This is a genomic window from Pseudomonas sp. PSE1(2024) (assembly GCF_050990555.1).
GTDB classification, from domain to species: domain Bacteria; phylum Pseudomonadota; class Gammaproteobacteria; order Pseudomonadales; family Pseudomonadaceae; genus Aquipseudomonas; species Aquipseudomonas aphyarum.
In genome coordinates this window covers 2,782,843-3,007,587 of record NZ_CP158967.1, presented here as the reverse complement: position 1 = coordinate 3,007,587, position 224,745 = coordinate 2,782,843, and the positions used below count along the sequence as shown (strand labels likewise).

The following is a 224,745-nucleotide window of genomic DNA, read 5'->3' as shown; positions in this document are numbered from 1 at the left end:
CTCTGTAACAAGCCATGCACAGAGTTTGACAGTGTGTTTCATTCAGGTATTATGGCGCCCGCAACGCAACGGAGGTGTGGCCGAGTGGTTTAAGGCAACGGTCTTGAAAACCGTCGACTGTAACAGGTCCATGAGTTCGAATCCCATCGCCTCCGCCATCTTATGTACGACAAAGCCCTGATTATTCAGGGCTTTGTCGTTTCTGGCTTCCAGGAATTTTACTCCTCTCCCTCAGGATGGTTTGCGCATCTTTTCGGTCACTTCCGCACCCCCTGCTCTTCCGACAAGGCGGCGCCCCCCCCCAAAAAAAATTAGTTGTCTCCACCTCGCAACTGAGGGAGGCAGCTGTCTTCAACATGCAGTTTTCAGTCAAAAGCCGACAGTCCCAAAATCAAGCGTTCTGACGTCCGAAACCTGACGATTGTGTTCGGAATGTAGAAAAGTCTTTCCCTGATTCACTCCTGTTTCCACAAAACCCTCAAGCCTAAAGTTCGTCCTGCCAGCAAGATCAAACTTACTTCAGGAAATCTCATCATGAAAACTGCAATGATCATCGTCGCACTCTTGGGCTTCAGCTCTGTGGTAGCGGCACAGGACGGTACTGCCAAGAATCAACAGGTCGAGCAATATGGCTACGGCACCCACCTTGATGTCGCCAAGGTCATCTCTGAAGACCCGGTGCCGGATATTTGTGCAGTCGTACCGACACACATGACCTACCAGGATTCGCAAGGCAAACAACACGTACTGGCCTATAACGTCATGGGCCGCTGCAGCCAGGGCTAAGTAACCTGTTCGCCGATCATTGCGCCTCGGGAAGTTGCTTCATCGAGGCGCAAATACCTTTCTGCCCCGCAGTGTTTCAACCGATAAGTGCTTTGGCCGTGGCTGCCAGCTGACTGCCAACCTGATCTTTCAACGTTTCGATGAAACGCGTGATTTTTGCATCGACGAACTGTCGCGAGGTATAGACGGCATACACGTTACGCTCGTAGGTATGGTAGTCAGGCAAAACCCGCACCAGCTTGCCGGAGCGCAGGTCGTCGATGGCCGTGAACCCGGCCAGCAAGCCAATCCCGGCACCCTCTCGAATGGCAAGCGCCATCGCATCCATATCGTTGACGCTGAAACTCGGCCCTGTCGGGATAAATGTCGCGTCTCCCGCCTTGCTTTTGAGCTGCCACTCATCCCGCGCATAGTCCACCGTACCCAGCAGCAAACACTGGTGATCACGCAGATCTTCAGGCGTCTCAAGAGGCGCATGCCGGGCAAGGTAGTCTGGCGACGCCACCAGAACACAGTGGCTGACACCGATCTTTTGGCTGACGTACGCGGAATCGGGTAGCGCTCGGGCGATCAGAATCGAGACATCCAGTTGGTCTTCCAGCAGGTTTGGCATTCGTTGCGAAAGCAGTAAATCCACGTACACCTCCGGGAATTGCTGGCGGTACTCCAGCACGGCCCGCGTGACCAGATGCCGAGCCAGCCCGGGAACGCAATGCACCCGCAGTGTTCCCCGAGGCTCCAGCGCCGCATTGCTGGCTTCGGCTTCGGCACTTTCCAGATCAGCCAGAATTTTCGTGCAGCGCTCATAGAACCGTCGCCCCGCATCGGTGACCGACAGGCGCCGCGTCGAGCGCTGCAACAGTCGTGCGTCGAGCACGTTTTCAAGCGCAGATACAGCACGCGATACGTTACCGACCGTGGAGTCCAGATGATTGGCCACGGCCGTGAAACTGCCCATCTCGACAACCTTTATGTACACCGACATGTTCGAAAGCTTATCCATCGCGACCTTCCTGTGGATCTGGCGCACACCCGTGATAACCGCTTTTGTTCAGGATGCTACACGGTCGGCCCGCAGCCCGATATTACCTCTGCAGACAACAATGATTCCCTTTGGCCCGACTAAATCAACGGGCCCTCCTTCCATAGACTTGGTTGCACAAGCTTCCTGATCAGGCTTTGCAGTACAGCCCATCAGGCACCGAGCTTCATACGAATCTCACAACCAACTGAAGGCCACATCATGAAGACTTCCTACGATCCGCTTTATCTTTTCATCGGTGGTGAATGGCTCAACGCCGAAGGGCGCGAGACTGTCGCCGTCGTTAACCCGGCAACCGGCCGGGAAATCGGACGCGTCCCACTCTCCACCGCAGACGATCTTGATCACGCCCTGGCAGTGACTCGACTGAGCTTCGAGCAGTGGCGCCAGACCGTACCCGACAAACGCGCAAAAATTCTAAAACGTGCCGCCGACCTGATCCTCGAACGTGCACCGCAGATTGCTGCGCAGATGACCCTGGAGGAAGGCAAACCGCTGGGTGAAAGCCTGGATGAAGTGACCCGCGCGGCGGAGTATTTCGAATGGTTCGCCGAAAGTGCCCGGCGAATCGATGGCCGTGTGGTCCCGGCCAATCGACCAGGCGTGCTGCAACTGGTCAAACGCCAGGCCATCGGCCCGGTGGCCGCATTCACGCCCTGGAATTTCCCGGCCATCACCCCGGCACGCAAACTCGCGGCAGCGCTGGCTGCGGGTTGCAGCGTCATTCTCAAGCCAGGTGAAGAAAGCCCCTCCACAGCGCTGGCCCTGGCGCGTGCACTCGACGATGCAGGATTGCCCAAGGGTGTGCTGCAAGTGGTCTTTGGCGTACCGGATCAAGTGTCCAGCCATCTGATCGCCTCGCCGATCATTCGCAAAGTGACGTTCACCGGTTCGGTGCCCATCGGGCGCCTGCTCTCTGCACGAGCGGCTGAAGGCGTGAAGCCCATCACCCTCGAACTGGGTGGGCACGGACCGGTTCTGGTATTCGAAGATGCCGACATTGAAAAAGCCGCCATCGAAGGTGTCGCCAATCGGTTTCGCGGGACCGGGCAAGTGTGCATTTCATCCACTCGGTTTCTGATCCAGCGTGGTGCCTATCAAGCCTTCGTTGATCACTTTGTCGCTGCGACCCAAGCGCTGAGAATAGGTGACGGCCTGCATCCAGACACGCAGGTCGGCCCCCTGGCCAACCCAAGGCAATTGGCAAAAATGGAAGAACTGGTGGCCGATGCCGTCGAAAAAGGTGCGCGGGTATTGGTCGGTGGTGAAGCCTTGTCAGGCGAAGGCTACTTCTTCCAACCCACGGTTCTGGCGGATGTGCCGATGGATGCCCGCGTGATGCACGAAGAGCCTTTCGGCCCTATCGCCGTGCTGATGCCGTTCGATGAACTGGCAGATGGTTTGAAAGAAGCCAACCGCCTGCCCTACGGCCTCTCTGCCTATGCGTTCACCACCAGCGCTCGCACGGCCATTGACGTCGCGGACGGATTGGAGGCCGGGATGATCGGGATCAACCAATACCGCATCGTCGCTACCGAGCTCCCCTTCGGCGGGATGAAAGAAAGCGGTCACGGCTCCGAAGGTGGCATTGAAGGTATCGAGCACTATCTCACCCACAAATTCATCAGCCAGGTTTAAGGAGTTCGCCCATGTCCAAGCTCAATTTCAGCAGTCCTCGCGAAGCAGCGCGCGCGTTCACTCCGAAGCTGGCGCAATTCGTCGACTCGACGCTTTATCCGCACATCTGGAGCGATCCCGCGCTGTCCCCGCGCGACCGTAGCCTGATCACCGTGGCGGCATTGATTGCCGCTGGTCACTCGGAAGAGTTGCCTGCCCACTTACGCCGCGCGGCTGGCAACGGTGTAACCCAAGGCGAACTGGCGGCAGCGATCACGCACCTGGCTTTCTATGTGGGCTTCCCTGGCGCCATCACTGCTTCTGCTATTGCCAACGCCACGTTCAGCGAAACGGAGAACAACTGAATGAAAGCCATCAACATCAGACAATTCGGTGCGCCAGACGTCCTTGAACTCGTCGAAGTCGCCAATCCTGAAGTGCGGCCTGACGACCTGCTGGTACGTGTCTATGCCGCCGGGGTGAACCGTGCGGATCTGACGCATCGAACCGGTGGGTACGGCCATCCGAATTTCGGCGACTCGCTGATCATCGGCCTGGAAATCGCCGGCGAAGTGATCGGGAAAGGTAGCGCGGTGACGGGGTTCGAAGCAGGTGATCGAATCATGGGCGTGGTCGGAGGCGGTGCCTACGCCGAACTGGCACGCATCGATTACCGCATGGCCATGCACATCCCGGCGCAGCTTGACTATGTACACGCGGCGGCTATTCCAGAGGTCTTCGTCACGGCCCATGAAGCGATGATGCATCTGGCTCGGCTCAAGGCCGGCGATTTAGTGTTGATTCATGCGGCCGCCGGCGGCGTCGGGTCTGCCGCGGTGCAGCTGGCTTATGCCACGGGTGCCACGGTGTATGCGACGGCCGAAGGCAGCAAGTTGGCGCGTGTCGAGCATTTGGGCGCTGACGTGGCGATCGACTACAAGACGCAGGATTTCGCTGACGTAATCGCCGCCAAAACCCAGGGTCGCGGCGTCGATGTCATCATCGACTTTATCGGGGCGCCCTATTTCGCACGCAACATCGCATCCCTTGCAAAGGGCGGTCGCCTGGTTCAGGTGGGCATCCTCGGCGCAGGCGGCAACGTGACCGTAGCGCTGGAGGACATTCTTTACCGCCATTTGCAAATCATCGGTACGGTGATGAAGTCGCGTACGCAGCCGGAGAAGCACGACATGATCAAGCGCTTCCGCGAGCACTGGCTTGATCGCTTTGAAGGGGCCGGAAGCCTTGAGCCTGTCGTCGATAGCACGTTTGCGTTATCACGGGCTGCCGATGCTCACCGCCGAATGGAGTCTTCCGAGAACGTCGGGAAAATCATTCTGACGATGCAGCCTGAAGACTTGCTTTGAGTCTGGCCAAAACGGGGTGAAGACGCCTCCTGGAAAAATCGGCAAGACTATTTTGCTAACATCGCGCGCTCCAGCCCAATTGCACGAAGTAAACCGCAGGTATTTACATGTTCGACAGAAGCGATTTCGATCAACTATCGAGTGACCAGCAGATTTGTAGTGCTGCACGAAGTGAATATCGCGGTCTCTACTACGTCACCTATCCAAACGACGCCTTTCGATATTCTGAGTCGCAGGAGACCATCAGAATAACTCGCGCACCCAAACGGCATGGTGAAGACGGACTGAAATTCTGGCTCCAGGCGGAGTACCTGGATTGGCGACCTGAAAGTGACAGCCGTTTCCCGCAACACGTATCCGACGCCAAGTTTGAGAAAATCCCGGAAGCTGTTTTCAATCAGATGATTGTGGATCGGACGATTGATTTGATTGCTCCGCTCAAGCAACCGCTGCATGAGCCGACAGGTTTTGTCGGAGCGTTGTTGATGTACTCAATGAAGACGGATTTCATCGTTTCACTGTTCGCGGAGTATGAAGACGAGTACATCCATTTCCACTGGTACACGATTTCATAAGCTCTGGCACCAAGGGCTCACGCGGACGTTTCCGGGGTTTGGAAATGACGAGCCAATAGCGCCAGGCTGTTCACGTGCGCGGACAAAGAGGCCCGCCAGAACGGGCCTCGATTTCCTGCATTTATCGCTACATCGGTTTGACTATTGCAGCCCGCGCCCTGGCGTCGGGACCGATCTTGAACCAGATCGAGTACATCGCGGGCAGGAACACCAGCGTCATGACGGTGCCGACGAGCGTACCGCCAATCAGGGTATAGGCCAACGTCCCCCAGAACACCGAGTGTGTCAGGGGAATGAACGCCAGGATCGCCGCCAGGGCTGTCAACAGTACCGGTCGCGCACGTTGCACCGTGGCTTCGACGACAGCATGAAACGGATCCAGCCCTTCTTGCGCGTTGTGATGAATCTGACCGATCAAAATCAGCGTATTGCGCATCAGGATCCCCGACAGTGCAATCAACCCGACCAGCGCATTGATGCCAAACGGCTGATTGAAAATGAGCAGTGTCGGCACCACGCCAATCAAGCCCAACGGCGAGGTCAGGAACACCATGATCATCGCCGAGATCGAACGGACCTGCACAATGATGATGACCAGGGTCATGGCGATCATGATCGGCAACAACGGCAGGATCGCCTTGCCGGCCTTGCCGGACTCTTCGATCGCACCCGCCTGCTCGATCCGGTAACCGGAAGGCAGTTTCTCGATGATCGGCTGCAGTTGCTTCAGCAGCGCACTGGAAACGTCCGGTGGCTGCAAGTCTTCGGCAATGTCGCCGCGCACGGTGATGGTCGGGGTGCGATCACGCCGGCGCAGGATCGGATCCTCCATGCGCACATCGACCTCGCCTATCTGCGACAACGGGACACGCTGCCCCGCCGCACCGACCAAGGTGAAGCCTTCGATTTGCTGCGGATCGAGCCGTATATCGCCCGCTGCCCGCCCCATGATCTGCACTGAACGAATGTCCTCACGCACCGCCGTGATCGGTACTCCGCTGAGCAGGAATTGCAATTGCTGTGCTACCGCAGTCGATGTCAGCCCCACTGCCTGCAGACGATCCTGATCCAGGTTGAAATGCAACGATGGAGTCAGCGGCCCCCAATCGGTGTTCACGGTTCTCATCATCGGGCTGTCTTGCATCACACCCCGCACCTGCTCGGCGATCACGCGCAACTTTGCCGGATCAGGCCCCATCACCCGGTAGGCCACCGGAAACGGCGAGTAAGGACCAAACACAATCTGCGATGCCCTGAGGCGCGCCTCAGGGGCAAGCCCTTGAGCGACCGCGTCACGAAAACGCAACTTGAGGGTTTCCCGTGCCTCCTGACTGTCGGTCAGCACAACGATCTTGGCGAACGACGGATCGGGCAGCTCCGGCGCCATCGCCAGAAAGAAACGCGGCGCCCCTTGGCCAATATAGGCCGTGACGATTTTTGCCTCATCCTGCTGGCGCAGCCAGGCTTCGACCTTGGCGGCCGTGGCGCTGGTCTGCTCGATGGAAGTGCCGTAGGGCATTTGCACTTCGATCATGACTTCAGGACGGTCAGAGGTCGGGAAGAACTGTTTCTTCACCAGGCCCATACCCGCAGCGGCCACAAAGAACAGCACAATGACCATGCCCGCGACCAGCCATTTGCGGGCAATGACCCGGGTCAGAACCCGGCGGAAGCGGTTGTATCGCGGCGTGTTGTAGATCGCCGCATGTCCACCCTCCACCGCCTTGATATCCGGCAACAGTTTCACGCCCAGATAAGGGGTGAACGCCACTGCCACGACCCACGAAGCGATGAGAGCTATGCCAACGATCCAGAACATGTTGCTGGTGTATTCGCCGGCCGTGGACTGAGCAAAACCGTTGGGCAAAAAACCGATCGCCGTCACCAGGGTTCCGGACAGCATCGGCGCCGCCGTGTGGCTCCAGGCATAGGCAGAGGCCTTGATGCGATCGTAGCCCTCCTCCATTTTCACCACCATCATTTCAATGGCAATGATCGCATCGTCGACCAGCAATCCAAGCGCAAGGATCAATGACCCGAGGGTAATACGGTCGAAATTCTTGCCGGTGGCCGCCATCACCACAAACACGATCGCCAGGGTCAACGGCACCGCAGCGGCGACCACCACGCCAACGCGCCAGCCCATGCTCAGAAAGCAGACGAGCATGACCACCAGCAGCGCGACAAAGAACTTGACCATGAACTCGCCAACGGCGGAGTCGATATTCACTGCCTGGTCGGTGACTTTCGAGAGGGTCATACCCAAGGGCATTTCCTCGTTGATCCTGACGGTCTCGGCATCCAGCGCCTTGCCCAGATCAAGGCCGTTCCAGCCCTCACGCATCACCACTCCGAGCAACAGCGCCTCTTCGCCGTTATTGCGCACCAGAAAGGTGGCCGGGTCTTCGTAACCGCGTTCGACCGTCGCCACATCAGACAACTTGAGTGTCCGCCCCTGCACGATCACAGGGGTGTCGCGGATTTTTTGCAGCTTGTCGAACGCACCATCGAGGCGCAGAAAAACCTGTGGCCCGCTGGTGTCGATTGATCCGGCCGGGGTCAGTGCGTTCTGACTGTTCAGCGCGGCGAAGATGTCCTGCGGTGACAAGCCCAGGGTCGCCAACCGGTCATGCGAAAAGGAAACAAATATCCGTTCGGCTTGTTCGCCGATGATGTTGACCTTCTTCACCCCCGGCACATGCAACAGGCGCTGGCGCATGGACTCCGCATCGCGGACCAGCAGACGCTGCGGCTCGCCCTTGGCTTTCAGGGCGAACAGCGCAAAGGTCACGTCCGAATACTCGTCGTTGACCATCGGCCCGATGACGCCCGCCGGCAACTTGATCGCTTCATCGTCGAGTTTTTTACGCGCCTGATAGAACTCTTCCTGCACTTGCGAGGGCGGCGTGCTATCGAGCAACGAGACCATCGTGAAAGCGAGCCCTGGCCGCGTATAGGTTTCCGAGCGGTCGTACCATTTGAGTTCTTGCAGGCGTTTTTCCAGTGGCTCCGCGACCTGATCCTGCATCTCCTGTGCGGTCGCCCCCGGCCACGCCGTGATGACGGTCAACTGCTTGACCGTAAACGGAGGATCTTCGGCACGCCCCAGCTGGAAGAACGCCAGGGTGCCGGCAACGGCGATCAGGAAAATCAGAAAGACCGTGATCGAACGCTCGCGAACGGCGATGGCTGAAAGGTTGAATCGGCCCTCGCTCATGGACGACTCCCGGCAACGATCGCCGCATCAGGCACGGGCATTCTTACTGCTTCACCTTCGCGTAACAGGTGAGCGCCCAGCGCCACAATCTGTTCGCCGACCCCGAGATCGCCAGCGACTCGCGCCGAATCGTCGCTCAACCCCAGCACCTGAACCGGTCGCCAGGTCACGGTTGGCGGTGTGCCGGCGATGACCCACACGCCAGGACCTTGACCCGCGTCATAAAGCGCGGCGATGGGCACTTGTAACGACGCGCCAGGTGTCGAACCCTCGGCGATTCTGAGGGTGACAGTCGAACCTATTGGCGCATTGGCCAGCGCGCCTTCCAGTACATAGCGCGCCTCGAACGTACGCGTCGTGCGGTCCGCCGAATCCGAAAGCAACCTCAGTTTCGCGGTAACAGCACCCGAGGCGTCGCCATAGAGCGTGGCTTGCGCAGTGGATCCTGCTGCGGGGCGCAAGGTCTCGGGCAAGTGCACGATGGCCTCGCGCTGCCCTGCCCGCGCCAGTCGAACCACCGGTTGTCCAGGGCTGACGACTTGTCCGGGTTCGGCGAGTGTTTCCACCACAACGCCGTCGGCATCGGCAACCAGCACCGCATAACCGGAAGCGTTGCGGGCAACGTCCGCTTGCGCTTCAGCGGCGCTGAGTTGCGCCTTGGCGGTATCTGCGGCGGCTCTGATCTGATCGTAGGCCGATGCGGAAATGGCGCCGGCGCTGACCAGAGTGCGATAGCGGGCTTCGTCATCGGCTGTCTGCCTGGCCCGGGCCCGGGCGGCGGTGACCGACTCCTGCTGCGCGCGTGCCTGCAACCCCAGGTCGATGGGATCAAGCCGCATCAGCGGCTGACCGCGTTTGACGCTCTGCCCCGTGTCAACCAGACGCTCGAGCACCTTGCCCGAAACGCGAAACCCCAGGTCGCCCTGAATGCGCGCCGTCACCACTCCCGTGAAGGTGCGAGAACCGTCAGCCGCAGCCTGAACGGCGGTGAACCTGACCAGAGGCGCCTGTGTGCGCGGGTCTGCAACGGATGAGGAATCACCGCACGCCGCCAGGGCGAGTGGCAACAGGCATGCGGCAATGGGGGAAATTCGAAGCCGGCGCATAGGTTCACTTACTGAAATAGGATGATCATCATATTCTCATCTTTGTGACCAATATCGTCAACAGTCACATTAAATGAGGTATTCGACGCTCCAGTTTTATCATTTATGCCGTGATTGCCTTTTCAAGCCTTAATTGACACGCTGTGACCATTGCTTAATATGGTCACAAAAATCTCGTTAAGGAACGCCGATGCCTCCCCTGCGCCCGATTGCTCTTTTGGTTAGCGCCAGCCTCATGGCAGGTTGTGCGGTGGGTCCGGATTACCATCGTCCAGACGCCCCGCTTTCAGATCATTACCTGGCGCGGTCTGCTGTCGAACCGCGATCCGGATCGACACCGGACAGCCTTGCCGCCTGGTGGGAAAGCTTTAACGATCCGCTACTGAGCAACCTCATCGACCAGGCCTTGCAGCAGAATCTGGACCTTGCACAGGCATCAGCGCGCGTCACCCAGGCCAAGGCCGGCCTGGGCGCCGCCAATGCAGCACTGCTGCCCTCGGCGAACATCAGCGCACAGGCGGCACGCGCTTATCAGTCCGTCGAGACGCCACTGGGCCAGGTGTTGAATTCAACACCCGGCTATGACCGTTACGGCAATGCCTACGAGGCCAATCTCGAGGCGGGCTGGGAAGTCGATGTCTTTGGCGGACTGCGCCGCGGGCGTGAGGCGGCACTGGCTGAGTATCAGGCCTCAGCAGCCGGTTTCACGGCGACGAGGTTGGCGATCGCTGCGCAAACGGCCGATATCTACATCACCCTGCGCGGATTACAGGCGCGGCTGGACATCGCCAACCGGCAAGTCGATACTCGGCGCGCGTTGCTGGAAAAGGTCCGGTTGCTTTACGGCAAGGGTCTGGCCGCGGAGTATCAGGTGCGCCAGGCCGAGGGTGAGTTGTCGCAAGTCCAGGCGACCGTTCCGGTACTGCAAAGCGGTCTGGAGGCAGCCATGAATGCGATGGACGTGCTGCTCGGCACGCCTCCCGGCACTCACCGCACGCAACTGGCACGTGAGGGCGAGATTCCCGATGTGCCGTCGCTGACTGCGCTGGGTACACCGGCAGATCTGCTGCGGCGCAGACCGGATCTGATCGTGGCCGAACGCCGTCTCGCGGCCTCCAACGCGCGTATCGGTGAAGCGATTGCCGAGTACTACCCGAAATTTTCCCTCAGCGCCTTGCTGGGCAGCGCGACAGCCGTATCCGGTGGCAATCTTTTCACTGGTGGCGCAAGCCAGTCTGCCGGTGTCTTGGGTTTGCGCTGGCGGCTTTTCGACTTCGCACGCATCAACGCCCGGATCGATCAGGCCAAAGGTCAGGAATCAGAAGCATTGGCGGCCTATCGCCAGTCGGTACTGCGTGCCACCGAAGATGTAGAGAACGCGGTGTCCTCACTGGTGAATCGGCAAGCCCAGACCACCACCCTTACCGGCGGCGAAGCCGCGCTGACTCAAGCTCGCCAGTCCTCGTTCACCGCCTATGAAAAAGGCACCGCGAGCCTGATTGATGTCCTGCACGCCGACGAAACACTGTTGCAGGCCTCCGACGCCAGAGCGCAGGCGCGGACGGAATCGGCCCGTGCGGCGGTGGCGGTATTCAAGTCACTTGGTGGTGGCTGGCAACCCACTGAATCACAACCTGTAGCGGCACGCTGAGCAGCACCACCAGATCGCTTTCAGGTCAGGGCATCAGGCTGCGCAAAATGAGGTTCGAGGTCAGCGTGGGCGCTACCTCGATAAAATCGAGATTGTGCTGCAGCAGCAACGGGTTGACGAAGGGACGCAGAGCCAGATGAATCGCCTCGACGGTCTCGTCCAGCGGAGTCTTGCGCTCGAACTCTCCGAGCTCTCGCCCTTCACGCACGATGTCGAAAATAAAGCGCTTGATCTGCTCCTCATACACCTGAGCACTTGGCCAACGCTCCGCTGCCGAGAATGCCGCGATGTCGTAAAGCTTGCGATCATTGAAGAACAGGTCCACACCCGTGGCAATCACGGTCTTCACCAGCCGGCGGAAACGCTCGGTCGGCGAAATCCCCTCTGCGTTAACAGCCTGTTCGACCGCTGCAACCATTTGCCCCAGACAATTTGAGCAGATCGCTTCGCCGATCGCCTGTTTGGAATCAAAGAATTTATAGATGTACGCCTTGGAAAAACCGATGGCCCTGGCCAGATCGGAAACCGTGGTTTTGCCATAGCCGTATTGGCTGAAGTGTTCATTGGCTGCCGCGACAATCTGATCACGAATGTCGTGATCGACTGGGCCACGTGGGCCGGGCGAAGATATGGATGGCTGATTCATGGGCGTAGCTTACTCAGCCTGTCGAGGTCTTACAAATCGTGACCAACAGAGTACATATTTCACGAAAAACCGGCTGGCTGAAAACGGGCTGACGTTCAAGTCATCGAACAGGGCGGATCAGTCCTTCTACAAGGTTTCTACTTCATCGACCGGCAACACCGGCAATGAAGCAAACATTTCGGCGCGGCATACCTCAAGGATTTCATCCGCCAGGGCGGAATCATCCGGACAGGCGCGTGACAAGACAATTGCGCCGACCGCACGCGACAGCAGGTCGATCATTTTCTTTCTCCCCTCGCCCTCCCCAGCATCCGGCCCTGTCGGATATTTTTCCCCCAGAGTTTGCAGGGTGCGTTCAATGCCTTCGGCAAACGTGGCTTTCACATCGTCCGACTGACGCGCCGCGTCGCCACACAGTGCGGCCATCGTGCAACCGCTGCCGCGTCCGTCGCGATGTTCTCTGTTCACATAGACGTTGATGAAACCGGGAACATCGAGCGCCTGGGCGCCGGTCAACGATTTGCCGAGACTGCAGGCCGAAGCTTCGGCCATCAGGTCGGCCTTCGACCCGAAATGCTTGTAGAAGCCCCCATGGGTGAAACCGGCAGCCGCCATGAGATCCGCCACACCGACGCCGTCAAAGCCACGCTCACGGAACAGCTCTGAGGCCGTCTCAACGATGTGTTCTCGATTGGCCTGCGCCTGGGCCTTGGTCACTCTCACGTGCAATACCTCGTGTTCAGCGGGATTTCCTGCGTCCGATGATACATAGATGTTGGCCATAATCAAAACTGTTGACAGTTTAGATTTCGATCATCATCCTAATTTCGCACCCACCGATCTCCATCAACGGGCACGGAAGATTCATCAGATGACCAAGCAGACTCTGTTCACCCCTTACACCCTGGGCAGTCTCACGCTGTCGAACCGCGTTGTTCTCGCACCGCTGACACGCAACCGCGCAGGCCAGGGCTTTGTCCCGAGCGAATTCGCGGCTGTCTATTACAGCCAGCGCGCCAGCGCCGGTTTGCTGATCAGCGAAGCTACACAGATTTCCCGACAGGGCCAGGGTTATCAGGACACCCCCGGGATCTACACGCAGGCGCAGATAGACGGTTGGCGCACGGTCACCGATGCGGTTCACGCCAAGGGCGGAAAAATCTTCCTGCAGCTGTGGCATGTCGGCCGCGTCTCACACGTTGACCTGCAAGAAAACGGCGCCGCACCGGTGGCCCCTTCTGCGCTGCGTGCCGCGACCAAAGTGTTCGTCAACAACCGCTTTGAAGACGTCTCCGAACCCCGCGCCCTGGAAACCAGCGAACTGCCGGGGATCGTCTCCGATTTCCGCCAGGCCGCGGCCAACGCGGTCGCCGCCGGGTTCGACGGCGTGGAGATTCACGGTGCAAACGGCTATTTGCTGGATCAATTCCTCAAGGACAACGCCAATCTGCGCACCGACGCTTACGGCGGTTCGATTGAAAACCGTGCGCGTCTGTTGCTCGAAGTGACAGCGGCCGTCGTCAATGAGATCGGCGCGGATCGCACTGGCGTGCGCCTGTCTCCCGTGTCGCCGGCCAACGGCGTATCCAGCAGCGATCCGCAGGCGCAATTCAATTACGTCGTCGAGCAACTCGACGCCCTCGGTGTGGTTTATCTGCACGTGGTCGAAGGCGCGACTGGCGGCCCTCGCGACGTGGCCCCTTTCGATTTCGGCGCCCTGCGCCAGCGCTTCAAAAACACCTATATCGCCAACAACGGCTATGACCTGGACCTGGCGAACGCGCGGCTCGCCGAAGACCAGGCCGACCTGATCGCCTTCGGTCGCCCGTTCATCGGCAACCCGGATCTGGTGGAGCGCCTCAAGCAGGGCGCGCCGCTGTCCGCTTTCAATCCCGCCACCCTCTACGGCGGCGGCGCGGCGGGCTACATCGACTACCCGGCTCTCGCTGAATCGAGCGTCAGCGCAAGCTGAGCGCGTTCCGTTTCTCACCTCCTGAAAAAGAGATACCCCATGAGCACTCGCCCTACTGTTCTCATCACCGGCGCCTCCACCGGTATCGGCGCCGTCTATGCCGAACGCTTCGCCAAACGTGGCCACGATCTGGTACTGGTCGCCCGCGATCAGGCTCGCCTGGACACACTGGCAGCGCGCTTGCGCAGCGAGCACGACGTCGCCGTCGATGTCATCCCGGCAGACCTGACCCAACTCAGCGATCTGACCACCGTTGAAAGCCGCCTGCGCGACGACGCCCGCATCGGCATTCTCGTCAATAACGCCGGCGCCGCGCTGTCCGGCCACTTCGTCGATCAAAGCACCGACAGCGTTGCGCAACTGGTCGCCCTGAACACCACGGCGCTGGTGCGGCTCGCCAGCGCCATCGCCCCACGCCTGGCCAAGGCCGGCGACGGCGCAATCATCAACATCGGTTCGGTGGTGGGCCTGGCGCCGGAGTTCGGCATGAGCGTCTACGGTGCGACCAAGGCCTTCGTGCTGTTCCTGTCCCAGGGCCTGAGCCTGGAACTCTCGCCTCAGGGCGTCTACGTGCAGGCCGTGTTGCCCGCCGCCACTCGCACGGAAATCTGGGATCGCTCCGGCGTCGACATCAACACCCTGAGCGAAATCATGGAAGTGGGTGATCTGGTGGATGCCGCACTGGTTGGTTTCGATCGTCGCGAACCTGTGACCATCCCGCCGCTGCACGAAGCCGAGCGCTGGGATGACCTGCAGGGCGCACGTCAGGGCCTGCTGGGACAAATCCGCCAGTCTGCGGTTGCCCAGCGCTATCAGACGCCACAGTGATTTTTTGCTAGCGAGCATTCGCGGCAGATTCGATGCAGGCACAGGGCATTGCATCGAATCCTGCCCGCTGGCCGGAGTGACAATGAGTTCAATACAGACAAATTCCCGCTCGGGTTCGCCGACGTCATTCATCGACGCGGCGAACCAGTCGATCACGGTCAACGGCATTCCCTTCGCCTATCGCGACACTGGGCCCGCAACCGGCATGCCCCTGGTACTGTTCAACCATTGGGGCGCGGTACTGGACAACTTCGACCCCGCGATCATCGATGGCCTGGCGCAAACCAGACGCGTCATCACCACCGACTATCGCGGCATCGGCAACTCGGGTGGAACCTCGCCACTGACGGTGGGCGAAATGGCCGACGATGCCATCCAGCTGATCAGGGCGCTGGGGCTGAAAACCGTGGATGTGCTCGGTTTCTCCCTCGGAGGTTTCGTCGCTCAGGACATTGCCCTCAAGGCGCCTGACTTGGTACGCCGGTTGATTCTGACCGGTACTGGACCGGCGGGCGGCACCGGCATCGACAAGGTCGGCACAGTGTCATGGCCATTGATCCTCAAAGGCTTGCTGACCCTGCGCGATCCCAAGTTCTACCTTTTCTTCACCTCGTCGGCCAATGGGCGACGGTCTGCCTCGCAGTATTTAAGACGCCTCAAGGCACGCAAGAACAATCGCGACAAGGGCCCGACACCCCGCGCCTTCCTGCGGCAATTGAAAGCCATCACGGCGTGGGGCAGACAACCGCGGCAAGCGCTCGAACGCTTGCGCACGCCGACGCTGGTCGTCAACGGCGACAACGACATCATGGTGCCCAGCGTTAACTCGTTTGAACTGGCCAGGCTTATCCCCGACGCACAGTTGGTGATTTATGAGGATGCCGGGCACGGCGGGATTTTCCAGCATCACGCCGACTTTGTGGCCAAGGCGCAGGCGTTTCTCGATGCTTGATCACGTCACGCAGCAACACCGCAACCCACCGACTACCCTCCGTACAACCAGCAAGAGCCGCACCACGATGAAAGCATTTCTGATTGATGGCTATGGCAAGAATCCCGGACGCATTGGCGAAGCGCCCGCCCCTGCAGTCGGTGCCCACGACGTCTTGATCGAGGTCCATGCGAGCAGCGTCAACGTGCTGGATTCGAAGATCAGCAAAGGCGAGTTCAAACTGATCCTGCCCTACGCCTTTCCGTTGATCCTGGGCAATGACCTGGCGGGAGTCGTGATTGAAGTCGGTTCGAAGGTGACACGCTTCAAAGCGGGAGACGAGGTATACGCTCGCCCGCCCGAAGCGCGGATCGGGACGTTCGCCCAATTGATCGCCGTGAACGAAAACGCGGTCGCCCTGAAACCCGCCAATACCGACATGGCACAAGCCGCATCCCTGCCCTTGGTTGCACTGACCGCCTGGCAAGTACTGGTTGAAACCGCCCGGCTGCAAAAGGGCCAGAAAGTGCTGATTCACGCGGGTTCCGGCGGCGTCGGCACAATTGCGATTCAGCTTGCCAAACACCTCGGTGCGTTTGTCGCCACAACTACCAGCACCGCCAATGTCGAATGGGTCAAAGCGCTGGGGGCCGATCTAGTCATCGACTATAAACAGCAGAACTTCGAAAATGTGCTGCGTGACTACGACGTGGTGCTGAACAGCCTTGGCGCCGACGTGCTGGAGAAATCACTCGCGGTCCTGAAACCCGGTGGTCAACTCATTTCCATCTCGGGCCCACCCACTGTGCAGTTCGCGAGAGAGCAAGGATTGTCCTGGCCATTGCAGCAAGTCATGCGACTGCTGAGTCTTGGCATTCGTCGCAAAGCGCGCAAGCAGGATGTCAGCTACGCGTTCGTGTTCATGCGGGCCAATGGCGCTCAACTGCAACACATCACCGCGCTCGTGGAGGACGGGATCATCAAACCAGTGGTTGATCGTTCCTTCCCCTTTGAATCAACGGCCGAGGCATTAAAGTACGTCGAGCGGGGACGCGCCAAGGGCAAGGTCGTTGTTTCGCTCAAATGACCACGCCGCAGACTCATGAATCGAACGTAGACACTGCACAGCTTTTACTGCTGGAGCGGCCCTCAGCCGAATTGATTTCGCCAGAGGAGCAGCAAGCGCTTCAACCGGATGATGCGCAGGCTCAGCCGCCCGTTATCGTTTGGCGCAGTTTGATGCTTGAGCCATAAGGAAGGTTGCAGGTGATCTCGTCAGGCTGTCGCGTTCGGCTCGACAAGATGAATTTGCGTGGCATTGCGCCCGGCCAGCCCGGCCAGCCCGGCCAGCCAGGCCAACACAGACGCGGCGACCAGGACAGCGGCGCTAAGCTCGAAGGTGGCTTTGTAGCCGCTCAAATCAAAGGCCAGACCGCCAATGATTGCACCGCCGGCGATCGCCAGTTGGACGATGGCCACCAGCAAGCCGCCTCCGGCTTCCGCATCATCCGGGAGCGTCTGCGCCAGCCACGTCCACCAGCCAACCGGCGCGGCCGTGGCGACCAGCCCCCAGATTCCGAGCAACACGGCGGTCAGCACCGGTGATTTGCCGAAGCTGACCAACGCCAGCGCGATGGCCGCCATGATCAGTGGAATGGCAGTCAGCGTGCGGTAGAGGCCGCGACCCATAAACCGTTCGATCAGAAAGGTGCCGATAAAACCTGCCACTCCAAGCCCCAGCAGCATGAAGGACAAGGTTGAGACACTGACGCCAGTCACGCCTTCAAGAAAGGGCCGTAGATAGGTGAACAGCATGAACTGCCCCATGAAAAAGACACTCACGGCGACCATGCCCAAGGCCACTGGCAATTGCTTCATCAGACGCAGAACGTTGCCGCTACCTGCCTGGCGTTCGGCCTTGAAGGACGGCAGGCTGATCAGCAGCCACACGGCGGCAAGCACCGCGACCGGAACCACACAGAAGAATGCACCGCGCCAGCCGATCAACGAGCCGAGAAAGCTGCCCGCCGGAGCGGCGATGACCGTGGCCAATGCGTTACCGCCATTGACGATGGCCAGCGCGCGGGAAACCTGTTCAGGCTTCACCAGGCGCATGGCAGTCGCCGCCGACAACGACCAGAAACCACCAATCGCAATCCCGATCAAGGCACGTCCAAACATGAAGGACGGGTAGCCCGGGGCGAACGCGACGACCGTACCGGAGACGATCATCAGCAGGGTCAGGCCCAGCAGAAGCTGCTTGCGTTCGATGCGAGCGGCGACCGAGGCGATCAACAAACTGGTGATCAAGGCAAAGGCACCGGACACGGAAATCCCCTGCCCGGCCTGGCCCTCAGTGATGTGCAGGTCCGCCGCAATCGGCGTCAGCAGGCTGACAGGCATGAACTCTGAAGCGACCAGAGCGAATGCCGCTAACGACATCGCCAGCACGGCGCTCCAGCCGCCTGTTCTTTTAGAAGGATCTGTAGAAGGAAACGTCATGGGAACTACCTGTGGTGCGAAAAACGTGTGGGGTGTGATGCGCAGGGGCAAACAGTTTGTCGCCCATCCGGGCAGTGCCCCTGTAACAGATAGACACATTCTCCCGGTCAGTCCGGTGCTTCCCTAGCGCATTCCTCTTGAATGCTTGCCTGATCCTCTGGCGATGCAGGGTCATGGATAGGAAACGTCGCGCGCGCGCATTAGAGTTCGGTCAAAGGAGCGAGCCCACATGATCCCGACCCCTCTGCCCCAGGAATCACCTTTGGCACGGCACATCGACCCGCGTGTGAACGCACCGGGTGACTTCGCCACGTCGATACCCGGGCTGTCGCTGTTTCGTCGCGACCAGCCGGCGCCTCCCGTTGTGTGCATGATCGAGCCCAGCCTGATTCTCGTGGGTCGCGGCGAAAAGCGCCTGTGGGTGGGCGGTGAGGGTTACAGCTATGACCCGTCGCGGTTTCTGGTCACGTCGCTGGACCTGCCCGCCAACTCCGAAGTGATGCTCGCCAGTTCCGGACAGCCCTGCGTCGGCCTCGTATTGAAACTGGATGTCAGCATGCTTGCCGAGGTCATTACCAAGAGCGGCTTGCCCGCGAAACGCCAGCCATCAACGGGTACGGGCGCTGCGATCGGCAGCCTGTCGTCAGCTTTGGAGGACGCGCTCGATCGCCTGCTGGCATTGCTCGATGAACCCGAGGCGATCCCGGTCCTGGCACCGCTGATTCTGCGCGAGATCCACTATCGGCTGCTCCATACCGACCAAGGCCCGCGGCTGCGGCAGATCACTGCCGTCGACGGTCAGGGTTATCGCATCGCCAAGGCGATCGACTGGCTCAAGGTCAACTACACCGATGCCCTGCGCATCGATGATTTGGCCGCGCGGGTGCAGATGAGCGCGCCGACCTTTCACCATCATTTCCGCCAGCTCACCGGCATGAGTCCGCTGCAGTACCAGAAATGGCTGCGGCTCAACGAAGCACGCCGACTGATGTTGATCGAGCGCCTCGACGTTTCGCGGGCGGCGTATGCGGTCGGCTATGAAAGTCCTTCGCAGTTCAGCCGCGAATATGGCCGGCTGTTCGGCACCGCACCGAGCCGCGACATGGCCCTTTTGCGCGGGCAGCCATTCGAGGCAGCAGCGCTCGGCACAGTCGCGAATTGAACGAACAACCAGCGTCACCGATGATGCGCCCCGCCGCGTGTCACCGCTCATAACAATGCACGTCAACCGATGATCAGCGGGTGAATCATGGAACTACGAATCAACCAGAAGACCTATCAGGTCGATGCCGACGCCGATACACCCTTGCTGTGGGTGATCCGCGATGATCTGGGCATGACCGGCACCAAGTACGGCTGCGGGCTGGCGCAATGCGGCGCCTGCTCGGTGCTGGTGGACGGCAACGTCGTGCGCTCGTGCGTCACGCCAGTGGCCGGTGTGGTTGGCCGCGAGGTCACCACCATTGAAGCCATCGAAACCGATGACGTGGGCAAACGAGTCGTCTCGACCTGGGTCGATCTGCAGGTCGCCCAGTGCGGCTACTGCCAGTCCGGGCAGGTAATGGCTGCCACCGCGCTGCTCAAGCAGAACCCCAAACCGAGTGATGCGCAGATCGAGGCGGCGATGGTCAATCTGTGCCGCTGCGGTACTTACAACGCCATTCATGCCGCCGTGCATGAACTTGCCGGCAAGGGGGACGCGTGATGGACGTTCGTATCGATCCTTCACAACACGCTTCAGTCCTGGATCTGCAGGAACCGATCAATGTGTCGCGCAGACGTTTCCTGACCGGTACCGCCGTCGGCGCACTGGTGCTCGGCTTCGGTCTGCCACTCGGTGTGACACGGGTACAAGCGGCAGCGGCAGCGACTGCCGAGCGCGGCACACAGGTCCCGGCGTTTCTCGAGATCCGCCCGGACAATCGGGTGCGCCTGCTCTGCCCGTTCATGGAAGGCGGACAAGGGACGTTCACTGCGATGGCGCAGATTGTCGGTGAAGAACTGGATGCCGACCCGGCAACCTTCCTGGTCGAAGCAGCGCCGCCCGGAGAAGCCTACGTAGTGATGGAAAACGGCATGCGCATCACCGGCGGCAGTATGTCGGTGCGCATGAGCTATCCGGTGATGCGCCGCCTCGGCGCCCTCGCCCGCGCCATGTTGTTGCAGGCGGGCGCGCAGCAACTCGGCGTGCCGGTAAGTGAATTGACCACCGAGCCTGGCAAAGTCGTGCACGCCAAGTCGGGCCGCTCGCTGGCCTACGGTGAACTGGCCGAGCGTGCGATGGATCTGCCGGTTCCTGATCCAGCCTCTGTGAAGCTGCGTGATCCGAGCCAGTTCCGCTGGATCGGCAAACCGGTGAAGCGCCTCGATGCCTATGACAAGTCCACGGGCAAGGCGCTGTACAGCATCGATCTGAAGGTTGACGACATGCTGCATGCCGCCGTTCAACATGCCCCGCGCCTGGGGATGACCGTGGGCAACCTGCGCAACGAAGACCAGGTCAAGGCAATGAAAGGCGTGCATTCCGTGCATCGTCTGCCCGGCGCCGTGGCGGTGGTCGCCGAGCGCTGGTGGCACGCCAAACGAGCAGTCGAGGCGATCCAGGTTGATTGGCAAGAGCCAACAGCCGATAGCAAAGTGCGGCCGATGCCCGCCGACTTTTCCAGCGATGCGTGGTTCAAGCGCCTCGCCGAAGATAAAAGCCCCGCCAAAGATGATGAACACGAAGGCGATGTGGCTTCGATTCTCAAGGATTCCAAGACCCGGATCGACGCCACTTACCACAACCAATACCTGAACCACGGCCAACTGGAACCGCCTTCAGCGCTGGCCCGGTTCAATCCGGACGGTTCGCTGGAAGTCTGGCTGCCGAATCAGGCGCCGGACATGTTCCGTGCCGACATCGCCAAACGCACGGGCCTCGATCTTTCGCGCATCACCTTGCATTCGCCACTGCTGGGTGGGTTCTTCGGCCGGCATTTCCTCTATGACTCGGCCAGTCCGTATCCGCAGGCGATTGCGCTGTCCAAGGCAGTTGGCCGTCCGGTCAAGCTGATCTGGAGCCGCGAAGAAGAGTTCTTGCGTGACGTGCTCCGCCCGGTTGCCGCCGTGAATTTCCGCGCGGCACTGGACAACGACGGCTGGCCGCTGGCAATCGAAGCGGTCAGTGCCACCGAAGGGCCGACCGAAGCCCTCGCCGGCAAGCAAGGTGAAAAGCTCGACCCGACTGCGCTTGAAGGCTTGTCGGGCAAGTCCTACGCGATCCCCAACAAGCGCATCGCGCAGATCTACGTCAAAGGCCCGGCGATGCTTGGCTACTGGCGCTCGGTGGGCAATTCCCTCAACGACTTCTTCTATGAATCGTTCCTCGATGAACTGGCCGACAAGGGAGGCAAAGACCCATTCGAGCTGCGCCTGCATTTGCTGCGTGACAACAAACGGCTGACCACGTTGTTGCAAGCAGTGGGTGAATTGTCGGGCGGTTGGAAGCGCGGCCCGTTTACCGCCGAAGACGGCAGCCGACGTGCGCGAGGGGTGGCCATGGCTTCGCCGTTCGGTACCGAGACGGCGGTGATCGCCGAGGTGTCCATCGAGAACGGCCAGGTCAAGGTGCATGACATCTGGCAGGCGATTGATCCGGGCAGCATCGTCAATCCGGCGATTGTCGAGGCTCAGGTCAATGGCGCCGTGGCGCTGGGTCTGTCGCAGACGTTGGTGGAAGAAGCCGTGTGGGTGGATGGTAAACCGCGGGCGCGCAACTACGACTTGTATCCGATCCTGCCGCCTGCGCGGATGGCACGGGTTCATGTGCGTGTGGTCGAGAGCGGGGAAAAAATGGGTGGCATCGGTGAACCGCCATTGCCTGCGGTCGCGCCCGCTGTCGCTAACGCGGTGGCAGCGCTAACCGGTCAGCGGGTGCGCAGCCTGCCCCTGAGCCGACACACCTTCACCTGATCAGCGCCGGAGCGTTCATGAATAACAGCCGATTCGCAAGAACCGCTGGCTGGCTGGCCGTGCCGTGTCTGGTCGCGGCAGGCCTGCTGGCCTGGTATGTCACCCGCGAGCCCGTCTCGCGCCTGGAAAACCACCAGATCGCCGTGGCCGACATCGACCCGGCGCTGGTCGCCCGTGGCGAATACGTCGCCAGGCTCAGCGATTGCGTAGCCTGTCACAGCGTGCCGGATGGCGCGCCGTTCGCCGGTGGGCTGGAAATGGCCACACCGCTGGGCGCGATCCATGCGACCAATATCACCCCGGACACGGAAACCGGAATCGGCCACTACAGCTTGGCGGACTTCGACCGTGCCGTGCGCCACGGCGTAGCTCCCGACAGTCGCCGGTTATACCCGGCGATGCCCTACCCGTCCTATGCCAAGCTCAGTGACGATGACGTGCGTGCGCTGTATGCGTTCTTCATGAAAGGCGTGGCGCCGGTCAAACAGGCGAACATCCCGAGTGCGATTCCGTTTCCGCTGAACCTGCGTTGGCCGATTGCACTGTGGAACGGTGTGTTTGTCGACGCCGAGCCCTACGTAGCCAAACCGTCGCAGGATGAACGATGGAACCGCGGCGCTTATCTCGTGCAGGGCGCCGGGCACTGTGGCAGTTGCCACACGCCGCGCAGCCTGGCGTTCAACGAGAAGGCACTGGATGAGTCCGGCAAGCCATACCTCGCCGGCGCCCTGCTCGATGGCTGGTACGCACCGAGCCTGCGTGATGATCACAACACCGGGCTGGGCCGCTGGAGCGAGCAAGAGATCGTGCAGTTCCTCAAGACCGGTCGCAACCAGCACGCGGTGGTCTACGGCTCGATGACCGAGGCGTTCAACAACTCCACGCAGTTCATGAGCGATGATGATGTGACCGCGATTGCCCACTACCTGAAGTCGCTTCCCGGCGATAGTGAACGGGATGGCGCACCCTGGCAGTACCAAGCGGTTTCGGCAGCGCAACGTCTGGACTCCCCCGGTGCGCATACCTACGTGACACGCTGTGCGTCTTGCCACGGTCTGGACGGCAAGGGTCAATCGCAATGGATGCCGCCGCTGGCCGGCGCGACTTCTGCACTGGCCAAGGAAAGCGCCTCGGCGATCAACATCACCCTCAATGGCGCGCAACGTGTGGTGGCGGCCGGCGTGCCGGATGCCTATCGCATGCCGGCCTTCCGTGAGCAGCTGTCGGATCAGCAGATCGCCGAAGTGCTGACCTTCATGCGCAGCACCTGGGGCAACCACGGCAGTGCCGTTGATGCGCAGACGGTGGGCAAGCTACGTGAGCACACCGATCCGGCCAGCAGCAGTCCGATCATCCTGCAGATGCGCTAGAGGAGAGATTGATAAAACATCGACTTGCGGGTCCCGCGCACGGCGCGGGACTGGCTAGCCGCCGGCGAGCGCGCCTTGCCCCCAGACTGCTCAGTGTGGACTGGCGGTCGGGCGAACCACAATCTCACTCACATCAACATCGTCAGGCTGCTCGATGGCATAGGCGAGCGCTCGCGCAATGGCGTCTGCATTGAGTGCCACACGACGGAAGGCTTTCATTTCCTCGCGTGCCACCTCATCGGAAATCGTATCGGCCAGTTCGGACTCGACCACACCCGGGCACACCACGGTCACCCGGATCTTGTCCGTTTCCTGGCGCAAGCCATCCGAGATAGCCCTGACTGCGAATTTGGTCGCGCAGTACACCGCCGCTGTCGGAGACACCGCCAGGCCACCAATGGACGAGATATTGATGACCTGCCCGAAGCCCTGCGCCTGCATGTCCGGCAAGACGGCGGCAATACCGTGCAGCACACCGCGAACGTTGACATCAAGCATCTGGTTCCATTCATCGACCTTCAACGAAGCCAGCGGAGACAAAGGCATCACCCCCGCGTTGTTGATGATCACATCGACCTTGCCATGTTGCGTCTTGGCGAATGCCACGAAGGCGTGCATCGATTGCAGATCCGTAACGTCGAGTGCGCAGGCACTTGCGGAGCCCCCTTCGGCCTGGATCTCGCTGACCAGTTTGTCCAGACGCTCGGTACGGCGGGCGCCGAGAACCACATGCGCGCCTTTGGCAGCAATCAACCTGGCCGCTGCTTCGCCAATACCACTGCTTGCACCGGTAATCAGGACGACTTTGTTTTGAATGTTCGACATATCCGTAGCTCCTGCTGTCTGCATTGAAGTTCAGCACCGACCGCTGAAGACGCGTTCGTTACTGCGGGGTACGTCGAAAAGATTAAGGGCACGAGCCTCGTCGACGCGTGCCGAAACCTGCGCAACTTTTGCCTATTCGTGTCTGTGTGCATCGCCTGCAAACCTGAAACGCAGCGGCGCTCAAGCCCCACGGAACTCGCTAGGCGTTACGCCCACTTCACGCCGAAAGATCTGAGAGAAGTGACTGGGGCTTGAGTAGCCGACTTCCAGTCCGACATCGATGACGTTAAGGCGGGTTTTCAGCAACAGGTGCCGCGCGCGAGCCATGCGCAAGCGAATGAAGTACTGCGACGGCGAAAGCCCCGTCGCCCGCTTGAACAGGCGACTGAAGTGGTACTCGCTCAGCTCGGCAAGACTGGCCAGTTTGGCCAGGCTGAATTCAGCGCTCAGATGCGCGCTCATGGCGTCCGTGACTTTGCGCAATTTGTAGGCTTGCAAGGCATTGACCCGACGCCCGGGCTGGCCTTCATCGAGATAGCTGCGCACCAGATGCACGGCCAGCGCCTGTGCCAGCGAGCGGGCGAAAAGAGCGCTGGGCGAGCGTTCCAGAAGCAGTTCGGTGCGCAATTGCTCCATCACAAATGCGACGCGCTCGTCCCGTGCCCCTGAAACATCGCGCAAACGCACAGACCCTGCGTGCTGACCCGACAGCTCTCGAGACGCTTGCTCGATCAGCGGCAGCCCGAGATAAAGATGCATGACTTCGAAGGTATCGCCTCCGTGCGTCTGCCAGCGCATTTCATACGGCTCATCGGAACTGGTAAGGAAAAAATCGCCGGCACTGACCTGCGCAGTTTCCCACTCGCCACCCAATGCGCGCTCCTCCACCCTGGCCGCCCCGGCCAGAACCAGAACGAGCAACGGCTCCACCACTGCAGGCACGAGAATGGGTTCGGTAACACTGCGATGGGTGAACAGCTGAATCACAACATCCGTGATTTCCGGGCGCGAGGGTAACGCCTGCGGTTCGCCTGGCAGGAACTCAGCCATCGACTCGCCGGTGATGCGCAAGTCTCGAGAAGATGTCGACATCTGTTCCTGGGAGGTACGCCCGGTATTTGCCATGAACTCGTCCTTTTCAGATTCGGCTGTGCCAAGCCCGACAGGTCTTGGATGCTTGCCCGCACGCCGCGTCAGCAGACCGGCTCGATGATATCGGGCTTTTGCCGTGGATTGAATCGAGCACCGAACCTTCCTCACTGACATTCAGCGCAAAACCCCGACAGCGCGGACAATCCCACGAAAGCCTACTTCGCTTCGCTGCGAGACAGTGGGCCTGTCGCCGATGACAGCGCCTCGCCGGCGCCAACACGGCTTGTCGCTACTCGATCAAATCGCTGGAGAACATCATGAACGACTTCAAGAACAGCACCCCAAACGAAGTGGCCGGTAAAGTTGCGCTGGTCACTGGCGCGGCCAGTGGCATCGGCAAGGCCATCGCACTGCTGCTGCATGCCCGCGGCGCCCAGGTCATTGCTGAAGATATAAACCCTGAGGTTGAAGCGCTGGCCCGCCCAGGCCTGATCCCCCTGGTGGCAGACATCACTCAGGACGGAGCAGCCGAACGCGCCGTCGCCCTGGCCGTCGAGCAATTCGGTCGGCTGGACATTCTCGTCAACAACGCCGGCATCATCATCAACAAACTGGTCATCGACATGACCCGCGAAGACTGGGAACGCATTCAGGCGGTCAACGCCACGGCGGCCTTTTTGCATAGCCGGGAGGCGGTCAAAGCGATGATGCCCAACAAGTCCGGATCGATCGTCAACATCGCGTCCTACGCTTCCTATTTCGCCTTCCCCACCATTGCCGCCTACACCGCTTCCAAAGGCGCGCTGGCCCAATTGACGCGCACCCTGGCGCTTGAGGTCATTGGCCACGGCATCCGCGTCAACGCTGTCGGTGTCGGCGATGTGGTGACCAACATCCTCAACAATGTGGTCGACGACGGCCCTGCCTTTCTCGCCCAACATGGCGAAGCGGCGCCGATCGGCCGTGCCGCCCAACCGGAAGAAATCGCCGAAGTGGTCGCGTTCATCGCCTCGGATCGGGCCAGCTTCATGGTCGGTTCGGTGGTCATGGCCGACGGCGGGATGACAGTCACGGCCGGCTGAGCCGCAGCACAAACGCGCCGCAGGACATGCCCGACGAGCCCGAGAGGATCGGGCAAATCTGCGGCAGTTTCGTCCTAACACCGCTGCGCCCGGCTACGTAATCTGAAAGCACGCAACGGATGCACACACAGGCCACGGCAGGCCGCTCAGATGAACAACGTCAATGAGGACTGAACAATGAAAAACGCAAAACGGCTTTCCCTTTCACTGTTGATCGGCGCGATGGTGGCCTGCGCGATCAACCTTTCCTCGACCGGCCTGTACCTGGCCGCTGACGGATCTGACCGAACTCCCGGCATGCGCGTGAGTGAAGGCGGCAGTGACCGCACACCAGGGTTCCGGGTTGCCGAAGACGGCGCTGATCGCACGGCTTTGGGTCGTATCGGCTGAGTCTGAAAATAGAGGAGAAAAGCTGATGAAAAATGCCAGACAAACCACTCAGGATCATCGTTACGCAGGCATGTGGGTCACCGCGGATGGATTCATCCGGCATGAGCTTCTGACGACTGGTCGTTATGACGAGGCCCGTGGTAAAAACAAGAGCGCCTATCAGGGCCGCTACGAACTGGTTGGTGATTACATCCAGTACTGGGACGACACCGGCTTCACCGCTGATGGCCACTTTCATGACGACGTGCTGTATCACGCCGGAATGATCCTGTATCGGCAATGAGTACTTTGATGATGTCGGGTGAATATCGTCTGCCTGAAAAGCTTCAGGCAGACGCTCATGAACACTTGTGAGAGCCTTGAAATGGAACAGAGCGATGCTTTCATCCTTCAGAACACCGCCATCTACCGTGACGATCTGGTTCGCCTGCTGACGCAACGGTTTACCACACCCGGGATCTATGAGACCGCCATAGCCCCCCTGCATGTGATTCGTTTCGATGCGCCTTCGGAGCTTATCCATACCGTGCACAAACCGGCACTTTGCCTGATCGTGCAAGGACAAAAAGAAATCAGCCTGGGTGACGATCATTACCTCTACGACCCGCTCAGTTACCTGGTGGTCTCGGTGACGCTCCCGGTTGCCGGGCGCGTGCTGAAGGCCAGTCCGGAAGCGCCCTACCTGTGTATCCGGTTCGATTTCGAGGCCACGGAAATTGCGCAGGTCATCGCCGACGCTCCGCCCTCGGGCGTACCGGACGAGCCGGAATTGGGCCTTTTCCTTGAAAGGGTCGATGTGCCCCTGCTGGAAACCATGCTTCGACTGGTCCGACTGCTGGACACCCCGAAAGACATCGGCATGCTGGCACCTCTGGCCCTGCGGGAGCTGTATTACCGCCTTCTACGCGGCATGCACGGCCGTCGTCTGTATGAGCTTGCCCTCGGCGACTCGCAAACACGTCGGGTTACGCGGGCAATCGATTGGTTGAATAACCACTACACCCAACCCTTGCGCATCGAAGAACTCGCCCGGGTCGCCAATTTGGGCAACTCCACATTGCATCATCGCTTCAAGGCAGTGACGGCCATGAGCCCGCTGCAATATCAGAAACAACTGCGCCTGCAGGAAGCCCGCCGTCTGTTGCTCGGCGAAGGGCTGGACGTGGCGAGCGCCTGTTATCGTGTGGGCTACGAAAGCCCGTCGCAATTCAGCCGGGAATACAGTCGCCAGTTTGGCTGCCCACCTTCCAAAGATGCCAGCCGCACGCGTCGCACTGGGTAAATCCCGCACTTTGACGCAGACGCGGGGAACGGTTATCCGCCCGGATCGCGAAAGAGGCAGGCAGACGCAAGCCTGCCCTATTGCGCAATGCACAGCGACCTCTGTACGCCATCAATGCGTATCGCCACGTGATAAACGACAGGAACCAATGGCCTGCCGCGTCCCCGATGTCCAGGCCAGGCTACAGAGCGATACAAAAACGCCGCTGCACGACACATCCCGGGTACATGCCAATGCAAAAGTGTGAGCCATCGGAACCTTCACTGTCCGACATCAACCATCACTCAGGCAGGTATTCCATGATCAATCAAATCGACACCGTGCTGTACACCGGCAAGACTCGCACCACTGGCGGGCGCGATGGCGCGTCGCGCAGTTCGGACGGCAACCTGGACATCAAGCTCTCGCCACCCGGTTCAAATGGTAGTGGCACCAATCCCGAACAGCTGTTGGCAGCCGGTTGGTCGGCCTGCTTCATCGGCGCCATGGGCAAGGCAGCCGCGGCACAGAAGATCAGGCTTCCGGCGGATGTGGCGGTCGAAACCGAAATCGATCTGGGCAAGGCCGGCGATGCATTCTTTCTTCAGGCGCGCTTGAGTGTCAGCCTGCCGGGGCTGGAGCCTTCGGTCGCTCAGGCGCTGGTGGACGCTGCGCATCAGACCTGCCCTTACTCAAAGGCCACTCGCGGCAACATCGACGTCACCCTGCGGTTGATCTGAATCAACCCTGTTTGATCCTGCAAACCGCCCGATGCACGGCTTCGGGCGGTTTTTTTTTACAGGGTTGGAGCGATGCCGCTCCTCCGGTTCAAACAACCAGAGGAGCGAAATGGTCATTCAACGATTTACGCAAACGACGTCTCGTGCTCGCTTTCGTGGACGTAAATCCACGAGATTCCCGATGGCGAATCCGGGTCGAGGCGCATCAGCGCCGAGTCGACTTTTTTCTTGGTGATCCCGTTCTTGACCAGGTCGAAAACCGTCAGGAAGCAGTCACCGGGAAGCGGCGTGATCGAGAGATTGATGATGTGCGATTCGGGGCTTCCGGCACGCTTGCCGTGCAGGCCCCAAAGGCGCTCCCAGTAGTTCTCCCGGTCCATGATCTGACCGTCCGTGAGCACCACCCGGAAATCGTTCGCCAGGGCATCGTACAAAGGCTTTATCGCGTCTTCCGACTGGGAAGCCACGCCGCGCGACCACGGGAAAAAGAGGTTGTACCAGCGGTACACCTCGGCTTGGACCAGCGCTGTTTTATCGGTTGTTTCGGTGACTCGGCTGATTGCCATCTGCGTTCTCCTTAACGAGTTAAAAGGCGCGGGTTTCCGTTGCGCATCGCCTGAGCGACGCTCCGCGCCTCATTCAAGATCCATCCTGAAATCAACGTCACGGGGCCAGTTCGAATTCGCTTCAATGACTTCAGAATTTCTCCTGTCATTTGGCTGACCCGGCCACAAAAATAGACGCCAACCCGTTGGTTTGCATTGGAAACTGACAAACGGCTTTTCCGCTGTCTGCGCTGCAACGTCCGTGCTTGAGCGGTTCGGTAATGACTCAAGCCCTCCGCCCTCTCCCGTTGCGCAATTTCACATTTTTTTCACGAAGCGCTTTGTTGCGGTAAAAAACCCTGACACAATTATTGGCAATGATTCTCAACAGCTCTTTGTTTGCTATTTAAAAATCAGGAAGCCTTCATGTCGCGCCCAACCTCGCCGCATCGTTTCATCCCGTCACGCAATCTCCTGTCCATGGCCATCTGCATGGCCGTCATGACCCCGGCGCTGGCCGATGAAACCCGCGAGGCGCAGGACACCGCCCCGCCCGCCACCCTCGAGCTCGGCGCGACCGCGATCACCTCCACCCAACTGGGCAGCACCACCGAAGGCTCCGAGTCATACACCACCGGCACCATGGCCACCGCCACCAAATTGCCGTTGACCCTGCGCGAAACGCCGCAAGCCGTCACCGTCATCACCCGCCAGCGCATGGACGATCAGGCGATGACCAGCATCAATGACGTGGTCAACGCCACGCCGGGTCTGTTCCTCGACTACTCCAACGGCCCAGGCCGACAGGCCTACAAAGCCCGGGGTTTCAACATCGACAACCTGATGTACGACGGCATTCCGAGCGGCTACGACGGCGTGAACGTCGGCTCCCAGCCGAATCTGGCGATGTTCGATCGGGTCGAGGTTGTTCGGGGGGCGACCGGTCTGGTCACCGGCGCCGGCAACCCTTCGGCGGCGATCAACCTGGTGCGCAAACGACCATTGGCCGAGCAGCGCGTCACGCTGACCGGCGCCGCCGGGACCTGGGACAACTATCGCGGCGAGCTCGATGCTTCCAGCCCGCTCAACGACAGCGGCACCCTGCGCGGCCGGGTGGTCACGTCCTACCACGACGCCAACAGCTTCATCGATGACGTCGACGAGCAACACAACCTGTTCTACGCCGTCACCGAAGCCGATCTGAGCGAAGACACCACCCTGACCCTCGGCTTCTCGCACCAGAAGGACAGGACCAACTACTTTTGGGGTTCATCAATGATCGGCCTCGACGGTCATCACCTCGACCTGCCGCGCTCGTATAACCCCGGCACTTCCTGGGAGGACAAGGATCAGGAAATCAACACCGTCTTCGCCGAGATCCGTCAGCAACTGGCCAACGACTGGAAGCTGCAGGTCAACGCCAACTATTCCGAGCAGAACGCACTGTTCTCCGGCTCGTACCAGTCGCGCTGGGTCAACAACACCCTGGCCCGCACGGTTTACCAGTCCAAGGCCGATGAAAACCAGGCCGGTCTGGACGCCTTCTTCAGCGGCCCGTTCGAAGCCTTCGGACGTAGCCATGAACTGGTGGTCGGCGCCAGCAAACGCATCTACGACCTGACCACCCACAACTACTCGCCGTACGACACCAACTGGCCGATCAACGCCGGCAAACCGGACTTCGTCCACACCGACAACGGGCGTGAAGTCACCACTCAGGACGGCGTGTACCTGACCACCCGCCTGAGCCTGGCCGACCCGCTGAAGCTGATCCTCGGCGGGCGTCTGGACTGGTACGACTACGACAACCGCGATGGCAACGGCGACTACAAAGTCACCCGCAACGTCACCCGCTACGCCGGCCTGATCTACGAGCTGGACGACCATCATTCGGTATACGCCAGCTACAGCGACATCTTCACCCCGCAGAGCAACAAGGGCACCTCGGGTAACCCGGTCAAGCCGATCGTGGGCAAGAACTACGAGGTCGGCATCAAGGGCGAATACCTGGGCGGCGCGCTGAACGCCAGCCTCGCCGTGTTCCGTGTCGATCAGGAAAACCGCGCGGTACAAGTGTTCGTGCCGAACTGCCCGCAGTCTTCCTGCTATGAGGCCTCCGGCGAGATCCGCAGCCAGGGTATCGACTTCGAACTGCAAGGCGCGCTCACCGACAACTGGCAGATCGGCGGCGGCTACACCTACGCCCGCACGCACACCATCAAGGACGAGGCGAACCCGCAGAACGTCAACAAGCAGTTCGACACCGACACCCCGGAACACCTGTTCAAACTCACCACCCGCTACAACTTCCAGGGCCCGCTGGAAAAACTGCGTGTGGGCGGCAACATCTCCTGGCAGAGCCGCATGTACAACGACATCGAACTGCTTGATGGCGGCAACTACCGACTCAAGCAAGGCGCGTACGCCGTGACCGACCTGATGGCCGGCTACCGGGTCAATGACAACCTCGACCTGCAACTCAACGCCAACAACATCTTCGACCGCAAGTACTACTCCACCATCGCCAACTCCGTCAGCTACGGCGGCGACAGCTATGGCACGCCGCGCAACATGATGTTGACGGCCAAATACACCTTCTAAGCTGTCCGGGCGCAGGGACGCGCCAACCCCGCCAAGATTCCTCCCGCCACACCTACATACCAAAGCGTTAATTTCGAAAACCCATGTCTGGTATTCAGCGGCTTTCCTTTGCCCAAAGATTGCCTTCGGCCAGGGCAGCAGCCTTGCGCCGCCTGTGCGACTTCAATAACTCAATGGGTGTTCAAAATGACTGACGAGAAAAACGGAACCACGCGTCTGGCTTGATCACGACGGGAGCCATGGCCGCGACCCTGGCGGTGGCATTACCGGCGCTGGCGACGCAGCAGACACCGGCATCCGCGTCAGGGGTCAGCAAAAGCGCCGGCAACGGCAGTGGCTCGGGAATGCTTACCGTCAAAGATGGCACGCAGATTTTCTACAAGGACTGGGGCCAGGGCCAGCCGATCGTTTTCCATCACGGCTGGCCCCTTTCCAGTGATGACTGGGATGCGCAAATGCTGTTTTTCCTCAGCAAGGGCTTTCGCGTCATCGCCCATGATCGACGTGGCCATGGTCGCTCTTCGCAGACCGCCACGGGCAACGAAATGGACACCTACGCCGCCGACGTTGCCGAGTTGATGGCGCACCTGAACATCCGCAACGCCGTGCACATCGGCCACTCCACCGGCGGCGGTGAAGTGGCGCGCTACGTGGCGCGGCATGGTCGCGGCCGGGTGGCCAAGGCCGTGCTGATCGGCGCCGTGCCGCCGATCATGCTGCGCACCGCAAAAAATCCCGGCGGCCTTGCAATGGAAGTGTTTGACGGACTGCGCAAAGCACTCGCGCAGAACCGCAGCCAGTTTTATCGCGACTTTCCGAGCGGCCCGTTTTACGGCTTCAATCGCCCCGGCGCGAAAGTGTCTGAAGCGATCGTCGAAAACTGGTGGCGTCAGGGCATGAACGGCGGGATCAAGGCGCAGTACGACTGCATCAGCGCATTCTCCGAAACCGACTTCACGGATGACCTGAAAAACATCGATGTGCCGACCTTGGTATTGCACGGCGAAGATGACCAGATCGTGCCGATCGCGGATTCGGCCCATCTGTCGATCAAACTGCTCAAGCACGGCACGCTGAAAACCTACCCCGGCCTGCCCCATGGCATGTGCACCACGAACGGCGACACCATCAACGCGGACCTTCTGGCGTTCATCAATGCGTGATGTGCCGGGTCCGCGCCCCCACGGCAAGCCGCGTAAAACCCCGTAAAAAGAAAAGCTCCGATCAAGTCGGAGCTTTTTTATTGAGCGAATGACACAGCCGTTGCAGTTATCTACCGCGCCATCATCAACGTCTGATCGACGGGCAACGCCGGGCGCAGCTTGGGCACTACCTGCAACTCGATCGGCGTGCCGAAAAACGCCTGGCAACGCGAACGCAGCCAACGCTGAGCGCAATCGTTGTGCGCAGCGGCACGCCAGACCATGGAAAGCTCCCGCGATGGCAGCAACAGAGGGGCCGGTTCGGCCCTGATACCCTCAACCGAGGCCATGGCCCTGGCCACGTAATCCGGCACGATAACCAGCATGTCGCTCTGCGCCAACAACCTTGGCAAGGCACTGAACTGCGGCACTGCCAGCACCACTTTGCGCCGACGCCCGAGCAGGTCCAGCGCGTGGTCGGTGTCATCCCTGGCCTTGCCCATGGACGACACGATGGCGTGCGGTCGCTCGCAGAATTCATCGAGCGCCAGCAGTCCCGGGCGCATGTCCGAGCGCAAAAGCATCGGCCGGATCGACCGCAGACTCTTGCGTCGGGCGTTGGCCGGCAGATCGAGCGTAGGGCTGATCCCCAGAGAGATCTCGCCATTGAACAGCCGCTGCGACATCTGCTGCTGATCGACGCGCAACACCACCAGGGCAATGTTCGGCGCCTCGATACGCAGTTGGCGCAGCAGTCGCGGGAGCAACGCATATTCGACATCGTCGGACAGGCCCACCTGAAAGGTCGCCTCGCTGGTGCCCGGCTCGAAGGGCTGGCAACGGCTCAACGCCGCGACCACGCCATCCAGCGCCGGCGTCAGGTTGGCGAAAATCTCCTCGGCCCGCGCCGTCGGCTCCATCACCCTCCCCGCGCGCACGAACAAGGGGTCGTCGAAAAGTACGCGCAAACGGCCCAATGCCGCACTGATGGTCGGTTGACCGAGAAACAGCTTCTCGCCGACCCGGCTGACATTGCGCTCATGCATCAGCGTCTCGAAGACCACCAGCAGATGGATGTCGACACGACGGAGATCATTTCTGTTCATGAAGTTCACCACCCGGCACGCGGCCATTGAGATCGACGGAGAGCTCATAAAGGTTAAGGGCGAGCCTGCCGGGCGTCTGTGGTACTTGGGGTCAGCGAGATCATGCGTTAGGTGAGTGTTTTGATACTTGCGTATGAACCGTTTGATACGGGTGGCTGTATCCGGCCGCGAAAAGACCGCTGCGATGGCGGTTTTTTCGGGTTTTTTGTCCTAGCTGACGGAGTGCCGCGCCACTACGATGCTGAACCGTTTATCTGCTCCCCCGCCCACACCTGCAGCATGACCGTGCCTTTGGTCGGGCATAAACTTGAACGAGCAAACACAGGCCCCCGTGCCGAGGGATTCGCATATTCTTGATGGGTCCTCGCCGATACCACGACGAGACCCACAACGTCATAACTCTTGGGAAAAAAGCAATGAACAACAATCCCATCAGCAACACCCCCAGCGAGCCGGTGGTATTCATCGTCGACGACGATGCAGCGCTGCGCGAATCCCTCGGCAGCCTGTTGCGTTCCATTGGCCTTAAGGTCGAACTGTTCGGGTCGGTCGCCGAATTCATGAAATATCAGCGTCCGGACACCGTCAGTTGCCTGGTGCTCGACGTGCGCCTGCAAGGCAGCAGCGGCCTGGATTTCCAGAGTGAACTGGCCGCCGCCGGCATCAACGTGCCGATCGTGTTCATCACCGGACACGGCGATATCGCCATGACGGTGCGCGCCATGAAAGCCGGCGCGGTGGACTTCCTGACCAAACCGTTTCGCGAGCAAGACCTGATCGATGCAGTGTGTGCCGCGCACTCGCGGGACAAGCAGCGTCGCGAGTCCGGGCGACATGCCGATGAGCTGCGCGCACGCCATGGGACGCTGACACCCCGTGAGCAGACGGTCATGGCGCTGGCAGCCTCGGGCCTGATGAACAAGCAGATCGCCGGAGAAATCGGCCTCAGTGAAATCACCGTGAAGATCCACCGGGGCCAGGCCATGCGCAAGATGGGCGCGCGCTCTTTTGCCGATTTGGTACGCATGGCCGAAGTCATCGCGGCGCAGCCTGTCAATCGGTGACCGGATGAACCGATACGGTACGGCTCAGGATTGCCGGGATGGCGCATGCTTGTGCCATCAGACAAGACATCGACAGACCCGGCGCAACTAACACTTAGGTATATCCCTTTCATACACAGTCATACTTCGATTGACCCAATGCAGCGGTGCCAGAGAATAAGTCTTCGAATAACATCTTTATTCAAATAAACATTACTCAATACAACGATTGGTGAATGACCGACAGTCGCCAACAACCGTCATGCCTGAAAAACAACTTCAGACTTTAAACCTCTTCATTAATACGCCTTTCATAGCGTTTGCCTGCTTCATCGAAAGAACACGACCTGCCGTCCGATAGCAAAAATCTGGAAGAATAAATGTCTATCATCAAACGTCGCGCACAACTTCTTTGCTCAGACGCCTTCGCCTGGCTGGCCGCCATTGCGGTCGGCAGCATGATCTATATCACCAACGCGTACCTTGATCTGGATGTTGCGCCGACGTTGTTCTACATCACGCTGGTGTTCATGTCCGCGAACATCTTCCCGGTTCCGGTATTCCTGGCCGTCGCGCTGGGTTGCCTCACGCTGCTGACTGCCGACTTCCTGGTCGACGAAGGCTATCGCGATCACCGGGGCATCGCCGGATTCGTCAGGTGCGTGATCGCGCTGACGACCATTTCCCTGCTGGCACTGCGCAGCAAACGCGCCACCGAAACGCTGCGGCGCAAGGAAGCGTTCTTTCTCGGCGCACAGAAACTCAGTCACACCGGCAGTATCGGTTTCATCATCGACAAGAACGTCAGCGTGTCCTTGTCCTGGTCGGAAGAGTCCTCACGCATTTTCGAGTATCCGCCGAGCGTCACCCCGACACTCGCCCTGGTCAAGTCACGCACCCATCCGGATGACTTGCCGGTGATCGATCAGGTGCTGGACCAGTTCGCGCGCCGGCAGGAGCTGATCGAAGCAGAGCATCGGCTGGTCATGCCCGATGGCCGGATCAAGCATGTACAGATGATCGCCAGCCCCATGCCCAGGCATCGCGGGCGCACGGAATACGCCGGGGCGCTGATGGACGTGACCGCCAGCAAACAGTCCGAAGAGGCGCTGTTTCACTCGCAAGCCACCCTCGCCCACGTCACGCGCCTGACGTCGATGGGCGAACTGGCCGCGTCGATTGCCCACGAAATCAATCAGCCGCTGGCGGCGGTCATCACCAGCGGCGAATCCTGCAAGCGCTGGATCAACCGTCCCGAGCCGAACCTGGAAGAGGCGCGCCGTTCGCTGGACCGGATCATTCAAAACTCCGTCAGGGTTTCCGATGTCATCGCCTGTATCCGGGCCTTGTCGCGCCACAGCGAGGTGCAGCGCAATGTCGAAGTGTTCGACGACATCGTCAGTGACTCGCTGACGCTGATGCAGCATGACATCTGCTTCCATGAGGTTCGCCCGCACGCCCAACTGGGCACTCGCAGCGCACTGATCAAAGGCGACCGGGTGCAGCTGCAGCAAGTCATCATCAATCTGATCATCAATGCCTGCCAGGCCATGGCCAACGTGCATGAACGGGCCCGGACGCTGCGGATCACCACCTCGCTCCTGCACAACGAGGCCGTGCTTGAAATCGCCGACTCCGGCGTCGGCATTGCCGAAGACATCCTGCCTTCACTGTTCGATCCGTTCTTCACGACCAAGCCAACGGGCCTGGGCATGGGGCTCTCGATCTGCCGCTCGATCATTGAATTCCACGGCGGGCGCATCTGGGTCAACAGCACCGAGGGCGTCGGCACGCAGTTTGTGTTTGCGATTCCATTGGCTGCGCTCGAACACGATCAATGACCGTCATCCACCCCTGATGTCGCCCGGTGGCGATATGGAGATCAGCATTGCCTATCGAAAGTACAAACCCTGGCGCTGGACCCGAAACCCCGCAATCAGGCCGTACCGTCGTTTTCGTCGCGTACCCGCAAATGGGCCTGCTGGATCTGACCGGTGCCCAGACCGTGTTCTGGGCAGCGACCTGCAGACTGGCGCAACTCGGTTTGCCCGGTTATGCCTTGCACACCGCGAGCCTGCAAGGCGGGCCGGTGCGGTCCGGCGAAGGCCTGGTGGTGCAAACCCGGCGGCTGGATGAGCTAAGCGACGAGCCGATCAATACGCTGATTGTTCCGGGCTCGGCGTCCATCCGCCAGGCCATGCTCGACAACGCGCCACTGGTGGACTGGTTGCGCGTCACCTCAGCCACGGCCAGCCGTACGACGTCGGTGTGCAGCGGCGCTTTTTTCCTGGCCCAGGCGGGCTTGCTCGATGGCCTGCGCGTGGCGACACACTGGTTGATGGCTGACATGTTCGAGCGGCTGTACCCCAAGGTCGAACTGGATCGCGAAGCGATTTTCGTCCGCCAGGAATCGGTGTGGACTTCCGCCGGCGTCAGTGCGGGGATCGATCTGGCGCTGGCGCTGGTCGAGGCCGACAACGGTCGCGATCTGGCCATGCAGGTCGCCCGGCGCATGGTTGTTTACTACCGGCGCCCGGACAACCAGGAGCAATGGAGTCCGCTGCTGCAATCACAACATTCAATCGCGCCCGAGCGCTAGCCGGAGACGGTGGTCATGAACGCACCGCACACACTGTATCTTGTCAGTCACCCGCCTTGCGTCAGCCGCTATGGTACGCACACCTCGTTATCAACCGCTGAACGCGTGGAAATCATCGACGCGTTGACCCAGACCCTGGGTGCTACGCTGGGCATTCTGGCGCGACTCAGACACAGCCAGCAGACATTGCGCACCGTCAGCTTTTTGCCGGTGCAGACACTGTTGCGCAGACTGTTGAATGCCAATACCCGATACGCCGACTTTCTCGTCACCGGCATCACAGACCTGGGCGGCCATGCCCAGCGTGACGCGCTATATCGCCTCAATGACGCGGCAGAGCCTTTGTGTTTCGCCGACTGCCTGAAAGGCATCGATCGCGCCCTGCGAACGCTACGGGCTGCCGACGCCTTGTTCCGCGACTGTCGCGCCAGCGCAATTGCCAACAACGACTACGCCAGCCGGCAACTTTTCGAGGCCTGCACTCGGCATAACGGTTATTTTCTTTCGTTAATCAACAACCACTTGTTTCCTGAATAATTGATTAACTGTCGCAACTAACAAAAAACCAACCAAACATACGCACGTATACTATTCCACAATTTTTGAAAGCGTATCTTGCAAGTATGGCGGGCGCTACAGCCACCCGCAAAAGACGCAAGGTTTCCCCCATGTTCAACTCAGCTATTATTTCAGTTGTCGATGATGACGAACTTGTTCTGGTTTCACTGGACAGTTTGCTGCGGTCTTGCGGTTATACAGTCAAGACTTTCACCAGCGCTTTGGCATTTCTTGAATCCAGCGCGCCAGAGCAGACCGGGTGTCTGATTTCGGATATTCAGATGCCCGGCATGTGCGGGGTCGAAATGTACGAGGCGCTGGCGGCCAGGAAGATCCATATTCCGACGATCTTCATCACCGGCAAGCCAGGCCTGCCCCCCGAGTTCAGCACCCGTGTGAAGACGCCGGAAGGCTATTTCTCCAAACCCTTCCATACCGAGGCACTGCTGGCCTGCATCGCGCAGGCGCTGTTGCGCGGACGTTGAGCACCAAAAAAGAGCCGCTTCCCTGCCCGACCGATAAACCTCAAAACAAAAAAGGCCCCGCAAGTGATGAACTTGCGGGGCCTGATTTTTATCGAGCCCGGCCAAATGCAGCCGGGCCGCCAAAGCCGATCAGTAATCCCAGAACGCTGCGATCCAGCGGAACGCATCGCCATCGACCGCCACTCGGCCTACCGAAGGGAACGGCAGGTGGGTGGCGACAAACCACTCACCGCTCGCCGCCGCCTCGCGCATCAGGCGCACGCGAACACGCACCGATTCATCAGGATCATGCTCGAAACCGTTGTGCCATTCCGGGTGCTCGAAGGCCACCGGAAACAAGGCGTCGCCGGCAAAGGTCAGGCGTTCGCCGCCGGAGTTGACGTAGACAATGCTGTGCCCCGGCGTATGGCCGCCGGTGAGTTTCACGACCACACCCGGCGCCACTTCGTATTCATCCTCGAAGGTACGCACCTGGCGGCGGTAATCGTTGATGAACTGATTGGCCGTCGCGCGCAAAACGTCAGGCACCGGCGCCGGCATGACGGTCTGGGTGAAGTCCGGCGTCTCCCAGAACTCGACCTCTTTCACCGAGACGTGGATGCGCACGTCCGGACGCAGCCGGCTCTTCACTTCATCCACCAGCAGACCGCCGACATGGTCCATGTGCATGTGCGTGATCACGATGTCGGTCACGGCTGCCAGATCGATTCCGGCCGCTTCCAGCCGTTTCGGCAGCTGGCCGGCCCGAGGGAAGCCGGGAAACTGCCCGCCCAGGCCCGCGTCGACCAGAATGATCTGCTCGCCGCTGCGCACCACCAGCACGTTGAGTGCCCAGTCGAACGCGTCCGGCCCCAGGAACATGTCCTTGAACCACGCGGCGCGAGCCTGCGGATCGGCATTGGTCGACATGGTCGAGGTCGGCAGCGGCAGCACGCCATCGCTGATCACCACCACGTCGATGTCGCCGACCTGCAGTGCGTAGCGCGAAGGCACCAGCTCCTGGGCCTGACCGAAGTTCGAGGTGAACGGCAGGCTGGTGGCTGTGCTGGTTTGTTGGGAGTGGTTCAGATAGGTAGACATGGTCGCTTTCCTTTTGGCTGAGTCAGGATTTCTCGGAGGAATGCCGCAAGAGCGAAATAGCGCTCCTTGAAATCGAGTGTGCATCGCGACCACGACGGCCAACACCATACGCGGGTATAGGGTTTGCGCCGGATTGAGCGAGTACGACCGGCGCTGAAGTGGCTGTGCCCCATACCAATGTATATTCGCGCTCCTGCCCGCAAACGCGGACACTACGCCACACCGGATCGTCGAAAACTGGCGGTCACTTAGCCTTCAAAGCCGTCATGAACTCTATTTTTCACCAACCCGACCCGCTCACCTGTCTGCTCGCGCAACCGCGCACGCTGGTGTTCCTGGCGTATCCCCAAATGGGCTTGCTGGACCTGACCGGCGCACAGACCGTGTTCTGGGCAGCGTCCAAAGCCAGGGCTGAACGCGGTTTGCCTGGCTACGCGATACACACCGCAAGCCTCGACGGCGGATTGATTGCCACCGCCGAAGGGTTGTCGGTCGACACCCTGACCCTGCACACCTTTGACGAGACCGCGATCGATACGCTGATCGTGCCCGGTGCGCCGAACATCCGTCAGGCCATGCTCGACAACGTTGCGCTGGTGGACTGGCTGCGCGCGGCATCAGTCAAAGCCAGACGTACCGCCTCGGTGTGCAGCGGCACTTTTCTGCTGGCCCAGGCCGGGCTGCTGGAAGGATTGCGCGCGACCACCCACTGGGGAATGTGCGACATGCTCAAGGGTGGTTTTCCGAGTGTCGATGTCGACCTTGATGCGATCTACATCCAGCAAGGCAAAGTCTGGACTTCCGCCGGGGTCACCACCGGAATCGACATGGCGCTGGCGCTGGTCGAGGCCGATTGCGGCCGCCCGGTAGCGTTGCAGGTGGCACGGGAGTTGGTGGTTTTTCTCAAGCGTCCCGGCGGTCAGGCGCAGTTCAGCCAGTTGCTGCAATCGCAGATCGACGACAGAGGCTGCTTCGACGAATTGCACCTGTGGATCAGCGAAAACCTCGGCGACACTCACCTGAACGTCGAATCCCTGGCCCGGCAGGCGCAGATGAGCCCGCGCAATTTCGCGCGGGTTTACAAGCGCAAGGTTGGTCGCACGCCGGCGAAGGCGCTCGAGCTGTTTCGCCTGGAAGCTGCGCGACGGATGCTCGAAGACTCTCAGCGCAACATCGACCAGATCGCTCTGCTGTGCGGCTTCGGCGACGAAGAACGCATGCGCGACACCTTCTATCGTCACCTCTCGGTCTCGCCACGGGAATACCGCAGCCGGTTCTCCCGCTGACGCCACACGCTGCAATGGCACCGGGCTCGGAGAAGTTCAAACACTGTCGCTATACACACGTATAAGTACGCCGCCGGACCGAGCGGCGTATGGTGCGGGAATGGCGGGCGTCCTTGACGGGCTACCCGAGATCAGCCCTGGTAAAGCAATGTCCCACACCGCTGTTGTTTCGGTTGTCGATGATGATGAATCCGTGCGCATGGCGCTGGACAGCCTGTTGCGTTCGCACGGCTACACCGTGCAGTTGTACCCGAACGCGGAGGCTTTTCTGGCGATGACTGCACCGCCCCGCCCCGGCTGCATCATCTCGGACATCCAGATGCCCGGCCTGTCCGGCATCCAGATGTACGACGCACTGTGCGCCCGAGGCATCCGCATCCCGATCATTTTCATCACTGGCTATCAAGGGCCACCGCCACAGGTCGACGCAGCATTCCCCGAGCCGCTCGCCTACTTCCCCAAACCTTTCCCTTGCGGCGAACTCATCACCTGCATCGAAAGTGCGTTCAATCGGCCCGTTTGACGGCCCTCTACCTATACCTGTGTATACCCCACCTCACACCTAAGCATGTCGGCACTGACCCTATGTAGAAGTGTCCCGGCGCGCCTTCCCCGATAGCATCAACTCCAGCGAATCGAACCGGTTCTGCGGTTGTTCACAACAACCATTTTCGTGCAGACCGGGAGACGGTCACGCGTGAACAGACAAGCCGTTCAACGATCAGAATTTCCTCAGGAGTCATCCGATGAAACAGCACATTTTAGTGATAGGCGCAGGGTTTGGTGGAGTCTGGAGCGCCTTGAGCGCCGCACGTCTGCTGGACCAGCATGATCGTAACGACGTGCAGATCACCGTCCTCGCGCCCCAGGCAGAACTGCGCATCCGCCCGCGTTTCTACGAGCCGGATGTCCACAACATGAAGGCGCCGCTGGGTGAACTGTTCGATGCGGTCGGCGTGAAATTCGTCAAAGGCATCGCCGACAGCATCGACACCGCCAGCAAGCAAGTGACCTACAGCGATGCCTTCGGCACCCAAGGCACACTGAGCTATGACCGACTGGTACTGGCCGCCGGCAGTCGCGTGATTCGCCCACCGCTCAAGGGCATGATCGAACACGCCTTCGACGTCGATCAGATCGAAGAAGCCGCCCGCCTCGAAGCCCATATCAAGTCCTTGAAGAACCAGCCGCCGAGCGCTGCGCGAAATACCGTGGTGGTCGCCGGTGGCGGTTTTACCGGGATCGAAACCGCCACCGAAATGCCGGCCCGCCTGCGTGCCGCACTGGGTGACGATGCGCAGATCAGAGTCATCGTGGTGGATCGCGCGCCGCAAATCGCCGCGACCATGGGTGACGGCATTCGCCCGTCCATTGTCGAAGCGTCTCGAGAGCTGGGCATTGAATGGATAGTCAACGCCTCGGTCGCCTCGGTGGATGCCGGCGGCGTGACCCTGGCCGACGGCAAACGGATCGAGTCCAACACCGTCGTCTGGACTGTTGGTTTCCGCGCCAGCCCGCTCACCGAACAGGTGCCTGGCAGCCGTGATCCGCAGGGTCGTCTGCATGTCGACGGCAACCTGAAAGTGCTAGGGCACGTGGATGTCTTCGCCGCCGGCGATGTGGCTTATGCCGCCACGGATGATCTCGGAAACTACGCTGCAATGTCCTGCCAGCACGCCATTTGCCTGGGCCGTTATGCCGGCAACAACGTGGCGGCTGACCTGATCGGCATCGCACCGATGACCTACAGCCAGCCCAAGTACGTGACCTGCCTTGACCTCGGGGCCTGGGGCGCGGTGTTCACCGAAGGCTGGGACCGCCAATTGAAACTGGTCGGGCAAGAAGCCAAAGACCTCAAGACCCAGATCAACACCGTATGGATTTACCCACCGGCCGCCGATCGTGCAACCGCACTGGCCGCTGCCGACCCGTTGATTCCGGTGGCCTGATCCCCCGACGCTCCACGATCACTCTACTGCTGCGCACTCCCAGGCGCCCGCCACGGTTATTTTGGCGGGCGCCTTTTTTTGTGATTACGGAAGCAGTACGGCATCGGCCGGCAGAACAAACTGGACGATCGCACCGCACGGCTGATTGGCCTCGATCCACAATTGGCCGCCATGGGTCTCGATGATCGAGCGGCAAATCGACAGCCCCATGCCCAGCCCCGTGGGTTTGGTGGTGTAGAACGGCGTGAACAACTGCCCGATCGAATGCGCGCCGAAACCCGGTCCCGAATCGCTGACACAAACCCACACCTGCCCCGCTTCATTGGTCTGCGTGCAGATACGCAGCACTCCCTTGATGACGCCTGCACCGCTCATGGCTTCCAGCGCGTTCATCACCAGGTTGAGCACCACTTGTTGCAGCTCGACCCGGTCGCCATCAACTCGTGGCAAACCGGACGCCATCTGCGCCTCCACCAGCACTCCACCCTTCTGCGCCTGACTCTGGGTGATCTCGATGACCTCGCCAATCACCTCGTTGAAGTTGACCGGCTCCTTCGGCTGAGGGGCCTTGCGAATCAGCCCGCGAATGCGATCCAGCACCTCACTGCCCCGATGGGCATCCTTGACGATGCGCTCCAGGCACAGGCGAGTCTCCTCAAGGTTCGGTGGCGCGGCACCCGACCAGCGCAAGGCAGCCTGGGCGCTGGCCAGTGTCGAGGCCAGCGGCTGGCTGACTTCATGAGCAATCGAGGCCGCGAGCTGCCCCATCGTCGCAACGCGGCAGGCATGGGCCAGCTCCGCCTGTATCTCGCGATAACGCTGCTCGCTCTCACGGCTTTTTACCTCGCGCTCGGCGACATCGCGGTACAGGCGCGCATTGACCAGCGAGATCGCTGCCTGTGAAGCGACCAGCCTGAGCGCGGCGATCCGCGAAGGGCTGAATACCCGTGACGTCAGGTTGTTTTCCAGGTACAGCGCGCCGATCAGCTTCGCCTGATTGAGCAACGGCAGGCACAGTACCGAGCGCGCGCGATGCTGGCGAACGTACGGATCGGCAGCGAACGATGGTTCGCCCAAAGCATCATCCAGCACCAGATTTTCCTGGGTGCGCAGCACGTGGTTGAGGACCGACTCCGGCAGCAGCTTCGTCGCCACCGGCGCATCGTGCAGATCCAAGTGAGTGGTGTCATCGCGGGTAGTTGCCTCGGCGACGATCCGCTGCTCGCCCTGCTCCGTCAGGATCAGCACGCCGCGCTGTGCGCCGGCCTGTTCAATCGCCGTGCGCATGATCATGTCGATCAGCTTTTCGAGGACGATTTCACTGGAGGCCGCTTGCGACACCTTCAGCACGGTGGCCAAGTCCAGATGCTCGACCGGTGTCGCGATGGTACTGGTGGGACCGGGCAGCGGTTTTTCGACCCGCAGAAACGGGTGCTCGGCCTCCAGTTGTCGAACCTTGCCCTCGGCACCCCAGCGCTGGTAGCCGTAGCGGGCATCCTGCAGATAGACCCGGGCAATCTTTTGCAACCCACGGTGTTGATAGAAGCGCGCGGCGAGCTCGTTGGCCAATGCTTCGATCTGCAGGAAGCCGCTGCGCTGCGCCAGTTCGATCGCCTGCTCGTAGCCATGTTCGGCCTCCAGCAATCGACCTTCAAGGCGAGCGATTTCACCCGCCAGCAACGCGGCGTGGCTGGCGAAATTGTCCGGGCAGAGTTCGGCCCAGACCTGCAGTTGCCGGTATTGCGCGGTAATGACCTCGAGTTGCTCGTGCCGCTCTCCGGCAGGCTTGGCGCTGCACAGGGCGGCGAAGGTCAAGGCCTGATAGAAGCAATATTCGGCCTCCTCGAGGAACGAGTGCGATGAGCGAAGCAATTGTCGAGCGGCCACGCCGGCCTCTGCTGCTGCCTCGTACTGACCGGCGAAATAGCAGGCCTGCAACGTGCGAATCCAGTGCCAGCAAATCGCGACCAGCGAGGTCTGGTGATCCTCGGGGTGGCGCTCGGAAAACGCTCCCGGGCCGATATCGCCGAAGATTGGCGTCTGGCCCCGAAGCATCCGGATAAACGCCAACTGGGTTTCGATGAAATCGATGACCACGCCGAAGCCGATTTTTCTGGCGTACGCCAGCCCGCGTTCAGCCTCCTCCTGCAACCCGGCCAAAGGCTCGCCAGTGGCCAGCAGGTTGGAAACCCGGCTGTTGCCGGTAAACGCGGCAATCGGCAGATCGCCGGTGCGGTTCGCCACTTCAAATATTTGGGCCAAAGGTTCAAGGCACGTGCGTATCGGTTGAGCCCAGCGCTTGGCAAACAGCCAGAACGCCAGTTGCGTACGTGCCTTGTAGCGTTCCAGATCGCGCCGTTCGACCAGCCGGCAGCCCAGCTCCGCGAACGCCAGACCGGCCGGATAGTCCGCGAACCGTCGTCCGGCGATCCGGGAGACGTTGGCATAGGCCACGCACGAAGCATCGCTGTTGCCGTATTCGATACTCAGGTTGATCGCCCGACACATGGCCAGGCCCGGAAGATTGCCGTCCATGTGGACCGCCGTGACGATCAGCTTGGTCAGTGCTTCAAGGGTGGCGAGTGCGAATTCATCCACCATGGGCGGCAGGTCGATCAATGCCTCGATGGGGCGCTCGCCCAGCCGTTGCCCGATCCGCAGGTATTCATCCCGCACCTCATCGTCATCGGGATGAGGCGACCACTCGATCCCCAGATAACGCAGGAAAGCCAGACACACCGCCACCGCGTTGTCGCTCTGGTTCAGAATCAGATAGAGATCCGCTTGCAGGCAGGCGACCCGGGTGCGTTCGATCAAGGACTCTGCACGGCGTGACAATTGCCGCAGGCGGGCTTCGGCTGCCCCTAATTGCCGGGTGAGGAATTCGCACAAGGCCCGGCCGGACTCCAGCGCAAACATCAATTCACGCTGATGCTCCCAGCCGTCCTCATCCAGCAGCGCTGCGCCCTGGGCAAAATACGTCAGCGCCGAAGCGTAGGCCGTCGACGCTCTGGCCCGCTCGCCCGCCAGCAGGTTCAACTGCGCGAGGTGTTCGCGCTCCTGTTGTCGGTCCATCAGCACGGCGCCACGATTGAGCTGGCCGACCATCTCGAAAATCCTTTCTTCATGCTTGTCTGCCGGCGTCTTCTCCACCAGCAAACGCCCGATCCGCAGGTGATGCTGCGCACGGGAGGCCTCATCAACCAGCAGATACGCGGCTTCCTGGACCCGGTCGTGAACAAAGCCATAGACGCTGTCCTGACGCGTGATCAACTCGTGACGAACCGCCGGCCACAACACCCCGTGAACCTGCCCGTCAGGCAGGCCCAGAACGGTCGCCAGTGAAGCGACATCGGCGACGTTGCCCAGGCAGGCGAGCTGCTGCAACGCCTGCTGCGTTTCAGCAGGCAGCCGCGCCAGTTTGTCGAGCATCAGATCGACCACATTATCGGTGTAGCCCTTGGCGTGAATACGTTCTGCGTCCCAGACCCACTGCCGGCGGTCATGGTCGAAGGTCAGCAGGTCCTGTTCGACCAGGGTTTGCAGAAACTGAATGACGAAGAAGGGATTGCCCGCGGTCTTGTCCAGAATCAGTTGTGCGAGCGGCGCGATGTACGATCCCTCGGAACGCGACGACTCGGCGACCAATTGCTCGATGTGCGATCGGGCCAGCGGCAACAAAGTTATCTCCTGCACCCGGCCGCCCGCCGCTTTGATGGCGTTCAACCGGGTGCTCAACGGGTGCGAGGCATCCACCTCGTTGCTGCGGTAAGCGCCGATCAGCATCAAGTGCTGCAAGTCGGAACGGGTCAGCAGTTCCTCCAGCCAATTGAGCGTCGCCACGTCCAGCCACTGCAAGTCGTCGAGAAACAGCACCAGTGGATGTTCGGCGCGGGCAAACACGCCGATGAACCGTCGCAATACCCGCAAGAACCGGCGTTGCGCCTGTGGCGGTTCCAGATCCGCCACAGGCGACGTATCGCCGATGATCAGTTTCAGTTCCGGGATCAGGTCCGTCACCAACCGCGCCTCGGCGCCCAGCGCTTGCTGCAGCGCATTGCGCCAGCCGGCCATCTGCAAATCGCTCTGGCCCAGAAGCGTGCGCACCAGTCCCTGAAACGCCTGGGCCAGGGTCGAATAAGGCACGTCGCGTTTGTACTGATCGAATTTGCCGCTGGCGAAAAATCCGCGCACCGGCACCAGGGTTTGATGCAGCTCGTGGACCACCGAGGATTTACCGATGCCCGAATAGCCGGAAACCAGCACCAGCTCCGGTCGGCGGCTGACGGCGATCCGTTCGAATGCGGCGATCAGCGTCTGGACTTCAGCCTCTCGGCCGTAGAGTTTTTCGGGGATCAGCAAACGGTCGCATGTCCCCTGCTCGTCCAGCGCAAACTCATCCACGTGCCGCTGATGCCAGCCTGCCAGACAACGGCGCAGATCCTGCTCGACGCCAAGCGCAGACTGATAACGCTCCTCGGCGGTCTTGGCCAACAACTTCATGACGATCCGCGACAGCATCTCGGGAACGGTCGCCACGCGCGCACTCGGCGGCATTGGCGTGCGCGCGATATGGCAATGCAGCCATTCCATCGGATCGGCAGCGCTGAACGGCAACGACCCGGTGAGCATTTGATAGAGCGTGACGCCGAAGGCATAGAGGTCGCTGCGCGAATCCACCGAGCGGTTCATCCGGCCCGTCTGTTCCGGAGCCATATAGGCCAGGGTCCCGGACAACGTCTCGGGTGGCTCAGCGGCGTGGCGTTCGCGAGGCAGGCGCGATGCCAGGCCGAAACCGGTGAGTCGGGCGTGACCGTCGGGGCAATTAACCAGAAGGTGAGCGGGCTTGATGTCTTTGTGAATCAGGCCGCGCCGATGCAACTTGCCCAGCGCCACCGCGATGCTGATGGCCAACGGCAGAAACGTCGCAACGTCCAGGGGAGCCGTCAGCAAACGGGCCAGCGGCACACCACCCGGGTCTTCGAGCACCAGTTGCACGCGGCCATCGTCCTGCAACAGCTCCAGGGAGCACGCCGCCCAGTCGCCCTCCAATTGGTCTCTCAGGGAAAATTCATGGGCAAGACGCTCGACGCTGGCGCCCGATGGTTGCTCCGCAGCGAGCGAGGCGATCAGGACATCAACCTCGCGACCGCCAGAAGCACGTCTGGCCCGGTGGAGAATGCGTTCTCCGTCGTCCCACAGAATCTGCATGCCTTCATTCATCGCCGTCGCAGCCGTTGGTAATCGCTGGATCATGGGGCACCGTTACCTGTATGCCGTTCGGCACCATTGCTAACCGTAGCTGAGAGAAATGCAGGGGGAAAAACCAACGAAAATCTTTGCAGTAAAACCGACACGCGGCAATCAAACGAAGGTGTTAAGGGAATGGAGCACTGCCGGCGGGAGAACCCTGACCCACCAATAGCGCAGCGTCAGCAAACGGCAATCTAGCGTTGACTAGATGGATCCGTCGCCAGAATTTCCGCCAGAAAATCAATGAACACATTGATACGGCTGGAGCCCCGGTGATTCGGCAGGTACAACGCATTGATGCAGCAGCTCGCATTACCGGGGTTGACTTCATAACCCTCCAGCAGCCGCGTCAACCGACCGGCCTCGACATCGGCGCGCACCAGCCAGTCGGCCAGCAGCGCCACCCCGCGCCCCGCCACCGCTGCTTCGCGCAGGATATCGGCGTTGTTGCTTTGCAGGCGGCCATGGACATTGAGCTGGATGGTTTCCTCGTCGCCCTGGAACGTCCAGTGCTGGTGCGAACCAGCGTAGTCGAAGCGCAGGCATTGCTGCTCGAGCAAGTCTCGTGGATGCGCCGGAACAGCGTGAAGGCTCAGGTAATCCGGACTCGCCACCACCCAGCGCTGGAAGCCGCCCACCCGCTTGCTGACGATATCGTCACTGACCACCGACGATCCCAGGCGCACCGAGACATCGATCTGCTCGCTCAGCAGATCGCTGACCTGATCGCTCAACGACACACTGATTTCAAGCCCCGGATGGCGGTCGAGCAATACCCCCAGTTGCGGTGCAATGATCTGTCGGCCGAATTCGACCGGCACGCTGATGCGCAGGCGTCCCTGCGCCTCGCTGCCACGGTCGGCGACAACCGCGTCGGCCTCATCGATGGCATCGAGAATGGCCACCGCTTTCTCGAAATAGGTTTGGCCGGCGACCGTCACGCTGGTGTTGCGTGTCGTGCGATTGAGCAGGCTGGCGCCCAATTCGTTTTCCAGCCCTGCCACCTGGCGTGTCACCGAGGACGTCGAGATGCCGAGTTTGCGCGCCGCCGAGGAATAACCTCCGCAACGGACGGTTTCAACGAACATCTTCAGTGCCAGCAACTTGTCCATAAGTGGAGCCCGATCGAAAGGAAACGGTGATGATTGTGCATCACCGTTCGCCAATCGTCTTGTAGGACCGTGCTTCATCGGACTCAGCGGTGCCTGCGGTTCAGGCATCGGCCTTGCGGCTCAGGAACAGCGCCAGGGCCAGTGCTGGCAACAACGCCACGGACACGGCGGACAGGTTCCAGCCAAATTGTTCGTAGAGCGGACTGGCGACCAGCGATCCCAGCGCGCCGCCGACGAAGATGCTGGTCATGTACACGGCATTCAGACGTGCCCGGCTGTGCGGATCGATGGCGTACACCTCGCGCTGGCCGAGCACCATGTTCAGTTGCACGGCGAAATCCAGCAGCACCGCGCAAACCACCAGCCAGACATAGCCGCTGCCCGGCAGCGCGGCGATCAGCAAGGAGGCTGGCGCCAGCAACAGTGCCACGAGCGTCCCGCGCCGACCGTGCCCGGCATCGGCCAGCCGCCCGGCAATTGGCGCTGCGACCGCGCCGACAGCGCCGACCAGGGCAAAAATCGCCACCTGTGCCTGACTGAAACCGTGGTGCCGCATCAGCTCGATCGGTGCGAGGGTCCAGAACAGGCTGAAGCTGGCGAACAGCAAGCCCTGATACAGCGAACGCTGACGCAGAACCGCGTGCCGACGGGCCAGCGCAAACACCGAGCCGATCAGCGCAGCGTACGTCGCCTGATGGCTCGGGACGCGGCGCGGCAAGGCGATCGCCGTGATCAGTGCGATGACGGCCATCAGTGCCGCCGCGCTGAAAAACACACCGCGCCAGCCGAACACTTCCACCAGCAGACTCGACAGTGGCCGCGACAGCAGAATGCCCAGCAACAGGCCACTCATGATGTTGCCCACCACCCGGCCACGGGTCGCCTCGGGCGCCAGATGCGCGGCCAACGGCACCAGAATCTGCACCGCCACCGAAGTCAGGCCGATCAGCAACGACAGGACAAGGAACATCGACGGCGAATGCGTCAGACCGGCGCACAACAGCGTCACGCTCGCCGCGAGGGTAAAGCCCACCACCAGCCGACGGTTTTCCATCAGGTCGGCCAGCGGCACCAGCAACAGCAGGCCCAATGCATAACCGAACTGCGTGAGTGAAACGATCAGACTGGCATTGGCGCTGGACAGGCCGATCTGCGGCGCGATCAGTTCGACGATCGGCTGAGCGTAATAAAGGTTGGCCACGACCGCGCCGCAGCAGAATGCCAGGAACGCGACCATCAGGCCGGAAAGAGAAGCGGATGGTTCGGCCTTGGCCGCCGCTGCCGGATTGCCCGTAAGCATGATGACACCTCAATGAGTTGGGAAAGTGACGCCAAGGCTAAGGGTCGCGCAGGCCTTCGAGTATCCATCCCAAAGGCAATTGAGTGATGCGCCAAATGCAACGACCCTCGGCGTTGCACTTGGCGCAACGTGCTATTGCGCGGTCTGGCAATACTCGGACGTTTGCACCTTCTCTACCCTTGGGCACCTGGCGCAGGGCTTTGCATCGGCGCCCTTCCCCGGTCGTTCAAGGAGTTGTCGAAGATGCCGAATCCGTCCCTCACGCCCACCGCGTGCCTCTTGGGCCAACGCTCATGAACGGCCATTTCATGAGATCCAGAGCGCTGTGGGTCAGCGCGGCAGCCCTCGCGTCGATCGGCGCAATCGCTGCCCTGGCGCTGATGTGGCGGCCGGCAATTGCGCCGGTCGAACGCCCGCAAACCTTCGACTCCGCGCAACGGCAACGCGGCGCACGAGTGGTCGAGGCTGGCGACTGTGCGGTGTGTCACACGCGTCCCGGCGGCCAATACCTGGCCGGTGGACTGCCGCTGGTGACGCCGTTCGGCACCCTCTACAGCACCAACATCACTCCGGATCCACAGACCGGCATCGGCCAATGGTCGCTGCCGGCCTTCGAGCGGGCGATGCGTGAAGGGATCTCCCGCGACGGCCACTTCCTGTACCCGGCCTTCCCCTACGTTCATTACCGACGCATGAGCCAGGACGACATCGCCGACGCTTATGCGTACCTGATGAGCGGCCCCGCCGTGGACTCGCCGCCACAACAGAACCGCATGAACTTCCCGATGAACATCCGGCCACTGGTGTCGTTCTGGAACCTGCTGTTCCTGCACGGAAAGCCGCTGACGCCACTGGCGGAGCAATCGCAGACGTGGAATCGCGGGCGTTACCTGGTCGAAGGTCCGGGTCACTGCGCGGGCTGTCATTCGCCGTTGAACCTGATCGGTGCCGAGAAATCCGGCGAAAACCTGGCCGGCGGCAGTGTGGATGGCTGGGACGCGCCGTCACTGCTGGGCATGGCGCACCGGGCAAACCCGTGGAGCAGCGAACAATTGGTGAGTTACCTGCGAGCCGAAGTGGTCGACGGACACGGCACGGCGGCGGGCCCGATGCGCCCGGTCAGTCTCGGTCTGGCGCGCTTGCCCACAGAAGATGCCCAGGCGATTGCCGAATACCTGCTGAGTCTGCCGGCGAAAACCGCGATCAACGAAATCCCGAGCGTCAGCGCTGAACCTGCGGATCGATCCTCTGGCGCGCTGCTGTTCGCCAGTGCCTGCGCCGGCTGCCATGCCCAAGGCGCGCCGATGCGTGACATCGACGGACGCCCGGCACTGGATCGCACCTCGGCGCTGCAGGCCACCAGCCCGCGCAACTTTGTGAAAACCGTACTCGAAGGCATCCCGGCAGAACCCGGCCAGCCCGGTCCGGTGATGCCCTCGTTCGCCGCCAGTCTCGACAACGCTCAACTCGACGCCCTGGCCGTCTACCTGCGCCATCAGGCCAGCCCCGATCATCCGTGGACCGACCTTCCTGCCACCCTCCAAGCGCTACGTCAGGAGACGAAATGACTCAGATCACCCTCAACGTCAACGGTTCTTCCCAGGCTCTCGAGCTGGAACCCGACATGCCGCTGCTTTATGCGCTGCGCAATCACCTGGGCCTGAACGGCGCCAAGTACGGGTGTGGCCTGGGCCAATGCGGCGCCTGTACCGTCATCGTCGATGACCAACCGGTGTTTTCCTGTCTGACACCCTGCGCCGGCCTTGAGGGCAAAAAGGTGCGGACGGTCGAGAGTCTGGGAACCGCCGAACACCCCGGCTCCCTGCAGCAAGCGTTCATCGACAAGCAGGCTGCTCAATGCGGTTACTGCATCGCCGGGATGTTGATGCGTGCGCAGGCACTGCTGGAAAGCAATCCGCATCCCGACGAACAGACCATTCGCGAGCACATGGCAGGCAACCTGTGCCGCTGCGGCACGCACTTGCGCATCATCGAGGCGATCAGCCTTGTCGCCCGGCAAAACGGGAGTGCGCAATGACGACGATCAACGAGGTCGATCACAGTCGCCGCGCGTTCCTGCGCGGGGGCGCGCTGCTGGTGGCGTTTGCTTTGGTACCGGTCTCGCGCCGCGCCCTGGCTGACACCGAAGTCGATACCCTCGGCACGGTCGTGCTGGCGCCGGACTTGCCCGGCAGCCTGCGCACCAACCCCTGGCTCGATGCCTGGATCCGCGTCGGCCACGACGGCATCACTGTCTACACCGGCAAGGTCGAACTGGGCACCGGGGTCAAAACCGCGTTACTGCAGATTGCCGCTGAACGGCTGGAGGTCGCCCCGACCGCGATCAACCTGCTCACCGCCGACACCGCACTGACGCCCAACGAAGGCTACACCGCCGGCAGCCACACGATTTTCGACAGCGGCACCGCGCTGTTCAACGCAGCGGCGCAATTGCGCGAGATGCTACTGGAGTCGGCCGGGCGCAGCTGGAACGTTGCGCCGGCACTGCTGACGACTCGCGACGGCATCATTCTCGGCCCGACCGGGCAACGCATGTCCTACGCCGACGCCGTGCAGGATGTGGATCTGCACCACTACGCAAAATCCGCATCGCCCTCGATGCCGCCGGCGTCATTCAAGCTCATCGGCCATTCGCTGCCACGTCTGGATATCCCGGGCAAAGTCAGCGGCGGCGCGGCGTTCGTGCAAGACATTCGCCTGCCGGGCATGCTCCACGCCCGGGTCATCCGCCCGCCGCGCCCCGGCTGCACGCTGGAAGCCATCGATATTGAATCGATCAAGAAGCTGTCCGGGGTGGTGCAGGTGATTCGCGACGGCAATTATCTGGCCGTGGTAGCGCGGGACGAATGGCAAGCGATCAAAGCCATGCGTCATGGATACGCCTCGGCGCGCTGGAGCGGCGGACTGGCGACTCCCGAATCGCGCGACATCCATGCGCTGCTCAAGCGCCTGCCCTCGCGTCGTTATCCGATCAGCCATGAAGGCACGCCCCAGGGCGCGACTGCCAACCAATATCGCGCCCGGGTGACCAAGCAATATCTGATGCATGGCTCGATCGGCCCGTCCTGCGCCGTGGCCTGGTTCAAGGACGGCACCCTCACCGTCTGGACCCACACCCAGGGCGTGTATCCGCTGCGCGCCGGCATCGCCGAGATGCTGCGGCTGCCACCCGAGCGCGTGCGCTGCATCCACACTGAAGGTTCCGGCTGTTACGGCCATAACGGCGCAGACGATGCCGCGGCCGACGCGGCGCTGATTGCCATGCGCGTGCCGGGCACGCCGGTGCGGGTGCAGTGGATGCGCGAGCAGGAAAACCTCTGGGAGCCCTACAGCTCGGCGATGGTCACCGAAGTGCAAGCCAACCTCGACGCACAGGGTCGGCTGCAGGACTGGAACTATGAGCTGTGGACCACGCCGCACAACGAACGCATCGTCAACGCCGGGCGCTTGCTGCCTGCACGCCTGCTGGCCCGGCCGTTCGCTTCCGCACCGTCGGTGCCGATCGCCCAGCCTGAAGGCGATGGCGATCGTAACGCGGTGCCGCTGTACACCGTGGCCTCCTCGCGGATCGACATGAACTTCGTCACCGAGATGCCATTCCGCACCTCAGCCATGCGCTCGCTCGGCGCACACATCAACGTCTTCGCCATCGAAGCCTGTATTGACGAGCTGGCCGCCAAGGCCGCAGTCGATCCGGTTGCCCTGCGCCTGGCACACCTGACCGATCCTCGGGCACGGGCTGTTGTGGAAAAGGTTCGCGATGCCGTCGGCTGGCCGCAAAAAAGCAGTGAACCCGGCGCAGGCCTTGGCTTCGCCTTCGCGCGCTACAAAAACATCATGGGCTATTGCGCTATTGCCGTGCGTCTGCGGGTGCATCCGCAGACCGGCGAAGTGCAGATTGACCACGTCGTCACCGCAGTGGACGTGGGGCAGATCGTCAGCCCCGATGGCCTGCGCAACCAGGTCGAGGGCGGGATCGTGCAGTCCACCAGTTGGACGCTGTATGAAAAGGTCGGCTATGACGCCGGTGGCATCCGCAGCTACGACTGGAGCGGATACCCGATCCTGCGCTTCTCGCAAGTGCCCAAAAAGGTCGACGTTCACCTGCTCGACCAGCCGGGGCAACCGTTTCTGGGAGCCGCCGAAATCGTCCAGGGCCCCATGGCCGCCGCCATCGGCAATGCCCTGGCGAATGCCACCGGACGGCGCTGGCTGAACCTGCCCCTGACCCGCTCGCAACAGCCTTCCTGAACCGCGCCACGTTGCATGTCACGCAATGCAGCGTGGCGTCGCGTGTGGATTATCAAGCGCCGGACAGCCGCTTAACGTAGGGCCATCCGGTGTCGGGCCAAATGTCCGACACCGTCCACCAAACTTTTTCGAAGACTGGAGAACCCCATGACACAACAACTGTTCCGTCCCATCACCCTCGGCCCCTACACACTTCCCCACCGGGTGGCGATGGCGCCGTTGACTCGCTCCCGTGCCGGGCAACCGGGCGACATCCCGACGTCCATGAACGCCGAGTACTACCGCCAGCGGGCGAGCGCCGCGCTGATCATCACCGAGGCAACGCAGATTTCTCGTCAGGGCCAGGGTTATGCGTGGACGCCTGGCATCTACAACGATGAACAGGTGCAAGCCTGGCGCGAAGTCAGCCGCCAGGTACACGAGGCCGGCGGCTTGATCTTCATGCAGCTGTGGCATGTGGGCCGCGTATCGCACCCAAGCTTTCAACCGGACAACGCACTGCCGGTGGCGCCGAGCGCATTGCCTGTGCCGGGCACGACTTTCATCGTCGATGCCGAGGGCAACGGTGTCTGGGGCGACGTGCCCGTGCCGCGCGCACTGCAGGTTTCGGAAATCGCCGACATCATCAACGACTACCGCCGCGCCGCCCGCAATGCACTGAACGCCGGGATGGATGGTGTGGAAATTCACGCGGGCAACGGCTATCTGCTGGACCAGTTCATCAACAGCAACAGCAACCAGCGCACCGACGGTTATGGCGGCACCCTGGAAAACCGCGCGCGCCTGTTGCTGGAAGTGGTGGCGGCCGTGGTCGACGAAGTCGGTGCCGACCGGGTCGGCGTGCGCCTGACGCCCATGGGCCGCTTCATGGGCATGGGCGATGAATCGCCGGAGGCCACATTCGGCTACATCGTGCGCTCGCTGAACCGCTGGAAACTGGCCTATCTGCATCTGGTCGAGCCGGCCGTGGTCGGCACCGTCAAGGATGAAAACTTCGATCCGCGCTGGGACGCGATCATCGCTCAGTTGCGTGATGCCTGGGATGGCGTGCTGATGATCGCCGGCGGCTACGACCCCGAGTCGGCGGAACAGGCCCTGGCCGACGGTCGCGCCGACATTATCGCGTTCGGCAGACCGTTTCTGGCCAACCCCGATCTGCCTCGGCGAATCCGCGAAGGCCTGACGCTCAACGCACCGGACCCGAGCACGTTCTTTGGCGGCGATCAGCGTGGCTATACCGACTACCCGGTGCACACCCACTGATACGCTGAACAGCGGACGCAAAAAGGCCTGCCACATCGGCAGGCCTTCTTCGTTTTCGCGGAGCGTTACTGCTTGAGAATCAGCAGTGGCTCGCCCTTCTTGACGATGTAAGTCGCCAGTTCCGAGCCCTTCTCGTTGCCGACGTTTTTCGCGATATGCGCCACACCGGCCGGGATGAACAGTGAGTCCCCCGCCTTGAGCGTCACCGGCGCCTGCCCTTCGAGCCGATATTCGAACGTGCCGCTGATCACGTAAGCCACTTCCACACCCGGATGCGCATGGTTAGGCGACGTGACGCCCGGTTCGAAATCGACGCGAGCCTGGATCACCTCGCGATCTGCAGCACCCAGATCCTGACGGACCAGATCGGTACGGCTCAGGCCTTGTTGCCAGTTCTTCGCAGGTGCGGCGGATGGGGTGTCAGCCGCGTGGGCGAGGCCGGTCAGCGAAACGAATACGGCGGCAGCGGTCATCAGAAGTGTGCGGCGCATGGTGTTGCCCTCTTGAAAGTAGTGATGTGTTGACGACTACTTTGGCCGAGGCATGTACGCGGGATGTGTCCTGAGGTCGGGGTTTGTTACCCGATTGTGTACGGCAGCGGGATTGATACACACGCATACAACTCACAGCACGTCTGACAGCCATTGCCTGAATGCCACGATCTTTTTCGACTCGGCGTTTTCATGGGGCGTGACAAAGTAGAAACCCGACGTGGACTTCAGCCGCAGATCAAACGGCGCCACCAGTCTCCCGGCGCGCAAATCGTCATCGACGTAGGTCGAGCGACCGATGCACACGCCCTGCCCGTCAATCGCGGTTTGCACGGCCATCATTGCCAGATCGAAGGTCAGTCGCGGGCCTTTGGCTGTGAGCGGTGGCTGGCCCGCCGCGTGCAGCCAGTCGTTCCAGTCATTGGCGGTCAGGCCGCTGACTTGCAGCAAAGGGTGATGGGCCAGATCCGCCGGCGTCTTCAAAGGCTTATCGCCGGTCAGCAGTCGCGGGCTGCACACCGGGAAGATCTCGTCGGACATCAGCCAGTCAGCCCGCAGTCCAGGCCATTCGCCGTTACCGTAGCGGATCGCCGCGTCTATCCCGGCCTTGCGAAAGCCCACCAGCTCGGTGGAGGCGCTGATCCGCACATCAATCTGCGGATGCGCTTCGCGAAACGACGGCAGACGCGGCAACAACCATTTGGACGCCACCGACACCAAAGTACTGATGGTCAGGACACTGTTGTTGCTCGATTCCAGCAGCTTTTCAGTCGAGTAACGCAACTCAAGAAACGCCGAGCGGATGCCGGGAAAATAAGCATTGCCCTCCTCGGTCAAAGCCAAACCGTCCTTCAAACGCATGAACAGACGCACGCCGAGTTCATCCTCGAGGCGACGGATCTGATGGCTGATCGCAGTTTGCGTGACGTTCAGTTCTTCGGCGGCGCGGGTGAAGCTCATGTGCCGGGCGGCACATTCGAAGGCTCGCAATCCGTTGAGCGATGGCAGTCGGGGGAGCATATGACCTCTTCAGACCATGAGATTTTGTCATACGCTAGCACTGCATTTGTCCTTTGCGAAGCGGCGCGGCGATAGCGGATTCTGAGGCTCTACCTGCAAGGAGATCCCATGAAACTGTACTTCGCCCCCATGACCTGTTCGCTGTCGCCGCACATTGTGCTGCGCGAACTGGCGCTGCCGTTCGAGCTGATCCGGGTCAACAACCAGACCAAGCAAACCGCCGACGGCCGGGACTTTCGCCAGATCAATCCGAAGGGTTACGTGGCCGCGCTGATGCTCGACAACGGTGAAGTGCTGACCGAGGGGCCGGCCATTCTGCAATACCTCGCCGACCTCGTACCCGGCCATTCGCTGGCCCCGGCCAATGGCACCTGGGAACGTTCGCGTTTGCAGGAATACCTGAATTTCATCAGTTCGGAAATTCATGGCGGCAGCGCGCCGTTGTTCAGCAGCGAAATCCCGGAAACCACCAAAACGATCTTCAAACACAAACTGTTCAAGCGTCTGGATTACCTGAACCGCATTCTCGCGACCCAGCCCTTTCTGATGCAGGCGTTCGGTGTAGCGGATGCCTACCTATTCACAGTGCTGAAGTGGTTGCCGACATTCAGTATCGCCATCGAAGACTGGCCAGCGCTGGCGAACTACATGACGCGCATCGGCGAACGGCCCAGTGTGCGGGCGGCCATTGCGGAAGAGGACGCCACGCAACCGGTTCTCTGATTCGATCGGCTGCGCTAAACGCCTTTAAATGGATCGTCGCGCAATCAGGCGCCCGACTCCGGATCGCTCGCCGGCAGGCCACGCGCCCCTCTGTCTTCATCATCCTTGGCGGTGCTCTGAGGATTGGCGTCGGCGCTTCCTGAGCGGTTGCCGTCCTGCGGATGCTCGGATCCCACCGAATCATTGGCCGCCACATCGCTCATGTCTTCTTCCAGTGGTGCTTCATCGTCCGGCGGCAAGGGGACTGGCGACTCATCCTTGCGGGGATCATGGCCGGTTTCGTTGTCGGTGGTGCGCGTCACGGCCTGTTGTGACAGGTTGCCGGGTGCATTTTCATCAATATCCATGGGGTTCTCCGTTCTGGTGCGCAATGTTCGTACCTGAAGGTGTGAAACGAGTGAGTGGTGCTTAGTGCCCGGTATTGGACGAATGGCACCCCGGTTGCCGAATGCCCCAGCGCTTCTATAGTGAAGAGGGTTCAAGCCCTCCTCCCGTCGAGCGCCCCATGGCCAGCACCGATCAACTGATCATCTGCGAGCATTGCGACTGCGTGTACGAAAAAGTCGTGCTGGCCAAACACCAGAAGACCCTCTGCGTGCGTTGCGGCGCCGTGCTCCAGCGCTACAACAACCTGAGCGTGGAGCAACGCCTGGCCCTGAGCTTCACCGCGGCGATGCTGTGGCTGTTCGCCAATTTCTACCCGGTGATGAGCATCAGCATGAAGGGCCTGAAAAACAGCGCGACCCTCTGGGATTCGGTGTTGGCCCTGAGTCAGGGGCCGATCACCTTCATGGCGATGGTCGCGGCCATATCGATCATCATCGCCCCGGCCTTTCAGTTGGTGTTGTTGATCTGGGTTCTTAGCTTCGCCCTCGCCTCACGCCGTTCGCCGGGGTTCAAGTTGTGCATGCGCTGGCTGGAAACATTGCGGCCGTGGAGCATGCTCGAAGTGTGTTTGCTCGGCGCGATGGTGGCGGTGTTCAAACTGGCGGGCATGCTCGACGTCATTCCTGGTATCGGCCTGTTTGCGCTGGCCGTGCTCAGTCTGTTGCTGATCCGCATCGCCGGGCGCGACGTGCGCGAACTGTGGGACATCCTATGAAACGACCACCGACGGCAACCGAACTCAATCTCTGCCTGTGCCACAGCTGCGGGCTGGCCTGCGACATGACCGGCGAACCGCACCAGTGCCCGCGCTGCGATGCGCCGCTGCACTGGCGCAAGACCAACTCACTGACCCGCACCTGGGCCTACATGTTCGCGGCGCTGGCGTTTTACGTGCCGGCGAATCTGCTGCCGGTGATGAACACCACCCTGCTCGGCAGCGGCGCCGACAGCACCATCATGAGCGGCGTGCTGGAGTTCTGGGAACATGGCGCGTGGGACATCGCCCTGATCATCTTCATCGCCAGTATTGCGGTGCCGGGGGTGAAATTCGTTGCGCTGACCTTGCTGTTGGTCACCGTGCAACGGGACAGCCATTGGGCGCGCAAGGAGCGTTCGAAGCTGTACCGTTTCGTCGAGCTGATCGGCTATTGGTCGATGCTTGATGTGCTGGTGGTCGCATTGGTGGCGGCGCTGGTGAAATTCCAGGCGCTGGGGGATATCGAGCCGCGCGTAGGGATTCTGTTTTTCGGCCTGGTGGTCGTGTTCACCATGCTCTCGGCCATGAGTTTCGACCCGCGCCTGATCTGGGACAACGCGCCGGACGAAGAAACGGAAAAACCCCGGCACTCGACTGAACAAGTGCCGGGGCATCAAGCGGTTTGAGTCAGATCAGATCTGCGCAGTACCGCCGTCAACGAACAATTCGATGCCGTTGACGAAGCTGCTGTCATCCGAGGCCAGGAACAACGCAGCCTTGGCAATCTCGCTCGGCTCGCCGAGGCGCCCGATCGGCACGATAGACGCCAGTTGATCGAACAGTCCTTGCGTGTGTTCCGCCGGCACCAGCCCCGCCAGACCTGGCGTGCGCACCGGGCCAGGGCTGATCGCGTTGACGCGGATACGCCGAGGTTTCAGGTCCAGCAGCCACGACCGCGCGAAGTTGCGCACCGCCGCTTTGCTCGCGCTGTAGACGCTGAAGTTCTCCGTGCCCTGCACCGAAGTGGTCGACGAGGTCAGCAGAATCGAGGCGCCATCGCGCAGCAGCGGCAAGGCCTTCTGCACGGTGAACAGCGTGCCCTTCACGTTGGCGTCGAAAATCCGGTCGAAGTGCTCTTCAGTGATCGAGCCCAGCGGCAGCATGTCCCCGCCGCCGGCATTGGCGAACAGGATGTCGAGGTGCCCGGCCTTGGCGGAAATCTCGCTGTAGATGCGATCCAGATCCTCCAGCTTCGCCACATCGCCCTGGATGCCGATGGCACGCGGGCCGATGGCGGCGACCGCTTTGTCCAGTTCGGCCTGACGACGGCCGGTGATGAATACGGTGGCGCCCTGGGCGACGAATTCCTGCGCCGAGGCCAGGCCGATGCCGGTGGTGCCGCCAGTGATCAGTGCGATTTTGCCTTCAAGTCTGTTGCTCATGATGAATCTCCAGTAACCGTTTCGAGGTAGGTGACGGGTCGTAGGTGAGCCGTTGGAAGCGACTTTAGGCCGATCGATTGAATTGAAAAATCCGCAAAATCGGTTTTGTTTGTGCACAGACATGCACAATACTCAACCGCATCTACCCCACCGAGCCCGAACCGATGAATCAGTTAATGGCGATCCGCACCTTCGCCCGCGTCGTGGAAAGCGGTTCATTCACCAAAGCCGCCGATTCGCTGAACCTGCCGAAAACCACCGTCAGCAAACTGATCGGCCAACTGGAAAACCACCTCGGCGTACGCCTGCTGCAACGCACCACCCGCCGCCTCACCGTCACCGCCGACGGCGCTTCCTATTACCAACTGACCCAACAATTGCTGCATCAACTGGACGACATCGACCAAGGCTTCAGCCAGGCGCAAGGGCTGCCGCGCGGCAGGATCCGCGTGGACATCGGCGGCTCGACCGCGACGATGCTGGTGATCCCCGAACTGCCGAAGTTCTTCGAACGCTATCCGGACATCCAAGTTGATCTGGGCGTCAGCGACCGCCCGGTGGACTTGATCAGTGAACGGGTGGACTGCGTGATTCGCGGCGGCCCGCTGACCGAACAGACCCTGGCCGTGCGCCGCCTCGGCGAAGTGTCCTGGACCACCTGCGCCACGCCCGATTATCTGCAACGCCACGGCACCCCGAGCCACCCGCTCGACCTGGCCAGCCATCAGCTGATCGCTTACCGCTCGGCCTCCACCGGGCGCATCCTGCCGTCGAACTTCCAGCGCAACGGCGAACGCCATCAGATCGAAGGCAAAGGCCTGATCAGCGTCAACGAGAGCAACGCGCATCTGGCGGCCGGGCTCGCCGGACTGGGGATCATCCACACCTTCAACTACACGGTGAGGACGGCCATCGAGCGCGGCGAACTGGTGCCGATCCTCGAGGATTGGCGCCCGCCGGCGTATCCGTTTCATGTGCTGTATCCGCCGAACCGGCATTTGAGCAATCGGGTGCGGGTGTTTATCGATTGGCTGGTGGAGCGGTTTGCGCAGGTTGACTGAGCCCTCGCAATCGCGCCGTTTCGTCTAACCTGACTCTGCACCCACGATGATTACCCATCGTCGGCGCACTGATCTTGATGCCCACGAAACGGAGAATTCCATGCTCAAGCGAACTCTGGCACTGACCGCTGGTTTGGCCCTGTCCCTGTCCGCCGTGCTGGCGCAAGCCGCGGAGGTGTTGAAGGTCAGCGCGATTCCCGATGAAGCCCCGACCGAGCTGCTGCGCAAGTTCGAGCCGCTGGGGTCTTATCTGGAGAAGCAACTGAACATGAAAGTCGAGTTTGTGCCGGTGGCCGACTACCCGGCGGTGGTCGAAGCGTTGGCCACCAACCGTCTCGATCTGGCCTGGCTCGGTGGCTTCACTTTCGTCCAGGCGCAATTGAAAAGTGATCCAAAGGTCATTCCGCTGGTGCAGCGCGAACAAGACGCCCAGTTCACCAGCAAATTCATCACCGCCGACCCGAACGTGAAAAGCCTCGCCGACCTCAAGGGCAAGACCTTCGCCTTCGGCTCCGTGTCGTCCACCTCCGGCAGCCTGATGCCGCGCTATTTCATGCTCAAGGACGGCATCAAACCGGAGAGCTATTTCAGCCGCGTCGGCTACTCCGGCGCCCACGACGCCACCGTCGCCTGGGTGCAGGCCGGCAAGGTCGACGCCGGTGTGCTGAACGCCAGCGTCTGGCAGAAACTGGTGGACGCCGGCAAGGTCGACACCAACAAGGTCAAGGTCTTCGCCACCACCCCGGCCTACTTCGATTACAACTGGACCGTGCGCGGCACCCTCGACCCGGCGCTGGCGGCGAAGATCAAAAAAGCCTTCCTCGACCTCGACCCGGCCAACCCCGAGCACAAGAAAATCCTCGACCTGCAAGCCGCCAGCCGTTTCATCGAAACCAGCCCGGACAATTACAAAGGCATCGAGGAAGCCGCCCGCGCCGCCGACTTGCTGAAATGACGCTGCGCCTCAAACAGGCTTTTCTGCACCACAACAATGGCGTGGAAGCCCTGCGCGGTGTGGATTTGCAGATCGAGGCCGGCGAGCAGGTGGCGATCATCGGCCCGTCCGGCGCCGGCAAGTCCAGCCTGCTGAACCTGCTGGCAACGGCCATTCGGCCCAGCAGCGGCGACATCGAAGTGCTGGGCGAGCGCGCCTGGCATCTGTCCGCCCGCCAACGGCAACGCCTGCGCGCCCGCATCGGCCTGGTGCATCAGGCGCCGCCCCTGCCGCCCCGACAACGGGTGGTGACGGCGGTGCTGGCCGGCAAACTCGGGCAATGGAGCCTGGGCAAAAGTCTGATCAATCTGCTGCATCCGCTCGACGTGCCCGGCGCCCGCGCCGCACTGGCACGACTGGATCTGGCCGACAAACTCTTCAGCCAATGCCAGCAACTGTCCGGCGGGCAATTGCAGCGGGTCGGCATTGCTCGCGTGTTGTATCAGGCGCCGGAAGTGTTGCTGGCCGACGAACCGGTCTCGGCGATGGACCCGGTGCTGGCCGGGCACACGCTGTCGATCCTGTCGCGCCATGCCCGGGAGCACAACGTCACGCTGGTGGCGAGCCTGCACGCGGTGGAACTGGCGCTGTCGCACTTCCCGCGCATCGTCGGTCTGCGCGAGGGGCAGATCCTGTTCGACTGCCCGTCCGCGCAGGTCAGCCGTGACATGCTCGACACCCTCTACGCCAACGAACAACTGCAATCCCCGGCGCCCGCCGTCACCCCACTGATTGTGCAGATTCCGCGATGCTGAGCGCCGACACCCGCGACCCCGCCGCGCTGCCAAGGTTGCTGCTGACCGGGCTGGCGATTGCCTTGCTCTGGCCCGGCATTCAGCTCAGCGAACTGGATCTGGGCGTGCTGTTTCACGCCGACAGCCAGAGTGAAATGGGCCGTTTCGTGTCGATGTTCTGGCCTCCGGCTCATGACCGCGAGTTTCTGCAATTACTCCTCAAGGCCACCCTGCAAACCCTGGCCATCGCCACCGCCGGCATGGCCCTGGCGCTGCTGTTGGCAGTGCCGGCCAGCCTGCTCGCCAGCCGCGCCCTGTCGCTGACCGCCGCCTCCCGCAGCGGCCGCCCGAGCCTGTTGGGCCGACTGCTGCGCTGGCCAGTGCGCGGGCTGCTGATCTTCCTGCGCAGCGTGCCGGAAATCGTCTGGGCGCTGCTGTTCGTGCGCGCCGTCGGCCTCGGCCCGGCAGCGGGCGTGCTGGCCATCGCAATCACCTACAGCGGCATGCTCGGCAAGGTCTACGCCGAAATCTACGAATCCACCGACCAACGCCCGGCCCACGCCCTGCTCCAGGCCGGCAGCGGCCGCCTCGCCAGCTTCGCCTACGGCGTACTGCCCAACGTCGCGGCGGAACTGCTCTCCTACACCGTCTACCGCTGGGAATGCGCCATCCGCGCCTCGGTGGTCATGGGCTTCGTCGGCGCCGGCGGCCTCGGCCAACAGATCGACCTGTCAATCCGCATGTTCGCCGGCGGCGAAGTCGCCAGCATGCTCCTGACCTTCCTCCTCCTCGTCCTCGGCGCCGACCAACTCAGCCGCCTGCTGCGCTGGAGGCTGGCATGAAACGACTGATCAATCCGTTGTTGATCGTCGCCATCCTCGCCGCCGTCATCGCGTCGTTCATCTACCTGGGCCTCGATCTTGAAGAGCTCGGCAGCGCTACCAGCCTGAAACAGATGGGCCTGTATGTGGCGCGCTTTCTCAGCCCCGATCTCAGCGCCGATTACCTGAGCGCCATCCTGCGCGGGTCGATGGAAACGTTGGCCATGTCTGCGCTTGGCACCCTGCTCGCTGCCGTGTTGGGGCTGTTATTGGCGCTCCCCGCTGTTGGCCGGTTTGGCTGGTTTTTTCAGAGTGCCGCTCGCCTGTTGCTCAATGCCCTGCGCGCGATTCCTGAATTAGTGTGGGCTGCGTTGATGGTGCTTGCGGCTGGGCTTGGGCCGAATGCCGGGACGCTTGCCCTGGCCCTGCACACTACGGGCGTGTTGGGGCGGTTGTTTGCTGAGGCGCTTGAGAACACGCCGCCGGAACCGGCGGATGCGATTCGGTTGCAGGGGGGGAATCCGGTGACGGCGTTCTGCTACGGCACGCTGCCGAACCTGGCGCCGCAGTTGCTGGCGTATTGTTTGTATCGGTGGGAGAACAATATTCGGATGGCGAGTGTGCTGGGGTTTGTCGGGGCTGGGGGGTTGGGGCAGATGTTGTATGTGAGCTTGAGTTTGTTTCAGGAGGCGCAGGCGGGGACGGTGATATTGGCTATGCTGATTTTGGTGTGGGGGGTGGATTGGTTGAGTGGTTGGGGGCGGGGGCGGTGGGTTAAGGCTTAGGTTGATCGTTCCTATAACCGAGCAGAAAGCGTGTGTTGGCTAAGGTCCACATTCGCTCAAGCGACGTTAATCGCGAACGGTAGCAAACGACTGTGGATTCAATCAGACGAAGCAACAGAATGGCACTCATCGGCAAAAAATTGAGAACGCGGAGCCGGCCTCTACAAGTGCCATCATTGTGCTAGTCTCCTCTAGAGGCAGCGAATCGTTCGGTGCCACTCGCTAGGAGCGGGTACTGAATGGGAAGTCATGAGAGGCAAGTGGAGTTTCGCCAGTCCGTAATGAAATTCGAGCTTTACGTTATTTCGCTCTGGCTGTTGTTCCTTTTGATGATTGTCGTGAAAGTTGACATCCCTATTTGCTTCGCGCGCGACTGTCATTATGTTGGTACTTTGGTATTAATCAGCACCAACGTCCTCCCACTAATCTCTCTAGCCTTTATTGGGATTGTGATAATTTGCTACATTCGTTTCAAATATAGAATCGAGTCAAACGTCGGCCTACCTGTCGTGGCTAAAAAAGTTGAAGACCTGAGCTACGAGCACCTTACTTTTCTGACGACCTACATTGTCCCTCTCATTTGCTTCAATCTGGATAATACTCGCTACATAATTGCACTATTCATCCTGTTACTTGTGATTGGACAGATCTATGTAAAGACAGATAAATTTTATGCCAACCCAACATTGGCAATACTAGGTTTTAGACTTTATAAACTGGAGATCGATGGAATCAGCAAAGTAATGATTACAACCCAGAGAATTAGCGAACTGGACAAAGTTGTATTCACCACAATTGACGAGAAATTCGTATCTGGAAGGAAGGTATGAGCATTGACGCATTGCGATTGACCGCAAAAAAATTGGCAAATGATCCTCAAACAGTAGGAATAATGTTTTTTATTCTAAAAGAGCAAAATACATTTGTTTCTCGAAAAGTCGAACTCTCAGCCGATGCCCAGCGCTCATTAACCGTTGAAGTGAAGTCTGAAATTGGCGAATTCTTTGAGGGAGATTACGTCTTAAGAGATCTAACTGCAATTGACCTGCGTCAGGATGCTATCTTCCGTTACAACCTCTTAAAATACCCACCTCAAATAGATGCCTTCATTCGGACCCTTGACAAGCCCAACGCCATACCAGACTTCAATCATATAACTGACGAATTAACTAATTTAAAGGCAATCGTGGTCGTACTGGGGAATGGAGACGAAAATTTATCCATCTATAAGCACCACTACCCCACCAATACCTATCGCAGAAATGGTTTTAGCCTGCTCCGTGTAGGTATTGCACAGGATCGCTTCGAGAAGCTTGACCAAGAAATAATTCGGCTGGGGCACACCGTGGATTTTATTTATGATGGCACTGATGTGTTTGTTACAAACTTCAAGGTTCTCGAGAAGTTTTTTGGCTTCAAAGAGGCGGTTAAAGCAGACGCCAGTTTGAAACTTGCTACGCTTACAGCTCGAAATATTATTGAGAACGCCGCCGTATTGGAGGAAAGAATCACTATCCAGGGGGATGTAACCTTCGCTAGGAAGGTAATAAGGGCGATTTCCCACTCTCGAGTTCTTGACACTGTGGTTAATGATCAGATCATCCAGTTTATCAAGCAACACCATAGCTTAAGTAAGAAAATAAAGATTAACGCCGCGCAAACGCAGATCATTTTAGACACCAAAGTATCCCAAAACTATTTTATGAAACTTCTTAACGATGACTACTTAAAGTCCGAGCTGACGCAATTTGAGTATGATGCCGACAACAAAGATCTGGTGGAGCTAGGCCCGTAGCATATGGCTCACCAACTGATAATAGTGCGTCGACTAAACCGGCAACCCGATACCCGATACCCAAAGGTGATTAAGGCGAATTTTTTAAAAAAAAGTACTAATCCCCCAATCGCACCAATACGAATTTTTCCGACATTTCAGAAGAATCGGCGAATGTATTTACTGACTTCTTCGACACGCTTCTTATCAGCTCCCATAACCTTTTTGAGAGTCCTCCCTCATCACAAATTAGATGTAACTGCCCGATCCGACAAAGATCTGATATAGCACCTAGCCTTGGCCGAATACAGCCACTTTGAGCAAGCAACCAAACGTATGAAACAGTTTCTTTGTATCCATCTCGAACATGTCGTGAAATACCCAAGACACATTTGCTTCGGCCAATTTAATTTCTCAAGCAACGTTTAGCGGCTATCAGATACTTTTCTGAATTTAGCAAATAACACTAGTAGCTCATTCGGAAGAATCTCCTCGTGACAGTTAGATAAGTCACTCAGTGACCACCACCTCAATTCTGATACGACTTCACGCTCCCGATCACTCCATCCCTCAACCGAACACTGCTCATTGTTAACATGAGCCACGTAGTAATGCTCAACTGCAACTACATTCTCACCGTCTGGCATTTGCCACGAGAACTCCTTGCGGGCAACGCAATGACCGATTGAATTCACCTCGATACCTGTCTCCTCACGTAGCTCGCGAACTGCCGCAGCCTCAAACGATTCATCGCTTCGTAGTTTTCCACCTGGTGTCGCCCAGTAGCATCTCCCCGCCAAGTGGCCACTTTTGTAATGGATCTTGAACAAAAGTAATCGGTGCGAAGAACTTATCACTAAAACACGTGAAGCTAAACGACGACGCAGCATAGCTCCCCCTACGTAAATGTACGTTATGCAATTATGCTTAACACTTCGCTACCACGCATTCGCCGGACTTGCACTACAAATTCATCGATGTTTGGAACAGAATAATCAACCACCAATTCGACAACTTTTTTCTCCGGGTTTCCTGAGCGCATAACAGGGTAATCAGGAATTCTGCGAAAGATATCTATGCCTCGACGGTGTGGTATGGGCCAAGTGTTGCCGGAGTTCATATGACACAACCAAATTGCTTCAGCGTAGGCAGGGATAAATGCCGCCGAGTCTAAAGTCAGTACATCGTGCTCAAGATTGCGGTAGTCACGAGCCCCAAGCAAACGATGCAATCGTTCTTCCTCAACCCAGAAGAAAACTTTGTCGTTGATGAGCTCATACCACTGTCGCGGTGTTGTTCCATCCGTGAGCGCCTGCAAAAGCCTTCCTTCTGGCATCGGTTTCTGATCACGAAGTACGATGTTGGAGGGATGGCCTGCCCTCACGTCCATCTTCTGGCCCCGGTGCTCGCTCTCGAACCGTGCACGTTCGTGACCTCCAATCTCAAGATGATCAAGGACTGCGCTAGCACTCATGAGTCCATGACGGCGGATATTGTCCCAGGCTCCGCGCTCTGCCATGTGGTAAACCCGAGGATAAAGCTCGACCAATTTCTCCAAGTCCATTTCATCTCCCTCTCGAACGTGCGGTCCAATTTCGCCGGTCAATCAACGACCTTAAATCACTCGTATCTGGATCACGAGGAAACCTCGTATTGATCAGCGAAACAGGCGCTTGCGAAACACGCTCCAACTCTTCAACAAACTTGATCGTTTCCGAGTCGAGCTGCTCAAATCTACGGGCTTGACTATTGGTCGATTGAAGGTAATCAGCAAAAGTCAGGACGATATCAGTCGGAGCATTAAGCGCACACGCTTTTCGAAACTGGTCCCACTCGAACCAGCCGACTCGCCTGTTTCGGTTAGTGGTGGAGGTCTTTTCAGCAGCGTTCAAAGCTGGCGCTTCGAGACCAGCGTATCTAGCAATTTCGTTGAAGGTAGTGGGGTGCTTGAGTTTTCCTGATGTGTGGCCTTGATCGCCGTCAGGATCGCCCACCCGAATAGGCATCGGGCGAACAACCATGAGAATTTTACGAATACGGCTGGGTGATATCCCAGCTTCAGCAATGCACCCTGCGACGTTCGTGTCCCTAGATGTCACGTGAGGGTAAGGACCGTGAAAAATACTCAACCCGCTACCTTGTGTTCCCTCCAATAAAATGGAGTGACCACTTCGATATGCTTCCTCCAGCCTATCGGTAGTGGAACCATGATAATTTCCAGGTGTGCCTACGTATTGCCGCAGCGACTCAACATCGCGTGCAAGCCTGACTGTCCCCTTCCCTCTGTGCAAAATTCGGCGCGCAGCCGCTGCTCCACTTCCGCTGCCGGTAGAAGCTATGGTGGAGACCAAATGCCCATTTCTCTCGGTTTCGATGTCCTCAGCTTCAATAACGGTGGCTTGGGGATCTATGAACAGCCGATCATCGCCAATAGCGCAATCTTCAATCTCTTTCAGAAGCCCTGGTAAATGGATGGTCATACCTGGTCCCAGGAGCAAGCGTGCGGTCACGTCACGAGATCCCGACGGGAGATGGTGATAGATATACGAACCAGCAGAACTAGCCACGGTATGACCCGCATTGGGTCCACCGACGCGAACCATAACGTCGTACTCACGAGCTAAGTATGAAACGATGTTGCCTTTCCCCTCACTCCCGTACTGCCCACCTATAAGCACATCTACACATCTGATTTCGGGAGGTGTGTAAAGATGCAAGCGAGCAGCAACTCGGACCAGCGTGTCATTGGAATCAGAACGCTCTGTGTAAATACGGACGTCGGCATCATTCTTGAGCGCTTTGATTTCGTCCTGATCCTTGAGTTTATTTACTTCGTCATAAGGCAAATGATCGCAGTCTCCTTCAACCCTCTTCGCATAACGTTCCTGGAGAGTCGTGTCACTTGCGTATAGATGGACATGTACCAGATTGGTCCCAAAAACCTGACGAAACTTTAATACCTGATCCAAAGAATGCAGATGATCGACAACCAATGGACGGCCGTCCTGCTCATTTGCGCATAACGCCTTGGTTTGCAAAAGCATCCACTGTTCATACTCAGCTTTGTCGAGCTCGCGCCGTCGATCCAAAATGTCCTGTTGCTCCATGCGAAGACGCCACTCCATATCTTGGGACACTCGACGATCGCAAACCACAACGAAACCAAACTCCTTCTCTAATAAACTGGCTAGTTCGCTCTTGCCGCTGCAGGTCTTACCGCTGATCACAACGATTTGCCGAGTTTCCATGCGCTATCTCTCCCAGAGTTTCAGTATCTGATCTGCGATTTCAATCGGAGTGAGCTCTTCGGTATTCAGAATCTTGTCAGCTAGACCTGCGAGCGAACGTGCGCACTGCTCATTTGGATGCGATACGCTCGCCAAGTATTCTGCTAACCGGCCTGCGCCACGCTCGGCGTATCTCTTTTGTAGTACATGCTCGGAGGCAACTATGTGCACATGCCTGATCAAGTCTCCAAAGCTGAGCTTGAAAAGCTCCACTTGCCGGGGCTTACGAACGGCATCCAGCAGCCAATTATCAACGTGAGGTCGTTCATCGATTGCAGGTTTCGCTACCGACTCTATGAGCCAAGAAAAATCGGTTGCTTTGTCTAAGGCGTCACCCAGCTCTTGAAGGTGATAACGGTCAGTTGATTCGTGTCGGGCAACCAGCTTCTCGCGCAGGAAAGCGCCAGAGCTAATGGACACAAATTCATGATTTTCTTTTAGGGCTACGGAGACTGACGTCTTGCCACTGGCCATTGGGCCACTTAAAAGAAGTAGTCGCTTCACAACGGACCATCCCTGTCGTTGAAGTGTAATTTCACGCTAGAGAGTAGCTTGGTTTACGAATACTGCTGGCTTATGGATCGCTGGCAACGTCAGCTGCATTTACTCTGAGGGCAGCTTGTATAACGAAACTGACGTTAGCCTTGTATTCAACCCTCTAAAGAAAGGGGGATTAGAGAGAAGAGAAGTTAAAGAAACCCTTCTCTCGCCCCATGAAGGCATTGTGATAGCATGCGTGCACCTCCCCCCGGAGAGGGGGATTTTTTCTACATCCCGCAAGGAATATGCCCTCGTGAAAGACTTCGTCATCAGCGTCAACAACACCGTCCTCTATCTCTCCCTCGCATTCATCTGGCTGGTCGCTATCGTCGCGATTTTCACCAGCGGGTTCTTGCCGGCACTGGGTATCTTCGTGGCCGGCACCCTGTGCTGGTGCATCATTTCCGGCTTCTGGTTCGTCCAGTCGGCGACCTACGAAGAACTGCGCAAGCTGAACGCCAGCAAAAACTGAAACATCAGGGTGGAGCCGTAAGTGGCCCGCCCTACCCTGAGCGCTTGGTTCCGTGCCAAGCGCTCTCGCCCACCGCGAATGGCTCGCTTAAATCTCGCACTTTCCGAAATCCTGAAAATCCCGTCGTTCCCTTTCTGCCAATAAAGCCCAGTACTATCTCTCAAGAAATATCCGTCTCTTATCCTCATCCACTGAGTGGCAAACTAAAAGGAGTTTGGTTTTGGGACATCTTCTGACTGAGCCGCAACTGACCGACGTCAGAGCTGCACTCTCCTGGCCTTTCAACGATTTTCCGACCGATTACGACTACATCGCGCGTGAGGTCGAAGGTGTCGATCCGGACGTGCTGTACAAAATCCTGTATTCCGAAGTGGCGCCCGTGTGTTTCACCAATCTTGCAGCAGTCTTGCCCACTGTCTGGACAGGCTTCGATCCTGAATCGCTTAGAGCCTCAATAGAGGAAAGGCTGGCAGCAAGAAAACGTAACTGGTTTCGCAGGCAGTTTGATAAGGCGTTGGTTCGCTGGCTGCAATACAACTACGGCTACATCTGGAAGCAGATTTCCTCCAGGCTTTGAGCTCTTAAACAGCTCCGTTTAAAGCAACCCGCCGTAACTTCCCCAAGGCTACAACGCCTTGCGTCATTGCCTACGACTACGCCAGAATCCGCCGGCTTGTGCGTCTACGACGCGGGTCTTATCGTTTCCCGGTCACTGAAAAACAGTGATGGGGTTTGGTAGCCCCGGATTATCGTAGGTTGCATAAGCATCATGATGTGCAGTGTCTGAAAGACTCCGCGTCATGGTGGTCATGCACAGGGCGTCTTCGGGCGCGCCGGTTCCTACGTCCCGGTCTACCAACCTGAGCATGGCCGCCACCCATCGTTTGGTAGCGAGAGTGTCGGCTCCCATTTGACGATGTAGGAGTTTCACCATGATCAAACCAACACCCAACCCACCCGAAACCGACCCCACCTCCCCCTACGAATCCCCCAACTCCAAAAAACTCCACGACGCCGCCGAGCGTGCGCTGGATCACTACCTCTTCCCCGCCGCCGGAATCATGTCGACCTTGAACGAGCCCGAGCGGATGTACCTGGCCAATCCGAAATTCAACACCGAATGCTTGTTGGCCAATGCCAGCGAAAACCTCGGAGCGGCCAGTGAGATGCTCAGCAATTTCGCAGCCACGCTCGATCCGTCGCGTCGCAAGACGGCGATCGGTATTGCGCAGTTGGTGATGATTGCCGAGCTGGCGGTGAATCAGGCGCTGGATCACGTCGAGGTCGCGTAACCAGGCGATGGCTGTAGGAGCCGTTCGCGGCGGCTTCTATAGCGCGATTCGTTGAGTCTCCCGCTGCTGCAGGAAAAAGCGCGACTCAGGAGGTAATGGAATGCAAAACAGCCCGGGCCGACACCCTCGTTAACTACGAAGGGCGTCGGCCCGGGCTGTTTGCGTTTCAGTAAAAGGCTTTGAATCCGAACCATGGTGCGTTGACCCAATTACTGCATCGAATGCACATATGAACTGCATTCAACCCGACTAGTGCTCCCCACGCAGACCTTTAGACTCTCCCCACGATCAACGTAAGGGAGCGTCCAACATGGTCACCACCGCCGTCATCCATCAAACCGGTGAGCCTCAAGTCATTCAGTTTGAGCAATCCACCGCGCAAGCACCCGGCCCCGGCGAGGTCTGGCTTGAGCAGCTCGCCATTGGCGTCAACCCGCTCGACTTGAGCCAACGTTCCGGTGCCGCGCCGTTGGCGTTGCCTTCCGGTCTGGGGCTTGAGGGCTCCGGGCGGGTTGTGGCGGTGGGGGCCGATGTGACGAACGTGGCGGTCGGCGACCGGGTCGCTTATGCCACGGGCCCTGTCGGCGCCTATGCCAGCGCCCGCCTCTACCCGGCCAATCGGCTAGTGAAGATCCCTGACAGCCTGAGTTTCGAGGACGCGGCAGCTGTGCTGTTCAAGGGCATCACCGCGCAGTATTTGCTCAAGTCCACTTACCCGGTCGGGCCGGGTTCGACGGTGCTGATCTACGGCGCGGCCGGTGCGCTGGGGCAGATCATGGTGCCGTGGGCGAAGCATTTGGGGGCGTTGGTGATCGGTGTGGTGTCCAGCGCCGAGAGTGTCGAGCGGGCCAGGTTGGCGGGTTGTGATGAGGTGTTGGTGTTCGATGCGGCGACGCTGGCCGACGCGGTGGTCGACCTCACCCAGGGCAAGAAAGTGGATGTGGTGTACGACCCGATTGGCCGGGTGTCTTTCGAGGCGTCGTTGAATTGCCTGCGCCCGCGCGGGTTGCTGGTGTCGTTCGGCATGGCGTCGGGGGCCCCGGCGCCGGTCTAGATCAGCACCCTGAATGCCAAGGGTTCGCTGTTCCTGACCCGACCGTCCCTCGCCGCCCACACCGCCACGCCGGAGGAATACCAGCAGCGTGCAAAGGACGTGTTGCAAGCGATTGACGCCGGTATCATCCAGCCCAATGTCGGGCGTCGTTATCCGCTGGCGGACGCCGCCCGGGCCCATGCCGATCTGTACCGGGGCGGTTTGCCGGGGGCGGTTGTGCTGGTGCCTTGAGTCTTTTTTCGGGTCATCCACGAGGGTTGTCGTTGCATGGATCTGTTCGATAGCCGTCAGGCCGATGAAGTCGCCACCCTGCTGGCCCTGGCCGAGCACGGCTCGTTTGCGGCGGCGGGCCGGACGTTGCAGCGCCATCCCTCGGTGTTGTCGAAACGGCTCAGCGCGCTGGAGTCGCGGCTGGGGGTGCGACTGATCGAGTGCACCACCCGGCAATTGCGTTTCACCGATGAGGGGCAGCGGCTGGTGGCGCGGTTCGGGCATGCGGTCAGCCTGATCGCCGAAGCGGAGCAGGATGCGCGCGAGGGTGCCGCCGAAGTTCGCGGGCGTTTGCGCATCGCCCTGCCGGCCGCCATGGGGCGGCTGTGGCTGGGCGATATCGTTTCGGCGTTTGCCCTGGCCCATCCGAACGTGGCGCTGGAGGTGGAATATGCCGAACGCTTCGTCGATATCGTCGCTGAAGGTTTCGACGCGGCGATCCGCATCGGCGAGCTGGCGGACAATCGGCTGGTGGCGAAGAAACTCTGCGATCACCGCCGAATTCTGTGTGCCGCGCCCTCCTATCTTCAACAGCATGGCGAGCCGAAAACGCCTGCGGATCTTGCCGATCATCATTGCCTGGGCTTTACCGGGTTGCATTCGTATCCCGAATGGCGACTGACCCGAGGCGACGATAAATACACTCTGAAAATCCGCAGCCGTCTGGTCAGCAACGACAACGAGGCGCAGCTGTGTGCCGCGCGCATGGGCGTGGGAATTTTGGCCGGCGGCGACTGGCTGATGACCAAAGAACTGCGCGAGGGGCGTCTGGTGCGGGTGCTTCCCGAGTGGCAACTGGATGCTGACACGGGGGTTTATCTGGTGCGGCCTTCGGCGCGGTTCAGCACGGCGACGACTACGGCGTTCAAGGACTGGATCGAGGGCGCTTTTGCCGAGGGTGCGCCTTGGGTGACGCTGGCCCGCTGATTTGCAAACCGTGATGGGAAATCGTGTCGGCCTTTTTGCCCATTCCTGATGGGAATGCCCCCATAAAAAACATGAATTTTATTTAAAGCGCTCAATCTTTTAGCGTGGCCATTCCGCATATGGAGATGACGCTATGAATGACTCAAGCCTGCGCCTTTACGTCGATGCTCAATTCACCAGTCCCTACGCAATGTCGTGCTTTGTGGCCCTTCGAGAAAAGGGAATCGAGTTCGAAATGAGCACCCTGGACCTGGACAAACTGGAGAACCAGGCCAGCGATTACGCCCGTCTTTCGCTGACTCAGAGAGTGCCCACCCTGGTGCAGGGCGACTTTGCGTTGTCGGAATCATCGGCGATTACCGAATACCTGGAAGATGTGTTCCCCCAGACACCTGTTTACCCACGGCACCCACAGAAACGTGCCGCCGCGAGGCAAGTTCAGGCGTGGCTACGCAGTGATCTGCTCCCGATCCGACAGGAGCGCTCTACCCTTGTCGTGTTCTATGGACAGAAATACGGACCATTGTCAGCGTCGGCCGAGGCTGCCAGGCAAAAGTTGATTGATGTCGCTCAATGGCTGCTTACCGACAATCCGGACTACCTTTTTGGTGAATGGTCTATCGCCGACGTTGATCTCGCGTTGATGCTGAACCGATTGATACTCAACGGGGACACGGTGCCGGCTCAGTTGGAGGATTACGCTCAACGCCAATGGCAGCGCCCGACAGTACAAGAGTGGATCAAGCTGCAACGACCTCGAATTTAGGAAAAATGGGGACCGATCTACTAATCCCAAACGTGAAAATAGATCTGTCCCCATCAAGTAGTCCCCATCAAGTAGGCCTCGTGCCTCTCTGCACTCTGAGGCGCTACAGCTCCAATGCCTTCGCCATGATGACCGTGCGCTCCGCCCCGTGAAACTCGTCTCGTACCTTTTCAAACCCGAGCGAAGCATAGAAGCCCTCTGCGGTAATTGAAGAAGGCACACGCAGCTGGTTCAGACCTGCATTGATGGCAAGTGATTGAATCCTTTCCATTAGATGTCTTCCGACACCCTTTCCTTGATAACGCGGGTCGACAAACACACTTCGGACAATGTCGTGATCCAGACTCGCGGTTGCAACGATATGGCTGCCGGCTGTAGCCACCAGGACTTGACGCTCAGCCAACAGATGAAGGATCGCCGGGGGAGAAAAGCTTTGCGCCACTTGCTCGATGATTTCGGCGGAGTAGTCCTGAACGTTGGACTCGCGCAAAGCACTGAGGATCGTTCGACTGATCGCTGGCGCATCTGCATTCGTAGCGTTTCGAATCAGGTAATCCATCAAGGGCCGCTCCTTGCGCGTCATCACTTGATCGTAGCGAAAAATGGGGACTGATCCATTAATCCATGGATCAGTCCCCTTCTTTTTGAAAGATGGACAGCAACGGCCATCACCCCAACCGCATCGACACCTCAATATCATCCGCAAACGGCACGCTCACGTAACCATTCACCGGCGAGCGCACATGCGCCAGATATTCCGGGCAGTAATCGGTGTTATCCGCGACAACCAGCGCACCCGGACGCAGGTGTTTCTCCACGAGTTTCAGCACGTCGCCATACAGCGCTTTCGCACCATCAAGCAGAAGTAAATCCACAGTCGATGGCAAGTCGCGAGCCAGGGTGACAAGCGCATCCCCTTCGCGAATTTCAATCAGATCACTCACCCCGCCCTCAACAAAATGATGCCGAGCCAGTTCAATCTTCGACGGTTCAAACTCGCTGCCAATCAGCACGCCGCCACCGTTGTCCCGCAGCGCTGCCGCCAGGTGCAGGGTGGACAGGCCAAACGAGGTGCCGAATTCGACGATAGCTTTGGCGCGGGTGCTGCGCGCCAGCATGTACAGCAGTTTGCCGGTGTCGCGGGAGACGGGCAGCCACAGGTCTTTGAGCATGGCGTAGAGTTCGCGGTATTCGGTTTTGCTGTGCATCAGGCGTTCGCGTTCTTCGCCGGATACGTTGTTCAGCGCCGGGCTGGTGGCGGCGCTGGCCTGGGTGTAGAGGCGTTCGATGAGGGTTGCCAGCGGTTCGGTGGTCAGGGTTGTCATGATGGTTTTCCGTGGGTTGAGAGCTAATATGCGAATGATTCGTCGCATTCAAATGATGCGAGCGTATGGCCCTGTTCGCTATTCGCATTCCGTCCCGACGCCCGAGCTGCCCATGACCGATCGCCAGACCGCCCGTATTTCCTCACGCAAACAGCCGCAGCAGGCACGCTCCGCCGAGCTGGTGGCGGCGATTCTGCAGGCGGCTATTCAGGTTTTGGCCAAGGAAGGCGCGGCGCGTTTCACCACGGCGCGGGTTGCGGAGAAGGCTGGTGTGAGTGTCGGGTCGCTGTATCAGTACTTCCCGAACAAGGCGGCGATTCTGTTTCGCTTGCAGAGTGATGAGTGGTTGCAGACCACCGGAATGCTGCAGCGGATTCTGGAAAATCATGACGAGCCGCCGCTGGAACGCCTGCGCACGCTGGTGCATGCGTTCATTCGTTCGGAGTGCGAGGAGGCGCAGATGCGCAGCGCGTTGAGTGATGCGGCACCGCTTTATCGCGATGCGCCGGAGGCCCATGAAGTGCGGGCGGCGGGCAAGCGGATCTTTGCGACGTTCATGGAGGAGTTGCTGCCCGGGGCCAGCGAAGCCGTGCGCACGCAGGCCTGCGATCTGATCCTGGCCACGCTCAGTTCGGTGGGCAAGGATTTCTCACTCAGCCCGCGCACCGACTCGGAAATCGCCGACCGCGCCGAGGGAATGGCGGACATGTTCAGCGCTTATGTGGTGGCGCTCGATGCGCGCTGAAGCTGCTGATACGCCGTCACCACTCGCCGTCGGCCGCTCGACCACAGCGGTCAGACCGCAGTGGAATTGCAGGAACACCACGCAAAGGTCTTCTGTCAGGATGTCTTCAAGCCCCATGTGCGCCTCTTTCCCCATACCACACCTATCCCAAGGCCCACATTCGATCCAAACAGTGTCGAGAGATATGGGCGTTTCAAGCCGGATCCAGGTTATTTGAACACCGGCACAGCCGCCCCATCCGACTTCTGGAGATACTCACGCAACCGCACTCCGATTTCCGCAATCTTCGCCTCGCCCTCTCGCAGGGCTTGCGGATTGGTGTGTACGGAGTAATTCCCAAGCGCCAGTTCATAGGGATGAGGCTGCGCCGAGCCGATCACGAACACGGTGTCTTCGCGCAGGGCCTTCAGCGTCACGGCGCTGTTGCCGGGTTCGAAGACCGCCATTTCACCGGCGCTGACCAGATCCGGTGCCGCGAGCAATCCACGGCTGACACTCAGCCATAACGACTCGTGGCCTTCGGGCGGTGTGTAAGTCCAGGTCTCGCCAAGGCTCAGTGTGACCAACAGATAATTCATTCCCGCAGGCGCCCGAACCGGGCTCTGGACACCCTGGTGCACGCCGAGAATCACCCGCGCCGGCCCCACTTCGGGCATCGCGCCGGACTCCAGGTACTGGCTGTCTACACTGCCGTTTTCCAGTTCTGGCGGCAGCGCCACCCACAGTTGAAAGCCCTGGATCCGCTGCGAAGTCCCGACCGACATTTCCTTGCCGTGCCAGACCCCGCCCCCTGCGCGCATCCACTCGACGCCGCCGTAGTCGATCATGCCCTTGCCCGAATCGGCATCCTCGAAGCGCAAGTTGCCTTCGGTAATCAGCGTAACTGTGGCGATCCCCGAGTGCGGGTGCATGGGCATACGGTTGATGAACGAGGCTTCACCTTCAAACAGATCGAGGAACACGAACGGCTTGATCAACTGGCCCAGATCCGAAGGGCTCATCAACCGGACAATCGAGCCATGCCCGTTGCCGCTGGTGCGGTAGCGGATGGCGCGAAGGTTATCGGGTTCGCGGGTGTAGGCAGAGAGTTGTTGCTGGACGGTCATGATGATTACTCGATTCTGTTGCGGGGGCGGTCAACAAACAGGCTGAAGCGCGGTGAAGGACGCTGTGCTTCACCGCACCCGACGATCAACCGCGGCGAGCGTCGAGGCTGAAGCGGCCGGCGCCGAAGGCCACGACCTGCAACAGGCCGCCGGCCATCGCGATGTTCTTGAAGAAGTGGATGAACTGGTTCTGATCGGCCAGTGCGCTGTGGAAGGCCAGCGCGGTGAACACGCTGAACAACGCCAGGACGGCAGCGACGGTGCGGGGGCGGTATCCGGCGATCAGTGCCAGGCCACCACCGATTTCGACAATGATCGCCAACGCCAGCGCCACGTGTGGAAGCGGCAGCCCGACCGAGCCGATGTAGCCGATCATCATCGCCGGCGCGGCCAGTTTGGAAAAACCGGAGAGGATGAAAATCACGCTGAGCAATACACGACCGATCAGCGCGGCCGAAGCCTGTTTCGCGTCGGAACGGTTTTGGTGAGCGGTGGAGGTAGCGAGGTTTGCAGAAGACGTCATCAGGGCATTTCCTTCAATGAGGGTGCGATTCGACCTGAATCGCCCGGGTGAAGAAATGTTGCGCTCGGCCTGCTCATCTGAATAGCCGACTAATTTAGATCATTAGTGTCGATAAAATAGATAAGCTGCTTACCTCTGACGAAAGACTTCAATCGTGATTCGAGGAACCCGGCATGATCTCCGACCCAGGCACACCGACGCTCGATCAATTGCGCGTCTTCCTCACCGTCGTGGAAATCGGCAGTTTTGCAGGAGCTGCGCGCAAGCTTCACCGGGCCACTTCGGTGATCAGCTATTCGATTGCCAACCTTGAAATGCAGCTGGGCGTGACACTTTTTGATCGCCAGACCACCCGCAAACCGCAACTCACCGAAGCCGGGCGCACCGTGCTGGCCGAAGCCCGGACCATCGCCAACGGCGTGCATGGCCTGCGCGCCAAGGTCAAAGGCCTGCTTCAGGGGCTCGAAGCCGAGGTTCACGTGGTACTCGACGTGATGCTTCCCGCCGAACGGATCGTGGACGCGCTCAAAGCCTTTCAGGAGGAATTCCCAACGGTCGCCCTGCACTTGCACATGGAGGCCCTCGGCGCCGTGACCGAGCGGGTAATCAACCGAAACGCGGTCATCGGCGTGAGCGGCCCGATGAATGAAAGCATCGATGGTCTTGAAAGAGTCGGCGCCGGCAACGTCGAGTTGATCCCCGTCGCAGCCCCGAACCATCCGCTGGCCCTGGCCGAACAGAACGCGCCGGGGGCCGGACGCGAGTTCACACAACTGGTGTTGTCGGACCGCTCGGAGCTGACCAAGGGCAAGGAGTTTGCGGTGCTCAGCAACCGCACCTGGCGGCTGGCGGATCTGGGCGCCAAGCACATGTTGCTGCGCGAGGGCATTGGCTGGGGCAACATGCCGACGCCGATGATCCAGGAAGATCTGGACAGCGGCCGGCTCGTGCCACTGAACCTGCCGGAGTACACCAGTGGCAAATACCCCTTCAGCATCATCTACCGCTCGGACCTGCCACCGGGGCCGGCAGCGCGGTGGTTGATCGAGCGCTTCGTTCAACAAGCTGCGGCGCAGGAACCAGGCTGAAAACGCACGTCGGAACAGGACAAATCAGTCTACGCTCCAGCCACCCCCTCTGGAGTGAACGCCATGATCCGCGCCCTGCTCACCGCTTCCCTGCTGCTGGCCCTGAGTGTGCCGGCCCATGCCGACGTGACGCCCTTCCCTGCCTCGTTCCGCACGCAGGACATCGCCGTGGACGGTGCAAAAATTCACACGCGCATTGGCGGCAAAGGCCCGGCGGTGGTGCTGTTGCACGGTTTTGGCGACACCGGCGATATGTGGGCGCCGCTGGCGGCGGATCTGGCGAAGGATCACACCGTGGTAGTGCCGGATTTGCGGGGCATGGGCCTGTCGTCGATCCCGGCCGATGGCTATGACAAGAAGACTCAGGCCGGTGATATCCGCGCGGTGCTGGCTTCGCTGGGCATCGAGCATTCGGTGGTGGTCGGCCACGACATCGGCACCATGGTCGCCTTCGCCTACGCCTCGCGGTATCCGCAGCAAACCGATCGCCTGGTGGTGATGGACGCGCCCGTTCCGGGGATCCCGCCGTGGAACGAGATCGTGCGCTCGCCGATGCTCTGGCATTTCGATTTCGGCGGGCCGGATGCAGAACGGCTGGTGGCCGGGCGTGAGCGCATCTACCTCGACCGCTTCTGGAACGAGTTCGCCGGCGACCCGAAAAAAGTCGACGAAGCCACCCGCCAGCACTACGCCAAACTCTACGCCCGGCCCGGCGCCATGCACGCGGCGTTCGCCCAGTTCCGCGCGATCCGCCAGGACGCGGTGGACAACGAAACGTCGATAAAAACCAAACTGAAAATGCCGGTGCTGGCGGTCGGCGGTGAGAAGTCCTTCGGCAACAACGAAGCCATCGTGATGCGTAATGCCGCCGACAACGTCACCGAACTGGTGATCGCCGGCGCGGGGCATTGGCTGATGGAGGAAGCGCCAGTGGAAACCACTCAAGCGATTCGCAGGTTTATTGCGCAGTGACTGGCAAGCGAGTTGTTGTCATCGGTGCCGGCATCGTCGGCGCGTCGATCGCTTATCACCTGGCCGGCAAAGGCGCGAAGGTCACCGTGGTCGATGCCGCAGAGATCGCGAGCGGCGTGACCGGGCGTTCGTTTGCGTGGATCAACACGTCGCACAGTGGGCCCGATCCCGTTGCGCAACTGCGCGCTGCGGCGATCAGGGAATATCACCGGCTCGAGACAGAGCTGCCGGATTTAAAGATACGCTGGACAGGCGCCCTGACCTATCCACCCGGCACCGATCGGCGACCGGCAACACCCCTGCTCTCTCGCCCACAGGTACTCGACATTGAGCCCCACCTAAAAAACCCTCCCCAGCAGGCTGTTTACGATGCAACCCAAGGTGCGCTGGACGCTGTACAAGCTACCCACGTGTTGATCGCTGGGGCTCAGGCTCAGGGGGCACACATTCTTGAGCAGACTCAAGTGCTCGGCCTCACCACCCACAAAACAGCCGTGACCGGCATCCAGATTGCATCGGGCACCATTGAGGCCGATGTGGTCATACTCGCCGCGGGGACCGGCATCACGCAACTGACCGAGACTTTGAACCTGTCCCTTCCCATCGAGGCCTCACCGGCCATTTTTATCCGCTACAGAATGCAACCCGATCGGGTGAACACCCTCATCTCCAGCCCGGAAATGGAAGTCAGACAAGGTCCGGAAGGGATCTTGCTGGCGGCAGAAGATTATCTGGACGATACGCTGGAGAATCGCCCGGAGGCCATCGCACGAAGAACCGCAGCGGCTATTCAGACCGAGTTGGCCGGGATCATTTCCATCGAGCCAGAACAGGCTTGTATCGGGCTCAGACCCATTGCGGCGGATGGCACGCCCATCATCGGTTATCTGCCAGGAATCGACGGAGTGTACGTTTGCACGATGCACCCGGGCGTGACTCTGGCAGCCATTGTGGGTCGTCTGGTCAGTGAAGAGTTGATCGATGAGCAAGCCTCCCGTGCCTTGAGCGCATGCCGTCCTGAGCGTTTTTTTCAGGTGTGAAGCGCCGACGGGGTTCATCACTCGCTTGCTGGCCGATTCCGCCGGAATTGGCGCAGCAGTTCAGCGCACTTCACGCGGCCAAGCCCAATCATTGACTACATCAATAACAACCATTAATTCAATGAAGTTCTCATATCGAATCCAAAGCGTAGGATCTGCTCCATACCAACCCACTGCACACGGAGTACAGAACCATGAAACGCCAAACTATCCTCGGTATCGCTTTCTCACTCTTCGCCCTGAATGCTTTTGCGGCGACTGAAACCGATCCACTGTTCAGCGATGCTGTTGCCTCTGCGACTCAGACTGATCCACTGTTCAGTGACGCCGTTGCCGCGACTGAAACTGATCCACTGTTCAGCGATGCCGTAGCCGCGACCGAAACCGATCCGCTGTTCAGCGATGCCGTAGCCGCGACCGAAACCGATCCGCTGTTCAGCGATGCCGTAGCCGCGACCGAAACCGATCCGCTGTTCAGCGATGCCGTAGCCGCGACCGAAACCGATCCGCTGTTCAGCGATGCCGTAGCCGCGACCGAAACCGATCCGCTGTTCAGCGATGCGGTTGCCGAAGGTGGTTCTGACCGTCTGATCGAACGTCGTAACGTCTGAATGATGGGTTTTACCGCAGTACCCGACGAAAGCCCGGCCTTATCCGCCGGGTTTTTTCATATGGGGACAGATCTATTTTTCAATCGAAGGCGCCATTGAGCACTTCATAAATCAGCCCGGTGGCCAGCGCGACCAGGATCAGATCGGTACCGACCTGCTGCCATTCGTAGCCGTCGTAGTGCGGCAGTCTGCCAACCAGTCGACCATCGAGTTTCTTAGCTATCCCGGGCGGCAGCGGCTTGCCCCGGGCCAGGTTCTTCTGGATGCCGGGCGGCAGCGCCGGGCCCGGGGTCCAGTAGCCGCGATAGCCGTCCACGATCCCGATCACCCCGGCGTGGTCGATACTCGGGCCGTGCCCCTGATAGCTGCCCCCGCCTTTTTTCCCCTGATTGCCATGATCCTGGCTGTTATGCGGATTGCCTTTGCCCTGCCCCTTTCCGTTGCCCGGATCGGCCAGCGCTGTCACCGAACTGCCCAGCAGCGCAATACAGGTCGTGGTCGCAATCAATGTGCGTAAACCGGACATCGGTCGTTCCTTGAATGAATGGGTGTCTGTGGATTCTAGTCAGTTTTTTTTACAGGTATGAAGAGACGGCCCTGTCCTCGCGGTTTGTGACGTTTTTCGATGCGTGCAGCTTTCGGTGCTCCCCGATTCGCGCTTACCATACGCCCGACTCGTATTACCGCGGCTGCTGAACCCGGTATTCACGAGGACAGACCATGAAAAGAACCCGCGCCTGGAGACGCACCCAGGCCCGCAGACACGGCAGTGACAAAGCGGCCCGCCCACAAGTGTTCAAGCCAGAAAAGAACTGGAAGTTGATGTACATCCGCTCCGCCAAACTGGTCAGGGCTCGCCAACTCGGCATGAGCTACCCCGTTCGCTCTACCCGCCAATTGTTGGATCAATCGTGACGAATCTTCTGTTCATTTGCAGTCGCAACCAATGGCGCAGCCCGACGGCCGAAGAAGTCTGGCGTCGCCGCCCCGACTTCAATGTCCGCTCCGCGGGCACCAGCCCCAATGCACGCAAAACCGTCGGCCCAGCGGATATTCGCTGGGCCGATTTCATTTTTGTGATGGAAACCAAACACCTGAATCGTCTGCGGGCCGAGTACGCTCGGCTGCTCGAGCACAAGCGGATTCACTCGCTGGATATTCCGGATGACTATCAGTACATGGATCCCGATCTGGTAGACCTTCTTGAAGAGTCGGTGAAACCCTACCTCGCCACTTGACCCTCTGTGCCTCCTGGCAACGTACCGAATGAAAAGGAATTCACCCCATGTTTCAACGGAACAAACTGGTTCCAGAATTGATGGTCACGGATCTGCAGGCCAGCCTCGCTTTCTGGGTCTCCTGCCTGGGCTTCAACATCGCTTATCAACGCCCGGAAGATGGCTTCGCCTACCTCGACCTGAATGGCGCTCAAGTCATGCTCGAGCAGGTTGAACCGGATGCAGGCCAGTGGCTGACGGCGGATCTGAACAAACCTTTCGGAAGAGGCGTCAATCTGCAGATTGATGTTGAGGCGGTTACTCCCATCATCGAAAGACTGGGCGTTGCCCAGATTCCACTTTATGAAAACTGCAAAGACACTTGGTATCGCGCTGATGATGTCGAAGTCGGCCAGCGTGAATTTCTCGTTCAGGATCCAGACGGTTATCTCGTAAGACTGGTAGAACGTCTGGGCGAACGTCCTGTTTGCCCGATTTGATCAAGGAAGATAAAAACAATGAAAAACGGCAATTTGGCACGGCCTCGAAGGGGCGAATTGCAGTCGCCGGCCATTCCCCTGCTCGAAGAGGATTCGCCCGGCGACAGCATCATCTGTGCGGACGGCGGCGCGCGTTCGCGTGAGGTGATCCAGCAACAGGTGGTGGCGTTGATCGACGGGTTTCTGAGTCGGTCGGTGCAGAACTGATCGCGCTGTTGCCTGCACATCGTTGATACGTCAGGATCCCTCCCTTTTTTGACTGGCAGGAGCAATCGTGGAACGTCTCTTCGTTTATGGAACCCTGGGCCCTGGCCGGCCGAATGAGCATGTGATGCTGAACATCGGCGGCACGTGGCAAGCCGCTTCGCTGAAGGGGCGCCTGTCGCAGGCCGGATGGGGCGCGGCGATGGGCTTTCCCGGGCTGGTGATTGCCGAGGATGGCGATGTGATCGAAGGTTTCGTCTTCGCCTCCGAGAATTTCCACCTGCATTGGGCAGCGCTGGATGAGTTTGAAGGGGCTGAGTATCAGCGGGTGTTGACCAAGGTGACGCTGGATGACGGCGCCGTCGTTGAGGCTTTTGTCTACGCTCTGCGGTAGCCAACAAAACCGAGGACATCTGTGGCTGATCGCGAGCAACTCCATCGAAACGGCTACGTGCTGCTGCGCCAGGCAATTGCGCCGACATGGCTGGACAATCTGCGTGCAGTCTTCGATGCAGGCGTGAAGCCTTCAAGCGAATGGCCCGTGCCCCGTGGCAGCGACTGGCGCCATTCGCAGCTGGACACTGACCCGACCGTTCAGGCCGTGTGCCGATTGCCACAATTGCTGACCGTGGTGGGCGAGTTGATCGGCGAGCGCTTCTTCCTCTCTCAGGTCGAGGGCCGCGAACCGCTCGCCAATGGCGGCCACCAACAGTTGCACCGCGACTTGTCGGCGCAACGCCCCGGCGACACCGTCAACGCGCTGGTGTACCTCGACGATTACGGCCCGGAAAACGGTGCAACCCGCATCGTTCCCAGCAGCCATCGCCCTGCTCTGAGCGAGCCCCCGTTCGACTCCACTGACGAGTCCCGATCCGTGCAACTGACGGGCAGCGCGGGCGACATCCTGATCTTCGATGCCGACCTGATCCACGCCGGTAGCCTGAACGCCAGCGGCGCACGCCGGCGCACCCTGTTGATCACCTGTTTTTCCGAATCGCTCTACGCCACACACCTGGAAACGGTGAGGCTCAGAAACATACAAATGGACACGACTGAGCGGTTCGATCCGGAGGACTTTGCGTTCGGGATCAGGAAATCATTCATTTGACTTGATTGCCTTAGGCAACTATATAGTTGCCTAAGGCAATCATTTGAGCATCCCACCATGTCCGCAATCACCGACCGCGCCGACATCGTTCGGCAATTCAACCGCTTCTACACCCATCAGATCGGCGTGTTGCAGGAGCATCTGCTGCAAAGCGATTACTCGCTGACCGAGTTGCGCATCCTCTACGAACTCGCCTCCGGCGGTGACCTGACCAGCGCCGACCTGCGCCAGATGCTCGGCCTCGACGCGGGTTACATGAGCCGGATCATCAGCGGTTTCGACAAAAAGGGCCTGATCCAGAAAGTCCCCTCCGCCACCGACGCTCGCGCCAGTCAATTGCACATCACCGACCTCGGCCGCGAGATCCTCGCGCCGCTGGAGCAAGCCTCGCGGCAAGAGGTCATCACCCTGCTCGAACGCCTGGCCGAACCGCAGCAACTGCAACTGATCGCCTCGATGAAGCAGATTCAAACCCTGCTCGAAGGTGGCCAACCGACGACCTATCTGCTGCGCGATCCGCAACCCGGTGACATGGGCCTGGTGGTGCATCAGCAGACGGCGATCTACAGCCGTGAGTACGGCTGGAATTCAGAGTTCGAAGCGCTGGTGTCAGAGGTTGTCGCCAAATACCTGCGCGAATTCGACCCCACGGGCGAGCGCTGCTGGATTGCGGAGAAGGACGGCAAGGTGGTGGGTTCGGTGTTCGTCATCCGCCACGACGAAACCACCGCAAAACTGCGCATGCTCTACGTGGATGCCAGCGCGCGGGGCTTGGGAATCGGCAATCGGCTGGTCGAGGAATGCCTGCGGTTTGCCCGTGATATCGGCTACAAAAAGATGATTCTGTGGACCACCAGCAATCTGGTGGATGCCCGCCGGTTGTATCAGCGGGCGGGGTTTGAGTTGGTCGAGGAAGAGCCGATTCACAGCTTCGGCAAAGAGCTGGTGAGCCAGACCTGGGCGATCGAGTTGTGAGGTTTATGCTCGCGGTGAGTCGTCGTAGTCAGGCAGGACGATGGCGTCGGCTTTCGGCGAAAGGATTTTGCCGAACAGTTTCTTGAGCCCCGGCGCAGTGGCCATCCGCAGCACGGCATGGCCGAGTGCAATGCCCAGACGCGAATGCGGCGAGGCCAGCCTTGGGGCGAACTTGGGCACGCTTTGCGCCTGAGCCACGAATGGACGCATCAGCGCTTCATAGGCGGCGAAGGCCTGATGGTGATCGGCGTGGCGCCCGAGTTCTCCGGCCAGCACGTAGGCGCCGCACAGTCCAAGGCTGGTGCCCATGCCGCTGATGGGCGACGCACAATACGCCGCGTCCCCGAGCAGCGCGATGCGCCCCTTGGACCAATGGGGCATTTTGACCTGACCCACCGCTTCCAGATAAAGGTCAGTCGTGTCATCCAGCGCGGCGAGCACGCGAGGCGTCTCCCAACCCGCGTCGGCAAACAGTTTTTTTAACAAGGATTTCTGTTCGTCCTGCGACAGCTTCTCGTATCCGCTCGGCGCCTGCTGAAAAGACAAAAACGCGCGCGTGGTGCCGAGGTTGTCAGGACGTAAACAGACGCAGCGACCGCCCGGCAAGTTGTGCCAGCGCATCACCTGGCCGTCGCTCGGCTGTCGAGGCACGGTGAAATAGGCCGTGTAGAGATCGAGGGGGCGCCGCTTCACTTCATCGCCGAACACCTGATTGCGGGTTGTCGAACCGATCCCTTCGGCCACGATCACCAGATCGAACACCTGCTCTCCGCCCTGCTCGAAACGCACGTGAACCTGCTCGCCATCGTCCTCGATGGTTTCGATGCTGTCGCCGAACCGGTACGTAACTCGGTCTTCGCTGTGCTGGATCAACAGCTTGGCGAGCTCACCACGCAGGATTTCCAGCTCCGCGATCGGCCCGTCACCGTCAAACGCATCGACCCCGATGAACGCCTTGGTCTGGTTGTCGCGGTCAACGAAAGCGATGCCCTGCTCGTGCGTCGTGTTCGCACGAATCAGCTCCTCCAGCCCCATGCGCCGCACCACTTCACGCCCGGCGCCGCGCACATCGATGGTTTGCCCGCCATCGCGAAACGCCGGCGCCCGCTCGACCACCGTGACGTCCATGCCCTGACGCGACAGCCAATACGCCAACGCGGGGCCGGCGATGCTTGCACCGGTGACGAGTATTTTCTGTGGTTTCATTCTGCGTCCTGCGTTTCAGAAGTGACGGTCGTGCTGCCCGGCAACGTGTTGCGGTAGACCTCGATCACCCGGCCCAGAAAGGTCTCGATGACTGCACGATCCCGGTCGTCGAGCGCCCCCAGCACCGCGCTCAACCCATTGAGCATGGGCGCGATATGCCGATAGGCCTGCGCCACTGACGCCGGCACCGGGCACACCAGCACCCGGCGCTTGTCGTTGAGCTGTCGCTCGCGAACCACGTGCCCGGCGCGCTCCAGCCGGTCGATAACCTGGGTGATGCCCGCCGTGGTCACGGACAGACGCGAAGCAAGCTCGGTCGGCGGCAACGGCCCGTCGGTGATCAGATGCTCCAGCGCCGCCACGTCGGTCTGATTGATGCCCAGCATCACGCCCAACTGGCCGGCCGCAGCACGGGTCAGGATGGCGATCTGTTGCAACTGCTGGCCAACGGCATCGCTGGCGATTTGTAGGGTGCGTGGATCTTCGGCAGGATTGGGCGGTGATGTGGGTAATGACATGCGCAGGTCTTGTCCGGAGATCGAGGGATTCGGTTTGAGGCGAGCGACACTAGCATATAGCTAACTTGCTTAGCTAGTTTTGTAAAAGCCGACCCGAATCCTCAATGCCGAGACAGAAAATGGCAAAAAATCAAAAAGGGGACTGATGTCCCCTTTTCTCTGAAGCAACGCGCCCGTGCCGATTCACTAAGGCACCTCTGAATCCACTGCCATGGGCGTGGGGACTTGCCAAGAAGGTTTTTGGTCAACCTGAGTGTCGAAAGCACGACGTGCCTTGCGAATGTCGTCGACGTTTTCGACCACCCACGTCCACACAGGCGACATACGGACCAAAAGCCCCATGCCCAGTGGCGTAAGCTCGTATTCGACACGCGGCGGAACTTCACCGAACTCCCGCCGAATCAGAAGACCATCACGCTCCAGTGAGCGCAGCGTCTTGGTCAACATGCGCTGAGTCACGCCCCTCATCTGTCGCTTGATCTCGGCATGGCGCATCGTGCCGTACACACCCAAGGCGTGCAGGATGCCCAACGACCAGCGACTGCCGGCATGCGTGAGGACTTCTCGACGGACGCCGTCATCATCGTCTCTCAGCGTCTGGCAGATCATTTCTGCCTGGCCAAGAGTCTCTTGGTCGGTCATTTCTCCTCCCGGTATCACACGTGTGCCTTCTTACTGGTGCTGTCGAATGGTGCAAGTATTTGCCCATCTTACAGACAGCAGGTTTCAGGAGACATCATGACCGAAGTCACACAGCTTTCCCCCCAATCGATTCTCGTACTCGGCGCCGGCGAACTCGGCCTGCCGGTTTTGCGCAATCTCGCAAATGTGGCAAAACGCGCCCCGGGCTCTACAGTAAGTGTCCTCCTTCGGTCCTCGACCATCAGCACCCAGATGCCGGAGAAAAAGGCAGAAATCGATGAGCTGCGGAGTCTGGGGATCCAAATGGTCGCCGCCGACCTGGTGAGTGATTCGATCGATCAGCTGGCTGAAGTCTTCGCCCGATTCGATACCGTCATCGGCTGCGCAGGCATGGTGGCGGGTCGGGAAACGCCGATGAAGCTTGCCACCGCAGCGCTCAAGGCCGGTGTGAAGCGCTACTTTCCCTGGCAGTTTGGCGTGGATTTCGAGGTCATCGGGCGAGGCAGTCCTCAGGATTTGTTTGATGCTCAACTCGATGTGCGCGAATTGCTCCGCGCCCAGGATAAAACCGAGTGGGTCATCATCTCGACGGGCATGTTCACCAGCTTCCTGTTCGAGCCAGTGTTTGAGGTGGTGGACTTCGAAAACGACGCCGTGAACGCCCTCGGCAGTCTCGACAACAGCGTGACGCTCACCACACCGCAAGACATCGGCAGGTTGACCGCCGAAATCGTCTTCTTCGAACCTCGTTTTCGCAATCAGATCGTCTACCTTTCCGGCGACACCGTGACCTACGGACAAGTGGCGAGCATCCTTGAACGGGTGCTTGAACGTCCGTTCAAACGCAACGTCTGGACTGTTGAGCACCTGATCCAGGAACTTGAAAAAGATCCCACCCACCACATCAAAAAGTATCGCGCCGTGTTCGCGCAAGGCAGAGGCGTGGCCTGGCCGAAAGCTGGCACGTTCAACGAACAGCAATCCATTCAAGTCACCAGCGCGGAGCAATGGGTTCGAGAAAACCTCGTGAGCCGCTGAAATCACCTGGCGCTCACCGGTCCTGTCGGATTGATGAGCGCAACTCATAAACCCTTGCCGATTTACCCGTCTAGTCCCCTCTCCTGCGCTCGCTTACTGTTCTCCCAACGCCAAACGACGGGAGATCAGAATGCAAAAGCGCACACTCGGCAACAGTTCACTCGAAGTCTCGGCCCTGGGCTTTGGCTACATGGGTTTGAGCCATGGCTACGGCCCCGCCACCGATACTCGACAAACCATTTCCGTGATCCGCTCAGCGGTTGATCAAGGTGTGACGTTCTTCGATACCGCCGAGGTCTATGGCCCTTACCTGAATGAACAAGTGGTGGGCGAAGCGCTGGCGCCGGTCCGCGATCAAGTGGTCATCGCCACCAAGTTCGGCTTTACCTTCGGCGACGACAATAAACAGCAGATCCTCAACAGCCGCCCCGAACATATCCGGATCGCCGTCGAGGGTTCGTTGCGTCGGTTGAAGACCGATTACATCGATTTGCTCTACCAGCATCGGGTCGATCCGGACGTGCCGATCGAGGACGTGGCCGGTGTGGTGAAAGCGCTGATTGGCGAAGGCAAGGTCAAACATTTCGGTCTGTCGGAGGCCGGTGCACAAACCATCCGCCGCGCCCATGCCGTGCAACCGGTCACGGCGCTGCAAAGCGAATATTCATTGTGGTGGCGCGAGCCCGAGCAAGACATTCTGCCAACGCTGTGGGAGCTGGGCATCGGCTTCGTGCCGTTCAGCCCGCTGGGCAAGGGTTTCCTTACCGGCACCGTGTCTGCCGAAACCACTTACGGCAGTGACGATTTTCGCAGCATCGTCCCGCGGTTCAGCCAGTCGGCGTTGCAGGCCAATCAGGGGCTGGTGGTGTTGATCCGGCAGATCGCCGCGCAGAAACAAGCGACACCGGCGCAGATCGCATTGGCCTGGCTGCTCGCGCAGGCACCGTGGATTGTGCCGATTCCCGGTACAACCAAACTGCATCGCCTGGAAGAAAACCTCGGTGGCGCTGACATCACGCTCGACGCCAGCGAACTCAAGGCAATTGATACGGCACTCGCGCAGATCCATATCGAGGGCGAGCGCTATCCCGAAGCGCTCAAGGCGAGGGTCGGCCGATGAACCGACTGATCGCGCCATTCGTTGCCTTATCGCTCATCAGCGCAGAAGCCCCAGCCACCAGTGAAATCCGCATTACCCCGAAAGGCTCTCAACCTTCCATCCAGGGCGCACCCGAAAACTTCACCGGCACAGTGCGCGTGGACGGCCTGTTCAAGGGCGATCTGCCGGCGCGGGTCGGCGGCGGCACAGTGACCTTCGAGCCCGGCGCACGCACCGCGTGGCATACCCATCCGTTGGGGCAAACGCTGATCGTCACGGCCGGGGTTGGCTACGTGCAGCAAGAAGGCGGGCCGCGTCAGGAAATCCGCCCGGGCGACATTGTCTGGATCCCCCCGCTCACCCGTCACTGGCATGGCGCCACAGCGAGCACCGGCATGACGCACATTGCGATTGCTGAAGCCGAGGACGGCAAGACGGTCACCTGGGCCGAGAAAGTCTCGCAGGCCCAATACGATCCAGCGACACCGCAAGACACGACCGGCACACAAGCCAGCATCGACACACTGTCGAAGAAACAGCAGGCGATTCCCCTGATCGCCGCGTTCATGGCCACCAGCGACATGCCCAACCTCAACGTGGCGCTCAACCAGGGACTCGACGCGGGTCTGACCGTCAGCGAAGCACGGGAAATTCTCGTGCAGCTCTACGCCTACGTCGGCTTCCCGCGCAGCCTCAATGCCTTGAATGAGTTGATGTCCGTGGTGCAAGCGCGCAAGCAACGCGGCATCGAGGATGCGCCGGGACGTGAGCCAAGCCGGGCAATTCCAACCGGCGAAGAACTGCTTAAAGCTGGCACCGCCAATCAAACGAAGATTTCCGGCGCCCTGGTCAAAGGCCCGGTGTTCGAGTTTGCTCCGGTGATCAACCGGTTCCTGCAAACCCACCTGTTCGGCGACATCTTCGAGCGTGACAACCTCGACTGGCAAAGCCGTGAACTGGCGACCGTCGGCGCGCTGGCGGCGACTCCGGGCGTGGAACCGCAATTGCGCTCGCACATGCTGGCGAGTCTGCGCGTGGGGCTCAGCGCAACGCAGTTGCGCCAAGTCACCGAGCAATTGAAAAAGCACAGCGATGCACAGACCGTCGAACGGGCCAACACGGCGCTGACCCAAGCCCTCGCGGCTTCGGTGAAATGACATGATGCCTGCCAAAACCCTGCCGGTTCTCACTCTGTTAAGCCTGTTGAGCGCCTGCGCGAACCAGCCCGAAAGCCCGTTAGTGATTCAGAAACAAGGCAGCTTCGCCGCTGGCGGAACCATGACCACCGCACCGGGCACCTTCAATCCGCGCAAACCGCTGACGCCCGACGGCCAGACCTACCACGGCGACCACGCCTACGCGTTCTACCAGATCCCGGTCGATGCACGAAAACTGCCCATCGTCATGTGGCACGGCGCCGGTCAGTTTTCCAAGACCTGGGAAACCACCGCCGATGGCCGCGAGGGGTTTCAGAACCTGTTTCTGCGCCGCCACTACGGTGTCTATCTGATTGATCAGCCTCGTCGCGGTGATGCGGGTCGCAGCAGTGTCGAGACGACCATCAAGCCTGTGCCGGACGAGCAACTGTGGTTCAACCAGTTCCGCATTGGCCTGTGGCCGAACTACTTCAACGGCGTACAAGTGGCGCGGGACGCGCAGAGCCGCGAGCAGTTTTTTCGTGCGATGACGCCGAACACCGGGCCTTTCGACATGGGCGTGGTCTCCGATGGTGTATCAGCCGTTTTTGATCGAATCGGCCCGGGCATCTTGTTCACCCATTCCCAGGGTGGCGGACCGGGCTGGTTGACGGCGATCAAGAACGACAAGGTCAAGGCCATCGTGGCGTTCGAGCCTGGCAGCAGCTTTGTGTTCGCCGAAGGTGAAATGCCGGTGCCGATTCCCAGCGCGTTCGACACGGTGCAAGGCGCAGCAGTGCCCATCGAGCAATTCATGGCGCTGACGCGTATTCCGATTCTGATCCTCTACGGCGACAACATCCCGGAACAGGCCGTCGACCTGCCTGCTCAGGACAGCTGGCGCGCCCGCCTGAAGATGGCGCGGCTATGGCGTGACGCGGTCAATCGGCACGGCGGCGATGTACGCCTGATTCACCTGCCGGAGATCGGCATCCACGGCAATACCCACTTCCCCATGTCGGATCTGAACAACGTGCAGATCGCCGATCTGGTGGCGCAATTCCTCAAAGAAAAACAGCTGGATTGACCCGTCCCCTTCTTTCGACTGCCGCCCTTTTGATTGCTCAGGAGCTTCACGTGAAAAACACTCTCAAAGCCACGGTCATGTCGGCATTGGTCGGCCTCTGTGCCGGCGAATCCCTGGCCGCCGACTACAAAAAGAACCCGTTCACCCTCGCCTATGACGGCGCGCTCACCAGGAACGAACCGGGCAAGGTCAACATTCATCCGGTCAGCTACAAACTCAACGGACTCGACATCGCCGCCAACGTCTACACCCCGGCCAACTACGACGCGAAGCGAACCTACCCGACCGTGGTCGTCGCACACCCGAATGGTGGCGTGAAAGAACAAGTCGCCGGTTTGTACGCCCAGCGTCTGGCCGAACAGGGTTACATCACCATCACCGCCGATGCGGCGTATCAGGGCGCCAGCGGTGGTCAGCCGCGCAGCATCGATAAACCCGCGTATCGCATCGAAGACATTCACGGCATGGCCGACTTCATCAGCCAGTTTGCCGGCGTCGATGACAAACGCCTGGGCCTGCTCGGCATCTGTGGCGGTGGCGGTTATTCGCTGGCGGCGGCACAAACCGACAAGCGCTTCAAATCGCTGGCGACCGTCAGCATGTTCAACTCGGGCCGGGTGCGCCGCAACGGCTACAACGACTCGCAGATGGACAGCATTCAGCAACGTCTGCAACAGGCATCGGCGGCCCGCGCGCAGGAAGCCGCCGGTGGCGCGGTGTTGTATTCCGGTGATGCCAACCTGACGGATGAGCAGATCGCCAAATTGCCGTTCGAACTCTATCGCCAGGGCTACGAGTATTACTGGAAGACCCACGCGCACCCGAACTCGACGTTCAAATACACCACCAGCAGCCTCATCGACCTGATGCGCTTTGACGCCACCAACCAGATCGAGCTGATCAATCAACCGTTGCTGATGATCGCCGGCAGCAAGGCTGACAGCCTGTACATGACTCAGGACGCCTTCCCCAAAGCCACTGGCACCACGGACAAGGAAGTGTTCATCCTCGAGGGCGCCACCCACATCGAAACCTATTGGGTGCCGCGCTATGTAGATGCCGCCATCGGCAAGCTGAGCGGGTTTTACGCCCGTACCTTGTAATGAACTCTGTGGGGGTCGCGCATCCGTGCGCAACCTGCTTTCATGGATCAATCCCGCGCCCCTCATGAGAGGTTCTCATCAATGTCCCGCGCCAATCTCAACGATCTGCAAGCCTTCGTGGTCATCGCCCGCGAAGGCAGCTTCACCCGCGCGGCCGCACAACTGGGCGTCTCGCAATCAGCGCTGAGCCACACCATGCGCACTCTGGAAACACGGCTGGGCGTGCGCCTGCTGACGCGAACCACCCGCAGCGTTTCGCCGACCGAAGCAGGTCAACGCCTGTATCAATCAATGGCGCCACGCTTCGATGAGATCGAACTGGAGCTTGCCGCGGTCAGCGAGTTTCGCGACACCCCGGCCGGCAGTGTGCGGATCTCGGCGTCCGAACATGCGGCGAACAATATTCTCTGGCCCAAGCTGTCGAAGGTGCTGCCTGACTACCCCGACATCAAAGTCGAGATCATTGTCGACTACGCCCTCACCGACATCGTTGCGCAACGCTTTGACGCCGGTGTTCGCCTGGGTGAACAGGTGGCCAAAGACATGATCGCCGTGCCCATCGGCCCTTCGCTGCGCATCGCTGTCGTGGGCTCCCCCCAGTACTTCAAAAACCGCCCGATTCCCATAACGCCGGGCGATCTGGCCGCGCACAACTGCATCAATCTGCGCCTGCCCACCCACGGCAGCCTGATGCAATGGGATTTTGAAAAGGACGGCCGCGAACTGAAGGCCCGGGTCGAGGGGCAATGGACATTCAACAGCAGCGTGCCGATCCTGCGTGCGGCGGTGGCTGGATGTGGTTTGGGGTTTCTGCCGGAAGATATGGTTGCCGGGGAATTGGCTGATGGCAGTCTGGTGCGGGTGCTTGAGGATTGGTGCCAACCCTTTGCGGGTTACCACCTTTACTATCCGAATCGTCGGGAGCAGTCGTCGGCGTTTGGGGTTGTGGTGGATGCGTTGCTCTATAAGGGCTGAATGAGCGTTATGGCTGCCATGGATTCAATCGGTTGACCCGGCCCATTGAGTCCTCGTGAGTCCGTAACACTGACACCAGGCGGGTACAGCGGAGAGCTTCAACTCGGCGTCATACAAGTGCGTCGCACCGATCTTCAGCGCAGCTTTTTGTGAGCGAATGTTTGTCGGCGCGATATGGAAATAGACCGTGTCATACACCTTGAAAGCATGCGCCAGCATCAGATCCTTCAACTCGCGATTGGCATCACCGCCCCACTTCGCCCGCACCAGAAAGGTGTACCCGATGGCGATACTCTCCGGCAGGTCGGGCGGTACGTAGTAGCTCGACATCCCGACAATCTGCCCGGACTCGCTATCGATGATGGTGAGCGCTTTGGCGGTGGCCAATCGAGCGGCGAAATACGCCTCAAATACTGGCCGTTCATGGCGATCATTGGCGGGATGACCGGCCCAGATGCCTGGATCACTCGCGGCCAGAAACATGTTCTCGAAATCACTGTCGGTCAGCGGTCGGAGCTTTAATGTGCTGCCGGACAGAACGGGTTGCCAGTTGAAGTCGTGCACGGTGGTGGTGTCCTTTCCGGAGGGCTTGGGGATGCAGCCAGTCTAGGGCAGCAGAGCGCCGGGGAAAGATCCAATACGACGGTTATTGAAGGAGCCATCGGAGGTTGTTTAAGGGTTTCGGCCTTTGCTGTTTAAGGACACTCAGCGTTACTTCCTCAAGGCTACAACGCCTTGCGTCATTGCCTACGACTACGCCAGAATCCGCCGGCTTGTGCGTCTGGGACGCGGGTTTTATCGTTTCCGGGTCACTGGAAAACAGTGATGGGGTTTGGTAGCCCGAGTTAACTAGTCGCATAGCGCGCCATTCGCAGACCTCCGCAGGTCTGTACTTGATGGTGGCCATGCGCAGGGCACTTTCGAGTGCGCCGGGTTCCTAGTTACCGGTCTACCAACCCGCGTATTGGCCGCCACCCTTCGTTTGGTAGCGAGGGTGAAGGCTCCTTTTCAATAATTAGGAGTTTCACCATGATCAAACCAACACCGAATCCCCCGGAAACCGATCCAGTCTCCCCCTACAAATTCCCCGATTCCCGAACCCTCAACGAAGCCGCCGAACGCGCGCTCGATCACTACCTCACACCGCAGCAACGGATCATGGGTAGCCACCACAAACACGACCCCATGTACCTGGCTAACCCGGCGTACGACACTGAATCCCTGCTAGCCAACGCCAGTGAATCATTGGGATCGGCGAGCGAGATGCTTAATAACTTTGCTGCGACGCTGGAGCCTGCTCATCGCAAAACCGCGATCGGGATTGCGCAGTTGGTGATGTTGAGTGAGTTGGCGGTGAATCAGGCGTTGGATCATGTTGAGGTGAAGAGCTAAGCGTTTGCCCTTTGTGGCGACCGGCTAGTTCGGAGCGACAGAGGGAATGAGTGCTGACCGAAGCTGCTTGGGTGACTGGCAGCTTTCGGCCAAAACCGGTCAATCCGAACAGTAGTAGTTGAGGCAATATTTTGTTCTCCCGTATCCTTCTTGCTGTAAGAAGACTGAGAGAACATAGAACCTTATTGACCGATGTATTCAAGCCACCTTACAGATCTACATCACCGGACAGAATAAACATGATGGCTCAAACACACAGCGTGGGCTTCGTCTACGTGCTCACGAATCGCGGGATGCCAGGCCTAGTAAAGATTGGTTTTACAGAAAGCCTTCCTGAAGACAGGGCAAAAAAGCTATATACAACGGGTGTCCCAACTGGCTTTGAAGTGGCGTTTCGCGCTGCAACATCTCGTCCGCGTGACTTAGAAACTAGAATTCACAAAAATTTGGAAAAGCATCGCTTTGATGAGGCTCGCGAATTTTTTCAAGTTGACGTCCATCAGGCGATCGAGGCTGTTCGTTTTGCCTTAATCGACATCGCTGGTATTGGAAGTTGGAAGAATAAGAAGCCGCATCTCTTAGTCGAAGACGACCGCTTAAGCTTGGCGCTCAAAGAGGGGCAGATTTTCGCGCTGATTTGCTTCGCTGATACCGCACAGCTTATATCTGGTCGCGCTGAGATACTCGATTTGTGGCAGGTGCATTCTGAGGGAGACATCCTAGAGATTTCTGCTGCCCACACATCAAGTCAAGTCGCCGGCTTCAGCGACGATGACCCTGGTAGTTCCGAGGATCCAGTTCCCTACCTAAATCGTGATCAAACAGCTACTAACGGCATGATTACCGGACGTGAGCGCCTGGTTTCTGGAGATCGACTTCTATGGATTGCTGCACCTGACGACGAAGAATGTTCTGCGTATGCCATTTTTGAGGCACGCACCCCTTGTCAGATTGTTAGCAGAACATGGCACCCCTCAGTGACAGCTGACGGAATTCCGCTGTTGTTGAACCACTTCACTTATGAGGCTGTATGGCCAGAGGCTTCCATTGCCATGCGCGAGGCCGTTGCGCTCCCAACACCTCGCGTCTGGGCGCCACACAGCGACTGCTCCGCAACAAGTGCAATCAACAATGAGCCACCGCCACCTGAATACTGGTTACCGCAATTGAAAGCACGCTTGAGCAAAAGTTACATAAAAAAGGGGACTGATTTATTTCTCAGAAAATAAATCAGTCCCCTTTTCTCTTCCGGCTTTGTAGGAACATCCGCTCAGTCGAAGTGGATCGCCCTACTCGCCTTGGGCGTCCGCCACTTCGATTCGGGTGATTCCGACCAGACTCGCCTGCTTGATAATCTCCTCGGGTGTGGAGTCTGCATCAGGCATGATCAGGCTGTTCTCGCCATCCCCGAAATGTAACTGCAACAAGTGCATGGCCGCGTCCTGAATGGGCAACTCAGGCTGCTTCAGTTCGAGCTGATGGGTACAGGGCTGGTCGTTGAACAGGTACGTGATCGTGTAATTGCGCATGGATGACACCCTCAGAATAGTAATCGGCACCTATCCCGACTGAGTGGTCATCTTATAGTTCAAGCAGATGACTGTTCATGAATTTCGATCCAGTCACCTGATCTGATCAGCCTCGCGACAAGGACTTCAGACGCTCCACCAGTGCGGCTTCAAAAATGATGTACAGCCGCTCGGCATCGCCGGCACGCAACGCCCCGCCGGTTTCCAGTCCCAGCACGAAGCCATCCGCTCGCGCCCCTGCCTTGACAGCAATGATCATCGAATCTGCCCGGACAATCTGCGCCAGCAGTCGATCAGCTTCACGCTGAATCTTCTCGCCCAACACTACGCCTTCCACATCGCCACCCAATACCTTCAATTCGACATCCAATAAACGACGCCGATAACCGCTGAAACCCAAATGATGGTCAACACAATCGAATAGCCAGCCAGTTGCTTGTCCATCTGCACCACTGCATCAATATGAATCTAAATGATGGGTCAGGATCGTTCAGCCCGCAACAACACCTCACATCGCCGTTGGGACCACAGGTTGCGCGATCATCTACGACTTGTAATAGAACCCGCTCCAGAAAGGACGGTCTGCTCTTTTATGACCTCTCGGAAGCAAATCCAATGTCCGCGCAGCGCAACCTGGTAATACTCGCTCGGGGTGGATACGCCTCCCGCGGAATGCTCTATTTGATCATCGGCATATTTGCCTTGATGGCAGCCCATGACTCGACAAAACCGAAGGACAGTCACAAGAGCCTGGAGGCCTTGCTGAGCCAACCGTTCGGCTATTTTCTGGTGGGACTTGTGGTCGCGGGTCTGCTTGCATTTTCGGCTTGGCGTGTCCTGCAAGCCGTACGCGATGTCGATCATCACGGCGTGCAACTCAAGGGGCTGGTGATTCGTGCAGGCCTGTTTGCAGGAGGTTTGGTCAACGGTGCTCTGGCGTTTTTCGCATTGGGCCTGCTGGTGAGCGGCACCCGAAGCTCGAGCCATTCAGGAGAGCAGACCAAAGATTGGCTGGCGCATCTTCTGTCGTGGGAGCACTCGAATTTATTGTTGTATCTGATCGCGCTCATACCACTGGGCGTTGGAGTGGCTCACATCATCAAGGGATGGAAGGCTTCGTTCGAAAAGTATTTTGAGGCCGACGACGAGGTCATGCGTTACGTCCGTCCGGTGTCACAATTCGGCCTGATCGCCCGCGGAGTTGTGTTTATAGAAATTGCTTTGCTGCTGGCAGTCAGCGGTTCCGCTTATCAAGCCATGGACCCACCCGGCATGAAGGAAGCGCTGGACGCACTCCAGAGTCTACCCGCTGGATGGCTTGTCTTGATGGTGATGGCCCTGGGGCTGATTGCCTTCTCGGTTTACAGTTTCTCTGAAGCGTGTTGGCGCAAGATAAACATGGATGTGCCAGGCGTAGCCAAATGAAAAGCCCGGCATTAAGCCGGGCTTTTGCTTGCGCCGCAGGTCCATCTATCTATTTGTTCAGGCCGCCATATTCGACCCGCTGAGACTTTTCTTCAGTGAAGCCTTCATCACTTCCATTTCCTTGCCCAACTCTTCGAGCTTGGCATTGCCCAGCAGCTTTTTGGCCTGAGGAAACATCTCGGTTTCCTCTTCCTCGATATGGTGTTCCAGAAGCTCTTTGACCACCTTCACGCGGCCGGCGAACTCGGGTGTAGAAGGATCGGTGGATTTCAGGTCTGGCAATACCAGTGAATCTACCGTGCGGTGTTCTTCTTTCGCCTCGTAGTACATCTCATCCTGCTCCTTACCGCCTGCTTCCTTGAAAGCCGGATACAGAATCTGCTCCTCGAGCTGGGTATGAATGGTAATTTCCAGTTCAAGCTTTTCCAGCAACTCCGCACGTTTTTTTAATGCGCGATCGGTGGATTCACTGAGTTGATTCAGGATGCCTTTAACTTTTTCGTGGTCAGTTTTCAGAAGGTCGATGGCGTTCATTTGAGGCCTCTATCACGGATTATTGTTCGCCGATCCAAGTCGGCAATTCTCGCGTTATTCCAGATAGATCCCGCATATTCTGTGCCAGCACCTCAGCCATTAAATGGCATTAAACATCAATGGCTTGCGCGTCATGATGGCCAAATATAGGCATGCACTCTGCATGAGTAGGGGTTGAGGTTCTTGCAAATAGCGGAAGCGCGCCAGTAATCGGCAATTGCTGCGAGAGGTAATAGCGATTGGATACAGACGGAGGACGCTAGGGCCAGTAGCCCTAGCTGATATCATTTTTTCTTGTTCGCCGGTTTTTCTGCTTTGTCTGATTTTTTAGCTTTGGTTGACTTGCTATCAGTTTTTTTTGCAGATTTTTTTGGTTCGGCGTCTTTTTTCTTGTCTTTCTTTTCAGACGATTTGGATAGCGCCGAGGCAGCCGCCGACTTTTTCGCCGGGGACGATTTTTTGTCTTTCAATTCCTTGGCATTTTTCGAGGACTCACCTTTATTTTTCTTTTCTTCTTTAGCCACGTCGACCACCTCTGGAAGTGCCGGTATTGGCACATTGCCTATGAAATTCTCCACAAGCTGATCATTAGGCGAGAGCGTCCTGAAGCGGTTCAAATTATTTGATACCGTTAAATGGCTTCATATATAACCGAACCAGCAATTCGTCTTTCAAAACATCAACGGAGATATCCATGAAAACCGCCCTGATCTCCGACACCCATAACCTCCTCCGCCCCGAAGCCCTCGCCGCGCTCCAGGGCTGTGACCAGATCATCCACGCCGGCGACATCGGCAACCCGGACATCCTCGCCCAACTGGCCAAAATCGCCCCCGTCCACGCCGTGCGCGGCAACAACGATCTCAACAGCCCGTGGGCCGAAAACCTCCCCGACCTCCTGACCTTCACCCTCAACGGCTGGCCAACCCTCCTCGTCCACGACATCGCCGACGTCCCCGCTGATCTCGATTCGGGCATCAAACTCATCATCACCGGTCACTCCCACAAACCCCGCATCGAATGGCGCGGTGAGCGTCTCTACGTGAACCCCGGCAGCGCCGGCCCTCGGCGTTTCAAATTACCGGTCACGCTGGCGATCCTCGAGATACAACCCGACCGTATCGAACCGCGCCTGATTTCCCTGCTGGATCCCCCCGCCTGAAACCGCTACCGTTCCCGCATCCAGAACAGGGAACCCACGCACCATGTCCATCGCCGACAACCTCCTCGCCTTCACTTTCGCCGCGACGCTGTTGACCCTGACGCCCGGTCTCGACACCGCGCTGGTGCTGCGCACCGCCACCGTCGAGGGCAAGCAGCAGGCGTTGCGCGCGGCGTTGGGCATTAACGCCGGTTGTCTGTTGTGGGGCGCGGCGGTGGCGTTTGGGTTGGGGGCGTTGATTGCGGTGTCGGAGCTGGCCTACAACCTGTTGAAGTATTGCGGCGCGGCGTATCTGGCGTGGCTGGGGTTGAACATGCTGCTGCGCCCTCGCCGCTCGCTGTCACCGGCCGAGGCCGACGGCAAGCCGGGGGCGAACTGGTTTTTCAAGGGCATGTTGGGGAATGTGCTGAATCCGAAGATCGGGATTTTCTACGTGTCGTTTCTGCCGCAGTTCATTCCGCAAGGCCAGCCGCTGGTGCCGTGGACATTCGGGCTGGTGAGCATTCATGTGGTGCTCGGGCTGATCTGGTCGCTGGTGTTGATTGGGGCGACGCAGCCGCTGTCCGGGTTCCTTCGGCGCGAGAAGGTGGTTCGCTGGATGGATCGCACCACCGGGATGATTTTCGTACTGTTTGCCGCGCGGTTGGCGTTCAGCAAGCGTTGAGGCGCCTGCGTTAAACACACCTTCGGTCGAGAGCTGCCACTTCATCAAACTCAAGACTTGCCCAACACATATGGATATCCGTATATTCGGACAACCATATGTACTCAAGGCATCGTCATGCTCAACCCCGCCTCCGTTTTCAAATGCCTCGCCGACGAAACCCGCGCCCGGGCCACGCTGCTGATCACCCGTGAAGGTGAGCTGTGTGTCTGCGAACTCGTCTGCGCGCTGGACGACAGTCAGCCGAAAATCTCCCGCCATCTCGCGCAGCTGCGCACCTGCGGTCTGTTGCTGGATCGCCGTCAGGGCCAGTGGGTTTATTACCGGCTCAACCCCGATCTGCCGGCATGGATTCGCACGCTGCTTGAAACCACGCTCGCCGCCAACACCGCCTGGCTGGAAGAAAACAGCGCGCGGCTGGCGGTGATGGGCGATCGCCCGCTCAATACGTCTGCCTGCTGCTGAGGATCGAAAATGCGCGTTCTATTCATGTGCACGGCCAACAGCTGCCGCAGCATTCTCTCGGAGGCGATGTTCAATCATCTGGCGCCAGCCGGTTTCGAAGCGGTCAGTGCCGGCAGCTTCCCCAAGGGCCAGGTGTTGCCGCGCAGCCTGACCACGTTGCAGGCGGCCGGTATTTCCATCGCCGGGTTGAGCAGCAAGGGCAACGAAGCCTTCGAAGACAACCCGCCGGACATCGTCATCACCGTGTGCGACAAGGCCGCCGGTGAAGTCTGCCCCGTGTATTTCGGCCCGGCGCTGAAAGCCCATTGGGGGCTGGAAGACCCGTCGGATGTGGTCGGCGATGAACGCACCATCGATGCCGCGTTCCACGCCACCCTCGCCCGAATCGAAACCCGCTGCCGGGCCTTCCTCGCCCTGCCCTTCGCCGAACTTGACCGTGATGCCCTCAAGCGCGAGCTCGACCGCATCAGCACGCTGTAACCGGAGCCGACATGACTGACCTGCCCAACCTCGATCCCTCACTGGTTCAAACAACCACGCGTGACGAAGGCGCCCACAAGCCGCGCATCCTGCTGCTGTACGGCTCGACCCGTCCGCGCTCCTTCAGTCGTTTGCTGGTCGAGGAAGCCGCACGGTTGCTGGAGCACTTCGGTGCCGAGACGCGAATCTTCAATCCTTCGGGTCTGCCGCTGCCGGACGATGCGCCAGGCGATCACCCGAAAGTCCAGGAACTGCTCGAACTGATGCAATGGTCCGAAGGCCAGGTCTGGTGTTCGCCCGAACGCCACGGTGCGATGTCGGCGGTGTTCAAGGCGCAGATCGACTGGGTGCCGCTGGCCCTCGGCGCGGTGCGCCCGACTCAGGGCAAAACCCTGGCGGTGATGCAGGTCTGCGGCGGTTCGCAGTCCTTCAACGTGGTCAATCAACTGCGCGTGCTGGGCCGCTGGATGCGCATGTTCACCATCCCCAATCAGTCGTCGGTGCCCAAGGCTTATCTGGAATTCGACGAAGGCAACCGCATGAAACCCTCGGCGCTGTACGACCGGGTGGTGGACGTGATGGAAGAGTTGGTGAAGTTCACGCTGTTACTGCGTGATCGCCCGGATCTGGTGGATCGTTATTCCGAGCGCAAGGAGTCGGCGGAAGAGTTGATGCAGCGGGTCAATCAGCGGTCGATCTGAAAGATTGAATAAAAACCGGCGCGATGATTCGCGCCGGTTTTTTTTTACATCACACGCTTACTTGTTGATCGACACGATGGTCGCTTTGCTGCCCTCCATCTGGAACGAAAACTTCACCCGATCGCCCACCGCCAACCCGGCCAGTTGTTCCTGAGTTGCCGCGAAGCCCATGGTCATCGGCGGCCACTGCAACGCCGCAACGGCGCCATGGGCGATGGTCACGGTGCGCTTCTCGACATCGATGGACTTGATCGTGCCCTCAGCATTCGCGGTCGGAGCCTGTTGAGTGGCGGGTTGCATCTGCATGCCCTGCATGTCGTCCATCTTCATGCCGGGCATGTCCTCGGCGTGGGCAGTCAGTGCAAACGCAACCAGCGTGCCCGCAACAGTGATCGGGATCAGTTTCATGAGGTTTTTCCTTCAGATTGGAGGGTTTCAACGGACAACTGCCGACGGCGCATCAGGCGATACGCCGCCGGTATGACAAACAGCGACAACAACGGCGCCGTGACCATACCGCCCACCATGGGCGCGGCAATGCGGCTCATGACTTCGCTGCCAGTGCCGCTGCCCAACAGAATCGGCAACAGGCCAGCGATGATTACCGCTACGGTCATCGCCTTGGGGCGCACACGTTGCACGGCGCCTTCGCGAATCGCCGCGATCAACCCGCGCTCGGTGTGATCGCCGAGGTCTTCGCGTTCGGCCCAGGCGTTCTTCAGGTAGAGCAGCATGATCACGCCGAACTCGGCCGAAACCCCGGCCAGTGCAATAAAGCCAACCCCGGTCGCGACCGACAGGTTGTAGCCCAGCAGATACAGGAACCATGCACCGCCGCTCAACGCGAACGGCAACGTGGCCATGATCAGCAGCGCTTCATCGAAGCGAGCGAACGTCAGGTAGAGCAGCACGAAGATGATCAGCAGCGTGGCCGGCACCACCAGTTTCAGCCGCGCATTGGCCCGCTCCAGAAACTCGAACTGCCCCGAATAGGTCAGGCTCATTCCGGGCTGCAATTTCACCTGTTCGCTGACGGCGTGACGCAGATCAGCCACCACCGAAGCGATGTCCCGCCCCCGCACGTCGATGTACACCCAGCCGGACGGCCGGGCATTCTCGCTCTTGAGCATCGGCGGGCCGTCCGTGACCTTGATCTTCGCCAGCATGCCGAGGGTGATCTGGCTGCCCGAAGGTGTGTAGATCGGCAATTGCTCCAGCGCGCCGGGCGAATCACGCCACTCTCGCGGGTAGCGGATGTTGATCGGAAACCGCGCCAGCCCCTCGATGGTTTCCCCGACGTTTTCCCCGCCAATGGCACCGGCGATGATGGATTGCACATCGCTGATGTTCAGCCCGTAGCGGCCAGCGGCGTTGCGGTCGATATCCACGTCGATGTAGCGGCCACCGGTCAGGCGCTCGGCCAGTGCCGAACTGACGCCGGGCAAACCTTTGGCCACCCGCTCGACAGCCTGGGTCGCGGCGTCGATCTGGGCCAGATCGTTGCCGGCGACCTTCACGCCGATGGGGCTTTTGATCCCTGTGGCGAGCATGTCGATGCGATTGCGGATCGGCGGAATCCAGATGTTGGTCAGGCCCGGCACGCGCACCACTCGATCCAGTTCTTCCACGAGTTTTTCCGGAGTCATACCCGGACGCCATTGATCGTGGGGCTTGAACTGGATCGTGGTTTCGAACATTTCCAGAGGTGCCGGGTCGGTCGCAGTTTCCGCGCGGCCGGCCTTGCCGAACACATGCTCGACTTCGGGCACGGTCTTTATCAGCCGATCGGTCTGCTGCAACAGCTGCGCGGCTTTTTGCGCCGACAAACCCGGCAAGGCCGAAGGCATGTACAGCAGATCACCCTCGTCCAGCGGCGGGAGGAACTCGCCACCGAGCCGCGAAATCGGCCAGGCCGCGCTGACGAATACCAACAGCGCCACCAGCAAAGTGAATTTCGGCCGGCGCAGTACCACGTCCAGCGCCGGCTGATAGATCCGGATCAGCCAGCGGTTGAGCGGGTTGTGGCGTTCATCCGGAATCCGCCCGCGAATCCAGTAGCCCATCAGCACCGGCACCAGCGTCACCGACAATCCCGCTGCTGCCGCCATGGCGTAAGTCTTGGTGAACGCCAACGGACCGAACAGCCGCCCCTCCTGGGCCTGCAAGGTAAACACCGGAATGAACGACAGCGTGATGATCAGCAAACAGAAAAACAGCGCCGGCCCCACCTCCGCCGCCGCGTCGGTCATCACCTGCCAATGGCGCTCGCCCTTGAGCGCCTGCCCCGGATTGGCCGCGTGCCACGCCTCGATTTTCTTGTGGGCGTTCTCGATCATCACCACCGCCGCATCGACCATCGCACCAATGGCGATGGCGATCCCGCCCAACGACATGATGTTGGCGTTCAAGCCCTGATAACGCATCACGATGAAGGCGATCAACACACCCACCGGCAACGAAATGATCGCTACCAGCGACGAGCGCAAATGCCAGAGGAAGATCCCGCACACCAGCGCGACGACGATGAACTCTTCGAGCAGTTTGTGGCTGAGATTTTCCACGGCGCGATCAATCAGCTTGCTGCGATCGTAGGTGGTGACGATCTCCACGCCGGGCGGCAGGCTGCTTTTCATGTCATCGAGTTTGGCCTTGACCGCCGCGATGGTCTCGCGGGCGTTCTTGCCGCTGCGCAGGATCACCACGCCGCCAACGGTTTCGCCTTGGCCATCCAGTTCGGTGATGCCCCGGCGCATGTCCGGCCCGGTCTGAACCGTTGCGACATCGCCCAGAGTCACCGGCACCCCGCCAGCACCGAGTTTTAACGGGATCGCCCGAAAATCATCAAGCGTCTTGAGGTAGCCGGAAGCGCGCACGATGAATTCGGTTTCGGCCATTTCCAGCACGGCTCCACCGGTTTCCTGATTGGCCTTGCCGATGGCTTCGCGCACCTGCGCCAGGGTGATGCCGAGGCTGGCCAGCCGCACCGGATCGGGCTGCACCTGATACTGCTTGACCATGCCGCCGACGGTGGCGACCTCGGCGACGTTGGGCAGGGTCTTGAGCTCGAACTTGAGGAACCAGTCCTGCAACGCCCGAAGCTGCGCCAGATCATGTCCACCGCTGCGATCCACCAGCGCGTACTGATAGATCCAGCCCACCCCGGTGGCATCCGGACCCAGTGCCGGTTTGGCGCTGGCCGGCAGGCGACTCTGGATCTGGCTCAGATACTCCAGCACCCGCGAGCGCGCCCAGTATTGATCGGTGCCGTCCTCGAACAGCACGTACACGAAGCTGTCACCGAAGAACGAATAACCGCGTACGGTTTTCGCCCCCGGCACCGAGAGCATGGTGGTGGTCAGCGGATAGGTCACCTGGTTCTCGACAATCTGCGGCGCCTGTCCGGGGTACGGCGTGCGGATGATCACCTGCACATCGGACAGATCCGGCAGCGCATCGATCGGCGTGCTCTGCACCGACCACACGCCCCACCCCGTGACAAACAGCGTCGCCAGCAGCACCAGAAAACGGTTGGCGACGGACCAGCGAATCAGCGCAGCGATCATGGCTGACTCCCCGAAACGTTCCCGTCTGTTTCAAGCGGCTCGGCGACGATGCCCTTGAGACTGGCCTCGGAATCGAGCAGGAACTGGCCGGACGTCACGACGTTCTGCCCTTCTGCCAGGCCTTCTAGGATCACCGTTCTGCCGGCGCTTTCCTGGCCGAGCCGCACCTCCACCGGGCGATAGTGCCCCGCGTCTTCCGCGAGCATGACCAAGTCGCGCTTGCCGGTGCGGATCACGGCTTCACTCGGCACCCACAATTGACTCTGCCCGGTCGAACGGTTCAGCCGCACTTGCGCCGTCATCCCCGGCCGCAAGCGGCCATCGGCATTGGACAGCTCGATCCGCACGCGCAGGGTACGACTGTCCGGGTTGGTGTCCGGCAGAATCGCGCTGACCATTCCGTTGAACACGCAGCCAGGAAAGGCCGACAGATGCGCTTCGACGGCCTGCCCCACGGCAACCGAACCGGTCTGCGATTCCGGCACCGCCACCGCGAGCCAGACACTGTTCAGCCCGTTGACCCGCGCCAGGGTTTCACCGCTCGCCACGGTCATGCCCGCCCGCACGTCGAGTTCTTGCAGTACGCCACCCAAAGGGCTGGTGACCGTCAGTTCGGACTGCACCTTGCCGCTGCGTTCCACCTGAGCGATCAGGCTCGACGGCATCCCGGTCAGGCGCAACCGCTGGCGCCCCGCAGCGATCAAGTCGGCATCGCCGCTGCGCCTGAGCGCCAGAAACTCGCTCTGGGCCGCCGTCCATTCCGGCACGAGGATGTCGGCCAACGCCGCGCCAGCCGTGAGCACATCCCCCGGAGCACGGGCGTAGACCCGCTCGACAAACCCGTTGGTACGCGCCTGGATCACCGCGACATCGCGCTCGTTGAACGCCAGCACGCCGCTCACATCGAGGCTCGAGGTGAAGGCGCCGCGACTGACCGGCGCCACACGCAGACCGAGGTTCTGACTCAACCCCGGATCGATGCTGACGGTCGCACTGTCCTCCGCGCCGCTGGCGTATCGCGGCACCAGTTGCATGTCCATGAAGGGAGACTTGCCCGGTTTGTCGAACTTCTGCTGCGGGAACATCGGGTCATACCAGTACAAGGCCTTAGGCTCAGTGCTCGGCGCCGGAGCTGCAGCCGTTCCACCATTCATTCGTTGATAGGCCAATCCGTAACCGCCACCCACGCCCACCGCCAGCGCGAGGCCGGCCAGCCACACACCGTTCCATTGTTTAAGGTTCACAGGCTGGTCTCCCCATAAGCGAAATGCAGGCGCGCAGCAGTCAGTGCGCGCTGTTCTTCCATGTCGATCTGTTTGAGGCGGGCCTCGATGAGTTCGCGGCGAGCGCTGACCACCGCATTCAAATCGCCCTTGCCGGCGCGATAACTGGCCAGGCTCAGATCGACTTTCTCTCTGGCCAGCGGCACCAGGCTTTCCTCGGTGCGGCGCACGGCCCGATCGAGGCGCTGGTAGTCGGCCAACTGGTTCTCAAGCTGTTCGGTGTGCTCGCGGGACAAGGCCTCGCGCTCGGCTTGCAGCTGGCTGACCTCGGCCTGTCTGGCGGCGATTTTCGGGTTCTGCCGCGTCTCGGGAAACAGCGGCAGATCCCAGGAAAACTGCACGCTGACCATGTCGCCAAACTCACGGCCCCGGTGCTGGTAATCCACTTCCCAGCTCCAATCGGACTTTTTCTCGGACATTGCCTCTTGCACCCTGGCCTCGGCTTCGCGGGTCATGGGGGCGAAAGCGGCCAGTTCAGGATGGTGTTGCAGCTGATGATTGAAGGTCGAGGCATCGACCGGCCACGCGGGCAAACCGCCCTCGGGCTTGTCGTTGGCTGCGGTGCCGATCCAGCGTTTGAGCGCGGCTCGGGCCTGGGTGCGTTCAAGGGTCAGATTGTCCTGTTGCTCGGCGAGTCGGGCCGCTTCCTGCTTCGGCGTCACCGCGTCAGCAGGTTGCGCGCGGCCACCGGCAATCTGCGCCCGGACGGTCTCGCTCAGCAGACGGTTTTCCTTGAAGAGGTCCTGGAATAAAGCCTCTTTGCGCTCGACCGAATAGCCGCTGATCCACGCCAACGCCGTCGCCTGGCGGACCTTTAAACGCTCGACACGTCGCTCGGCCGCCGCGCGTTCGATGGCTGCGTCGGCAACCTCAACGCGCGCCTTGCGCTTGTCTGCGTTGGGCATTTCCTGCCGGTAACCGACCATTTGCATGGTCATGAAGTCCTGATCGAGGCTCCAGCGATCCGGGCCGCCCACGGGGTAGTTCTGCAAACCGAGCACAAGCTTGGGATCGGGCAACTCGCCCGCCGGAATGGCCGCGCTGCTGGCGGCCTGGATTTTCTGGTCTTGTGCGGTCAGCGACGGCGCATTGTTTTCGGCCAGCCGCAGCGCTTCATCGAGTGTCAGCGCGACGGCGAAACCCGGCCACGCGAGCACGCTTGCCGCAAGGCCGGCCAACAAAGGCCAACCCGTGCAATTGCACTTGAATGTCATGTTTACGATTCCTGTGATCGTCCACTGCGCGCGGCGTAAAACACGCGCACAGCCAAATCACTCCGCCTGGGCGGAATGAGCTTCAAGGGAAGACAGGAATCAGGTGCGGGGCGGTCGCCAGACCCCGGACGGGGCCGCTACGGGCAGGGAATCACTGAAGAACGAATGCGTGACGGGACTGAACACGGTAACGGGCGGCTTAAGGATCGCGACTTGCAGCAGGCCGCCGGTCTTGCACTCCTGCCCGGGTTTGCAGGGGGAGCCATGGTCGGCAGGACTCTTCATGTCCTGGCAGCAATCCATGTTCATGCCGTCCATCATCGCCATGCCCATGGCTTGCATCGGGCAGGGTTCTGTCGGTGCCTGCACGCCCGCCATCCCGCTGAGGGGAAGCGCCAGGCTGATCAGGAAAACGAGACAAAACCGCAGATAGCGTTTCATGGCCGGGAGTCTAGTCGTGAAAACGGGTGCCTACAATCGGCTGCCCGGCGATCTCACAGGACACGCATTAAGCCAGGATTAGCAGCAGAAAATGATGCAGCAGGCGCCCGATCACCTAACCTCAATGTTTGTGTGATCAACCGGAATCGGCCAGTCCCATGCGTAATGCATTGAAGTCATTGATGTTCGTCGCCCTGATCCTGCTCGGCTCCGGGGTTATGGCGGTGTCGGCTGCCGATTTGCCTGGCACACCGGATGTCAGCACCGGCGCCCCGCTCCCCGGCGTCACGCAAAGCGATCTGCAGGCCCTGCAACTGCGCCTCGACGGCCTCAAGCAGCAGATCTCGTCCGCCAACAATTACAACCAGCTCGAAGGCCCGCAGGATCGGGTGCAGACGTTCATTCTGGACATCGATCGGCTGTCGGCCTCGCTGTTGCCGCAGCAGGCGCAACTGACCGTACAACTGGGCGTGCTCGGTGCCGCGCCGGCCGAAGCAGTCGCCGCCGAACAAGCCGATATCGCTGCGCAACGGGCGACGTTGATCGAGCAGAAAACCAAAGTCGATACGGCGCTGAAGAACCTCGCCACCCTCAAGCAAAGCGCCACGGACCTGATCACCCAGATCGCGGGCATCCGCCGCACGTTGCTCGAAAGCGAACTGACGCTCAGCACCCACAGCATTCTGAATCCCGGCTTCTGGACGCCCCTTTTCAATCCATCGGCGGATGACCGCCAGCGCCTGCGGTTTTTCGTCGAACAGGTGCAACAGACCGGCGCCGAGGCGTGGCAACCCGGCCAGCGTTTTTACACCGCCCTGCTGGTGGTGCTGGCCTTCATCGTCTGGACGCTGGGCCGGCGACTCGCCGACCGCTGGCTGGCGTGGGTATGCATCCACCGCATGCCGGAGGGTCGGCTGCGCCGCAGTTCGCTGGCGTTCGCCTCGGCACTGGCGACACTCGCGACCACCGCCATCGCCCTGCAACTGCTGTATTACGCCTGCACCCGTCACGTGCCGTTGCCGCCGATGCTGGCAACGTTTTCCGATGAGTTCGAGAAAGTCGTTTACGCCTGCGTCCTGATCACCGGTCTGAGCCGCGCCTTGCTGTCCACCGAGCACCCGTCGTGGCGGCTGCCGGCGGTGGCCGACGAGGTCGCACACACGCTCCAGCCATTCGCGCGGATCCTGGCCGCGACGCTGTTGGTGCTGGTCACGGCGGTGCAGGTCAGCAATGCCTCGGGCATGAGCAGCCAGATCGTGATCGCCGGGCGCGGGGTGATTGCGATAGTGGTGCTGGGCATCGTCACGACGTTGCTGATGCGTGTCGGCAAGGTGCGCAAGGTCTTGGTGGCGGCCGGGGATACGCAGGTGTCGGGCAACACCTTCGCTGGCGTGATTTACACCGTCGCCACCCTGGCGATGGTGCTGTCGTTCGGCGCTCTGCTGACGGGGTATGTGTCGCTGGCGCGGTTCATCACCTATGAACTGGTGTGGGCATTTATCGTGTTCTCGGGTTTTTACCTGCTGATGCAGTTGCTCAAGGACAGCTGCGAGTACTTCTTCTCACCCCGCCATTCAAGCGGCAAGGCGCTGAAACAGCTGCTCGGCGTGGGGGATCGACGTCTCGAACAGGCCTCGACCCTGCTGGCCGGCTTCGGTCGGGCTGCGCTGTTGCTGTTGGCGGTCATCACCCTGTTCGTCGGCGGGATCGGCACCACCCTGGGCCAGCTGGTCAACAATATCGGCACGATCCTCGGCGGCGCCGGACTGCGCAAACTGAACATCGTCCCCGGCCATTTGCTCAACGCGATGCTCGCGCTGCTGATCGGCATCTACCTGATCCGCGCCCTGCGCCGCTGGCTCGACAACGAGTTTCTGCCCAAGACCGACATGGACCCGGGCATGTGCGCCTCGCTCAGCACGCTGTTTTCCAACATCGGTTATGCGGTGGTGATTCTGCTGACCCTGTCATCGCTGGGCGTGCAATGGACCAACCTGGCGTGGATCGTCAGCGCCCTGTCGGTGGGCATCGGCTTCGGCTTGCAGGAGATCGTGAAGAACTTCGTCTCCGGGCTGATCCTGCTCACCGAACGCCCGGTCAAGGTCGGCGACCTGATCAGCATCAGCGGCGTCGAGGGCGACATCCGCCGGATCAACGTGCGCGCCACCGAAATCCAGCTAAGCGACCGCTCGATCGTGATCGTACCCAACTCACAACTGATCTCGCAGAACCTGCGCAACGTCACCCTCGGCGGCAGCGCCCAGGGCGTGGCGACGCTGGAGCTGATGTTCCCGCTGGATATCGACCCCGAACAGGTGCAGAACCTGCTGTTCGACACCTACAAGGAACACGAAACCATCCTCGAAAAACCGGCGCCGTTCGTGCGCTTCAGCAAGCTGACGCCGGACGGGATTACGTTGACGGTGACCGGGTATGTCGCCAGCCCGAGGATTGTCGGGACGACCAAGAGTGATTTGCTGTTCGAGATTCTCAAGCGGCTGGGGGCTGCGGGGATTGAGCTGGCGAAGCCGCCGAGTACCTGAGGGGGTTGCGGTTCATCGCCCGATGGTTTCAGAAGTCAGTCACGGTTGTACCTGCAATGCTCTCGGCAAAGCCGGCACCGAACACGCGGGCCGGCGTTTCAAAACCCGGTCGCCGCTCCCCCTCCATCACTCGACGCGCGGCCGCCACTGCCGCCAACGGGGTGTAGGTATAGCCATTGACCGTTTCAATGACCGACCGCGCGGCGCTGCTATTGGCGCCCGAGACTTCTGCCACCGCACGGGCGCGGTGAGCCGCACGCTGTTCGGCGCTGGGGCCGTCCGGCAACAGCGACAAATCGCCCTCGGGAAACGCATCGCCACTGATGTGCACGTACATGGCGATATCGGGAATGCCGGTGGAATGCCAGCCCGTGACCAGATCACCAAACGACAACGGCGCGCACAGCACGGGCCCGTCACCAAAATCGAAAGACCGGGGCTGTGCGTCGGGCGTGGCGATGAGTTGTCCGTCAACCCGGGCCAGCAAACCTGCGTCAATAATCTCGCCGACACTCAGAGCCGATCCGCGCGACATGGAGCCTGCTACCTGCAGCGCAATTTTCAGCGAATGTGGTGCCTGCACGCGTCGAGCGACATGCATCGCCAGACAATCGGTCGGCACCACATCCCAGCCGACGCCGGGCAACAACATGACACCGGCCTTCGCGGCCTCGGCGCCCAGCTGCTCGGCCCGTCGATAGACATTGATCTCTGCGGTGATGTCCAGATAGTCCACCCCGGCCCTGATACACGCCTGCATCAACACGTCCGCCGTCTGCGCGAACGGCCCTGCAAAGTTCAGCAATACCGCAATGCCCTCCAGAGACTCCGCTGCAAGGGTCTCAGGTGCGAATACTCGATAAGGCACATCCAGTTGCGCCGCGAGGGATTCGATTTTTTTTGCCGTACGACCGGCAATGACGACGTCCAGGCCCAGCGACCGGGCATGCTCCGCCGCCATGCGCCCGGTGTACCCCGTCGCCCCATAGATCATTAATGTGCTCATTGGCCGTGCTGCCATTTTTTGTAGACGAATTCGAGGCTGTAGCCGTCCGAATCGAGGACGTTGGCCGCGTAGTAATCGGGGTCGTAGTGCAGGCGTGCGCCCGGGGCGCCGTTGTCGACAGCACCGCTTTCGATGGCCGCTGCGTAGGCAGCGTCGACCTGCGCCGTGTTGCTCGCGACGAAGCCAACATGCACGGCCCGCCCCTCTACTACGCCCTCACGCAACCAGAAAAACATCCGGCCGTTGGCACCGAATCCCTTCAGGTCTGGATGCCCTGGTGGGCCGTCCTTGCCGTCGTAATCGAGCCTTGCGGTGATGCCCAGTGGAGTCAACACTGCAGTGTAGAAAGCAATCGAGCGTTCAATGTCGCTGACCGACAGAAAAATATGATCAAGCATGATGCCACCTCGCATTCGGGTATTGATTCAGATGAAGTAACCGCCCGCGACCTCAATGGATTGAGCATTGATCCAGCCGCTCTCATCAGACAGCAAGAGGGCAATCACCCGAGCGACGTCCTGCGGCTCGCCCACCCGACCGAGCGCTGTTTGCGAAGCGAGCAAGGCCTCGAACTCGTCATTCAGACCGCCGCCCAATTCAGTGCGGATCGCACCCGGCGAAACCGCGTTGGCCCGAATGCGACGATCCGCAAATTCCTTGGCCATGTAACGCGTCAGCACTTCCAGTCCGCCCTTGGCAGCAGCGTAAGGCGCGACTCCGGGCATCGCGACGCGAGTGGTGGCGCTGGTCAGATTGACGATACTCGCGCCCTCTTTCATCAGGGACAGCAGGGTCTGCGTGAGAAAGAACGGCCCTTTGAGGTGGGCGTTCAACAGACCGTCGAACTGTGCCTCGGTGACTGTTTCCAGCGAATTGAACAGGCCGTGGCCGGCGTTGTTGACCAGCCCGGATAGCCTTTTTTCGCCCCAAGTAGCCTGGAGTGCGTGAACGACCTTCTGGCGGAAATCGTCGAACTGACTGACGTCGGCAACGTCCAGTTGAAGCGCCACGGCGGTGCCACCCGAGACTTGAATGCGCTGGACGACCGAAGCTGCCGCCTCGGCATTGCGCTGATAAGTCAGGATGACGCCCATACCGAGTCGTGCACACTCCTCGGCCGCACTGGCGCCGATGCCACGGCTGCCGCCGGTAATAACGATAACGCTCATGCGCTGCTCCACTGTCATTTGAGTTGAAGCACCACAGTAGCCATCGGCCGGGCGGCGAGCGCAGCGGTTCCTCTTCGAAACCTGCCTGTTTCTGCTTTTTGCTTGCGCGGGTGTATCCGTGTGGGGTCAGATGCACGGCATGAACAGCCAACTGACAGAACTTCGCGCCCTGGCCCGAAACGCGCAGAACCGCCGCACGGAAACAGGCATTCCACGGGTTGCCATGGTTCAGGGTGAAATCCCTGAACACTTGCTGGCGGCGGTTTACCAACCGATGATCAACCTGATCCTGCAAGGCAGCAAATCCATGACCATCGCCGACCGTACGCTGCATTACGACCCGGCGACCTACTTTGTCATGTCCATCGATCTGCCGGCCGTCGGCCAGGTTCACCCCTCTCCCGCTGGCGAGCCGTACCTGGCAGTGAGTCTGACGCTTGATCCGGTTGTCTTGACGACGCTGCTGGCCGACCTGCCCAAACCTCTCGGCCAACACGAGCAGGACGCCGGTTTTTCGGTGGCGGCTGTCACCCCGCCCTTGATGGATGCCTGGGTGCGGATGCTGCGTCTGATGGGCCAGCCTGAAGAGATCGCGGCACTGGCGCCGGTCTATGAGCGGGAGATTCTGTACCGTGTCCTGCAAGGCCCCCATGGCTGGATGCTGCGGGACATCGCTGCCCCCGACAGCGCCATGGCGCGCGTCAACCTGGCCATTGCGCACATACGGCAGGACTTTGCCGAACCGATCCGGGTAGACGACCTGGCCCGGCTTGCGTCAATGAGCGTGTCCGCCTTCCACCGACACTTCAAAGCCGTTACGGCGCTGAGTCCATTGCAGTATCAAAAGCGGGTTCGTCTGCTACAGGCCCGGACGCTGATGGTGGCGAGTACCAGGAATGTCACCCAGGCGGCGTTCGAAGTGGGGTATGAAAGCGCTACACAGTTCAGCCGTGACTATGCACGGGTGTTCGGTTTACCACCGTCGCGGGACGCGGCGCGGATACTTGGGGAAACCCGAAACGGTTGAACCCCGCTCAATCAGTCCTCGGTGACAGCACTTGCTTCGGGGGTCGCTTCAGCCGCCATTTTCAGGCGATCCGCCTTGCTGATGTACTTCGGTTTGTTGCTCTTGGGTGCCAGTTTGGCGTTGGCCTTTCTGGATTTTTCCTTGAAGAGCTGTTGCAGTTTTTTCTGACGGTTCATGGTGATTTGGCCTGCTTGAAAGTTGTTGGATGATATCAGCTTCAATCCGTTACTGATCCCAGAGTACCCCTCACACGCAATCGAGCCTGTCACGCAGAAACTCGATGAAACGTTGCGTCTTGGCCGGGAGCAGTCGCGTCTCTGTCAATGCGTAGACCGAAACCGGTGGTGCCTGCCATTGCGCCAGCACTCTGCGCAATGTTCCGCTCGCCACATCCTGGACGGCGATACCCTCCGGTAACAGCGCGATCCCCAGATCCAGAGACGCCATGCGCCGGAGCATGCCCACACTGTTGAGTTCAAAACGTCCTCCGACCTCCACCTGTTCGCTCCCGGTTTCACTGATGAGTGTCCAGTGGTCAGAACCGGAGCCACGCATTCTGAGGCATTCATGATTGATGAGTTGGGCAGGTTGCTCCGGTTCCCCGAACAGTTCGAGATACCGGGGCGATGCGTAAAAAGCACGCTTCATACTCGCCAACTTGCGGGCAATCAGGTTTGAGTTCGGCGGTTCGCCCATCCGAATGACGATGTCGACCGGGTCGCTGACCAGATCCACCTGCCGTGGTGTGAGTTCAAGATCGAAGCGGATACCCGGATACTCACGGGCAAACTCGGCAATCAGCGGCGCCAGATAGATAGTGGCGAAGTCCACCGGCATCGAAACCCGCAGCAAACCACTGGGCCGGGCAAGCATTTCGCCCAATTGCTCATGGGCCAGTCTCGCCTCTTCCACGATCCGCTTGCAGCGCTCGAAATAAAGTTGCCCGGCCTCCGTCAACTCGATCCGGCGTGTCGTGCGGTGCAACAGACGCAAGCCGATGGCCTTCTCCAGGCCACTGATGCGCCGGGAAAGCGTTGAGTTGGGCATGCCCAGCGACTCCGCCGCCCCACGAAAGCCGCGCATTTTCACAACTTCCACAAACAACGCCATGTCGTTCAGGTATTCCAAAAAGATTGCTCCATCAGTGGATCAGTCATTTCAATTTTGACGGATTTATCCCGAATTTGAATTGACTGATGATAGCTCCATCACTACTGAGGAGCACCGCGATGAACCCACTTTTTTCTGAAATCCAGATCGGCCGTCACACCCTCTCCAACCGTATCGTCATGGCACCCATGACGCGTTCGCGCGCCGATGATGACGGTGTACCGACGGATCTGGTCGCGACTTACTACGGTCAGCGCGCCAGTGCCGGGCTGATCATTTCCGAAGGCGTGTTTCCCGTTGCTCTCGGCAAGGGCTACGTCCGAACGCCGGGTATCGCAACTGCCGAACAGATGGCGGCCTGGAAGCAGGTCACGGACGCCGTGCATGCCCGTGGCGGTCGCATCTTCATGCAACTGATGCACTGCGGACGGGTTTCCCACCCTTCATTGCTCGCCAATGGCGCTCAGCCGCAGGCACCTTCTGCCATCAAGGTAGAGGGGCAGACCTACACCGCCAACGGTTTGCAGGATTTCGTCGTCCCGCACGCCTTGACCATCGTCGAAATCGCTGCCGTCGTTGAGGGCTATCGCCAGGCTGCACGCCGCGCGATCGAGGCGGGTTTCGATGGTGTCGAGTTGCATGCGGCATCCGGTTATCTGCCGGAGCAATTCTTGTCCACTGGCAGTAACCAGCGAGATGACGAATATGGCGGCCCGGTTGAAAACCGCGTCCGCTTCGTGCTGGAAGTGCTCGCCGCCATGGCGGATGAGATTGGCGGTGACCGCGTCGGCATCAAGATTTCGCCCGAAATGAACTTCAACGACATCGTCGATGCCAACCCGCAGGAAACCTACACGCACCTGGTCGAACAACTGCGCGCTTTCAATCTCGCTTACCTGCATGTCGCGCTGTTCGGCGCCACGTTCGACTACCACGCAGCGCTGCGACCTCTCTTTACCGGGCGCTACCTGATCGGCAGCGCTCTCGACAAAAATACCGCCGAATCCCTGATTTCCAGTGGCCAGGCCGATGCGGTGGTGTTTGGCAGTGCGTTTATCGCTAACCCTGACTTGCCCGAGCGTTTGCGCAGTGGTGCCGAGCTGAATACTGCGGACAAAAACACCTTTTACGCCCCGGGCCCAGAAGGCTACATCGACTACCCGACCCTGTCCGTAGAGGCTTGAGGAACACCGCCATGCTCACCACCGCACGTTTGCAGCGCATGAACCACGGCAGCCGATTCAGGGCGTTCACCCTGCGAGGCGATCGGCATGCGAAACCGATCGACCCGTTTTTGGGCGTCGATCACGCCTGGATCAGCGGACCGACGTTTCCGGCCCACCCTCATGCAGGGTTCTCGGCGGTGTCTTACCTGTTTATGGATTCGCAAACCGGTATCGATAACCAGGACTCACTGGGCAATCGCAACCTGATCCAGCCCGGTGGTCTGCACTGGACGGCGGCGGGCAATGGCGTCGTGCACGAAGAAGTTCCGGCCGAGCCCGGCAAGACCGTTCACATGCTGCAGATTTTTATCAATCTGCCGGAGGACAAACAGTCGCAAGCACCGTTTGCCTTCAGCGTTGAATCTCAGGAGGTGCCGGTCGTTCATTCGCCGGGCGTGAAGGTTCGAGTGCCTCTGGGCAGCTTCCACAACGTTGTGTCTCCTCTATCGCTGCCAACCGACGTGCGACTGCTGGACATATCACTGGAGGCCGGGCGCGAACTGAGTGTGTCGATTCCCGAAGGTCATGTGGCGTTCGTCATGCCCATAGACGGCGAAGTGTCTGTCGATGGCCACCCCTTCGATCTGTCCGATCCGAAAGTACCGGTCAATCTCCCGCAAGGGGCGGATCGTAGAGTCACCTTGAGTGCGCCGACCGGCAACGCCAAGGCCGTCGTTTTCTCAGGCACGCCCTTGAACCAGCCGGTGCATTGGCAGGGCCCGATGGCGCTCGCTTCTTCAGAAGCCCTGACCGCCGCCGTGGCCCGCTATCAACGGGGTGATTTTGGAAATCTGAATCTTCGCTGACTCCACCACCGGGGGCATTCCCCCCCTTTCAAATGCCAGGAGAACCACCATGACGTACGAAAACTTCAGTGCCGACAATGCTGCCCTTCTGCTGATCGATCACCAGGTCGGGACCATGGGCTGGGCCAAATCGATGGCTTTCGAAGAACTCAAACGCAACGCCCTGATGCTCGCCAAGGCCGCGCGCATTCTGAAAATGCCCGTCGTGTTGACCTCCAGCATGGAAGAGCACGCACAAGGTCCGCTCCTGAGTGAGCTTGAGCAGATCCTGCCGGCTGAGTTTGCGAGCCGCATCAAACGCCTTGGCATCGTCAACGCCATGGACGACGAACACTTCGCCGCCGCAGTGAAGGCGACCGGTCGCCGTAAACTGATCATAGCCGGCGTCACCAACGACGTCTGCACCGTTTACCCGGCGCTCTCGCTGGTGCGTGATGGTTACGAAGTCCAGGTCGTCGCCGATGCCGGTGCGTCACCAACCAAAGCAGCCGATGACATCGCGTTGCGCCGCATGGACAAGGCCGGTGTCACGCTGACCAGCACCAACCAGTTGATTGCCGAACTGGCCGGTAGCTGGGCGACGCCTGAGGGTGGTGAATTGGTGCAGGTGTTGATGGAGTCTTTCGGTAGCTGATCGCGCTGGAATCATTGCCCGGTGTGGCGCTGGCAGGCGCAGCACCGGGCAAACCTGACTTCGGACAGGATCGCCCTCATTAGCATCTCCGAGAGTTTCACCCCAGCACGTCAGTGATCCAGCGCACCTGCTGCTTCAGATCCTGCACCTTTTGCTCGCATACCCCATGCCGAGCCCGAGCGAAGTGGCTCAGCGTCTGCTGCTTGTGCCGCAACCGATGCTGCCACTTGCTGACAAACGCAGGACTGCGCGTCTGCAACTGCAGCGGCCCGAAGTACAGTTCTTCGGCGGTATAAGTCACCGGCTCGCCTAGCTCGGCTACGATGATTTCGTAGTCGAAGCGGTTTTCGTGCAGCACGTCTTCGCAGAGGATTCGATAGCCGTTGTCCATCAGCCATTGGCGCAGCGGTTGTTCGCCGCCGTTGGGTTGCAGGATCAGACGTTCGCGGCCGCTCAGGCGCGCCTTGCCGCCTTCGAGAATGTCGCGGATGGTCTCGCCACCCATGCCGCACACGGTAATTGCCGTGATCCCGTCCGCCGGCTCGACGGCCATCAAGCCATTGGCCAGGCGCACAGTGACCTGCTGCTCAAGATCGTTTTCGCGCACGGTGCGTTGTGCCGAACGGAACGGCGTCTCGGCCATCTCGCCCGCCACCGCCGCCGCGATCGCGCCACGGCGCATCAGGGCCACCGGCAGGTAACCGTGATCCGAGCCGATATCGGCCAACCGCGCACCGGCGGGCACATGCGCCGCCACCCGCTCCAGGCGCATGGACAATGTCTGTTCGTTCAACCGCAACCCCTTTCACTCTGAACGCCCGGCACTGGTGACCGGATCGGGGCGCGATTCTGGGGGGCAACGGCGGGGATTTCAAATGCGCGTGGTCGGATTCGTCGCTAAGGCACCGGTCAACTCGTTTTACGCGTCAACCACGCGCCCCAGAACAGGCTGCTGAAAAACCGGGTGGCCTCGCCGAATCCGGCCCCATGCAACAGCTTTTGAACCGCCGCCTCGGAATGGGGAGGATCGGCGCCCTGGAGGATTTTCCCCAGTTTGGCCTTCACCTCATCGGCGCTGGCACCGTTCTGGCGCCAGCGCTGCGCCCACGCTTCCAGCAGCAACGGCTGGCTGGCATACGCGTAGTGATTGCCGGCCACGATCAGCGGAGCTCCCGGTTTCAAACGCGCCCGAATGGATTGCAGAAGCGCTCGTTTGGCCTCATCGCCTTCCAGATGATGCAGAACGCCGATCACCGTGGCCGCGTCGTATGACTCATCGGCAGGCAAATCATCGACCGACCCGAGATGCAGATCCGTTCGTTCAAGCAAGTCATGCGACCGCAACTGCTCGGTCGCCGCCGCCAGCATCGGCTCGGAAGGATCCACCGCCATGAAGCGCCAGCCAGGCTCCAGACTTCCCATCGCGATGATTTCCTGGGCTGTCCCGCCTGCGCCAACCGCCAGAATCCGCGCCGAACCTGCGTTACCGAGACTGGCGGCCAGCATGCACGCGGCTAGGTCATGGCAAGCGTCATAGCCCGCCAGCGCAATGCGGCTTTGCTTGCCATATTCATTGGCGCGGGAGGTGTCGAATTTTTCAGTAGAGGAAGCGTTCAAGGGCATTTCTCCGTGTCCTTGAATCACCCTACGTCACGAAGATTGATAATAGAAATTCATTGATTTTATGCGGTGCATTCCTGTCAGGAATGCGGAAGGTGACGATGCCTAGACCAACACCGTCAACCAAGCCGACAGCAACAACAAAAACGCCAGCCCGGTATTCATGCGCCTTAATGCCCGTGGCGAGCCAAAGAACCGCGCACTGCCCGCGCCCAGCAGCGCCCACGCCGTCATGCACGGCAGGCAGACCATTAGAAAAACCGCCGACAACAGCAGCATCCGCGCGCTGTCGTCACCGTTGCCGCCAAACACACTCACCACCGCCACGGCCATCATCCAGACCTTGGGGTTGATCAGTTGCAGGCCGGCGGCGCCGAATACGTTGAAGCCGTCATCATTCGACGTTGAGGACTCCAACGATGGCGGCGTGCTGCGAAAGATCTGCCATGCCAGCCAGCTCAGCCACAACACCCCGGCCCAGGCCATCGCCTGCTGCACACGGGGATAGCGCAGCAAGGTTTCCCCCACGCCGAGCCCGACCACCAACACCACCAGCGCCGCCGACACACACGCGCCGAAGATGATCGGCACTGTCGCCGTCAGACCGCGCCGCGAGCTGTGGCTCATCACCAGAATATTGGTCGGCCCCGGGGTGATCGAGGCGACGAAGGAAAACAGCAGAAATGGCAACAACGATTCCATGACAGGACTCCCGAATCAGAACAGGAAGTCATGGTCGCGGTTGTGCGGGTTTCAGTCTGGAAGGTTTGAGCAGCGCTTGCGGTAATCCGCCGGCGTCAGGTGATAGGCACGGCGGAACCAGCGCCCAAGATGGCTCTGATCGGCGAAACCGAGGGCGCTGGCGACGGTGGCGGGTGTTTCGCCGCGCGCCAGCAACTGCCGGGCGCGGGCCAGGCGCAGTTGAATCAAATAGGCATGTGGCGCCAGCCCGAAAGCCGCCTTGAACGCACGAGTCAGTCGAAAGCGATCGACCCCGCAGGCCTGAGCCACGTCGTCCAGCCCGATGTCTTCGAAGGCGTGCGCATGCAGATAGTCCCGCGCCACTTGGGCCACCCGTGGCAGGCGCGGATCGAACGGCTGGCGCTTGCGCCAGTCGAGGTGCGACGTCAGCGAACCGAGCAAAGTGTCGATGGCGGTCTGGCGCACGATGCGCAAGTCGCCTTGATGCAGGGCGTTGAAGGCCTGATTGATGGCGGTGGACAGGCGCGAATCCTGGCTCAGGGTATCGGTGAATCCGAGCTGGCTGTTGTCCGGTGCGTGTTCGAACAGCACGCGCAATTCGCGCTCCAGCCAGTGCGGATCGAGATAAAGCATGGAATAGGTGAAGCCCTCCTCCGTCGGCGCGTGCCCGTCGTGGATCTCCCCCGGCTCCAGCATGAAAATCTTGCCCGGCGTACTCAGATGGCGCACGCGCCGGCAATGAAACTGCTGCACGCCCTGCTCGGTGACGCCCACCAGAAAGCTGTCATGCCAGTGCGGATCGTAGGCATGGCCCTGGAAATGGGCACGAATCGACTCGATCCCGGTGTCGGCATCCTGGGACAGCTCGATCCAGTTGCGTTTGTCCACGCAAGGCTCCGAAGGCAGTGTTGGTCGTTGAGGACGTCTACGTTACCGCGACTTTGCCGATCGGTTTAGAACATTTGTGCACGTGACCCACGCAAGCCACCCAGCAAATTAAATGAACCCTGAGTGGCATGCCTCGCCTAACCCAATGACCATCAGGAGGTAGCCCATGCAACTTGAAACCACGTGGATCGTACTGGCCGTCGTTCTTTTGCTCATCGAATTGTGGGCGATCAACAGGGTGCGCAAGAGTGAGGGGAAAGCCAGCAACAAAGGCGTCTGGATCGTATTGATCGTGTTTGTGCCGCTGTTCGGGCTGATCGCCTGGGCGCTGGCCGGGCCCAAGCACGTCACTCAGGCCTGAAACTCAAGGTCAGCAAAAGCCCCGAACATTCGGGGCTTTTTGTTGGCCGATGGTTTGTATCGCAGTGTGTACGAACGCCTCCCGGATACATGCTCGCGCATCAGCCAACGAAAACGGAAACAGCCCGGATACGTGGCCAGTCTTTAATGGACTCCAGATTCGAAGGGTTCAGCCAGAGCCCGGCCCTCGCCGATCACAAGGAGACTTGCCATGAAGCACGCACCACACGCCACCGTCACCACCGGGAAAAACCGTCGCCGCCTGCTGGGCCTGTCGATTCTCGCCACCGCGCTGCTGCAGTTCGGCGCCTTCGCCCAGGCACAAACCGCAGCCCCCGAGCCGGTCAAGACCGCAGCCGCCAGCGTCAAGGCCGATCTGCCCTTCGGCCCGCTGAAACACGTGAAGGCTGGCCTGCTGGACGTGGCCTACGCTGAAACCGGCCCGGCCAATGGCCCGGTGGTGATTCTGCTGCACGGCTGGCCGTACGACATTCACAGCTATGACGACGTTGCGCCGCTGCTGGCGGCCAAGGGTTATCGAGTGCTGATGCCATTTGCCCGGGGTTATGGCGACACGCATTTCCTGTCTGAAAAGACCGTGCGTAACGGTCAGCCGGCGGCGCTGGCCAGTGACGTAATCGATTTCATGGATGCCCTGAAAATCAAACAAGCCGTGCTCGGCGGCTACGACTGGGGCGCACGTTCGGCAGACATCGTTTCGGCGCTGTGGCCGGAGCGGGTCAAGGCACTGGTGTCGGTCAGCGGTTATCTGATCGGCAATCAGGCTGCCGGCAAGAATCCGCTGCCGCCCAAGGCCGAGCTGCAATGGTGGTATCAGTTCTATTTCGCCACCGACCGTGGTGAGGCCGGTTACACCAAGAACACCCATGATTTCGCCAAGCTGATCTGGCAACTGGCGTCACCGAAATGGGCCTTCGACGACGCCACCTTCGACCGCAGCGCCAAGGCGTTGCAGAACCCGGATCACGTCGCGATCACCGTGTTCAACTACCGCTGGCGTCTGGGCCTGGTGCAGGGTGAAAGCCAGTACGATGCGCTGGAACAGAAACTCGCCACCGCGCCGTCGATCAGCGTGCCGACCATTACCCTGGAAGGCGATGCCAACGGCGCACCGCACCCGGCGCCGGAGGACTACGCCAAACGCTTCACCGGCAAATACCAGTTCCGCCTGATCAACGGTGGCATCGGCCACAACCTGCCGCAGGAAGACCCGAAAGCCTTCGCTCAGGCGATCATCGACGCCGATCACCTCTGAAGCAGCACGCCAAACGGCTCGTCATTTGACGAGCCGTTTTTCTTTGGACGGCCGATAACCGAAATAGGCGCTGTAGCACTTGCTGAAGTGGCTTGGCGAAACAAACCCGCAGGCCACCAGCACGTCCACCTGAGACAGCTCGGTGTGTTGCAACAAACGCCGGGCCTCGGTGATGCGCAGTTCCATGTAATAGCGTTGTGGCGTGGTGCCCAGTTGTTCCTTGAACAGTCGCTCCAGTTGACGCCGGGATCGGCCGGCATACACCGCCAGTTGTTCCAGCTCCAGCGGTTCCTCCAGATTGGCATCCATCAGCTTCACCACTTCACGCAACGGCGCGCTGACGCAGATGTTCTCGGTCGGTTTGATCCGCCGATAGCGCGATTCCTCGAACGCCAGAATGTCTTCGATGCCTTCGACCAGCGCCTTGTCGTGCAGGCCCTTGATCCAGTCCAGCGCCATGTGGAACGCGCCGGACGGACTGGACGCGGTCAGCCGGTCGCGGTCGATCACGTAGGGTTCGCTGCTGACCTGAGTCGCCTTGGAAATCTCCGCCAGCGCCGGTCGATGCTCCGGGTGAATCGCACAGCGGTAGCCTTCCAGCACCCCTGCCCGGCCCAGGAACCACGCGCCGTTCCACAACCCGGCCAGGATCACGCCGGCCTCGGCGGCCATTTTCAGCAGGTTGATGAACTCGTCGCTCGCCTTCAATTCCGTGCGGTAGCCGCCGCAGATCACCAGCAGATCCAGTTCCTGCAACATGCTGGTTTCCAGGCGCGAGTCCGGGCGGATCACCAGCCCCAGGTCGCTGATCACTTCGCAGTCGCTCAAGCCGAAAGTGCGCGTGGAAAACAGACCGGGGCGCAGCAGATTGGCGGTGACCAGGGTGTCCAGCGTCTGGGTAAACGCTGGCAGGGAAAAATGCTCCAGCAGCACAAACCCGGTGCGGGTCATGCGTCCCGGCCCGCTGGCGGGCTCGTTCAGGTAGCGAAGGTTCTTGCCCTTCATGCCACCGCTGAATTGGCGTCGTTCGATCAAGGTGGGGTCCATCGTTTCGTTGTTATGGCGCCATGCTAACTGGCGCCGCAGCAAATTACTCGCGAACGGTGAGTACCGCAGGGGAGATCGTTCCCACGCTCTGCGTGGGAATGCAGCCCGGGACGCTCCGCGTCCCTTCCAACGGCGGACGCGGAGCGTCCATGGAGGCATTCCCACGCGGAGCGTGGGAACGATCGGCGTGATCAGTGCTGAAACGGACGAGCCTGCGTCCCAACGTCGCAGGCCCGGCACCTTGGCAAACGCCACACAAGGCTTAAAATCGCGCCTCCTCTTGCAGTCGCCCGAACGGCGCCTGCCCGCAGCCATGACAACCCTCAGGTTTGAACAGCCGGCCACTTTCACGAAGTGCGCCAGGCTCAATCGTCCTGCCCGTTCGGCGGTCGTTTGTCTTCAACACACTTCGGCTTGGCACTCGCATGCGCAGAGGCGCACGTTCCGCTGTTCGATCACTTGAGGTTTTTATGACACCGCGTTTGCTGGCCATGGCGCTGGCGCCCCTGCTCGGGCTATTCATTGTTGCCCTGGGCAACGGCTTTCTGTCTTCTTTGACCACCCTGCGCCTGGGCGCTGCCGGCGAATCGGCAACGATGATCGGCATCGTGTCCTCGGCCTATTTCGCCGGCCTGACGCTTGGCGCGATCTTCAACGACCGGCTGATCCTGCGCATCGGCCATATCCGCGCCTACAGCAGCTTCGCCTCGCTGATCGCCGCGACCATCCTGCTGCAAGGTCTGTTTTATGACACCTGGGGCTGGGTCGTTCTGCGCCTGATCAACGGCTGGGCCACGGTCGGTGTGTTTTTGGTGATCGAGAGCTGGCTGCTGCTGGCCGGTGATGCGAAGATTCGCGGGCGTCTGCTGGCGCTGTACATGATCGTCCTCTACGGCGCCGGCGTGCTGGGTCAGGCATTTTTGGGAAAAATCACCGGGCTGGGCGACACGGCGCCGTTCATGGTCGCCGGCATGCTCGCGACCTTGTCGGTGTTGCCGATCGTGATCCTGCCGCGCGTTTCGCCGTTGCTGGAACAGGTCGAACCGCTCAAGCCACGAGCGCTGCTGGGCGTATCGCCTACCGGTCTGGTCGGCTGCTTCGGCTCCGGCGTGACCATCGCCGCCATCTACACCCTGCTGCCGCTATACCTGCAACGCATCGGCCTGAACGTCGGCGAAGTCGGCAGCATGATGGCCTGGACGATCCTCGGCGCGATGCTGCTGCAATACCCGGTCGGGCGCTGGTCCGACCGCAAGGATCGCCTGCAAGTGCTGACCGTGCTGTGCGCCGCGTGCACCGTGCTGTCGCTGGTGATCGTGCTGGTGCCGCTGTCCTCGGCCATGCTTGCGGCGATGCTGTTCCTGTTGGGTGGCGGCGTGTTCGCGTTGTATCCGGTTGCCGTCAGCCACGCCGCTGACCGTGCGCCGGTCGAAACCCTGGTGCCAATGATTCAGGGAATGTTGCTGATCAACTCGCTGGGCTCGGCGATGAGCCCGCTGCTGATCTCGCCGGCGATGAATGCCCATGGCGAAACCGGCCTGTTCTGGGCCTTCGCGCTGGTAAACCTGGCCATGGTGACGTTCTTCTTCTGGCGTCGCGGCAAGCGTCCGGTGCCGGCCAATCCGGCGCCGTTTGCGGCGGCAGCTACGTTCTCGCCAACTGGCGCCGAGCTGCGGGTGACCGAGGATCTGCGTCAGGCAGCGCAGGAGCATCCGCCGATGGTTGATGCGTTGAGTGGCGAAGCGGCGCCGCCAACGGGATCCCGCTACGAAGCCAGTTGAGTTTCTGGCAGGCATAAAAAAACCGGTGACTTTCGTCACCGGTTTTTTATTGCCTGCTAATCAGTGTGGAGCCCGAGGAATGGTCTTCATCAGATCCTCAGGGCTGATATGCCCCACCACACTGCCCGGCTGCGGCAGATTCAGGATGTGGCCCTTCATCTTGCCGATCACGTGCATCTCGCACGGTTTGCAGTCGAACTTCAGGGTCAGCACTTCGTCGCCGTGGATCAACTGCATCGGCGCGACTTTGGTTTTCACACCGGTCACGCCTTTGGCCTGTTTCGGGCACAGGTTGAAGGAGAACCGCAGGCAGTGCTTGGTGATCATCACCGGCACTTCGCCCGCCTCTTCGTGGGCCTCGTACGCCGCGTCGATCAGCTTCACGCCGTGACGGTGGTAGAAGTCGCGAGCCTTCTGGTTATAGACGTTGGCCAGGAACGACAGGTGCGCCTCCGGGTACACCGGCGGTGGCGTGGTCTCGGCCTTGCGCGAACCGCGCGGGTGGGCGGCAACGCGGGCGGCGGTCAGCGCTTCGATCACTTCACGGCGCAACGACTTGAGCTGCGAGTTCGGGATGAAGAACGCTTGCGGCGCATCCAGCTTGATCGAGGTCGCGTGGTACTCGGTGGTGCCGAGCTGACCGAGCAGGTCGTGCAAGGTGTCCAGCGCCTGTTCCGGTTTGTTGGCGACGCCGAACGGGCCTTCCAGCGCAACGCTGGCGCTGATGCCCTCTTCGCTGGTCACGATCAGTTCCAGACGCTCTTCACGCAGCTTCGCCAACCAGCTCACGCCGATACGACGCTCGGCAGAGGTCTTGAGCAAGGCCTGCTGCCAGTTGTGGTCGAGGTTGCGGTTCAGTGGGTGGTTTGGGCGCAGCTTGTACAGGCCTTCCGGCATTTCGTTCGGCTCGACGCGGTAGCGGTAGCGCTTCTCGCCTTCTTCCTCGAACTCGCCCTTGGCTTCGGCGATGTTGGCGCGGAACCCCACCACTTCGCGCTTGACCAGCACGTTGAGGCCGTCGCCGTTCGACAGCGGCTCGTGGGTGATGACCTGCATGTCACGCTTGCCGACTTTCTCGACCGTGCCCACTGCCAGACCGGTGAAGGTCGGCGAATCGAACGCCCCGATGTCGATCTTGCGCTCGCTGACGAAGTAGTCGGTGCTGCCACGGTGGAAGGTTTTTTCCGGGTCCGGCATGAAGAAATGCGCGGTGCGGCCGCTGGAAGCGCGGGCCAGGTCCGGACGGTCGTTGAGCACGTCGTCGAGGCGCTGGCGGTAATAGGCGGTGATGTTCTTCACATAGCCCATGTCCTTGTAGCGACCTTCGATCTTGAACGAACGCACACCGGCCTCGACCAGTGCGCGGATGTTGGCGCTCTGGTTGTTGTCCTTCATCGACAGCAGGTGTTTTTCGTAGGCGATCACGCCACCCTTTTCGTCTTTCAGGGTGTACGGCAGACGGCAGGCCTGGGAGCAGTCGCCCCGGTTGGCACTGCGCCCGGTCTGCGCGTGGGAAATGTTGCACTGACCGGAGAACGCCACGCACAACGCGCCATGGATGAAGAACTCAATGGCGGCATCGGTTTCATGGGCGATCGCGCGGATTTCCTTGAGATTCAGTTCACGGGCCAGAACCAGTTGCGAGAAACCGGCCTGATCGAGGAACTTCGCCCGCTCAAGGGTGCGAATGTCGGTCTGGGTGCTGGCGTGCAGCTCGATGGGTGGAATGTCCAGCTCCATCACGCCCAGGTCCTGGACGATCAGCGCATCGACGCCGGCGTCGTACAACTGATGGATCAGCTTGCGCGCCGGCTCCAGTTCGTTGTCGTGCAGGATGGTGTTGATGGTGGTGAAGATGCGCGCGTGATAGCGACGGGCAAATTCCACCAGTTCGGCGATTTCGCTCACCTCGTTGCACGCGTTATGGCGCGCACCGAAGCTCGGGCCGCCGATGTACACCGCGTCGGCGCCATGCAGGATGGCCTCGCGGGCGATGGCCACGTCACGGGCGGGGCTGAGCAGTTCCAGGTGATGTTTGGGCAAGGACATATGTTTTTTTAGTCAGGCTGTCACGGTCGAGGCGCGCATTGTAGCCGCGAAACGCGTGGCCGGCACGCCTGTGCTGCCGGGTGGCTGTTTTCAACCCGCCCGTTCGCAGATCGTTCCCACGCTCCGCGTGGGAATGCAGCCCGGGACGCTCCGCGTCCCTTCCAGAGCTGGAACGCGGAGCGTCCCTTGAGGCATTCCCACGCGGAGCGTGGGAACGATCATTACGTGGGTCAGGCCTTGGCGGCCATCGCAGTCACTTCCACCTTCATCCCTTCAACCGCCAGCGCCGCCACACCAACCGCCGCACGCACCGGCCAAGGCTTGGCGAAGTAGCGCTTGTACACCTCGTTGAACGCAGCGCGATCAGCCATGTCGGTCAGGTAAATGGTCAGGTGCAACACGCGATCCATCGAACTGCCGGCCTTTTCCAACGCGACTTTCAGCGCCTGCAACGTGCATTCGCTTTGGGCGGTGACGTCGCCCAGTTCCAGACTGCCGTCGGCACGGGTCGGAATCTGGGTCGACATCAGAATGCCGTTGAATTCGGTGACGTCCGAAGAGATCGAGTCTGCATCCGGATCCGGGGTGTAGGTGATGTCTTGGTTGGCCATGGGAAAGTCCTTCGCTGGCAGTGAGGACGGCGCCATCGCGCGCCGTTTCGGGCGGCCAGTTTACAGACACACTCGCCGGTTGGAAGACCAGACATCGAGTGTCAGCCGTGCGCCAGTATCCGCCGCAGTTCCAGCGCATTGCCGATTGCCGCGCCGCTGGCGGTGTTGTCGAAGATGCACCAGGTGTCGACGCCATCGACAGCCGCCACCCGCAAATCGCTGGCGAGCTTTTCCAGATACGCCGAGTCATAGGGGCTGTAATAAATGCGTGGCGAACCGTGCAGCCGCCAATAACGCACGCTGGGCCAGCCGCGCGGAGCCGCATCGGTGCTGATTCGCGAAGGATCGACCACCGCTTGCGCGATGCGATACGCCATCAACAACAGTTCGGCGGCGGCCCAGGACTCGTGGCGCGGCTCAACCACCAGAGCCCCGGAATAACGTTGGCGCAATGCGACGAAAAAGGCCTCTGCAAGTGCTTCGTCGAACGCCAGCGACGGCGGCAACTGCAGCAGCAGGCAACCCAGGTGATCGCCCAGCCCCGCGCACTGTTCAAGAAATGCATCGAGCTCACGCTCGCAGTCCCGCAGGCGCCGCTCATGGCTGATCGACTTGGGCACTTTCACGCAAAAGCGAAATCCGTCCGGCACCGACTCTGCCCATCGGGCGTAGGTTTGGGGTTTGTGCGGACGGTAGAAGGAACTGTTGATTTCCACGCCATTGAGGTGTGTGGCATAGCGGTGCAGGTGGGTCCCCTGCTCCGGGAATGACGGCCAGTATTCGCGGGGCAGGCTCCAACCCGCGCAGCCGATGAAGATCGCCGACGCACTCAAAACAGCACCTTGCCCGCTTCGCGCATGAAGATTTCAACGGTTTTCGGGCCGATGCCGTCGAAGGCTTGCAAACGCTTTTCGAAGTCCTGGCGGTTGGCGCTCGCCTCGACCATGTTCATTACCCGCCCGGCGTACTCGTCATTCAGTTTGACAGCCAGAGCGAGCAGTCGCTCGGCGGTGGTTTCGTCGTAACGCACGTAATGCGCTTGGCCGAGCATCCGCACCAGTTCACGGTGAGTGCAATGGCCGAGTTTGCGCGGTGTATCGCGTTGGTGTTGGTCGACTATTACTCGGTAGGCTTCGGCGGCAATCTCGGCCTGGATTCGTTTGCCCATCAGGAAACTGGCGAGTAGCCATTTGAACAGGGCTGATTCGCTCAACGGGTGGAGGGTGATATGCAAGTCTTCGGCGCTGATGGTTTTGGTCATGCAGCTTTTGAGCGAGCGTCGGCGTGATGAGTGCGAGGCTGGCGACGAATGGGCTGGAGGCGTAAAGCGTCAGGCTTCTCCTCGTTGGGTGATGGTCGATAAACAGGTTTGGATCGCGCCGTTTAAAGACATGTCGGAATGCGTCCGGATGCCTACAAATCCTTGCGCCAGAGCCTACCGCTACGCCAGAATCCGCCGGCTTGTGCGCCTTGGGGTCGGCCGGTAACTTGGATCGGGTCACTGATTCGCAGTGATCGGGTTTAGTAGCCCGGCTTAGAAGGCTTACGGTTTGCACAAGCGTATTCAATCAGGCGTCCGCCTGGTCTTGATGGTGGCTGTGCGCATGGCATCTTCGGATGCGCCGGGTTTGAGTCTTCTGCCGGTCTACTAACTTGCGCACAGCTGCCACCCCCTTCGTTTAGTAGCGAGATGGTTGCAGCTCTACTGATAGAAGGAAGACTCAATGTTCAAAGTTACGCCAAATCCTCCGGTCACCGAACCGGCCAGCATCACCGACCCAACTTCCCCCTACGAATGCCCTGACTCCAAGAGATTCAACGAAGCCGCCAACCGCGCCCTCGACTACCACCTCGGCCCAATATCAGCCCACATGATGGCCGCTCCCTACTACCCCAACCGCCTCTACCAGGCCAACCCGGCCAGCAACACCGAATCCCTGCTCGCCGACGCCGTCGAAACCCTGGGCTCGGCCAACGTCATGCTCAACAACTTCGTCGACCTCCTCGAAGGCCCCCACCGCAAGACCGCACAGGGCATCGCGCAGATCGTGATGCTGGCGGAACTGGCGGTGAATCAGGTGCTGGATAACGTTGTGCCGACGGAATAAACCAGTGGCAGAGTTTCCGCCAGCTACCCACTAACATCAAAAGGGGACGATTAAATAAATCTGTCCCCTTTTGACTCTTTTTATTTCCCTTTTAGTAATCGCCCCCCTTTAGCTCTCCAAATTCATCCAGCCGCGCTCCGTATTACACTCATCGGCACTTTCCCGGGGCGGAAACCCGGCACCTTGGCTGCCTTAGACAACAGACTTAAAGCGGGATCGCTGCTTTCAGTGACGACAACAGCAGTGCCATGACCTCCAAAATGATTAATAGTTATAACTTCTTCTCCACAGGCAACAATCAAGGCCCGCACCTCACTCCCTGCCATACCTTTAGGAATATCTACAACCTCGTATTCATTTCTCATAACCAATGCGCGCCTCATCGAAATCAAAGGGGACCAAACAAATCAACAACCAAAGAATCAAAGAGCAAACAAAAAGGGTACAGATTTATTTTCCAACCCCACCTACCAAAAGTATCAACACAAACATCCACAACCGCACCTGACAGAAATGACAGTTTTTAATACTTATTCAGAGCAACCAAAATTCTGAACAGCCATAAGAAACGTTGGACGCAGACTCATTTAATTAATCCCCTCAGCTCAGGCGGATACATTCCCTGACACATCCCGCCAGCCCCAGCTTCGCCACCTTCTAAACTTCATCTGTCAAAACAAGGACGTAGGAACACTCATGCCCAGAACGGGACGCATCGTGCTACCGCACTACCCGCACCATATCGTGCAGCGCGGCCACAACAGACAGGTCGTTTTCGCTGAGCCAAGAGATTTCGAGCGCTATCTCTCTGACCTGTGCGAGCTCAAGGAAGCATTAGGTATAAAAGTTTATGCCTACTGCCTGATGACCAATCATGTGCACCTGCTGCTCGCCCCAGGGGAATCAACGTCCAGCCATGGACAGCTCATGAAAGCCCTCGCCGCAAGGATGACTCGGTATCGCAATAAGGTTGAGGGGCGGACTGGCACGCTGTGGGAAAGTCGCTACAAATCCAGCGTTGTCCAATCCGACACCTATCTATTGGCTTGTAGTCGCTACATCGAGTTAAACCCCGTAAGAGCCCACATGGTGGCGCGCGCGGAAGACTATCGCTGGTCGAGTTTTGCGCTACGCGTGAACGACTTTTCAGAAAACACCTGGCTGGACAACGACCCTTGCTTCCTGGAGCTAGGACCTAACGATTCCATCCGGCGTGAGCGCTATAAGTCATTTGTTGAAATGGCTACACCCACCAATGAATTGCAACTCATCAGGAGTGCACTGCAGCGCGGCCAACTGACTGGCGACATGAGATTCGTCGACGAAATCGAAAAAATCACCGGAAGACGAATTCAATTCAGAGCCCGAGGACGGCCAGAAAAAAGTGCTTAAAATCAAAAGGGAACAATTAAATAAATCTGCCCCCTTTTGATTACATATGAAAAGCATGTCTGAACTAAAAAACTTTTCGCTCCATGACAGTAAATACATCTTCAACGGGCATTAAATACGGCTTGCCTGTAGCCCTGCCGGGTTCAGGAATATAAGCGTCAAAATTGTCCGAATCATCTTTGGACTCGACAAGATTTACCTTAGCAAACCTTGCCTCCACGGCCGGTTTGAATTCGACCACAGCGAAACGCTCGCCATTTCCATCATCAAATAGACAGATCCTTTCAACTGCCCCCTTCTGACTGGCTTCAAACTTCGCCTTTACCACATCTGGAGAATCTTTTTCAGCGGAAAGATTCCTCATTAAAACAATTACTGTCTGCATCACGACAACCCTCTAAAAATAAGCAAAAGAAGAAAGAGCAAAAGGGGACAGATTTATTTTCTGTGCCCCCCACAAACAAAGTAACGATACAAATAGCCACAACCACACCTGATAGAAATGACAGTTTTTAATACTTATTCAGAACAAACTAAATTCTGAATAACCATAAGAGACACGGGCGCAAACTCATTTAACTCATTCCCTCCCCGAACCAGCCAAACCCTCTCCGTCACTGCCCACATCCGCCGCCACTGGATATCCCCCCAATCCCAATTATGCTCAATGAAACCCCGCTCTCCCGCGCGGGGCGGTGATTGTGTGCACGCTCCACGAAACACCTGATACGGCATCCGCCACAGGCCTCGGGTACGCGACGTTGATGAAGTGCTCTGGCCTACAAAAACAAGCACGACGGAGAACACCCATGGCAGTACTCGACAGCATGTCCACCGGCAGCGCGCCGCCCACCAACCACAGCATCAGCCGCGAGGAGCGCAAGGTGATTTTTGCGTCGTCCCTCGGCACGGTGTTCGAGTGGTATGACTTCTACCTTTACGGCTCCCTCGCCGCGATCATCGCCAAGCACTTCTTTGCCGGGGTGAACGAGACCACGGCGTTCATTTTCGCCCTGCTCGCCTTCGCCGCAGGCTTCGCGGTGCGGCCGTTCGGGGCGATTGTGTTCGGGCGGCTGGGCGACATGATCGGGCGCAAGCACACGTTTCTGATCACGATTGTGATCATGGGTGTGTCGACGGCGATTGTGGGGTTCCTGCCCGGTTACGCGACCATCGGGGTCGCGGCGCCGATCATTCTGATTACCCTGCGGCTGCTGCAAGGTCTGGCGCTAGGCGGTGAGTACGGCGGCGCGGCGACGTATGTGGCCGAGCATGCGCCGAAGGGCAAACGCGGGTTCTTCACTTCGTGGATTCAGACCACCGCGACGCTGGGGCTGTTTCTGTCGCTGCTGGTGATTCTGGCCTGCCGCACGGCGCTGGGCACCGAGGCGTTCGAGGCCTGGGGCTGGAGGATTCCGTTTCTGCTGTCGATCCTGCTGCTGATCGTGTCGGTTTACATCCGCCTGCAACTGAGCGAGTCGCCGGTGTTCATGAAAATGAAGGCCGAAGGCAAGGCGTCGAAAGCGCCGCTGACCGAGTCCTTCGCCCGTTGGGACAACCTGAAAATCGTGATCATGGCCTTGCTCGGCGGCACCGCAGGCCAGGCGGTGGTCTGGTACACCGGGCAGTTCTACGCGCTGTTTTTCCTGCTGCAAACCCTGAAGATCGACCCGCAGACCGCCAACCTTTTGATCGCCGGATCACTGCTGATCGGTACGCCGTTCTTCGTGATCTTTGGCAGCCTGTCCGACCGCATCGGGCGCAAGGGCATCATCATGGCCGGGTGCATTCTGGCGGCGGTGACCTACTTCCCGATCTTCCACGCGCTGACCGAGTACGGTAACCCCGACGTGTTCATCGCCCAGGAGAAGAACCCGGTCAAGGTGATCGCCAACCCCGACCAGTGCTCGTTCCAGTTCGATCCGGTGGGCAAGGCCAAATTCACCAGTTCCTGCGACCTGGCGAAAACCATCCTGGCCAAACGGGCGATCCCGTACGAAAACGTGGTGGCGGAACCGGGCACTGTGGCCCAGGTGCGCATCGGCGACAAGGTCATTGAAAGCTTCGAAGGCACGCCCCTGCCGGCCGCTGACTTCAAGACCCGCAACGACGCCTTCACCGCCAGCCTCACGACCGCGCTGAAAGAAGCCGGTTACCCGGAAAAAGCCGACCCGGCCAAGACCAATTACCCGATGGTCTTGCTGCTGCTGACCATCCTCGTGATCTACGTGACCATGGTCTACGGCCCGATCGCGGCGTGGCTCGTCGAGCTGTTCCCGGCGCGCATCCGCTACACCTCGATGTCGCTGCCGTACCACATCGGCAACGGCTGGTTCGGCGGGTTCCTGCCGACCGTGGCGTTCGCGATGGTCGCGGCGACCGGGGATATCTACTACGGCTTGTGGTACCCGATCGTGATTGCGGTGATGACGGCGATTCTGGGGATCTTCTTCATGCCTGAAACCAAGGATCGGGACATCCATCACACCTGACCCGCTTCGCTCGATGCTGTGCGTGACGTTCGCGCACAGCATCGAGCGTTGTCACATCGGCGTCATTCTCCCTTGGTAACGTCGTCGCGCCCCGATGACCCGACCACCAAGGTGACCCTCCCGGTGTACTCAAACCCGACGCGCCAGACCCTCATCCTGCGATCCGACAACATGGCCAGCGACGACTTCGGCGCCCTGTTCTCGCGAATGTTTGGCAACCGTTATGGCGACACCCCGCCGCCACCCAAAGACATCATCATTGGCGGCGTTTACGGGCGGTACGAAGGGGTGAGTTTCCGGCGCATGCATTATCGGGGTGATTTCACGGTGGCGTTTCCCGAGCCGTTCGACGAAATCACCTTCGTCATTCCCACCGCCGGCAAGATCGTTTTCAACCATGAATCCGTGGGGCTGAGCGATGTGGGGCTGGCCATCGACAAGGCGGATCTGCGTTCGATGCGTTTCGTCGACAATCACGCCCAGCACGGCATGTCGATCAGCCGCGCGGCGCTCACCGAACGGCTGTCGTCACTGCTGGGCCGACCGATCGTGCACAAGCTGCATTTCGAGCCGAGGGTAGATCTGAACAGCCCGGCGTTTCAGGGCATTCGCGCGCTGATCGATCTGGCCACCGGCACAGAGTTCGATCTGTTGTTGAACGCCGGTTCGCTGATGCCGTCACGCCTGCGGGAGATGCTGGTGGACGCGGTACTGGAAGCCTGGCCGCACAACTTCAGCGAGGCCTTGCGCCGTCCCGAGGCGCAGATCGCGCCACGGCATGTGAAGCAGGCCATCGAATACATTCAGGCGCATCCCGAGCAACTGGTCAGCGGAACGGATCTGGCGGGTTTGGTGAACGTCAGTTTGCGGGCGTTGCAGGAAGGTTTCCGGCGATTCGTCGGCACCTCGATTGTCGCGTACCAACGCCAAATACGCCTGGAGCGTGCCTGTGATGCATTGAAGCAAGGCCCATCGTCTTCGGTGACCGACGTGGCCCTGCAATTCGGATTCAGCAACGTCGGCCGATTTTGCCAGTACTTTCAGGATGCCTACGGCGTGAGCCCTGCAGAAATGCGAAAAGGACTGCGCTGAGGCAGTCCTTTTTCTTCACTTTCAGTTGATCAGAACTGATAACTGGCCTTGAGACCGCCGCTGAAACCGTGGCTGTCGCCGCCACCGCTGGCACCGACTTCGGCGCCCAGGCTAAGCGCACCGAGGTTGGCCATCAGGTTGACGCCGCCGCTGAACTGATCGCGGTTGTCGAACGCCGCGCGCTGTTCGATATCCAGCCCCAGCAGGTGCCCTTCGCTGTCGACCTGATGATCGCCGAGCACACGCTCATAACCGACCCGCACGCCCGGCACCAGTTGCCACGCGCCCATCGGCATCGGGGCGAACGAGACGTCGAGATTGGCCACCGCGCTGCGCCGGGTTTCCTGAATGTCATCGACATTAAGGGCCAATTCGCTGCCCTTCTCCTGGAAGCCGGACAGGTCCAGACGGCTGACGCGCACGCCAAGGCTCGGTTCCAGAATCACAGTGTTCAGCGGCATGCGATAACCCAGCGCCAGCGTCGCGCCGCTGAGGTTGCCGTGGGTGTCGCCCTTCGCCGAACCGAGGCCGCCGCCGAGGTCGCGTTTGCTGTCGTAGTCGACGTAGCCGGCGCTGACGTTGGCATCGACAAACAGGCCACGTTCCAGACTGGTGAAGCCATAACGGGCGCCAAGGTCGAGGAAGGTGAAATCGGTATCGGCCTCGCCACCTGCGCCGCCCACCGAGCCTTTGCTGTAACCGATGCCGCCGCGAGCGCTGAATTGTTCGGAGAAGCGCTGCGTGACGCCAACCATCAGGCCCTGACTGTGTTCGTTGCTGCTTTGCGCATGGGCCGAGCCGTCGGTGCCGAGGTAACCGGCGAGCGCGGTGCTCCACAAGCGGTATTGACCGACCTTGAGGTCAGTGCCGCTGGCGAATGGCGCGGCGGCCTGCTCGATCATCGCGTTCTGACGCAGCAGATAACTCGCCGCGTCCGCATGTACCTGACCGCCGACCGTGGACTCGACACCGCCCAGAGTGCCGGCGTCGATGGCCGATTGCAGGTAGTAGTTGTAGGCGCTGTAAATGCCCGAGAGTTTGCTGTTCTGCAATTCCTGCAACAGTTGCGCGCCAGCGGCGGCGTTGCCGATCAGCCCGGCCTGACCGGGCAGGCTGTTGTACTCGACCATTTTGCCGCGCAGCACGTAAATGGTTTCTTGGGACAGACCCAGCCCCTGCTTGAGGTAGTTGTCCATGCTGCCGTATTGCGCGGTCACCTGATCCAGGCCCGCTTGCAGGTAACTGGCTTCGACGCCCAGCAGCGGCGCGTAGATCGCCGCCATGCTCGGCGGCATCATCGCCAGGGTCTTGGCTACGCGGTCGGCGGTGTAGTCGTTGGTCGCCAGGTAGTTGCTCATGATCGTCGCGTTGTCGACCCCGGCGATGCTTTGCAGCACAGCGGCGGTCCAGCCCGTGCGGTCCTTGCCGGCGGTGCAATGGAACAGCGCGGCGCCGTCGACACCGGCCAGTTCGTTGAACAGCACACCTAACTGGCCGCGCATGCCGGCGTCGCTGACAAAGGCGCGGTTGGTCTCCTGCATCATCGCAGTCGCATCGGCCGCGCTTTTGAACGAGACCGTGGTGATGTTCGCGCCCGACGTGGTGGCGCCGATGATGTCGATGTTCTGGTAGGTCGCCCCGCTGATCATCGTGTCCGGCGTGCCGGCGATTTCGCTGGGGGTGCGCAGGTCGTATACGGCCTTGATCCCCAGACCGTTGAGGGTCGCCAGATCCGATGCTGTCGGCGTCAGCGCGTTGGAGCGGTAGAACACACCGGCGCGCATGGTGCCGTCATGGGTCGTGGAGTAAGCGGTGGTGATACCGGCGACATCGCGGAAGTTGTCGATGCCCTTCAGGCGCGGGGTATCAAGGTCGGCCGCGTGGGCGGCGGCGATGGACAGACTCAATACGGACAGCGAACACAGAAGACGTGGAAACACGATGCAGCCTCATTGGAAACCGGTTGGGCTGCCCACTATCTACAATGAAATGTGACTGAATATGGCAAATCTTCGAAAACCGTAAATGGCGGCGCGATCTGTCCGGCACGCGCGCGTTCTGTCCGTGACTGCCGACTAAATCCTTTCGGTGCTTTGACGTTTTTTTTGCAAGCACCCACGTAAACTGCAGTCTTCGCCCCTTCTGGAACCCGTCAATGAACGACGCAGATGATGAAATCCTGACGCAAGCGGCGCACTGGTGCCTGCGCCTGCAAGACGAAACCTGCACGCCCGACGAACGCCAGGCATTCCAGCAGTGGATTCAGATCGACCCGCGCCACGCCTTCGAATACGCCAAGATGCTCGAGGTCTGGGAACTGAGCGATCAACTGCCGGACGAGCGCGACAAGTCGAAAAAACGCAAGGCCACGACGCTGCCCTGCAGCTTCGAAGAGTTTCAACGCAACCTGGCGCAGCGCACCTAGTGCGCCGCGATACGCTGGGGTTGTTGATCTGACGGCTCGCCCAGACCCGCACCGCCTGAGCGAACAATCGCATTGATCGAGCTGCGTCCTTTATTCAGGGTTAGAATCCGCCCGGTTCGGCTAACAGTTTAAGGATGATCCCGGCATGTCCCACGACACCTCCCTGCAAGACACCGCCGCCCCCGAGGGCGTCTGCTTTGGCTGCGGCAGCAGCAACCCGCACGGTTTGCACATCAAGAGTTTCTGGCACGAGGACGGCGTGCACGTCATGGCCGAGCATGTGCCCGAAGCCAAATACTGCGGCTGGCCGGAGCTGGTCTACGGCGGTTTGATCGCGATGCTGGTGGACTGCCATTCCAATTGGACCGCAATGGCCTACCACTACCGCGCGGAAAATCGCGAAGCCGAAAGCCTGCCGCGCATCAACTGCGTCACCGGCAACCTCGGCATCAAGTTCATCAAGCCGACGCCAATGGGCGTGCCGCTGACGCTGAAGGCCAGAGTCGACGGTGAAGTCGGGCGCAAGACCCGGGTGATCTGCGAGGTCTACGCCGGGGATGTGCTGACGGCAGTGGGCGATTCGGTGTTTGTGCGAGTGGATACCGAGCAGTTGGCGGCGGCCGCGCACGGTCGCTGAAATCCGTCATTGAAGGAAAACACGATGCCCGATCGCAAAATCATCATCCCCGACTCCATGAAACCCATCGTCGAACGCGCCGGTTACGCCCCGGCGGTTCTGGTCGGCGACACGCTTTATTGCGCCGGTCAGGTGGGCCGGACGGCTGACTTGAAGGTCATCGAAGACCCCGAGCAACAGTTCATCCGCGCCTGGGAAAACCTCGACGAAGTGCTGAAGGCCGGTGGCTGCACCTTCGACGATGTGGTGGAGATGACCACCTATCACGTCGATATGAGCCAACACATGCCGGTGTTTCGCGAAGTGAAAAACCGAGTATTTCCCAAAGGCTTCTGCGCCTGGACCTGCATCGGCGTCAGCGAACTGGCCCATCCGGGGCTGCTGGTGGAAATCAAATGCGTGGCGGTGCGCAGAAGCTGACCCTTACGCCGGCTGGTGACTGGTCACGCAGTGAATCCCGCCACCACCGGCCGCGATGGCGTCGATGTTGATCTGCACCACGTCGCGGTTCGGATAGAGCTTTTTCAGCAGGTCGAAGGCCTTCTTGTCCGCCTCCTTGTCGCCAAACTCCGGGGCGATCACCGCGCCGTTGATCACGAAGTAGTTGATGTAGCCGGCCGCGAAATCGTCGTTGTCCTTGTTGAATTTGGTCTTGCGCGGCTTCAGCGGTGGCGAAACGGTGTGGATCTGCAGCGGGCGACCGTCGGCGTCGGTGGCTTTCTTCAGGATTTCCAGGTGCGCCAGGGTGACCTTGTTGTCATAGGAACGCGGGTCGGTGTCGAGGTTGGCGATGACCACGCCGGGCGTGACGAAGCGCGCATAGAAATCGACGTGGGCATCGGTGATGTCCTTGTCCTTGATGCCCGGCAGCCAGATGATCTTGCGCAGACCGAGGCGTGCTTTCAGTTCCGCCTCGACGTCAGCCTTGCTCCAGCCGGGGTTGCGGTTTTCGTTGACCCAGCAGCTTTCGGTCATGATCGCGGTGCCGTGGCCGTCGACTTCGATGCCGCCGCCCTCGCCCACCAGTTCGCTGCGCTGGTAGGTCGCCTGCGCATCGGCCGCCACGCGTTTGGCGATTTTCGCGTCTTTCGAGTGCTGTTGCTTGTTGCCCCAGCCGCTGAAGTTGAAGTCCACGGCGCCCAGGCCGTTCTTGTCGTCGATGACAAAGTTGGCGCTGATGTCACGCATCCAGATGTCGTCGAGGTTGGCGATCTGGTAGGTGATGTTGGACGTGCCACAAATCTCTTCGGCCAGGCTGCGTTCGCCGCTGCGGCAGTAAATGGTCAGCGGTTCGTAACGGGCGATGGCGCGGGCGATCCGGCCCAGCGCTTCCTGGACGTCTTCGGTGAAGTCTTCCCAGATCGCGTCCTGCGCGCCGAAGGCCATGTAGGCGCGTTCGTGCTTGTCGCCCTCGTCGGGCATGAACCAGCGACCTTCGCTGGCCGCCAGCAAGCGCGCCGGTGACAGGCCGAGGCCCATGACGGCAGCGCCTACGCCGGCGGCGACTGAAACCTGTTTGATGAACTCGCGACGAGTCGGCATTTGTACGTTCCTGTGGTGTAAGGGGCCACCGAGGCGGCCCGGAAAAATCACTTTGCAGTGGCGGTCTTGAACTTGGTCCAGGTGCGCATGCGGGCGCGCATGTCGGCCTGGGGAATGTCCTTGCCCGGTATCAGACGAGCATAGGTCGCTTCGTCGAGGTAGATGTCCGGGTTGTTGCGCATCGCCTCATCCACGTTTGGCCGGGCCTTGGCGTTGGAGGTCGGGTAACCGGTGAAATTGCTTATCGCGGCCATGTTCTCCGGGCGCATCACGAAGTTGATGAACGCGTAGGCGTATTCCGGATGTTTGGCATCGACCGGAATGGCCATGGTGTCCATCCACACCGTGGTGCCCTCGCGCGGCACGCGGTACTGGAAGCGGGTCTGCTTGCCGGCGCTGTCCGAGGTGCGCTGGGCCTGGGTCATGTCGCCGCTGTAGCCAAGGGACAGGCACAGGTTGCCGTTGACCAGATCGGTCACCGGTTGCGACTGGAACTTGCGGATGTACGGCCGCAGCTTCATCAGCAAGTCACTGGCCGCTGCCAGATCCGCAGGCTTGGCGCTGCGCGGGTCGCGGCCCAGATAATTGAGCACCACGGCCAGTACTTCGTCAGGCGAGTCGATCATCGAAATCCCGCAATCGGCGAATTTGGCCGCCAGTTCCGGTTTGAACAGCATGTCGAGGCTGTTGACCGGGGCGTCGGCCATGCGCTGTTTGATCTGCTCGGCGTTGTAGGTCAGACCGATGGTGCCCCAGGTGTACGGCACGGTGGCCTTGTTCGAATGCTCGTAATGGCTGCGCAGTTTTTGCAGGCCCGGTTCGATGTCGTTCATCGCCGTGATCTTCGAAGGATCCAGCGGCAACAGGCTGCCGGCGCGCATCAGCCGTTCGGCCACGGTGTCGCCAGGGAAGATCAGGTCGTAGCCGCTGCCGCCGGAAAGCATCTTGGCTTCCAGGGTTTCGCTGCCGTCCATCACGTCGTAGATCACCTTGATCCCGGTTTCGGCGGTGAATTTGCTCAACGTGTCTTCAGCGAAATAATCCGCCCAGTTGTACAGCCGCAGGGTCTTGTCTTCGGCGTGTACGGCGGGCATCAAACCGGCCAGCGCCAGGCCCAGAGCGCCCAGCAACCACTTGTTCGGGGTATGCATATCAGACTCCTTGAGGATTCCAGCGGGCGTTAAGGTGACGGCCGTCCTGGCTCAACAATGCGCCGTACATTTCCGGACGACGGTCGCGGTAGATGCCCCAGCTCAGGCGATCTTCACGCATGGCTGCCAGATCCAGGCTTTGCACCAAGACACCGGTGCTGGCGCGGTCGGCTTCGGCGAGCATTTTCCCCTTGTGGTTGCAGATGAACGACGAGCCGTAGAAATTCATTTGCAGCGTCGCATCGGTGCCCGCCACTTCGCGGCCAACACGGTTGGAAGCGATGACCGGCAGCAGGTTGGCAGCGGCGTGGCCACGCATGGTCATCTGCCAGTGATCGCGAGAGTCCAGGTCCGCGCAGCCCGGTTCCGAGCCGATGGCGGTCGGGAACAGCAGCACCTCAGCGCCCATCAAGGCCAGGCAACGGGCGGTTTCCGGGAACCACTGATCCCAGCAGATGCCCACGCCGAGGCGGCCGAAGGCGGTGTCCCAGACTTTGAAACCGGTGTCGCCGGGGCTGAAATATTCCTTCTCCTGATAACCGATGGCGTTGGGGATGTGGGTCTTGCGGTACACGCCCAACAGGCGCCCGTCGGCATCGGCCACGCTCAGGGAGTTGAAGTAGGCGTTGCCGGCCTTCTCGTACCAGCTCAACGGCAGCACCACGCCGAGTTCACGGGCCAGCGCGGCGAAGCGCGACAGCACCTGACTGTCGCGGTACTCCTCGGCCAGCGCCATGTGCTGGTGGCTCTGCTCGATGCAGAAATACGGCGTGGCGAACAGCTCCTGCAACAGGATCACTTGCGCGCCCTGCGCGGCCGCTTCACGCACCAACTGCTCCGCGCGATCGAGGTTGCTTTTCAGGTCCCAGGTGCACGGCATCTGGGTGGTGGCGACTTTCAATATCGTCATCGATCAACCCTCCACCGGCCAAGCAGGCTGTTGCTGGGTGATGCAGTGCACACCGCCGCCGCCATGGGCCAGATGATTGATCTGCACCGGCACCACTTCACGGCCCGGGAACGCCTTGGCCAGGGTTTCTGCCGCGACATGGTCGGCCTCGATGCCGTACGCCGGCATGATGATCGCGCCGTTGGCGATGTAGAAATTGGTGTACGAGGCGCAGAACACTTCGGCTTCGGTGTCCACCGCGTCGGTGGCTTCATACAGCTCGATCAGCTCGAATTTGCGGCCCTGGGCGTCGGTGGCCAGTTCCAGTGCGCGACGGTTTTCCCGCACGACTTCGGCGTACACCGAGCTGCGATCGTGAGTGGCATCCACCAGCAGCACACCGGGGCGAGCGAAGGCGCAGACGCCATCGACGTGGCCGTCGGTCATGTCGCCGGTGACGTAATCCGGATCGCCCGGCAGCCAGATGGTTTTCTTCACGCCGAGCAGGCGGCTGAAGATTTCTTCCATCTCGGCCTTGCTCACGCCGGGGTTGCGGTTGGGATTGAGCAGAACCGATTCGGTGGTGATCAACGTGCCCTCGCCGTCAACGTGGATCGCGCCTCCTTCATTGCTCAGCGCCGTTCCAAAGCACTCGCCGCCCAAATGATTGAGCACTCGGCGGGCCAGGCTTTCGTCCAGATCATGGGCCGACTTGCCGCCCCAGGCGTTGAAGCGCCAGCTCACGCCAGCCAGGCCTTGCTCCGGATGCACGACGAAGCTTGGGCCCGAGTCGCGGCACCAGCTGTCGTTGACGGCCAGTGGAATCAGTTCGATGTTCGGTCCGCACAAGGCTTTGGCACGGGCGATGGCCGACGGATCGACAACCATTTTCACCGGTTCGAAACGGGCGATGGCATTGGCGACGCGGGCGAAATCTTCCTGCACCAACGGCAAGGTGACGCCCCAACCCGATTCCCACAGGGCCTGATTGTGTGGCCAGACCATCCAGGTCGCCGCGTGCGTCACCCACTCTGCCGGCATCATCCAACCGCTGTTGTTGTTTTTGTTCTGCTGCATGGTAAAAAGCCCTTTGAGTTAAGCCATTGTGTTCAATGAAAACAGCCTTGGCGGCGTTGACGTGCATGCTAATGGCGGCCTTCAGGGCAAACAAACGATGGATTTAGCGGAAAACTGATTAGAGGAACTTATCGATCATGCTGAAACACTGGCCACCCCTCAGCTCGTTGCGCGGCTTCGAAGCCGCCGCAAGGCTGGGCAGTTTTCACAAGGCCGCGGAGGAGCTGAGCCTCACGCAGTCGGCCATCAGCCAGCAGATCCGCAGCCTTGAGGCGTATCTGGAACAGCCTCTGTTTTTCCGCAGCGGGCGCAGCGTCAGCCTGACCGACGCCGGCCACGATTTGCTCAGCACCACCCAGGCGATGCTGCAGCAACTGTCGGTGGGAATTCGGCGGCTGGGGCAATACCAGAAACCCAATCAACTGGTGCTCAACACCACGCCGGCGTTTGCCCGGCACTGGTTACTGCCGCGGCTGGGGGATTTCCGTCGTCAGCATCCGAATGTGGATCTGTGGATTTTCAGCACCGATGAAGTGCCGGACATGGCGACCCAGACCATCGATCTGGCGGTGCGCGACGACATCAGTTCGCAAGCTGAATGCAGCTTCAAAGTGCTGCATGCCGACCGCCTCTACCCCGCGTGTCATCCGAGCTTGTTAAGCGTACCGAGCGCGCAGCGGACAACGCTGCACGGCGAGCGGGAAATGGACTGGAGCCATTGGGCGGTGGAATCGGGGATCGACGTCGGCCAGCAGGATCAGGGCTTGAACTTCTCTGATCCGGGCCTGCTGCTGGACGCAGCGTGCGGCGGGCTCGGCATCGCGCTGGTCAGCCAGTTGCTCAGCCGCAAGGCTCGGGCCGACGGGCTGTTGCAGCCCTTGGTGGACGAGACCATTCGCGGCCCGAACTGGGCGCTGCTGACGCACCGCGACAGCGAAACCGATCCGATGGCCCGCAGTTTCACCGAGTGGTTGCTGGCGAACCTGGGCGATCCACGACCGGTGCGTGGCGGGCCATCACTTCGGTGATCCAGTCAATGAACACCCGCAGTTTGCGACTGATGTGGCGGTTCGGCGGGTAGGCGACGTAGAGCGGCATGGGATCGAGGCGCCAGTCTTCGAACAGCGGCACCAGATCACCGCTCGCCTCGTGTGCTTTGGACATGTACCTGGGCAGCCACAACACGCCCAACCCCGCGAGGCCCGCCGACAAATAGGCATTGCCGTCATCGACCGCCAGCATATGGCGGCCCTTGATCTGCAAATCTTCGTGTTCATTGTGCAGGGCGTACGGCACCGGTTTGCCGGTGCGCGCCCAAAGGAAACCGACCACCCGATGATGGCTGTCTTCGAGTTCCCGGGGATGCGCCGGGGTGCCGGCGCGGGCCAGATAACTCGGCGCGGCGTACACGCCAAGTTGAAGATCCGCCACCTTCCGGGCCATCAGTGACTGATCCCGCAGCTCCCCGCCACGGATAACGCAATCGACGTTTTCATCAATGATGTCGACGATCCGGTCGCTGACGCCCATGTCGATCTGGATCTCCGGGTAGCGCGCGTAAAACTCGGGCAGCGCCGGCACCAGAATCAGATTGGCCAAGGGGCTGGGTACGTCGACCCGCAAGCGCCCCTTGGGCTGGGCCGCGGCGCCGGGAAGACTGGTCTCGGCGTCGTCCATGTCCGCCAGCAACTTGATCACCCGCTCGTAATAGGCCGCGCCGTCCGCCGTGGCGTTGACCTTGCGCGTGGTGCGGTTGAGCAACTTCACTCGCAGCCGCGCCTCCAGTTGCTGAATGAGCTGGGTCACGGTGGTCTTGCTCATGTGCAGAGTTTCGGCGGCTTTGGTGAAACTGCCCGCCTCCACCACTCGGGCGAAGGCTTGCATCGCGTCAAAACGGTCCATATCCCACCTCTGATAGCGGCTCGATTGTTTGGGATTTGCAAACAGTGATCGCCAAGGTTGCGCGTTTATCGCGCCGAGGCAAGTCCCTACAGTTTCTCCATCGCAGGTTTTCAACCCATTGAAGGAGACACCCCATGACCCGTGCCCAGCCAAAACGCGACGTGGTTTTCCCGCCCGGACGCCATGCCCTTTACGAGCGCAATCGTTATTCACCGGCCGTTCGCTCCAACGGTTTTCTGTTTGTCTCAGGCCAGGTCGGCAGCCTTGAGGACGGCTCGCCGGAGCCGGATCTGAAACAACAGGTGCGACTGGCCTTCACCAATCTCAATGCGATCCTCGGCGCGGCCGGCGGCAGCTTCGATGACGTGGTGGACGTGACGGTGTTCATGGTCGATCCGCAATCGACCTTCGAAACCATCTGGGAAGTGGTGCCGGAGTTCTGGGGCGAGGCGCCGCATCCGACGATTACGGCGGTCGGCGTGACGTGGCTGTATGGCTTTCAGTTCGAGATCAAGGTGATTGCCAGATTGCCAGAGGCGTAGACCTCCCGACAGGTGAGCGCTTCAAAGTGGCAGCGAACGATCCTGAATTACCCGTTTCATCACCAGCGTGGACGTCAGTCGCTGGACGTTGGGCAGGCTGGACAGGCGCTCGTCGTAAAGCTGCTGAAACGCCGGCAGATCCCGCGCAACGACGTGCAGCAGATAATCGGGTTCGCCGAACAGTCGCTGCGCCTCGACGACTTGCGGAATCTGCGTCACCGAGTCTTCGAAAGCCTCCACCGCCTGGCGATTGCCCTCGCGCAGCGTCACAAACACCATCGCCGAAAAATTCAGCCCCAGCGCTGCCGGGGCCAGTTGCGCGCGATAGCCGACGATCACCCCGCTCTCTTCAAGCGCCCGAACTCGACGATGGCAGGGAGACAGGCTGAGCCCGACCCGATCGGCGAGCTCGGTGATCGAAAGACGACCGTCGGCTTGCAGCTCCGCAAGAATCTTCTGGTCAATCCTGTCCATCAGCATTTTTCTCCCACTTCAGGCTCTCTCGACTGGAATATTTGAGAAAAGATTCTAGCCCGATATCTCTATTCTTTTTCGTGAACGTTGCACGCCTTGAGCCGATTGTTTGCGAGATCAAAATGTCCCTGAGTGTTTTTGCCGCCTTCTGGGCGGTTTCGTTTTTGTTCGTCATCACCCCCGGCGCGGATTGGGCCTATGCCATCTCGGCAGGGCTGTTTGGTCGCGTGGTGCTGCCCGCCGTGGCCGGTTTGCTGATCGGCCATTTGCTCGCAACGCTGGTGGTTGCCGCCGGCGTCGGCGGTCTGGTGGCGAGCAATCCCCTTGCCCTCTCGGTGCTGACGATTGGTGGCAGCCTTTATCTGCTGTGGCTGGGCATCAACATGTTGCGAAACCCCTCCACGCCCGAAGCGGCAGAGACCCAGGCATCCGGATCCTGGTCGCGCTGGACGCTCAAAGGCGCCTGCGTCAGCGGCCTCAATCCCAAGGTTTTTCTGTTGTTCCTGGCACTGCTGCCGCAATTCACTGACCCGACAGCGGCATGGCCGGTGCCGATGCAGATCATGGCGCTGGGTCTGTTGCATGCGCTCAGCTGTGGGGTGATTTATCTGCTGGTGGGGTTCGGCTCGCGTTCTGTTTTACAGGCACGGCCGGTGGCGGCGCGATTCGTCAGTCGCCTGTCGGGCGCAATCATGATTCTTATCGCCGCGATTCTGTTGGCTGAACAGCTCCCGAACTGAAACCTGGCGCTCGCCAAAGGAACCACCATGAGTGACACAACTTCGCTGTACGGCAGTAACCAAAGCCCGGAAAAGCAGCCCCGTATCCGTATTCCCCATCTTCAGCGATTGAAGGCGCTTGGGCAGAAATGGGCAATGCTTACGGCCTACGACATGTACGCCGCGAGTATTTTTGAAGAGGCCGGAATTCCTGTTTTGCTGGTGGGCGACTCGGCTTCGAACAACGTTTTCGGCCACGAATCAACGTTGCCAGTGACAGTTGACGAGCTGATTCCACTGGTGCGTGCCGTCAGCCGGACAACCCGCAGACCACTGGTGATTGCGGATCTCCCGTTCGGCTCGTATCAGGCGTCGCCAGAGCAGTGCTTCCATACCGCCGTGCGTTTCATGAAAGAAGCAGGTGCACACGCGGTCAAGATCGAAGGCGGCGTTGAAATGCTGCCGCAGGTTGAAAAACTCGCAGGATCAGGCATTCCCGTGATGGCCCACATCGGTTTTACACCGCAGGCTGAACATCAACTCGGCGGCTATCGTGTTCAGGGACGGGGGCATGATGCCCAACGGCTGATCGAAAGCGCCCGCGCCTTCGAAGCAGCGGGTGCCTTTGCTTTATTGATCGAAATGGTGCCTGACGAAGTCGCGACGCAAATCAGCGCCGCCGTTTCCATCCCCACGGTTGGCATCGGCGCCGGCGTGGGTTGCGATGCACAGGTGTTGGTCTGGCAGGACATGGCGGGGTTGCGAACCGGGCATCTGCCCAGATTCGTCAAACAATACGCCGACCTTCGTGGCGTATTGCTCGGAGCAGCTCGCAACTTCATTGACGACGTGCAAATGTCGAAGTTTCCGGGGCCCGAGCATTCATTCCCCTTAGAGAATGCGCAGGAGAAAAACCATCGATGAAAAGCTTCAGGTAACACGCGGGCAACTATTCACACTTCGTGTCCTATGGAATCACCAATGCGCTCTTGATGCCATTTCTGCGATCAATATTCTGTCCTCATGTTGTTTTTGCCCCGGACAGAAAAGAGCGCAAGCCATGCCCAGCCCGAGAACGCTGTACCAGAAGCACATCGATAGTCACACCGTCTGCACCCTCGACGATCAGGGCCACGTGCTGCTTTACATCGACCGCCAGGTCGCCAACGAATACACCAGTCCACAAGCCTTCAGCGGCCTGCGTGATGCCGGGCGCACGGTGTGGCGGCCTGCGGCGACGCTGGCGGTGGTCGATCATGTGAACCCCACCGCACCGAAACGCATCGCGACCATGCCCGACGCCGGGGGTGCGCGTCAGGTGTCGTACTTCGAAGAAAACTGCCGCGACTTCGGCATCGAGCTGTTCGATGTGCTGGACAAACGCCAGGGCATCGAACACGTCGTGGCGCCGGAACAGGGTTTCATTCTGCCGGGCATGGTGGTGGCGGCCGGTGATAGCCACACCACCACTTACGGCGCACTGGGCGCCTTCGGTTTCGGCATCGGCACTTCGGAAATCGAGCACCTGCTGGCAACCCAGACGCTGGTCTACAAACGCCTGAAAACCCTGAGGGTGACGGTCAACGGTGAGCTCGGCGCAGGCGTCACCTCCAAGGACATCATCATGGCGCTGATCGAAAAAATCGGTGCGTCCGGCGCCACCGGTTACGCCATCGAATTCACCGGCCCGGCCATCAGCGCCCTCAGCGTCGAGGCGCGCATGACCATCTGCAACATGGCCGTCGAGGCCGGCGCCCGGGGCGCGTTCATGGCACCGGACGACAAGGTGTTCGCCTACCTGCAACGCAAGCCGCGTGCGCCCAAGGGCAAGGTCTGGGAGCAAGCCGTCGAGCGCTGGAAAACCCTGCACAGCGACGAGGGCGCGGTGTTCGATCGCGAAGTCATCCTCGATGTCGCCGCGCTGGAGCCGATGGTGACCTGGGGCACCAGCCCCGATCAGGCCGCGCCGATCAAAGGGCACGTGCCGGACCCGGCCGCCCAGCCCGATCCGATCCTGCGTCAGGGCCTGCAGCGCGCCCTCGATTACATGGGCCTGACACCCGGCATGCCGCTGAACGAAGTGACGATCAGCCATGCCTTCATCGGTTCCTGCACCAATGCGCGGATCGAAGATTTGCGCGACGTCGCCCGCGTGGTGCGCGGCAAGCGTGTGGCGGCTCACGTGCGGGCGATGATCGTTCCCGGCTCGACGCTGGTGCGCAATCAGGCCGAGGACGAAGGCCTGGCGCAGATTTTTCTCGACGCCGGTTTCGAGTGGCGGCAATCGGGTTGCTCGATGTGCCTGGCGATGAACGACGACGTGCTCGCGCCGGGTGATCGCTGTGCGTCCAGCACCAATCGCAACTTCGAAGGCCGTCAGGGCGCCGGTGCGCGCACCCACCTGATGAGCCCGGCGATGGTCGCCGCCGCCGCCATCACCGGCCATTTGACTGACGTGCGCACCGTCGCGCTGGAGGCTTGAACCATGCAACCTTTCGACACTGTCAGCGGCAGCGCCGCGCCGTTTCTCGCGTCCAACATCGACACCGACGTGATCATGCCCAAACAGTTTCTCAAGGGCATCGATCGTCAGGGGCTGGATCGCGGGCTGTTCTTCGATCTGCGCTTTCTTCCCTCCGGCGAACCCAACCCTGAATTCGTGCTCAACCAGCCGGCCTGGCAGGACGCGGCGTTTCTGGTGACCGGCCCCAATTTCGGCTGCGGCTCCAGCCGCGAACACGCGGTGTGGGGCTTGAAGCAAGTGGGGATCCGGGCCTTGATCGGCACCACGTTCGCGGGGATTTTCTACGACAACTGCCAGCGTAATGGCGTGTTGGCGATTCAACTGGACGACGCGCAGTTCAAGCGCGTGGCCGAGGCGATCAGCGTCCCGAAGACCGCGCGGATCAGCGTGAACCTGGCGCAGCAAACCATCGAGCTGGGGGACAGCACGCAGATCGGATTCGAGATCGATCAGCTGCGCAAACAGTCGTTGCTGCTGGGACTGGACGCCATCGGCACCACGCTGCAACGCACCGAGCAGATCCGCGCCTTCGAGGCACGGCATCTGGCGGACAATCCTTGGCTGGGTTGATGGCAAAAAAACGGGCGGTTCATTGAACCGCCCGTTTTCATTCCACAGACAAATCGCGGAAGTACTCTTCCAGAAACTCCACGCACACCCGCAATTTCGCCGACTCGCTGAGCCGGGTCGGATAGACCGCCCAGACGTTGGCGCTCTGGGTGTAGCCGTCCAGCACCTGCACCAGCCTGCCCTGCTCGAGCATCGGTTTAACGTCCCACATCGAGCGCAACAGAATTCCGCCACCGCTCAAGGCCCACTCCAGCACGATCTCGCCGCTGTTGGAGGACAACGGGCCATTCACTCGCACCGTTTCCTCTTGTCCGTCCTTGCTCAGGGTCCAGATGCCGAATGCGTTGTTGCGCTCCTTGAGCACCAGACAATCGTGGTCTTTCAGGTCTTCGAGAGATTGCGGCGTGCCCCGGCGTTCGAGGTATTCCGGCGTGGCGCACAGCACGCGCCGGTTGCTCACCAGTTTGCGCGCGAGATGCTGGCCCGGCAGGTCATCGCCGACGAGGATTTCCAGATCGAAGCCCTCGCCCACCAGATCGACCACCCGGTCGAACACGTCCAGCCGGATGTCGAGTTTCGGGCACGCCCGGGACAGCTGGCTGATCGCCGGCGCCACATGATTGCGGCCGAAACCGAAGCTGCTGCAAATGTGCAGCGAGCCCGCCGGCTGGTGCCGGGCCTGGGAAATCTCGCCGAGAAACTGATCGAAATCCCCCAGCAGTTTCTCCGCCCAGATCCGCACCCGCTCTCCATCGTCGGTCAGCGCGATGCGCCGGGTGGTGCGGTGCAGCAGCTTGGTCGCCAGCGTGGTTTCCAGCACCGAGATGCGTTTGCTGACGTAGGCCGGTGAGAAGCCCAGCTCGTCAGCGGCGCTGGCAAAGCTGTTCTTGCGGATGACGGTGAGGAAAACCTTGAGGTCTTCAGGCAAGGGAAATTGGTCACGATTCGTGTTCATAGGCCGCGCGCCTTCGCTATTTGTCACACATTCTGCGAAGGATAACATCGAATCAACACCTCGCCAGCCGGGGCCCGGTGCTTGCTGGAACCCCGGCGCCGTGATCAGGGTTGTCGATTGCTGGCGGTTTGCGTGCCCGGTTCGAACATCGCCTCGAACCGCGATTTGTTGGCCGCGTAATAGGCCGCGACCGCCTGATCCGATGAGGTCTGGCGCGCCTGCATCATCAAGCTTTCCAGATCTGCCTGCGGGATCGAGTAGTGGGCGAAAAAGTACGCCACCTGCGGGTATTCCTGACTGAACCCCTTGCGCGCCATCGCATGGATCTGTTCGGCGCCACCGAAAATCTGCTTCGGATCATCCAGATAGCGCAACGACCATTTGGAGAACATCCAGTGCGGGCTCCAGGCATTGACCAGTGACCATTTGTCCCGTTTCAGGTTGCGATCCAGTTCATTGAGCATGCCGCTTTCCGAAGACGCCACCAGTTTGTAGCCATCAAGCCTGTATTCCTCGATCGCCTTGACCGTGAGTTTGTACTGGCCGTTGCCCACCTCCGAGGTGAGGATCTTGCCTTCGAGTTTTTCCTTCACGTGCGGCTTGTTCAGATCCTCGACACTGGCCACTTCGCTGATCGGCACCGATGTCGGGACGGCCATGCCGATCCGCCCTTCGTACAGCACGCCGAGGTCTTCGAGGCGATCCTTGTATTTGTCGTAGAACGCCTTGTGGGTACTCGGCAGCCAGACCATCGGGATCAGGTCGATGTTGCCGTTGGCCAGGGCCTGGAACTGAATGCCGATATCGGCCATCACCAGTTTCACCGGTTGTTTGAGGTGATCCTGGAGCGCCGCGCTGGCGAGTTTGACGGTGATTTCGGTGTCCGACCAGTTGACCCAGCCAATGCGCACGGGTGCAGGTTCGGCGGCCTGGGCCTGTGCAGCGAGCGTGGCCAGAATCAGGGCGAAAAGCGTATTTCGATAAGGCGAATGAGCGTTCATCAAGCGTCTTCCTGGGGAGGTGGGATCGGCAGGTATGTCTCAATCTGGACAGCCTTGCGGTTGAGGCGTCTGGCGCAATCCTATGCCTGGGCGAAGCACCGCGCAAGAAAAATGTACACCTGTGTCAGCCATGATTGACATGCCTGTACAGTTGACCTAATTTCAAGTCGCCGAGCCTGATGAAGCCCACCCCGGAGCGCACCACCATGTCCAGCGATCCCCTGTTGCAGCCTTACAAAATCAAGAACCTGACGCTCAGAAACCGGATCATGACCACCGCTCACGAACCGGCCTACCCGGTTGACGGCATGCCCAAGGATTTGTATCGCGCCTACCACGTCGAACGCGCCAAAGCCGGCGTCGCGCTGACCATGACGGCCGGCTCCGCCGCCGTTTCCAGAGACAGCCCGCCGGTGTTCAACAATGTGCTCGCCTACCAGGATGAGGTGGTGAAGTGGCTGAAGGACCTGACCGACGAATGCCACGAGCACGGCGCGGCGGTGATGATCCAGTTGACGCATCTGGGTCGCCGCACCCGCTGGGACAAGGCCGACTGGTTGCCGGTGGTCTCGCCGTCGCACCATCGCGAAGCGGCGCACCGCTCCTTCCCGAAGAAAATGGAAGACTGGGATATCCAGCGCATCATCAAGGACTATGTGGACGCCGCCGAGCGGATGCACGCCGCCGGCATGGACGGTCTGGAGCTGCAGGCCTACGGGCACTTGATGGACCAGTTCTGGTCACCGTTGACCAACGAACTCGACGGGCCGTACGGCGGCTCGCTGGAAAACCGCATGCGCTTCACCTTCGACATCCTGCGCGGGATTCGCCAGCGGGTCGGCGAGGACTTCCTGCTGGGCGTGCGCTACACCGGCGATGAAGGCTTGCCCGGCGGCTTCGACGCCCGCGAAGGCTTGCAGATTTCCCACCTGCTGAAAGACAGCGGGCTGGTGGATTTTCTCAATGTCGTACGCGGCCACATCGACACCGATGCGGGTCTGACCGATGTCATTCCGATCCAGGGCATGCGCAATTCGCCGCATCTGGATTTTGCCGGTGAAATCCGTGCGGCCACCGGATTCCCGACCTTCCATGCAGCCAAGATCCCTGACGTCGCCACTGCTCGCCATGCCATCGCCTCAGGCAAGGTCGATATGGTCGGCATGACCCGGGCGCACATGACCGATCCGCATATCGTGCGCAAGATCATCGAAAAACGTGAGGAAGATATCCGTCCCTGCGTCGGCGCCAACTATTGTCTGGACCGCATCTATCAGGGCGGCGCCGCTTACTGCATCCATAACCCGGCAACCGGCCGGGAAACCACCATGCCCCACGACATTCCCAAGGCCGCACGCCAACGCAAAGTGCTGGTGATCGGCACCGGTCCTGCGGGACTTGAGGCAGCACGGGTAGCGGGCGAGCGTGGTCATGACGTGACCGTGCTGGAAGCGGCGGATCGCCCCGGCGGGCAGATCCGTCTGACCGCCCTCAGCGAACGTCGGCGCGAGATGATCAGCATCATCGACTGGCGCATGGCGCAGTGCGAACGTCTGGGCGTGAAGTTTCATTTCAACACCTGGGCCGAAACCGACACGGTGCTGCAGCATGAACCGGATGTGGTGATTGTCGCCACCGGCGGCCTGCCCCACACGGACGTGCTCAGTGCAGGCAACGACCTGGTGGTTTCGACCTGGGACATCATTGCCGGTGACATCAAACCAGGCCGGCATGTCCTGATCTATGACGATGCCGGCGACCACGCTGCACTACAGGCTGCCGAGGTCATCGCCGCCAGCGGTGCGAGTGTCGAAATCGTCACCCCCGATCGCAGTTTTGCTCCGGAAGTCATGGCGATGAATCTGGTGCCCTACATGCGCAGCCTGCAGGATCTGGATGTCACCTTTACCGTCACCTATCGCGTCGATTCGGTCGAGCGCCTCGACGGGCGACTGGTGGCGACGCTCGGCAGTGATTACGGAACGGTGCACAAGCAGCGGGTGGTGGATCAGGTGGTGGTCAATCACGGCACGATTCCGCTGGATGACCTGTATTTCGACCTGCGCGCGCATTCGAGCAACGGCGGCGCGGTGGAACAACACAACCTGATTGCCGGCAAGACTCAGAACATCGTCACCGACCCGCAGGGACGTTTTCAGCTGTTCAGGATTGGTGACGCCGTGGCCGCACGCAACACCCACGCGGCCATTTACGATGCGTTACGGCTGATGAAAGACCTCTGAACGTGGCCTTCCCTTCTGTTTCGGGAGGGAAATCGCCGTATCTGCCCACTACAGGCCGCGCCGGGCAACCTGGGCGCCGGCCTGTACGGCCCGACCCACGATGTCTTCGAGGTTCTGCCCGGTCATCGACTGCAACGCAGCCGCCGTGACCCCGCGATAAGCCATCAAGGCATCCAGCAAAACTTTCGGTTCCCGCCCGGCCAGCAGTTGACCGCCGCCCACCACCACCGCCCGTGCCGCCCGCTGCGCAATCCTTGCGGGAATGCCGGCCGCTTCGGCCTGACTGGCGAGCGCATCGCATAGCAGCGCCGGAAACGCCGGCCCGGTGCCGGACAACGCGCTCAGATAATCGATGCAGTCTTCATCGGGCACCTCGTCCGCGGTGCCCACGCATTCGAACAATCGCTGCAGCCAGTCGCGCTCTTCATCGGTCAAGGAGCCGGCCACGAACCACGGCGTATAGGATTGGCGGATCTCCACCGCCGCGTTCGGCATGGCCCGCACCACCACTCGCGCGCCTGTCGCGGCACCGAGGGTGGACGCTGAAATGCCGGCCATCAGCGATACCACCGTTTTGCCCCGGGCATCGATCTGTAACGCCCGAAACTGCTCGGGCCGGACCGAGAGCACGACGATATCGCTGCTGTCGACCAGCGACTGGTTGTCCTTCAACACGCGCACTCCCGGCGCAACATCAGCACTGCCCGAGCGGTTCGAGATCAGCAGATCACTCGGCCTGATAAATCCCAGGTCCAGCAACGATTCGGCAATCGCCTTTCCCAGCCAGCCCGTGCCGCCGATGATCCCCAGCGTTCTATTGGTCATCGGGCAGCGCCTCTTCGAAGGTTTCCACCAGTGGAACAAACACCCCCGGCTCCGTCTCGGCATAACCGAACTGACCGAAAAACCGGTCCAGCTCGCGCCGCTTGGGTGACTTTCCGGTGAACACGGTGACGTACTGCGGGATTCGCCGGAACCGCACGATCACGTCTTCGGTGGTTTTCATCGAGATGTAGCCGATCTGCGTGAGATAGATCGTCCGGGCACGGGCATCGGCCGCCCCCGGCTCGTAACCGAAACGGCGAAACATAGCGGCCAGCGCATTGATCCGCGCATCGTCGGCCAGCGCGATTTGCCCGGCGACTTCATCCGATTGCAACGCCCAGCTGCGCACGGCGAATTCAAACTGCGAATCGAACAACGCAGGGTTCAGCCAGCATTCGAAAACATTGAGGATCGCCTCGGACACGCTTTCGGCATAACGCTCGCACTGCCCCACCAGCCCACCGGTGTTCTTGTCCCGCCAGCGGGCCAGCAGCGCCGCGAGCAGTTGCTCCCGATCTTCGTAGAACCAGTAGAAGCTGGTGCGCGACAGGTTAAGGCGCTTGGCCAGCGGCATTACCCTGACCGCATCGACTCCGGATTCCTTCAAAGCCTCATACGCGGCGTCCAGCCAGACGTCCACAGAACCGCGCCATCCTGAATCCTGAGCCTTGTTTTTTGTCCGTCCTGCCTGCGTCATTGCAATGCACCTGTCTTTGAGACTTTGACCGGACTTTACACGGGGCGTACACGCAATGTACATCGGCGTACATTTTTCATTTTCGAATGCTCCTCAGCACCCATGGCGATCTCGATTCAATCGCTTGAAAACGCTGCCGAAAGGTCGGTTGTGCGTGCGCCAAAATCCCTGCATTGGACAGACATGACCGTTCGGCGCTTTTTCTGGCAGCCCTGCACAAACGGGTCTAGGGTTGCGTGGCTGGCAAAATGCTGGCCACTTGGCAAACGTCGCTCGACGAGCGCCATCAGCGGCACTGGAAGAAAAATCAGGGATGGTTTTTGTGCTTGCGCGGGTATTGCACTCTTGAAGAGTGAACGACCTATCCCTGTGTTTCGTTGCTTTCTATCAAGGACAGAAAGATGAACAACGTACAGGTGAGATTCCCCCGGCTGCCCTTTCGGCAAACCCCTTCATTGACGCCCGAGGCCAGGCCCGACGGTTTTGGCTGACGACGCTTGCGCGTGAGCCGGCGCTGCGGCGTCGAACCTGCGCGAACCCGATTTACGGATTGATCAGATCCCGACGGATCAGGCTGTCACGTCGCCGAGAATCCCGGTTGCCGGTGGTTCTGGCCGATGTCGTTCGCCTGCCTGTCAGGAAAGGCGCCCCTTCTGCGCAAGGGGTCGAGCGGCACACACCCACGAGGAAGGCCTCGATATGACCGGTTCAAACCACAACATCCCGCCCTACGGCGTCGCCATCCAGAGCGCGATCACTGGCGGCGATCTGCAGCAGATGAAGACTTTGTTGAAGCAGCGCGATTCAACGAAGCCGGAAGCGAAGGAGCTACAAACCGCGTACGAAAAACTGGCCAAAGAAGTTTCTCGACTGGAAAAACCCTAAGGCCATTTCCCACATTGCAATGGAGGCAATCAACATGTCAGCAACTCAGCAAAATGTCGGCTTGTTCCCGGTGAGCTACCGGATCGGTACGGGCCAGCCAGGGGCGCAGAATCTTGCGCTGAACCTGCTGGTGTCCACACCACAGCAGCATGTCACCGGCAACGCCGCCGTGACTCAGGCAACCAATCCGCCGCTCGACATCGACTCGGACGTCTGGGGCGAATACACCTACATGACGGTGATGAAGCCCGGTGTCAGCAAGATCCTGATCACCGCCCAGGGCAACCACGGTGGCCCCGGCTCCAACTCGATCATCAACTTCAAGATCCATCTGGTGGTCGGCACCGACTGGCGCGAAGGCGTGGCCAACTATGAGTACTTCGACGGCCAGCGCTGGCACGAAATCAACAACGTGCCGGCGCATCTGGTGGAGGTGCCTTCGAACGTCCTTCAGCCGTTCAATCCCGGCCCGGTGATCGAGCCGCACAAGCCGGTCCTGCCGCTGTACGCCGCGCCGATTCAGGGCGCTATCGCCAGCGGTGACCTGGCCCAGATGAAAAGCCTGTCCGCACAGGCCAGACAGCAGCTGGAGCAACTGCCGCTGTTGCGCAAAGCCGTGGACGACGCCAACAAAGAAATCAGCCGCGTGCAAAGTCGCTGATCGGCAATCTGGAACCATAACTTTCACAAGGGAGCAGCATCATGTCGATCGGACTTTTTCACACCCGCCTCATCGCCAGTAACTCACTGCTGGGCGCACCGGTTCTGACCCTCGATATCGTGGTCGATACCGTCCGCAAAAAAGTCAGCGGAACCGCCAGCGTGTTTCAAAGCACCTGGCCACCGGTAAATTTCCATGCCCGGGTCTGGGGCGATTACTCCGAGGCCAGGCTCACGCCATCCACCGAGACCTACCTTATTCTCACCCTCGACGGCAGCCCGAGCGGCCCGCTGAGCCAGATCGCCCAGACCTTCCACCTCAAGGGCATTCTGAACGACTGGACCAGCGGTTTTGTCGATTACCGCTACAACGAAGGCGGCCAGTGGCAGGACGTGCGGCACGTCGCCGTGCATCAGGCGCCGAGCCTCGAGCCACTGCCGCCCGAGCATCATGTCCAGCCGCTGTATGCGGTGGCCATGCAAACGGCTCAGGCCAGCGGTGATCTGGCGCAGTTGAAAGTCGCCGTGCAGCAGGGCGAACAACAGCTGGCTCACGAGGACGCCTTGCGCGGTGCCCTTGCGCAGCTGAATGCGGAAATCGCGCGACTGGAAGCGCGCTAAGCGATACGGCCCGGGCGCGGTCATGGGTGACCGCGCCCGGTCTTCCAGCCAATCGAGGTCAGTCCACTCGTGCCGCGCACAGGCCCGTGCGCAAGGATCTCCCATGACAGACAACCGCCCTGCCCGCTACCTCAGCGACACCGATCTCAAACGCTACGTGCCGGTGCACGTGGTCTGGGAAATCACCCTCGCCTGCGACCTCAAGTGTCTGCATTGCGGTTCCCGCGCGGGGCATCGACGCCCCGATGAACTCAACACCCGCGAATGCCTCGACGTGATCGATTCCCTCGCCGCCCTCGGCACCCGCGAGATCACCCTGATTGGCGGCGAAGCCTATTTGCGCAAGGACTGGACGCAACTGATCCGCGCCATCCACGACCACGGCATGTACTGCGCGATCCAGACCGGCGGACGCAATCTGACGCCGGCGAAGATGCAGGCAGCGGTCGATGCCGGGCTCAACGGGGTCGGCATTTCCCTGGACGGACTCGCGCCGCTGCACGACAAGGTGCGCAACGTGCCCGGCTCGTTCGACAAGGCCGTCGACACCCTGCGCCGGGCCAAGGCGTCGGGGCTGGCGGTGAGCGTCAACACCCAGATCGGCGCGGCCACGCTGCCCGACTTGCCGGAGCTGATGGACACCATCATCGAACTCGGCGCCACCCATTGGCAGATCCAGATCACGGTGGCCATGGGCAACGCCGTCGACCATCCGGAGCTGTTGCTCCAGCCGTATAAGCTGCTGGAAGTGATGCCGCTGCTCGCCCGGTTGTATCGCGAAGGACTGGATCGCGGCCTGCTGATGAACGTCGGCAACAACATCGGTTATTACGGCCCTTACGAACATCTGTGGCGCGGCTTCGGTGACGAGCGCGTGCACTGGACCGGCTGCGCGGCCGGCCAGACCGTGCTGGCGCTGGAAGCAGACGGCACGGTGAAAGGTTGCCCGTCACTGGCGACCGTCGGTTTTTCCGGCGGCAACGTGCGCAACATGAGCCTGCACGACATCTGGCATTACAGCGAAGGCATGCACTTCGGCCGCCTGCGCTCGGTCGATGACCTCTGGGGCTACTGCCGAAGCTGCTATTACAACGACGTCTGCCGGGGCGGCTGCACCTGGACGTCGCATTCGCTGCTGGGCAAACCCGGCAACAATCCTTACTGCCATTACCGAACCCTGGAATTACAAAAACAGGGTCTGCGCGAGCGCATCGTCAAAGTCGAAGACGCCGCCCAACGCTCGTTTGCCGTCGGACGTTTTGACCTGATCACCGAACGCATCGACACCGGCGAAAAAGTCAGCAGCGTCAGCGACAGCGGCCAAGTGATCAAACTGGCGTGGATCAATCAGGGCCAGTCCTCCCCCGAGGAAGGACGCCTGCCGACGCAACTGGCCCTGTGCCGCGACTGCCTGCAATACATCCAGCCGCACGAATCGATCTGCCCGCACTGCCACGCCGATGTCGCCGCCGCCGAGGCCCGGCACCTGACCGACCGGGCGCGGCAGCAGGCGATCATGAAGACGCTGACCGGTTTGCTGGCGGGAGTGCCGGGTTCGTTGAGGTGACGGCTGCCGTTTGCCCGCTCGCCGCGAAAAATCTCGAACTCGCTCAGTGGCGCTGCATCCAACGTTTAAGCCAACGGAGGTCAGCGCCATGAACAACGACAGTAAAGCTCCACCCACCGATACGTCCGGCAAACCGGTCAATGTGGTGAAACGCGATCTTGAGGACCCGGACGACGACACCCGCGGCGTGGATGAGGTCATCACGCCCTCGTCGAACCGCACCAAGGAGCAGGACGCTGAAGCGTTGCAACGCAAGGTCGACGAAATCGAACGCAAGGTTGCGGACGGCAACTGATCGGTTCGTCGAGGCAGGTCTTTGCCAGGTTTTCGGGCTACAGCGGTCGCGCCGGCTTGCATGGCGTTCGCTGAAAAGCCCGAAAAACCTGACCGGCGATACCGTCCGGGAAATAAGTAGCTGTTTTCCCTGAAATTTATTGGCTTCAGGGGTTCACAGAACGCAAGAGCGCTGGTAAAGTGCCGCCCACTGTTGCAGAGGTCCTCCCGGGACTGAAACCAATAGCTACAGGGGCGTCGCCAAGCGGTAAGGCAGCAGGTTTTGATCCTGCCATGCGTTGGTTCGAATCCAGCCGCCCCTGCCATTTTCTCCCTCGTTTCACCCTCCTCCGCTTCACCTCTGCCTCAACGGCAAATCATTTCTTTGTATTCAACGTAATCGCCGAACGCACCAGCGCTTTCAGAGCCTTGGCATCGATCTTGTCGTCTTCGTGAACATCGATCGCCCGCCGGGTGTTGCCTTCAAGGCTGGCATTGAACAGTCCTGACGGATCCTCCAGCGCCGCGCCTTTGGCAAAAGTCATTTTCACCACAGCCTTGTAGGTTTCCCCGGTGCAGATGATGCCGTTGTGTGACCAGACCGGAACACCCCGCCACTTCCACTCCTCGACGACCTCCGGATCCGCCTCATGAATGATCGCGCGAATCTCGGCCAGCTTCTGGCCGCGCCAGTCGTTCAGTTCCTTGATTCTCGCGTCAATCAGCACAGAGGGATTCTCAGTCGCCGCGCCGCTGCTGTCCTTCTTCATATCCTTGTTCTCCCGAAAACCTTTTCCGCTATCCAGCGTAGCGCCGACTGAGCCAAACGCCGGGCAAAAAAAAGCCCCGCAAGGTGCGGGGCAAAGGAACTGGTTGGTTGCGGCCAACCAAAGGAGCATCGTCAAAAAGCGTTAATCGTCAGGCGTTACAGGCACTCCTGGGCAGCCCGTTCAAAACTCGACGGCATGAAACTCGAAGCCAGCAAGTGGCGCTCATACAAAAACACCTTGCCGCCGTCCTGTGCCTTGTAGGCTTCCAGGACGTTGTCCGCCGCCACCTTGCTCGGCACCACGATCCGATAGCTGCGCTGGGTCTGCGAAACCGTCGGGTTCAGCGCGCTGCCCTGCAGTTTCGGCACCACGCATTCGGCGTACTGGGCAGGCGTCTTGTGCGTCTGCAGGGTCAGCGTCGGGTCGTTCGGCGCAGAAGCGCATGCGGTCAGCAACAAACTGGCAGAAGCCATGGCAGGGATAAAAAAGGCACGCATGGATAAAATCCTGAAAATAAAAGGTTCGGTTCTTCGGCAACGTTCAGTGTCACGGGCACTGCCGTTGCCGTTTTTGATTTGGGTGTTCAGCCTGCACTCACCAGGGCTTTGAGCGAGTCATCGAACTGCTTCAAGGCACTCAGTTGCAGGTCGCGCTGCTGTTCAATCCCGGCAGCGATTTCGGGCGCTGCCTTGTTGTGTACCCACACCGAAGGCAGTTGCTTCTCCACCGCGCCTTCGGCCTTGCCGATGTATTGCAGGTTGGCGTCGTAGAAGCGTGCGGCAAACCGCGCTTCGACCTGACTGTTGCGCTGGGTCAGCAGTCGGTTGTGGGTGTCGAGCATCACCACCACGTCCGGATGAGCCTGCACCAGCGCATCGAGGCTGTCGTAGACGGTCACCGAGAGAAACTGTTGTTGCAGCGAACTCATCAGCCAGTCGATGGCCAGCTCCGGATCGGAGCTGTCGACGAAGGCGTCACGGATTCGCGCATCGAGCGCATCCTTGGCACCGTTCACCGCTACATCGTGGTAACGCTCGAGGTATTGCAAGTTGTCCAGGGTGTTTTCGCTGTACAGCACACCGACGGTTTGCGAGTGCTGCAGCGCGGCGCTGCTGCCGGCGACGGGCAGAAAATGGCACGACCGGGCGTCGTCTGCGTAGGCTGGGGCTACGGAAGCGGCCACCCCGCCCATCAGCAGGGCGACTACAGCCAGTCGGGTCAAAGTCTTCATCGCGCAATTCCTTCAGCGGTGTGTTCGATGGAGGCGATTTTCCGCCCATCGGCGCCAAAGCAGAACTTGCGTTTCTTGATGGTCACTATTACTTGAACCAATAGTTGCGCGGCGTGCAGACTGCTGCACACTCAATCACAACGAAAACAGATGAGGATTACCCGTGCGAACCTTTGATCTGATCCGCGATGCCGTCCTGCCCGAATTCCGCGACCGGGTGGCCGAATACCTGGTCGAATACGAAACCGTGCTGGGCCAGTCAGCGGACAATTCGGAGTCGGTGCGGGCCGCGGCCAATCAACTGCGCGGCTATTTGCGCGGCCTCAATACCACCCGAGTGCTGGGTATGGCGGACTGGGAAGAACTCGACCGGCGCGTGCTGAACACCTGGCTAGCGCCCGCTCGATGACACGCTAGACTCTTCAGGCTGCGCCCGCAGCGCCAGACCTGGAGGTGTCCCATGAGCAATAACACCGAACCCACGACATTCACCGGCTGGGCCGCCACCTCGGCCGGCGCGCCGCTGGAGCACTTCAGTTACGACCCCGGCCCGCTGGGCGATGAGGAGGTCGAAGTCGCCGTGGAATATTGCGGCGTCTGTCACTCCGACCAGTCGCTGATCGACAACGACTGGGGCATCAGCCAATACCCGTTCATTCCCGGCCATGAAGTGGTCGGCCGCATCGTGCGCACAGGCCCGCAGGTACGCGGCCTGGAAGTCGGCCAGCGTGTGGGGATCGGCTGGTATAAGGGCAGTTGCATGCATTGCTCGTCCTGCATCGGCGGTTCCCATCACCTTTGCGCTACGGCCAAACCGACGATCATCGGCAGCCATGGCGGATTCGCCGATCGCCTTCGCACCCACTGGGCCTGGGCGCTGAAACTCCCGGACAACCTCGACCCGGCCCTCGCCGGCCCGTTGTTCTGCGCCGGCTCCACGGTCTTCAATCCGCTGGTGGAATTCGACATCAAGCCGACCGATCGGGTCGGCGTGGTGGGCATCGGCGGCCTCGGTCACCTGGCGCTGCGGTTTCTCAATGCCTGGGGATGCGACGTCACTGCCTTCACCTCATCCCTGAGCAAACAGGACGAAGCCAAACGCCTCGGTGCCCACAAGGTCGTCGCCTCGACCGACAGCGAGGCGCTGAAAGCGATTGCCGGCACCCTCGACTTTTTGCTGATCACCGCCAACGCCAACCTCGACTGGACGGCCATGCTCGCCACCCTTCGCGGCAAGGGCCGGCTGCACTTCGTCGGCATCGTGCCCGACGCGATTCCGGTGCATGTGTTCAATCTCATCCCTCAACAAAAGTCCCTGTCAGCCTCCCCAGTCGGCTCGCCCGCCACGGCAGCGACCATGCTGGAGTTCTGCGCGCGGCATCAGATCCTGCCGCAGGTGGAGGAATTTCCGATGAGCAAGGTTAATGAAGCAGTTGACCATCTGCGCAGCGGCAAGGCGCGGTACAGGATTGTGCTGAACGCCAGCAAATGAAGGATCGGCGCGCCGGTTGCCATCGGCGCGCCAATCATTTCATATAGAACTCAATTGAATTAATAAATAAACAATCAGTATTTATCGTTATAAAAATCTCGGCGTACTCTCACCTCATCCCGTCATTGAACACAGTGAAGTGCGCCATGAAACCGACTGACAACCTGATCGACTTCGCCGTCTACCGCAAACGCCGCCACGCCCAGCAACAGGCCCGGCTGATGTGGGAAATGTATGCGCGCAATGCCGGTTATCAGGCTTACCAGTGGGTGCAGGCCGCTCGTTCCAGCGAGACGCGTCAAGCGTGAACGCGCGTGAACCCTCGCGCTTTCTGGCGAGCGCCGATGAACCTGTGCTGGATCTGAACAACCTCGAATCCCTGGAAGAAGACCCGATCTGTGAACGCGTCGCGCAGAACCTGCAACGCCTGCGCGGCAAGCGGCACCTGTCGCTCGATGCCCTTGCCCGCCAGTGTGGCGTGAGTCGGGCGATGCTGGCGCAGATCGAGTCCGGGCGCAGCGTGCCGTCGATCAAGGTGCTGTGCAAAATCGCCAAGGGTTTGAAGGTGTCGGTGGCGGCATTTCTGGAGCACCGCGCGTTTGAAGGCGTAGCCGTGTTGTCGGCGAGCCAGAGCAAGCGGCTGGTCAGTGCCAGCGGTGCCTTTGTCAGCCGCGCGCTGTTTCCCTTTGATGTGGCGCGCCAGTCGGAATTCTACGAACTGCGCCTGAGCCCGCTGGGCGAAGATCAATCCGAGGGCCACGGCCCGGGCGTGCAGGAAAACCTGGTGGTGGCCCAGGGCGTGCTGGAGATCAGCGTCAACGACGAGCGCTATCTGCTGTCGACAGGCGACTCGATCCTGTTTTACGCCGATCAGCCCCACCGTTATCGCAACCCTGCCGACAGTGAAGCGGTGGCGTATCTGGTGGTGACCTACCCCGAACGCCTGGACTGACGAACAGACAACAAAAAGCCCGACCGGGAATCTCCCGGTCGGGCTTTTTCATGCCTGAAGACTTAGCAGGTGCAGCACATCATCGGCATGCCGTTGCAGCTCATCATCATCGGCATGCTGCAGTCGTTCATCATCTTCATCATCAGGGCGCAGCAGTTCTTCATCATGTCCATGTTCATGCCCGGCATCGGCATGATTTTGCACATCATGCAGTCGGCCATCATGGTGCATTCCATCACGCACTTCATCGATGGCATCGGCATGCCCATCATCGGCATCGGCATCATCATGTTCATCATCGGCATGGCCATGGCCGCCGGGGACATGCACATCATGCTCATGTTGCCGCAATGCATCATCATCGGCATGCCGCAGTCCATCATCATCTGCATCATTTCAGCGCTGTTCTTGAACATGGCCATGTCCATGCCAGCGGCCGGCATCATCTTGCACATCATGCCGTCGTCCATCATGTCGCAGCTCATGGTCGCCATCATCATCGGCATGCCCGTCATCGGCATCATCGGCATGTTGGCGTTCATCGGCATTTGCATCTGCATGGCGTTCATCATGGTGTAGCTCCCTGAGGATTAAGAACTGGATGAGAAGTTGATGGAGCGGATTCTAAGGATTGAAAAAATCCGCAACAAGCTGTCCATCGAGCAGCAAAAAGTGCTGTTCAAACGGTTCAAGTGCAGCGTTCCGTGCGACTTGAACCGTTGCAGCAGCAGAGTAGACGCCATGACAGATACGGCAAATGCGCGAGCAGGTTTTTAAATGTCATGGATATGCGATCCAACACCAAGCAAATAACTTAAAGAAATAATCGTTCTAACCGGCGCGCATTATTTTCACTGTGTTTGCTTATTCCATTAGTTCAGCGACGATCCACTTTTTAATCTTTTATTGCTATTAACCGTCCCCTCTATAATTCGGGACAGTTCTTAACAATAAGGAAGTTCCATGCCGCAACGTTTACTACTGGCAGCACTGTTCCTGGCGGTCGCCGGGTGTGCCAGCCCTCCTCCGGTTTCCGTGCATACCAAAGATCCCGCCAGTTCGACCCTGCAAGGCGATGCCACGCGACCGGCGCAGGCGCAGTGGGTGCGCACCGAGTTGTATTTCTCGGTGGGGCCGCTGGAAGGCAAGGAAGGTGTGGTGAGCCCGGCGCGCTGGCGCGAGTTTCTCGATCAGGAAGTAACGACGCGGTTCCCGGACGGGTTCAGCGTGTTCGATGCCTATGGGCAGTGGAAGGACCACGACGCGAAAGTGCCCGAGCGACTGGCGACCAAGGTGATTGTGATCCTGCACGAAAGCGGGCCGAAACGTGAGAGTGACATTGAGGCGATTCGTTTGGCTTACAAGCGGATTACGGGGGATTTGTCGGTGCTGCGGTTGTCGCAGCCGGCGGTGGTGTCCTTCTAATCTACCCTCCGTTGCAGAGCCTGCCGAGGTGTCGACACCAGGCGGCTCAACCCGGCCAGCAACAACGCGCCAACCATCAAAACCCCGATCCCCAAAAACGCCCCCAACCCCACCACCGTCACGCTGGAATACAGCATGTAAACGCACAACACAAAAAACAGCAGCGGCAACAGCGGATAAAGCGGCACCCTCACCGGCCGGGGCACCTCGGGGAAACGCCTGCGCAGAATAATCAACGTCAGGCTGCTCAAGCTCAGAAACAACCAATACACCGGCGTCAGATACTCAACCATGGTGTTGAAGCCACTCTGAGTAAAACTACCAAACAACACCAGCAACAACGCCACCGCCCCCTCGGCCAGCAACGCCTTTCGCGGTACGCCGCCGCGCTCGTCCCATTCGCCGAAGCGGCGCAATTGCGCCACATCGCGGGCGGCGGCGTAGGTGGTGCGGGCGCCGACCAGCAAGGTTGAGTTGATAGTGGCGATGGCCGCGATGCCAACCATCAGCAGAATCAGCAGCACGCCCGGGGCACCGAAGGCGCGGTTCAATAACTCCACCGCCGGCGCGTTGCTCGCCGCCAGGCCTTCGAATCCCAGCCCTTGGACGAACGCCCAGTTCAACGCCAGATAGATCGCCATCAGCACCGTCAGCGCACCGAGCATGGCGATGAGGATCCCGCGTCGACCGTCGCGCACTTCAGCCGATAACGTCGCCGCATCGCTCCAGCCGCCGAAGGCCAGAAACACAAAGATCATCGCCGCAGAAAACCCTGCTGCGCCAGTGTGCTCAGGCACGACCGGATCGCTGGGCAGCGTCGGTTCGATCCCTTGCCATGCCAGCCAGACCCCGGCGCTGGCAATACTCAGGAACCCGATAGCAAGCAGCCCGACCAACACAGTCTGAGTAATGAAACCAATGTGCTTGCCCGTCAGATTCAACAGCACCAACGCAGCAATGATCGCACCGGCAAACACCCCGGATCCGTAATGCCCCAGCGGCACAACCGCATTGAAGTAGTCGGCAAACATGAACGCCGACAACGCGATCCACCCGGTGTGCATCACCGAGAACCGCGACCAGGCAAACAGGAAACCCATGCGCTCGCCATAAGCGGTGCGCAGGAAATGATAGTCACCGCCCGGATGCGGGAACGCGGTGGCCATCTCGGCAAAGCACAAGGCCCCGGCCATCGACGCCAGTCCGCCGAGCACCCAGACCCAATAGAAATGTTCCGGCCCGACGTTCAAGGCAACGGTCGGCGCGGTTTTGAGAATGTCGGTGGTGATGACCATGCCCAGCGTGATCAGCAATGCCTGGAACACCGGCAGGTGCCGCTTGGGGCCATTGGTTTGAGTCATGAAGGTTCCCGCTGATGATCCGCCATCCATGGCGGAAAAGACTCAGAAGCCGTAAGTCGCGGTGGCGTAGTAATAAGCGCCGTTGGTGCCGATCGGCGAGAGCACGTCGTACGGCAGGTTGCCGCCGTAGTTGATGGCCGAGCCGGAGCGTTCCGGGTAGTTGTCGGTCAGGTTGTTGCCACCCAAAGCGATGCTGAATTTCGGGGTGAATTTGTAGGTCACCTCGGCGTCCAGCTGCCACACCGCACCGTAGGTTTGCTCCGGCTGCGAGTCGCCGAAATCGAACACCCGAGTGGTCTCGCCCTGACGGGTCAGACGCCCGAGCAGGCCCCAGTGTTCGCTGGTCCAATTGGCGGAAAACACGAAGCGATCCTTGGGCGCAGCATCGGTCAGGGTGTTGCGTTCCTCGACGCCGACCAGCGCGTCATTGCCGATCCCTAAGGCGGTCAGCTGCGACGGCGTGCCCTTGGTGCTGGTGACCTTGGTGTGGTTGTAGGTGTACGCGGTGGTCAGGCCCAGTTGCCCGTCGTAGAACGGCTGATGGTAGTTGAGCACCAGTTCGGCGCCGTCGGTGCTGGTGTCAGCGGCGTTGGTGAAGAAGTTGACGTCGTGGACGCCCGGCACGCCGAAGTTGTCGTTGATGTAGCTTTCCAGCGCGTCGCTGCCGATTCGCTGGGACAGGGTGATGCGGTCTTTGACGTCGATGCGGAACACGTCGAGCGACGCATCGAAGCGCTCGTTCAACTGGAACGTCAGGCCGAGGCTGAAGTTCTTCGAGGTTTCCGGATCGAGTTTTTCTGCGCCCAGGGCACGGGCAATCGGATCGTTGACCGACAGCACGCGGATATCGGTGAGCGTGCCGCCGTCGCCGAAGTTGCTGGTGGTGTTCTGGAAGCCACTCTGGGCCAGCGACGGCGCGCGGAAGTTGTTCGACACCGCACCGCGCAACGCCCATTGATCGGTCAGCTTGTAGCGACCGCTGAGCTTGCCGGTGAGTTTGCTGCCGGCGTCATCGTAATGTTCCCAGCGCGTGGCGGCATCGACGAAGAAGCGATCGGTGAGATCACCGGACAATTCGGCGTAGGTGCCGAACACGTTGCGATCCAGATCCGACTCTTCACTCGGGCGCAGGCCGTTGGCGCCATCGGCCCCGGAGCCGATGTAAGAGGCTTCGTCCCCGGCAAATGTCAGGTAGTTTTCGTAGCGATATTCACCGCCCACCGCCAGCACGAACGAGCGGCCGCCAAGGCGCAATTCGCGGCTGAAATCCAGGTTGGTGGTGGTCTGGCGCAACTCGTAGTCGCCAGTGTCGAAGCGGGTCGGCGAGTCTGCGCCGAGGCTGACGTTGAGGGTGCGACGGGTTGCCGATTCGAAGCGGTTGCGACCGTGGGTGACGCTGCTGTCGAAATCCCAGTCGTCGCCGATCAGACCTTTGTAACCGGCGGTGGCGGAGATGTCGGTGTTGTCGCCCAGCGATTGCGGCAGATAGCCGTTGGGGTAGAACTGCGGCTGCTCGGACGGGTAGCGGTAGAACTCGGCGCCGGTGGTGTGGCGTTCGTTGTAGGTGCCGAAGCTGTAGGCCTTGCCGCCGGCCAACGGCAATTCGCCGTTGAACCAGGCGTTGACGTCCCGCGCCACGCCGTCGCCCATCACGTAGTTGCGCTGGCCCGGGGTGTCGGCGAAACCGTCGTAGCCGGCGCGGTTGGTCGGGTTGCGATCCTTGTACTCGGTACCGCCGCGAATGAAGCCGCCCTCCTCACCCAGCCGCGTGCCGATCTTGGCGGTGGTCACGCTGTTCTGGCCGTCGGTGGTGGTTTTGCCGATGGCATCCTGATGGGTGTGGTAGGCGCCGTAGCTGGTGGACGCTTCGCCGCCTTCGGGGGCGTCGTCGAGGATGATGTTGATCACCCCGGCAATCGCGTCGGAGCCGTACTGCGCGCCGGCGCCGTCGCGAAGTACTTCGATGCGTTTGATCGCGCTGATCGGGATCGAGTTGAAGTCCACCGGCGCCGTGCCGCGACCGATTTTCGACGAGTCGTTGACCACTGCCGAGGTGTGGCGGCGCTTGCCGTTGACCAGCACCAGCACCTGATCCGGGCTCATGCCGCGCAGCTGTGCGGCGCGCACATGGTCGGCGCCGCCGGAGTTGGACTGGCGCGGAAAACTGAACGACGGCAACAGCGTCTGCAACGCCTGGCCCAGCTCGCCGCCACTGGCGCCGGCGGTCTTCAGGTCCTCGGCGGTCAGCACATCCACCGGCACCGGCGAATCCAGCACCGTACGCGCGGTGCCCCGGGTGCCGGTGACCAGCACGGTACCCAGCCGTGTGTCATCGTCGACGCGCGCGGAAGTCTCTTCAGCTTGTGCAGGAAGTTGCCAGATTGCACTGACAACAGCGATGGCGAGTAATGAACGCGAACGGTGAATCATGCGACAGCTCCTTGAATCGCAGTTAATAACCGGCCGCTGCCGAATCATGAAGTGTCGGCAATCGGTGCACGGCAATTTCTGCTGTAGTTTTGATATTCAGAAAGGCAGCCAAGTGTGTTGGACAACTATCGGCTGTTAGAGCGCAAGAACCCCAAAGTTAGTAGAACCCCCTGATTACCGATGCTAGACGAGCGCTCGCCTGCCGCAAAAGAACCAATAACGCTTAGGTTATGCCCGACGAATGGAGTGTTTCCTGAGCAACACTTGTGTTTGCGCAACAACATGAACACCCAACTAACCAACAACTAATCACGCACAACAACGCACTCCACGTTGTTGTAGAGAGCGTTATTGATCTGTGTTTTTTCGGTGCGAAGTTAGATGCCGTCAGTCGAAGTCCTTTTCCCGCCAGGCATCTTCGGCAATGTCTAGCGCATCGCCGCTGAAGCGCTGTTCAATGAACGGATCGGCGTGCAAATGAAAGCCGTTGCGCTCCCAAAAGCCCGGTTGCTCCTGATCGGTGAATTCGAGCCCGCGCAGCCATTTCGCGCTCTTCCAGAAGTACCGCCCCGCCACCACCAGCCGCAGTGGCCAGCCATGTTGCGCGGTCAGCGGCTGACTGTCGTAATGGGTGGCCAGCAGGCTGTCCGTGTGCAACAGGTCATCGAGGCGCAGGTTGGTCTGGTAATCGTGATCGGCGTGGGCCATGACGAAGGACGACGTCGGCCGGATGTCCAGGGCCTGCAACAAGTCTTGCAGGTGCACGCCGCTCCAGCGGGTGTCGAACTTCGACCAGCGTGTCACGCAATGAATGTCGCATTGCAACGAGCGTTGCGGCAGCGCTTGCAGATCGGCGTAGGTCAGCTCGACCGGGTGGGCCAAGGTGCCGAACAGGCGCAGCGACCACGTCGCCAGGTCATACGCCGGCACCTCGCCTTCGTGCAGGATCGGGAAGCGCTCCGTCAGCACCTGCCCCGGCGGCAGCCGTTCGCCCAGCGCCACATCGGCTTTCGGCGAACGGCTTTTGCGCAGGCGCGCAGCCTTGTCGTGCATGTCGGTTCCTCAGTTCGCCACGGGAATCCACGGTGCCCGCGCGACATTGGCGGTGTCACCGAAGGCCGGCAGTTTCTGCCCCAGGTCCCGTACGTTTTTCACGTCCAGATCCAGCAGTTGCTGACGGGTGATCAGGGTCGGTGGCACCAGCACCTTATGCCCCGGATTTTCCCCGGCGATCAGCATCGCCAGGCTGCGCACGCTGATCGCGCCGGCCACTTGCGGATTGACCGCAGCGGTGGCGGCCCAGGCGCTGTCCGGCTCTTTCATGATCTGGATGTCGGCGGTGGAAATGTCGGCGCTGTAGATCTTCACCTTGCGGCTCAGACCGGCCTCGTCCACGGCGATCTTCGCGCCTTTGGCGAACTCGTCGAACGGTGCGAAGATCACGCTGATCCCCGGATTGGCCCGCAGCACGGCGCTGGCCTGATCGGCCACCGAGTTGGCAATCGGCGGATTGAGCGTGCCGAAGCGCGCCTTTTCGATGATCCCCGGATTGCTCGCCTTGACCTGGCTCCAGATCTCGTCGCGGCGCTCCATCGGCGTAAAGCCGCTGATGTAAACGTACCCGGCGTCGAAGCGGGTGCCGTTGTCCTTGACCGCTTGATCGAGTGCCAGCCGCGCCAGCGCGTGGTGATCCTGCTCGACCTGGGTCACCTGTGGCGTGTTCAGATCGACGTCGAACGCGACGACCTTGATGCCTTTGGCGAGCGCCCGGTCGATCGGGCCTTTGAGGGTTTCCGCCAGACCCAACTGGACGATGATGCCGTCGACGCCGAGGTCGGCGGCCTGATCGATCATCTCGCCCTGGCTCGCCGCCTGTTGCCGCGCGTCGAACACCCGCAGGTTGGCGCCCAGCGCTTCGGTCTGTTTCTCGACGCCGCGCAGATAGGCTTCAGGGAAATCCCCGGAAAACAGATAGCCCACCAGCGCGATCTGTACCTGACCTTTATCGAACGGCGCCGGTGCGCCGGGCAAGGCCTTGGCCTGCGCATTGAAGGCCAGTGCCGAGAGCAGCGCCCCCGCGAGGCAATGACGTGCGAACTGCTTGATTGAACCGTGCATGGATCTTTCCTTGAAGCATCAATAAAACGGCTCAGCGCGCCCGATGCGCGAGGCCGAAGGTGAACATCAGGGCCAGCACCAGCACCAGTCCCTTGACGAAATCCTGCGCGTAATACGGCGCGTTGAGCATGGTCAGGCCGTTGAGCAACGAAGCCACCAGCAACGCGCCGACCAGCGTGCCGAACGCATTGGGCTTCTTCGCCCCGAGCACGGCAAAACCGATCAGCGCAGCGCCCAGTGCATCGAGCACCAGACCATTGCCAGAGCTGACATCACCGCGCCCCAATCGCGCCGCCAGTAACAAACCGCCCAGCGAGGCCAGCAGCGCCGAGAGCACATAAGCCAGCAACTTGAAGCGCTGCACCGGCGCACCGGCCAGACGCGCCGCCTGCTCGTTGCCGCCAATCGCATAGAACAGCCGGCCGATGCGCGTGCGTTCGAGAAACAGCCACACCGCCACCGCAACCACCGCCGTGATCAACACCGGAATCGGCACGATGTCCCACAGCCGTCCGCGACCCAGCGCCAGAAACACCGCACTGAACGAACCCTCGGCTTCGTCGCCATTGGGCAGGGTCATGCCCACCGCAATCGAACGACCGCCCGTGGGAATCAGTTGCACGCCGATCACCAGGAACATGCTGCCGAGCGTCGCGAGAATGTCCGGCACGCGCATCTTCACGATCAGCCAGCCGTTGAGCAGCCCGACCAGTGCGCCACCGGCCAGGCTGATCAGCACCGCCGGCACCGCGCCCCAGCCGAGCACCACCATCACGTAACTGGCGATCATCAGGCTCATCGCCGCCACCGCACCGATCGACAGATCCAGCCCGCCCACGGTCATGGTCAGCGTCACGCCCAATGCCAGCAGCGCGACAATCGACACCGACTGCAGAATGCTGAACAGGTTGCCGACGCGCAGGAACGCCGGTTCCGCGACACTGAAAAACACCACGATCAACGCCAGCACCCACAGCAGGCCGTAGCGGATCAGCGCTTGCACGAAGCGCTCGGACGACGCCGGGGTGGATGACAACAGGGAACTCGAATCAGGCACTCGCTCTACTCCTTGGCGCGGCTTGAACAAAAGAATTTTGCGGATCGCTGCCGGCCAGCGCCGCGACCAGGGTGGCGCGATCCAGCCCGGCACGCGGGTACTCGGCCACCACCGCGTGATCGCGCACCAGCAGAATCCGGTCGGCGATATCCAGCGCCTCATCGACGTCCGAACAGATCACCAGCGTGGCGCGGCCAGCGGCGCTGTCGCGCAGCAGTTGGCCGATCTCGCGCCGGGCACGCACATCGACGCCCTGAAATGGCTCGTCGAGGATCAGCACCCTGCCCTCGCCGAGCAGCCAGCGACCGAGCACGACTTTCTGCTGATTACCGCCGGACAACGCGCTCATCGGCACATCGATGCCGGCGGTCTTGATTCCCAGCGCCGAGACTTGCGCCTCGACCGCCGCTGCTTCGGCACGGTTGCGGATGAAACCGCCCCGGGTGAAGCGTTCGAGGAACGGCAAGGTCAGAGTTCGACGCAATGAAAAATCCGGCACCAACGATTGGCTCGCGCGATCTTCGGCGGCGAAAAACACACCACTCTGGATCGCCTGCCGGGGCGAGCCCGGTTGCCAGTTGGCTCCATCCAGTTGCAGTGAGCCGGACAACGGCTTGCGCAGCCCGAACAGCACTTCGGCGATTTCGCTTTTGCCGGCGCCGAGCAAGCCGGTCAGCACCACCACTTCGTTTTCGTGCAGGGTCAGATCGAAAGCCTGGGTGCGCGGCAGGATTTTCACGCCGCGCAGTTTCAGCACTTCGCGCCCCGCCGCTCGCGGTGTGTAGACGTGGGCTTCCAGCGCCTGACCAAGCATCGCTTCCAACGCCTCTGGCAATTGCCGGGCACTGAACTCACCGGCCAGTTGCCCGTCACGCAACACCACGGCGCGGTCGGCCACACGTTGCAGATCGGACAGCCGATGAGAGATGTACAAAATCGCCACGCCACGGCTGCGCAAGGTGTCGATCAACCCGAACAGACGCTGCGCTTCGGCATCCGACAGGGCCGCCGTCGGCTCGTCGAGAATCAGCAGTCGCGGTTGCAGGGCGAAGGCGCGAGCCAGCACCACCAGTTGTCGTTCGGCCTGGCCGAGGTGTTCGATCGGTTGCTCCAGCGGCAGCACCAGACCGAGGCCGGCGGCGATGCTCGCGGCGCGCTCCAGCAGGCGTTTGCGATTGAGCCAGAAGTCGGCGTCGGGGCGGCACAGTTCGTCGAGCAGCAGGTTTTCCGCCACGCTCAATCCGGGCGCGATGCCTTCATTGATCTGCTGATGGACCGCGACGATGCCGAAACGACGCGCCGACAGCGGCGAACTGAAATGCCGGGGCTGGCCATCGATCCAGATCTCGCCGCCCTCGTGGGTCTGGCTGCCGGCGAGGATCTTCACCAGCGTCGATTTGCCCGCACCGTTGGCGCCGAGCAGCGCCACCACTTCGGCAGGAAAAATATCCAGGCTGACCCGGTCCAGCGCCCGGTTCGAGCCAAAGGTCTTGCTCAGTTCACGTACACGAATCAGTGGTTCGGAGACCACGGCGACAGGCGCACCCATAAAATTCCTTAACGTCGATGAGCCAGCGAACGCACCAGTCGATCGCCCAGGCTTTGCACGCCCTGGACGAGGATGACCAACACCACGACGGTGGCGACCATCACTTCATTGTTGAACCGTTGATAACCGTAGCGGATCGCCAGATCGCCCAGTCCGCCACCGCCGATGACCCCGGCCATGGAGGAAAAACCGATCAGCATCACCAGCGTCAGGGTGATGCCCGCCAGCAGGGCCGGCAGCGCTTCGGGCAACAGCACTTTGAAAATCACGTGGCGGATGTCACCGCCCATGGCGAGGATCGCTTCGATCCGGCCCTTTTCGACTTCATCCAGGGCGTTCTCGACGATCCGCGCAAAAAACGGGAAGGCGCCGATGGTGATCGGCACCACGGCGGCGGTGCTGCCCAGCGTGGTGCCGACCACCAGCCGGGTCAGCGGGATCAGGGCAATCAGCATCACCACGAACGGCAGCGAACGCCCCAGATTGATGATCGCCCCCAAGGCTTGATTGAGCCTCGGCAACGGGTACAGGCCCTGACGCCGGCTGATGAACAGCAACACCCCCAGCGGCAGGCCGATCAGCAGGGTGAACAACCCGGCGAGCAGCACCATGTACAGGGTTTCGCCGGTGGCGTTGAGCACCAGTTGCAGGATTTCATTCCAGTCGATCACGCGGTTCATGAGTGGGCCGCCCGTACGCCGTATTGCCGCAGAAAACTCAAACCGGGCGCATCGTGCCCCAGCGGCAAGCCGCAACTGGGTCGCAGTGAAGCGCCGAGCGCGGACTGCGGATCGGCCAGCAATCGGGCCACCGGCCCCGCCTCCACCAGTTTTCCGTTGGCCATGGACGCGGCGTGATCGCAGATCGACTTGACCACGTCCAGTTCGTGGGTGATCAGCACGATGGTCAAACCGAGCTGGCGGTTGATATCGCGCAACAGCTCCAGAATCGATGCGGTGGTTTCCGGGTCGAGGGCGCTGGTGGCTTCGTCCGACAGCAGATACGCCGGCCGAGCCGCCAGGGCCCGAGCGATGCCCACCCGCTGCTTCTGACCGCCAGACAGTTGCGATGGAAACGCTTCGGCCTTGTCGCCCAGGCCCACCAGATCCAGCAACTCCCGAACCCGTTCATGGCGCTGTGATTTGGCGACTTTGGCGATTTCCAGCGGCACCGCGACGTTGTCGAACACGTTGCGCGAATGCAGCAGGTTGAAGCCCTGGAAGATCATGCCGATGCGCTGACGCTGGCGGCGCAGTTCGCTATCGGACAGCGCCGTGAGGTCTTCGCCGTCCAGCAGAATCCGCCCGGCATCCGGGCGTTCGAGCAGATTGAGGCAACGCAGCAGCGTCGATTTACCCGCGCCGCTGCGCCCGAGAATTCCGTAGATCGCGCCATCGGGAATGCTCAGCGACACTTGGTCCAGCGCCGGGGTCGACGCTGACGGATAGGTCTTGCTCAACTGCTCGACGACGATCATGGCTTGGCATCCGCCACCGGGATCACCGAACCCTTGAAGTTCTCGGCGATGTATTTGGCGACTTGCGGCGAGGTCAGGTCCTTGGCCAGTTGCTGAATGCGCGGATCGTTTTCCAGTTTCGGCGTGGTCACCAGAATGTTGGCGTACGGGTTGTGTTCGGCCTTCTCCAGACCGAGCGCATCCTTGGCCGGCACCAACCCGGCTTCCAACGCGTAGTTGCCGTTGATCACCGCCAGGTCCACATCGTCCAGCGCACGTGGCAATTGCGGCGATTCGATTTCGAGGATCTTCAGGTGTTTAGGGTTTTCGGCGATGTCCTTGGGCGTCGCCTGATCGGCCGCCGGGTCATTGAAACCGGGCTTGAGCTTGATCAGGCCGTTGTCCTGCAACAGGTACAGCGCGCGGCTCAGGTTGGTGACGTTGTTCGGTACGGCGACCGTGCCTTTGTCCGGCACCTGGGCGAAGGTTTTGTGGCGATGGGAATAAATTCCCAGCGGTTCGATGTGCACCGTGGCGGCCACCGCGAGTTTTTCGCCGAGGGCCTTTTCCTGGGATTGCAGGTACGGCAGATGCTGGAAGTAGTTGGCGTCCACATCGCCGTGCACCAGCAGCTCGTTGGAGTTCACGCCCTGCGGGATTTCGATCACCTTGAGATTGAGCTGCGGATCGAGCTTCTGGATGTACGTCAGAATCTGCGCGTGGGGCACCGGGTCGGCGGCAACCCGCAATGGTTCCAGCGCTTGAGCACTGAACGAAGTCACCAGCGCGCCGAGGACGGCCAGGGTCAAGCCTGCTTTTTTCAACATGGGAAGAGTCCTTAAGCGAGTGATGGATCAGGCGTTGGCGGTCCTGCGAAGCGGTGTCTGGGTATTCGACGCATCGGCGTAAAAGCGCTGCGCGACATCGGGATGGGAGCGCAGTCGGCCCTTCAGATAATTCCAGCCGACATCGCGGAACAACGGATTGAGCGGATCACTGGCCGGGCCGCGCGCCTCACGCAACAGCGCCGTCGGCAACGGATAAAGCGGCACCACTGCATCCAGTTGCGCGCCGAGGAAAAACGCGATGGACAATCGCTCGCTGCCCACCGGTGGCGACACCACCCGATGCACCGTGGCGCGCAGGTAACCGTTGGTGGCCAGCTCCAGCAACTCGCCGATGTTCACCACCAAGGTGTTGTCCCGAGGCAGCGCATCGATCCAGCGCCCCTCTTCGATTTCCACTTGCAGGCCGGCCTGCTGGTCTTGCAGCAGGAAGCTGAGAAAACCCGAATCCTTGTGCGCGCCGACGCCCTGATTGCTCGTGGTCGAGGCTTGCCCCGGATAGCGCATCAGCTTGATGTGTTCGTTGGGTTTGTCGCCGTACAACCGGTCAAAAGCGTCTTCCGGCAAGGAAAGCGCCTGAGCGAATGCGCGCAGCAGACGCAGCGACATTTGAGTCATCGCCTGCTGCCAGTCGAGCAGCAGCGGCTTGAGCTGCGGCAACGCTTCCGGCCATTGATTCGGCCCTTGCAGCCGCGCCCACAACGGACTGTCGGCGTTCAACGGCAAGGCGTCGCGCTCGGCGCCCAGATCGAACTGTTCACGTTGATCAGGCTGCCCTCGAGTGATCTCGGAAGCGGCGCGGTTGTAGCCGCGAAAGTGCGGCGAATTGATCATGCCGACGGCGGTTTTCTCGCTGTCAGGCAAGGCGAAGAACTGGCGGGCATAATCCTGCACTTGTTTGAGCAGGCTGGCGTCGATGCCATGGCCGGTCAGGTAGAAAAAGCCCACATCGCGGGCGGCATGGCGCAAGTCATCGAGAAAGGCCTGGCGTTGCGACGGCGTACCGTCGAGCAGGGACAGGTCGAGGATGGGTAATGCTGTGATATCTGAGGTGTGCGGCATGATTCACTCCCGTGTGAATCAAACCTGAAGAGTCCGTGATCGATTCAGCGTGTGCCGTCATGGCAATCGGGAGGTCTATCGGTTTGATGCTTTTGATTCGTCTATGAAACAAAACTAAACGATATTAAAAACACCGAACAAATATCTTTTTTGCATTAGCTTAGGTCTGTCTGACTACAGGACTCAGCTGACCACCGCGCCCTTCGGGCCGCTGGCAATAAGCGCCGCCCCACACGCAGTTTTCATGCCGTCGAGCGCGATGGGCACGCCATCGACGGTGTAGGTGCTGCTGCCCTCGGCAATCGGAAAAATCCCTTTGCACAACGGGCAACTGACCTTGTGACCGAGCCCGGCAATCGGCTTGCCGTTAAGGTCGGTCCGGGAGAAGGCTTCGAGGACTTTGCCACCGTGGGTGGTGGAGTCGCCCAAGCGAATTGCGTCTTTCATGCTCTCACTCCTTTGACCAGGTTACTCAGCCATCCACACGTCTTCGTACCCTTGGGTATCGATGATGAATTTTGCACCCGTGGGTAAGCACAGATATTTCATCACCAGCGGAAGCATTTCGGGCAAGTGTTCAATACAAACCGGCTGGTAAAAATCAATCGCCGCGGAATGCGTGCCGCCGTGGATGAACCAGCTGACATTCCCCCCATCCGGCAAACGAACGCGTGTGCCATAAATGGGTGTGTTCCCTAGCGACTCGATGGCGATAGCGACCATTTCCTCAGGAGGAAGCACAGACATCCCGTATTTTTCACAGACCGCGTTCTGCGCGGCGCTGGGATAAACCCGCTCATGTTCGCTCACAGCCACTCCATTTGTTGATCCGATTCCATTCGATTGTGGGTTCAGGGTCGTCAGACTTCGAGCCACCAGTTCAACAGCGTCTCGTCATCCAGGTTCTGATAGATGTTGGCAAAAATAAATCCGCCCCCTTTATCCCCCCTTTATCCTCTGCATGCCGGCCCTGAGCCTTGAGTCACATCAGGCGAAGTAACTTTCGATCTCCGGATACTCATCCAGGAACTCATCACTTCGAATAAAGGCGTCAAGACCCGGGGATTTCTTCGCGGCCCCGACAATCGCCTTGATCTTCTCTGCGTTATCCGAGTTAACGACACGACCGATCAGAATAAGAGGCCATTCCTTGCCACTTGCCTGGCTTTGCAACGTTGAGAAGTTCACCGCAAGCCTTTCAGCAAAAACGCCCGCTTCAGCATGATCAAGAACACCCAACACGCGCTCTTGCACACCGTAGTCGTCGTCATCGCAAAAGGTCGACAGCAGTACATCAATGGTTTTTGCATCGAGTTCGTCGCGGACACTGCTCACGAGCGCCGAGAACTCACGAGCATCTTCCGGGTTCTCGTAGCGATCCAATGAAACCAGTTTGTCTCGCCACACTTTGAACGCTTGATCATTCATGGTTTCTCTCACTTATCCAGAAATTTACGGCACTTGGCATACGCCAGCATTTCTTGCATTGCTTCATTGTACTTTCTGGGTTGTCCGACCTGAGTGGCAACACGGCGCACATCTCTGATCTCCATCGCCATTGCTCCCCTCATGTCCCCCACCTCAATTTTTGACTGGACCTGAGCCCGATAGGCTTTGCCGGGATTACCCTGGTGACCGTGACTCATTGTTTGGCCATGGTCATAGGGCTCCATTTGAATTGCAGGCCCCTGGCTTCTCTTTATCGGACTGGTGCTATCTGCCGGCATGTGATGCGACTCGATCCCCGAGGCTGTGGTGCCTCCATAAGATCCGCCTCTGAATGGCCCGGTTCCTTCAGGGTTGCCTTTCTTCAGATCGGCACACGGACATCTTGCCAAGCCTAGCGGGTCAATCCAGCCCAGTGGACTCGGCGCATACACAAAGAGGTTCAACCCACCGTCATAACCGATGGGATCTTTGCTGATAAAGCGTCCAATCAACGGATCGTAATAACGATAACGATTGTAATGCAGCCCCGTTTCTTGATCGTGATACTGCCCCTGGAAGCGAAGCGGGTTGCCAATACCCTGTTGCTGCGCCATTGGCGAGCGCTGTTCAGCCACGCTCCCCCATGCCTTGTACTGTGCGCTCCAGGCTATTTCGCCATTCTGGTCGGTCAACTCCAGAGGAGTCCCCATTCGGTCGCATTGATACCAACTCAGGACGTCGATTGGCAGCGCCACAGGTACGTGATTCCACAGCGGGTCGTCCTCCAACTGATACTCGCCGCTGAAGTCAGGCTGCCCCATCAGAATGATTGGCTGGTGTCGCAAAGCTTGCGCAACCGGAATGTAAGTACCCGGCTCATAGATGTAATGCACCGTGCGCCCGGGATCACCATCAACCAGAGCCGGACTGCTCTCCCAGGCCAGCGTATCGCCGTCCCAGCCATACAATGTGAAACCACAACCCGACTCTCGCTGCTTGCGGACAAACTCATTGTCGTTCCACTGTGATCCGGCTTCAGGCCGTCGCATGAAATGCGCAGTCGAGTTCTTGTAAAGGCGGCGTCCCAATACATCGTAGGCATACTCGACTTCCAGTCGAGCATCATCAAAGTGAACCAAACGGTCGAACAAGTCCCAGCGCATTCTGGCGATACTGCCGTTGTGCCAACGCTGTATCAGATTGCCTCGATCATCGTATTCATAGTGGGTGCCCGAGTACTCACGCAGCAGGTTGTCCACCCGCTTGCTACGCATCGGGTCCTGATCCAGAGGTCGGCGCATCTGTTGAACCGGCTCATCAAGCAAGTTACCGGCAGGATCAAAGGCGAAAGTTTCCACACCCTGTCGACTCGCCGCCTTGATCAGGCGCCCCACCGGATCGTACTGATACGTCAGCGGCCCGCGTCGCGTGTCGTTGAGAAGGATCAGTTGACCCGCAGGATCATATTGATATTCACGCTTGAGCAACGTGCGCTTGTCATCGCTGCGACCCAACAATTGCTCCTGCAACTGCCCAGCCGGGTCCCACTTCTGCGTCTGCAATAAATGATTACCCTGATGGCGGGCGATTTCGCGATGCAGATCGTCACGCTCCCAGGCCAGCAATTCGTGGTCATCCACTTTCAATCCCAGCAAGTGCCCACTGCCGTAGGTCATCCAACTGACTCTTTGGCCATCCGGTCGCACAGTCGCTACTCGCTGATTCAGGGCATCATATTCATGTTGCCAGACTGCGATCCGTGGCTGCTCCAAACTCAGATAATGCTGGTGTTCACGCAGCAGGTTACCCGCCGGATCGTGGAACCACTGCAAGCGACTGTGATCATTTTCGGCCAGTGTCATATTGCCGTTGCCATCGTAGGCAAATGTTTCACTTTGTACCTGTACGCCCAGACTCGCACGACGCTCTATCAGACGGCCCATCAGGTCGAACTGGAAAGCCACTCGCCGCTCGCCATCAAGCTTGCTGCTCAAACGACCTGATTCAGAGTCGTACTGGTAGCGCGTGATATGGCCGTCGAAACCTGTTTCCTCCAATAACCGCCCCATTGGATCGTAATGAAAATGGGCGCTACGCTCATTTTCGTTCTCCAAAGCGGTCAAACGACCGAGACGGTCCCAGCGATAGCGCAACGTTTGCTCAGCCGCATCCACTCGCTCGACGATAAGGCCGGCGGCGCTGTAGTTCCAGGTGGTGCAGCGGTTCAGGCTGTCGACATGGGCCAAAAGGCGCCCTTCGGCATCGCGACTGAAACGTTCCTCAGACTTGTCCGGATGCCTGATCAACACCAGTTGACCAGCCGCATACTCATACTCGGTGCCCTGCCCTGCCGCATCGGTAAAGCAAATCAACTGACCCAGGCCGTTATACTCCCAAGTACTGGTTTTGCCGGAGCAATCTGTGTATCCGGTCAACTGACCGGCATCGTTGTATTCGAATTTCTTCTCTGCCCCGTTTGCATCCTTGACGGTCTCCGGATAGCCGGCAGATGTGTAGGTGTACTCTGTCTTGTTACCCAGAGGATCGACAGCTTCCACAAGATTGCCGCTGTCGTCATAAGCTCTGGTCCACTGTCCGCCCTCTGCATCACTAACCTTGATCAGTTGGTCCAGATCATCGTATGCGTAATGCACTACGGTGTTATCGGCACGGATGTGTTCGAGAAGATTGCCACGCTCGTCGTAGCTGAACCGATCAACGCTTCCATCGGTGTGGACATGTCGCACGACATTTTTGGCCTCATCGCGGAACAACCATTCCGAACGCTCATCCGGATGCCGGATACGGTACGTGTAGCCAAGAATGTCGTAGTAGTGCCAGGTCTCATTGCCGTGGGCGTCAGTGACGTAGGTCAGACGAATGTTTTCGTCCCACTCAAGTCGGGTATCGAAGCTTCCATCATCCGCCCATTCACGAATCGCTTTGGCATCGGAGCCGTCCCCCTGCCATTGCAAATTCATGCCCCGCCCGGTCCGGTCGGTATATCGCGTGATCAGATGGCTCCGGAATTCATAATTCCAGGCATAACCGTTTTCATCCTGTGCCTGAACCAGATCTCCCAAGGCATCATAGTGATAGGCACACAGTTGGCGCTGAGGGATGCCATCGGCAATCTCCCACAAACCTGTCAGACGCCCGTGGTCATCGATCAGTGTTCCGAGTTGTAGATGAACCTTTGTAACGTCCCCCTGATAGGTGAGAAGGTCAGAGAGCACCGGCTCATCACCATGCATGTGCTCATAGTGCAGCATGATTCCAGCACCACTGCGCAGTTCGATGCCGGCGAGCAGAAAGCGTGCCCCACGACGCACGTAGGTTTCTTTTCGCTCAACGCCACGGCACAGCAGCAATTGATTTTCACCTGAGCGAATCAGAGTCAGGTTTTCAATCGGGTCATGATGGGCTTCGCCGACTTTGGGCAAGGCATATTCATGACTTCGGCCATCGGCCGCATGGAAGACCAACCCGTCATCCACATAATCGAAACGAGTGGTGAACTCGTTGATCCAGCGAGCACCCAGGCTGCCTTTGTCGTAGGCCTCCAGATTCGAGTAATAAGTACGGTTCCAGACGATGGGAAACGGGCCCGGCAAACGGAAATCCGTGTGGGTGATGGTTTCCGTGCCGCGTGCAAAGCTGATGTTCCTTTTCGTACCTGTCGGGACGACATTCTTGCAATCACTGGCATCAGAACGGGCTCGCGCCTGGCTTTGTTGCAACTCCAGTTGGCCTTTGCCGGCGCGTTGTTCAGCCTTGCTCGTGGCCCCCGGTTTGACACTGGCGGCCTGACCATGAGAGCGCCGCTTGCGCCAGGTTGCTACCGAGCCCGCCAACATCTGCAACAGCCAGCCAATGGAATGCTGAACGCCCGGGTCACCAAGCTTTTTCATCTGGGATTGCAGCTCCACCCCCAGCGTGCGAAGCATCGAGGTGTTGCTCAGTACCAGAGCCTTGGCTTTCTCCGGCAGCAAGTTCTTAGCGGCACTGTTGGCAACGCCTTTGCCTGCAGCCTTGTAGGCACTGAAAGCGGCACCGAAAATGTTGCTGATAGCCGCCTTGGGGTCGTGCAACAACTGACCGCGCGCCGCCGTGATTTTCGAACCGGCCGCATTGAGGTCGCCCTTCGCATCGAGCTTGCCATTGACCACCTTCTCCAAGCCCTTGGCAATTTCGTTCACCGCGCTTTGACCCAGTTTTCCAGCGTCGTCGAGAATGCCCGCCAGTTTGGGTTGTGCCTGTTTTACGAAGTCATCGATGGTGCCGACGATGGTCGCGTTCAGATGCCCGATCAGCACTTCGATCAGGGAGTCTCCCAGCAGTGTCTTGGCACTGTTTCGCAGTTCCTGACGCACCAGCCCCAGGGTCGGGCGTAATGTCATGCGCGCAGAAGCCATGGTCGGCGGCGCAGGCAATACACCAATCAGGTTGATACCCAGGCTGACCCAATCCAGCACTTGACGCTGTTTGCTTTTGGCCAGAGTCACTATGTCTCCGAGGGCATCTACCAACGCCATGATGTTGCCCACGACGGGAAGAGCACCCGCGACGTTCTTGACCCGATCGAGTGTGACGACACCGCCGCTGATGGACTGCAACCAGGCATCGAATTTGGCAGCGCCGCGTCCGACATCCTGAATATCGATCGTATTGAGTGGCACCACCGCGACTTGCGGCTCACGCGTTTTCGCACCATCGGATCCAGTCGTCATGACAACACCTCTCCCGCCAGCAGGCCCGGGGTTTTCAAGGAAGTTTTTGGCAGGGCTGGAGCCGGAAGCGTTGGCAACTTGCCCGCCTTGCTCGCCGCCCCGAGAATCCCCGACGCACTCGGCAACGCCGCACTCGCCAGTTTCGGCAGTCCGGCCGCTCCGCCCTGCATCACGCCTTTCACCTGCTGCGCCGTTTGCATCGCACCTTGCGCGGTCTGCATTGCCCCCATCCCTGTCTGTGCCAATTCCTTGCCCTTCTCCAACATGTCCCAGTTCTTGCTCGGCAGCGCCTGCGCCACCATCGCCTGCACCTGACTCGGAATGTCTTCCCCGCCCGGCGGATTCAACGGCCATTCCGGTTTGCCGATGTAGCTGCCGTCGCTCCAGGTGTCCGCCGGATCCTTGCCGAACAGCACCCGCGCTGGCCCCGGTGCGGCGCCGGCAACACTGGCGAAACCCTTGGCGTCGAGCTTGCCCTTGATGCTTTTGCCCAAGGCATCGATGACTTCGTAGTCGCCGTCCTTGATGCCCTGGCGGCCGGCGTACTGGTTGAACAGTTCGAGGTTGCCCTTGCCCGGTTTCGGCGGTTCCGGGAACACGCCGGCCAGGGATTTCGCCCCGGTGTAGGCGAAGTTCGCCGCGTGGGCGGTGTACGGGCCGCTGGTGGCGTGGGTGATGCCGCCAGCGTTGTAGGTCGTGGCGCTGCCGCCGCCCTGGATCACCAGTTCGGTCTTGGCGGTGATGGTGATGCGGTCGGCGTTGGCGGTGATGTTGAGTTTGGCCAGCAGGTTGATGCTGTCCTTCAGCGCCTTGACGTCGATGTCGCCGGACGCCGCCACCAGCCGCCAGCCCATGCTCTGTACGAACAGGCGCATGCCGCGACTGGCGCTGGCCAGCAGGCGTTTGCCGATGGAAAAACTGGTGTGACCGGTGCTGCTCAGCGCCAGGTGTTCGCCGGTGGCGATGTGGCTGGAGCGCGGCGTGGTCAGGGCGATACCGGCGGGACTGGCGAGCACCAGATGCGGCTCGGTGAATTCGGGGAATTCGTTGGCGGTGAGGTTCGCAGGTCCCGAGCCGAGCACGCCCTGGTGTTGCGCGTGCAGCGCTTTGGCCACGTCGTCCTGATCGCCGGCTTCTTGAGCCTGAAGCTCTTTGGCCTGCGTGGCGAAACCGTCCTGTTGATCGCTGGCCGTGGCCAGACGTTCGGCGGTTTCCGGCAGGTCCTTGTGGTGCTTGGATTCGTTCGGGCGCGGCTCGGTGGTGATCAGCAAACCCGCGCCCGCACGCACGGCGCCATGGCGGTCGGTTCTTAACTCAAAACCTTCGCCGCGTGGCTGACCGCCGCTTGGACGCGGATGAGTCAGGTAACCGAGGTTGATCGCGCTCGCACCGTGATCACTGCGCAGCGCGATGCTGATCTCGCTGGTGGTGTCGTCGATGCGCAGTTCGTTGGCGCGGCTGCCCTTGTATTCCTTGCTCTTGACCGTGGCCAGGGTCTTGAAGTCGGGCAACTTGTACGGCGGCAGGTTGGCGCCGTGGTACAGGCAACCGGTGATCAGCGGCTGGTCGGGATCGCCTTCGAGGAAGGTGATCAGCACTTCCATGCCGACCCGCGGAATATTGATCGAGCCAAAGGTTTCAGCGGCCCAGTTGGAGGCCACGCGCATCCAGCAGGTGGTCTTGTCGTCGTGCTGGCCTTCGCGGTCCCAGAAGAACTGCACCTTCACCCGGCCGTACTGGTCGCAGAAGATTTCTTCGCCTTCGGGGCCGGTGACCACGGCGCTTTGCGAACCGAGGACCTTGGGCTTCGGGTGATCCAGCGGCGGGCGGTACGGCACGTCCCACGGGATCGCGTTGAAGCGGTTGCGATAGCCCTGATGGAAGTCGTCCTTGTCGTCAGTGGTGTCGCTGGTGACCGACTCTTCCAGCACTTGCGGCTGTTTGCCTTCGTGGAAGATTTCGGTGAGCAGCCACAGGTCGTTCCACGTCGGATTGGCGTGGTCGGTCAGGGCCAGAAAATGCCCTGTGACCAGAATCGGTTGGTCGCTGTTGCCCTCGGCCAGGCGATAGTCGCTGCGATGGCGTTCGAGGTTGCGATTGGCCAGGTGCTTGCCACGCTCGCGATCCACGAAACGACCCGGGTAATCGTAATCTTCCAGGTCTGGCTGAGCGCTGCTCTTGGCGTCGCTTTCCAGTTCGATCTTCGGTTTGACGAAGTCGTAATCGCGCCGCGTGGTGCGGCTGGTGCGGGTGGCCAGGCGCAGGCCGAAACGCTTGACCACCGGCTTGTCCGCCACCAAGCCCGAGTCTTGCTGATAGGCCACCGGCGCGAGTTTCGGGAACACCGTCTGGTCATCGCCGAAGGTCAGTTTGTGGCCGCTGGACGTGTGCTGAAAATGGTAGTGAATCCCCTCCTCTTCGCACAGGCGCTGGACGAAATGCAGGTCACTTTCATCGTACTGCGTGCAGTAGATGCGCTCGGGATAGATCGCGCTGAGCTGGAAGTGGTAATCGCTGGCGAGGATGCCGTGTTCTTCCAGCACCTGACTGATGATCTGCTGCACGGTCATCTGCTGGAAAATGCGCTGGTTGAAGCGGTGCGCGAGGTACGAAAGCTGCGGTCGCAGGGAAATCCTGTAGCGGGTCAGGCGCTTGCCCGCCTCGCCCTGGGCGATGCTGTAGATCAGCCCGTGTATCCCGCTGCCGCTCGGCGAGAGCTGAAGAAACGCCAGTTTGTGCAGCAGGTTTTCGAGGTTGATCGAGGCCTTTTCGCTGACCAGTTCCAGCTCGAATTCGAAGGGCGTGTTGAGGGCTTCCCGACCGGTGAACGACAGCACCTGAAAATCGCTGTCCGCGCCATCGATGGTCAGATTGAAATGGGGCTGGTTGGCCGGTGAGAACATTCCCTTGTCCCTCGCACAGTGCTGCGACGCCGCCAGATCGATAAGGATCTGGCAGCAAAAATTCTTTGAGTAGTGAAGATGCCTCGACCGGCTAAACCGGCCGAGACGGTACAACCATCAGCCGCGATTAAACGACTGGAGCACGCCAGTCATCGGAACCCGAAGTACCGGATACTTCGTGGGTCCAGGTGATTTTGCGGTAGGTGAACTGCACTTCTTCCAGGTGGGTGAAGTGCGCGTTGCCTGGATCCTGGCAGTTGTGCATTTTGTTGTTGATGGCGACGATGATCGCGTCTTCCAGTTTGGTGGTGTAGTAGTGCTCTTGGGTACCTTGAGCCGAAGTGCGGTACCACTGGATAACGATTTCGCTCATGCGCTCGCCGGAGGTCAGAGCAGCTTGCAGCAGTGGCGAAGCCTTGTCGTAGACCTTGGTGATGATCACTGGCTTGTGCACGCGCTGACCGGTTGGCTGACCGGATTGCGGGTCACGCGGGATGATCACGTCGTGGGTGAACGCCTGAACCATGACCTGGTCTTCGTGACCTTCCTGATAGGTGTTGCCAACGGAGTCGGCAGTGAACGCGCCGGCAGTGATCAGGCCTTGTTTTTCGCCGGTAACCGACATGTACGCTGGTGTTGCCATGGGGTGTGCTCCTTGCTCAAAAGACAGAACCGGACGGCGTGATTGCCTGCCCAGGTGGCCAAGGAGTTATCAAAAGTCGTGCCAGCCATCACATAGCCATTACCCATCAAGGGTTTACCAAGTCCGCGTGGGATTTTTTCGATTTTTTCTGTAGGAAACGGCGAAAAAGTGCGCAAGAAGTTGCGCAGTACTGTGCAACTTTTTGCGCACTTGGCTGGAGGCCTTGATCGGAAAGGCCTCCAGCGATTTTTGCCGTGGTTTTATGACGGACTACTGCGCAACTTTTTGCGCAGTTCAGCCAATCTGATCAGAGCTCCGAAATCAGGCTTCCTGCAACGCCCGTGGTCGTTGACTGCGCTGCTGCGCCGCCGCATCCGGCGCCTGCTGCAACTGAAAGTCGAACTTCAATTCGGCGCGACGTCCCGCTGCATCCTCCAGAAACTCGACCTCCCCGACCAACCCTTCACGGGTCGCATACGCAAAGTCATCCCACAGGTATTTGTCCCCCGACAGATTGATCTGCGTCGTCAGGTGCCGATGCCCCGGGGCGGAAATGAAGAAGTGAATATGAGCCGGGCGCTGGCCGTGGCGGCCGAGCAGGTCGAGGCATTCCTGGGTCGGGCCTCGCGGATCGCAGCCATAACCGGAGGGCACGATGCTGCGGGCGCGGTAGCGGCCTTCGGCGTCGGTGATGATCCGCCGGCGAAGGTTGTATTCGGACTGGCTCTGGTCGAAGAACGAGTACGTGCCCTTGGTGTTGGCGTGCCACAGGTCGACTGTGGCGCCGGCCAGCGGCTGGCCTTGCGGGTCGAATACCTGGCCTTCGAGCAACATCAGCGTGGCGACGCCCTCCTCGCTGCCGTCGTCCATCCGGCATTCACCTTCGTACAACGGCGCGCCGGCCACGTACAACGGGCCCTCGATGGTGCGCGGCGTGCCGCCGGTCAAGCCGATCTGCGCATCCTTGGCATCCTGCAGCAGGTCGAGAAAATGTTCGAGGCCGAGGCCGGCCACCAGCAGCCCGGCTTCCGAGCGGCCGCCCAAGCGGTTGAGGTAATCGACGGCTTTCCAGAATTCGTCTTCGCTGATCTCAAGGTCTTCGATGATCCGGGCGGTGTCCTGCAACACCCGCAGAACAATGGTTTTCAAGCGCGAGCTGCCGCCATCGTTGGCGAAACCGGCGGCTTCTTCGAAGAACGTTTGCAGTTCGGCAGTGTGGGCAATCTTCACGGTCATGGTGTTCACCTCATCTTGTTGTTGTGGGGTCGGGTCCGGGCTCAGCGGTCGTCGGTGTGGATCGACGAGGGGTGGCGGCAGAGGCCGTCGATCTCGATTTCCATGTAGGGAAACAGCGGCAGCAACATCAGGGTGTCGTGCAGCGCTTCGACGCTGGGCACGTCGAACACGCTGTAATTGGCGTAGTGCCCGGCGATGCGCCAGAGGTGGCGCCACTGGCCTTCGCGTTGCAGGCACTGGGCGAGTTCCTTTTCGTCGGCCTTGAGCCTTGTGGCAACGGCCGGGTCCATGTCGGCGGGCAATTTCACGGTCATTTTTACGTGGAACAGCATGGCGTTCTCCTTGGGGAATCAGTGCCGGCGAAAACGCGCCAGACGCTCTTCATCCAGCGTCAGGCCCAGGCCCGGGGTGCGTGGAATGTGCAGGTGAAAGTCGCGGTACTGCGGGCGCTCGGTGACGATGTCTTCGGTCAGCAACAGCGGGCCGAACAGCTCGGTGTCCCAGGTCAATTGCCTGAGCGTGAGGAACGCATGGGCCGAAGCCAGGGTGCCGACGGAGCCTTCGAGCATGGTGCCGCCGTACAGGGCGATGCCGGCGGCTTCGGCGATTTGCGCGGTGCGCAACACGGCGCGCGGGCCCCCATTTTTGGCGATTTTCAGGGCGAAGACGCTGGTGGCGCCGTCGGCGGCGAGGCTGAACGCGTCCTCGACACTTTCAATGGATTCATCGGCCATGATCGGCGCCGGGCTGCGCTGGTTCAGGCGAATCTGCCCGGAGCGATTGACCCGCGAGATCGGCTGCTCGATCAGGTCGATACCGTTGTCGCCAAGTACCTGACAGCCGCGAATCGCCTGGGATTCGTCCCAGTACTGGTTGACGTCGACCCGCACACTGGCGCGCTCGCCCAAGGCTTTCTTGATCGCCACCACGTGTTTCAGATCCTGCTCCAGCGGGTTGGCGCCGATCTTCAGTTTGAAGATCCGGTGCCGCCGCGCTTCCAGCATTTGCTCGGCTTCGGCGATGTCGCGGGCGGTGTCGCCGCTGGCCAGGGTCCAGGCCACTTCGAGGCTGTCGCGGACCCGGCCACCGAGCAGTTCGCTCACAGGCAGGCTGAGGCGTTTGCCTTGGGCGTCGAGCAATGCGCTCTCGATGCCGGACTTGGCGAAGGTGTTGCCCTTGGCAATCTTGTCGAGCCTCTGCATCGCGGCGTTGATGTTGTCCGCGTCCAGGCCGATCAGCGCCGGCGCCAGGTGCGCGTCGATGTTGGCCTTGATGCTTTCCGGGCTTTCGTAGCCGTAGGCCAGACCGCCGATGGTGGTGGCTTCGCCGACGCCTTCGATACCGTCGCTGCAACGCAGGCGCAGGATCACCAGCGTCTGGTTCTGCATCGTGTGCATCGCCAGTTTGTGCGGGCGGATGGTCGACAGGTCGACGATGATCGCCGACAGGTTTTCAATCAGGATCCGGTTCATTTCAGTGTCCATTCAAGCGTGATCAACCGAGGTCCCCGCCACCGACCGGCAGGGTTACACCAGTGATGTAGGAGGCGTCGTCCGAGGCGAGAAACAGGATCGCGCCGATCTGTTCGTCAATGGTTCCGTAGCGTTTCATCAGGCTGCTATCGAGGGTTTGCGCGACGATCTCCTGATACCAGGCCTGCTCCTGCGCGGACTGTTCGGCGGTGTTGCGCGGGATGCGCCGGGGCGGCGCTTCGGTGCCGCCGGGCGCGGTGGCGTTGACCCGGATCCCGCGCTCGGCATTCTCGAAGGCCAGGCAGGCAGTCAGCGCATTGATTCCGCCCTTGGCCGCGCCGTAGGGAACGCGGTTCAGGCTGCGGGTCGCAATCGACGACACATTGACGATCGCGCCGCGCCCCTGCTTGAGCATGTACGGCAAGGCTGCGTGGCAGCACCAGAGCGTCGGGAACAACGAGCGGCGCACTTCGGCCTCGATCTGCTCGACTTCGTAGTGCTCGAACGGCTTGGCCCAAATGGTGCCGCCGACGTTGTTGACCAGCACATCCAGGCGCCCGAACGTATCGACGGCGGCGCTCATCACCCGGGCGCAATCGGCGTATTGCTCCAGGTCGGCGGTCAGCGACAGCACGCCCTCGCCTTGCAGTTCGTGAACCAGTTCGGAGCGGTCGACGGCAATGACCTGCGCGCCCTCCTCCAGCAAGCGCTCGCACACCCGGCGACCGATGCCCTGCGCCGCGCCGGTGACCAGCGCGACCTTGTTGGCGAATCTGTTGTTCATGACAACCTCGCAATTCAGAAAGAAGACTCAGGCCGCCGCGAATTTCTCGAAGTAGAAGTTCGCCGGCGTGATGCCCTGCTCGCGGATGTACTGGCTGACCGCCTCGACCATCGGCGGCGGGCCGCACAGGTACACGTCGACATCGCCTTCGTTCAGGTGGCGCGGTTCGATGTGCTGGGTGACGTAGCCCTTGAGCGGGTGCTGACTCTGCGGATTGGCCACGCAGGCGCCGAAGCTGAAGTTCGGGATGCGCGCGGCGAACGCTTCGAGGCGGTCGATTTCGACCAGATCGAAATCGTTGGTCACGCCGTAGATCAGGTGAACCGGGTGCTCGCTGCCCTGCTCGGCGATCTTCTCCAGCATCGCCGTGAACGGCGCCAGCCCGGTGCCGCCGGCCAACAACAGCAACGGACGCTTGATTTCGCGCAGATAAAAACTGCCCAGCGGCCCGGCGAGATTCAGGCTGTCGCCGGCCTTGGCCAGCCCGGTGAGGAAGCTGCTCATCAGACCGCCGGGGACGTTGCGGATCAGGAAACTGACCTCGCCGTTCTTCTGCAACGAGCTGAAGGAATAGGCGCGGGATTGCTCGCTGCCCGGCACTTGCAGATTGACGTATTGCCCCGGCAGGAACGCCAGTTTGCTCAGGGATTCGCCCTTGAGCGACAGCGCGATGGTGCTTTCGGAGAGCTGACGAACATCGCTGATCGACGCCTGATAACTCGCCTGTTCGGTCTTGCACACTTGCGAGTCGACCGGCACCCGCACCACGCAATCGCTTTCGGCGCGCATCTGGCAGGTCAGGACGTAACCCCGGGCCAGTTCATCTTCACTCAAGGCGTCTTCGATGAAATTGTCGCCCATGGCGTAACGCCCGGCCTCGGCGAGACATTTGCAGGTGCCGCAAGCGCCGTCGCGGCAGTCCAGCGGGATGTTGATGCCTTGGCGGTAGGCCGCGTCGGCAACGGTTTCGTGGCCCGAGGCCTCGATGAAACGGGTGACCCCGTCTTCGAAATTCAGTGCGATCTGGAAACTCATGGTACACCTCGCTCACAGCGTCGAGCCCGGCTCGCCGCCGTCTCGATCAGATGTGGTAGATGTCGATGACCTGACGGACGTAATCGTTCTTCAGCACGACTTTCTTGGCCTTGATCAACGGCTGGTCGCCGCGCAGGTCGAGGGTGTAGAAGCTGGTGCCGAAATAACTGTCGGTGACCTGATAGCGAAAGCTCAGGGTGTGCCAGTTGAAGCGCACCTGGCATTGCCCTTCGCCCTGCTCGACGATCTCGATGTTGCTGAGGTTGTGTGAGGTGCGGGTGTCGGGAATGGTCGCGCTGGAGCGCTCGGTCTTGATCCGGAACACCCGGTCTTCGAGGCCGCCACGGTGGCCGTACCAGATCAGCGAGATTTCGCTTTGCGGGTCTTCGGTCAGGGTGTCGTGGTCGTCCCATGCCGGCATCCAGAAACTGGCGTCGGCGGCGTAGAGTTCCAGCCACTGATCCCACTGGCCGTCGTCCAGATAGCGCGCTTCGCGGTAGAGGAAATCGCGCACAGTTTCGTAGAGGTTGCTCATCACACAGCCTCCACGGGGATCAGGTTTTTATCGCTGGCGGCGGCCTTGAGCATGGTTTCCTGCCAGTACTTGTGTTGCAGCACGAACAGGCCTTCGTCCTCGGTGCGCATGCCGGACAGCAAGGGTTTGAGGTCGATTTCCTCGGCCGCCGCGTCCGGGCCTTCGACCCAATGGGTTGCGCCACGGGACATATCGTTCCAGCCGCGCCCGGCGCCGTATCCGGTCTGGCACGAGCGGAATTCTTCGAGGTCATCCGGAGTGGCCATGCCGCTGACATTGAAGAAGTCTTCGTATTGGCGGATGCGTTTGGCCCGGGCCTCCGCGCTTTCACCTTTGGGGGCGATGCAATAGATGGTGATCTCGGTCTTGTCGACGGAGATCGGCCGGGCGATGCGGATCTGCGAGCTGAACTGATCCATCAGATACACGTTGGGGTACAGGCACAGGTTGCGCGAGTTCTCGATCATCCAGTCGGCGCGGGCCTGGCCGAAGTCCCGGGCCAGTTCATCACGACGCTCGTAGGCTGGACGGTCCTCGGGGTTGGCCCAGCGGGTCCAGAGCAGCAAATGGCCGTGGTCGAACGAGTAGAAACCGCCGCCCTTCTTCGCCCAGCTGCCGGCGCTCATGGTCTTGATTTCTTCGCCGGCGTCGCGCTGCTGACGCTGGTTCTGGGTGGCGGCGTAGTTCCAGTGCACGGAGCTGACGTGATAGCCGTCGGCGCCATTTTCGGCGGTGAGTTTCCAGTTGCCTTCATAGATGTAGGAGCTGGAACCGCGCAGCACTTCCAGGCCTTCGGGGGACTGATCGACGATCATGTCGATGATCTTGGCTGACTCGCCCAAGTGCTCGGCAAGCGACTTCACATCGGCATTCAGGCTGCCGAACAGAAAGCCGCGATAGGACTCGAAACGCGCGACTTTGGTCAGGTCGTGAGAGCCTTCGCAGTTGAAGCCTTCGGGGTAGCCGGCTTCGCTTGGGTCTTTGACCTTGAGCAGTTTTCCGCTGTTGTTGAACGTCCAGCCGTGAAACGGGCAGGTGTAGCTGGAACGGTTGCCGGACTTGTGCCGGCACAACATGGCGCCGCGATGGCTGCACGCATTGAGAAAGGCATTGAGTTCACCGGCCTTGTTGCGGGCGATGAACACGGGTTGGCGACCCATGGTGAGGGTCAGAAAGTCGTTGGCGTTGGGGATCTGGCTTTCGTGGGCGAGGTAGATCCAGTTGCCTTCGAAGATGTGCGCCATCTCCAGTTCGAACAGCCGCGGATCGGTGAACATCTCCCGCTTGCAGCGGTAGGCCCCCTTCTCGGGGTCCTCTTCAAGCATGGCATTGAGGTAGTCGATTCCCAGGGACATGGCCGGGGCCTCCATTGTTATTGTTCAGGCCAGGTCAGATTAGGGAGGCAACGCGGGCGGCAATATCCGAATCCTGCAGAGCGCTATCCGTTTTGTGCAGGACGGCGCGGCAGGTGCTTCAGATTGTTTCGGGGCGGGAATTCAGTGGCGGCGTTTGAAGGTCACGGACGGCAATTCGCCGAACTGCTGGCGATAGCTTTCGGAGAAACGCCCGAGGTGCAGGAAGCCGTAGTCCAGCGCCAGTTCGGTGAGGTTGCGCACCGGACAGCTCGGGTCGTTGAGGCAGGTGTGAATGCGTTCCAGCTTGCGCTGGCGGATGTGTTGCATCGGGGTCACGCCGAGCTGGCGTTCGAACAAGGCGTAAAGGGAACGCGGGCTCATGTTCGCTTGGGCCGCCAGGTGCTCGGCGGGCAGATCCAGCTTCAGGTTGCGCTCTATATAGTCGAGGATCCGCTCGAAACTGACGCTCGGCGAACTCAGGCTTTCACGGCTGACGTTGGTGTTCATCAACGAGATCAGTTTGCTGCCGACGATCTGCGCGTAATGTTCCTGCACCCGCAGCAACGGGTCGCTGGCTTCGGCTTCCTGGCAGATCATGCCCAGCAGGTTGGTAAACCCCTCCAGCTCGTCGAGCCGGTAATGATTGCGCAGAAACCGGATGCCGCCGGCAGGATGCAGCCAGCGCTGTTCGTCGCACACCGACTCCAGCACGCTGACCGGCACCTTGAGGATGAATTTCTCGCAATCGTCGGAATAGGTCAGGTCGACCGGGTCGTCCGGGTTGATCAACAGCAATTCGCCCGGCACCAGATGATGCTCGCGCTTGTGCCCGCGCCACAGGCAGTTGCCTTGCAGCAGGACTTGCAGGTGATACACGGTTTCCAGCGCCAGCGACGTGACGCGAACGCTGCCGCCATAGCTGATGCGGCACAGATCGAGGTCGGCGAGTTTGCGGTGATTGAGGCTGGCTTGCGGGTGGGCGGTTTTGGACAGGCCGATGAAATGCTGGCCGACGTGCTGGTTCACATAGTCGGAGACGGCATACGGGTCAGCGTGACGAAACACGCTGCTGCGGTCGCTCAGCAGGCGGCTGTCCATGGGCAAGGCACTCGATCTTGTCGTTATGGTGATGGTCACGGTTTACGCCATCACCGGTCACAGTACGCCGGCGTGCCGAATCGGGCAATTGGACGAAGGTTTGGCTGTCCGCTGATCGAACGCTTTCAGCGAATCATGATTGACGGCCCCAACGAAAAAACCACCTGCGAACAGGTGGTTTTGGTCAGAACGGCAAACGCGATCAGTCAGCGGTCGGCATGCTGCTCCAGCATCGCGTAGGCCTCGCCGGTGAAACGGTAGCTTTTGTCGGGCTGAAACACGATGACGCCCTCCTCGCACAAACGCTTGAGCACTTCCCTGACGCTAATGAACTGGATGCCGCTGACAAACGCCTGCAGATACCCATGCACCCCGCGTCCGCCAACGGAGCGCCCTTCCCGTGCGGCAACCAGCAAGGCATCGATCACCTTGATCCGGATCAGGCTGGTGCGCAGCCCGTAATAATGCAGCAGCTCACGGATATGCTCATTGGTGCTGCGCTCGAAATCGAAGGCCCGCTGGCCTTTCGGGATCGGCAATGGCGTACCAGAGGAAGTCGATGCCGGGCTGGTTAACATTCGAATACTCCTTTTCCTTGAAGGCTCTGTGCTCAACCGCTGTGCGTAGCTATATAGAAGAAGGCGCACTCGACTGTCCTGCCATCAAGTGCGCCCCCCGATCAGAAGTCGACGGTCGCCGACAACTGCAACGTGCGTGGATAGCCCGGGGAGAACGCGCCGTAGGACGCCACACCCGACCAGTACTCACGATCAAACACGTTCTGCACCGTGGCGCGGAACGTCGTCGGCCGACCTTCGATCTTGGTGGCGTAGCGAGCGCCGGCGTCGACGCGAGTCCAGGAAGGCAGCTCCTGGGTGTTGGCCTGATTGACGTATTGGCTGTCGGTGTAGATCGCGCCGCCGGTCAGGGTGAAACCTTCGACCCACGGTGTATCCCACTCGGCCCAGAGGTTGGCCTGGACATCCGGCACGCCCACCGGTTTGTTGCCACGGTTGGCGGCGGTGGCCGAATCCGTCAGTTCGCCATCGAGCACGGTCACGCCGCCCATCAGGCGGGTGCCCGGCGCCACTTCACCGAACATGCTCAATTCGACGCCACGGTTGCGTTGTTCGGCTTGCACCGAGAACACGTTGCCGGCGCCGATTTCGCCGCTCGGTTTCTCGATCTGGAACAGCGCCAGAGTGGTCATGAACGTACCGTGTTCGTACTTCACGCCGATTTCGTGCTGCTTGGACTTGTAGGGTGCGAAGGTTTCGCCGGAGTTCGCCGCCGTGCCGGGGGCGATGTCGCCCTTGCTCAAGCCTTCGACGTAGTTGTAGTAAAGCGAAACGTCGTCCCACGGTTTGACCACCACGCCCGCCAGCGGCGTCGTCGCGTTGTCGTCGTAACGCGAGCTGACCGCACCCGAGGCGTTGTAGTTACGCGACTCGATGTCCTGACGGCGCACGCCGAGGGTCAACTGAATCCTGTCATCGAGAAAGCCCAGGGTGTCGGTCAACGCGATGCCGGACAGTTCCGATTCGGAAATGCGCAGCACTTTCGGCGAGTTGATGTACTGCTTGGGTACGTCCACCGGATGGTAGATGTTCGAGCGAATTTCCGTGCCGTTGTTGATGCCTCGGGACAACTCGTCCTGATAACGGGTCGCCATGACCGTGGTGGTGTGGGTGACCGGGCCTGTGGCGAACAGCGCTCTCATCCCCACGTCCGCCGTTGAACGGTCGACGTTGAATTTGTAGTAGCCGGGAATGTTGCTGGTGTCGCCGGCGTCGTTGAGGATTCGCGGCACCTGGTCGGACATGCGCTTGACGTCCGAGCGACCGCCACCGGCGTGGGCGAACACCGTCAGGTTATCGTTGAGGTCATACTCGCCGCCGAGCAAGGCCGACTGCTCCTTGGTGTCCGACCAGCCCCAGTCCTGCGGCAGGTTGGTGCGGCCATTCGGCGCCGATGGAACCTCGACGCCCGGCGCGATGGTGAACGGGCGCGAGGCCGCATCGAAGCTCTCTTTCTGGCTGATGAAATCCAGGTTCAGGCGCAAGCGCTCGCCCTGATAGTCGAGGGCGATGGCGCCGATGTTGAGATCCCTTTGCTGATCATCCACCGCAGTGTCGCCGCCCTGAAGGCTGCCGTTGAAACGCACGCCAAACTGGTTTTCGTCACCGAAACGCCGACTGATGTCCAGATGCCCGCCCACTTGCGAGTCCGAAGCGTAACTGCCGGTGAAGCGGGTCAGGTCTTCGGCCAGCGGGCGCTTGGGCACGATGTTGATCACACCGCCGACGCCGCTGTTGGGCGAAATCCCGTACATCAGCGCGCCCGGCCCTTTGAGCACTTCGACGCGCTCGGCGTATTCGGTGAACACCCGATAGTTGGGCGCGACGCCGTACACACCGTCATAGGCCAGCTCGCCGAGGTTGCCCTCGCCTATCGCAAATCCACGGATGAAAAACGAATCGACGATCCCGCCGGTCTGCCCGGTGGAGCGTACCGAAGGGTCGCGTTCCAGCGCATCGGCCACGGTGACGGTTTGCAGATCGGCGAGGGTCTTGGCGGTGTAGCTGGTCACGCTGAAAGGCGTGTCCATCACGTCCTTGTTGCCCATCATCCCGAGCCGCGCACCACGCGCGACCTGGCCCCCGGCGAGGACTTCCGGCAATGCGGTCGCGCCGTTGTAACGGGCGTTGACGTTGGTGGTGTCCAGCGTCAGCCCTTCGGTGGCGACGGCGTCCTGTTGCTCGGGTTGCTTGGGGTCTGCTGCCCAGGCAGTGGCGCTTCCTGCGGCCAGAATGGAACTCAGCATCGCGGTGCGAATGGCCAGTGTGAGTGCGCGTTCACTGCAGGGTCGGCTTGCAACAGACATGACGTTTGGGTCCTTCTCGAGTGGCTGAAAATGGTAATGACTCCTATTTGCCAGTCGACAATCGAAAAAGTATCAGCAGGATCGGATATTTTTTTGAGCGGATCGCCCGGAGGGGAAAACGCCGGAGGATGAGTTTGCGAAACCCACCCTCCGACGCGGGTCAGTCATACAGGCATTGCAACGGGATGGAGACCACCGGCAGCGCGGGGTCGAACGCGTGCCGGGTGGTCTTGTACGGGAACAGCTCGCCGCGCTCGATGGTGGTGAAAATCTGCGCCACTTCGAACGCTTGCCCGGTTTGCCAGTGGCGCACACAGACACGTGGGTCGGCGTAGTCGAGCTGGATGCACGGCACGCGTTTCAACCCCAGTGCCCGCGCCGCGTTGAACCGGTGATTGCCGTCCATCACGATGCCTCGGGAGCGCTCGATTATGATCGGTTCAAGCCAGTGCCCGGCCTGGGTGATCGCCTCGCGCAGGCGCTGCACGTTGAGCGGATCGACCTGCTCGGATTGCCGCACGTCGCACAGCGCACGTAGGGCAATCTGGTAACCATGTCCCATGATTCACCCCCGGTTTCAACAGGCATCCGCGTTGGCGATCAGCGCGTACTGGCTGGCCATGTCCCGCAGGCGCTGGGCCTGCTCGATGAGCGGCAGATCGACCATTTCGCCGTCGACTTGCACCGCGTGACTGCCCCCCGCCACCGCGTTGAGGACCCGGTCCGCCCACGCCAGTTGGCGGGCGTTGGGCAGGAAGGCTTTCTGCACCGTGGCGATTTGCGAAGGATGGATACACAGCTTGGCGCCGAACCCCAGCGACCGGGCATAACGCGAGTCGCGCTCGACCACCGCCATGTCGCTGATGGCCGGGGTCACGCCATCGATCGGCGCCGGCAAACCGGCCACCCGCGAAGCCAGCACGATGCGATTGCGGGCGAACAGAAACGCCTCGGGAATCTGGCTGCAATCGATGTCCAGAGAGAAATCCAGCGAGCCGAATGCCAGCCGCGCCAACCCCGGAATCGCCGCAATTGCCTCGACCTGATGCAAGCCTTTGGCGGTCTCGATGATGGCGACGATTTGCAACTCGGGGTTCCATTCCAGCAGGCGCTCGACCACGCGCGACAAGCTCTCCGGGCATTCGGCCTTGGGCAGGAAAATCCCCGCGCAGCGCTCGGGGTAGCGCATGTCGCCCAGCCACGTCATGTCCTGGCGAAACAGCGAGCTGCCGACGCTGTTCAGCCGGATGTAACGCTGGCAGGCGGTTTCGGGCGTGCTCTGCTGCCAGGCCCAGATCGATGCCCGGGCCACGGCTTTGCTGTTCGGATGAACGGCGTCTTCGAGGTCGAGAATGATCGCCTCCGGGCCGGCTTCGACCGCTTTGCAAAAGCGCTCCGGCCGGTTGCCGGGAACGAACAGGTAGCTGATGGGAAGCGTGGCGTTGGTGCTGTGACGAACAGTCATCGGGACTCTCCTGAGCGTGCTTCAGTCGTGGGTTTTCAAAAAAATTCGAACACCTGTTACAGGGGAAAAACCGGGTTGATTCCAGGCGTATTGAATCAACCGTCAACACCTTGAATAACAAGGCGTTAAGGGATTTTTTAATCAATACGCGAGCGCTTACTTGAGCAGGCGAACAAACGGCTTCGCACTCCCCTGTTGTGTGTGTTCATTCAAAAATATTTGAAAACCTTACTTGATAATCGTTCCTGTTCGCAATATTGTTCGAGCCGCTGACAGGGGCGAGACTCAAATCAAGACCTGCGATTTTGTTCACGGAAAGTTCGGCGCAATGATGTCATTTACATGTCAGGTAATGGCACTTCAAAAGCGACAAGGCCACATTTTATTGGCCTTCTCCTTGCCTGCCTGAACCTTAAGGAGTGGGGTTCTCATGAAACAGATTTGTAAAAATTTTATGAAAGAACATGCCCCTTGTTTAATTCCAGAGCGGATCTGTCATCTGCCTCCACCTCTTTAAACACTCGTACCTGACGAGCAGCTAGAACACGCAACATACATATGGCGATTATTTACGCCAGAGGTTTTCTATGCCTGAATTAATTGCGCCGCCCGTTAAAGAAACAACTGAAGTTCATTACCCAAAAGTGCTGAAACCGTTACTTGACCCTGTTATTGAAAAATTTCTTCAACATTCACCAGGGAAACTTGTTGAGCTGGTTAAACAACACGGATCGCCGCTGAATCTGGTGTGGCCACATGCCTTTGAGGCCAATGCCCAGGCGCTGCAGTCGGTGCTGAAAAAGCACGCGGTTGACTACGCGATTTTCTACGGCGCCAAAGCCAACAAGTCCCAATGCCTGCTGGCTGCGGCTGCGTCATCAGGCATCGGCACTGACGTATCGAGCCTGTTTGAGCTGCAAGCCGCGCTGCGCGCCGGGACAAAAGCGCAACATCTGTGCGCAACCGGGCCGGCCAAAACGACCGCGTTTCATCAAGCGCTGGTACAAGGCGGTTCACTGATTTGTGTGGATTCACGGGAAGAGTTCAGCCAGCTCAAAGCACTGCTCGACACTACGCCGGCAACGGCCAAAGCCCGAGTCCTGCTGCGTTACAGGCCGACAAGTTGCCCGGCGAGCCGCTTTGGCATGGGCGCCGATGACGTGTTCCAGTGTCTGCAATGGCTGACGGAATCTCGTGAGTCGTTGCACTTCGAAGGATTCCATTTCCACCTCGGCGGGTACGGCTACGAAACCCGGGTGCAGGCTTTCCGTGAAGTGACCGGATTCGTCGATGCAGCCAGGGAAATGGGTCTCGACCCGGTCATGATCGACATCGGTGGTGGCCTGCCGATGCGCTATGTCGACCCGCAGGAGTACGGCAGTTTTTTGCAGAACGATAACAACCCTGCTAATTATCAGAATCGTCGAGTACCCAACTCTTTTTATCCTTATGGCAGCAGTCTGACGGCTTGCCAGTGGCTGGACTTATTTCTGGAGTCGGAGCATTCCCCAGGAAAAACCATTGCCGGTTACTTGAAGAACCAGCATATAAAACTGGCACTGGAGCCAGGCCGAAGTCTGGTGGATCAAGCAGCCATTACCGTCTTTCGCGTGACCCGCACCAAACAACTGGCCGACAACAAAGTTGTGATCTTTGCCGAAGGCAGCAGTTTCAGCGCGTGCGAAACCTGGTTCTCGTCTGAATACCTCGTCGATCCAATCCTGATCACTTCGAAAGAATCAAAACAAGTTCCGATGCAAGCCTATATCGCCGGGCATAGTTGCCTGGACGATGATGTGATCACTCATCGACTGATCCACTTCGAAACAACACCACAAACCGGCGATTTATTGATCTACGCCAACACCGCCGGTTATCAGATGGACTTGCTGGAAAACGAATTTCATCGCCACCCGTTGCCACGGCGACTGACGGCGACTTGTTGTACGGAAGGTAACTACGCATTCACACCTGACTATTAAGGGAAGACGTCCAGATGATACTGAATAAAGTTTCGGATCTTATTGGCAATACACCAATGTTGGGCATTGATGTTCCGGATACCAACGCCCGACTCTTGCTCAAGATAGAGAAGAACAATCCCGGCGGCAGTATTAAAGACCGTATGGCGCGAAACATGGTATTGGCGGCGCTCAAGTCCGGAAAGTTGAAACCCGGTGGCGTGGTCGTGGAATCGTCCTCCGGCAATACCGGCATCGGCCTGGCGATGGCAGCCGTGGAGTTCGACCTGCATTTCATTGCCGTGGTCGATCACCATGCGGCGCAGGACAAGATCGCGGTAATGAAGGCCCTGGGCGCGGAAATCCGCTTCGTCGCCGGCACTTACCGGGAAGACGAAGTGGCTGTGGTCGAGCGTCAACGGCTGGCCGCCGAACTGGCCTCGCAGATCCCCGGCGCGGTGTTCATGAACCAGTCCGACAATGCGGCCAACGCTGGCGGCTACAGCGATTTCGTGCGTGAAACCATCGCCCAGGCCGGTGGCCACATCGGCGCCTATGTCGGCTGCGTCGGCACTGGCGGTTCGATGACCGGCATCGCCCGCGGCCTGAAACTGCACAACCCGGACATCGTCACCGTCGCCGTCGAACCGGCCGGTTCCATCGTCTTCGGCCATCCCGGCTATCCGTATTACCAGTCGGGAACCGGCACCCCGGCCGGCGACACCGTCGGCCTGGTGCTCGACTACAGCTGCATCGACCTGGGCATGCAGGTCACCGATTCCCAGGCCTTCGAAACCGCCCGCTACATCGCACGCAACCTGGCGCTGCTGGTCGGCGGTTCGACCGGCGGTGCGATCTTCAAGGCGCTGGAGCTGATTCACAAAGGCACGCTGACCGGCAACGTCGTCGTGCCGATTGCCGACGGCGGCGAGAAGTACCTGCACACCGTATTCGACGACAAATGGCTGGAAGAACGCGACCTGCTGGACCCGGGCGTCGCCCCGCAACTGGATCGCTGGCTGGGCAAGACCCGCTGGCTGGAATCCGACGCCACTCCCCTGCAATTGAGCGTCGCCTGACGCGCCTCCCACACAGGAATGTCTCTGTATGAAACCGCTGAAAGTCGCCATCTGCGGCGCAGGCCGGACCGGGCACCTGAATGCCATCCTGTTTAAACAGCTGCCCAATGTTCAGGTTTCGATGCTCACCAACAATCAAGAGGTGATCGACCGTCACCTCGCCAACTCGCCAATGCAGGCGCTGATGCCGGACGGCTCGACGCTGAGCGCACGACCGGACCGGGTCAGCACCGATGCCAGCGTCGTGGTTGCCGACGCCGACATCGTGATCATCACCGTACCAGCCCATGCACGACCGCAAACCCTGCAAGCCATCGCGCCGCATTTGAGTTCGAGCAAACCGGTTTACGTCGGCGCGATCCCGGGTTTCTGCGGCTTCGACTGGCTGGCCGAAGCCTCGCTGGGCGAATGCTCCAACGTGGTGATCTGGGGCATGAAGGATGTGCCGCACACCGCGTTCGATCTGAAGCCGGGTGTGTCGGTCAAGATGGGTGGCGGCAAGAGCCAGTTGTATGTCGCGTTGCACGACCGGGAATCAGCGCAATCACGGCAACACCTGGAACAAATCCTCACCACGCTGTACGGCCCCTGCGTGACGATGCTCGACCACTATCTGGAAATCACCCTGACACCGGGCAACCCGATCATGCACAGCTCGGTGATCTACGGCTTGATCGGCCCTTACGGCCAGTGGCACCGCAAGATCTTCCCGCAACGCATGTGCTGGTGGACCGAATGCCCCGAGCTGGGTGCCTACTTCCTCGAACGCATGGATCAGGAAAGCCAGGAACTGTGCAACGTGATCAGCCAGCGCATGGGCATCGACCTGTCGTCGGTCAAATCCCTCAAGCAGGAAATTGTCGAAGCCTACGGCGAGCAGATCCGCGATCAGAGCAGCATGTTGTCGATCCTGCGCACCAACCAGGCCTACAACGACATCCTCGCCCCGATGATTCCGGCCGACGACAACCGCGCCGGCTACGTGATCGAGCGCGAAAGCCGCGCCTTCAACGAAGACGTTGCCTACGGCCTTGTGCTGCTGGTGGAAATGGCGCGGCGCTTCGAATTGAAAGTCCCCTACATCGAAGAAGTCCTGCAATGGAGCGTTTCCTATATGCAGGGCCTGCGCGACTCGGCGCTCGACTACTTCCCCCGCCATTGGCCGCGCACGGCGTGAGCGGGTTCAACTTTTCATTAATTTCTCGACGAGCAGATAGCTGATATGGATGACTTCAAGACACTCATCGCCTACTCCCGCAAGAACGCCCTGCGACGGATGATCCGTTGCCTGTTTGCCGAAAACATTCTGGATCGCTCGGGGCTGCGCTTCTCCGAGGCCGGCAACGAGGCCACGTACGCGCTGAAGGACGGCCGTTCCCAGGTGTTCTTTTCCAACATCGCCAAGGGCCCGGCGGACACCGTGGTCAATGACGGCGACGTGATCCTGATGACCGATGAAGGCGTACGCCAGGTGATCTACACCCATCAGGATTTGCTGGATGTGCTGCGCGACAGCTTCGATTTCGAACCGACCGATGAAGGCATCGCCGGGCTCAAGTCGGACATGGAAAACAGCCTGATGAACGACGCCCACGCCCGTCAGCATCGCCAGCAATGGAACGCACGACTGGCCACCGCCGCCCGGGAACAAGGCCTCGACAGCCTGACCGACTATCTGCGCCAGCACGCCAGCACCAAGGACGCTGCGATCCTTCTCGACCAGTGGGGCTCGCTGGAAGGTCACCCCTACTATCCGACCTGGAAAGCCCGCCCGGGCCTCAGCGATGAGGAAGTCGAGCAACTGTCGCCGGAATTCAACGCCCAGGTGCCGCTGCGCATTGCCGCGCTACGGGCCGACATGGCGAAAAGCGAAAGCATGCCCCACGTCACCGATTACCGCAGCTGGTTTGCCGGCAACTTCCCGACGCAATGGGAGCAATGGAAAGCATCGCTGAACAACAAGGGCCTCGACGAATGCCAGTGGTTGCCGCTGCCGATTCACGCGTGGCATTTGCAGGCCTACGTGCTGAAGAATTTCGCGGCGGAAATCGCAGAAGGCATCCTGATCACCGACGGCCCGGACATCCAGACCCTGCCGACCATGTCGTACCGCACGATGATGCCGGTGCTCAAGGAGAGCGCGCCGCTGATCAAGTTGCCGATTGCCGTGTGGATGACCAGCGAGCTGCGCAGTCTGCAGGCCAAGTCGATCCACATGGGGCCGCGCATCAGCACCGTCATCACCAAAATCCTCGAGGTCGAAAACGGTTTCGGGCAGCGCCTGGAAATCTTCCCGGAAGAGATCGGTGTGCGCTACAAGAACGCGATCACGCAGGACGACCATCCAGGCCGGCATCTGTCGGTGGTGTTCCGCGCCAGCCAGCAAGCGTTCGAGCGCACCGATGAGTGTCTGCCGATTACCGTGGCGTCTCTGTTCACCCGCTTGCCGGGCAGTGGCCGACCGCTGTTCACCGAGTTGATCGAGCGCGATGGCGTTCGGGCGAATGCCACGCAGGTGGAAGACTGGTTCCGTCAGTACGCCAAAGTGGTCACCCACCCGGTGGTGGCGATCTACCTGATGTACGGGATCGGGCTCGAGGCGCACCAGCAGAACACGATGGTGCTGTTTTCCCCGGATGGCAAAGCACGTAGTCTGCTGATCCGCGATTTCGGCGACGGCAGGACCTACGCTCCATTGCTGGAGGGACGTGGCTACACCCTGCAACCGCACGTGCAGCCAGGCATTCTGCCGACGGTGTTCGAGGGCGATATCGAGCCGGTGCGCATGTTTGTGCTCGACGCAGCGTTCCTCACGCACCTGCATGAAATGGCCCTGTGGCTGACCAAGGAGTACGCGCTGGACAACAACCGGATGTGGGACATTCTGCGTGAAGAAACCGAGCAGGCGTTCGCGGCGGTGCGCGAGCGTGTCGCGCCGGATCTGTGGGAAGTCGAACGCAAGGCCTTCCTCAATGATCCGTGGCCGACCCGTTCGTTGCTGCGCATGCACATGATGCAGTACTCCAACTACCGTATTCAGCACACGCTGACCAACCCGCTCAATGTCGTTCAATAACCGAGGCTGACTCATGACCCAAGCAGGTGCCATCGCGGGTTCGCGCGTAAGAGTCCTGATTTATCTTCTGTTCGCGATCCAGCTCATTTCGATGGGCGCGATGGAAATGAGCGGGCCGTTCTGGCCTGTCCACCTGCGCGGGCTGACTTCGTCTGACTCGCTATTCAGTTTCGCCAGCATCGCCGTGTACGTCGGGCCGATGCTGGGCATTATTCTGACCAGTGCATTCTGGGGCCGTATCGGCGACCGCTACGGCCACAAGTTGATGATGATCCGCGCCCTCGCCGGCCTGTCGTTGACCCAGCTTGGGCTGGCCCTGTGCAGTGACATCTGGGTGATCCTGATCCTGCGTTTCCTGCAAGGCGCCTTCGCCGGCTACATTGCTCCGGCCCAGGCGTATGGCGTGAGTATCGAGGCGCCTTCGCGGCGAGCGCGGCTGTTCGCGATCCTGCAGATCTCCACCAACGTCGGCTCGTTGCTCGGTGCGGTGGTCGGCGGCCTGATCCTCGATTACGCGACGTTCTTCTGGATTAACATGATCGCGGCGGTGCTGTGCGCGATCTGCACCGTGGTCGCGGCCGTCACGTTGCCGGACGTGCCGCCGGTGAAGAAAGCACCGGTCGCCAATAAAACCGCTCCGACCAGCCACACCGCCAGCGTCTGGCAAGGCACGCCACTTCTTTCGCTACTGGGAGTGATGGGTATTTTGCTGCTGGCACGGATGCTGCCGCAGACATCGTTCTCGCTGTATGTCAGCTCAGTGTTCGAGGTCAGCAACTCGGTGGTCGGGCTGTGTTATGGCTTGCTGGCATTGGGTTTCATTCTGTCGGCAACGGCATGGTCGCGTTACTTCGAGCACCGTTCCCAGCAGGACACCTTGCAACGCATCACTTATGTCGTGATCGGCTGCATCGCGCTGACGGCACTCGCGGGCGTCACGCGTAACCCGATCGTGTTCGTCGGCGCCTACTTCATCTGGGGCGTATTGCTCGGTGCCACGACGCCGGTGTTGATGGCGCTGATTTCCAAGACCGCCGACAGCTCGCGCCAGGGCTACGTGCTGGGCATTGCCCAAAGCACCGCGCAATTCGCGTCCATTGCCGGAATCTCGGCCGGTGGTCTGCTCAGCCAGGTCTATGGTTTGCAGTACACCTACCTGTTTGTCTGCCTCGCCTACATCCTCGCGCTGATTCCCATCGTTGCGTTGCGCTACCGGCCCATGGTCATGCAACCGAGCCAGATCCCGCCGGGTGACTGATCAAGGAGTTTGCTTTGAACATTGAACAACTGCGCGCCGACACTCCGGGTGTCGTGCAATTGATTCACTTCAACAACGCCGGTGCGGCGCTGATGCCCGATCCGGTGATCGAAGTAATGACCCGTCACCTGCAACTTGAAGCCCGGATCGGCGGTTATGAAGCCGCCGGGCAACACGCCCGGGAAGTGGAGGATGTCTACGACGCCATCGGCCAACTGATCAACGCGCGACCCGAAGAGATCGCGGTGATCGAAAACGCGACCCGCGCCTGGGACATGGCCTTCTATTCATTGCCGCTGCGGCCCGGTGATGTGGTGCTGACGTCGACCACCGAATACGCCGGCAACTACATTCCCTATTTGCAACTCAAGCAACAGCGCGGCATCGAGATCAGGGTCATTCCCAACGATGAACAGGGACAGGTGTCATTGCCGGCGCTGCGGGACATGCTCGGCGATGACCGGGTTGCCCTGGTGTCGCTGCCGGTGATTGCCACCAATGGCGGCCCGGTGCAGCCCATCGAACAGATTGGCGCCCTCGCCCGCGCAGCCGGCGTTCTGTTTCTGCTGGATGCCTGTCAGGGCGTCGGGCAGATGCCGATCGATGTGCAGAAAATCGGCTGTCATATGCTCGCTGCCACCAGCCGAAAATACCTTCGCGGCCCTCGGGGCATGGGGTTTCTCTATGTCGAAAAGACTTTGTGCGAAAACCTTGAGCCAGCGTTTCTCGACCTGCATGCGGCTGCATTGCTGACCCCGGACACCTTCAGGATTCGCGGCGATGCCCGGCGCTTCGAAAACTGGGAATGCAACGTCGCGGCGAAACTGGGCATGGGCGCGGCGGCCCGTTATGCGCTGGCGCAAGGCATCGAACCGATGTGGAAGCGCATTCAACGATTGTCGGCCCACCTGCGCAATCGCCTGGCTGATGTGCCGGGGGTTACGCCGCAGGATCGGGGCGCGGTCAAGTCAGGCATCGTCACCTTCACCTGCCAGGACGCCGGAGCGGCGCAAGTCCAGGCATGGCTGGCGGGGCAGGAAAAACGCATCAACGTCACCACCTCGACTTTCCGCTCGACGATGCTCGACATGCAGCAACGGGACCTGCTGGAAGTCAGCCGCGCATCGTTGCACGCCTACAACACCGAGGCCGAAATCGATGCCATGGTAAACGCGTTGTTGAGAATGCCCCGCGCCTGAAAACGGATGCTGATTCGCGCTTGCGTCGCAGGCTCTTTGTAAACTAGCATTGGGAATACTTCTCAATTGCAAAACACTGCAGCCATGAGCGAAACCCTTCCCGCGAACAACGACAACCATCTGCGCGTGATCGAAGCGCTGTACAGCGGCCATCACGGCTGGCTGTACGCCACGCTGAAGAAAAAACTGGGTAACGCCATGGATGCGGCGGATCTGGCGCAGGATACCTTCACCCGGATCCTCGCCTCCCAGGTCACGACCATCGAGCAGCCCCGGGCGTACCTGAGTTGCGTGGCGAAGGGCATCCTCATCAACTGGTATCAGCGCAAGGCACTGGAACGCGCCTACCTCGATGCCCTCGCGCATTTGCCGGCGCCGGAAGTGCCCTCCCCCGAGTTGCGCTTCGTGGTGCTGGAAACCCTGCACGAAATCGACGCGATGCTCGACACCCTGCCGCCGCTGGTCAAACGTGCGTTCCTGCTGTCGCAGATCGGCGGCTTGAAATACACCGACATTGCCGAACAGCTGGACGTCTCGCTGATCACCGTCAAGCGCTACATGAAACAGGCTTTCGTGCAGTGCCTGATGCTGGTGGAATGAATGCTCACGCGACGCAGTGAACCGCCGCTCGATCCGAAAATCCTCGAAGAAGCCGCCGAGTGGCTGATGCGCCTGAGTGAAAACGACCTCAGCGAAACCGAGCGTGCAGAGTGGGAATACTGGAAAGTCAGCAGCCCCGAGCGCAACCGGGCGTGGGCCCGAGCGCAGTTGCTGCAAAGCAAGTTCGGCGGCCTGCCGCCGTCGCTGGCGATGTCGGCGCTGGATCGCCCGAGCAACCCGGAACGTCGCGCAGCCCTCGGCAAACTGGCCTTGCTGCTGGCAGCGGTGCCCGCCGGCTGGGGCAGTTGGAAACTCGCGCAATCGCAGCAATGGTCCGCCGATTACCACACAGCCGTCGGCCAGCGCCGCGAACTGACCCTGGCCGACGGCTCGCAAATCACCCTGAACACCGACACGGCCATCGACGTCCTGTTCGACACCCGGCAGCGGCTGATCCATTTACGCGAAGGCGAAATCCTGGTGCAGACCGCGCCGGACAACGCCGCGCAACCTCGACCTTTTCTGGTCAGCACCCGTCAGGGCCGGATGCAGGCGCTGGGCACGCGTTTCACCGTTCGTGAATGGCAACCGCGCACCCAACTCGCAGTGCTCGAAGGCGCTGTGCAGGTCGAGTTGGCCGACAGCCCTCAAAGTGCGCCCGTCATCGTCAGCGCCGGGCAACGTACCGACTTTTCATCTCAAGCCTTCGGCGCAATGAACCCGACCGACCGCAACGTCGGCGCCTGGACCCAGGGCATGCTGATGGCCGACAAAATGCGGCTGGCGGATTTCGTCGTCGAACTGGCGCGCTATCGCCGAGGCTTTGTGCGCTGCGACCCGGCCATTGCCGATTTGCGCATTTCCGGAGCCTTTCCCATCAGCGATACCCAACGTTCGCTGAACATGCTGGCGCAAACCTATCCCGTGCTCGTTTCCGGGCACTTGAGCGGTTACTGGGTGACGCTCTCACCCGCCTGAGCAAAAAAATCACCACACGGGTGATACTTTTTTTGATCTCGGCTGGCAATGAAAGGAACAACCATTCCACCTCGTCCATAGGGTCACCCTTTCATGCTCGTTGCACGACCCTTGCTTGCGGATCGTCTGCTAAAGCCCGTTATGCGCAGTGTGCTGCTCGGCGTTGTGCTGGGCCTGGCCAGCAGCGCGCTCGCCGAGGCAGCCGGGCCGGCGCAACTGGACGCGGTCACTGTTCGAGCCTACAACATCGCGCCCGGCCCGCTGGGCGTGACCCTGTCGAGCTTCGCCGTGGATGCCGGCATCGCCCTGTCGTTTCAGCCGTCGATCACCGAAGGCCTCGTCAGCCCGGGATTGTCCGGCAGCTACTCGGTGCAGGAAGCGGTGTCCCGACTGCTCGAAGGCAGTGGTCTGGAAATGGTCGCGCGCAGTGACGGAACGTGGACGCTGGTGGTGCGCCGGGTCACGTTGTCGGACACCACGGTCGAAGGCATCGACAAGCGCGCCGACAGCTTGCCGCCGGTGCTGGCGGGCGGTCAGGTCGCGCGTGGCGGACGCCTTGGCATTCTGGGCAACCGCGATGCGATGGACGCGCCGTTCAGCGTCAGCAGCTACACGTCGACGCTGATCAAGGACCAGCAGGCTGTCACGGTCGGCGACTTGCTGGAACGCGACTCATCGGTACGTTCCACCGGGCAGACAGGCGGGATTGTCGACTCGTTCTTCATTCGCGGCTTTCCCGTCGGTGAAGGCAATCTCGGCGAACTGGCCTTCGACGGCGTGTACGGCGTGGCCTCCAATTACCGGGTGTTCACCGAATACGCCGAACGGATCGAACTGGTCAAAGGCCCCGGCGCCCTGCTCTACGGCATGTCGCCCAACAGCGGCGTCGGCGGCGTGATCAATGTGGTGCCCAAGCGTTCGCTGGACGAAGACCTGACCCGCTTCACCACCAGTTACGCCTTGAATACCCAGCTCGGCGGGCACCTCGATGTCAGCCGGCGTTTTGGTGAAGAACGCCGCTTCGGCGTACGGGTCAATGGCAGCGTCCAGCAAGGCGACACGGCCATCGACAAGCAATCCCGAGAGGTCGGCATCGGCGCGATTGCCCTCGACTATCAGGGCGAACGCCTGCGCACCACGCTGGATCTGATCAATCAGAAAGAGAGCTTCGACGCCGCATCCCGCCCCTTTCTGATCGCCTCCGGCGTGGAGATTCCATCCGCAGCCAACGGCCGCACCAGCGTCAGCCAGGAATGGGGCTGGTCGGAAACCCGCGACAAATCGGCGTTGCTCGGCGGCGAATACGACCTCAACGACAACCTGACCGTGTTCGCCCACGCGGGTGGAGGAAAGTCGGATGTCGCGCGCATGTCCGACCAGACCCCGACCATCATCAACGAAGCGGGCGACACGTCGTCGATCCCCGGTTATTACAAATTCGAAGTCCAGCGCTACACCGTCGATGCCGGTGCAAGGCTTCGGTTCGACACCGGGCCGATCAGTCACAGCACCGCGCTGCAAGTCACCCGCTACCGCGATAACTTGTCCCGAGGCATTATTTCCGGGCCGGCGATCCTGTCGAACATCTACCACCCGATCGACCGCCCGAAACCCGCGATCGCCAAACCGGATACGCCGAAGGTTTCCGAAAGCGAGCTGTCGGGCGTGACCCTTGCCGACACCCTGTCGGTGCTCGACGAACGCCTGCAAGTCACACTCGGCGTGCGTCAGCAGAACATCAAGTCGGACAACTACAACGCGGCCGGTTTCGTCACCACGTCCTACGACAAAAGCAAATCCACCCCGCTGTTCGGGGTCGTCGCCAAGCCCTGGGACCATGTCTCGTTCTACTACAACTACGTCGAAGGCCTGAGCAAGGGTGACATCGCGCCCTCCGCCGCCGCCAACGCCGGCGAGATCTTTTCCCCCTATGTGTCCCGCCAGCAGGAAGTCGGGGTCAAGCTCGACTACGGAAATTTCATGTCCACCATCGCCCTGTTTCAGCTGGAAAAGCCCAGCGGTGAACTGGCATCCGGGGTGTTCTCGGTCAATGGCGAACAGCGCAACCGTGGCGTCGAACTGAACATGGCGGGGGAGATTGCAACAGGCACACGCCTGATCGGGGGTGTGACGCTGCTCGACGGCGAACTGACCCGCACCGGCGTCGCTGCCAACCGTGGCAACAAACCGGTCGGCGTTCCCGAGGTGCAAGCCAACCTCTGGGCCGAATGGGACGTCCCGCAGATCGAAGGCCTGACGTTGACCAGCGGCGCGATCTACACCGGCAGCCAGTACGTCAATCAGGCCAACACCCAACAACTGGACGCCTGGACCCGCTTCGACGTCGGCGCCCGCTACGCCACGCGCATCGCCGAACGACCGACCACTTTCCGCGCCACCGTGCAGAACGTGTTTGACCATGAATATTGGTCCGGCGTCGCCTCCTACGGCGCGTTCTCCCAGGGCGCGCCTCGTACCCTGTTGCTCTCGGCCACTGTCGATTTCTGAAACGTCCGGCCCGGTGCGGCGCCTGGCGTCGTGGTCCGATCCGGCTTTTGCAAAGGCATACACCATGGTTAATGTTTTTCGCCGCCGCCAGACTTTCGCCGCCCTGCTGTTCGCCGGGCTGCTGGGTCTGTCGATTTCTTCATTGATGCCGAGCAGCGCACGGGCTGCCGAAGCGGATCCGGCACTGGGCACGGTTACCGATTTGCAGGGCCGCACGGTCAAGGTTCACTTGCCGGTGCGCCGGGTCATTCTGGGTGAAGGCCGCCAGTTGTATCTGGTCGCCGCACTGGATACGCAGAATCCTATCGAACGCATCGTCGGCTGGCGCAAGGACCTGATCCAGTCCGACCCGGACACCTACAACGCCTACCTGCGCAAATTCCCCGACATCGCCAAGATCCCGACCTTCGGCGGTTTCGAGAGCGGCACCTTCGACATCGAGCAGGCGATCTCGCAGAAGCCTGACGTGATCATCCTCAACATCGAAGCGCAGCACGCGACCGAGGATGCCCGCTACATCGAGAAACTCGACGCCTTGGGGATCCCGGTGGTGTACGTCGACTTTCGCAACAACCCCATGCAGAACACCGAGCCGACCATGCGCCTGTTCGGCAAGTTGTTCGGCAAGGAAGAGCGTGCCGAGGCCTTCATCGACTTTCGTAACCAGCAGATCCATCGCGTCACCGACGTGATCGAGAAGCGCCACCCTGCCCGCCCCAGCGTGTTCATCGAGCGCATCGGCGGCTACACCGATGACTGCTGCCTGAGTTTCGGCAACGAGAACTTTGGCCTGTTCGTCGACATGGCCGGCGGCAACAACATCGCCCGACGAATCATTCCGAGCACCTTCGGGCAACTGAACCCTGAGCAAGTGATCGTCGCCAACCCCGACCATGTCGTGGTCACCAGCGCCGACTGGGAAGCCTTTGCCCCGGGCGGCCATTGGGTCGGTGTCGGCCCGGGCGCGGATCTCACCGAAGCCCGACGCAAACTGGCCTGGTACACCCAGCGCCCGGCCTACGCCGGTATCAAGGCGCAGGACACTCAGGCGTTTCATGCGATCTGGCATCAGTTCTACAACAGCCCTTACCAGTTCGTGGCCATTCAGCAGTTGGCCAAATGGTTCCACCCGGAACTGTTCGCCGATCTTGATCCCGACGCGGCATTTCGCGAGATGCACGAACGCTTTCTGCCGGTGCCTTACGAGCCGGGCTATTTCGTCAGCCTGCAAAAAACCGAGGCCAAACCATGAGTTCGCTGGGCGAAGCACCGATTGTGCAGAGCGTCACTTACCGGCGGCTGGTGCTGCGTAAACGGCTGATTCTGCTTGGACTGGCCGTGCTGCTGATCTTCAGCGTGCTGCTCGATCTGGCGCTCGGCCCGGCCCGTTACAGCCTCAGCGAAGTGCTCGGTGCGTTGTTCTCGCCGGACACCGCATCGGCCCAGGTTCGGGTGGTGATGTGGGACATCCGCCTTCCGGTGGCGTTGATGGCGGTCGCTGTCGGCGCAGCGCTTTCATTGGCCGGGGCGCAGATGCAGACCATCCTCAACAACCCGCTCGCCAGCCCTTTCACCCTCGGTATTTCTGCAGCGGCCGGTTTCGGCGCAGCGCTGGGGCTGGCCTTCGGCGTGGCGCTGTTTCCGCTGGCGGCGCAATACATGGTGCCGCTCAACGCGTTCATCATGGCGATGCTCTCGGCACTGCTGATTCACTTCATGAGCATGCGCCGTGGCGTCACCGCCGAAACCATCGTGCTACTCGGCATTGCGCTGGTGTTTACCTTCAATGCGCTGCTGGCGCTGGTGCAGTTCTTCGCCACCGAACAAGCCGTGGCGGCCGTGGTGTTCTGGACCATGGGCAGCCTGACCAAAGCCACCTGGCCGAAACTCGGAGTGATCTGCGTGGTGATCCTCATCACCCTGCCGATCTTCGCCAAACGCGCGTGGGCAATGACGGCCCTGCGCCTGGGTGATGACAAGGCTGCCAGCTTCGGTATCAACGTGCGCAGCCTGCGTTTTCAGACGCTGATCATGGTCAGCCTGCTCGCGTCGTTTCCGGTGGCGTTCGTCGGCACGATCGGCTTTATCGGGCTGGTCGGGCCGCACATCGCGCGGATGCTGATCGGCGAGGATCAGCGGTTTTTCCTGCCGGCCTCGTTGCTGACCGGCGCGCTGATCCTGTCCGCCAGTTCGGTGGTCAGCAAGACCCTGATCCCGGGGGCGATATTCCCCATCGGCGTGGTCACGTCACTGATCGGCGTGCCGTTCTTCATTTCTCTGATTCTCAACGGTAAGAAAAACTCATGGTGAAGATCCGGCTCGACAACCTCGGCGCCCGCTACGGGCAGCGCGAGATCATTTCCGGTGTGAGTACCGCGACGTTTACCGGTGGCCAGGTCGTGGCGGTTGTCGGCCCCAATGCGGCGGGCAAATCGACGTTGTTCAAACGCATGGCCGGGCTGATCGACGGCCCGGGCGAAGTGATTCTGGAAGGTTCGAAAAAAGGCACGCAGGGCATCAGTTACATGCCGCAAGGCCTGAACGCCAGCGCCCGGTTGACGGTGTACGAATCGGTGCTGCTGGCGCGCAAGCAGCTGACGCCCAACTGGTCAGTTCACGACGATGAACTGAAACTGGTGGACGAGATTCTCGACGCGCTCGGGATCACCGAACTGTCATTCCGCAACCTGGGGGAATTGAGCGGCGGTCAGCAGCAATTGGTCTCAATCGCCCAGACGCTGGTGCGCGAACCGGAAATCCTGCTGATGGACGAACCCACCAGCGCACTCGACATGCACCGGCAGGTTCAGGTGTTGAACTTCATGAAAGCCTTGGCGCGCCGACGCGAGGTGATCGTGTTCATCGCCATCCACGACCTGAATCAGGCGCTGCGTTTTGCCGATCAGGTGCTGGTCATCGCGGGCGGCACGGCCCATGGCAGCGGGCCCAGCCATGAAGTCATCACCGAGCCGATGCTGCGCACGGTCTACAAGGTCGAGGCGCGGATCGAGCAATGCAGTCGCGGGCAGCGTCATATTCTGATCGATGACATTGTCTGATGGCTGGCCCTCAGAGCAGACTCCACGACACCCCGACATACATCGCCATGCCCTCACCCGGCGTGGAGCGTGCGGCGTCCAGTCCTTTATCGTCATAACCCGGCGTAACGGTAGCGGCGTAGTGTTTGTCGGTCAGGTTGCGCATGTCCAGCCAGGTCTGCCAGTCGCCCTTCGGCGCGTTGTAGCCCAGCGTGGCGCCGAAGGTGGCGTAAGGATCGGCGTAATAGCTGTTGGCGTAATCCACTGCCGTTTTCGAGACCAGTTGCGTGTTGACCGCCGCGAAGAAGCCCTGCGGGAAGTCGTAGCGCAGCTCGCCCTGGTAGTAATGCATCGGCAGGCCCGGCAAGCGGTTGTCGCCGAAGCGGTCGTCGTCGCGGTAGTGGAAATCGCTGAAGGTGTAGGCCTGACGCAGGCTCAACTTGCCGCCATCGTTCGCTGACCACAGGTTGCTGTTCAGGCTGGCTTCAACACCTTGGTGCACGGTCGGGCTGGCGTTGAGTTCGTAAGGCGTGGTGGCGTTGGCGTCCGGCAACACCGAAAGCAATTCGTGGCGCACCTGAGCGTAGTACCACGCCAGACTCCATTCGCCGAGTGCGCTGTCGCCACGGCCGCCGAGTTCCAGGGTGGTCGCGGTCTGGTTCTGCAGCTTGACCGGATCACGCTGGGTACCGGTAGCGGCGCCGCTGCCGGCCGGGAAGCGCACGTTGGAGCTGTAAATCAGCGACCAAGGATGCGGCGCTTCGAGCGAGCGGCTGAGGTTACCGAACAGTTGCAGGTCCGGCGTCACCTGATAGCGCAGGCCCAGACGTGGCGCGTAATCCCAGTCACCGAGGCTGGTCTTGCCGCCACCTTCGGGATAGGTCACCGCGCTTTCGCGGCGGGTGTAGATCGCGGCGAGGCCGGTGGTCAGCCACAGGTCGTCGGCGATTTCCAGGTCGTTGCCCACGTGCAGGACCGAATCCGAGCCCTGATAAGTGAAGTTGCGCATGTGCGTGCCCGGCGCATAACCGGCGGTATTGCCGGTGGGAATCCGCACCCGTTCGCTGGCCCCGTCGTTGGGCAGGTGTTTGGTCACTCGCAGGCCCACGGTGCTGTTGCTCTCCATGCCCCAGAGCGTGTCGCGGCGCTTGTAGTCGAACGTGCCGCTGACATCGGTGTAAGCGACCTTCAGGCGGTTGGGGCCTTCGCGCAGATCCATCGGGTAATCGTGATAAACCAGACCGGTCTGGATGCTCGAATCGTCATCGATGTAGTACGTGGTCTTGTTGCCGATGAAGGTGCTGCCGGGCTGATCGCGGCTGTCGTTGCGCGTCACATAGGCCGGGTTGGCCGCGCGCGGATCGTGCTCGATGGAGTGCTTGGTCACCCGGCCGGCGAGGTCGTTGTCGGTCTCGCGGTGACGGATGTAGAAGCGGGTTTCCAGATTCGGATTGAAGCGATAACCGAAGTTGGCGATCACGCCCTGGCTCTTGCTGGCGGTGTGATCCTGATAACCGTCGGAATGCGCGTCGGTCATCGACAGGTAGTAATCGAAGTCACCCAGCACCTGGCCGGAGCTGACTTGTCGCTGGGCATAACCGTGGCTGCCCATGACATAGCGCACATTTAGCAGCGGCGCGTTGTAGCCGGTGTGGCTGACGTAATCGACGGCGCCGCCAAGGGCCAGCGCGCCGCGATCAAAACCGTTGGCACCGCGCAGCACCTCCACATGGTCGAGCCACAGCGGCTCCAGTAATTCGTAAGGCGTGCCGCCGGGGCCGGTCAGCGGCAGACCGTCGAGCATCGTGTACAGCCCCGACGCGTGGGCGCCGGGAGCACGGTTGATGCCCGAGCCACGGATCGAGATTTTCGTCCCTTCGTTGCCCGCTGACTGGGCATAGACACCCGGTTGATACGCCAGCACGTCCTGATTGCTGGCAACCCGGCCCTGCAATGGCTGGCGCATATCGACCACGTTGCTGCCACCCGGCACCTGGGCCAGACGAGCCTTCGCCTCTTCCACCGACACATCTTCACCGCTCTGATCTTCGGCCCCGATCAGCACTTGCCCCAGTTCCAGCCCCTGGGATTGCGCCTTGACCGGGCAGACAAGGGCCAGCCCCAGCAAGGCAGCGGGCAGGGTTTTGAGCGAAGGCATCGGGTGAACTCCAGACAGGCGGGAACGGACAGTGACAACTGCGACGTATGAAAGAACGAAGGAAACACATGGCGATTTTGTTTTTTGTCAGGTAAACAGGCGGCTGAAATTCCGGGCTGTGATTTGAACAAGGAGATGCAGGGATGGCCGAAGAAGTTCTGAAGTCGAAGATGGTCAACTTTCTGGTGACCGATGCTGAACTGAACTACGAAGATGTGGGCGAGTTCTACGAGGTCGTGGGAAGCGGCAATGTCGGCGTACTAGCCGGGGTGCTCGAGGGATTCAGAAATCACTATGGCGGATTGTGGGTGGGCGGCAGAGTCACCGTCACCGAAAACGCCGTTTACTTGAATGCCAATGCCATGAACCGCATGGCTCAGGACGGGACACTGGATGTCGAGATACCGATGCCGGCGATCCGCAAGGTCACCGTCGAAGGCGGTTTCGTGACGAAGATCGTCCGTCTCGACACAGACGCCTACAGTGTCAAATTCCGTTGCTATGGTGCCAAGGACGTCGCCTCACTGATCGCCAGACAGGCCCTTTCGCAATCATTGAGACGCTCGCGGTAGTTTTGTCGCAAGACAACAGCGCCACCGGTCGTTGGGGTGGCGCCTGGATCACGCCGTCAATTCTTGCACTTGGCCAACACCACCTGGCAGGTGTCCGGCGTTCCTCCGGAGCGCCCGGCGTAACGCATGCAGTTGGCCATGGATTTTTGCCGGGCCATGTTCAGGCTGGAGCCCCAGGCCAGACCGCCCTCCCCAACCGTCGGCAAGGCCTTGGCGTAACAGCTGTCACCAACGCCTGATGGCGGGTAATGCGCTCTGTTTGAGCATCCCGAAGCCAGCATCACGCTGAAGGCGATCAAGAGCCACGACGAGCAGTGAAGCGCGACTGGTCTGCTCATCCCGTTTCACCCCTCGAAAGACAACCGTGATCCATGGAGTCTAGTCGCTACCGCCGGACATTCACTGGGTGGTCGCCTGCCGGTACTGACGCGGGGTGAACCCGGTCGATGCCTTGAACTGACGAGTGAAAGCGCTGTGATCGGTGTAGCCGCATTGCAGCGCCACCTCGGTGATCGGCAGCTCGGTGTGCAACAGGCGATGGGCATGTTCCAGCCGCACTTTCTGGATCATCTGCCTCGGCGTCAGGTGGAACACCCGTTTGCAATAACGTTCCAGCTGCGCCACCGAAATACCAGCGATCCGTGTCAGCTCGCCCAATGTTACCCGACGATTGAAATGCGCCCGGATGTGTTCGTCGACCGCTGCCAGGCGCTGAAACGCCGGGTGGGTTTCGCTGGCCGATTGCAGGTCCACCGAAATCCCCGCGAGGCCGATGATCTCGCCGTCACGGTTGTACAGCGGACGCTTGTGCGTCAGGCACCAGCCCGGTTCTCGACTGCCGTACAGGTGCAGTTCCAGCTGATCCTCCAGCACAAATCCCTCTTCCAGCACCCGCCGATCCTGCTCGGTATAACCGGGCCCCAGTTGCGCCGGAAACACCTGCGCACTGGTTTTGCCGAGCAGCGGTTTCAGGTCTTTCAGGCCGCAGCGCTGCACCAGCGTGCGATTGGCCAGGACGTACCGCGCCTGCACGTCCTTGATGAAGATCGCCGCGTTCGGAATCGCGTCCAGCATCGGCAACAGCGGTGCCACGCCGCCCAGCAGCGCATCGAGGGTATGCGGCCGATGGCGCTCATCGCCCTGACAGAGGATCGCAAACGCGTTCTGCATGTGAAGGTCTTCCCCGGTGAGTGGATCGGCCTGAAAACGTGCCCGCCCTGAGGCGTTCGCGTGCAGATTGCAGCAACGTTCGAAGCGTGTCGAGCGCCGCAGTCTTTCTTCGCAACTGTGCCGATTTCGTCATCCGCAGCTGCGCAAAACATCAATCGCCCGACGCCTGATGAGTTCACTGTTTAGCCGTTCCAGTGACTCACACCTGCCTATCCAATAACTCACAAGAAGGCGATGCCATGTCAGGCCAAGGCAAGTTCAAAAAACAACTTTCATTGATCGACCTCACCTTTATCGGGCTGGGGGCGATCTTCGGTTCCGGCTGGTTGTTCGCGGCCAGTCACGTGTCGGCGATTGCCGGGCCGGCGGGGATTTTTTCCTGGTTGTTGGGCGGGTTCGCCGTGTTGCTGCTGGGCATCGTTTACTGCGAACTGGGCGCGGCATTGCCCCGCGCTGGCGGTGTGGTGCGCTACCCGGTTTACAGCCACGGGCCGCTGCTCGGTTACCTGATGGGTTTCATCACGCTGATCGCGTTTTCCAGTCTGGTGGCGATCGAGGTGGTTGCTTCGCGCCAATACGCGGCGGCCTGGTTTCCGAGCCTGACCAAGGCCGGCAGCGGTGATCCGACCCTGCTCGGCTGGCTGGTGCAGTTCGGCCTGCTGTGCGTGTTCTTCCTGCTCAACTACCGCAGCGTGAAGACCTTCGCCAAGGCCAACAACCTGGTCAGCGTGTTCAAGTTCATCGTGCCGCTGCTGGTGATCGGCGTGCTGTTCACCTTCTTCAAGCCGGAAAACTTTCAGATCCAAGGCTTCGCGCCTTTCGGGCTCTCGGGCATCGAGATGGCGGTCTCCGCCGGCGGCGTGATCTTCGCCTACCTCGGCCTGACCCCGATCATCTCGGTGGCCAGCGAAGTGAAAAATCCCCAGCGCACCATCCCGATTGCGCTGATCCTGTCGGTGCTGCTTTCCACTGCGATCTACGTGTTGCTGCAAACCGCCTTTCTCGGCGGCATCCCGACCGAACTGCTCGCCAATGGCTGGGCCGGGGTTTCCAAGGAGTTCGCCCTGCCGTACCGCGACATCGCCCTGGCACTGGGCGTGGGCTGGCTGGCGTATCTGGTCGTCGCGGACGCGGTGATCTCGCCCAGCGGCTGCGGCAACATCTACATGAACGCCACGCCTCGGGTGATCTACGGCTGGGCGCAGACCGGCACGTTTTTCAAGGTCTTCACCCACATCGACGCGAAGTCCGGCATCCCGCGTCCGGCGCTGTGGCTGACCTTCGCTCTGTCAGTGTTCTGGACCCTGCCGTTCCCGTCCTGGGAAGCGCTGATCAACGTGGTGTCCGCCGCGCTGGTGCTGAGCTATGCCGTCGCCCCGGTGACCGTCGCCGCGCTGCGTCGCAATGCACCCGACATGCCACGCCCGTTCCGGGTCAAGTGCATGGGCGTGCTGGGGCCGGTGTCGTTCATCATCGCTGCGCTGATCGTTTACTGGTCGGGCTGGAACACCGTGTCCTGGCTGCTCGGCCTGCAAATCCTGATGTTCGTCGTCTACCTGCTCTGCGGTCGCTTCGTGCCGACCGCCCACCTCAGCCTGTCCCGGCAAGTGCGCTCGTCCGCGTGGCTGATCGCGTTCTACGCCGTGACCATCGTCCTGTCGAAACTCGGCACCTTCGGCGGTCTGGGCATCCTCACCCATCCGTTCGACACCCTGGTCGTCGCAGCCTGTGCGATGGGCATTTATTACTGGGGCGCCGCCACCGGCGTGCCGGCACACCTGTTGCGCCTGGAGTCCGAAGAGGATGAGAGCGAAGTCGCTTCGCCGTCCCCCGCCTCCGCCGCCAATCCTCGCGCTGCCGGCGCTTACTGAAATCACTCAACGGGACCTGTCCATGAAACGAGTACACGTCATTGATTCCCACACCGGCGGCGAACCCACGCGTCTGGTGATGAAAGGTTTTCCTGACTTGCCCGGTCGCACAATGGCCGAGAAGCGCGACGCCCTGCGCAACCAGCATGACCAATGGCGCCGCGCCTGTCTGCTTGAACCGCGCGGCAACGATGTGCTGGTGGGCGCGCTGTATTGCGAGCCGGTGTCGCCGGACGCCACCTGCGGGGTGATCTTCTTCAACAACGCCGGCTACCTCGGCATGTGCGGCCACGGCACCATCGGGCTGGTTGCATCGCTGCAACATCTGGGACTGATCGCACCGGGCGTGCACAAGATTGACACACCGGTCGGTACGGTCAGCGCCACGCTGCATGAAGACGGCGCCGTGACCTTGGGCAACGTGCCGGCTTATCGATTGCGTAAGCAGGTGGCGGTGGAAGTGCCGGGATACGGTCGTTTCCTCGGTGACGTGGCCTACGGCGGCAACTGGTTTTTCCTGGTCTCCGAACACGGCCAGACCCTCACAATGGACAACGTCGAAACCCTGACCGACCTCACCTGGAAAATGCTCAAGGCCCTCGAAGACCAAGGCATCCATGGCGAGGACGGCGCGGTCATCGACCACATCGAACTGTTCGCCGATGACGCCGAGGCCGACAGCCGCAACTTCGTCATGTGCCCCGGCAAAGCCTACGACCGCTCCCCTTGCGGCACCGGCACCAGCGCCAAACTCGCGTGCCTGGCCGCCGACGAAAAACTCGCGCCGGGCGAGCGCTGGGTGCAGGCGAGCATCACCGGCAGCCAGTTCGAAGGCCGCTTTGAATGGGAAGGCGATCGCGTCCGCCCCTACATCACCGGCCGCGCCCACATGACCGCCGACAGCACGTTGCTGATCGACGAAACAGATCCATTTGCGTGGGGCATCTGAGCCGCTGCGCTGTTTTTTCAAATCCCTCTGAATGACCGTTCCAAGGAGAACAATAATGAGCGACAACATCTTCACCGGCTGCATGCCCGCCCTGATGACCCCGTGCACCGCCGCGCGCAAACCGGACTTCGACGCCCTGGTGGCCAAGGGGCGCGAGCTGATCGACATCGGCATGAGCGCCGTCGTGTACTGCGGCTCCATGGGCGACTGGCCATTGCTCACCGAAGCCGAGCGTCAGGAAGGTGTGGCGCGGCTGGTGGCGGCCGGGGTTCCGACTATCGTCGGCACCGGCGCGGTCAACACCCGTGAAGCGGTGTCCCACGCGGCCCATGCGGCGAAAGTCGGCGCGCAGGGTTTGATGGTGATTCCTCGGGTGCTGTCCCGTGGTGCTTCGGCGGCGGCGCAGAAAGCCCACTTCGCGGCGATTCTGCAAGCCGCGCCGAACCTGCCGGCGGTGATCTACAACAGCCCTTACTACGGCTTCGCCACCCGCGCCGACCTGTTCTTCGAACTGCGCCGTGAATACCCGAACCTGATCGGTTTCAAGGAGTTCGGCGGTGGCGCCGATCTGCGCTACGCCGCTGAAAATATCACCTCCAAGGATGATGACGTGACCCTGATGGTCGGTGTCGACACCCAGGTCGTGCACGGTTTCGTCAACTGCAACGCCACCGGCGCCATCACCGGCATCGGCAACGCCCTGCCCCGCGAAGTGCTGCAGTTGGTAGCCCTGAGCAA

General features: G+C 60.4%; 222 protein-coding genes, 2 tRNA genes and 3 pseudogenes (1 of these 227 only partly in view). 125 read left to right on the top strand and 102 right to left on the bottom strand.

The genetic code is table 11. The features are described 5' to 3' along the window. The first annotated feature begins 70 nt into the window (after window positions 1–70). Both ABTV87_RS13625 and ABTV87_RS13620 read left to right on the top strand, forming a co-directional pair. Window positions 71–158: transfer RNA gene (locus ABTV87_RS13625), tRNA-Ser, on the top strand. Window positions 159–534: 376 nt separating this feature from the next. Next, complete coding sequence (locus tag ABTV87_RS13620) at window positions 535–786, top strand: DUF2790 domain-containing protein (protein ID WP_007955124.1); 252 nt, start codon at window positions 535–537, stop codon at window positions 784–786. Between the two features lie 76 nt (window positions 787–862). Here ABTV87_RS13620 and ABTV87_RS13615 read toward each other — a convergent pair whose 3' ends face one another. Further along, window positions 863–1,789 (bottom strand): LysR family transcriptional regulator, encoded by a 927-nt coding sequence (locus ABTV87_RS13615; RefSeq protein ID WP_433899750.1) that lies wholly within the window; start codon window positions 1,787–1,789, stop codon window positions 863–865. A gap of 240 nt (window positions 1,790–2,029) precedes the next feature. On the opposite strand from ABTV87_RS13615, the gene ABTV87_RS13610 reads away from it, so the two are divergent. The 4 genes from ABTV87_RS13610 (at window position 2,030) to ABTV87_RS13595 (ending at window position 5,387) form a co-directional block, all read left to right on the top strand. Next, window positions 2,030–3,466 carry an NAD-dependent succinate-semialdehyde dehydrogenase gene (locus ABTV87_RS13610; RefSeq protein WP_007955129.1) on the top strand — a complete coding sequence of 479 codons (1,437 nt, stop codon included), beginning with the start codon at window positions 2,030–2,032 and terminating at the stop codon, window positions 3,464–3,466. Window positions 3,467–3,477: 11 nt separating this feature from the next. After that, complete coding sequence (locus ABTV87_RS13605) at window positions 3,478–3,810, top strand: carboxymuconolactone decarboxylase family protein (protein WP_433899749.1); 333 nt, start codon at window positions 3,478–3,480, stop codon at window positions 3,808–3,810. Next, entirely contained in the window at window positions 3,811–4,812 is a 1,002-nt protein-coding gene (locus ABTV87_RS13600; protein WP_433899748.1) for an NAD(P)H-quinone oxidoreductase, read from the top strand. A 107-nt stretch (window positions 4,813–4,919) separates the two neighbouring features. Next, window positions 4,920–5,387: a hypothetical protein gene (locus ABTV87_RS13595; protein ID WP_007955136.1), complete on the top strand. Its 468-nt coding sequence runs from the start codon at window positions 4,920–4,922 to the stop codon at window positions 5,385–5,387. Window positions 5,388–5,514: 127 nt separating this feature from the next. Here ABTV87_RS13595 and ABTV87_RS13590 read toward each other — a convergent pair whose 3' ends face one another. Both ABTV87_RS13590 and ABTV87_RS13585 read right to left on the bottom strand, forming a co-directional pair. Next, complete coding sequence (locus ABTV87_RS13590) at window positions 5,515–8,604, bottom strand: efflux RND transporter permease subunit (RefSeq protein ID WP_433899747.1); 3,090 nt, start codon at window positions 8,602–8,604, stop codon at window positions 5,515–5,517. Beyond that, window positions 8,601–9,710 (bottom strand): efflux RND transporter periplasmic adaptor subunit, encoded by a 1,110-nt coding sequence (locus ABTV87_RS13585; protein ID WP_433899746.1) that lies wholly within the window; start codon window positions 9,708–9,710, stop codon window positions 8,601–8,603. Before ABTV87_RS13585 ends, ABTV87_RS13590 begins: the two co-directional genes overlap by 4 nt. A 190-nt stretch (window positions 9,711–9,900) precedes the next feature. On the opposite strand from ABTV87_RS13585, the gene ABTV87_RS13580 reads away from it, so the two are divergent. After that, window positions 9,901–11,361, top strand: a complete 1,461-nt coding sequence (locus ABTV87_RS13580) for an efflux transporter outer membrane subunit (protein WP_433899745.1) — start codon at window positions 9,901–9,903, stop codon at window positions 11,359–11,361. A 25-nt stretch (window positions 11,362–11,386) separates the two neighbouring features. Here the strand turns inward: ABTV87_RS13580 and ABTV87_RS13575 are convergent, their stop codons facing one another. Both ABTV87_RS13575 and ABTV87_RS13570 read right to left on the bottom strand, forming a co-directional pair. Then, the gene (locus ABTV87_RS13575) at window positions 11,387–12,007 is read right to left on the bottom strand and encodes a TetR/AcrR family transcriptional regulator (RefSeq protein WP_236190443.1); all 621 of its coding nucleotides are present in this window, start codon (window positions 12,005–12,007) and stop codon (window positions 11,387–11,389) included. Between the two features lie 126 nt (window positions 12,008–12,133). Further along, complete coding sequence (locus tag ABTV87_RS13570; RefSeq protein ID WP_221533847.1) at window positions 12,134–12,730, bottom strand: TetR/AcrR family transcriptional regulator; 597 nt, start codon at window positions 12,728–12,730, stop codon at window positions 12,134–12,136. A gap of 148 nt (window positions 12,731–12,878) precedes the next feature. Between ABTV87_RS13570 and ABTV87_RS13565 the strand changes: the two genes are divergently transcribed. The 4 genes from ABTV87_RS13565 (at window position 12,879) to ABTV87_RS13550 (ending at window position 16,825) form a co-directional block, all read left to right on the top strand. Beyond that, window positions 12,879–13,979 carry an alkene reductase gene (locus ABTV87_RS13565; RefSeq protein ID WP_433899744.1) on the top strand — a complete coding sequence of 367 codons (1,101 nt, stop codon included), beginning with the start codon at window positions 12,879–12,881 and terminating at the stop codon, window positions 13,977–13,979. A gap of 39 nt (window positions 13,980–14,018) precedes the next feature. Continuing rightward, window positions 14,019–14,807: an SDR family NAD(P)-dependent oxidoreductase gene (locus ABTV87_RS13560; protein ID WP_085604232.1), complete on the top strand. Its 789-nt coding sequence runs from the start codon at window positions 14,019–14,021 to the stop codon at window positions 14,805–14,807. Window positions 14,808–14,889: 82 nt separating this feature from the next. Then, on the top strand, window positions 14,890–15,759 hold the full coding sequence (locus tag ABTV87_RS13555; RefSeq protein ID WP_433899743.1) for an alpha/beta fold hydrolase: 870 nt from the start codon (window positions 14,890–14,892) through the stop codon (window positions 15,757–15,759). A 67-nt stretch (window positions 15,760–15,826) separates the two neighbouring features. Continuing rightward, a complete protein-coding gene (locus ABTV87_RS13550; protein WP_433899857.1) occupies window positions 15,827–16,825 on the top strand; it encodes an NADP-dependent oxidoreductase in 999 nt (332 codons plus the stop codon). A gap of 188 nt (window positions 16,826–17,013) precedes the next feature. Here the strand turns inward: ABTV87_RS13550 and ABTV87_RS13545 are convergent, their stop codons facing one another. Then, a complete protein-coding gene (locus ABTV87_RS13545; RefSeq protein WP_433899742.1) occupies window positions 17,014–18,240 on the bottom strand; it encodes an MFS transporter in 1,227 nt (408 codons plus the stop codon). A 229-nt stretch (window positions 18,241–18,469) separates the two neighbouring features. Between ABTV87_RS13545 and ABTV87_RS13540 the strand changes: the two genes are divergently transcribed. The 4 genes from ABTV87_RS13540 to ABTV87_RS13525 all read left to right on the top strand — a co-directional run bounded on the left by ABTV87_RS13540 (window position 18,470) and on the right by ABTV87_RS13525 (window position 23,564). After that, window positions 18,470–19,402 carry an AraC family transcriptional regulator N-terminal domain-containing protein gene (locus ABTV87_RS13540; protein ID WP_433899741.1) on the top strand — a complete coding sequence of 311 codons (933 nt, stop codon included), beginning with the start codon at window positions 18,470–18,472 and terminating at the stop codon, window positions 19,400–19,402. A gap of 87 nt (window positions 19,403–19,489) precedes the next feature. Then, the gene (locus ABTV87_RS13535) at window positions 19,490–19,945 is read left to right on the top strand and encodes a (2Fe-2S)-binding protein (RefSeq protein ID WP_085611777.1); all 456 of its coding nucleotides are present in this window, start codon (window positions 19,490–19,492) and stop codon (window positions 19,943–19,945) included. Further along, complete coding sequence (locus ABTV87_RS13530; protein ID WP_433899740.1) at window positions 19,945–22,194, top strand: molybdopterin cofactor-binding domain-containing protein; 2,250 nt, start codon at window positions 19,945–19,947, stop codon at window positions 22,192–22,194. Before ABTV87_RS13535 ends, ABTV87_RS13530 begins: the two co-directional genes overlap by 1 nt. Before the next feature lie 17 nt (window positions 22,195–22,211). Continuing rightward, entirely contained in the window at window positions 22,212–23,564 is a 1,353-nt protein-coding gene (locus ABTV87_RS13525) for a c-type cytochrome (RefSeq protein WP_433899739.1), read from the top strand. A gap of 90 nt (window positions 23,565–23,654) precedes the next feature. Here ABTV87_RS13525 and ABTV87_RS13520 read toward each other — a convergent pair whose 3' ends face one another. Both ABTV87_RS13520 and ABTV87_RS13515 read right to left on the bottom strand, forming a co-directional pair. Then, window positions 23,655–24,389: an SDR family oxidoreductase gene (locus ABTV87_RS13520; RefSeq protein WP_085604259.1), complete on the bottom strand. Its 735-nt coding sequence runs from the start codon at window positions 24,387–24,389 to the stop codon at window positions 23,655–23,657. Between the two features lie 180 nt (window positions 24,390–24,569). Beyond that, window positions 24,570–25,514, bottom strand: coding sequence for a helix-turn-helix domain-containing protein (locus ABTV87_RS13515; RefSeq protein ID WP_007955176.1), 945 nt, complete (start codon window positions 25,512–25,514; stop codon window positions 24,570–24,572). 284 nt (window positions 25,515–25,798) lie between these two features. On the opposite strand from ABTV87_RS13515, the gene ABTV87_RS13510 reads away from it, so the two are divergent. The 5 genes from ABTV87_RS13510 (at window position 25,799) to ABTV87_RS13490 (ending at window position 28,954) form a co-directional block, all read left to right on the top strand. Further along, complete coding sequence (locus ABTV87_RS13510) at window positions 25,799–26,563, top strand: SDR family NAD(P)-dependent oxidoreductase (RefSeq protein ID WP_007955177.1); 765 nt, start codon at window positions 25,799–25,801, stop codon at window positions 26,561–26,563. Window positions 26,564–26,740: 177 nt separating this feature from the next. Next, window positions 26,741–26,953 (top strand): hypothetical protein, encoded by a 213-nt coding sequence (locus ABTV87_RS13505; RefSeq protein ID WP_007955178.1) that lies wholly within the window; start codon window positions 26,741–26,743, stop codon window positions 26,951–26,953. A gap of 25 nt (window positions 26,954–26,978) precedes the next feature. Continuing rightward, complete coding sequence (locus ABTV87_RS13500; protein ID WP_085604265.1) at window positions 26,979–27,236, top strand: Atu4866 domain-containing protein; 258 nt, start codon at window positions 26,979–26,981, stop codon at window positions 27,234–27,236. Between the two features lie 81 nt (window positions 27,237–27,317). Next, a complete protein-coding gene (locus tag ABTV87_RS13495) occupies window positions 27,318–28,235 on the top strand; it encodes an AraC family transcriptional regulator N-terminal domain-containing protein (RefSeq protein ID WP_433899856.1) in 918 nt (305 codons plus the stop codon). Window positions 28,236–28,534: 299 nt separating this feature from the next. Continuing rightward, on the top strand, window positions 28,535–28,954 hold the full coding sequence (locus ABTV87_RS13490) for an organic hydroperoxide resistance protein (RefSeq protein ID WP_127797946.1): 420 nt from the start codon (window positions 28,535–28,537) through the stop codon (window positions 28,952–28,954). 125 nt (window positions 28,955–29,079) lie between these two features. On the opposite strand, the gene ABTV87_RS13485 is transcribed toward ABTV87_RS13490, so the two are convergent. After that, a complete protein-coding gene (locus ABTV87_RS13485) occupies window positions 29,080–29,520 on the bottom strand; it encodes a hypothetical protein (protein WP_085604274.1) in 441 nt (146 codons plus the stop codon). Window positions 29,521–29,925: 405 nt separating this feature from the next. On the opposite strand from ABTV87_RS13485, the gene ABTV87_RS13480 reads away from it, so the two are divergent. Together ABTV87_RS13480 and ABTV87_RS13475 are read left to right on the top strand one after the other, a co-directional pair. After that, a complete protein-coding gene (locus ABTV87_RS13480; protein WP_433899738.1) occupies window positions 29,926–32,100 on the top strand; it encodes a TonB-dependent siderophore receptor in 2,175 nt (724 codons plus the stop codon). 344 nt (window positions 32,101–32,444) lie between these two features. Further along, window positions 32,445–33,263: an alpha/beta fold hydrolase gene (locus ABTV87_RS13475; RefSeq protein ID WP_218191703.1), complete on the top strand. Its 819-nt coding sequence runs from the start codon at window positions 32,445–32,447 to the stop codon at window positions 33,261–33,263. Window positions 33,264–33,373: 110 nt separating this feature from the next. On the opposite strand, the gene ABTV87_RS13470 is transcribed toward ABTV87_RS13475, so the two are convergent. After that, window positions 33,374–34,348 carry a LysR family transcriptional regulator gene (locus tag ABTV87_RS13470; RefSeq protein WP_085605160.1) on the bottom strand — a complete coding sequence of 325 codons (975 nt, stop codon included), beginning with the start codon at window positions 34,346–34,348 and terminating at the stop codon, window positions 33,374–33,376. A gap of 416 nt (window positions 34,349–34,764) precedes the next feature. On the opposite strand from ABTV87_RS13470, the gene ABTV87_RS13465 reads away from it, so the two are divergent. The 5 genes from ABTV87_RS13465 (at window position 34,765) to ABTV87_RS13445 (ending at window position 39,033) form a co-directional block, all read left to right on the top strand. Beyond that, window positions 34,765–35,412 (top strand): response regulator transcription factor, encoded by a 648-nt coding sequence (locus ABTV87_RS13465; RefSeq protein ID WP_085604284.1) that lies wholly within the window; start codon window positions 34,765–34,767, stop codon window positions 35,410–35,412. A gap of 359 nt (window positions 35,413–35,771) precedes the next feature. Next, window positions 35,772–37,232, top strand: a complete 1,461-nt coding sequence (locus ABTV87_RS13460; protein ID WP_433899737.1) for an ATP-binding protein — start codon at window positions 35,772–35,774, stop codon at window positions 37,230–37,232. Window positions 37,233–37,363: 131 nt separating this feature from the next. Further along, window positions 37,364–37,990: an AraC family transcriptional regulator gene (locus ABTV87_RS13455; RefSeq protein WP_433899736.1), complete on the top strand. Its 627-nt coding sequence runs from the start codon at window positions 37,364–37,366 to the stop codon at window positions 37,988–37,990. A 15-nt stretch (window positions 37,991–38,005) separates the two neighbouring features. After that, window positions 38,006–38,527: a hypothetical protein gene (locus tag ABTV87_RS13450; RefSeq protein WP_007955192.1), complete on the top strand. Its 522-nt coding sequence runs from the start codon at window positions 38,006–38,008 to the stop codon at window positions 38,525–38,527. Between the two features lie 131 nt (window positions 38,528–38,658). After that, window positions 38,659–39,033: a response regulator transcription factor gene (locus ABTV87_RS13445; protein ID WP_433899735.1), complete on the top strand. Its 375-nt coding sequence runs from the start codon at window positions 38,659–38,661 to the stop codon at window positions 39,031–39,033. 129 nt (window positions 39,034–39,162) lie between these two features. Here the strand turns inward: ABTV87_RS13445 and ABTV87_RS13440 are convergent, their stop codons facing one another. After that, complete coding sequence (locus ABTV87_RS13440; protein WP_433899734.1) at window positions 39,163–40,113, bottom strand: MBL fold metallo-hydrolase; 951 nt, start codon at window positions 40,111–40,113, stop codon at window positions 39,163–39,165. Window positions 40,114–40,379: 266 nt separating this feature from the next. Between ABTV87_RS13440 and ABTV87_RS13435 the strand changes: the two genes are divergently transcribed. From ABTV87_RS13435 to ABTV87_RS13425, 3 genes are all read left to right on the top strand, one after another. Further along, entirely contained in the window at window positions 40,380–41,399 is a 1,020-nt protein-coding gene (locus ABTV87_RS13435) for a GlxA family transcriptional regulator (RefSeq protein WP_433899733.1), read from the top strand. A gap of 148 nt (window positions 41,400–41,547) precedes the next feature. Continuing rightward, window positions 41,548–41,922 carry a response regulator transcription factor gene (locus ABTV87_RS13430; protein ID WP_007955198.1) on the top strand — a complete coding sequence of 125 codons (375 nt, stop codon included), beginning with the start codon at window positions 41,548–41,550 and terminating at the stop codon, window positions 41,920–41,922. A gap of 223 nt (window positions 41,923–42,145) precedes the next feature. Next, complete coding sequence (locus ABTV87_RS13425) at window positions 42,146–43,348, top strand: NAD(P)/FAD-dependent oxidoreductase (protein ID WP_221533789.1); 1,203 nt, start codon at window positions 42,146–42,148, stop codon at window positions 43,346–43,348. Window positions 43,349–43,432: 84 nt separating this feature from the next. Here ABTV87_RS13425 and ABTV87_RS13420 read toward each other — a convergent pair whose 3' ends face one another. From ABTV87_RS13420 to ABTV87_RS13410, 3 genes are all read right to left on the bottom strand, one after another. Continuing rightward, a complete protein-coding gene (locus ABTV87_RS13420; RefSeq protein ID WP_433899855.1) occupies window positions 43,433–48,559 on the bottom strand; it encodes a trifunctional serine/threonine-protein kinase/ATP-binding protein/sensor histidine kinase in 5,127 nt (1,708 codons plus the stop codon). Between the two features lie 236 nt (window positions 48,560–48,795). Next, window positions 48,796–49,713 (bottom strand): LysR family transcriptional regulator, encoded by a 918-nt coding sequence (locus ABTV87_RS13415; protein WP_221533788.1) that lies wholly within the window; start codon window positions 49,711–49,713, stop codon window positions 48,796–48,798. Between the two features lie 100 nt (window positions 49,714–49,813). Further along, a complete protein-coding gene (locus tag ABTV87_RS13410) occupies window positions 49,814–51,013 on the bottom strand; it encodes an MFS transporter (RefSeq protein WP_433899732.1) in 1,200 nt (399 codons plus the stop codon). 308 nt (window positions 51,014–51,321) lie between these two features. Here ABTV87_RS13410 and ABTV87_RS13405 point away from each other — a divergent pair, with 308 nt between their 5' ends. The 4 genes from ABTV87_RS13405 to ABTV87_RS13390 all read left to right on the top strand — a co-directional run bounded on the left by ABTV87_RS13405 (window position 51,322) and on the right by ABTV87_RS13390 (window position 56,548). Next, complete coding sequence (locus ABTV87_RS13405) at window positions 51,322–52,581, top strand: c-type cytochrome (protein ID WP_433899731.1); 1,260 nt, start codon at window positions 51,322–51,324, stop codon at window positions 52,579–52,581. After that, entirely contained in the window at window positions 52,578–53,051 is a 474-nt protein-coding gene (locus ABTV87_RS13400; protein WP_433899730.1) for a (2Fe-2S)-binding protein, read from the top strand. The genes ABTV87_RS13405 and ABTV87_RS13400 overlap by 4 nt, the downstream gene beginning before the upstream one ends. Then, entirely contained in the window at window positions 53,048–55,285 is a 2,238-nt protein-coding gene (locus ABTV87_RS13395; protein ID WP_433899729.1) for a molybdopterin cofactor-binding domain-containing protein, read from the top strand. The genes ABTV87_RS13400 and ABTV87_RS13395 overlap by 4 nt, the downstream gene beginning before the upstream one ends. Window positions 55,286–55,432: 147 nt before the next feature. Next, a complete protein-coding gene (locus ABTV87_RS13390) occupies window positions 55,433–56,548 on the top strand; it encodes an alkene reductase (protein ID WP_433899728.1) in 1,116 nt (371 codons plus the stop codon). A 65-nt stretch (window positions 56,549–56,613) separates the two neighbouring features. Here the strand turns inward: ABTV87_RS13390 and ABTV87_RS13385 are convergent, their stop codons facing one another. Both ABTV87_RS13385 and ABTV87_RS13380 read right to left on the bottom strand, forming a co-directional pair. Beyond that, complete coding sequence (locus tag ABTV87_RS13385; RefSeq protein WP_433899727.1) at window positions 56,614–57,039, bottom strand: cupin domain-containing protein; 426 nt, start codon at window positions 57,037–57,039, stop codon at window positions 56,614–56,616. Window positions 57,040–57,171: 132 nt separating this feature from the next. Continuing rightward, the gene (locus ABTV87_RS13380; RefSeq protein ID WP_433899726.1) at window positions 57,172–58,059 is read right to left on the bottom strand and encodes a transcriptional regulator GcvA; all 888 of its coding nucleotides are present in this window, start codon (window positions 58,057–58,059) and stop codon (window positions 57,172–57,174) included. 108 nt (window positions 58,060–58,167) lie between these two features. On the opposite strand from ABTV87_RS13380, the gene gstA reads away from it, so the two are divergent. Then, window positions 58,168–58,782 carry a glutathione transferase GstA gene (gstA, locus tag ABTV87_RS13375; RefSeq protein WP_433899725.1) on the top strand — a complete coding sequence of 205 codons (615 nt, stop codon included), beginning with the start codon at window positions 58,168–58,170 and terminating at the stop codon, window positions 58,780–58,782. A 155-nt stretch (window positions 58,783–58,937) separates the two neighbouring features. Here the strand turns inward: gstA and ABTV87_RS13370 are convergent. Beyond that, window positions 58,938–59,129 (bottom strand): annotated as a pseudogene (locus ABTV87_RS13370) (hypothetical protein); the annotation flags it as partial. A 158-nt stretch (window positions 59,130–59,287) separates the two neighbouring features. Between ABTV87_RS13370 and ABTV87_RS13365 the strand changes: the two are divergent. Both ABTV87_RS13365 and ABTV87_RS13360 read left to right on the top strand, forming a co-directional pair. After that, window positions 59,288–59,884, top strand: a complete 597-nt coding sequence (locus tag ABTV87_RS13365; RefSeq protein ID WP_011333863.1) for a paraquat-inducible protein A — start codon at window positions 59,288–59,290, stop codon at window positions 59,882–59,884. Next, the gene (locus tag ABTV87_RS13360; protein ID WP_085604341.1) at window positions 59,881–60,552 is read left to right on the top strand and encodes a paraquat-inducible protein A; all 672 of its coding nucleotides are present in this window, start codon (window positions 59,881–59,883) and stop codon (window positions 60,550–60,552) included. Before ABTV87_RS13365 ends, ABTV87_RS13360 begins: the two co-directional genes overlap by 4 nt. Before the next feature lie 6 nt (window positions 60,553–60,558). On the opposite strand, the gene ABTV87_RS13355 is transcribed toward ABTV87_RS13360, so the two are convergent. Then, the gene (locus tag ABTV87_RS13355; RefSeq protein ID WP_011333861.1) at window positions 60,559–61,308 is read right to left on the bottom strand and encodes an SDR family NAD(P)-dependent oxidoreductase; all 750 of its coding nucleotides are present in this window, start codon (window positions 61,306–61,308) and stop codon (window positions 60,559–60,561) included. Window positions 61,309–61,472: 164 nt separating this feature from the next. Between ABTV87_RS13355 and ABTV87_RS13350 the strand changes: the two genes are divergently transcribed. The 7 genes from ABTV87_RS13350 (at window position 61,473) to kwaB (ending at window position 67,498) form a co-directional block, all read left to right on the top strand. Next, window positions 61,473–62,369, top strand: a complete 897-nt coding sequence (locus ABTV87_RS13350; RefSeq protein WP_433899724.1) for a LysR substrate-binding domain-containing protein — start codon at window positions 61,473–61,475, stop codon at window positions 62,367–62,369. Between the two features lie 100 nt (window positions 62,370–62,469). Continuing rightward, on the top strand, window positions 62,470–63,324 hold the full coding sequence (locus ABTV87_RS13345) for a putative selenate ABC transporter substrate-binding protein (protein ID WP_102718319.1): 855 nt from the start codon (window positions 62,470–62,472) through the stop codon (window positions 63,322–63,324). Beyond that, window positions 63,321–64,118: a phosphonate ABC transporter ATP-binding protein gene (locus ABTV87_RS13340; protein WP_433899723.1), complete on the top strand. Its 798-nt coding sequence runs from the start codon at window positions 63,321–63,323 to the stop codon at window positions 64,116–64,118. The genes ABTV87_RS13345 and ABTV87_RS13340 overlap by 4 nt, the downstream gene beginning before the upstream one ends. Then, the gene (locus ABTV87_RS13335; RefSeq protein ID WP_085747402.1) at window positions 64,112–64,939 is read left to right on the top strand and encodes a PhnE/PtxC family ABC transporter permease; all 828 of its coding nucleotides are present in this window, start codon (window positions 64,112–64,114) and stop codon (window positions 64,937–64,939) included. Before ABTV87_RS13340 ends, ABTV87_RS13335 begins: the two co-directional genes overlap by 7 nt. Beyond that, the gene (gene phnE, locus ABTV87_RS13330) at window positions 64,936–65,703 is read left to right on the top strand and encodes a phosphonate ABC transporter, permease protein PhnE (RefSeq protein WP_433899722.1); all 768 of its coding nucleotides are present in this window, start codon (window positions 64,936–64,938) and stop codon (window positions 65,701–65,703) included. Before ABTV87_RS13335 ends, phnE begins: the two co-directional genes overlap by 4 nt. 239 nt (window positions 65,704–65,942) lie before the next feature. Next, complete coding sequence (gene kwaA, locus ABTV87_RS13325; RefSeq protein ID WP_115077656.1) at window positions 65,943–66,533, top strand: anti-phage protein KwaA; 591 nt, start codon at window positions 65,943–65,945, stop codon at window positions 66,531–66,533. After that, on the top strand, window positions 66,530–67,498 hold the full coding sequence (kwaB, locus tag ABTV87_RS13320) for an anti-phage protein KwaB (RefSeq protein WP_433899721.1): 969 nt from the start codon (window positions 66,530–66,532) through the stop codon (window positions 67,496–67,498). Before kwaA ends, kwaB begins: the two co-directional genes overlap by 4 nt. A gap of 404 nt (window positions 67,499–67,902) precedes the next feature. Here kwaB and ABTV87_RS13315 read toward each other — a convergent pair whose 3' ends face one another. The 4 genes from ABTV87_RS13315 to ABTV87_RS13300 are packed head-to-tail and all read right to left on the bottom strand — an operon-like array spanning window position 67,903 to window position 71,268. Beyond that, window positions 67,903–68,367, bottom strand: coding sequence for an NUDIX hydrolase (locus tag ABTV87_RS13315; protein ID WP_433899720.1), 465 nt, complete (start codon window positions 68,365–68,367; stop codon window positions 67,903–67,905). Between the two features lie 23 nt (window positions 68,368–68,390). Next, window positions 68,391–69,041: a DUF7002 family protein gene (locus tag ABTV87_RS13310; RefSeq protein WP_433899719.1), complete on the bottom strand. Its 651-nt coding sequence runs from the start codon at window positions 69,039–69,041 to the stop codon at window positions 68,391–68,393. Between the two features lies 1 nt (window position 69,042). Then, a complete protein-coding gene (locus ABTV87_RS13305) occupies window positions 69,043–70,725 on the bottom strand; it encodes an adenylosuccinate synthetase (RefSeq protein WP_433899718.1) in 1,683 nt (560 codons plus the stop codon). 3 nt (window positions 70,726–70,728) lie between these two features. Further along, window positions 70,729–71,268: an AAA family ATPase gene (locus tag ABTV87_RS13300; RefSeq protein ID WP_433899717.1), complete on the bottom strand. Its 540-nt coding sequence runs from the start codon at window positions 71,266–71,268 to the stop codon at window positions 70,729–70,731. A 289-nt stretch (window positions 71,269–71,557) separates the two neighbouring features. Between ABTV87_RS13300 and ABTV87_RS13295 the strand changes: the two genes are divergently transcribed. The 6 genes and pseudogenes from ABTV87_RS13295 (at window position 71,558) to yfcF (ending at window position 76,085) form a co-directional block, all read left to right on the top strand. Next, window positions 71,558–71,776: a hypothetical protein gene (locus tag ABTV87_RS13295; RefSeq protein ID WP_011333849.1), complete on the top strand. Its 219-nt coding sequence runs from the start codon at window positions 71,558–71,560 to the stop codon at window positions 71,774–71,776. Window positions 71,777–71,996: 220 nt separating this feature from the next. After that, entirely contained in the window at window positions 71,997–72,353 is a 357-nt protein-coding gene (locus ABTV87_RS13290; RefSeq protein WP_433899716.1) for a DUF7079 family protein, read from the top strand. Window positions 72,354–72,708: 355 nt separating this feature from the next. Continuing rightward, a complete protein-coding gene (locus ABTV87_RS13285; RefSeq protein WP_433899715.1) occupies window positions 72,709–73,068 on the top strand; it encodes a DUF6124 family protein in 360 nt (119 codons plus the stop codon). A gap of 310 nt (window positions 73,069–73,378) precedes the next feature. Further along, window positions 73,379–74,353: pseudogene (locus ABTV87_RS13280) on the top strand (quinone oxidoreductase family protein). A gap of 36 nt (window positions 74,354–74,389) precedes the next feature. Beyond that, entirely contained in the window at window positions 74,390–75,319 is a 930-nt protein-coding gene (locus ABTV87_RS13275) for a LysR family transcriptional regulator (protein ID WP_433899714.1), read from the top strand. Between the two features lie 133 nt (window positions 75,320–75,452). Next, window positions 75,453–76,085 (top strand): glutathione transferase, encoded by a 633-nt coding sequence (gene yfcF / locus ABTV87_RS13270; RefSeq protein ID WP_433899713.1) that lies wholly within the window; start codon window positions 75,453–75,455, stop codon window positions 76,083–76,085. A gap of 103 nt (window positions 76,086–76,188) precedes the next feature. Here yfcF and ABTV87_RS13265 read toward each other — a convergent pair whose 3' ends face one another. After that, on the bottom strand, window positions 76,189–76,644 hold the full coding sequence (locus tag ABTV87_RS13265; protein ID WP_433899712.1) for an N-acetyltransferase family protein: 456 nt from the start codon (window positions 76,642–76,644) through the stop codon (window positions 76,189–76,191). Window positions 76,645–76,753: 109 nt separating this feature from the next. Continuing rightward, window positions 76,754–77,410, bottom strand: coding sequence for an O-methyltransferase (locus ABTV87_RS13260; protein ID WP_433899711.1), 657 nt, complete (start codon window positions 77,408–77,410; stop codon window positions 76,754–76,756). 112 nt (window positions 77,411–77,522) lie between these two features. Between ABTV87_RS13260 and ABTV87_RS13255 the strand changes: the two genes are divergently transcribed. Beyond that, window positions 77,523–78,155, top strand: coding sequence for a TetR family transcriptional regulator (locus ABTV87_RS13255; RefSeq protein ID WP_433899710.1), 633 nt, complete (start codon window positions 77,523–77,525; stop codon window positions 78,153–78,155). Window positions 78,156–78,364: 209 nt separating this feature from the next. On the opposite strand, the gene ABTV87_RS13250 is transcribed toward ABTV87_RS13255, so the two are convergent. Continuing rightward, on the bottom strand, window positions 78,365–79,261 hold the full coding sequence (locus tag ABTV87_RS13250; RefSeq protein WP_433899709.1) for a pirin family protein: 897 nt from the start codon (window positions 79,259–79,261) through the stop codon (window positions 78,365–78,367). 85 nt (window positions 79,262–79,346) lie between these two features. After that, entirely contained in the window at window positions 79,347–79,784 is a 438-nt protein-coding gene (locus ABTV87_RS13245; protein ID WP_433899708.1) for a DoxX family protein, read from the bottom strand. Window positions 79,785–79,957: 173 nt separating this feature from the next. Between ABTV87_RS13245 and ABTV87_RS13240 the strand changes: the two genes are divergently transcribed. The 4 genes from ABTV87_RS13240 to ABTV87_RS13225 all read left to right on the top strand — a co-directional run bounded on the left by ABTV87_RS13240 (window position 79,958) and on the right by ABTV87_RS13225 (window position 83,495). Beyond that, entirely contained in the window at window positions 79,958–80,872 is a 915-nt protein-coding gene (locus ABTV87_RS13240; protein WP_433899707.1) for a LysR family transcriptional regulator, read from the top strand. 63 nt (window positions 80,873–80,935) lie between these two features. Then, window positions 80,936–81,844 carry an alpha/beta fold hydrolase gene (locus ABTV87_RS13235; RefSeq protein WP_221535217.1) on the top strand — a complete coding sequence of 303 codons (909 nt, stop codon included), beginning with the start codon at window positions 80,936–80,938 and terminating at the stop codon, window positions 81,842–81,844. Then, the gene (locus ABTV87_RS13230) at window positions 81,841–82,884 is read left to right on the top strand and encodes an NAD(P)/FAD-dependent oxidoreductase (protein WP_433899706.1); all 1,044 of its coding nucleotides are present in this window, start codon (window positions 81,841–81,843) and stop codon (window positions 82,882–82,884) included. The genes ABTV87_RS13235 and ABTV87_RS13230 overlap by 4 nt, the downstream gene beginning before the upstream one ends. 194 nt (window positions 82,885–83,078) lie before the next feature. Further along, entirely contained in the window at window positions 83,079–83,495 is a 417-nt protein-coding gene (locus tag ABTV87_RS13225) for a hypothetical protein (RefSeq protein ID WP_433899705.1), read from the top strand. A gap of 79 nt (window positions 83,496–83,574) precedes the next feature. On the opposite strand, the gene ABTV87_RS13220 is transcribed toward ABTV87_RS13225, so the two are convergent. Beyond that, window positions 83,575–84,021: an anti-virulence regulator CigR family protein gene (locus tag ABTV87_RS13220; RefSeq protein WP_433899704.1), complete on the bottom strand. Its 447-nt coding sequence runs from the start codon at window positions 84,019–84,021 to the stop codon at window positions 83,575–83,577. A 194-nt stretch (window positions 84,022–84,215) separates the two neighbouring features. Here ABTV87_RS13220 and ABTV87_RS13215 point away from each other — a divergent pair, with 194 nt between their 5' ends. The 7 genes from ABTV87_RS13215 (at window position 84,216) to ABTV87_RS13185 (ending at window position 87,499) form a co-directional block, all read left to right on the top strand. After that, complete coding sequence (locus tag ABTV87_RS13215) at window positions 84,216–84,410, top strand: hypothetical protein (protein ID WP_433899703.1); 195 nt, start codon at window positions 84,216–84,218, stop codon at window positions 84,408–84,410. Next, window positions 84,407–84,733: a low molecular weight protein tyrosine phosphatase family protein gene (locus tag ABTV87_RS13210; RefSeq protein WP_433899702.1), complete on the top strand. Its 327-nt coding sequence runs from the start codon at window positions 84,407–84,409 to the stop codon at window positions 84,731–84,733. The genes ABTV87_RS13215 and ABTV87_RS13210 overlap by 4 nt, the downstream gene beginning before the upstream one ends. 47 nt (window positions 84,734–84,780) lie before the next feature. After that, complete coding sequence (locus ABTV87_RS13205; RefSeq protein ID WP_433899701.1) at window positions 84,781–85,212, top strand: bleomycin resistance protein; 432 nt, start codon at window positions 84,781–84,783, stop codon at window positions 85,210–85,212. A gap of 18 nt (window positions 85,213–85,230) precedes the next feature. Beyond that, on the top strand, window positions 85,231–85,419 hold the full coding sequence (locus ABTV87_RS13200) for a hypothetical protein (protein WP_433899700.1): 189 nt from the start codon (window positions 85,231–85,233) through the stop codon (window positions 85,417–85,419). 67 nt (window positions 85,420–85,486) lie between these two features. Further along, window positions 85,487–85,810 carry a gamma-glutamylcyclotransferase family protein gene (locus tag ABTV87_RS13195; RefSeq protein WP_127797908.1) on the top strand — a complete coding sequence of 108 codons (324 nt, stop codon included), beginning with the start codon at window positions 85,487–85,489 and terminating at the stop codon, window positions 85,808–85,810. Window positions 85,811–85,831: 21 nt separating this feature from the next. Then, the gene (locus ABTV87_RS13190) at window positions 85,832–86,524 is read left to right on the top strand and encodes a phytanoyl-CoA dioxygenase family protein (protein ID WP_433899699.1); all 693 of its coding nucleotides are present in this window, start codon (window positions 85,832–85,834) and stop codon (window positions 86,522–86,524) included. Between the two features lie 57 nt (window positions 86,525–86,581). Continuing rightward, on the top strand, window positions 86,582–87,499 hold the full coding sequence (locus ABTV87_RS13185) for a bifunctional helix-turn-helix transcriptional regulator/GNAT family N-acetyltransferase (RefSeq protein WP_433899698.1): 918 nt from the start codon (window positions 86,582–86,584) through the stop codon (window positions 87,497–87,499). 3 nt (window positions 87,500–87,502) lie between these two features. Here ABTV87_RS13185 and ABTV87_RS13180 read toward each other — a convergent pair whose 3' ends face one another. The 3 genes from ABTV87_RS13180 to ABTV87_RS13170 form a co-directional block, all read right to left on the bottom strand. Further along, window positions 87,503–88,705, bottom strand: coding sequence for an FAD-dependent monooxygenase (locus ABTV87_RS13180; RefSeq protein WP_258713432.1), 1,203 nt, complete (start codon window positions 88,703–88,705; stop codon window positions 87,503–87,505). After that, complete coding sequence (locus ABTV87_RS13175) at window positions 88,702–89,223, bottom strand: MarR family winged helix-turn-helix transcriptional regulator (RefSeq protein WP_258713431.1); 522 nt, start codon at window positions 89,221–89,223, stop codon at window positions 88,702–88,704. The genes ABTV87_RS13180 and ABTV87_RS13175 overlap by 4 nt, the downstream gene beginning before the upstream one ends. Before the next feature lie 186 nt (window positions 89,224–89,409). Beyond that, entirely contained in the window at window positions 89,410–89,865 is a 456-nt protein-coding gene (locus ABTV87_RS13170; RefSeq protein ID WP_085604483.1) for a winged helix-turn-helix transcriptional regulator, read from the bottom strand. 96 nt (window positions 89,866–89,961) lie between these two features. Between ABTV87_RS13170 and ABTV87_RS13165 the strand changes: the two genes are divergently transcribed. From ABTV87_RS13165 to ABTV87_RS13140, 6 genes are all read left to right on the top strand, one after another. After that, window positions 89,962–90,903, top strand: coding sequence for an aromatic alcohol reductase (locus ABTV87_RS13165; protein ID WP_085604486.1), 942 nt, complete (start codon window positions 89,962–89,964; stop codon window positions 90,901–90,903). A gap of 130 nt (window positions 90,904–91,033) precedes the next feature. After that, window positions 91,034–92,023: an aldo/keto reductase gene (locus tag ABTV87_RS13160; protein WP_433899697.1), complete on the top strand. Its 990-nt coding sequence runs from the start codon at window positions 91,034–91,036 to the stop codon at window positions 92,021–92,023. Continuing rightward, window positions 92,020–93,159, top strand: coding sequence for a (R)-mandelonitrile lyase (locus ABTV87_RS13155; RefSeq protein ID WP_433899696.1), 1,140 nt, complete (start codon window positions 92,020–92,022; stop codon window positions 93,157–93,159). Before ABTV87_RS13160 ends, ABTV87_RS13155 begins: the two co-directional genes overlap by 4 nt. A 121-nt stretch (window positions 93,160–93,280) precedes the next feature. Beyond that, window positions 93,281–94,225 (top strand): alpha/beta hydrolase, encoded by a 945-nt coding sequence (locus ABTV87_RS13150; protein ID WP_433899854.1) that lies wholly within the window; start codon window positions 93,281–93,283, stop codon window positions 94,223–94,225. Window positions 94,226–94,275: 50 nt separating this feature from the next. Then, window positions 94,276–95,328, top strand: coding sequence for an alpha/beta hydrolase (locus ABTV87_RS13145; RefSeq protein ID WP_433899695.1), 1,053 nt, complete (start codon window positions 94,276–94,278; stop codon window positions 95,326–95,328). 81 nt (window positions 95,329–95,409) lie between these two features. Further along, a complete protein-coding gene (locus tag ABTV87_RS13140; RefSeq protein WP_433899694.1) occupies window positions 95,410–96,303 on the top strand; it encodes a LysR family transcriptional regulator in 894 nt (297 codons plus the stop codon). 24 nt (window positions 96,304–96,327) lie between these two features. Here ABTV87_RS13140 and ABTV87_RS13135 read toward each other — a convergent pair whose 3' ends face one another. After that, window positions 96,328–96,867: a GNAT family N-acetyltransferase gene (locus tag ABTV87_RS13135; RefSeq protein ID WP_433899693.1), complete on the bottom strand. Its 540-nt coding sequence runs from the start codon at window positions 96,865–96,867 to the stop codon at window positions 96,328–96,330. 465 nt (window positions 96,868–97,332) lie between these two features. Here ABTV87_RS13135 and ABTV87_RS13130 point away from each other — a divergent pair, with 465 nt between their 5' ends. Further along, window positions 97,333–97,695 (top strand): DUF6124 family protein, encoded by a 363-nt coding sequence (locus tag ABTV87_RS13130; protein ID WP_192564712.1) that lies wholly within the window; start codon window positions 97,333–97,335, stop codon window positions 97,693–97,695. A gap of 239 nt (window positions 97,696–97,934) precedes the next feature. Next, a complete protein-coding gene (locus tag ABTV87_RS13125) occupies window positions 97,935–98,924 on the top strand; it encodes a GIY-YIG nuclease family protein (protein ID WP_260404408.1) in 990 nt (329 codons plus the stop codon). A 60-nt stretch (window positions 98,925–98,984) separates the two neighbouring features. Here ABTV87_RS13125 and ABTV87_RS13120 read toward each other — a convergent pair whose 3' ends face one another. Beyond that, window positions 98,985–99,224, bottom strand: coding sequence for a hypothetical protein (locus tag ABTV87_RS13120; protein WP_433899692.1), 240 nt, complete (start codon window positions 99,222–99,224; stop codon window positions 98,985–98,987). Window positions 99,225–99,330: 106 nt separating this feature from the next. After that, entirely contained in the window at window positions 99,331–99,561 is a 231-nt protein-coding gene (locus ABTV87_RS13115; RefSeq protein WP_085747576.1) for a hypothetical protein, read from the bottom strand. A 278-nt stretch (window positions 99,562–99,839) separates the two neighbouring features. On the opposite strand from ABTV87_RS13115, the gene ABTV87_RS13110 reads away from it, so the two are divergent. Then, window positions 99,840–100,649, top strand: coding sequence for a DUF1206 domain-containing protein (locus ABTV87_RS13110; RefSeq protein ID WP_433899691.1), 810 nt, complete (start codon window positions 99,840–99,842; stop codon window positions 100,647–100,649). A gap of 57 nt (window positions 100,650–100,706) precedes the next feature. Here ABTV87_RS13110 and ABTV87_RS13105 read toward each other — a convergent pair whose 3' ends face one another. Beyond that, entirely contained in the window at window positions 100,707–101,183 is a 477-nt protein-coding gene (locus ABTV87_RS13105; protein ID WP_375746931.1) for a hemerythrin domain-containing protein, read from the bottom strand. 284 nt (window positions 101,184–101,467) lie between these two features. Further along, window positions 101,468–101,716, bottom strand: coding sequence for a hypothetical protein (locus tag ABTV87_RS13100; protein WP_433899853.1), 249 nt, complete (start codon window positions 101,714–101,716; stop codon window positions 101,468–101,470). A 161-nt stretch (window positions 101,717–101,877) separates the two neighbouring features. On the opposite strand from ABTV87_RS13100, the gene ABTV87_RS13095 reads away from it, so the two are divergent. The 5 genes from ABTV87_RS13095 to arsH all read left to right on the top strand — a co-directional run bounded on the left by ABTV87_RS13095 (window position 101,878) and on the right by arsH (window position 104,655). After that, entirely contained in the window at window positions 101,878–102,345 is a 468-nt protein-coding gene (locus ABTV87_RS13095) for a metallophosphoesterase family protein (RefSeq protein ID WP_433899690.1), read from the top strand. Window positions 102,346–102,388: 43 nt separating this feature from the next. Beyond that, complete coding sequence (locus tag ABTV87_RS13090) at window positions 102,389–103,009, top strand: LysE family translocator (protein ID WP_433899689.1); 621 nt, start codon at window positions 102,389–102,391, stop codon at window positions 103,007–103,009. 117 nt (window positions 103,010–103,126) lie between these two features. Further along, window positions 103,127–103,474 carry a metalloregulator ArsR/SmtB family transcription factor gene (locus ABTV87_RS13085; protein ID WP_085747440.1) on the top strand — a complete coding sequence of 116 codons (348 nt, stop codon included), beginning with the start codon at window positions 103,127–103,129 and terminating at the stop codon, window positions 103,472–103,474. Between the two features lie 9 nt (window positions 103,475–103,483). Next, window positions 103,484–103,954, top strand: coding sequence for an arsenate reductase ArsC (locus ABTV87_RS13080; protein WP_433899688.1), 471 nt, complete (start codon window positions 103,484–103,486; stop codon window positions 103,952–103,954). A gap of 11 nt (window positions 103,955–103,965) precedes the next feature. Next, window positions 103,966–104,655, top strand: coding sequence for an arsenical resistance protein ArsH (arsH, locus tag ABTV87_RS13075; RefSeq protein ID WP_064595868.1), 690 nt, complete (start codon window positions 103,966–103,968; stop codon window positions 104,653–104,655). Between the two features lie 57 nt (window positions 104,656–104,712). Here arsH and ABTV87_RS13070 read toward each other — a convergent pair whose 3' ends face one another. The 5 genes from ABTV87_RS13070 to ABTV87_RS13050 form a co-directional block, all read right to left on the bottom strand. Continuing rightward, complete coding sequence (locus ABTV87_RS13070) at window positions 104,713–105,063, bottom strand: copper-binding protein (RefSeq protein WP_221535198.1); 351 nt, start codon at window positions 105,061–105,063, stop codon at window positions 104,713–104,715. Further along, a complete protein-coding gene (locus ABTV87_RS13065) occupies window positions 105,060–108,218 on the bottom strand; it encodes an efflux RND transporter permease subunit (protein ID WP_085604540.1) in 3,159 nt (1,052 codons plus the stop codon). Before ABTV87_RS13065 ends, ABTV87_RS13070 begins: the two co-directional genes overlap by 4 nt. Then, the gene (locus ABTV87_RS13060) at window positions 108,215–109,462 is read right to left on the bottom strand and encodes an efflux RND transporter periplasmic adaptor subunit (protein WP_221535196.1); all 1,248 of its coding nucleotides are present in this window, start codon (window positions 109,460–109,462) and stop codon (window positions 108,215–108,217) included. The genes ABTV87_RS13065 and ABTV87_RS13060 overlap by 4 nt, the downstream gene beginning before the upstream one ends. Continuing rightward, window positions 109,459–110,715 (bottom strand): TolC family protein, encoded by a 1,257-nt coding sequence (locus ABTV87_RS13055; RefSeq protein WP_433899687.1) that lies wholly within the window; start codon window positions 110,713–110,715, stop codon window positions 109,459–109,461. Before ABTV87_RS13055 ends, ABTV87_RS13060 begins: the two co-directional genes overlap by 4 nt. A gap of 99 nt (window positions 110,716–110,814) precedes the next feature. Beyond that, a complete protein-coding gene (locus tag ABTV87_RS13050) occupies window positions 110,815–111,156 on the bottom strand; it encodes a hypothetical protein (protein WP_221535195.1) in 342 nt (113 codons plus the stop codon). A gap of 158 nt (window positions 111,157–111,314) precedes the next feature. On the opposite strand from ABTV87_RS13050, the gene ABTV87_RS13045 reads away from it, so the two are divergent. After that, window positions 111,315–113,699: a DUF3772 domain-containing protein gene (locus ABTV87_RS13045; RefSeq protein WP_433899686.1), complete on the top strand. Its 2,385-nt coding sequence runs from the start codon at window positions 111,315–111,317 to the stop codon at window positions 113,697–113,699. A gap of 28 nt (window positions 113,700–113,727) precedes the next feature. Here ABTV87_RS13045 and ABTV87_RS13040 read toward each other — a convergent pair whose 3' ends face one another. The 3 genes from ABTV87_RS13040 to ABTV87_RS13030 are packed head-to-tail and all read right to left on the bottom strand — an operon-like array spanning window position 113,728 to window position 115,874. After that, window positions 113,728–114,705: a saccharopine dehydrogenase family protein gene (locus ABTV87_RS13040; RefSeq protein WP_433899685.1), complete on the bottom strand. Its 978-nt coding sequence runs from the start codon at window positions 114,703–114,705 to the stop codon at window positions 113,728–113,730. After that, on the bottom strand, window positions 114,702–115,103 hold the full coding sequence (locus tag ABTV87_RS13035; protein ID WP_085604557.1) for a VOC family protein: 402 nt from the start codon (window positions 115,101–115,103) through the stop codon (window positions 114,702–114,704). Before ABTV87_RS13035 ends, ABTV87_RS13040 begins: the two co-directional genes overlap by 4 nt. Window positions 115,104–115,130: 27 nt before the next feature. After that, the gene (locus ABTV87_RS13030) at window positions 115,131–115,874 is read right to left on the bottom strand and encodes an SDR family NAD(P)-dependent oxidoreductase (RefSeq protein ID WP_433899684.1); all 744 of its coding nucleotides are present in this window, start codon (window positions 115,872–115,874) and stop codon (window positions 115,131–115,133) included. A 139-nt stretch (window positions 115,875–116,013) separates the two neighbouring features. Here ABTV87_RS13030 and ABTV87_RS13025 point away from each other — a divergent pair, with 139 nt between their 5' ends. Next, window positions 116,014–116,901, top strand: coding sequence for an AraC family transcriptional regulator (locus ABTV87_RS13025; protein WP_170929352.1), 888 nt, complete (start codon window positions 116,014–116,016; stop codon window positions 116,899–116,901). An 11-nt stretch (window positions 116,902–116,912) separates the two neighbouring features. On the opposite strand, the gene ABTV87_RS13020 is transcribed toward ABTV87_RS13025, so the two are convergent. Next, on the bottom strand, window positions 116,913–117,077 hold the full coding sequence (locus ABTV87_RS13020; protein WP_085605168.1) for a DUF2986 domain-containing protein: 165 nt from the start codon (window positions 117,075–117,077) through the stop codon (window positions 116,913–116,915). 70 nt (window positions 117,078–117,147) lie between these two features. Further along, on the bottom strand, window positions 117,148–118,029 hold the full coding sequence (locus tag ABTV87_RS13015; RefSeq protein WP_433899683.1) for a LysR family transcriptional regulator: 882 nt from the start codon (window positions 118,027–118,029) through the stop codon (window positions 117,148–117,150). A gap of 101 nt (window positions 118,030–118,130) precedes the next feature. Here ABTV87_RS13015 and ABTV87_RS13010 point away from each other — a divergent pair, with 101 nt between their 5' ends. The 3 genes from ABTV87_RS13010 to ABTV87_RS13000 are packed head-to-tail and all read left to right on the top strand — an operon-like array spanning window position 118,131 to window position 120,677. Next, entirely contained in the window at window positions 118,131–119,195 is a 1,065-nt protein-coding gene (locus tag ABTV87_RS13010) for an alkene reductase (RefSeq protein WP_221535191.1), read from the top strand. Window positions 119,196–119,206: 11 nt separating this feature from the next. Next, a complete protein-coding gene (locus ABTV87_RS13005; RefSeq protein WP_127797891.1) occupies window positions 119,207–120,043 on the top strand; it encodes a pirin family protein in 837 nt (278 codons plus the stop codon). Between the two features lie 49 nt (window positions 120,044–120,092). Next, window positions 120,093–120,677 (top strand): isochorismatase family protein, encoded by a 585-nt coding sequence (locus ABTV87_RS13000; RefSeq protein WP_221535189.1) that lies wholly within the window; start codon window positions 120,093–120,095, stop codon window positions 120,675–120,677. 97 nt (window positions 120,678–120,774) lie between these two features. On the opposite strand, the gene ABTV87_RS12995 is transcribed toward ABTV87_RS13000, so the two are convergent. The 4 genes from ABTV87_RS12995 to ABTV87_RS12980 form a co-directional block, all read right to left on the bottom strand. Further along, window positions 120,775–121,470: a tRNA (adenine(22)-N(1))-methyltransferase gene (locus ABTV87_RS12995; protein ID WP_433899682.1), complete on the bottom strand. Its 696-nt coding sequence runs from the start codon at window positions 121,468–121,470 to the stop codon at window positions 120,775–120,777. Window positions 121,471–121,586: 116 nt separating this feature from the next. Then, window positions 121,587–122,300: a class I SAM-dependent methyltransferase gene (locus ABTV87_RS12990; protein WP_433899681.1), complete on the bottom strand. Its 714-nt coding sequence runs from the start codon at window positions 122,298–122,300 to the stop codon at window positions 121,587–121,589. A 102-nt stretch (window positions 122,301–122,402) separates the two neighbouring features. Continuing rightward, window positions 122,403–122,999 (bottom strand): LysE family translocator, encoded by a 597-nt coding sequence (locus ABTV87_RS12985; protein ID WP_433899680.1) that lies wholly within the window; start codon window positions 122,997–122,999, stop codon window positions 122,403–122,405. A 51-nt stretch (window positions 123,000–123,050) separates the two neighbouring features. Beyond that, window positions 123,051–123,887, bottom strand: a complete 837-nt coding sequence (locus tag ABTV87_RS12980; RefSeq protein ID WP_085604582.1) for an AraC family transcriptional regulator — start codon at window positions 123,885–123,887, stop codon at window positions 123,051–123,053. 166 nt (window positions 123,888–124,053) lie between these two features. Between ABTV87_RS12980 and ABTV87_RS12975 the strand changes: the two genes are divergently transcribed. Continuing rightward, window positions 124,054–124,248 carry a PLDc N-terminal domain-containing protein gene (locus ABTV87_RS12975; RefSeq protein ID WP_007955366.1) on the top strand — a complete coding sequence of 65 codons (195 nt, stop codon included), beginning with the start codon at window positions 124,054–124,056 and terminating at the stop codon, window positions 124,246–124,248. A gap of 210 nt (window positions 124,249–124,458) precedes the next feature. After that, window positions 124,459–125,523 carry an alpha/beta fold hydrolase gene (locus tag ABTV87_RS12970; protein ID WP_433899679.1) on the top strand — a complete coding sequence of 355 codons (1,065 nt, stop codon included), beginning with the start codon at window positions 124,459–124,461 and terminating at the stop codon, window positions 125,521–125,523. Window positions 125,524–125,544: 21 nt separating this feature from the next. Here the strand turns inward: ABTV87_RS12970 and ABTV87_RS12965 are convergent, their stop codons facing one another. Beyond that, window positions 125,545–126,570 (bottom strand): GlxA family transcriptional regulator, encoded by a 1,026-nt coding sequence (locus tag ABTV87_RS12965; protein WP_433899678.1) that lies wholly within the window; start codon window positions 126,568–126,570, stop codon window positions 125,545–125,547. A 470-nt stretch (window positions 126,571–127,040) separates the two neighbouring features. On the opposite strand from ABTV87_RS12965, the gene ABTV87_RS12960 reads away from it, so the two are divergent. After that, window positions 127,041–128,351 (top strand): MFS transporter, encoded by a 1,311-nt coding sequence (locus ABTV87_RS12960; RefSeq protein ID WP_085731848.1) that lies wholly within the window; start codon window positions 127,041–127,043, stop codon window positions 128,349–128,351. A 60-nt stretch (window positions 128,352–128,411) separates the two neighbouring features. Here the strand turns inward: ABTV87_RS12960 and ABTV87_RS12955 are convergent, their stop codons facing one another. The 4 genes from ABTV87_RS12955 to ABTV87_RS12940 form a co-directional block, all read right to left on the bottom strand. Then, window positions 128,412–130,400 (bottom strand): peptidase U32 family protein, encoded by a 1,989-nt coding sequence (locus ABTV87_RS12955; RefSeq protein WP_433899677.1) that lies wholly within the window; start codon window positions 130,398–130,400, stop codon window positions 128,412–128,414. A 230-nt stretch (window positions 130,401–130,630) separates the two neighbouring features. Further along, entirely contained in the window at window positions 130,631–131,011 is a 381-nt protein-coding gene (locus ABTV87_RS12950) for a RidA family protein (protein WP_007955413.1), read from the bottom strand. A gap of 101 nt (window positions 131,012–131,112) precedes the next feature. Beyond that, complete coding sequence (locus ABTV87_RS12945; protein WP_433899676.1) at window positions 131,113–131,844, bottom strand: DUF72 domain-containing protein; 732 nt, start codon at window positions 131,842–131,844, stop codon at window positions 131,113–131,115. Next, on the bottom strand, window positions 131,841–132,272 hold the full coding sequence (locus ABTV87_RS12940) for a DNA methylase (protein ID WP_085604621.1): 432 nt from the start codon (window positions 132,270–132,272) through the stop codon (window positions 131,841–131,843). The genes ABTV87_RS12945 and ABTV87_RS12940 overlap by 4 nt, the downstream gene beginning before the upstream one ends. Window positions 132,273–132,735: 463 nt before the next feature. Between ABTV87_RS12940 and ABTV87_RS12935 the strand changes: the two genes are divergently transcribed. Beyond that, window positions 132,736–133,119 carry a DUF6124 family protein gene (locus ABTV87_RS12935; RefSeq protein ID WP_433899675.1) on the top strand — a complete coding sequence of 128 codons (384 nt, stop codon included), beginning with the start codon at window positions 132,736–132,738 and terminating at the stop codon, window positions 133,117–133,119. Window positions 133,120–133,241: 122 nt separating this feature from the next. Here the strand turns inward: ABTV87_RS12935 and ABTV87_RS12930 are convergent, their stop codons facing one another. Then, window positions 133,242–133,484: a trigger factor gene (locus ABTV87_RS12930; RefSeq protein WP_433899674.1), complete on the bottom strand. Its 243-nt coding sequence runs from the start codon at window positions 133,482–133,484 to the stop codon at window positions 133,242–133,244. Between the two features lie 331 nt (window positions 133,485–133,815). On the opposite strand from ABTV87_RS12930, the gene ABTV87_RS12925 reads away from it, so the two are divergent. Next, window positions 133,816–134,511 carry a transposase gene (locus ABTV87_RS12925; protein WP_433899673.1) on the top strand — a complete coding sequence of 232 codons (696 nt, stop codon included), beginning with the start codon at window positions 133,816–133,818 and terminating at the stop codon, window positions 134,509–134,511. A 76-nt stretch (window positions 134,512–134,587) separates the two neighbouring features. Here the strand turns inward: ABTV87_RS12925 and ABTV87_RS12920 are convergent. Then, window positions 134,588–134,701, bottom strand: a pseudogene (locus ABTV87_RS12920) (EF-Tu/IF-2/RF-3 family GTPase); the annotation flags it as partial. Window positions 134,702–135,320: 619 nt separating this feature from the next. Here ABTV87_RS12920 and ABTV87_RS12915 point away from each other — a divergent pair. Both ABTV87_RS12915 and ABTV87_RS12910 read left to right on the top strand, forming a co-directional pair. Next, entirely contained in the window at window positions 135,321–137,003 is a 1,683-nt protein-coding gene (locus tag ABTV87_RS12915) for an MFS transporter (RefSeq protein ID WP_433899672.1), read from the top strand. 171 nt (window positions 137,004–137,174) lie between these two features. Further along, window positions 137,175–138,095, top strand: coding sequence for an AraC family transcriptional regulator (locus ABTV87_RS12910; RefSeq protein ID WP_433899852.1), 921 nt, complete (start codon window positions 137,175–137,177; stop codon window positions 138,093–138,095). Between the two features lie 29 nt (window positions 138,096–138,124). Here ABTV87_RS12910 and ABTV87_RS12905 read toward each other — a convergent pair whose 3' ends face one another. Next, the gene (locus tag ABTV87_RS12905; protein ID WP_433899671.1) at window positions 138,125–140,035 is read right to left on the bottom strand and encodes a tyrosine-protein phosphatase; all 1,911 of its coding nucleotides are present in this window, start codon (window positions 140,033–140,035) and stop codon (window positions 138,125–138,127) included. A gap of 215 nt (window positions 140,036–140,250) precedes the next feature. On the opposite strand from ABTV87_RS12905, the gene ABTV87_RS12900 reads away from it, so the two are divergent. From ABTV87_RS12900 to ABTV87_RS12890, 3 genes are all read left to right on the top strand, one after another. Next, window positions 140,251–140,520, top strand: coding sequence for a FecR/PupR family sigma factor regulator (locus ABTV87_RS12900; protein ID WP_085604639.1), 270 nt, complete (start codon window positions 140,251–140,253; stop codon window positions 140,518–140,520). 145 nt (window positions 140,521–140,665) lie between these two features. Further along, on the top strand, window positions 140,666–141,157 hold the full coding sequence (locus tag ABTV87_RS12895) for a PaaI family thioesterase (RefSeq protein WP_085604642.1): 492 nt from the start codon (window positions 140,666–140,668) through the stop codon (window positions 141,155–141,157). A 24-nt stretch (window positions 141,158–141,181) separates the two neighbouring features. After that, window positions 141,182–141,577: a RidA family protein gene (locus ABTV87_RS12890; protein ID WP_433899670.1), complete on the top strand. Its 396-nt coding sequence runs from the start codon at window positions 141,182–141,184 to the stop codon at window positions 141,575–141,577. Window positions 141,578–141,580: 3 nt separating this feature from the next. On the opposite strand, the gene ABTV87_RS12885 is transcribed toward ABTV87_RS12890, so the two are convergent. From ABTV87_RS12885 to ABTV87_RS12870, 4 genes are read right to left on the bottom strand one after another with little or no spacing between them, the layout of a single operon-like run. Continuing rightward, window positions 141,581–142,699 (bottom strand): agmatine deiminase family protein, encoded by a 1,119-nt coding sequence (locus ABTV87_RS12885; RefSeq protein WP_433899669.1) that lies wholly within the window; start codon window positions 142,697–142,699, stop codon window positions 141,581–141,583. A gap of 47 nt (window positions 142,700–142,746) precedes the next feature. Continuing rightward, window positions 142,747–143,850: an extracellular solute-binding protein gene (locus tag ABTV87_RS12880; protein WP_433899668.1), complete on the bottom strand. Its 1,104-nt coding sequence runs from the start codon at window positions 143,848–143,850 to the stop codon at window positions 142,747–142,749. Between the two features lies 1 nt (window position 143,851). Next, window positions 143,852–144,760: an N-carbamoylputrescine amidase gene (gene aguB / locus ABTV87_RS12875; RefSeq protein WP_433899667.1), complete on the bottom strand. Its 909-nt coding sequence runs from the start codon at window positions 144,758–144,760 to the stop codon at window positions 143,852–143,854. Window positions 144,761–144,763: 3 nt separating this feature from the next. Beyond that, window positions 144,764–145,816 carry an agmatine deiminase family protein gene (locus ABTV87_RS12870; RefSeq protein WP_085747467.1) on the bottom strand — a complete coding sequence of 351 codons (1,053 nt, stop codon included), beginning with the start codon at window positions 145,814–145,816 and terminating at the stop codon, window positions 144,764–144,766. A gap of 137 nt (window positions 145,817–145,953) precedes the next feature. On the opposite strand from ABTV87_RS12870, the gene ABTV87_RS12865 reads away from it, so the two are divergent. Further along, window positions 145,954–146,844 (top strand): LysR substrate-binding domain-containing protein, encoded by an 891-nt coding sequence (locus ABTV87_RS12865; RefSeq protein WP_433899666.1) that lies wholly within the window; start codon window positions 145,954–145,956, stop codon window positions 146,842–146,844. On the opposite strand, the gene ABTV87_RS12860 is transcribed toward ABTV87_RS12865, so the two are convergent. Continuing rightward, window positions 146,777–147,718 carry a LysR family transcriptional regulator gene (locus ABTV87_RS12860; RefSeq protein WP_433899665.1) on the bottom strand — a complete coding sequence of 314 codons (942 nt, stop codon included), beginning with the start codon at window positions 147,716–147,718 and terminating at the stop codon, window positions 146,777–146,779. The genes ABTV87_RS12865 and ABTV87_RS12860 overlap by 68 nt on opposite strands. A 134-nt stretch (window positions 147,719–147,852) precedes the next feature. On the opposite strand from ABTV87_RS12860, the gene ABTV87_RS12855 reads away from it, so the two are divergent. After that, entirely contained in the window at window positions 147,853–148,260 is a 408-nt protein-coding gene (locus ABTV87_RS12855; protein WP_127797862.1) for a RidA family protein, read from the top strand. Between the two features lie 21 nt (window positions 148,261–148,281). On the opposite strand, the gene ABTV87_RS12850 is transcribed toward ABTV87_RS12855, so the two are convergent. Continuing rightward, entirely contained in the window at window positions 148,282–148,734 is a 453-nt protein-coding gene (locus ABTV87_RS12850) for an Lrp/AsnC family transcriptional regulator (protein ID WP_221535164.1), read from the bottom strand. Window positions 148,735–148,856: 122 nt separating this feature from the next. Between ABTV87_RS12850 and ABTV87_RS12845 the strand changes: the two genes are divergently transcribed. The 4 genes from ABTV87_RS12845 to leuD all read left to right on the top strand — a co-directional run bounded on the left by ABTV87_RS12845 (window position 148,857) and on the right by leuD (window position 152,547). Then, a complete protein-coding gene (locus tag ABTV87_RS12845) occupies window positions 148,857–149,474 on the top strand; it encodes a LysE family translocator (RefSeq protein WP_221535163.1) in 618 nt (205 codons plus the stop codon). Between the two features lie 27 nt (window positions 149,475–149,501). Next, complete coding sequence (panB, locus tag ABTV87_RS12840) at window positions 149,502–150,377, top strand: 3-methyl-2-oxobutanoate hydroxymethyltransferase (protein ID WP_221535162.1); 876 nt, start codon at window positions 149,502–149,504, stop codon at window positions 150,375–150,377. Between the two features lie 136 nt (window positions 150,378–150,513). Then, window positions 150,514–151,935 carry a 3-isopropylmalate dehydratase large subunit gene (leuC, locus tag ABTV87_RS12835; protein WP_127797860.1) on the top strand — a complete coding sequence of 474 codons (1,422 nt, stop codon included), beginning with the start codon at window positions 150,514–150,516 and terminating at the stop codon, window positions 151,933–151,935. 3 nt (window positions 151,936–151,938) lie between these two features. Continuing rightward, window positions 151,939–152,547 carry a 3-isopropylmalate dehydratase small subunit gene (gene leuD, locus ABTV87_RS12830; RefSeq protein ID WP_221535160.1) on the top strand — a complete coding sequence of 203 codons (609 nt, stop codon included), beginning with the start codon at window positions 151,939–151,941 and terminating at the stop codon, window positions 152,545–152,547. Between the two features lie 37 nt (window positions 152,548–152,584). Here the strand turns inward: leuD and ABTV87_RS12825 are convergent, their stop codons facing one another. Next, a complete protein-coding gene (locus tag ABTV87_RS12825; protein WP_039773187.1) occupies window positions 152,585–153,502 on the bottom strand; it encodes a LysR substrate-binding domain-containing protein in 918 nt (305 codons plus the stop codon). A 104-nt stretch (window positions 153,503–153,606) separates the two neighbouring features. Continuing rightward, window positions 153,607–154,503: a glycine betaine ABC transporter substrate-binding protein gene (locus ABTV87_RS12820; protein WP_433899664.1), complete on the bottom strand. Its 897-nt coding sequence runs from the start codon at window positions 154,501–154,503 to the stop codon at window positions 153,607–153,609. A 206-nt stretch (window positions 154,504–154,709) separates the two neighbouring features. On the opposite strand from ABTV87_RS12820, the gene ABTV87_RS12815 reads away from it, so the two are divergent. After that, window positions 154,710–156,746 (top strand): FAD-dependent oxidoreductase, encoded by a 2,037-nt coding sequence (locus tag ABTV87_RS12815; protein ID WP_433899663.1) that lies wholly within the window; start codon window positions 154,710–154,712, stop codon window positions 156,744–156,746. Between the two features lie 48 nt (window positions 156,747–156,794). Here the strand turns inward: ABTV87_RS12815 and ABTV87_RS12810 are convergent, their stop codons facing one another. Continuing rightward, window positions 156,795–157,571 carry a pyrroline-5-carboxylate reductase family protein gene (locus ABTV87_RS12810; protein WP_433899662.1) on the bottom strand — a complete coding sequence of 259 codons (777 nt, stop codon included), beginning with the start codon at window positions 157,569–157,571 and terminating at the stop codon, window positions 156,795–156,797. After that, window positions 157,561–158,268: a TetR/AcrR family transcriptional regulator gene (locus tag ABTV87_RS12805; RefSeq protein WP_085604695.1), complete on the bottom strand. Its 708-nt coding sequence runs from the start codon at window positions 158,266–158,268 to the stop codon at window positions 157,561–157,563. The genes ABTV87_RS12810 and ABTV87_RS12805 overlap by 11 nt, the downstream gene beginning before the upstream one ends. 699 nt (window positions 158,269–158,967) lie before the next feature. Between ABTV87_RS12805 and ABTV87_RS12800 the strand changes: the two genes are divergently transcribed. The 6 genes from ABTV87_RS12800 (at window position 158,968) to ABTV87_RS12775 (ending at window position 162,600) form a co-directional block, all read left to right on the top strand. Continuing rightward, on the top strand, window positions 158,968–159,153 hold the full coding sequence (locus ABTV87_RS12800; RefSeq protein WP_041475227.1) for a DUF1843 domain-containing protein: 186 nt from the start codon (window positions 158,968–158,970) through the stop codon (window positions 159,151–159,153). Window positions 159,154–159,187: 34 nt separating this feature from the next. Beyond that, window positions 159,188–159,814 (top strand): DUF1842 domain-containing protein, encoded by a 627-nt coding sequence (locus ABTV87_RS12795; protein ID WP_127797855.1) that lies wholly within the window; start codon window positions 159,188–159,190, stop codon window positions 159,812–159,814. A 41-nt stretch (window positions 159,815–159,855) separates the two neighbouring features. Continuing rightward, entirely contained in the window at window positions 159,856–160,434 is a 579-nt protein-coding gene (locus tag ABTV87_RS12790; RefSeq protein WP_221535157.1) for a DUF1842 domain-containing protein, read from the top strand. Window positions 160,435–160,537: 103 nt separating this feature from the next. Further along, entirely contained in the window at window positions 160,538–162,001 is a 1,464-nt protein-coding gene (locus tag ABTV87_RS12785; protein ID WP_433899661.1) for a GDL motif peptide-associated radical SAM/SPASM maturase, read from the top strand. A gap of 88 nt (window positions 162,002–162,089) precedes the next feature. Next, on the top strand, window positions 162,090–162,296 hold the full coding sequence (locus tag ABTV87_RS12780) for a hypothetical protein (RefSeq protein WP_221535155.1): 207 nt from the start codon (window positions 162,090–162,092) through the stop codon (window positions 162,294–162,296). A gap of 229 nt (window positions 162,297–162,525) precedes the next feature. Beyond that, a tRNA-Gln gene (locus tag ABTV87_RS12775) sits at window positions 162,526–162,600 on the top strand. Window positions 162,601–162,651: 51 nt separating this feature from the next. Here ABTV87_RS12775 and ABTV87_RS12770 read toward each other — a convergent pair. From ABTV87_RS12770 to ABTV87_RS12760, 3 genes are all read right to left on the bottom strand, one after another. Next, a complete protein-coding gene (locus ABTV87_RS12770) occupies window positions 162,652–163,044 on the bottom strand; it encodes a DUF1801 domain-containing protein (protein ID WP_221535228.1) in 393 nt (130 codons plus the stop codon). Window positions 163,045–163,199: 155 nt separating this feature from the next. Beyond that, entirely contained in the window at window positions 163,200–163,541 is a 342-nt protein-coding gene (locus ABTV87_RS12765) for a hypothetical protein (protein WP_007955484.1), read from the bottom strand. 86 nt (window positions 163,542–163,627) lie between these two features. Further along, a complete protein-coding gene (locus ABTV87_RS12760) occupies window positions 163,628–164,275 on the bottom strand; it encodes an ATPase (RefSeq protein WP_085604713.1) in 648 nt (215 codons plus the stop codon). 163 nt (window positions 164,276–164,438) lie between these two features. Here ABTV87_RS12760 and ABTV87_RS12755 point away from each other — a divergent pair, with 163 nt between their 5' ends. The 4 genes from ABTV87_RS12755 to ABTV87_RS12740 all read left to right on the top strand — a co-directional run bounded on the left by ABTV87_RS12755 (window position 164,439) and on the right by ABTV87_RS12740 (window position 166,719). Beyond that, entirely contained in the window at window positions 164,439–164,684 is a 246-nt protein-coding gene (locus tag ABTV87_RS12755; protein ID WP_085604716.1) for a hypothetical protein, read from the top strand. 51 nt (window positions 164,685–164,735) lie between these two features. Then, window positions 164,736–165,767, top strand: a complete 1,032-nt coding sequence (ahr, locus tag ABTV87_RS12750) for an NADPH-dependent aldehyde reductase Ahr (RefSeq protein WP_375746887.1) — start codon at window positions 164,736–164,738, stop codon at window positions 165,765–165,767. A 146-nt stretch (window positions 165,768–165,913) separates the two neighbouring features. Continuing rightward, window positions 165,914–166,075 carry a hypothetical protein gene (locus ABTV87_RS12745; protein ID WP_007955494.1) on the top strand — a complete coding sequence of 54 codons (162 nt, stop codon included), beginning with the start codon at window positions 165,914–165,916 and terminating at the stop codon, window positions 166,073–166,075. A gap of 53 nt (window positions 166,076–166,128) precedes the next feature. After that, a complete protein-coding gene (locus tag ABTV87_RS12740) occupies window positions 166,129–166,719 on the top strand; it encodes a helix-turn-helix domain-containing protein (RefSeq protein WP_165369529.1) in 591 nt (196 codons plus the stop codon). Between the two features lie 62 nt (window positions 166,720–166,781). Here ABTV87_RS12740 and ABTV87_RS12735 read toward each other — a convergent pair whose 3' ends face one another. Then, a complete protein-coding gene (locus tag ABTV87_RS12735; RefSeq protein ID WP_007955499.1) occupies window positions 166,782–167,291 on the bottom strand; it encodes a hypothetical protein in 510 nt (169 codons plus the stop codon). Window positions 167,292–167,682: 391 nt separating this feature from the next. Here ABTV87_RS12735 and ABTV87_RS12730 point away from each other — a divergent pair, with 391 nt between their 5' ends. Further along, window positions 167,683–168,144: a DUF3574 domain-containing protein gene (locus tag ABTV87_RS12730; protein ID WP_433899660.1), complete on the top strand. Its 462-nt coding sequence runs from the start codon at window positions 167,683–167,685 to the stop codon at window positions 168,142–168,144. Here ABTV87_RS12730 and ABTV87_RS12725 read toward each other — a convergent pair. The 28 genes from ABTV87_RS12725 to ABTV87_RS12590 form a co-directional block, all read right to left on the bottom strand. Continuing rightward, the gene (locus ABTV87_RS12725) at window positions 168,141–169,505 is read right to left on the bottom strand and encodes an APC family permease (RefSeq protein ID WP_433899659.1); all 1,365 of its coding nucleotides are present in this window, start codon (window positions 169,503–169,505) and stop codon (window positions 168,141–168,143) included. The genes ABTV87_RS12730 and ABTV87_RS12725 overlap by 4 nt on opposite strands. Before the next feature lie 42 nt (window positions 169,506–169,547). Continuing rightward, window positions 169,548–171,935: a TonB-dependent receptor plug domain-containing protein gene (locus tag ABTV87_RS12720; protein ID WP_433899658.1), complete on the bottom strand. Its 2,388-nt coding sequence runs from the start codon at window positions 171,933–171,935 to the stop codon at window positions 169,548–169,550. Between the two features lie 387 nt (window positions 171,936–172,322). After that, window positions 172,323–172,988 carry a sulfite oxidase-like oxidoreductase gene (locus ABTV87_RS12715; protein WP_433899657.1) on the bottom strand — a complete coding sequence of 222 codons (666 nt, stop codon included), beginning with the start codon at window positions 172,986–172,988 and terminating at the stop codon, window positions 172,323–172,325. 9 nt (window positions 172,989–172,997) lie between these two features. Continuing rightward, a complete protein-coding gene (locus ABTV87_RS12710; RefSeq protein WP_221533447.1) occupies window positions 172,998–174,053 on the bottom strand; it encodes a substrate-binding domain-containing protein in 1,056 nt (351 codons plus the stop codon). A 31-nt stretch (window positions 174,054–174,084) separates the two neighbouring features. Continuing rightward, window positions 174,085–175,110 carry an ABC transporter permease gene (locus ABTV87_RS12705; RefSeq protein WP_433899656.1) on the bottom strand — a complete coding sequence of 342 codons (1,026 nt, stop codon included), beginning with the start codon at window positions 175,108–175,110 and terminating at the stop codon, window positions 174,085–174,087. Then, window positions 175,103–176,659 carry a sugar ABC transporter ATP-binding protein gene (locus tag ABTV87_RS12700; RefSeq protein ID WP_433899655.1) on the bottom strand — a complete coding sequence of 519 codons (1,557 nt, stop codon included), beginning with the start codon at window positions 176,657–176,659 and terminating at the stop codon, window positions 175,103–175,105. Before ABTV87_RS12700 ends, ABTV87_RS12705 begins: the two co-directional genes overlap by 8 nt. An 8-nt stretch (window positions 176,660–176,667) precedes the next feature. Beyond that, window positions 176,668–177,339 (bottom strand): methionine ABC transporter permease, encoded by a 672-nt coding sequence (locus ABTV87_RS12695; RefSeq protein ID WP_007955507.1) that lies wholly within the window; start codon window positions 177,337–177,339, stop codon window positions 176,668–176,670. Continuing rightward, on the bottom strand, window positions 177,336–178,136 hold the full coding sequence (locus tag ABTV87_RS12690) for a methionine ABC transporter ATP-binding protein (protein ID WP_085604741.1): 801 nt from the start codon (window positions 178,134–178,136) through the stop codon (window positions 177,336–177,338). The genes ABTV87_RS12695 and ABTV87_RS12690 overlap by 4 nt, the downstream gene beginning before the upstream one ends. Continuing rightward, the gene (locus ABTV87_RS12685; protein ID WP_085604744.1) at window positions 178,133–178,942 is read right to left on the bottom strand and encodes a MetQ/NlpA family ABC transporter substrate-binding protein; all 810 of its coding nucleotides are present in this window, start codon (window positions 178,940–178,942) and stop codon (window positions 178,133–178,135) included. The genes ABTV87_RS12690 and ABTV87_RS12685 overlap by 4 nt, the downstream gene beginning before the upstream one ends. 27 nt (window positions 178,943–178,969) lie before the next feature. Then, the gene (locus tag ABTV87_RS12680) at window positions 178,970–180,022 is read right to left on the bottom strand and encodes an isopenicillin N synthase family dioxygenase (protein ID WP_085604747.1); all 1,053 of its coding nucleotides are present in this window, start codon (window positions 180,020–180,022) and stop codon (window positions 178,970–178,972) included. A 183-nt stretch (window positions 180,023–180,205) separates the two neighbouring features. Then, window positions 180,206–180,469 (bottom strand): PAAR domain-containing protein, encoded by a 264-nt coding sequence (locus ABTV87_RS12675; RefSeq protein WP_039771176.1) that lies wholly within the window; start codon window positions 180,467–180,469, stop codon window positions 180,206–180,208. A 21-nt stretch (window positions 180,470–180,490) separates the two neighbouring features. Continuing rightward, a complete protein-coding gene (locus tag ABTV87_RS12670; protein ID WP_256578500.1) occupies window positions 180,491–180,832 on the bottom strand; it encodes an immunity protein Imm33 domain-containing protein in 342 nt (113 codons plus the stop codon). A 177-nt stretch (window positions 180,833–181,009) separates the two neighbouring features. Then, on the bottom strand, window positions 181,010–181,450 hold the full coding sequence (locus ABTV87_RS12665; protein WP_085604750.1) for a hypothetical protein: 441 nt from the start codon (window positions 181,448–181,450) through the stop codon (window positions 181,010–181,012). A gap of 8 nt (window positions 181,451–181,458) precedes the next feature. Next, complete coding sequence (locus ABTV87_RS12660; RefSeq protein ID WP_085604753.1) at window positions 181,459–186,180, bottom strand: RHS repeat-associated core domain-containing protein; 4,722 nt, start codon at window positions 186,178–186,180, stop codon at window positions 181,459–181,461. Further along, a complete protein-coding gene (locus ABTV87_RS12655; RefSeq protein WP_433899654.1) occupies window positions 186,177–189,083 on the bottom strand; it encodes a type VI secretion system tip protein VgrG in 2,907 nt (968 codons plus the stop codon). The genes ABTV87_RS12660 and ABTV87_RS12655 overlap by 4 nt, the downstream gene beginning before the upstream one ends. A 127-nt stretch (window positions 189,084–189,210) precedes the next feature. Next, window positions 189,211–189,726 carry an Hcp family type VI secretion system effector gene (locus tag ABTV87_RS12650; protein WP_433899653.1) on the bottom strand — a complete coding sequence of 172 codons (516 nt, stop codon included), beginning with the start codon at window positions 189,724–189,726 and terminating at the stop codon, window positions 189,211–189,213. 321 nt (window positions 189,727–190,047) lie between these two features. Beyond that, complete coding sequence (gene catA / locus ABTV87_RS12645; RefSeq protein ID WP_433899652.1) at window positions 190,048–190,962, bottom strand: catechol 1,2-dioxygenase; 915 nt, start codon at window positions 190,960–190,962, stop codon at window positions 190,048–190,050. Window positions 190,963–191,003: 41 nt separating this feature from the next. Then, window positions 191,004–191,294 carry a muconolactone Delta-isomerase gene (gene catC, locus ABTV87_RS12640; protein ID WP_221533455.1) on the bottom strand — a complete coding sequence of 97 codons (291 nt, stop codon included), beginning with the start codon at window positions 191,292–191,294 and terminating at the stop codon, window positions 191,004–191,006. An 18-nt stretch (window positions 191,295–191,312) separates the two neighbouring features. Beyond that, entirely contained in the window at window positions 191,313–192,434 is a 1,122-nt protein-coding gene (locus tag ABTV87_RS12635) for a muconate cycloisomerase family protein (protein ID WP_433899651.1), read from the bottom strand. Window positions 192,435–192,456: 22 nt separating this feature from the next. Continuing rightward, a complete protein-coding gene (locus ABTV87_RS12630) occupies window positions 192,457–193,218 on the bottom strand; it encodes a 1,6-dihydroxycyclohexa-2,4-diene-1-carboxylate dehydrogenase (protein WP_433899650.1) in 762 nt (253 codons plus the stop codon). Window positions 193,219–193,245: 27 nt separating this feature from the next. Then, window positions 193,246–194,253 carry a benzoate 1,2-dioxygenase electron transfer component BenC gene (gene benC / locus ABTV87_RS12625; protein ID WP_433899649.1) on the bottom strand — a complete coding sequence of 336 codons (1,008 nt, stop codon included), beginning with the start codon at window positions 194,251–194,253 and terminating at the stop codon, window positions 193,246–193,248. Window positions 194,254–194,299: 46 nt separating this feature from the next. Beyond that, complete coding sequence (gene benB, locus ABTV87_RS12620) at window positions 194,300–194,788, bottom strand: benzoate 1,2-dioxygenase small subunit (RefSeq protein ID WP_433899648.1); 489 nt, start codon at window positions 194,786–194,788, stop codon at window positions 194,300–194,302. Then, window positions 194,788–196,143, bottom strand: a complete 1,356-nt coding sequence (benA, locus tag ABTV87_RS12615; protein ID WP_433899647.1) for a benzoate 1,2-dioxygenase large subunit — start codon at window positions 196,141–196,143, stop codon at window positions 194,788–194,790. Before benA ends, benB begins: the two co-directional genes overlap by 1 nt. A 141-nt stretch (window positions 196,144–196,284) precedes the next feature. Further along, window positions 196,285–197,241 carry an AraC family transcriptional regulator gene (locus tag ABTV87_RS12610; protein ID WP_258713380.1) on the bottom strand — a complete coding sequence of 319 codons (957 nt, stop codon included), beginning with the start codon at window positions 197,239–197,241 and terminating at the stop codon, window positions 196,285–196,287. A 206-nt stretch (window positions 197,242–197,447) separates the two neighbouring features. Beyond that, window positions 197,448–197,819, bottom strand: a complete 372-nt coding sequence (locus tag ABTV87_RS12605) for a fe2+ zn2+ uptake regulation protein (RefSeq protein ID WP_433899646.1) — start codon at window positions 197,817–197,819, stop codon at window positions 197,448–197,450. A 101-nt stretch (window positions 197,820–197,920) separates the two neighbouring features. Next, the gene (locus ABTV87_RS12600; RefSeq protein ID WP_085604784.1) at window positions 197,921–200,125 is read right to left on the bottom strand and encodes a TonB-dependent receptor; all 2,205 of its coding nucleotides are present in this window, start codon (window positions 200,123–200,125) and stop codon (window positions 197,921–197,923) included. Between the two features lie 160 nt (window positions 200,126–200,285). Beyond that, window positions 200,286–200,687 carry a ParB N-terminal domain-containing protein gene (locus tag ABTV87_RS12595; RefSeq protein WP_433899645.1) on the bottom strand — a complete coding sequence of 134 codons (402 nt, stop codon included), beginning with the start codon at window positions 200,685–200,687 and terminating at the stop codon, window positions 200,286–200,288. A gap of 15 nt (window positions 200,688–200,702) precedes the next feature. After that, window positions 200,703–201,590: an HpcH/HpaI aldolase/citrate lyase family protein gene (locus ABTV87_RS12590; RefSeq protein WP_433899644.1), complete on the bottom strand. Its 888-nt coding sequence runs from the start codon at window positions 201,588–201,590 to the stop codon at window positions 200,703–200,705. A 587-nt stretch (window positions 201,591–202,177) separates the two neighbouring features. Between ABTV87_RS12590 and ABTV87_RS12585 the strand changes: the two genes are divergently transcribed. The 12 genes from ABTV87_RS12585 (at window position 202,178) to ABTV87_RS12530 (ending at window position 217,308) form a co-directional block, all read left to right on the top strand. Continuing rightward, window positions 202,178–203,572, top strand: coding sequence for a Y4yA family PLP-dependent enzyme (locus ABTV87_RS12585; protein ID WP_433899643.1), 1,395 nt, complete (start codon window positions 202,178–202,180; stop codon window positions 203,570–203,572). Window positions 203,573–203,628: 56 nt separating this feature from the next. Beyond that, window positions 203,629–204,630 (top strand): PLP-dependent cysteine synthase family protein, encoded by a 1,002-nt coding sequence (locus tag ABTV87_RS12580; protein ID WP_433899642.1) that lies wholly within the window; start codon window positions 203,629–203,631, stop codon window positions 204,628–204,630. Window positions 204,631–204,658: 28 nt separating this feature from the next. Next, a complete protein-coding gene (locus ABTV87_RS12575; protein ID WP_433899641.1) occupies window positions 204,659–205,807 on the top strand; it encodes an NAD/NADP octopine/nopaline dehydrogenase family protein in 1,149 nt (382 codons plus the stop codon). Between the two features lie 45 nt (window positions 205,808–205,852). Continuing rightward, window positions 205,853–207,706, top strand: a complete 1,854-nt coding sequence (locus tag ABTV87_RS12570) for an IucA/IucC family protein (protein WP_433899640.1) — start codon at window positions 205,853–205,855, stop codon at window positions 207,704–207,706. Window positions 207,707–207,719: 13 nt separating this feature from the next. Then, a complete protein-coding gene (locus tag ABTV87_RS12565; RefSeq protein ID WP_221533465.1) occupies window positions 207,720–208,964 on the top strand; it encodes an MFS transporter in 1,245 nt (414 codons plus the stop codon). 14 nt (window positions 208,965–208,978) lie between these two features. After that, a complete protein-coding gene (locus ABTV87_RS12560; protein ID WP_433899639.1) occupies window positions 208,979–210,163 on the top strand; it encodes an aminotransferase class V-fold PLP-dependent enzyme in 1,185 nt (394 codons plus the stop codon). A gap of 84 nt (window positions 210,164–210,247) precedes the next feature. Continuing rightward, the gene (locus ABTV87_RS12555) at window positions 210,248–210,763 is read left to right on the top strand and encodes a sigma-70 family RNA polymerase sigma factor (RefSeq protein ID WP_221533467.1); all 516 of its coding nucleotides are present in this window, start codon (window positions 210,248–210,250) and stop codon (window positions 210,761–210,763) included. After that, the gene (locus ABTV87_RS12550) at window positions 210,764–211,741 is read left to right on the top strand and encodes a FecR domain-containing protein (protein WP_433899638.1); all 978 of its coding nucleotides are present in this window, start codon (window positions 210,764–210,766) and stop codon (window positions 211,739–211,741) included. It abuts the gene before it with no gap. Window positions 211,742–211,834: 93 nt separating this feature from the next. Further along, complete coding sequence (locus ABTV87_RS12545; protein WP_433899637.1) at window positions 211,835–214,249, top strand: TonB-dependent siderophore receptor; 2,415 nt, start codon at window positions 211,835–211,837, stop codon at window positions 214,247–214,249. Between the two features lie 64 nt (window positions 214,250–214,313). Then, complete coding sequence (locus ABTV87_RS12540; RefSeq protein ID WP_221533470.1) at window positions 214,314–215,501, top strand: ABC transporter substrate-binding protein; 1,188 nt, start codon at window positions 214,314–214,316, stop codon at window positions 215,499–215,501. After that, the gene (locus ABTV87_RS12535; protein WP_221533471.1) at window positions 215,498–216,559 is read left to right on the top strand and encodes a FecCD family ABC transporter permease; all 1,062 of its coding nucleotides are present in this window, start codon (window positions 215,498–215,500) and stop codon (window positions 216,557–216,559) included. The genes ABTV87_RS12540 and ABTV87_RS12535 overlap by 4 nt, the downstream gene beginning before the upstream one ends. Next, window positions 216,553–217,308 (top strand): ABC transporter ATP-binding protein, encoded by a 756-nt coding sequence (locus tag ABTV87_RS12530; RefSeq protein ID WP_221533472.1) that lies wholly within the window; start codon window positions 216,553–216,555, stop codon window positions 217,306–217,308. Before ABTV87_RS12535 ends, ABTV87_RS12530 begins: the two co-directional genes overlap by 7 nt. 10 nt (window positions 217,309–217,318) lie before the next feature. Here the strand turns inward: ABTV87_RS12530 and ABTV87_RS12525 are convergent, their stop codons facing one another. Next, complete coding sequence (locus ABTV87_RS12525) at window positions 217,319–219,445, bottom strand: TonB-dependent receptor family protein (RefSeq protein WP_221533473.1); 2,127 nt, start codon at window positions 219,443–219,445, stop codon at window positions 217,319–217,321. A 143-nt stretch (window positions 219,446–219,588) separates the two neighbouring features. On the opposite strand from ABTV87_RS12525, the gene ABTV87_RS12520 reads away from it, so the two are divergent. Beyond that, entirely contained in the window at window positions 219,589–220,017 is a 429-nt protein-coding gene (locus tag ABTV87_RS12520) for a hypothetical protein (RefSeq protein WP_127797811.1), read from the top strand. 56 nt (window positions 220,018–220,073) lie between these two features. Here the strand turns inward: ABTV87_RS12520 and ABTV87_RS12515 are convergent, their stop codons facing one another. Together ABTV87_RS12515 and ABTV87_RS12510 are read right to left on the bottom strand one after the other, a co-directional pair. Next, window positions 220,074–220,355: a hypothetical protein gene (locus tag ABTV87_RS12515; protein ID WP_085604833.1), complete on the bottom strand. Its 282-nt coding sequence runs from the start codon at window positions 220,353–220,355 to the stop codon at window positions 220,074–220,076. A 61-nt stretch (window positions 220,356–220,416) separates the two neighbouring features. Next, a complete protein-coding gene (locus tag ABTV87_RS12510) occupies window positions 220,417–221,187 on the bottom strand; it encodes a helix-turn-helix domain-containing protein (RefSeq protein ID WP_433899636.1) in 771 nt (256 codons plus the stop codon). A 239-nt stretch (window positions 221,188–221,426) separates the two neighbouring features. Here ABTV87_RS12510 and ABTV87_RS12505 point away from each other — a divergent pair, with 239 nt between their 5' ends. The 3 genes in view from ABTV87_RS12505 to ABTV87_RS12495 are tightly spaced (at most 55 nt apart) and all read left to right on the top strand, a layout consistent with a single transcriptional unit that may run on beyond the window. After that, window positions 221,427–223,058 (top strand): APC family permease, encoded by a 1,632-nt coding sequence (locus ABTV87_RS12505; protein ID WP_433899635.1) that lies wholly within the window; start codon window positions 221,427–221,429, stop codon window positions 223,056–223,058. 22 nt (window positions 223,059–223,080) lie between these two features. Continuing rightward, window positions 223,081–224,007 (top strand): 4-hydroxyproline epimerase, encoded by a 927-nt coding sequence (locus ABTV87_RS12500; RefSeq protein ID WP_433899634.1) that lies wholly within the window; start codon window positions 223,081–223,083, stop codon window positions 224,005–224,007. A 55-nt stretch (window positions 224,008–224,062) separates the two neighbouring features. Continuing rightward, window positions 224,063–224,745, top strand: the 5' portion of a protein-coding gene (locus ABTV87_RS12495; RefSeq protein WP_433899633.1) for a dihydrodipicolinate synthase family protein. The gene runs 265 nt beyond the window's last position; 683 of the gene's 948 nt are visible here — the first part of the coding sequence; its start codon is at window positions 224,063–224,065; the stop codon falls past the right edge of the window.

Bases quoted from the DNA above. Each gene is read 5' to 3' on its own strand.
- ABTV87_RS13620 (WP_007955124.1), top strand. From the start codon at position 535: ATGAAAACTGCAATGATCATCGTCGCACTCTTGGGCTTCAGCTCTGTG.
- ABTV87_RS13615 (WP_433899750.1), bottom strand. From the start codon at position 1,789: ATGGATAAGCTTTCGAACATGTCGGTGTACATAAAGGTTGTCGAGATG.
- ABTV87_RS13610 (WP_007955129.1), top strand. From the start codon at position 2,030: ATGAAGACTTCCTACGATCCGCTTTATCTTTTCATCGGTGGTGAATGG.
- ABTV87_RS13605 (WP_433899749.1), top strand. From the start codon at position 3,478: ATGTCCAAGCTCAATTTCAGCAGTCCTCGCGAAGCAGCGCGCGCGTTC.
- ABTV87_RS13600 (WP_433899748.1), top strand. From the start codon at position 3,811: ATGAAAGCCATCAACATCAGACAATTCGGTGCGCCAGACGTCCTTGAA.
- ABTV87_RS13595 (WP_007955136.1), top strand. From the start codon at position 4,920: ATGTTCGACAGAAGCGATTTCGATCAACTATCGAGTGACCAGCAGATT.
- ABTV87_RS13590 (WP_433899747.1), bottom strand. From the start codon at position 8,604: ATGAGCGAGGGCCGATTCAACCTTTCAGCCATCGCCGTTCGCGAGCGT.
- ABTV87_RS13585 (WP_433899746.1), bottom strand. From the start codon at position 9,710: ATGCGCCGGCTTCGAATTTCCCCCATTGCCGCATGCCTGTTGCCACTC.
- ABTV87_RS13580 (WP_433899745.1), top strand. From the start codon at position 9,901: ATGCCTCCCCTGCGCCCGATTGCTCTTTTGGTTAGCGCCAGCCTCATG.
- ABTV87_RS13575 (WP_236190443.1), bottom strand. From the start codon at position 12,007: ATGAATCAGCCATCCATATCTTCGCCCGGCCCACGTGGCCCAGTCGAT.
- ABTV87_RS13565 (WP_433899744.1), top strand. From the start codon at position 12,879: ATGACCAAGCAGACTCTGTTCACCCCTTACACCCTGGGCAGTCTCACG.
- ABTV87_RS13560 (WP_085604232.1), top strand. From the start codon at position 14,019: ATGAGCACTCGCCCTACTGTTCTCATCACCGGCGCCTCCACCGGTATC.
- ABTV87_RS13555 (WP_433899743.1), top strand. From the start codon at position 14,890: ATGAGTTCAATACAGACAAATTCCCGCTCGGGTTCGCCGACGTCATTC.
- ABTV87_RS13550 (WP_433899857.1), top strand. From the start codon at position 15,827: ATGAAAGCATTTCTGATTGATGGCTATGGCAAGAATCCCGGACGCATT.
- ABTV87_RS13545 (WP_433899742.1), bottom strand. From the start codon at position 18,240: ATGACGTTTCCTTCTACAGATCCTTCTAAAAGAACAGGCGGCTGGAGC.
- ABTV87_RS13540 (WP_433899741.1), top strand. From the start codon at position 18,470: ATGATCCCGACCCCTCTGCCCCAGGAATCACCTTTGGCACGGCACATC.
- ABTV87_RS13535 (WP_085611777.1), top strand. From the start codon at position 19,490: ATGGAACTACGAATCAACCAGAAGACCTATCAGGTCGATGCCGACGCC.
- ABTV87_RS13530 (WP_433899740.1), top strand. From the start codon at position 19,945: ATGGACGTTCGTATCGATCCTTCACAACACGCTTCAGTCCTGGATCTG.
- ABTV87_RS13525 (WP_433899739.1), top strand. From the start codon at position 22,212: ATGAATAACAGCCGATTCGCAAGAACCGCTGGCTGGCTGGCCGTGCCG.
- ABTV87_RS13520 (WP_085604259.1), bottom strand. From the start codon at position 24,389: ATGTCGAACATTCAAAACAAAGTCGTCCTGATTACCGGTGCAAGCAGT.
- ABTV87_RS13515 (WP_007955176.1), bottom strand. From the start codon at position 25,514: ATGGCAAATACCGGGCGTACCTCCCAGGAACAGATGTCGACATCTTCT.
- ABTV87_RS13510 (WP_007955177.1), top strand. From the start codon at position 25,799: ATGAACGACTTCAAGAACAGCACCCCAAACGAAGTGGCCGGTAAAGTT.
- ABTV87_RS13505 (WP_007955178.1), top strand. From the start codon at position 26,741: ATGAAAAACGCAAAACGGCTTTCCCTTTCACTGTTGATCGGCGCGATG.
- ABTV87_RS13500 (WP_085604265.1), top strand. From the start codon at position 26,979: ATGAAAAATGCCAGACAAACCACTCAGGATCATCGTTACGCAGGCATG.
- ABTV87_RS13495 (WP_433899856.1), top strand. From the start codon at position 27,318: ATGGAACAGAGCGATGCTTTCATCCTTCAGAACACCGCCATCTACCGT.
- ABTV87_RS13490 (WP_127797946.1), top strand. From the start codon at position 28,535: ATGATCAATCAAATCGACACCGTGCTGTACACCGGCAAGACTCGCACC.
- ABTV87_RS13485 (WP_085604274.1), bottom strand. From the start codon at position 29,520: ATGGCAATCAGCCGAGTCACCGAAACAACCGATAAAACAGCGCTGGTC.
- ABTV87_RS13480 (WP_433899738.1), top strand. From the start codon at position 29,926: ATGTCGCGCCCAACCTCGCCGCATCGTTTCATCCCGTCACGCAATCTC.
- ABTV87_RS13475 (WP_218191703.1), top strand. From the start codon at position 32,445: ATGCTTACCGTCAAAGATGGCACGCAGATTTTCTACAAGGACTGGGGC.
- ABTV87_RS13470 (WP_085605160.1), bottom strand. From the start codon at position 34,348: ATGAACAGAAATGATCTCCGTCGTGTCGACATCCATCTGCTGGTGGTC.
- ABTV87_RS13465 (WP_085604284.1), top strand. From the start codon at position 34,765: ATGAACAACAATCCCATCAGCAACACCCCCAGCGAGCCGGTGGTATTC.
- ABTV87_RS13460 (WP_433899737.1), top strand. From the start codon at position 35,772: ATGTCTATCATCAAACGTCGCGCACAACTTCTTTGCTCAGACGCCTTC.
- ABTV87_RS13455 (WP_433899736.1), top strand. From the start codon at position 37,364: ATGGGCCTGCTGGATCTGACCGGTGCCCAGACCGTGTTCTGGGCAGCG.
- ABTV87_RS13450 (WP_007955192.1), top strand. From the start codon at position 38,006: ATGAACGCACCGCACACACTGTATCTTGTCAGTCACCCGCCTTGCGTC.
- ABTV87_RS13445 (WP_433899735.1), top strand. From the start codon at position 38,659: ATGTTCAACTCAGCTATTATTTCAGTTGTCGATGATGACGAACTTGTT.
- ABTV87_RS13440 (WP_433899734.1), bottom strand. From the start codon at position 40,113: ATGTCTACCTATCTGAACCACTCCCAACAAACCAGCACAGCCACCAGC.
- ABTV87_RS13435 (WP_433899733.1), top strand. From the start codon at position 40,380: ATGAACTCTATTTTTCACCAACCCGACCCGCTCACCTGTCTGCTCGCG.
- ABTV87_RS13430 (WP_007955198.1), top strand. From the start codon at position 41,548: ATGTCCCACACCGCTGTTGTTTCGGTTGTCGATGATGATGAATCCGTG.
- ABTV87_RS13425 (WP_221533789.1), top strand. From the start codon at position 42,146: ATGAAACAGCACATTTTAGTGATAGGCGCAGGGTTTGGTGGAGTCTGG.
- ABTV87_RS13420 (WP_433899855.1), bottom strand. From the start codon at position 48,559: ATGCAGATTCTGTGGGACGACGGAGAACGCATTCTCCACCGGGCCAGA.
- ABTV87_RS13415 (WP_221533788.1), bottom strand. From the start codon at position 49,713: ATGGACAAGTTGCTGGCACTGAAGATGTTCGTTGAAACCGTCCGTTGC.
- ABTV87_RS13410 (WP_433899732.1), bottom strand. From the start codon at position 51,013: ATGCTTACGGGCAATCCGGCAGCGGCGGCCAAGGCCGAACCATCCGCT.
- ABTV87_RS13405 (WP_433899731.1), top strand. From the start codon at position 51,322: ATGAGATCCAGAGCGCTGTGGGTCAGCGCGGCAGCCCTCGCGTCGATC.
- ABTV87_RS13400 (WP_433899730.1), top strand. From the start codon at position 52,578: ATGACTCAGATCACCCTCAACGTCAACGGTTCTTCCCAGGCTCTCGAG.
- ABTV87_RS13395 (WP_433899729.1), top strand. From the start codon at position 53,048: ATGACGACGATCAACGAGGTCGATCACAGTCGCCGCGCGTTCCTGCGC.
- ABTV87_RS13390 (WP_433899728.1), top strand. From the start codon at position 55,433: ATGACACAACAACTGTTCCGTCCCATCACCCTCGGCCCCTACACACTT.
- ABTV87_RS13385 (WP_433899727.1), bottom strand. From the start codon at position 57,039: ATGCGCCGCACACTTCTGATGACCGCTGCCGCCGTATTCGTTTCGCTG.
- ABTV87_RS13380 (WP_433899726.1), bottom strand. From the start codon at position 58,059: ATGCTCCCCCGACTGCCATCGCTCAACGGATTGCGAGCCTTCGAATGT.
- gstA (WP_433899725.1), top strand. From the start codon at position 58,168: ATGAAACTGTACTTCGCCCCCATGACCTGTTCGCTGTCGCCGCACATT.
- ABTV87_RS13365 (WP_011333863.1), top strand. From the start codon at position 59,288: ATGGCCAGCACCGATCAACTGATCATCTGCGAGCATTGCGACTGCGTG.
- ABTV87_RS13360 (WP_085604341.1), top strand. From the start codon at position 59,881: ATGAAACGACCACCGACGGCAACCGAACTCAATCTCTGCCTGTGCCAC.
- ABTV87_RS13355 (WP_011333861.1), bottom strand. From the start codon at position 61,308: ATGAGCAACAGACTTGAAGGCAAAATCGCACTGATCACTGGCGGCACC.
- ABTV87_RS13350 (WP_433899724.1), top strand. From the start codon at position 61,473: ATGAATCAGTTAATGGCGATCCGCACCTTCGCCCGCGTCGTGGAAAGC.
- ABTV87_RS13345 (WP_102718319.1), top strand. From the start codon at position 62,470: ATGCTCAAGCGAACTCTGGCACTGACCGCTGGTTTGGCCCTGTCCCTG.
- ABTV87_RS13340 (WP_433899723.1), top strand. From the start codon at position 63,321: ATGACGCTGCGCCTCAAACAGGCTTTTCTGCACCACAACAATGGCGTG.
- ABTV87_RS13335 (WP_085747402.1), top strand. From the start codon at position 64,112: ATGCTGAGCGCCGACACCCGCGACCCCGCCGCGCTGCCAAGGTTGCTG.
- phnE (WP_433899722.1), top strand. From the start codon at position 64,936: ATGAAACGACTGATCAATCCGTTGTTGATCGTCGCCATCCTCGCCGCC.
- kwaA (WP_115077656.1), top strand. From the start codon at position 65,943: ATGGGAAGTCATGAGAGGCAAGTGGAGTTTCGCCAGTCCGTAATGAAA.
- kwaB (WP_433899721.1), top strand. From the start codon at position 66,530: ATGAGCATTGACGCATTGCGATTGACCGCAAAAAAATTGGCAAATGAT.
- ABTV87_RS13315 (WP_433899720.1), bottom strand. From the start codon at position 68,367: ATGCTGCGTCGTCGTTTAGCTTCACGTGTTTTAGTGATAAGTTCTTCG.
- ABTV87_RS13310 (WP_433899719.1), bottom strand. From the start codon at position 69,041: ATGGACTTGGAGAAATTGGTCGAGCTTTATCCTCGGGTTTACCACATG.
- ABTV87_RS13305 (WP_433899718.1), bottom strand. From the start codon at position 70,725: ATGGAAACTCGGCAAATCGTTGTGATCAGCGGTAAGACCTGCAGCGGC.
- ABTV87_RS13285 (WP_433899715.1), top strand. From the start codon at position 72,709: ATGATCAAACCAACACCCAACCCACCCGAAACCGACCCCACCTCCCCC.
- ABTV87_RS13275 (WP_433899714.1), top strand. From the start codon at position 74,390: ATGGATCTGTTCGATAGCCGTCAGGCCGATGAAGTCGCCACCCTGCTG.
- yfcF (WP_433899713.1), top strand. From the start codon at position 75,453: ATGAATGACTCAAGCCTGCGCCTTTACGTCGATGCTCAATTCACCAGT.
- ABTV87_RS13265 (WP_433899712.1), bottom strand. From the start codon at position 76,644: ATGGATTACCTGATTCGAAACGCTACGAATGCAGATGCGCCAGCGATC.
- ABTV87_RS13260 (WP_433899711.1), bottom strand. From the start codon at position 77,410: ATGACAACCCTGACCACCGAACCGCTGGCAACCCTCATCGAACGCCTC.
- ABTV87_RS13255 (WP_433899710.1), top strand. From the start codon at position 77,523: ATGACCGATCGCCAGACCGCCCGTATTTCCTCACGCAAACAGCCGCAG.
- ABTV87_RS13250 (WP_433899709.1), bottom strand. From the start codon at position 79,261: ATGACCGTCCAGCAACAACTCTCTGCCTACACCCGCGAACCCGATAAC.
- ABTV87_RS13245 (WP_433899708.1), bottom strand. From the start codon at position 79,784: ATGACGTCTTCTGCAAACCTCGCTACCTCCACCGCTCACCAAAACCGT.
- ABTV87_RS13240 (WP_433899707.1), top strand. From the start codon at position 79,958: ATGATCTCCGACCCAGGCACACCGACGCTCGATCAATTGCGCGTCTTC.
- ABTV87_RS13235 (WP_221535217.1), top strand. From the start codon at position 80,936: ATGATCCGCGCCCTGCTCACCGCTTCCCTGCTGCTGGCCCTGAGTGTG.
- ABTV87_RS13225 (WP_433899705.1), top strand. From the start codon at position 83,079: ATGAAACGCCAAACTATCCTCGGTATCGCTTTCTCACTCTTCGCCCTG.
- ABTV87_RS13220 (WP_433899704.1), bottom strand. From the start codon at position 84,021: ATGTCCGGTTTACGCACATTGATTGCGACCACGACCTGTATTGCGCTG.
- ABTV87_RS13215 (WP_433899703.1), top strand. From the start codon at position 84,216: ATGAAAAGAACCCGCGCCTGGAGACGCACCCAGGCCCGCAGACACGGC.
- ABTV87_RS13205 (WP_433899701.1), top strand. From the start codon at position 84,781: ATGTTTCAACGGAACAAACTGGTTCCAGAATTGATGGTCACGGATCTG.
- ABTV87_RS13200 (WP_433899700.1), top strand. From the start codon at position 85,231: ATGAAAAACGGCAATTTGGCACGGCCTCGAAGGGGCGAATTGCAGTCG.
- ABTV87_RS13185 (WP_433899698.1), top strand. From the start codon at position 86,582: ATGTCCGCAATCACCGACCGCGCCGACATCGTTCGGCAATTCAACCGC.
- ABTV87_RS13180 (WP_258713432.1), bottom strand. From the start codon at position 88,705: ATGAAACCACAGAAAATACTCGTCACCGGTGCAAGCATCGCCGGCCCC.
- ABTV87_RS13175 (WP_258713431.1), bottom strand. From the start codon at position 89,223: ATGTCATTACCCACATCACCGCCCAATCCTGCCGAAGATCCACGCACC.
- ABTV87_RS13170 (WP_085604483.1), bottom strand. From the start codon at position 89,865: ATGACCGACCAAGAGACTCTTGGCCAGGCAGAAATGATCTGCCAGACG.
- ABTV87_RS13165 (WP_085604486.1), top strand. From the start codon at position 89,962: ATGACCGAAGTCACACAGCTTTCCCCCCAATCGATTCTCGTACTCGGC.
- ABTV87_RS13160 (WP_433899697.1), top strand. From the start codon at position 91,034: ATGCAAAAGCGCACACTCGGCAACAGTTCACTCGAAGTCTCGGCCCTG.
- ABTV87_RS13155 (WP_433899696.1), top strand. From the start codon at position 92,020: ATGAACCGACTGATCGCGCCATTCGTTGCCTTATCGCTCATCAGCGCA.
- ABTV87_RS13150 (WP_433899854.1), top strand. From the start codon at position 93,281: ATGACCACCGCACCGGGCACCTTCAATCCGCGCAAACCGCTGACGCCC.
- ABTV87_RS13140 (WP_433899694.1), top strand. From the start codon at position 95,410: ATGTCCCGCGCCAATCTCAACGATCTGCAAGCCTTCGTGGTCATCGCC.
- ABTV87_RS13130 (WP_192564712.1), top strand. From the start codon at position 97,333: ATGATCAAACCAACACCGAATCCCCCGGAAACCGATCCAGTCTCCCCC.
- ABTV87_RS13125 (WP_260404408.1), top strand. From the start codon at position 97,935: ATGATGGCTCAAACACACAGCGTGGGCTTCGTCTACGTGCTCACGAAT.
- ABTV87_RS13120 (WP_433899692.1), bottom strand. From the start codon at position 99,224: ATGCGCAATTACACGATCACGTACCTGTTCAACGACCAGCCCTGTACC.
- ABTV87_RS13110 (WP_433899691.1), top strand. From the start codon at position 99,840: ATGTCCGCGCAGCGCAACCTGGTAATACTCGCTCGGGGTGGATACGCC.
- ABTV87_RS13105 (WP_375746931.1), bottom strand. From the start codon at position 101,183: ATGAACGCCATCGACCTTCTGAAAACTGACCACGAAAAAGTTAAAGGC.
- ABTV87_RS13095 (WP_433899690.1), top strand. From the start codon at position 101,878: ATGAAAACCGCCCTGATCTCCGACACCCATAACCTCCTCCGCCCCGAA.
- ABTV87_RS13090 (WP_433899689.1), top strand. From the start codon at position 102,389: ATGTCCATCGCCGACAACCTCCTCGCCTTCACTTTCGCCGCGACGCTG.
- ABTV87_RS13085 (WP_085747440.1), top strand. From the start codon at position 103,127: ATGCTCAACCCCGCCTCCGTTTTCAAATGCCTCGCCGACGAAACCCGC.
- ABTV87_RS13080 (WP_433899688.1), top strand. From the start codon at position 103,484: ATGCGCGTTCTATTCATGTGCACGGCCAACAGCTGCCGCAGCATTCTC.
- arsH (WP_064595868.1), top strand. From the start codon at position 103,966: ATGACTGACCTGCCCAACCTCGATCCCTCACTGGTTCAAACAACCACG.
- ABTV87_RS13070 (WP_221535198.1), bottom strand. From the start codon at position 105,063: ATGAAACTGATCCCGATCACTGTTGCGGGCACGCTGGTTGCGTTTGCA.
- ABTV87_RS13065 (WP_085604540.1), bottom strand. From the start codon at position 108,218: ATGATCGCTGCGCTGATTCGCTGGTCCGTCGCCAACCGTTTTCTGGTG.
- ABTV87_RS13055 (WP_433899687.1), bottom strand. From the start codon at position 110,715: ATGACATTCAAGTGCAATTGCACGGGTTGGCCTTTGTTGGCCGGCCTT.
- ABTV87_RS13050 (WP_221535195.1), bottom strand. From the start codon at position 111,156: ATGAAACGCTATCTGCGGTTTTGTCTCGTTTTCCTGATCAGCCTGGCG.
- ABTV87_RS13045 (WP_433899686.1), top strand. From the start codon at position 111,315: ATGCGTAATGCATTGAAGTCATTGATGTTCGTCGCCCTGATCCTGCTC.
- ABTV87_RS13040 (WP_433899685.1), bottom strand. From the start codon at position 114,705: ATGAGCACATTAATGATCTATGGGGCGACGGGGTACACCGGGCGCATG.
- ABTV87_RS13035 (WP_085604557.1), bottom strand. From the start codon at position 115,103: ATGCTTGATCATATTTTTCTGTCGGTCAGCGACATTGAACGCTCGATT.
- ABTV87_RS13030 (WP_433899684.1), bottom strand. From the start codon at position 115,874: ATGAGCGTTATCGTTATTACCGGCGGCAGCCGTGGCATCGGCGCCAGT.
- ABTV87_RS13025 (WP_170929352.1), top strand. From the start codon at position 116,014: ATGAACAGCCAACTGACAGAACTTCGCGCCCTGGCCCGAAACGCGCAG.
- ABTV87_RS13020 (WP_085605168.1), bottom strand. From the start codon at position 117,077: ATGAACCGTCAGAAAAAACTGCAACAGCTCTTCAAGGAAAAATCCAGA.
- ABTV87_RS13010 (WP_221535191.1), top strand. From the start codon at position 118,131: ATGAACCCACTTTTTTCTGAAATCCAGATCGGCCGTCACACCCTCTCC.
- ABTV87_RS13005 (WP_127797891.1), top strand. From the start codon at position 119,207: ATGCTCACCACCGCACGTTTGCAGCGCATGAACCACGGCAGCCGATTC.
- ABTV87_RS13000 (WP_221535189.1), top strand. From the start codon at position 120,093: ATGACGTACGAAAACTTCAGTGCCGACAATGCTGCCCTTCTGCTGATC.
- ABTV87_RS12990 (WP_433899681.1), bottom strand. From the start codon at position 122,300: ATGCCCTTGAACGCTTCCTCTACTGAAAAATTCGACACCTCCCGCGCC.
- ABTV87_RS12985 (WP_433899680.1), bottom strand. From the start codon at position 122,999: ATGGAATCGTTGTTGCCATTTCTGCTGTTTTCCTTCGTCGCCTCGATC.
- ABTV87_RS12975 (WP_007955366.1), top strand. From the start codon at position 124,054: ATGCAACTTGAAACCACGTGGATCGTACTGGCCGTCGTTCTTTTGCTC.
- ABTV87_RS12970 (WP_433899679.1), top strand. From the start codon at position 124,459: ATGAAGCACGCACCACACGCCACCGTCACCACCGGGAAAAACCGTCGC.
- ABTV87_RS12965 (WP_433899678.1), bottom strand. From the start codon at position 126,570: ATGGACCCCACCTTGATCGAACGACGCCAATTCAGCGGTGGCATGAAG.
- ABTV87_RS12960 (WP_085731848.1), top strand. From the start codon at position 127,041: ATGACACCGCGTTTGCTGGCCATGGCGCTGGCGCCCCTGCTCGGGCTA.
- ABTV87_RS12955 (WP_433899677.1), bottom strand. From the start codon at position 130,400: ATGTCCTTGCCCAAACATCACCTGGAACTGCTCAGCCCCGCCCGTGAC.
- ABTV87_RS12950 (WP_007955413.1), bottom strand. From the start codon at position 131,011: ATGGCCAACCAAGACATCACCTACACCCCGGATCCGGATGCAGACTCG.
- ABTV87_RS12940 (WP_085604621.1), bottom strand. From the start codon at position 132,272: ATGACCAAAACCATCAGCGCCGAAGACTTGCATATCACCCTCCACCCG.
- ABTV87_RS12935 (WP_433899675.1), top strand. From the start codon at position 132,736: ATGTTCAAAGTTACGCCAAATCCTCCGGTCACCGAACCGGCCAGCATC.
- ABTV87_RS12930 (WP_433899674.1), bottom strand. From the start codon at position 133,484: ATGAGAAATGAATACGAGGTTGTAGATATTCCTAAAGGTATGGCAGGG.
- ABTV87_RS12925 (WP_433899673.1), top strand. From the start codon at position 133,816: ATGCCCAGAACGGGACGCATCGTGCTACCGCACTACCCGCACCATATC.
- ABTV87_RS12915 (WP_433899672.1), top strand. From the start codon at position 135,321: ATGGCAGTACTCGACAGCATGTCCACCGGCAGCGCGCCGCCCACCAAC.
- ABTV87_RS12910 (WP_433899852.1), top strand. From the start codon at position 137,175: ATGGCCAGCGACGACTTCGGCGCCCTGTTCTCGCGAATGTTTGGCAAC.
- ABTV87_RS12900 (WP_085604639.1), top strand. From the start codon at position 140,251: ATGAACGACGCAGATGATGAAATCCTGACGCAAGCGGCGCACTGGTGC.
- ABTV87_RS12895 (WP_085604642.1), top strand. From the start codon at position 140,666: ATGTCCCACGACACCTCCCTGCAAGACACCGCCGCCCCCGAGGGCGTC.
- ABTV87_RS12890 (WP_433899670.1), top strand. From the start codon at position 141,182: ATGCCCGATCGCAAAATCATCATCCCCGACTCCATGAAACCCATCGTC.
- ABTV87_RS12885 (WP_433899669.1), bottom strand. From the start codon at position 142,699: ATGCCGACTCGTCGCGAGTTCATCAAACAGGTTTCAGTCGCCGCCGGC.
- ABTV87_RS12880 (WP_433899668.1), bottom strand. From the start codon at position 143,850: ATGCATACCCCGAACAAGTGGTTGCTGGGCGCTCTGGGCCTGGCGCTG.
- aguB (WP_433899667.1), bottom strand. From the start codon at position 144,760: ATGACGATATTGAAAGTCGCCACCACCCAGATGCCGTGCACCTGGGAC.
- ABTV87_RS12870 (WP_085747467.1), bottom strand. From the start codon at position 145,816: ATGCAGCAGAACAAAAACAACAACAGCGGTTGGATGATGCCGGCAGAG.
- ABTV87_RS12865 (WP_433899666.1), top strand. From the start codon at position 145,954: ATGCTGAAACACTGGCCACCCCTCAGCTCGTTGCGCGGCTTCGAAGCC.
- ABTV87_RS12860 (WP_433899665.1), bottom strand. From the start codon at position 147,718: ATGGACCGTTTTGACGCGATGCAAGCCTTCGCCCGAGTGGTGGAGGCG.
- ABTV87_RS12855 (WP_127797862.1), top strand. From the start codon at position 147,853: ATGACCCGTGCCCAGCCAAAACGCGACGTGGTTTTCCCGCCCGGACGC.
- ABTV87_RS12850 (WP_221535164.1), bottom strand. From the start codon at position 148,734: ATGGACAGGATTGACCAGAAGATTCTTGCGGAGCTGCAAGCCGACGGT.
- ABTV87_RS12845 (WP_221535163.1), top strand. From the start codon at position 148,857: ATGTCCCTGAGTGTTTTTGCCGCCTTCTGGGCGGTTTCGTTTTTGTTC.
- panB (WP_221535162.1), top strand. From the start codon at position 149,502: ATGAGTGACACAACTTCGCTGTACGGCAGTAACCAAAGCCCGGAAAAG.
- leuC (WP_127797860.1), top strand. From the start codon at position 150,514: ATGCCCAGCCCGAGAACGCTGTACCAGAAGCACATCGATAGTCACACC.
- leuD (WP_221535160.1), top strand. From the start codon at position 151,939: ATGCAACCTTTCGACACTGTCAGCGGCAGCGCCGCGCCGTTTCTCGCG.
- ABTV87_RS12825 (WP_039773187.1), bottom strand. From the start codon at position 153,502: ATGAACACGAATCGTGACCAATTTCCCTTGCCTGAAGACCTCAAGGTT.
- ABTV87_RS12820 (WP_433899664.1), bottom strand. From the start codon at position 154,503: ATGAACGCTCATTCGCCTTATCGAAATACGCTTTTCGCCCTGATTCTG.
- ABTV87_RS12815 (WP_433899663.1), top strand. From the start codon at position 154,710: ATGTCCAGCGATCCCCTGTTGCAGCCTTACAAAATCAAGAACCTGACG.
- ABTV87_RS12810 (WP_433899662.1), bottom strand. From the start codon at position 157,571: ATGACCAATAGAACGCTGGGGATCATCGGCGGCACGGGCTGGCTGGGA.
- ABTV87_RS12805 (WP_085604695.1), bottom strand. From the start codon at position 158,268: ATGACGCAGGCAGGACGGACAAAAAACAAGGCTCAGGATTCAGGATGG.
- ABTV87_RS12800 (WP_041475227.1), top strand. From the start codon at position 158,968: ATGACCGGTTCAAACCACAACATCCCGCCCTACGGCGTCGCCATCCAG.
- ABTV87_RS12795 (WP_127797855.1), top strand. From the start codon at position 159,188: ATGTCAGCAACTCAGCAAAATGTCGGCTTGTTCCCGGTGAGCTACCGG.
- ABTV87_RS12790 (WP_221535157.1), top strand. From the start codon at position 159,856: ATGTCGATCGGACTTTTTCACACCCGCCTCATCGCCAGTAACTCACTG.
- ABTV87_RS12785 (WP_433899661.1), top strand. From the start codon at position 160,538: ATGACAGACAACCGCCCTGCCCGCTACCTCAGCGACACCGATCTCAAA.
- ABTV87_RS12780 (WP_221535155.1), top strand. From the start codon at position 162,090: ATGAACAACGACAGTAAAGCTCCACCCACCGATACGTCCGGCAAACCG.
- ABTV87_RS12770 (WP_221535228.1), bottom strand. From the start codon at position 163,044: ATGAAGAAGGACAGCAGCGGCGCGGCGACTGAGAATCCCTCTGTGCTG.
- ABTV87_RS12765 (WP_007955484.1), bottom strand. From the start codon at position 163,541: ATGCGTGCCTTTTTTATCCCTGCCATGGCTTCTGCCAGTTTGTTGCTG.
- ABTV87_RS12760 (WP_085604713.1), bottom strand. From the start codon at position 164,275: ATGAAGACTTTGACCCGACTGGCTGTAGTCGCCCTGCTGATGGGCGGG.
- ahr (WP_375746887.1), top strand. From the start codon at position 164,736: ATGAGCAATAACACCGAACCCACGACATTCACCGGCTGGGCCGCCACC.
- ABTV87_RS12745 (WP_007955494.1), top strand. From the start codon at position 165,914: ATGAAACCGACTGACAACCTGATCGACTTCGCCGTCTACCGCAAACGC.
- ABTV87_RS12735 (WP_007955499.1), bottom strand. From the start codon at position 167,291: ATGATGAACGCCATGCAGATGCAAATGCCGATGAACGCCAACATGCCG.
- ABTV87_RS12730 (WP_433899660.1), top strand. From the start codon at position 167,683: ATGCCGCAACGTTTACTACTGGCAGCACTGTTCCTGGCGGTCGCCGGG.
- ABTV87_RS12725 (WP_433899659.1), bottom strand. From the start codon at position 169,505: ATGACTCAAACCAATGGCCCCAAGCGGCACCTGCCGGTGTTCCAGGCA.
- ABTV87_RS12720 (WP_433899658.1), bottom strand. From the start codon at position 171,935: ATGATTCACCGTTCGCGTTCATTACTCGCCATCGCTGTTGTCAGTGCA.
- ABTV87_RS12715 (WP_433899657.1), bottom strand. From the start codon at position 172,988: ATGCACGACAAGGCTGCGCGCCTGCGCAAAAGCCGTTCGCCGAAAGCC.
- ABTV87_RS12710 (WP_221533447.1), bottom strand. From the start codon at position 174,053: ATGCACGGTTCAATCAAGCAGTTCGCACGTCATTGCCTCGCGGGGGCG.
- ABTV87_RS12700 (WP_433899655.1), bottom strand. From the start codon at position 176,659: ATGGGTGCGCCTGTCGCCGTGGTCTCCGAACCACTGATTCGTGTACGT.
- ABTV87_RS12695 (WP_007955507.1), bottom strand. From the start codon at position 177,339: ATGAACCGCGTGATCGACTGGAATGAAATCCTGCAACTGGTGCTCAAC.
- ABTV87_RS12690 (WP_085604741.1), bottom strand. From the start codon at position 178,136: ATGATCGTCGTCGAGCAGTTGAGCAAGACCTATCCGTCAGCGTCGACC.
- ABTV87_RS12685 (WP_085604744.1), bottom strand. From the start codon at position 178,942: ATGTTGAAAAAAGCAGGCTTGACCCTGGCCGTCCTCGGCGCGCTGGTG.
- ABTV87_RS12680 (WP_085604747.1), bottom strand. From the start codon at position 180,022: ATGCCGCACACCTCAGATATCACAGCATTACCCATCCTCGACCTGTCC.
- ABTV87_RS12675 (WP_039771176.1), bottom strand. From the start codon at position 180,469: ATGAAAGACGCAATTCGCTTGGGCGACTCCACCACCCACGGTGGCAAA.
- ABTV87_RS12665 (WP_085604750.1), bottom strand. From the start codon at position 181,450: ATGAATGATCAAGCGTTCAAAGTGTGGCGAGACAAACTGGTTTCATTG.
- ABTV87_RS12660 (WP_085604753.1), bottom strand. From the start codon at position 186,180: ATGACGACTGGATCCGATGGTGCGAAAACGCGTGAGCCGCAAGTCGCG.
- ABTV87_RS12655 (WP_433899654.1), bottom strand. From the start codon at position 189,083: ATGTTCTCACCGGCCAACCAGCCCCATTTCAATCTGACCATCGATGGC.
- ABTV87_RS12650 (WP_433899653.1), bottom strand. From the start codon at position 189,726: ATGGCAACACCAGCGTACATGTCGGTTACCGGCGAAAAACAAGGCCTG.
- catA (WP_433899652.1), bottom strand. From the start codon at position 190,962: ATGACCGTGAAGATTGCCCACACTGCCGAACTGCAAACGTTCTTCGAA.
- catC (WP_221533455.1), bottom strand. From the start codon at position 191,294: ATGCTGTTCCACGTAAAAATGACCGTGAAATTGCCCGCCGACATGGAC.
- ABTV87_RS12635 (WP_433899651.1), bottom strand. From the start codon at position 192,434: ATGAACCGGATCCTGATTGAAAACCTGTCGGCGATCATCGTCGACCTG.
- ABTV87_RS12630 (WP_433899650.1), bottom strand. From the start codon at position 193,218: ATGAACAACAGATTCGCCAACAAGGTCGCGCTGGTCACCGGCGCGGCG.
- benC (WP_433899649.1), bottom strand. From the start codon at position 194,253: ATGAGTTTCCAGATCGCACTGAATTTCGAAGACGGGGTCACCCGTTTC.
- benB (WP_433899648.1), bottom strand. From the start codon at position 194,788: ATGAGCAACCTCTACGAAACTGTGCGCGATTTCCTCTACCGCGAAGCG.
- benA (WP_433899647.1), bottom strand. From the start codon at position 196,143: ATGTCCCTGGGAATCGACTACCTCAATGCCATGCTTGAAGAGGACCCC.
- ABTV87_RS12610 (WP_258713380.1), bottom strand. From the start codon at position 197,241: ATGGACAGCCGCCTGCTGAGCGACCGCAGCAGCGTGTTTCGTCACGCT.
- ABTV87_RS12605 (WP_433899646.1), bottom strand. From the start codon at position 197,819: ATGTTAACCAGCCCGGCATCGACTTCCTCTGGTACGCCATTGCCGATC.
- ABTV87_RS12600 (WP_085604784.1), bottom strand. From the start codon at position 200,125: ATGTCTGTTGCAAGCCGACCCTGCAGTGAACGCGCACTCACACTGGCC.
- ABTV87_RS12595 (WP_433899645.1), bottom strand. From the start codon at position 200,687: ATGGGACATGGTTACCAGATTGCCCTACGTGCGCTGTGCGACGTGCGG.
- ABTV87_RS12590 (WP_433899644.1), bottom strand. From the start codon at position 201,590: ATGACTGTTCGTCACAGCACCAACGCCACGCTTCCCATCAGCTACCTG.
- ABTV87_RS12585 (WP_433899643.1), top strand. From the start codon at position 202,178: ATGCCTGAATTAATTGCGCCGCCCGTTAAAGAAACAACTGAAGTTCAT.
- ABTV87_RS12580 (WP_433899642.1), top strand. From the start codon at position 203,629: ATGTTGGGCATTGATGTTCCGGATACCAACGCCCGACTCTTGCTCAAG.
- ABTV87_RS12575 (WP_433899641.1), top strand. From the start codon at position 204,659: ATGAAACCGCTGAAAGTCGCCATCTGCGGCGCAGGCCGGACCGGGCAC.
- ABTV87_RS12570 (WP_433899640.1), top strand. From the start codon at position 205,853: ATGGATGACTTCAAGACACTCATCGCCTACTCCCGCAAGAACGCCCTG.
- ABTV87_RS12565 (WP_221533465.1), top strand. From the start codon at position 207,720: ATGACCCAAGCAGGTGCCATCGCGGGTTCGCGCGTAAGAGTCCTGATT.
- ABTV87_RS12555 (WP_221533467.1), top strand. From the start codon at position 210,248: ATGAGCGAAACCCTTCCCGCGAACAACGACAACCATCTGCGCGTGATC.
- ABTV87_RS12550 (WP_433899638.1), top strand. From the start codon at position 210,764: ATGCTCACGCGACGCAGTGAACCGCCGCTCGATCCGAAAATCCTCGAA.
- ABTV87_RS12545 (WP_433899637.1), top strand. From the start codon at position 211,835: ATGCTCGTTGCACGACCCTTGCTTGCGGATCGTCTGCTAAAGCCCGTT.
- ABTV87_RS12540 (WP_221533470.1), top strand. From the start codon at position 214,314: ATGGTTAATGTTTTTCGCCGCCGCCAGACTTTCGCCGCCCTGCTGTTC.
- ABTV87_RS12535 (WP_221533471.1), top strand. From the start codon at position 215,498: ATGAGTTCGCTGGGCGAAGCACCGATTGTGCAGAGCGTCACTTACCGG.
- ABTV87_RS12530 (WP_221533472.1), top strand. From the start codon at position 216,553: ATGGTGAAGATCCGGCTCGACAACCTCGGCGCCCGCTACGGGCAGCGC.
- ABTV87_RS12525 (WP_221533473.1), bottom strand. From the start codon at position 219,445: ATGCCTTCGCTCAAAACCCTGCCCGCTGCCTTGCTGGGGCTGGCCCTT.
- ABTV87_RS12520 (WP_127797811.1), top strand. From the start codon at position 219,589: ATGGCCGAAGAAGTTCTGAAGTCGAAGATGGTCAACTTTCTGGTGACC.
- ABTV87_RS12515 (WP_085604833.1), bottom strand. From the start codon at position 220,355: ATGAGCAGACCAGTCGCGCTTCACTGCTCGTCGTGGCTCTTGATCGCC.
- ABTV87_RS12510 (WP_433899636.1), bottom strand. From the start codon at position 221,187: ATGCAGAACGCGTTTGCGATCCTCTGTCAGGGCGATGAGCGCCATCGG.
- ABTV87_RS12505 (WP_433899635.1), top strand. From the start codon at position 221,427: ATGTCAGGCCAAGGCAAGTTCAAAAAACAACTTTCATTGATCGACCTC.
- ABTV87_RS12500 (WP_433899634.1), top strand. From the start codon at position 223,081: ATGAAACGAGTACACGTCATTGATTCCCACACCGGCGGCGAACCCACG.